Consider the following 226767-nt stretch of genomic DNA (forward strand, 5'->3'; position numbering starts at 1 on the left):
AGTCCTTGCCGATGTCGTCGGCCTGCAGCAGCACGCCGATTTTTGCGTCCGGCTTCTCGCGCAGCACGTAGCGCGCGATGATCCGGGATTCGTTGACGTAGGTCGGCGAGTAGGGTGTCGTCCAGGGAAAATGCTTCGGATCGTTCCAGCGGGTGCCGCCGCTCTGCACCAGCAGATGCGGGACGCCGTTGCTGTTGAGATATTTCTGAATCGCGGCGTTGGTCGGCGTGCCGAACGGCGCCATGATCGCGAGCACCTTGTCGTTCTCGACCAGCGCGCGCGTCACCTCGACGGTCTTGGGCGGGCTATAGGCGTCGTCGCGCGTCACGAAGTTGATATGGCGGCCGTTGATGCCGCCTTTCTCGTTCAGCATCGCGAAATAGGCGAGCATGGTTTTCGGGAAGCTCGCATAGATCGACGCCGGGCCGCTGTAGGGCGCATTGGCGCCGAGCATGATCTCGGTGTCGGTGACGCCCGGACCATAGGCCTTCTGGGCATTGGCCGTTCCGAGCGCACCGGTGAGCGCGAACGCCCACACTGCAAGCGTGACCACTGGCTTTCGCATCTTCCCCTCCCATGACGCCCTCTTTTGCGGGGCTGGTTGATCCGGCGGTGGAAGCCTTCAAAGGCTTTACCCGTCGCGTCGGTTGTGTAATAATAGACCGTCTGTCCGGATTATCAACTTAAATCTCCGGGCGGCATATCGGCTTCACGTGCGACAGAAACATCCGCGCGCGTACGCGGCCGCATGACGGCGAGGAGGAAACATGAAGCTGACGCAGGCGCTGATCTCGGCGGTGCAGTTGCGCAAGGATGCGCCCGGCACCATCCATGCCGGACGGTCGCGGAGCTGGAAGGAGATCGGCCGGCGCGTCGCCTGTGCCGCGGGCGGGCTGCGGCGGCTCGGCATCGAGGCCGGCGACCGCGTCGCGATCCTCGCGCACAACAGCGATCTCTACATCGAGGCGCTCTATGCCATCGCCTGGGCCGGCGCGGTCGCGGTGCCACTCAACACGCGCTGGGCGGTCGCCGAGAATGCCTATGCGATCGACGATTCCACGCCAAAACTTCTGCTCGTCGACAACGCGTTCGCCGACATCGCGTCCGCCCTGCGTGGCGCAAAATCACTCACCGCAATGATCTATCTCGACGAGGGGCCGGTTCCCGACGGCATGCAGAGCTTTGACGAGCTCATTGCGCACGCGCCGGTCGAGGACGCTTCCGGCGCCTACAACGATCTTGCGGGAATCTTCTACACCGGCGGCACCACCGGCTTTCCCAAGGGCGTGATGCTGTCGCACGCCAACATCATCTATGAATCGCTGGTCTGGATCTACGCGCTCCGCTTCCGCGAAGACACCAGATATCTGCACTCGGCCGGTATGTTCCATCTCGCCGGGACCTCGCCGATGATCGCGCTGACCTTGGTCGGCGGCACCCATGTGACGATCCCCAAGTTCGAGCCCGAGCTCGCGATGAAGACGATCGCCGAGCACAAGGTCGATTACTGCCTGTTCGTGCCGACCATGCTCAACATGATGCTCAATCATCCGTCCTTCGGCAGCTATGATCTGGGCAGCGTCAGGGATTGCGAATATGGCGCCTCGCCGATGCCGGACGCGCTGCTGGTTAAGCTGATGCGCGTGCTGCCGAGCTGGCGCTTTCACCAGGGCTACGGGATGACCGAGAGCGCGGCGCTGGCGACGATCCTGCCCTGGGAATATCACGCGCTGGAAGGGCCGCTGGCGGCAAAGCGCAAATCGGCGGGCCGGGCGGCGCCGGGTGTCGAAATCCGCATCGTCGATGCGGCGGGCAACGAGGTGCCGCGCGGCACGGTCGGCGAGATCGCGATCCGCGGCGCCGGCGTGATGCTCGGCTATTGGCGCAAGCCCGAGGAAAGCGCGCGCGTGCTGCGCAACGGCTGGCTGCACACCGGCGACGGCGCCTGGATGGACGAAGACGGTTTTGTCTATATCGTCGACCGCCTGAAGGACATGATCGTTTCCGGCGGCGAGAACGTCTATTCCGGCGAGGTGGAGAACGCCATCTTCCAGCATGAGCATGTCAGGGAATGCGCCGTGATCGCGGTGCCCGATCCGCAATGGGGCGAGGCGGTGCACGCGATCGTGGTGCCGAAGGACGGCGCGCGGCTCGATCCGGAGACCGTGATCGCGCACTGCCGCACCCTGATCGCGGGCTACAAATGCCCGCGCTCGGTCGACATCCGTCTTGAGCCATTGCCATTGACCGGCTCCGGCAAGATCATGAAGTCGGCGCTGCGCGAGGAGAAGTGGCAGGGCTACACGAGGTCGGTCAATTGAAGCAGGAGGCCGCCAAACGATTCGACGAAGGGTCCAGTGCTGGGCCGGAGCATGTTCGGCCGGTCGTGGTGAATGACGACGCGGTGCGGTCGGCGCTTGCGCAGCATCTGTCGCGGATATCCGGACAGCAGACGGAGATCACGAGCTTCGGGCGCAAATCGTCGGGCTTCTCCTGGATCACATATGCTTTCATGGCTCGTTCCTCTGCTGAAGGAGACCGCAAGCTGATCCTGCGCGTCGGTCCGCCGAACGGGCTGTTTGCTCCTTACTCGGTGCTGCCGCAGGTTACTGCGCTGCAGTCGCTGGCCGGCACCAGCGTTCCGGTTCCGGCGCTGGTGTCCTCAGCGCAGGATGGCGCCGAGATCGGCTTTCCCTTCTTCATTTGCACGCATGTCGAGGGCGACGTTCCCGCGCCCTGGGCGGCGAGCAAGCTCGATCCCGACCACAAACGCGCGATCGCCCGGCAGTTCGTCGAGATCCTCGCCTCGCTGCACCGGATCGACGCAAGCACAACGCCCTTCGCGTCGCTGCAGCAGAGCGGGGAACGCGCCGAGTTGCGCGCGATCGCCGGTTGGCGTGCCTCGCTCGCGCGTCCGACCGCGCGCTATTATCCGCTGCTCGATTGGGGCGGACGCTGGCTGCAGGAAAACTGTCCGCAGCCGCCGCGCCGCACCATCGTGCATGGCGACTACCGGATCGGGAATTTCATCGAGGATAATGGACGGATTACCGCCATTCTCGATTGGGAGCTGACCCATCTCGGCGATCCCCACGAGGATCTGGCCTGGGCGATGATGCCGACCTTCAACGCCAGGAGCCGAAAACTCTATGGCGTGCTCGAGCGCGCCGAGGTGATCGATCTCTATCAGCGCGCCTCCGGCATTCCGGTTTCGGACAGGAGCCTTGCCTTCTACGAGGCCTATGCGCTGTACCAGGCGGCAGCGATCCAGATGTGCGCGGTGCGCGCCTTCGAGGTCGATCGCTTCAACGACATGCGGCTTGCCGTGATGGCAAGCCAGATGCCCTCGATCGTGCGGGCGTTCGAGCGCGCATTGGAGGCCGCGGCATGAGCGCATCTTTCGAGCGGCTGATCGACGGCATCATCGATGCCCTGCAAAGCCATGTGGTGCCGAACAGCAGCGATGATTTCGTCCGCGGGCAGGTGTTCTCCGCGATCTACGCGCTGAACGGCATCAAGCTCGCGGCCGACTGGAAGGCCGCGCCGCTGCTCGAGCAGGTGCGGCTGCAGGACGATACTTTCGCGGCGGTCAGGCGATTGGCCGATGGCATGACGCATCCGGAGATTCCGGCGACGCCCCGCATCCCGGGCGAGACGTCCGATCCTGCCGCGATCGAGGCGTTGCGCGACGATGGCGACCGGCGGCTCGGGCGGCTTCTGCTCTGGGCCAGCGGCGAGGACGCGCGCGCGGCGGACCGCGACATCGCGACGGAAATCGAACGCCTGCTGCGGCGTGCGATCTGCGACCAGCTCAAGATCGAACTCGCGACGACGCCGAAGTCGATGCTGCAACAGATCGCAGGCGGCGAACGCGACGGCGGCGCGGCGCAGGGCTGACGCTGCCGCACAGCTGGCTACCGGGAATTGCTCTTTGTGTGCCGCCCCGGGGATAAGCGGCAGCGTTCGCAAAGACGCTTGCCGGCCCGCGGCGACCGTGTTATTAATTGACCGAACGGTCGTTCGGATTATTATTGACGGCCGGCGAAGGCATCCGCGGCAAGCGGCCGGCGAGGGAGACGGAGCGATGAACATGATGACCGGCGTCCCGCCGTGGGAACGGCTGATCCGGCCCGACCGGGTCCATGGATCGCTCTACACCGATCCCGAGATCTTCGAGGCCGAACTCAAGAGCATCTGGTACCGGACCTGGGTCTATGTCGGCCACGAGAGCGAGGTCCCGAACGCCAACGACTACGTCGTCAAGTCGATCGGCCCGCAATCCGTGATCATGACGCGCGACGAGCAGGGCAAGGTCAATCTGCTGCTCAATCGCTGCTCGCATCGCGGCAACCAGATCTGTTCCTTTGAGCGCGGCAATGCGCGTTCGTTCACCTGTCCGTTCCATTCCTGGACCTTCGCCAATGACGGCCGCTTGGTCGGCTATGCCTTCCCGGATGGTTACGAGGGGCAGGACAAGTCGCAGCTCGCGCTCGGGCGGGTGACGCGTGTCGAATCCTATCGCGGCTTCGTGTTCGGCTCGTTCGCGGCCGATGGGCCGACTTTAAAGGAGCATCTCGGCGGCGCCGCCGAGACCATCGATCGCCTGGTGCGCACCTCGCCGGAGGGCGAGGTCGAAATCACGGCGGGCTTCCTCAAGCATCGCGTCAAGGCGAACTGGAAGTTCATCCTGGAGAACGAGTGCGACGGCTATCACCCGGCCTTCGTGCACACCTCGATCTTCGGCGTTGCCGACAGCATGATCGGCAAGCTCTATGGCGGCGCCTCGATCGCGCTGACGCGCGACTACGGCAATGGCCACACCGAGATCGACCTGCGGCCCGAGTTCCGCAAGCGCGACGCGCCAATGAGCTGGTTCGGCACCAGCGAGGAACGGTTGCCCGATTACACGGCGCGGATGAAGGCCGCCTATGGCGACACGTCGGCGCGCCAGATCATGATCGACGGCACGCCGCATGTGATGATCTTCCCGAACCTGTTCATCGCCGAGATCCAGATGTTCGTGATCCAGCCGCTCGGCGTCGACGACAGCGTGCAGCACGTCACCGCGCTGCAGTTCAAGGGCGCGCCCGATCTGAACCGAAGGCTGCGCCAGCAGACCATGGGCTCGGTCGGCCCGGCCGGGTTCCTGCTCGCGGATGACTCCGAGATGTACGAGCGCTGTCACCGCGGTGTGCTGGCGCTCAATCCGGAATGGATCTTCCTCGGCCGCGGCGAGAAGCGCCAGCGGCAGGATGAGCTCGGCTTCACGGTCGGCCACGTCACCGACGAGGTACCGTCGCGCGGGATCTGGACCCACTATCGCAAGCTGATGGAGCCTGCCTGATGCTGTCGCGCGAGAGCAGCGCCACCTTGATGAGCGCCATCACCGCCTTCCTCTATCGCGAGGCGCGGCTGCAGGACGAGCATCAATACGAGGCCTGGGAAAAGCTCTGGACCGACGACGGCGTCTATTGGGTGCCGGCCAACGGCGCCGACATCGATCCGGAGCGGCAGATGTCGATCATCTACGACAATCGCTCGCGGATCGCGCTGCGGGTCCGCCAGCTGATGACCGGCAAGCACTTCACCCAGACGCCGCAGTCGAACCTGCGCCGGCTGATCTCCAACATCGAACTGATGGACGAGCAGCCGGACGACGGCGACATCGCGGTCGCCAGCAACAGCCTGATCTTCGAATCGAGCCTGCGCGACGACACGCTGTGGGCGGCGCGCAATGAATACCGGCTGCGCCATGTCGATGGCGAATTGCGGATGGCCGCCAAGAAGGTCATCCTCGTCAACAACGACAAGGCGATCTACACGCTCTCGTTCCTGGTCTAGGGCAAGATGGGATTGGATCGAATTAAGCCGCAGGCTCCGCTCCACCTCGCCCCGCGTGCGGGCAGAGGTCGGAACGCATCGTTAGATGCGTTCCGGGTGAGGGGGAGTCTCCGCGGGCGCGTCTATTGCCGCATATGCGGAGACGGCCCCTCACCCCAACCCTCTCCCCGTAAGAACGGGGAGAGGGAGCACACCAGCGCAATTCGCCTCAATCTGACCTCGCTCTAGGGAAGGTCTCGCCATGATCGACAAGGGCCCCGTTCTGCTCGACATCACCGACGGCATCGCGCGGTTGCGGCTCAACCGTGCTGATGCGGCCAACGGCATGAGCGCCGAGCTGTTGAGCGCGCTGTGCGACGCCATCATGGTCTGCCACGGCCATCCGGATCTGCGCGTCGTGCTGCTGAGCGGCGAGGGCACGAACTTTTGCGCGGGCGGCGATGTCCGCGCCTTTGCGTCCAAGGGCGAGAAGCTGCCGGACTATATCCGCCAGGCCACCGCGTATCTGCAGAACGCGGTGACCGGCCTGCTGCGGCTGGAGGCGCCCGTCATCGCCTCGGTGCAGGGCTTTGCCGCGGGCGGCGGCGGCTTTGGCCTGGTCTGTGCGTCTGACATCGTGATCGCGGCGGAATCGGCGAAATTCCTGGCGGGCGCCACGCGGGTGGCGATGGCGCCGGATGCGGGCGTCTCCGTGACGCTGTCGCGGCTGGTCGGCCTGCGGCGGGCGATGTCGATCCTGCTGACCAACCCTGTGATCCCGGCGGCGGAAGCGTTGCAGATGGGCATCGTCACCAACGTCGTGCCCGATGCCGAGCTTGCCGACGCATCGCTGGCGCTGGCACGCGAGCTCGCGGCCGGCGCGCCGAAGGCGCTGGCGGCGACCAAGCGGCTGGTCTGGGCCGGCACCGGCACCAGCATCGAGCAGTGCCTGTCGGAAGAGGCGCGCACGGTTGCCGAGCTCTCGGGAATGGCCGATGCCCGCGAAGGGCTCGCCGCCGTGATCGAGCGGCGCAAGCCTGTCTTCACGGGGCGCTGAGGTGGCGACCTTGCCATTCGGACGTCTCGATGGCCGCCGCGCCTTCGTCTCCGGCGGCGCGCGTGGCATTGGCGCGGCGATTGTCCGCAGTTTTGCCGGGGCCGGCGCCAGGGTCGTGATCGCCGATCTCGACGTCGCTGCGGCCTCGGAGCTCGCGCGCGAGACCGGCGCTGACGTTGCAGGACTTGACGTCAGCGATGCCACGGCGGTGCAGGCCGTGATGGCGCAGGACGGTCCGTTCGACATTGTCGTCAACAACGCCGGCATCGATCAACACGCTTTCTTCACCGATACCACGGCGGAGGATTGGGCGCGGTTGATTGCGGTCAATCTCACCTCGGTGCTGGCCTGCACCCACGCCGCGTTGCCGGCGATGCAGGCGGCGCGGTTCGGCCGCATCATCAATGTCACTTCGGAGGCGGCGCGGCTCGGCTCCAAGGGCGGTGCGGTCTATTCCGCGGCCAAGGGCGGCGTGATCTCCTTCACCAGGAGCATCGCGCGGGAGAATGCGCGCTATGGCATCACCGCGAACGCGATCGCGCCGGGGCCGATCCGCACGCCGATGCTGGAACAAGCGGTCGCCAAGGGCGGTGGCAAGATCCTGCAGGCGATGACCGGCGCGACGCTGCTCGGCCGGCTCGGCGAGCCGGAGGAGGTTGCGGCTGCGGCGCTGTTCCTGGCCTCCGACCAGGCGGCCTATATTACTGGTGAGACGCTCGGCGTGTCCGGCGGCATGGGCATCGGCGGCTGAGATGAAGGGCGCGGGCGACGATATCGCAATCACGCCGGTCGATCGTACGATCGAGCGCTTGCGTGCGATCTATCGCAACTGGACCCGCGACACATCAGTGGCGCAGATGCGCAGCGATTGGGACTTGGCCTTTGCCGGCTGCTCGGTGCCGGTGACCTGCCGGCAGGTCTCCGCCGGCGGTGTCGACGGCGAATGGATCGTGCCGGCCGATGCGCTGCGTGACAAGGCGATGCTCTATTTTCACGGAGGCGGTTTCCGGATCGGCTCGGTCGCCTCGCATCGCGATCTCGCCGCGCGGATCGCCGATGCATCCGGCTGCCGGGTACTCACCATCAACTATCGTCTTGCGCCGGAGCATCGCTTTCCGGCCGCGCTGGATGATGCGCTGATCGCCTATCGGTATCTGCGAGATCAGGGATTGCGTCCGGCGGACATTGCCTTCGCCGGGGACTCTGCCGGCGGCAATCTCGTGCTTTCCGCGATGCTGGCGGCGCGCGACCGAGGCTTGCCGCTACCAGCCGCCGGCGCGCTGATGTCGCCCTGGACCGATCTCACTGCTGCCGGCGCGAGCTATCAGAGCAGGGCCGAGGTCGATCCGATCCACCAGCGCGCGATGATCCTGGCGCTGGCGAAGAACTATCTCGGCAAGGACGGCGATCCCCGTGATCCGCTGGCCTCGCCGCTTTACGCCGATCTCGCCGGCCTGCCGCCGTTGCTGGTGCAAGTCGGCGACCGCGAGACCGTACGTGACGACGCAACGGAACAGGCCGCAAAAGCGAAGGCCGCCGGCGTCGACGTCGAGCTGCAGATCTGGGACGGCATGATCCACGTATTCCAGATGTTCCCGGAGATTCCGCAGGCGGGCGAGGCGATCGCATCCCTCGCGAAATTTCTGCGCAAGCATCTTCACATCGGCCATCAGAGGGCGCCACAATGAACGTCATGACCTCGGACCCGCGCCAGCTCACCGAAGCCGAGTTCCATTTCTCGGAGCAGCCCAATCTGCCCGAGGAGCTGCGCATGCTGCGCGAGCAGGTGCGTCGGTTTGTCGAGAAGGAAGTGGTGCCGCATGCCGAGGCGTGGGAGCGCGACGGCAAGATCCCGCGCGAGATCTATCGCCGCATGGGCGCGCTCGGCTTTCTCGGCATGCGCCACGCCGCCGAATATGGCGGCACCGACATGGGGCCGCTGGCCTCGATGGTGTTCGCCGAGGAGCTGGGACGCTCGAGCTTTGGCGGCTTCACCTCCTCGATCCTGGTGCACACCGACATGTCGGCGGTGCACATCTCCTTGCGCGGCACGCCGGAGCAGAAGCAGAAGTGTTTGCCGGCGATCATCCGCGGCGAGACGGTTTGTTCGATCGCGGTGACCGAGCCGGACGCCGGCTCCGACGTCGCCGGCCTGAAGACGCGTGCGTGGCGCGATGGCGATAGTTGGGTGATCAACGGCGCCAAGATGTTCATCACCAACGCGGTCTATGGCGACATCCTGATCGTCGCCGCGCGAACCGATCCGCATGCCAAGGGCAGCCGCGGCATCTCGCTGTTCATCGTCGAGCGCAACACGCCGGGCATCACGGCAACCAAGCTCGACAAGCATGGCTGGCTCTGCTCGGACACCGCCGAAATCGCGTTCCAGGACGTGCGCGTGCCGGCGGAAAACCTGCTCGGCGAGGAGAACAAGGGCTTCTATGGCATCATGGAGACCTTCCAGAACGAGCGCATTTGCATCGGCGGCATCTGCGCCGGCGAATCCGCCAAGGCGATCGAGCTGACGGCGAACTATGTAAAGACGCGGCAGGCGTTCGGCGGTCCGCTCTGGAATCAGCAGGCGGTGCGATTGAAGCTCGCCCAGCTTGCCGCCAAGGCAGCGGCGGCGCGGGCGCTGGCCTATCAGGCCGCCGAACTCGCTGCGGCCGGACAGGAGTGTCTGCGCGAAGTGTCGATGGTCAAGGCGCTGTCGCCGGAGGTGCTGCACGAGGTCGTGCATGGCTGCCTGCAACTGCACGGCGGCTCAGGCTTCATGCGCGGCACTCCGATCGAGCGCATGGTGCGCGACGCCCGCGTGCTGACCATCGGCGGCGGCGCCACCGAGGTGATGCTGGAGGAAGTCGCGAAGCGGATGTGAATGGGCGCGCGCAGGCGTACCTAAAATGCGTGCACGGCAGTGTGACGCGCTATCCTTGCGAAGCGTGGATAGCGCGAGTCTCAAGGCACATCGCTGGCAGCCGTTACCTGCGGTCCGGCATTTTGTTGGACTACGGCTTTTTCGAGCCGCTCGATATTTTCCAGCAGGCGCCGGCTGGTCAGGATGAGGAAATAATAGCCGAATTGCGGATTCTGAAAGTAGAGTTCAAGCAGCCTGTCATAGGTGATAGTGAGAACTTGTCCGTCGTCTATGCATTCGACCGTCCCGGTCCGTCGGTTATTGGGCGTAAGGAAGCCAAGTTCTCCCATGAGACGTCCCGGCGGAAGCTCGACGTTGATCTCCTTGACCAGAAACCTCCCCGTGACGGTGAGAAACATTTCGGTCGCCGCATCACCCTTCTTGAATAATCTGTCGCCCCGCCGGTATTTGCGTTCGGTCATGAACGGTTTGAGCCATTCCATCGACATGTCACCCTGCGCCGCGTCACGTGCCTTTCTGACGAGCCTGAGCATTTGACGGAGGCGAACGGCATTGATCGGCACCATCAGCAGGTACAGGAGAAAAGTGCCGACGTTTCCGGAGAGCGCGCCAAAGGTCGCGAAGAATGAACAGCCTGCCATATTCGCGATGCGCAGCGGCACCATTGTCTGCATCAGCAAGGTGGCGACAAAGAAGATGGCGCCGACCAGTGCAAACATGTTGGCAAGCGTTATGTTGGCCAGCACAATTTCGAGCAGCCGATTGAACAACGCATCATAGGTGATGTTGTTGGGATCGAGACCCAGTTGAACCAAGATCTTTGCGACCCTGAGATTGTCCGCGGCCGTATCCAGCAGGCGGTTCAGTATTGTCGAAAGATCTGCGCTGTTGAGCTCCATTGGATCATCTCTTTGCGAAGCTGATGTTAGATTTCTCAAGTCGCCAGAAACGTGTAGGCGGCGATCAGGGCCACCATGGCTGCGAAAATCAGCAGGGCCGGCACGGATACCCGGGCGGCCGGTCTATCGGAAGCCCCTGCGGCCAGCCGAGCCGCCGGGGGCTTACGCGGTCTCTGGGACTGCACGGTGTCGTTATCCACGGATTTGGCGGGGGCATCCAGTTCTGGCGCCGCGCCACAGCCCCCCATCTCGCCATAATAACTGACGTAGACCTCTTGAATTGCCACTACCTTCGACTCGGCCTCGCTCATCCGCTCGAGCCTGGCTCGATAGCTGAGCAAGAACCCCTGCGCATTTGGCGGCAAGTCATCGAAACTGCCGAGCTTGGCCATCATAAGCCAGGTGGCAAAATCCACCTCGGCTTTGGAGCGGGCTTTTCGAGCGATCCGGGTGCCCGAGCGTGAGGCCATGACTATCTGACCGATTTGCAATGCAAAATCAAAATCGCGGGCATTGAAGGCGTTGGTTGGTCCGTCTGGGTGTGCGGGTTATCCAAGCGGACGTCAAGCACCTCGCGTCGACTTGCTTCCAGCCTGAGCTCAGGTCAACGCTCCCGACGCCTATTACTTTCCTATAATATTCCCGTCACACCCGTCTCGAAAGCATATATGTGACGCACCGTCAGCCAGCGGGGCCTCTCTTGATGGCTGCAATATGCTGCTGTTGGGTGGAAAGAGGAGGCCGCAGCGCTTTTGCGCGTCACAGAATCGGGGTACGCGCTTAGCTGGCAGGCTTGCCCTGGCCGACCGCCTTCGCCATCACGCCCGGCTTGAGGCGCCAATTCGGGCCAAAGTCCTGCAGCGGATGGAAGAACAGCGGCTCGGTGGCCTCGAGCTGCCGCAGCCGCGCGGCGTAGTCATCGAGATAGCGGTGCCGCGTCGCCTCGTCGACGAAATTCACTGAATACGACACGAAGGGCGGCAGCACCTTGCAGCCGGCATAGGCCAATGTGCCGTTCTGGATCGGCCATAGCACAACATCGAGTGCGCCGACGAGCCCGTCATGCGAGCACATGCCGGGATAGGCGGCGGTCGAGGTCACGACCATGGCGCGGCGGCCGGCCAGGCCGCCGGTGTCGTAGCGGCGGCCGGCGCCATAGATCGCGCCGTTGACGAACACACGGTCGATCCAGCCCTTCATGATGGCGGGGACGGAGAACCACCACAGCGGAAACTGCAGGATCAGGAGGTCGCACCACAGCAGCTTCTCGATCTCGGCCGTGATGTCGCCGCTGAGTGACTCCTGTTGCAAATTGTATTTCTGCTCGCGGTCATATTGCAGCCGGTCGGGAAACCGCCGTTCGCCAAAATCGTCGGCGGTTGCCACCGGGTTGAACCGCATGGCGTAGAGATCGGAGATCCTGACCGTGTGCCCGAGCGCGGTCAGCTCCGCCACCGACCGCGCCAACAGCGCCGCGTTGAAGGACTGCGCCTCCTGATGGGCAAAGACGATCAGGACTTTCATCGCGGCCTAGTCCACCGGCTTGAAGCTGAGCGTCGCGGCATCGGCCTGCATGATCTGCAGCTTCTGGTTGGAGAAGCGGACGCCGGGGCCAAAGCTGATCGGCGCCATCACGCCGGTCTCGACATTCTTGGTCTTCTCCAGCTCCAAGATGGTACAGGCCCAGGTCGGCTGCTTGCCGCAGCGCTCGATCGCTGCGATGAGCACCTTGGCGGCGGCATAGCCGGTCATCGTGTAGCGGTTGATGCCCTTGAACTCGGCTTCCGAGACCAGCGGCTTGGCTTTCTCCAGGAACGCCTTGCCGGCCGCGCCCGCGAACGGCTCGACATAGTCGACCGCGTAGATGCCGTCGCCCGCCGGGCCCATCAGTTTCAGCACCGGTTCGATGCGGCCGGGCCAGAAGATGCCGGTCACCGGCTTGATGCTGAGCTTCTCCAGCTCCTTCATCATCGCGATGTTCTCGGCGATGATGCCGCCGGCCAGGAATACCTCGGCGCCGGAATCCTTCAGCTGCAGCATGTCGGACGAGAAGTCCTGCTGGCCCTTCTTGTAATTGCCGCTGTAGACGACGTTCAGCTTCTTGGCCTTCACCACGGAATCGAAGCCGTCGCGCACGGTGATGCCGTAATCGTCGTCCTGGGTGATCAGGCCCCATTTCTTGCCGGGGTTCTTGTCGGCGAGGAAGTTGACGAGATGGATGATGCCTTCCTCGTAGGACTGGCCGACCACGAACACGTTCTTGCGCGGCGGCTCCCACAGGAATTTCACCGGCGCGACGTCGATCACGGTCGGGATACCGGATTTCTCCAGCACCGGCATCACCGCGATCGACTGGCCCGAGCCCGAGATGCCGATCATCGCGAACACCTTGTCGACATCGATCACCTTCTTGACGCCCTGGATGGTGCGCGCGGTGACGTAGCCGTCGTCCTCCAGCACATATTTGATCTTGCGGCCGTTGATGCCGCCGGCGGCGTTGGCCTCGGCGATCGCTATTCTGTGGCCGATCGAGGCGGCGACGCCGAGCAGGGCGGGCGGGCCGGTCAAGGGCTCGACGTCGCCGATCAGGATCTCGGTGTCGGTGATGCCGGGGTCCGCGGCGCATGCCGGGCCGATAGCAAGACAGGCGGTGGAAAGCAGCAGCGCAGCCGCCGCCAGATGCTTGATCATTGTCTCCTCCTCAGGTGTTGCGTCTTTTTTGATTAGTAGCGCAGCGGCCAGTGCACCCAGGTCCGCCTGATGTCGTGCCAGGCGCCGACCAGCCCGCGAGGCTGGAAGCGCAGGAACAGGATGATGACGAGGCCGTAGAGCATGCTCTTCAGCTCCTGCGCGCCGGTCGTGAAGCTCGCGTCCAACTGTGCGCTGAACAGGCTGAAGATGAGCCTTGTCGCCTCCGGCAGCAGCACGATCAGGATGGTGCCGAGCACTGCGCCGAGTGCCGAACCCAGTCCGCCGACGATCAGGATCGCCAGCGCCTCGATCGAGAGCAGGAACGGAAAGCCCTCGACGCTGACGAAGGAGAGATAGATGCCGTAGAGCGCGCCGGCGATGCCGGTGATGAAGGCCGAGGTGACGAAGGCGAACAGCTTGTAGGCATGCAGATTGATGCCCATGACGCGGGCCGCGGTGTCGTTGTCGCGGATCGCGACGAAGGCGCGGCCGACCCGGCTGCGGCGGATGTTGAGGGTCGCGAGCAGAGTCAGAACGGCGATGCCGAGGCAGAGATAAGTAAAGGCCGCATCGCTGTCGAAGCTGATGCCGAAGATTTCCGGCCGCTGCACCTGGATGCCGCGGGCGCCGTTGGTGAGCCAGCGCATCTCCAGGATCACGGTGTTGATGATGAAGGAGAAGGCGAGCGTGGTGATGGCGAGATAGAGCCCCTTGAGCCGCAGCGACGGCGCGCCGACGATCAGGCTGGCCAGCGCCGGCACCACGCCAGCCCCGAGGAAGCCGACCAGCGGCGGCATGTGGTACCTCGAGACCAGCACCGCATAGGCATAGGCGCCGGTGACCAGGAACCCGACATGGCCGAGCGAGATCAGGCCGGTATAGCCGGTCAGGATGTTGAGGCCGAGCGCGCCGGTCACTGTGATCAGGATGATCATCAGGAACGACAGCGCGTAGGAGTTCAGCAAATGAGGGGCCGCGATCAACGCCAGCAGCAGCACCGCCGACCACAGCCAGACCGGCGGGGAATCGATCAGCGCGACCAGTTCGCCATAGCTCTGCTTGTAATCGCCGGTGCGCATCAAACCCTCTCGATATCGCGTTCGCCGAAGATGCCGAACGGGCGGACCATCAGCACGACGATGATCATGGCAAAGCCCGCTACCTCCTTCATGCCGGAGCCGACATAGCCGCCGGCGAGATTTTCGGTGATGCCGATCAGCAGGCCGCCGAGGCCGGAGCCGAGCACGGCGTCGAGGCCGCCCAGGATGGTGGCCGGAAACGCCTTCAGCCCGAGCTGAAACATCGCCGGCGACAGATCGTAGGACAGTGCGAAGAACACACCACCGATCCCGGCGATCACCGAGGACGCGGCCCAGGCCAGCGCATGCACGCGGGTGGCGCTGATGCCCATCAACAGCGCGGTGCGGTCGTCGGCCGCGACCGCGCGCATCGCCACGCCGACCTTGCTGTAGCGGAAGAACGCCCAGATCGCAGCGAGCAGCAAAAGCAGCGTCGCGATGACGGCAAGCTGGCCGGTGCGTACGCCGATGCCGCCGAGATGCACGATGCCGCGGCCCATGCCGATATCCAGCCCGTGCGGATAGGCGTCCCAGATGAAGTTGATCGCCGAGCGCAAGATCACCGCGAGCCCGATCGTCACCATCACGGTCGCGAACACCGGCTCGCCCAGCATCGGCCGCATCACGAAGCGCTCGATGATGAGGCCGAGCACGATCGCGGCGAGGATCGCTCCTAATGCGACGACGAACACATTGCCGCTGACCGTGGTCGAGATGGTCCAGGCGATATAGGCCGTGATCATGGTCATCTCACCCTGGGCGAAATTGACCAGCCCGGTCGACTTGTAGATCACCGCAAAGCCCATCGCGATCAGGCCGTAAATCGCGCCGATCGCGAGCCCCGAGATCAGGAGCTGGATGAGATACTGCATTCAGCCCTCCGTCCGGTAGATGATGGCGAGCTCGCGCGCGAACTTCTTCTCGATCATGGCGCGGCGCACTTTCTGCGTGGCGGTCAGCTCGCCGTCGTCGTGGTCGAGCTCCTTTTCGAGGATGGCGAAGCGCCTGACGTTCTCGACCCGGGCGAAGCGCTTGTTGGTCTCATTGACGATGCGCTCGACCAGCTCGTGCACCTCCGGCAGCTGCGACAGCGACTTGTAGTTGGTGTAGGCCAGCGCGCGGTCGCGCGCCCAGCGGCCGACATTGTCGTAATCGACCTGGACGATGGCGCCGAGATACCTCTTGGCCTCGCCGACCACGATCGCTTCCTTGATGAATTCGGAATCCTTCAGCGCGTTCTCGATCTCCGAGGGCGCAATGTTCTTGCCGCCGGCGGTGATGATGATCGCCTTCTTGCGGTCGACCACGGCGATCTCGCCATTGTCGAGGACGTCAATGATGTCGCCGGTGCGCAGCCAGCCGCCTTGTTCCAGCGAAGCCGTCGAGGCCTTCTCGTCGAGGAAGTAGCCCTTGAAGACGCCGGGATTGCGCAACAGGATCTCGCCGTCGGCGTCACACTTCCATTCGGTCTGCGGCAAGGGCACGCCGCAGCCGCCGATCCGGTGGTGGCTTTCGATCTGGATGAAAGCGACGCCGCCGCTTTCGGTGAGGCCATAGCCCTGTGACACCGGGCGGCCGATGATGTCGAAGAAGCGCAGCGTCTCCGGCGAGATCGAGGCGCCGGCACAGAGTCGGTGACGACTGGTCGCGAAGCCGAGATGGCGCTGCAGATTGCGGAACATCAGGAGATAGAGCAGGCCGTAGGCGGCGCGATCGAGCCAGTTGTCCTTCCCGGCCTGCCGGCGATCCGACAGTGTGCGCCCCCAGGCGAGGCAGGCCCTGGTAAAGCTCTGTCGCAGCCGGCCGCTCTCGCCGAGCCGGAACAGAAAGCCCTGCTGCAGTTTTTCGTAGATGCGGGGCACGCCGACGAAGAAGGTCGGCGCGATCTCGCGGATGTTGATCGCTACGGTGTCGATCGATTCGGCAAACGAGACGGTGCCGCCGAGCACGAGATGGGTCACCGTGCCGTAGCAACGCTCGGCGACGTGGCAGAGCGGCAGATAGCTGACCGCCTCGAGCGGCTTGTCGGCGATGCCGACGGCTTTGGCATAGGCATAGGCGGCGTAGACCAGATTGCGGTGGGTCAGCATCGCGCCCTTGGGCGGACCCGTCGTGCCCGAGGTGTAGACGAGGATGCAGACATCGTCGGGCGCGCTTTGGCTGATCAGGCGATCGAGCGTGGCGTTGGCCTCCGGGTTTTTCAACGCGTAGGCCTTGCCGCGCTCGCACAATGCGGTGAATGACATCAACTCCGTTTGGCGGTAGTGCCGCAGGCCCTTCATGTCGATGCAGACGATGGCCTCGAGACCCGGCAGTCCGCCATTGTTGGCCATCGCGTCGAGCACCTTGTCGGTCTGCTCCTGGTCGCCGGTGACGACGATCCGGGCGCCGGAATGCTTGACGATATATTGCAGCTCGACCCAGGGATTGGTCGGGTAGATTCCGACCGCGACCGCGCCGATCATCTGGATGCTGAGATCGGCGTAAAACCATTCCGGCGAGTTCTCGCCGGCGATGGCGACGCGGTCGCCCGGCTTAATGCCGAGCGACAGCAGGCCGAGTGCGACCGCGCGCGCGGTCTCGTAATAGTGCCGCCAGGAATAGGGATTCCAGATCCCAAAATCCTTCTCGCGCAGCGCCAGCGCCTTGCCATGCATGGCGGCGCGCTGCCGCAGCAATTGTGGGATGGTGATGGAAGCATTCTCAAGCGCCGCCTGGAACGCGTCGGCGTTCGTTGCCGGCGGATTGCGCGGCGCGCTCGCCTGCATCGGCGGGTGAGCGGTGCGCAGGCTGTCCATCGCCGACATCACGCGCCCACCTTCATCGCCTCAGTGCGCTGGCCGCCAAGATAGGCCTCTGCGACCGCGGGATCACGCCTGACCTCGTCGGGCGTCCCTTCGGCGATCTTGCGGCCGAAATTCAGCACATGGATGCGGTCCGAGATGTCCATCACGATGCGCATCTCATGCTCGATCATCACGACGGTGATGCCGAGCTCGTCGCGGATGTCGAGCACGAAGCGCGCGATGTCCTCGGTCTCCTCCTGGTTCATGCCGGAGACCATCTCGTCGAGCAGCAACAGTTTCGGCTCGCAGGCGAGCGCGCGGGCGAGCTCGACGCGCTTCTGCTGGCCGTAGGACAGCGTGCCGACCACGGCGTCCCTGATATGCTCGATCTCGAGGAATTCGATGATGTGCTCGACCCGCTGCCGCGCCGCGATCTCCTCCTTGCGGGTGCGGCCGAAGAACACCACGGCATCGAGCACGGTCGAGCGCAGATGGGTGTGGCGGCCGGTCAGGATGTTCTCGACCACGGTGCCGTGCTTGAACAGCGCAAGGTTCTGGAAGGTGCGGCCGATGCCGACCGCCGCGAATTTCCACGGCGAAATGGTCGAGAGGTCAAGGCGATCGAAGGTGATGCGGCCGCCGCTCGGCCGCAATACGCCTGAGATCATGTTGAACAGCGTGGTCTTGCCGGCGCCGTTCGGGCCGATCACGCTGCAGATCTCGCCCGAGCTGACTTGAAGGCTGACATCGGCGACCGCCTGCAGGCCGCCGAAGCGTTTTGACAGGTTCTCGATCGCAAGCAGCGCGGTCACGACAGCCACCGCTTGCGGCGCTTGTAGTGCTTGACGTCGCGCAGGCTCTTGCGGCCGGCGGAGGAGACGCCGAGATAAAACTCCTGGACGTCCTCATTGGCGCTGAGCTTTTTTGCCGTACCGTCGAGCACGACGCGGCCGGTCTCCAGGATGTAGCCGTAGTCGGCGATATCGAGCGCGCGCTGTGCGTTCTGCTCGACCAGCAGCACCGTCATCTTCAGCTCGTCGCGCAGCCGTACGATCACCTCATAGATGCGGTCGATGATCAGCGGCGCGAGGCCGAGCGACGGTTCGTCGAGTGCCAGCAGCACGGGATCGGTCATCAATGCGCGACCGATCGCGAGCATCTGCTGCTCGCCGCCGGACATGTAGCCCGCGATCTGGTCGCGCCGTTCATGCAGCCGCGGGAACAGCGCAAACACCTTGTCGCGCCGCTCGCGTGCCTCGGCGCCGGTCCTGGTATAGCCGCCCATCTGCAGGTTCTCGTCGATGGTCAGCGCCGCGAACACGCGGCGGCCCTCCGGCACCTGCACGATGCCGCGGCGGACCAGCTCGTCCGGCGCAAGATGATGCACCTCGTCGCCCCGGAAGCGGATGCTGCCGTTCTCGATCACGCCTTCCTCGGTGTAGAGGATGCCGGACATCGCCTTTAGCAGCGTCGACTTGCCGGCACCGTTGGAGCCGAGCAGGGCGACGATATTGCCCTCGGGCACCGCGATCGAGACGTCGCGGATCGCCTCGATCGCGTTGTCGTAGACGATCCGGATGTTGCGGAATTCGAGCAGGCCGTCCCGCGCCGGCGCAGTGAGCGGCGCTGCTTGCGGCGTCGGATGCGGGATGGTCGTCGGCATCTTGCTCAGACCCGGGCGGCCGCGAGATGCGGCCGTGCGGCGAGGATCGCATCGGTGACGATCTTGGCGGTCTCGGCGCAAGCCTGGGTGCCGCCATTGCCATATTGCTTCACCGCGTCGCCGACGCACCACAGGCCTTCGATGCCGGTCTCGCGCGGCAGGTCGTAGCCGGCGCAGCTGCGTTGCGCCGGCCAGTCGTCGCGCATCACGCGGATCGACAGGATTTTGGCCTGGTCGAAATTCGCGAACTGCTCGCGAAGATCCTCGAGCGCCAGCGCGACCTCGGCATCGGAATCGAAATCGCCGAGCGCCGGCACCGGCACGGCATAGGCGACATAGAGATGCCAGCCGGGTGGAGCCAGTTCCGGACAAGTGGCGGAAAGGTTCGCCATGTTGCAGAGCCGGCGCGTCTTGCCGAAGGTGACGATGCCGGGATGGTTGATCAGGGGCTCGCGGCTCGCGACATTGATGACGATGTTGGCAGCCGGGCGGAGGTCGTTCTTCACCCTGGAGACGTAATCCGCCGGAAAAGCCTCCTTGCCGGCCAGCGCGACGGTGGCCTTCGGTCCGGTGTTGCTGATGACGAGATCGGTGTCGATCCGTACCTTCTCGCCGTTCCTGAGCACAGTGACGCCTTCGACCTTGCCATTGGATGTGTGGATCGACGTCGCGGGCGTGCCGAGCCAGATGTCGCCGTTGCGCCTGATGGCGGTGCCGAGGCTGTTCCAGACGCCGATCGTGCCCTGCGGGCAGAAACCGAACTTCTTGAAGGCGCCCTTGCTGGTGAAATAGGTCAGGAAGGCGCGGGCCGGCAGCTCGGCGGCGTTGCAGGCGAAGATCGCCGCACAGAGGTTGCGGAACAGCGCGTGCACCGTGGCGTTGCTGGTGTAGCCCTTCAGCCAGTCCTCGGTCGATTGCCGGCCGTCGGGCAGATTGCCGGAGCGGGCATCGGCGAATTTCTCCAGGATGCGCGAAGCCTGTTTGGTCAGTTGACCGAGCAGCAGCGACCAGCCGCCGCGGCCGACGTCGATCACCTTGCCGTCGATGAAGAACGAGCTCGCGGGCTCCGGCGCGCGGATGTCGAGCGGCGCGCCGACGGTGTGGAAAGTTTCCTCGAACACGCCGCCGAACTCGATCGCGATCGCGCCGATATTGACCTTGAAGCCGTCGATCTCCTCGGTCGAGGCCCGTCCGCCGAGCCGGTCCTTGTCGTCGACGACGAGCGTATGCAGCCCGCCATGGGCGAGCCGCGCCGCGGCGCACAGCCCGCCGGCACCGGCACCGATCACGACAGCATCGACCTTCTGAGAATCCACGCGCAACCTCCCTCGATGCCGCCGGGTTGGTCCCGGCGTGCGCAATCTACTTGCTTGATGACGGGCACGATAATATAATCCGACCGGTCGTTCAAATTATTTTTTGACGCAGGTCGCCGATGCCGCGAGCGATGGAAGAGTTCTGGTGGATGGCGCCCGCAAGGGGGAGGAGCGCGCGGGGCGGCGGTAGTATAGAGGGACGGCAGCCGCCCGATTCCGGCGGCGTCGATGGTGCACGAGAGAGAATGTAATGGCGCGGACGCGCTCGGAAAATTACGACGAGATCCAGCAGGGCATCCTCACCACCGCCTGCGGCCTGTTCGCGCGGCAGGGCTACATGCGTGCCTCGATCGCGGACCTTGCGGATGCCTGCAAGCTGTCGCGCGGCGCGCTGTACCATTATTTCGACTCGAAGGAAGCGATCCTGTTCGCGATCCTCGATGCGCATATTCGCGAGATGATTGCCGATGTCGAGGTTGCGATGGCCGGCAAGGCGACGACGCTGGAGCAGTTCCGCGCCGCGATCCAGGCCATCGTGGCGCTGAACGCGCGCTCGAGCGACGAGCAGCGCGTGATCCTCAACGACCTCTCGTTCCTCGGCGAGACCGAGCAGGATGCGATCAAGGCGCTGGAGCGCCAGCTGGTCGATACTGTCTCGGATCTTCTGGTCAAGCTCGACAAGGAAGGCAAGATCGTCAAGCGGACCAAGAAAATCTACAGCATGATGCTGTTCGGCATCCTGAACTTCAGCCACACCTGGTACGACCCGAAGGGTGGGATCGACCCTACGGAATTCGCCGACATGGTGGTGGACCTGTTCCTGTACGGTTTCACCATGCCGGTGCCGGCCAAGGACGCCGCGCGGGCGCTGCGCCAGCGCGCCTGAGTTTGTCGCGGCTGGCGACGATCTTCATCACCTCGTCTGCACATCATCGTGAAGGCGCGCCCCTGTCCCGCGCGTAACACACGCGCGACGCGCTGCGTAGTTTGCCACGAACGCCGCAACAGCGGCCGATGGTGGCATCGCAGCGAGGGAAGAAACATCCGTATGAATCTGTCGTTCAACATCGCCGAACAAGGCGAGGGGTCTTATCGTCTGCTTGCGATCCTGCGCTGGGTCATGGTCGTGATCTTCGTGTCGTTCGGCATGCAGAAGTTCACGCTGCAGTCCGCCCAGGGCATCGCGCAGTTCATCAGCAACAGCCCGTTCATCTCGTGGCTCTCGGTGTTCGGCCTTCGGGGCGAGGCCTATGTGCTTGGCGTGGCCGAGTTCGGCATCGCTGTGCTGCTTGCCGCCGGTGCGTTCAGCCCGCTCCTGTCCGCGATCGGTTCGCTGATGGGCGTCATCACCTTCGCCGTCACGTGGTCGTTCTTCTTCACGACACCGGGGGTGGTCAAATGGAGCCTGTCGACCGACCCGATGGCCTGGAACCTGGCCGGCGAGTCCTGTTCAAGGACATCGTGCTGCTCTGCGTCTGCCTCGTGCTGCTGTTGGCGTCGTTGCCGCGGTCGATCGTCCGATCACGCGCCGCATAGTCTCGCGCCGCGCGATCAATGGTTAAGCCATGCTTAATCAGGCAGCGCGTGCATCCGGCATCTGGAACCGGACAATTCGCCGCAGGCCGCCATGTCTTGTCACTCGAATCCAATAGGCCTATGCAACCGTTGATTGACGAATTGTTGCTAGTAAGAAACGGTCCCGGTTGGGAGCGGAATGTGACGAAGTCAGACATATCGACGGTCGGCCCGGCACGCGCTGGTTCCATCTTCCCGTCGAATCACGTTCCCGACATTTTCAAACGTCCCGCATTTTTTAGTTCGATTGCAGTTCCCGCGCCGTGGCTCGAGTGGGAGGGCGGTCGCGGGCGCGGTTTCCGGCACTGATCGCCGGAACTGCAATCGCGCCGCCCCTTCCCCGGCGGGGCGGGGCACGGCACAACACGCGCAATCGTGAATTCGGACGCACAGGTTCCATCGCTTAAGATCGCGATGTCGCCATCTCGCGATGGCTGAACAGATCCGCCCGCGGGTCGAATCGCAACATCGTCCCGATTTCGTTCTTCATGAGACGTCTTCGTTCCTTATGAGACCATCGCCCTCCGTCCGGATCGCGGCCGTCCTCTTCGCCGTCGCTGCTGGCGTGCTTGCGGCGGCGCGCGCGGATTCGGACATGGATGCGCAGATCACGGACATCGTCACTTCAGAGCTTGCGCCGACCGCGACCGCGGCGGATCCGGGCGGTCTCGCCGCGGCGGTCTATGCCGGCGGCCAGGTCACGTTCTTCACCTACGGTTTCGCTGACGCGGCGGCGAAGCGGCCGGTCGCCCCGGACACGCTGTTCAACCTCGCCTCGCTGCGCAAGCTGTTCGAGGCGACGCTGGTCGCGCTCGGCACCGAGCGCGGCGAATTGCGGCTGGACGATCCCGTTGCGAAGTATCTGCCCGAGCTCAACGGCGACTACATCAGCCGCGTCATGGTCGGCGATCTCGTCACCCATACGTCCGGGCTGCTGCTGCCGACCGACCATCCGCCATGGCCGAACGAGACTTTCAACCGCGATCAGTTCATCGCGATGCTCAACGCATGGACGCCGCCGGCGGGGGAGCAGCCGGGCAAGCAGCGGATCTACAGCCATGCCGGCTATGTGCTGCTGCAGCTGGTGCTGGAGCAGCGCTATCGCATGCCGATCGCGACGTTGATCGAGAGCCGTATCCTCAAGCCGCTCGGCATGACATCGACCTTCGTTCCGGATCGCGACGAAGACAACCGTGCGTCGATGGCGCCCGAAATCATGCAGCGCATGGTGCAGGGATACGCCCATAACGGCACGCCGATCGGTCCGCCAGGCAATCAGCAGAGCTATTACGATTTCCCGGGTACCGGCCAGATGTTCTCGTCGGCGCGCGATCTCGGCATCCTGCTGCGCGCCTGTCTCGACAACGCGGTGATCGATCCCGAACTGCGTGCGGCATTGCAGATGACCGAGCGCGAGAGCTTTCGCGTCGATGCGAAGTTCGGCCAGGCGATGGCGTGGGAGCATGTGCGCCTCGATGACGTCACCGTCATCGACAAGCCCGGCGGGCTCAACAATGCCTCGGCCTATATCGGCCTGGTGCCCGCGCGCAGGCTCGGCATCGTGCTGCTCGCCAATCGCGGCGACTACCCGCACGAGATCGCGCGCTACAAAATCCTTCCGGCGCTCGCGCGATTGTAATCGCGTTGCGTAGCAATCCGGTGACACGGCTCGCGCGGCCGCGGCAGAGGATGCATGCGAAATTGTGATGGCGCGGCATCCTGATCGGCTGTATAAGCCAGTAGCTTCTTCTCCAATTTGAAGAGGCTGATATGACCGACCTGAATCCTGATCTGCACACAGATCCTGATCTGCATAGTTGGCTTTCGCAGCAGCCGCACGGCCTGCGAACCTTCAGGACCTTCCAGCAAAAACTCGAGACTCTGAGCAAGGACGACCCGCAGCAACGCGGCGTTTGCCGGCTGCTGAGCGGTCTCGTCGGCAATTACGTCGAAACCTTCGACGAGGAGCCGCTGCCGGTGGCGGTCGCCGACCGCGCCTATGGCCGACTGCTCGACCTCGTCGCAAGCCTTGATTTCAAGGGAAATTCCGACCGGCGGCTGGCCGACATCAACCGCATTGCGGCGTGCGATCTGCTCAATTGATGGCGCTTCACCGCCGCGCCGCGGCGAGCTCGCGATAGAGCGCGGCGTAGCGGCCGGCGCGGTTGTGCCAGGAGACGTCGGTGGCCATGCCGGCCTGCTGCAGTCGGCGCCAGGTCACCTTGTCGTTGAACAAGAGGTTTGCCTTGCGCAAGCCGCGCGCGAGCGCGTCCGAGGTGACGGGCGCGAACTTGACGCCGGTCGCCGCATCGCCGGTGACCGCGGCTTCGTCGAAGTCGAGCACGGTGTCGGCAAGGCCGCCGACATTGGCAACGATCGGGACCGCGCCGTACCGCAGCGCGCACAGCTGGGTGAGGCCGCACGGCTCGAAGCGCGACGGCACCGCGAGCGCATCGGCGCCGGCCTGGATCAGATGTGCCAGCGTCTCGTCATAGCCGATCACGACCCCGATCCGCCCGTGAGTTTCCTGCGCCAGCGCGGCGTAGCGATCCTGCAGATCGCGGTCGCCGCTGCCGAGCAGCGCGAGCTGGATGCCTTCGCCGAGCAGCGCTGGAATATTCTCGAGCAGCAGGTCGAGGCCCTTCTGCCACGACAGCCGGCTGACGACGCCGAGCAGCATCGCATCCGGCGCCGGATCGAGCCCGAAGCGCTGCTGCAGCGCCGCCTTGTTGGCCGCGCGCGCCGCCGGCTGCCCGGCGCTGTAACGCGCAACGATGTTCGGATCGGTGGCCGGATTCCACACCGTGATGTCGATGCCGTTGAGGATGCCGCTCAGCACGTCAGCGCGTTCGCGCAACAGGCCGCCGAACCCCATGCCGCCCTCGTCGCTCTGAATCTCCTGCGCATAGGTCGGCGACACCGTGGTGATGCGGTCGGCGAATTGCAGGCCGGCCTTCAGGAGGCTGATGGTGCCGTAATATTCGACGCCGTGCAGCGTATAGGCCTCGCCCGGCAGGCCGAACGTCGTCAGCATGTCCGGCGAGAACTGCCCCTGATAGGCGAGGTTGTGCACCGTCATCACCGTGCCCGGCCGCGGTCGTCCGCCATAGTGCAGGTAGGCCGGCGCGAGGCCCGCCTGCCAGTCATGGGCATGCACGATGTCGGGGACGAAGGTCTCGATTGCGCCCTGGCCGATCTCTGCCGCCATCCGCGACAGCGCCGCGAAGCGGATGCCGTTGTCCGGCCAGTCGCGTCCGTCGGGACCGACATAGGGATTGCCGGGGCGGGCATAGAGATGCGGTGCGTCGAGCGCAAGGAGATCGAGGCCGTCATGCGTGCCGCCGAGCACGCGGATCGGCCCGCCATAAAATTCTCCCCAGTGCAGCAGCGTCTCCGCCGAGGCCAGCGCCTTGAGCACATCGGGATAGCCGGGCACCAGCGTTCGCGTTGCGACGCCGTGCTCGTTCAGCGCCGACGGCAGCGCGCCGACGACGTCGGCGAGGCCGCCGGTCTTGACGATTGGGTAGACTTCCGAGGCGACCGCGAGGACGCGGATGGGCGTCATGTCCCGAGCCTGTCGATCATCGACTGGGTGATCAAGGTAACGCCCTGCTCGGTGGTGCGGAAGCGCTTGCCGTCGAACGCGGGATCCTCGCCGACCACAAGCCCCTCCGGAATCCGCACCCCGCGATCGATCACGACGTTCCTCAGCCGCGCGCCGCGGCCGACATTCACATAGGGCATGATCACCGCGTTCTCGATACTGGCGTAGGAATTGACGTGCACGCCGGTGAACAGCAGCGAGCGGCGTAGCGCCGCGCCGGAGATGATGCAGGCGCCCGAGACGAGCGAGGTCACCGCCTGTCCGCGCCGTCCGTCCTCGTCATGCACGAACTTGGCGGGCGGGGTGATCTCGGCATAGGTCCAGATCGGCCACGTGCGGTCGTACAGATCGAGCTCCGGCACGACATCGGTGAGATCGAGGTTGGCGCCCCAATAGGCATCGACGGTGCCGACGTCGCGCCAGTAGGAGCGGGGATCGTCGCCGGAGCGGACGCAGGAATCGTTGAACTGATGCGCCACGGCGCGGCCGTGCTTGACGATATAGGGAATGATGTCCTTGCCGAAATCGTGGTTGGAATTCGGGTCGGCGGCATCGCGGCGCAATTCGTCGAACAGGAATTGCGAGTCGAACACGTAGATGCCCATGCTGGCGAGCGACTTGTCGGGCTTGCCGGGCATCGGCGGCGGATCGGCCGGCTTCTCGAGGAAGGACTGGATCAGGCCGTTGTCGTCGACATGCATGATGCCGAAGCCGCTGGATTCCGCGCGCGGCATCTCGAGGCAGCCGACCGTGACGTCGGCGCCGCTCTCGACATGCTGCTTCAGCATCACCTCGTAGTCCATCTTGTAGATGTGGTCGCCGGCCAGCACCAGAATGTACTTGGTGCCGTGCGCCTCGAGGATGTCGATATTCTGGTAGACCGCATCGGCCGTGCCGAGATACCAGTTGGTCTCCGAAACGCGCTGGCTCGCGGGCAGGATATCAAAACTCTCGTTGCGTTCCGGGCGGAAGAAGTTCCAGCCCATCTGCAGATGCCGGATCAGGCTGTGCGCCTTGTACTGGGTCGCCACCGCGATGCGGCGGATGCCGGAATTCACCGCGTTCGAGAGCGCGAAATCGATGATGCGCGATTTGCCGCCGAAATAGACCGCCGGCTTGGCGCGCCTGTCGGTCAGCTCCTGGAGTCGGCTGCCGCGCCCGCCGGCCAGCACATAGGCGAGGGCGTGACGCGACAATGGTTCATTTCCGACTGCTCTCATGGACATCCTCCCAGAACTTCACGCCGCCAAGGCTTCAGCTGTCAAGGCTTCAGACTGTCAAGGCCTCAGGCGCGGCCCCGTTGCCTTCTCTTGTCCGGAAGGCCTGATCGGGCGCCAGCGGGGCCGATGGGGAACGTAGCAAGGCGCCCCGGTTGAGCAAAGCGGGATGGCGGGTTTTCGTTCCTTGGACTCGGCTCCCGGGCAGCGGGGTTGCGACTTGGTTAAGCCTATTGACGACGCGTGAATTCGGCCTAGAGCAGGCCTGCCGATTTTCCTGCCCAGGCCAGCATTCCATGACCCTTGCTTCCGTCACGCCCCAGACCATCCGCACAACACTGCTGCTGCGCCAGGAGATTGCGCTGCTCGACGTCAGGCATGAAGCGCAATTCGCCACCGGCCATCCACTGTTTGCCGCCAACATGGCGGCCGGCCGGATCGCGCTCGAAGCCCAGCTGCGATTGCCGCGCAAGGATGTGCCGATCATTCTCTACGATGACGGCGAGGGGCTGGTCGCCACCGCGGCCGACCAGTTGCGGGCGTTGGGCTACAGCAACGTCGCTGCGCTCGCGGGCGGCCTCGAGGCCTGGAAGGCGGCCGGCTACGAGGTGTTCGAGGACGTCAATTCCTACGCCAAGGCGTTCGGCGAACTGGTCGAGTCGCGCAGGCATACGCCGTCGCTGAGCGCCGACGAAGTCGCCGCGCTGATATCTGACAAGGCCGACATTGCGATCCTCGACGTCCGCCGCTTCGACGAATATGCCACCATGAACATCCCGGGCTCGGTCAGCGTGCCCGGTGCGGAGCTGGTGCTGCGCGCCGGCGGCGCGGCGCCCGATCCCGACACCACGATCATCGTCAACTGCGCCGGCCGCACCCGCTCGATCATCGGGACGCAGTCGCTGATCAATGCCGGGCTGCCCAACAAGGTGCGGGCGCTGCGCAACGGCACGATCGGCTGGACGCTCGCCAGGCACGATCTCGAGCACGGCGCCGGCAAGCGCGGCGTCGTCGGGCCGTTCGAGGGGGCCGCCGACAACGCGCGTGACGTCGCCTATCGCGCCGGCGTCCGTCACATCGGCACGCATGAACTCGCCGCGCTGGAGAACGACAGGCAGCGCACGCTGTACCGCTTCGATGTGCGCGACGCCGAGGAATATGCCGCCGGCCATTTGGCCGGCTTCCGCCATTATGCCGGCGGTCAGCTGGTGCAGGAGATCGACATGGCCGCCCCGGTGCGCGACGCGCGCATCGTGCTGAGCGACGACAAGTGCATCCGCGCCGACATGACGGCGTCCTGGCTCGCGCAGATGGGCTGGGAAGTTTACGCGCTCGAGGGCGGCTATGACGGCCCGCTGGAAAAGGGACCGCCGCGCGTCGTGCCAAGGCCCGATCCCGCGCACCGCTACCGTCGCCCCTATGAAGGCACCGACGTCGCTGAAAAGGCGATGCAGGCCTATCTCGATTGGGAGTACGGCCTGGTCGAGCAGCTGCGCCGCGACGGCACGCACGGGTTTTATGTGATCTAGCGCATGGTTGAGAGAGTTTCCGTCATGCCCGGGCTTGGCCCGGGCATCCAGGTCTTGGCTTCCGAACAAGAAAGACGTGGATGGCCGGGCGCAGGCGAGCGGAAGCGACGCCGTTCTTCGAACGGCTATGCCCGGCCATGACGAGTCACGTGGTCACTTCGGCAGCGCGACCGGCGTCAGCGTGAACGGGCCGGGGTCCTTCCCCTTGTTGTCGCCGATGATGTAGGACAGCTTGCCCTCGGCGATCCAGCCAGTGCCGCCGACCGCGGTCACCGAGACCGGCTCGGCAAGCCCGTCCTTGATGGTGTCGATCTCGGCCTGGTCGCCCTTGACCGTGACCTTGTCGAGTTTGCCGTTGCCCTCGATCAGCAGCAGGCTGCTGCCATGGGCGCGCAGCGCGTCGGCATGGTCGAGCGGCCGCGACGGCTTCAGCTCGGTCACCGCGCCGGCCTTGCCGTCCTTCATCTCGATCTTGAACAGTTTTGCCGGAATGAAGGTCGTGACATAGAGGTTGCCGTCGGCGCCGATCGCGATGCCGTCGAGCCCGACGCCGTCCTTGGCCGGCGCGAGCTGCGGGTCGGTGGCGAAGGTCGCGAGCGCGGTGCCGCCCGGCTTCAGGCTATAGACGATCGGCGTGAAGGAATCGCTGACATAGGCGGTGCCGTCGGCGCCGACCACGATGTCGTTGCAAAGCGATTTCGGATCGCTCAGGGCGAAACTGCCCTTCGGCGCACCGCTCTTGAGGTCGAAGGTCTTCAGCCAGGCGCCCTTGGTTTCGCTGGGACCTGCGACGCCGAAGCCAGAAATGTCGTTGGAGCAGACATAGAGCGTGCCGCTCTTCTCGTCGGCGAGCACGCCAAGCGTCGAGCGGCTGTCGCCGGCACCGGGCTTGACCAGCTGCTCGGCCTTGCCGCCCGCGATCTTCGTCACACCGCCCTGATTGAAGCTGCCGACGTAAAGCGTGCCGTCGGAGGTCGAGGTCACGCTCTCCGGGAAACTCTTGTCGGGAACGCCGACCGGAGCCGTTTCGGCGCTGGCTGCGCCGGCCGTGCCGAGCGCGAGGATGATGGCCGTCGCGCTCAGCGATGCGCGGCGGAAATTGAGCGAGTCTCCCTTCGCGCGCGGGCATGCCGCGTCGCCATTGTTCTTTATCATGATCGCGTTTCCTCAATGAGCCTGGTTGGACCAAGCAGGAGTTCTTTAGGCGATCGTCTCCGGTCGATGCTTATTGTCTGCAGGGTTCCCGACCGGATTGTTCACTCGCCTGCCTTGTCGCGATCGATATATACGATAGTATATAGCGAAAGGGAAGCTGCGGAGAGGGAAGCCGCGATGGCGGGAGGGCGCGTCATGGAACGAGAGTTCGCAGCGCGGCACCGGTGCTTGTGTTGCGGCGGCGTCATCGACGGTTTCGCCGACGATGCCGCCGTTGGATTCGATGCACGGATCGGCCTGTTCACCGATGAGTGTGCGTTCGTCTGCGACGAATGCACCGCAAGCCTGATCGCGGCCGCAGCACGTCGCAGGCAGGAGGCGGTTCGGCGCAAGACGTAAGGCGAGATACTTCCAATCCGTCATTGCGAGCCACCGGGTCGCGCGAATGCGCGCCCGATGACAGGCTCCACGAAGCAATCCATCTCTCCGCGTGCGCGTGGATAGGTGGATTGCTTCGTCGTTTCACCCCTCGCAATGACGGAGCAACAATGGGAACTCAGTCCGCGGCGAACGCGTCGTAGACCAGCTTCCGGAACGCCGGCGTGATGCGCTGGCGCTCGTTCTGGGTCTGCTCGAGCATGATGTAGATCATGTCGAGCTTTGGATCGACGCCGAAATAGGTGCCGCTGCCGCTGTCCCATTTCAATTCGCCGATCGAGCCCGGCGGCGGCGGTTTTGCGATGCCGGGATCGGTGCGCACGGCGATGCCGTAGCCATAGCCAAAACCGTCGCCGGGAAAGTACCAGTAATCGCGGCCGACGCCGGAGCCCGGCCCGATATGGTTCGTCGTCATGGTCTTGAAGGCTGTGGGGCTGAGATAGCGCTTGCCGTCGAGCTCGCCGCCGTTGAGCAGCATTTGCGCGAAACGCGCATAGTCGAGAATGGTCGAGACCAGGCCGCCGCCGCCGGATTCCCACTCCGGATGCGCGCGCCGATCGCGCTCGCCCTCGATCAGGATCGTATCCGTCGGCAGCGGCTCGGCGAGCCGCGTCCGTTCGGTCTCCGCATCGAGCACGTATCTGGTGTCGTTCATCTTCATTGGATCGAAGATGCGCTCCTTCTCGAATTGGTAGAGCGTCTTGCCCGAGACGATCTCGATGACGCGGCCGAGCACGTCGGTGGAATGACCATAGCGCCACAGCGTGCCGGGCTGCCGCGACAGCGGCAGCTTGGCCAGCCGCGCAACGAATTCCTTGTTGTCGAATGTTCCGTCGAACAGATGTCCTTCGTGGTAGATTTTCTGGATCCAGTCGGCGCCGATATATTCGTAGGTGATGCCCGAGGTGTGCCGCATCAGGTCCTCGATCGTGACCGGGCGGATCGGCGGTACCAGCTCCACCTTGGCCGGATCGTTTCCGCCGTCCGGTTCGATGGCGACCTTCACATCGGCGAACGCCGGAATGTATTTCGACAGGGGATCCTGCGGCGACAATTTGCCTTCGTCGACCAGCATCATCGCGGCGGTGTTGGTGATCGGCTTGGTCATCGAATGCAGTGCAAACATCGTATCCGGCCGCATCGGCGATTTGGTCGTGACGTCACGATAGCCGAAGGTCTTAAGATAGACCTGCTTGCCGTGCTGCTGGATCAGGATGACCGCGCCGGGAATTTTTCCTGTCGCAACCTCGTTGTTGAAGAACGCGGTGATGCGTTCGAGCCTCTCCGGCGACGGGGCAGGGGCATCAGCGGCGCGCGCTGCGCCTGATGTGACAAGCGCAAGGCACCCGATTGCAAGACCCAAGATCGCGGTCATTGCCTCACGAAAGGTCCGTACAGCAATGTGGACTGCCCGATCATACCCGCACGACATTGAAAGCCTGCCCCCTGCCTGATGCCTGGAACGCCCGCGTTTTGGCACGAGCGCTCCCGCGCACCATAATCATTTTCGAGCGATATTATTCCCTGACGACGGTCGAAATTTACACAATTTGCGTGGCGCCGACCGGCGTGCGCACCGCATTCGACAGCACCTGCAGCGCCTGGCTCAGTTCGGCGCGGTTACGCGCGGCGCCCAGCGACACGCGCAGGCCGCGCGGCGCCGCATCGCCCACCGCAAAGGCATCTTCGCCGACCACGGCGAGGCCGTTGCGCATCAGATGCGACAGCAGGTCGGTGCCGTCGAAATGCTTTGACCGCGGCATCCAGAGATGATGGCTCGCCGGCCGCGCCGCATAGGCGACGCCCTTGAGGAAGCGGCCGGCAAGCTGCTGGCGCGCCGCCGCCTCGTTGCGGATGGCGCGGATGACGTCAGTGGCGACGCCGGAGCGCAGCCATTGCGTGACCAGCGCGACCATCAGCGATGGCGGCATCTGCATGGTGGCCTGCATGCTGGCACGCATGCGCTGCTCGGCGCTCGCATCGGGCGCCAGCAGATAGGCGACGCGCAATGCGGGCGCGATGCATTTCGCGATGCTTGCGGCGAGGTAGGTGCGCTCCGGAATCAGTGTAGCGATCGGCGCGACCTGCGGCTCTAGTGGACCGTAGACGTCGTCCTCGATCAGGACGCAGCCGCGCTTGCTGATGATGTCGGCGATCGCCTTGCGTCTTGCCGCGCTCATCGTCGCCGTGGTCGGGTTCTGCTGCGTCGGCACCAGATAGACCGCCTTCGGTCTGTGCTTGCGGCAGGCGTCGTCGAGCGCGTCGGGCCTCGCGCCCTCCGCGTCCATCGCAACGCCGACCAAGCGGACATCGAGCCGCGCCGCCGCGGCCTTGATGCCGGGAAACGTCAACGCCTCGGTCAGCACGATATCGCCAGGCGAGGTCAGCGCCAGCAAGGCGTTGAAGATGATGGCCTGCGATCCCGGATAGATCACGATCCGCTCGGCTGATGCCTGCGGCACCCGCGGTTGCAGCCACGCGGCGCCGGCGTCGCGCTCCTCAGTCGTGCCGCCGGGACGCGTATAGCCGAGATAGGCGGAAAACCCGGCCTCGGAGCGGATGGTCGCAAGTCCCTGTGCGATGCGCAGGTCGAGATTGGCCTCGACCGGCTGCGGCGGCAGGTTCATCGACAGGTCGATGTTGACGGGTGCGGGCAGGTCGGACGCCGCGCGCGCGGTGGTCTCCGAGACGAAGGTGCCTTGGCCGACGCGGGCGTCGAGCAGTCCGCGCCGCCGCGCCTCGCCATAGGCGCGCGTCACCGTGGTGAGGTCGATGTCGAGCGCGGTCGCCAGCGCGCGGTGGGTCGGCAGCCGCTGACCGCGTACCAGCCGGCCGCTGGCGACATCGGCGGCCAGCGCATCGACGATGCGCAGGAACATCGGGCCGTGCCATTCCGAAACTGTCGGGATCCAATCCATGCAATCCGACACTTTGTCTTTGATTGTATGCCTTCAAATTCATATTGTATGGATCATCAGATCAGGTCAAGGACAACGACAATGACCGAGACGGTTTCCCTGCCAAAGGCGATGTGGCGCGGCTTCACCATGAAGTGCCCGAACTGCGGGCGCGGCCATCTGTTCGGCCGCTTCCTCAAGGTGGCGGATCATTGCGAGGTGTGCGGCGAGGATTTCACCCCGCAGCGCGCGGATGACTTCCCGGCCTATCTCGTCATCGTCGTGGTCGGCCACGTCGTGGTGCCGGCGCTGCTGTGGCTGGAGATGAACTACGCGCCGCCGGCCTGGCTGCAGCTTGCGATCTGGCTGCCGTTCACGCTGTTCAGCGCGCTCGGGCTGCTGCAGCCCACCAAGGGCGCGATCGTCGGTTTGCAGTGGCAGCTCGGAATGGAGGGGTTTGCGACGTCGCGGCGGGCGGCTGCACCGGTGCGGGCGCGGAGCAACGCGGTTCTGTAGGGCGGATCTAGCGACTTGTCCGCCGTAGCTCAGCGAGCGAATGCGGAAGCGTAATCCGCCGCGCTGCCTGCGAGAGAGTTGGTGGGTTACCACCTTGGCTTGAGCGGTGGATCACTGTCGAGCGACGACGCGAAGTGGGGTAAGGTTTGGTCCAATGATGCGGGAAGCTATCCGCATCCTGCTTGGCTCAGTGACAACACGGACCTTCCGCCAGATTTTGTTCGTTCCGAGGTAGCTGAAAGATGGATGAGCGCGTTAGATCAATCGTTACTGATTTGCGTAGCAAGAGTTCTAGTGAGGCCGCTGACTGGCTGATGAAACACTATCCGGTTGGCAGTACCGGCGCTGGCGAAGCCATAACCATCGTCCAACACCTCTCCTGGAAGAAGTCTGATCAGACACGGTTGGCTGAATACTATTTGAGCGGCATACCGTTCGCGTCGGCCAGGCCTTACGAGGTGTTTGCATCGTTCATGCAAACTCGTCGTCTGGTCGATATCATGCGGAAGCATATACCTAACAACGATCGTAAGCAGTTGCTTGAATATCATGCCGGGCCAGTGCTGACTCGGGCAGCGAAAACTCCAGAAGACCACGAAGCAGTGCAAAGCTTCCTGGCAGAAGTGAGAAGGGATCAATATTCAGGATGAGCCCCATCAGGAGCAGTAGGGCAATTAGCGACTTGTCCGCCGTAGCTCAGCGAGCGAAGGCGGAAGCGTAATCCGCCGCGCTGCTTGCGACAGAATTGGTGGGTTACGCCTTCGGCTAACCCACCCTACGAAGGTCAAACCGGATGATGATGCGGCCGGAACATCCGGCCCTTCTCCGTCACCAGCACCACGGCGAGTGCGGCCAGCGTGCAGAGGAAGAAGCCGGTGGCGAACGGCAGCAAGGTGCCGTCGTAATCCTGTCCGATCGTGGTGCCGATGCCGATCCCGAGCAGGGTGGTGATCGTGCCGTAGAGCGAGGAGGCGGTGCCGGCGATCTTGCCCTGCGGCTCCATCGCGAGCGCGGTGAAGTTCGCCATCATCAGCCCGAACGCGAACATCATCAGGCCCGCCAGCACCATGAACAGCGGCAGCGACAGCGTGTCGGTCTTCACCGCGAGCAGCAGCGCGCCGGCGACGACGGCAAAGCCGGTCAGCGCGGCGTGCGAGATCACGCGCATGCCGATGCGGCCGACGATGCGCGAATTGAGGAAGCCGGCGATCGCGACGCCGACCGCGCAAGCCGCGAAGGCGACCGGGAAGTAATGGCCGAGCTTGAACACCTCGGTAAAGATCTGCTGCGAGGAGAACACGAAGGCAAACAGCGAGCCCTGCACGCCGCCGGCGGCGAGCGCATAGCCGAGCGTGGTGCGGTTCGTGATGGTCTGGCGGAATGCTGCGAGCACGTCGGGGATCGCGAGCGACTTGCGCAGCTCCAGCGGTAGCGTCTCCGGCATCCGCAGCGCGCTCCAGGCCAGCGCGATCACGCCGTAGATCATCAACAGCACGAAGATGCCGCGCCAGTGCGTCAGCAGCATCACCGCCTGGCCGAATGACGGCGCGATCACGGGCACCGCGATGAACACCATCATCGCCAGCGACATCACGCTCGCCATGCGCCGTCCGGCGTAGCAGTCGCGCACGATCGAGGTCGCGATCACGCGGGTTGCCGCGGTGCCGAGCCCTTGCAGCGCGCGCGCCAACAGCAACGTCTCGAACGAGGGCGCCATGATCGCGAGCAGGCCGGCGATGGTGTAGACGGTCATGCCGCCGAGCAGCACCGGGCGGCGGCCGAAGCGGTCCGACAGCGGGCCCATCACAAATTGTCCGACGCCGAAGCCGACCAGGAAGATCGACAGCACCATCTGCGGCCGGTTGGCGTCGGCGATCTGGAACGCGGAGCGGATGTTCGGCAGCGCCGGCAGCATCATGTCCATCGCCAGCGGGTTCAGCGCCATGATGGATGCGATGACGACGACGAATTCGGGAAAGCCCATCGGGCGGTGGCCTGAAGAAACCCAGGCATCGGCATTGATATCGGACACTTAGCAACCTCTTGGGAATCCTCGCATCGTAGCGGTCTTGTTGCGGTGCACAATCGGCGTTTCGGGATGGCTGCCCGCCGATCGCGGGTGAGGTAGCCCGGTCCGGGAACCGGCAATGTTGTCGAATATCGTTGCGAATGCAACTATTTTGCTGTCCCCGGCAAGAAGCTCTGCTATCCCGGGACCAGCAACCGTGCCCGGCAGGGCCATCGCGGCCGATGACGCTCGCCGCACGGACAAGAACGGTATTGGGGAGGCCACATGTCCATCGAACTGTCCGCGCGCTCGCGCGGCGCTGAACTGTCGGAGGAGGAGCGCAAGGTCCTCACCGCAACGCTCGTCGGCACCACCATCGAGTGGTACGACTTCTTCGTCTACGCTCAGGCGGCGGGCCTGGTGTTCGGCGCGCTGTTCTTCGCGCCGATGAACGCGAACAATCCGCTGCTGGCGCAGATCGTGTCGTTTGCGACGCTCGGTCTGTCATTCCTGTTCCGCCCGTTAGGGGCCATCGTCTGCGGCCATCTCGGCGATCGCTTCGGGCGCAAGAACATGCTCGTCGTCACGCTGCTGTTGATGGGGGCGGCGACCGCGCTGGTCGGCCTGTTGCCGACCTATGCGCAGATCGGCGCCTGGGCGCCGGCACTCCTTATTCTCCTGCGCATCCTGCAGGGCTTTTCGGCCGGCGGCGAGTGGGGCGGCGCGGCGCTGATGTCGGTGGAATCCGCGCCCGTCGACCGGCGCAGCTTCTTCGGCTCGTTCCCGCAGATCGGCACGCCGCTCGGCATGATCCTGGCGACCGGCGTGCTCTGGGTGCTGACCGCGACGCTCGGCAAGCAGGCGATGATCGAATGGGGCTGGCGGATTCCGTTCCTGCTGTCGATCCTGCTGATCGTTGTCGGCATCGTGATCCGCCGCACCGTCGAGGAGTCGCCGGTGTTCAAGGCGATGCAGCGCCGGCACAAGGAATCCTCGGCGCCGCTCAAGGAGCTGATGCGCAATCACAGCAGGGAAATCCTGCGCACCGCGTTGATCTTCATGGCCAACAATGCGGCCGGCTACATCCTGATCGCGTTCATCATCAGCTACGGCACCAACACGCTGAAGATGCCGTCGGAGCAGTTGCTGCTGATCGGCACGCTGGCCGCGGTGAGCTGGTTCGTCTTCACGCTGCTCGGCGGCATCCTCGGCGACAAAATCGGCCGCGTGCGCTGCTTCCAGATCGGCTACACCCTGATGGTGCTGTGGGCGGTGCCGATGTGGTTCTTGATCGACAGCAAGAATTTGCTGCTGTTCTTCGTCAGCGCGGTCGGCCTCACCATCGCGCTCGGTCTGTCCTATGGTCCGCAGGCGGCGCTCTATGCCGAGCTGTTTCCGGCCAAGGTGCGCTATTCCGGCGTCTCGATCGGCTACGCGCTCGGCGCCATCTTCGGCGGCGCCTTCGCGCCGATGATCGCGCAATGGATCATCGGCACCTACGGCGAATCCTGGCGCGTCGGCGTCTATATCGGGGTGCTGGCGCTGATCTCGCTGATCACGGTGTCGACGATCAAGGATCCGCAGGGCGTCGATTTGAACGTCCACGATGCAGGGACGTAGGCGCCGTGGCTCAGGGGCGGATTAGCCGGCCGAGTGGGTGAAGGGTGAAAGCCGACTATGTGTTGGAGTTCTCCGCGATAAAGTCATAGCTTTCAATCACGTAGCCTTCTCGTCTTGCGGGCCGCGCGCTGTGCGGGGAGCCGATGCTTCCCTTTCGTGTTGGCTGAGGCCGGCTCCGTCGGGCGCGTGATCGGAAACGTCTCGCGCATATGCTCTGCGAGCATTGCACAATAGTCGGTCGCGAAACGAGGCAAGGGGCGCCGCTTGTCCCAAGAGATGGTCAGGGGCTCCTGCAACACCCGGCGCCTGTGCGTGAGACCGACAATCCTCAATTCGTAGCGCTGGCACTGCAGCTGGGAAGGAACGATCGCTATGCCGTGCCCTGCCTCGGCGAGTGCCAGCAAGCTGTGCGGGTTCCGGCTCTCGAATGCGATCGCAGGCTTCAGTCCCGCCATGCGGGCTGCCGCGTCGAAAGCACGCCGAAATCCGAATCCGCTGTCCATCAGCAGCAGCGGAAACTCGCCAAGGTCGGCTACCTCGATCGTCGTTTGAGGGCCAAGCGGCATCGAGGGATGGCAGGCAGCCAGCAGCTCTACAGATCCAAGCGGAAGGCTGCCGTAGTGCTGTTCGCTCAACTTGACTGCGTGCAGCAGGTTTTGGCCGAGATGAATTTCACCGCGTTCGAGCATCGTCAATATTTCGTTGCCCGTCCCCTCCCTGATCCTTACTTCAACGCGGGGATAGCGCTTCGCATATCGGTGCAGAAATTGCGATAGGACACTCTCGATGTGTTGCGGCGACCCGGCTATCTTTAGAACTCCCGTGTCTCCCTGGCGGAGCAACTGAGCCTGCTCTTTCAGTGAGCTGGCGCTGTTGAGCAGCAGTCGGCAGCCTGCAATCAACTGCTCGCCTTCACCGGTCAGCAAAAGGCGGCGCCCGACCCGATCGAACAGCCGAAGGCCGAGCTCCTGCTCAAGTCCGATGATTTGCCTGGACAGGGCCGGCTGAGCGACCCGCAACCGCAACGCAGCTTTCGAGACGGTGCCGAGCTCGGCCACGGTCAGGAACGTGAGGGCCTGTCGAAGGTTCATGCCCGCTTATACCATTACGGCATGAACTTTCAGAGAATATATGCATTGGACACGTTTTGGGTCCGGGCGGACAGTCCTGTCGGCTGCTGCTCGTGGCGGCGGCGACATCGAGGGAGGCCCGCATGAATGCTCGAAGCAAGATCGGTCTCGTCATGCTCACATGCGCCACTTTGGGTGCTCTAGGCAGGGAAGCACTCCATGGCGAACCGGGGCCACCCGCCTATCTGATCGGGCAAATCGACGTCATCAATCCCGACGGCTATGCCAAGGAATATCTGCCCAAGGCGAGGGAGATTATCAAGGCGCACGGCGGGAAGCTGGTTGCGGCCGCAGGCGCGGCGGCGACTGGTTCGCAGGTCGTTGCCGTTGACGGAGAGCCACCCAAACGCGTGGTCATCTACATGTATCCAAGCATGGCGGCGCTTCGGGCTTGGCGAAACGATCCGGCCTACGTGCAGGTCCGAGCCGTCGGCGAAAAATACGCCACGTATCACACATTCGCTGTCGAGGGCTCTGTCGCCAACTAGTCCCGATCGTCTCGAACACAGGGATCCGGAAAGCAACGGTCCTGCGCGGTGGACGGGACAGCATTCCTGGTGATGTCGCGCGAAAGTGGTCCACGCGGCGAACGTCTGTGAGTGCCGGCCTAGCTAATCCCCAGCATCGCCTTCAGCTTCAGCACGGCACTGTCGGGTGTCGTCAGCACCTCGCGGCCGGTGGCTTCAGCGACGCGTTCGGCCGCGGGTGCCATGCTGTACTGCGCGAGCGCGATCAGATCGCAGTCGCGCAAATCCTTGGACGCCTCGACCACGATGCGGTCGTGCTCGGCGCGGTCGCCGCGGTCGAGCGCCGCCAGCGCGCCTTCGGCGAGTTTTGGCACCAGCGTCACCGACGCGGGAAATTCCGGCGGCATCGACACCAGCGTCGGCGGGAAGGTCGAGAGCAGGCCGATGCGTTGTCCCTTCGCCACCGCCTGCTCGATCATCGCCTCGTTCGGCCTCAGCACCGGGATCGGCGCGTGCTCGCGCGCCACCGCCTCGATGCAGGGCCCGAACGCCGAGCAGGTGAACAGGATGCCGTTGGCGCCGGTGCTGACGGCGTAGCGGCCGATGGTGAGGAAGCGCTCGGTCATGCGCTCGTTAAGCTTGCCGTCGCGCGCGAGGTCGGCCGACAGGCTGTCGTCGAGCAGGTTCATCAGCCGCGCCTCCGGCCAATGCTTTGCGAATGACGCCTCGATCGGAACGATCGAATGCTTCAAAGCGTGAATCAGGGTGATGCGCATCTGGTTGTGACCGCCTCTTCTCTTCTCCCTCTCCCCGCCCTTCGCGGGGAGAGGGCAGGGGTGAGGGGCTCTATCCAGGTCATCGGTGAGAGAAGGATACGCGGTGGCTCCCCCTCACCCGGAACGCATCTGGCGATGCATTCCGACCTCTCCCCGCGAGCGGGGAGAGGTGACTTCCTATTTGAACGGGATCGCGTACATCAATCCGCCCTTGCTCCAGGTGGCGTTCAGCCCACGCTCGAGCTTCAGCGGACTTGCCTTGCCGACATTGCGCTCGAAAATCTCACCGTAATTGCCGCCGGCCTTGATCGCCGCGACCAGCCATTTGTTGTCGAGGCCGAGCCGCGAGCCGAGATCGCCGGAGACGCCGAGCAGGCGCTGGATCGCCGGGGTCTGCGACTTCGTCATCTCGTCGGTATTGGCCTGGGTGACGCCGAGCTCCTCGGCCTCGACCAGGCCGTAATGCAGCCAGGTGATGACGTCGCTCCAGACCTCGTCGCCGTTGCGGGTGAACGGGCCGAGCGGCTCCTTGCTGATGGTCTGCGGCAGCACGACGTAATCGTCGGCCTTCGGCGCGGCGGTTGCGACCGCGCCGGCGAGCGCGGAGGCGTCCTGGGTCATGGCATCGCAGCGGCCGCCGAAGAAGGCCTGGTACATGGTGTCGGGGCGGTCGAACACCAGCGGCTTCCAGTCGATGCTGTTGGCGCGACCATAGTCGCCGAGCGTCACCTCATGCGTGGTGCCCTGCGCGACGCAGACCGTGGCGCCCTTGAGATCCTTCACTTCCTTGACGCCGAGGTCCTTCTTCACCACAAAACCCTGGCCGTCGTAGAAATTGACCGGGCCCTGGCGCAGCCCAAGCGTGGTGCCGCGCAGATAGGTCTGCGTCGAGTTGCGGTAGAGCACGTCGATCTCGCCGGACTGCAGCGCGGTGAAGCGGTTCTGCGCGGTCAGCGCCACAAAGCGCACCTTGGTGGGATCGCCGAGCACGCCGGCGGCAAGCGCGCGGCAATAGTCGACGTCGAGGCCCTTGAAGTTGCCCTGCGAGTCCGGCGCCGAGAAACCGGCAAAGCCGGTCGAGACGCCGCACACCAGCGCGCCGCGCTGCTTGACGGTGTCGAGCGTCGCCGCGCTTGCAGCCGTGATGCTTGCGGCGAGAACGGTTGCAGTGATCAATCCTCTGTACATATTACTCCTCCCTCCTGTTTGAGCATGATCCATGCGCAAACGCTTCGCGTTTGTCGCGGAAAACCGGTGCCCACTTTTCCGGATCATGCTCCGTGACCAACATCTTTCAAGGCGCTGTCCACTGCAGCCCCGAGCCTTTCGACGATCATGTCGATGTCGCCGGGCGTTGCGATATAGGGCGGGGCGAGCAGCACGTGGTCGCCGCGCTGGCCGTCGGCGGTGCCGCCCGAGGGATAGCAGCCGAGGCCGCCGGCGAAGGCCGCAGACTTGATCCGCTGATGCAGCTTCAGCTTGGGGTCGAACGGCTGCCGCGCGCCGCGGTCGGCGACCAGCTCGATCGCCCAGAACAGGCCGCGGCCCCTGATGTCGCCGACATGGCGGTGATTGCCGAAGCGTTCGACGAGGCGCTGCTCGAGCTGCCGGCCGCGCTCCTTGACCTGATCGAGCAGCTTTTCTTCAGCGATCGTCTTCTGCACCTCGAGCGCCGCGGCGCAGGCGAGCGGATGCGCCAGATAAGTGTGGCCGTGCTGGAACGCGCCGGAGCCGTCGCGCACGGTGTCGACGATGGTGCCGCTCGCGAGCATCGCGCCGATCGGCTGATAGCCGCCGCCGAGACCCTTTGCGACCGCCTGGATGTCGGGCGCGATGGCTTCCTGCTCCCACGCATGCAGCGTGCCGGTGCGGCCCATGCCGCACATCACCTCGTCAAGGATCAACAGCGCGCCGTGGCGGTTACAGATCTCGCGCACCGCCTTGAAGTAGCCGTCCGGCGCCGGCACGCAGCCGGCGGTGGCGCCGACCACGGGCTCGGCGATGAAGGCCGCGACGGTGTCGGGGCCGAGCCGCTGGAATTCGGCTTCGAGCTCGGCGGCGAGGCGGCCGACGAACGCAGCCTCGGATTCATCGTCGCGCTTCTCGTGATAGGCGAAGGCGGGCGTGACATGGCTGAACGAGGGCGACAGCAGCGGCGCGTAGGGCTCGCGGCGCCAGGCGTTGCCGCCGGCCGACAGCGCGCCCAGCGTGTTGCCGTGATAGCTCTGGCGGCGTGCGATGAAGCGCGCGCGCTTCGGCTCGCCGCGCTCGATGAAATATTGCCGCGCCAGCTTGATCGAGGCCTCGATCGCCTCCGATCCGCCGCTGACGAAATAGACGTAAGAGAGACCGCCGGGCTCATGGCCGACCAGCCGCTCGGCGAGCTCTTCCGCCGGCGCGGAGGAGAAGAAGCCGGTATGGGCATAGGCGAGGGTCGAGGCCTGCTTGGCGATCGCGGCGAGAATCCGCGGATGCTGATGGCCGAGGCAGGAGACCGCGGCGCCGCCGGAGGAATCCAGGATGCGGCGGCCATCCTCCGCGATCAGAAACACGCCGTCGCCGCCGATTGCTTTCGGCGGAGTTTCGCGCAGGCTGCGATGCATCACGCGGCTCTTGGGGGCTGCCATGACACTCATCCTTTCTCGGAAAAATATTGCGACATTTCGGCAAGCCGGCCCTCGGTCTCCTCCAGCTTGCGTTTTGCACCCGCGCCGCCCAGTGTGAAGCTGACCGCGGCGAGCGACTGCGCCACCGCGATCGCGCCGGTGAGGCTCGGGAAGAAGCCGGGCGAGGCGGCGGCCTCGAACAGCAAAAGATGATCGGCGCCCTCGGCCATCGGCGCGCTGATGGTGTCGGCGATCGCGATCAGCGTGGCGCGCGCCTGATGCGCCGCGCGCGCGGTCTCGACGCTGACCAGCGTGTAGGGCGCAAAGCCGACCACGACCACGGCGTCATCGGCACGGAAGGCGCCGTGGTCGAGATCGAACGGGCCGGAACCGCCGACCAGCTGCACGGCGTCGGGGCGGAACAGGCGAAGCTGATAGGTCAGGAGTTCCGCGACGCTGCGGCAGCTGCGAAAGCCCGTGATCCAGATCCGGTTGGCCGCATGCAGCGCACGCGCGGCCTCCGCAATCGCACTCGCGGAAATGCGCGCAAGTCCCGCAGCTTCCGCCTCCAACTTGTCGTGCACCAGCCTGACATCGGCATTCGGCCCGGCGCGGCGACTTTTGGCGCGGCCGGAAAAGGGCGAGCCCTGCGCCGGCCGTCGCGCCTCGGTGAGCGCGGCGCGCAATTCGTCCCAGCCGGAATAGCCGAGCGCCTTGGCAAGACGGGTGAAGGAGGCGGGGTCGGCGCCGGCGACCGAGGCTAGCTCGCGCATCGAGCGGGTGGTGGCGTCGTAGTCGTTGGCTGCGACAAACCGCCCGACCTCCTGCAACCGCATTGGCAGCGATGGCAGCGCGCTGCACAATTCGTTCAGGGGCGATGGTTTCGGCTGAGCCTGGGCCATGAAACATATGTTGCACGAATATTAATTTGGTGCAACATATGAAGTGCGCAGCCCCGAATACGCTCTTGCGCATGGCAGAAGATCGCTTCTCAGAGGATCCTGTGCTGTGACGACATCGACGCCGAAACGCCCTCCCGCACGTCCCTGGCAGCTTTCGCTCGGCGATCCCCGCGTCGCCGGCCTGTTCTGGCAGATCCTGGTGGTCGCCATCGCGGTCGCCATCGTCGCCTTCCTGTGGTCGAACGCGCTGCATAATCTCTCGGTGCGCCGCATCTCGACCGGCTTCGCCTTCCTCGGCCGCGAAGCCGGCATGCCGATCGCCGACAGCTGGATCGACTACACGCCGAAGAACAATTATCTGCGCGCCTTCATCGTCGGCGTCGTCAACACGCTGCGCGTCGCCGTGATCGGCATCGTGCTGGCGACCGTGATCGGCACGCTGGTCGGCATCGCACGGCTGTCGTCGAACTGGCTGCTGGCGCGGCTCGCCGCCGTCTATGTCGAGGTGCTGCGCGACCTGCCACTGTTGCTGCAGCTGCTGTTCTGGTACGTGCTGATGCAGGGCCTGCCGGCGGCGCGCCAGGCGTGGAAGCCGGTCGAGGGCGTCTATCTCTCCAATCGCGGACTGATCCTGCCGTCGATCCCGCTGCATGAGGCCAATCTGTGGACGATCCTCGCGGTGGTCGCCGGCCTGGTCGTGTTCTATCTCGTCAGGCGCCGCCTGATCGCGCAGCAGATGCTCGACGGCAAGGCGCGGCCGGCCTGGCCTTACGCGCTTGGCCTCGTTTTTGCGCTGCCCGCGATGGTGTCGTGGCTTCTGGGCGCGAGCTGGAGCATCACGCTGCCCGAGCTGCGCGGCTTCAACTTCGTCGGCGGGCTGACCCTGGCGCCGGAATATTTTGCGCTGCTGATCGCGCTCGTCACCTACACCTCGGCCTTCATCGCCGAGATCGTGCGCAGCGGCATCCAGGCGGTGCCGCGCGGGCAGTCGGATGCCGCCAAGGCGCTCGGGCTGAAGCGCAGTTTTGTCTTGCAACACATCGTGCTGCCGCAGGCGCTGCGCGTCATCATCCCGCCGATGACGAGCCAGTATCTCAACCTGACCAAGAATTCCTCGCTGGCGGTCGCGGTCGGCTACCAGGACATCGTCTCGATCGCCAACACCACGCTGAACCAGACCGGGCAGGCGATCGAGTCGATCGCGCTGATCATGATGGTGTTCCTCACCATCAGCCTCGGCATCAGCCTGTTCATGAACTGGTACAATGCGCGGATCGCGCTGGTGGAGCGCTGACATGAGCTCGGTCGCCCACCTTCCGCAGGATCCACTGCCGATCGGCCCGCGCCCCGCGCCACGGGCGCTTGGCGGTCAGTTCACCGCGTGGCTGCGCGCCAATCTGTTCCCCTCTATCCCGTCTGGTATCGTGACCTTGCTGCTGCTGCTCGTGCTCGGCAAGGCTTGCATCAGCCTCTGGCAGTGGGGCATCGCCAACGCGGTGTGGATCGTCCCCGGCAGCGACAGCAGCGCCTGCCGCGCGCTGCGCGGCGTCGGCGCCTGCTGGGCGGTGATCCCCGAGAAATACCGCTTCATCCTGTTCGGCACCTATCCGTTCGACGAGCAGTGGCGGCCGGCGCTCGCGGTTTTGATCTTCATCGCGCTGTTCGTGGTCTCGAGCCGCCGCAGTTTTTGGCGCAAGGAGCTGTTCCTGCTCTGGGCCGCGGCGCTGATCGCGATCGGATGCCTGATGTGGGGCGGCTTCCTTGGTCTCAGCTTTGTCACGCAGGACCGCTGGGGCGGGCTGCCGGTGACGCTGATTCTCGCGACCTTCGGGCTCGCCTTCGGCTTCCCGCTCGGCATTCTCGTCGCGCTCGGCCGCCGCTCGAAGCTGCCGGCGATCCGTTCGCTCTGCGTGCTCTATGTCGAGTTGATCCGCGGCGTGCCGTTGATCAGCCTGTTGTTCATGGCGAGCGTGATGTTCCCGCTGTTCATGCCCGACGGCGTCAACATCGACAAATTGCTGCGCGCGCAGATCGCCTTCATCCTCTATGCCGGCGCCTATCTTGCCGAAGTGGTGCGCGGCGGATTGCAGGCGGTGCCGCGCGGGCAGTATGAGGCGGCTGATGCGCTCGGCCTGTCCTATTGGGAGAAGAACGCGCTGATCGTGCTGCCGCAGGCGATCCGCCACGTCATCCCGCCGCTGGTCAACACCTTCATCGCCTTCTTCAAGGACACCAGCCTGGTCCTGATCATCGGCATCTTCGACCTGCTGACCACCGCCAAGACCGCGATCGTCGATCCCGCCTGGCAAGCGTTCAGCGTCGAGGTCTATGTGTTCGTAGGCGTGATCTACTTCGTGTTCTGCTTTGCGATGTCGCGCTACAGCCGCGGCCTCGAGGCGCAGCGCACGTCCGGCTGAGGTGGAGCCTGCCGTGATGGATCGATCCGCCTTGCGCGGAACCTGATATGCCCATTTGGATAAGCTTGAGAAAGTGGAAAACATCTCCGTGAGTGCGTGAACCCCGGCAGCGGCAACTTGCACTCATGTGGTGCGATCACGCAGCTCATGAGGAGATCGATGCCATGGCGCCCCCGAAACGCTCGCCTCATCCAATCGAGCGACCGCCAAAGGGCATGCCCGTCCCACGCAATTGGGGATTGATGCAAGGCGGCATTCCCTACCGGCCGCACGGCCCTGTCCGACCGGGAGATACCCGGCCTCAGGAAGACTGGTACACCGTCGCTGAGAAGTTCAGTGTCGGAGTCAAGGAGCTGATCTATTTCAACTTCATGACCGACGACCCAGATGTCGTGAACTGGTACCTCAGCCACTATGTGGGATGCGTCAAGGTCAGCCCCAGCGGCAACAACTGGATGTTCAGCAATTCGGCCAATCCTGGCATCATCTACATCCCGCCCGTCGATCATGATCCAATCGATTTCGAGGCCGAGGATATCTGCGTCTGGACTCCAAACGATGCGAAGACGTTTCTGATGCGCCTGTTTGCGCTTGCGCAGGGCATGAAGGGCTACAAGGGGCAGCGCATCAAGAAGCTCGTGCAAGTGATCCTGAACGCTGGATATCCGGCGTGCCTGGACCTCTGGTACTACAACGATATGGTCATATCGGTTTATGTCGACATCAAGGAAGGCAACGCCAAGCGCCGCGAGATGATCAAGGCGACGCGCGGCGCGTTTCCCTTCAGTGGAGAGTCGGGTGTCTACGGGCAGCAGGGCAGCGAAGAGCGCCATCGCGGGATGTGGCAAATCCATCCGGTCAGAAGCTTGTTCACGGACTCATGCGGCTCCTTCAATGCTCAGGCCATGAAGGACCGCTTGGAAAGCATCGACGAGGAAATGTACAGGGGCTGGCACGAGCTCGATATGGTATCCGCCAAGTCGAGCCAAGGCGGCGGCAGTGCCTTCGGAGAAATGGTCTGGGACTTTATCAACCATGTGAGACTGTTGTCGGAAGACCAGACGCACCTTTACTGGGCGTTTTCACAATAGCGGCCCATCGCTCGCCTGCCGCAACCATGCCGGCGCCTGTCTCACCGAAGTCTGCGCGGCGGATTGCAGGCGGTGCCGCGCGTACCAAACGAGGCGGGAGACGCGCTCAGGCTATCCTGCCGCGAGAAGCACGTGCTGATCGACACGCCATGCAGGGCGATCGCACAAGACATCGGAGCGTTGGCGTGCTGTTCCGTATCCGTCATGGCCGGGCATAGCCGTCCGAAGGACGACGTCGCTTCCGCTCGCCTATATCCCGGCCAAGCACGTCTTTTTCCGCTGCGGTCGCCAAGACGTGGATGCCGGGCCGAGCCCGGGCATGACGAGGTGAGGGGGAGAGGATCGAAACGCCTTGCCAAGCCATCCCGGACCTATTTATGATCATAAAATGGATAAATCGGCTTTACCCTCCCTCGACCCCTCCCGGCGCGCCTCGATCAAGCGCAAGCGCTCGGACGCGGTCGCCGACCTGATCCGCAGTCACATCTTCCAGGCCGGGTTGCAGCCCAACGACCGGCTGCCGCAGGAGGGTGAGCTGGTCGAGATGTTCGGCTGCAGCCGCTCGACCATCCGCGAGGCGCTCAAATCGCTCGAGGTGCAGGGCCTGGTGCAGAACACCACCGGGCCCGGCGGCGGCGCGCGGGTGGCGCCGGTGTCGATCAACCGGATCGTCGGCCTGCTCAGCAACTACTTCTATTTCCAGTCGGTCTCGACCGCGCAGATCTACCAGATCCGCCGGCTGATCGAGCCGGAGCTCGCCTTCAGCGTGGTCGGCCACCTCACCGCAGAGCATTTCACAGCGCTCGACAAGGCGATCGCGGTTCAGGAGCATCATCCTGGCGGCATCGCGGATTGGGAGCACCACCGCCATGCCGAGATCGATTTCCACGACATCCTGATCGAGGCCTGCCCCAATCCGCTGCTCGGCCTGGTGGCCCGGTTCGTCAACGAGGCGATCCGCCATTTGATCGGCAGGCTCGGCGTGCAGGAATTCGCATCGAGCTTCACCTGCGAGAACATCGAGTTTCACAAGCGCCTGATGGCTGCGTTCCGCTCCGGCAACGCCGCGCGCGCGAAGCGCGTGATGCTCGACCATGTGCTGAGCGCCGAGGCGGTGGTCGTCCCCAAGGAGGACCACCGCACGGATCAGCCGGTGTTTTATGAGCCGTTGCGGCTCGACTGAACCAACCAGCAAAAACAAGCGGAGGAACGACACGTGACGAACGCACCCATTTGGCAATGGTCCGCCGTGGAGACGGCTGCGGCGATCAGGAACGGCGAGGCGACCTCGGAGCAGGTGGTCCGCGCTCACCTCGACCGCATGCACGAGGCCAACCCGGCGCTCAACGCCGTCGTCGTCGACCTCGGCGCTTCAGCGCTGGAGACGGCGAAGGCCGCGGACGCGACGCTGGCCGCGAGCAAGCGTCAGGGTGGAAGCGTCGGGCCGCTGCACGGCGTGCCGGTCACGATCAAGATCAATATCGACGTCGAGGGTCAAGCCAATTCGAACGGCGTGGTGGCGTTCAAGGACAATATCGCGCCGGGCGACTCGCCGGTGACGGCCAACCTCAAGAAGGCCGGCGCTGTCATCATCGGCCTGACCAACACGCCGGAATTCTCGCTGCGCGGCTTCACCGACAATCCACTGCACGGCCTGACGCGCAATCCCTGGAACGCGGATGTGACCTGTGGCGGATCCTCGGGCGGCGCCGGCGCCTCGATTGCGGCCGGCATCGGCACCATCGCGCATGGCAACGACATCGGCGGCTCGTTGCGCTGGCCGGCGCATTGCAACGGCATCGCCACCATCAAGCCGACCCAGGGCCGCATCCCGGCGTTCAATCCGAGCGCGACCGCGGAGCGGCCGCTGATGGCGCAGTTCATGTCGTCGCAGGGACCCTTGGCGCGCCACGTCGCGGACGTGCGACTCGGCCTCGAGGTGATGGCGCAGCGCGATCCGCGCGATCCCTGGTTCGTGCCGGCGCCGCTGACGGGGCCGAAGCCTGCGGCGCCGGTCAAGGTCGCGCTCGCAAAGATCCCTGAAGACATGGCGACCGATCGCGGCGTGATCGCGCTTCAGCGCAAGGCCGCCGATCATCTGGCCGATGCCGGCTATGCGGTCAGCGAGGTCGAGCTCCCCGACCTCAACAAGGTCTGGCAGCTCTGGTGCGATCTGATCATGACCGAAGTCCGCGTGCTGCAGCAGGACCAGATGCTGGCGACCACCAGCGCCGACTTCCAGAAGTCGTTCCGCGGCTTCATCGCGATGGCCAACCCGCTCGACCAGGCCGGCTACATGAAGGCGATCGCCGAGCGCTCGCGCCACATCAGGAACTGGATGACGTTCCTCGAACAATATCCGCTGCTGCTGATGCCGACCACGGTGCGCAAGACGCCGGAGGTCAATGCCGATCTCGGTGGCGATCAGCGCGTCAAGGAGCTGTTCTGGAACGACCTCCGCTTCATCTCGTCGATCAACGTGCTCGGTCTGCCGGCGGCTGTGGTGCCGGTCGGACTGCATGAGGGATTGCCGGTCGGCGTCCAGATCGTCGGCTCGCGCTATCGCGAGGACATGTGTCTCGACGCCGCCGAGGCGATCGAGCGCAAGGCCGGCATTCTCGCACGGCAATTGTGGGAGCGGCGATGAGGCGATCTCGACGCCACCTCGCATAATCCAATCGTGTGATTCACGGCACGCCGCGGCGAAATCTCGTCGCGGCGTTTGCATGATCGGCGACGCGCGCAACTGCGGTCGTGTTCCTCCTCCCGGAATTTCTGCGCGGAATCGCAGAGCGCCATGTCGGCGATGGGGTTGTCGGCGATCCCTGATTCCTTCAGGAGATCGTCCGAAACATCCGAACCGTTGGGAAAGAAATGTCCATTACCAAACGCTCGCATTTCCTGGTCGCAATTGCTGCCGTGTGTCTCTCATTTGCGGCCGGCGCTGCCCGGGCGGAGGATGGCGTCCTGCGCGTCGGCATCATCACCGACATGAGCGGGCAATATTCCGACGGCAACGGCCCCGGATCGGTGATATCTGCACAAATGGCCGCGGAGGAAATCGGCGGCACGGTCGCCGGACGCAAGATCGAGATCATTTCGGCCGACCACCAGAACAAGCCTGATGTCGCGACCGGCATCGTGCGCAACTGGATCGACAACAAGGGTGTCGACGTGATCGCCGAAGGCGTCAACTCCGCGGTGGCGCTCGCGATCCAGACCGTGACGCGCGAACGCAAGAAGCTGTTTCTGATCTCGGGCTCCGGCTCGTCCGATCTCACCGGCAAGCAATGCTCGCCGACCAGCGTGCAGTGGACCTATGACACCTACGCCTCCTCGAACGCGACGGCCAAGGCCGTGGTTGCGCGCGGCGGCACGCCCTGGTTCTTCCTGACCGCGGATTATGCCTTCGGCCAGGCGCTGGAGCGCGACGCCAGCAAGGCGGTGACATCAGCCGGCGGCAAGGTGCTGGGCGCGGTCCGCCATCCGTTCGACACCGCCGATTTTTCGTCGTTCCTGCTGCAGGCGCAGTCCTCCGGTGCCAAGATTCTCGCCCTCGCCAATGCCGGCTCCGACTTCCGCAACGCGGGGTCGCAGGCCGACGAGTTCAACATCCGCGCAAGCATGCAGCTCGTCGCGCTGCAGGTGACGCTCACCGACGTGCCTGCGCTTGGGCTGGCCCATGCGCACGATCTGCTCTTCACCGATTCCTTCTATTGGGACCGTACGCCGGAGACGCGCGTGTTCGCCCAGGAATTCTTCAAGCGGCACGGCGCGATGCCGACCGCCTACCAGACCGGCGTCAACTCGGCGCTGCGGCACTATTTCAAGGCGGTCGCCGCCACCAATTCGGTGGATTCGGAGACCGTGATCGCGCAGATGCGGAAGACCCCGGTCAATGATTTCTTTGCCCAGAATGGCGTCGTGCGCGAGGACGGCCGCATGGTGCATGACATGTATCTGATGCGTATCAAGAAGCCGGAAGAGTCCAAGAGCAAGTGGGACCTCTACGAATATCTCGCGACGGTGCCGGGCGACCAGGCCTTCCGTCCGCTCGACGAAGGCGGCTGCCCCTACGTCGCCAAGGCGCATTAGGGCGGGGCGATCGAGGACAGGGCGGGCGCTCCGGTACGGCAATCGCGGGGCGGGGGTGAGGTGAGCACGCTCCCCCGGCTCCCTCCCCCCTTGCGGGGGAGGGTTGGGGAGAGGGGTGGCCCCGGGCGCGATGCAAGAGATCAGCGTCGTTGCATTAACTCCGCGCGCTTGCGGGAAGAGAGTCCCTTCAACAGCAACGGAGCAAGCGGCACCCCTCTCCCTAACCCTCTCCCGCTAGGGGAGAGGGAACCCTGCCGCTGTGCGTCCCTTACGCGCGCGTGCCACTGAGTTGCCCGACGCGGCAAGCCTCCGCAGTAAGCTTTATCAGAAGTGCAACTCGGTGTATGGTCCGCCCGTCTCACCCGATACGGGGGCGCTTCGCGGTCGTCACGAACGCGGTGTGAGATGCGGTGGACGCTGATTGCGCAACTGACGAGTGCGCATGAAGCGGACGGTGAAGTCGTGTGGTCCTGACGCCCTAGTGGCCGGTGTCCCCTTGTAAGACGCAGTTGCGTCTTGCGAAGGCGGTGACAAGCAAGCCCAGTCTCGCCGGGGAGAGCACGAAGTAAGCCGTAAAACCATCGCGCAGGGAAAGCCGGATTGCTCCGGTTACACCTGCGGTCCTACCTCCGGTGCTTTTTGTTGCACCGGACCCATGGGTGCGATCGGCACCCGGCTTTCCCTGCGCCCTCTGCTAGAGGAGAGGGCGGAACGAGAAGCAAAGCTCGGGCAATCATGTCGCGAGAATGCGGAGCTGCGTCCTCACCACATCTGTCATCGCCCGGCTCGACCGGACGATCCAGTACGCCGCGGCCTCTCGGCTCAAGCACAGGCGTCTCTGGAATACTGGATCACCCGCTTTCGCGGGTGATGACACCGTGTTGTTTGACATCCTTAATCGAGAGTATTCTCCATTGCGAGACACAGCGACGACCGCATCCACCTCACGTCACGAGGCAACATGACCAGCACCATCGAGGCTCCCGACGGCGGCTACCGCTTCATGCCCGGCGTCAGCCAGTATTCCTGCGGCATCGGCGCGCTGCCCGGCTTTGCGATCGAGCGCGTCAGGTTCTCGGAGCCGGTGCCGTTAAGCGCGGGCTTTAACAGGATCGCGGATATCCTCAAAGCCGCGGGTCGTCCGCTCACCGCGTTCGGCGCCTGCGAACTGCGCTCGCCGGCGCCGTTCACCGAAGACGGGTTCAAGGCCTTCAACGCGATCTACATCAAGACCTTGATCGAATGGGGCGTGATGCGCGACGGCGTCAATCCGGTGGCGCGCAGCAAAACTCGATCCGCCCGGCGAGCCGTCGTTCCACGCCTTCTCCTACACGGTGCCGGCTGCCAAGAACGCAGCGACGAGCTTCGTCGTGGCCGGCAGCGGCGAGTCGGTCGAGGGCAAGGCCAATTATCGCGATCACACTGTGGCCCTCGGCGACACCAGTCCGGCCGGCATCCTGGCGAAGGCGAAATTCGTGGCTAGCGAGATGGAACGCCGGATGAGCGCGTTCGGCGGCACCTGGCAGGACACCACCGCAGTGCAGCTCTACACCGTCCACGACGCCTATCCGGTGCTCGAAAGCGAGCTCGGCCGCCGCGGCGTGCTGCGCAACGGCTTAACCTGGCATTTCGACCGGCCGCCGGTGATTGGGCTTGACTTTGAAATGGATTGCCGGCGCGTGCATCGCGAGCGCGTGGTGTGATGCATCGATCAGGTGGCGCATCAAAAGCGCGTGTGGGTGCATGGCGAAGCGTGTGGCTTTCCTTGACACGGATCGCGTCAACCGTTTCCCTTCGCCATCGAAATCAGCGGCTGGGTGAACGCGGGTGCAGAACGAATCTGTGATCAGGCGGCGGGATCTGCTCGCGCTGATCGGCACCATCGCCGGCAGTTCGGCGATGTATCACGCGATGACGAGCCTCGGCTTTGCATCCGAGTCCGCCTACAAGGGGCCGCTCAAGCTCGCCGGCGACGTGAAGGGCACCTCGGTGCTGATCCTCGGCGCGGGGCTTGCCGGCATGACGGCGGCGCTGGAACTGCGCAAGGCCGGCTACAAAGTCCAGATCCTCGAATTCAACAACCGCCCCGGCGGCCGCAACTGGTCGATCCGCGGCGGCGACAGCTTTACCGAGCTCGGCGGCTTCAAGCAGACCTGCCAGTTCGAGCAGGGGCTCTATCTCAATCCCGGCCCGTGGCGGATTCCCTATCATCACCGTGCGCTGCTCGATTACTGCCGCCGGCTCAACGTGACGCTGGAACCTTTCCTCCAGCTCAACCACAACGCCTATCTGCACGCGACGCGCGCATTCGACGGCAAGCCGCAGCGCTTCCGCAGCATCAAGGCGGATTTCCAGGGCCAGGTGTCGGAGCTGCTCGCGAAAGTCACCCAGCAGGGCAGGCTCGACGAGGTCGTCACCAAGGAAGATCAGGAGATATTGCTGCAGGCGATGCGCGACTGGGGCGCGCTGGACCGCGACTACAAGTACAACGCCAACCTGGTCTCCGCCGAGTTCCGCGGCTATGCGCGCGATCCCGGCGGCGGCCTGATGGACGATCCGCTGCCGAGCGACCCGATCTCGCTGCAGGAGCTCTTGCGGTCACGGATGTGGCGCTATCTGCAGAGCTATGCGCGCTACGACTTCCAGACCACCATGTTCCAGCCGGTCGGCGGCATGGACATGATCGGCAAGGCGTTCGCGCGCGAGGTCGGCGATCTCATCCGCTACAACGCCAAGGTCACGCAGATCCAGCAGAACGGCTCCGGCGTCACCGTGAGCTATGTCGACACGGCCAATCCATCCACGGTGCAGCAGGCGACCGCCGACTGGTGCATCTGCACCATCCCGCTGCCGATCCTGAGCCAGCTGCCCCTCGATGTCAGCGGGCCGATGAAGAATGCGATCGATTCCGTACCCTATGCCGCCTCGGTGAAGATCGGCCTGCAGTTCAAGCGGCGGTTCTGGGAGGAGGATGAGGCGATCTATGGCGGCATCAGCTACACTGACCTGCCGATCCGGCAGATCGCCTATCCGAACTATGGCTTCAACCGCGGCGGACGCGGTGTCCTGCTCGGCGGCTACATGTATGGGGGCGCCAATTCCTTCGAGTTCACGGCGATGACGCCGGCCGAGCGGGTCGCCAGTGCCGTCGAGTTCGGCGCCAAGATCCACCCGCAGTACAAAAGCGAATTCGAGAACGGCGTCGCGGTGGCCTGGCATCGCGTGCCGTTCACGCTCGGCTGCGCCGGCGAATGGACCGACGCCGGGCGCGCGCAGCATTACCGAAATCTCTGCCAGATCGATGGCCGCATCGCGCTGGCGGGCGAGCACGCCTCGCAACTGCCGGCTTGGCAGGAGGGCGCGATCCTGTCCGCGCTTGACGCCATCTCTCGGCTGCACGAACGCGTGGTGAAGACGTGATGATGCGTACCAGCATATCAGCGGTTGCAGCGTTGACGCTGCTGTCCGCCACCACGGCGGTCGGCCAGGACAACGCGACCGGCAAGCGCACCTTCTCCTCGGGCTACCGCTTCGTGGAGATGACCGGCGAGGAGCTGTTCGGCAACGTCTGTCAGGGCTGCCACATGCCGGATGCCACAGGCGCGAGCGGCGCCGGCACCTATCCGGCGCTCGCCAGCAACAAGAATCTCGAATCCGCCAGCTATCCGATCTTCCTTGTCATCAATGGCCGCCGCGGCATGCCGGGGTTCGGCGACATGATGACCGATGGTCAGGTCGCTGCCGTTGTGAATTATTTGCGGACGCACTTCGGCAACACCTATCAGGACGCGGTGACGGCCAAGGACGTCCAGGACGCCCGCCGCTAGAAGCGTTTTCGAGCGAAGTGGGTACCGGTCGCGTGAAGAAAACGCGTCAAAACAAGAGTTATTCTGGGGAGAGTTTGATGAAGTTCATCGGTATCGTGCTGGGCGCCGCGCTGTCGGTGGTGGCAAGCGCTGCCTCGGCTGACGTGATCAGGCATCCGATTCCCAATTCGACATTCCCGATCGCGCAGGCGGTCACCGTCACCGGCAACACCACGACCGTCTATGTCAGCGGCCAGGTTCCGCCGGTCGCCAACAAGGATGCCGATCCGTCGAGCCCGCAGGCCTATGGCGATACCAAGACCCAGACCGTCGGCGTGCTCAATCGCATCAAGGGCATCCTGGAAGGCCAGGGGCTTGGTATGGGCGACGTCATCAAGATGCAGGTGTTCTTGGTGCACAACGCGTCCGCACCGATGGACTTCAAGGCCTTCATGGAGGGCTACACCCAGTTCTTCGGCGGCAGCCAGCCGAACCTGCCGGCGCGCTCGGTGGTCGGCGTCGCCGCGCTCGCCAATCCCGGCTTCCTGGTCGAGATCGAGGTGATCGCGGCCAAGGATGCCAAATAAGGATTCCAAACAGCGTGCGCGAAACTGCGGAGCATGCGCGCGGAAATTGAAGGGCTCGCCGTCTTGCCAAAGCGCGTGTCGCCTGTCTGAATTCGTCTCCAGTGAGGCGATGGAATTCCGGGAGAGTACGATGTCGCACAAGGCCCCAAACATGGTTCGATCGCTGCGTCTCGCGGCGGCACTTGCTCCGGTCCTGCTCGCAACCGGCGCCACGGCGCAGGGGCTGACCGAGCAGCAGCAGTTTGCCCGCGGCATCTATCAGGAACTGGTCGAGATCAACACCACCACCGCGACCGGCGATACGCAGAAGGCGGCGGAGGCGATGGGCGCGCGGCTCCGCGCGGCGGGCTTCTCTGAGGCCGACGTGCACGTGTTCTCGCCGGCGCCGCACAAGGGCAATCTGGTGGCGCGGCTGCCCGGCTCCGGCGCGCGCAAGCCGATCCTTCTGGTTGCCCATCTCGACGTCGTCCCCGCCCTCCGTGAGGACTGGACGGTCGATCCGTTCAAGCTCACCGAGCAGGACGGCTATTTCTACGGCCGCGGCTCCAGCGACGACAAGTTCATGGCGTCGGCCTTCATCACCAACCTGATCCGCTACAAGAAGGAGGGCTACAAGCCCGACCGCGACATCATCGTCGCGCTCGAGACCGACGAGGAGATCCTCGATGCCAACGGCCTCGGCATGCAGTGGCTGATCAAGAACCACCGTGACCTGATCGACGCCGAGTTCGCGCTGAACGAAGGCGGCGGCGTCGGCCTCAAGAACGGCAAGGCGATCCGCAACAGCGTGCAGACCAGCGAAAAGGTTTCGGTCGGCTACCAGCTCACGGTGAAGGATCGCGGCGGCCACTCATCGCTGCCGCGCAAGGACAACGCGATCTACCACCTCGCCGAAGGCCTCGTCCGGCTCTCCAATTACAGCTTCCCGATGAATCTCAACGAGACCACGCGAATCTATTTTGCGAAGGTCGCCGAGGTCGACAAGTCGCATGCCGACGACATCAAGGCGATCCTGGCGCCGCAGCCCGACCCGGCGGCGCTGGCGCGCTTGTCGGAAAATCCCGGCTATAATGCGCAGCTCCGCACCACCTGCGTCGCGACCATGCTCGAGGGCGGCCACGCCATCAACGCGCTGCCGCAGCTTGCGACCGCCAAGGTGAATTGCCGGATCCTGCCCGGCGAGCCGGTCGACGGTGTCCAGGCCACGATCGAGCGCGTGCTCGCCGACAAGCAGATCGAGGTGACCCCGACCGGCAAGGCCGTACTGAGTCCGCCGTCGCCGCTGAATGAGGAGGTGATGGGATCGATCGAGAAGCTGTCGAAGGAGTTCTGGCCGAACGCCGAAATCGTCCCCACCATGAGCACCGGCGCGACCGACGGCAGCTATCTGCGCAATGCGGGGATTCCGACCTATGGTCATTCCGGGCTCGGCGCCGATGTCGATGACAACCGGAACCATGGCAAGGACGAGCGCGTGCTGGTCAAGTCGTTCTACGAGGGCGAGGAGTATCTCTATCGCCTGGTCAAGATGCTCGCCGGCGGAAAATGATGGCTGACGGCAAGACAAGGCTGCGAGTGGCGGTCGCCGGCCTCGGCGCGATCGGCACCGAAATCGTCAAGGCGCTCGATCAGGGCATCGAGGGCCTGACCTTGGTTGCAGCGTCGGCGAACAGTCCGGACAAGCACCGCGGCTGGATTGCGGAGCTCAGCTCTGCGCCGAAGCTGGTGCCGATCGATGCGCTCGCCGATGTCGCGGACATCGTGGTCGAGTGCGCGCCGAGCAAGCTGGTGCGCTCGATCGTGGCACCGGTGGTCGAGCGCGGCAAGACCGCGGTCGTGCTCAGCGTCGGCGCACTGTTGCAGAACGAGGACCTGGTCGATCTCGCTCGCGCGCATGGCGGCCAGATCATCGTGCCGACCGGTGCGCTGATCGGGCTCGATGCGGTGACTGCGGCGGCGATCGGGACCATTCATTCGGCCAAGCTGGTGACGCGGAAGCCGGTCGCGGGGCTCCTGGGTGCGCCGTATCTGGTCGAGAACAACATTCACATCGAAGGGATCACCGAGCCGCTGCGCATCTTCGAGGGCAGCGCGCGCGACGCCGCCAAGGGCTTTCCGGCCAATCTCAACGTCGCGGTGGCGCTGTCGCTGGCCGGCATCGGCCCCGATCGCACAAGGGTGGAGATTTGGGCGGATCCGACGGTGACGCGCAACACCCATCGCATCGAGGTCGATTCCGACTCCGCGCGGTTCTCGATGATGATCGAGAACATCCCGTCGGAGAACCCGAGGACCGGCCGCATCACTGCACTCTCCGTGATCGCCTGCCTGCGCAAGCTGCGCGCGTCATTGCGGATCGGGACGTGATGAAGATCCAATCCGACGATCTCTTCCTGATCATCGACGTGCAGAACGATTTCTGCCCGGGCGGCGCGCTGGCGGTCGCCGACGGCGATGCGGTTGTGCCGGTGGTCAACCGGCTCGCCAGCCGCTTCGACCATGTGGTGCTGACCCAGGACTGGCACCCGGCGGGCCACAGCTCGTTTGCGACCTCGCATCCGGGCGCGGCGCCGTTTTCCTCCATCACCATGCCGTACGGGCCGCAGACGCTGTGGCCGGATCATTGTATCCAGGGCACCACTGGCGCCGGGTTTCACCCCGAGCTCGCGACCGACCGCGCCGAGCTCGTGATCCGCAAGGGCTTCCGCGGCGCGATCGATTCCTATTCGGCGTTCTTCGAGAACGACCTGATAACCCCGACTGGGCTCGCCGGTTATCTGCGCGAGCGTGGCCTCAAGCGCGTCGTGATGGCGGGGCTCGCGACCGATTTTTGCGTGCAATATTCGGCGCTCGATGCGCGGCGGCTCGGTTTCGAGACCGCGGTCGTGCTGTCGGGCTGCCGTGCCATCGATCTTGGCGGCTCGCTGGCCGCCGCCACCGCGGCGATGCGCGAGGCCGGCGTCACGCTTGTCGAGGAGATTGCCTGAGCGGAGCCGGCTAAGGGCAAAAACCGTTGTTTTGACTGGCCTTTTGTTCTAATCCCCAGCCGTTGATGTTGACGCGCAGCGGGGATTTCGTGTCGGGACAGGTTTTGCGGATAGGGACGCGCAAGAGCGCGATGGCGCTCGCGCAGACGGACGAGGTGGCGCGGCTGCTGCGCGCCTCGGCGCCGGACCTTGCCGTCGACATCGTCAAGTTCGAGACCCGCGGCGACCAGGACCAGACCAGCAAGCTGCTGCGTCACGGTGGCAAGGGTGGCGCGTTCGTCGCCGAGATCCGCGAAGCCATGCGCGCCGGCAGGCTGCAGGCTGCGATGCATTCGCTGAAGGACGTGCCGGGCAATGAGGAGACGCCGGGTCTGGTCCTCGCCGCGATGCTGGCGCGCGATGCGGCCAATGATTCGCTGGTGTTGCGGCCGGGTCTGACGCTGGATGCGTTTCGCGCCTCGCGCGGCAAGGGCTTCATGATCGGCACCAACGCCGTGCGCCGCGCCGCCTATCTGCGCCGACTATTTCCGGAAGCGACCGTGATCCATTATCGCGGCGCCGCCGACACGCGAATTGCAAAACTCGATCGCGGCGCCAAGCAGCGGCTGCCCGATGGCGGCGAGGTGGGGCCGGCGGACGCGCTGGTGATGGCGCGCTCCGGTCTCGAGCGCATCGGCATGACCGCGCGCATCGCGCATGACTTCTCGGTCGATGAGATGCTGCCCGCGGTCGGCCAGGGCGTCGTCGCGGTCGAATGCGTCGAGACCGACTGGGCGACGCGTGCGCGGCTCGGGCGGATCGACAACGCGCCGTCGCGGCTCGCCGCCGAGGCCGAGCGCGAGGTGCTGTGGGTGCTCAACGGCCATTGCAATTCGCCGATCGCCGGCCACGCCACGCTTGCGGGGGCTGAGATGACGCTGCGCGCCTCGGTGCTCGACGAGGCCGGCGCCGGCTTCATCGAGGTAACGCGGCGCGGACCGGCGGACCGCCCGCGCGAGCTCGGCCGCGCCGTCGGTATGGAGCTGTTGGACAAGGGCGCCGCCGAGATCATCGCCCGCACCCGGGTCGAGGAATAGCGCCGCCGCTATGCCCGCAGCGGCCAGTTGCCGATGATGCGGAAGCGGGATGCGCTGTCGTCCTGCTTGAACAGCGCGATGCGGTCGACTGCGAGTGTCGCAAGCTCGATCGCGGCGAACTGCTCGCGCAGCCGTGCCACGATCGGGCCGCGCCGCTCGTCGCTCAGCCGCCCGGTCAACGTCATGTGGAAGCGGAATTCCTCCATGACGTAGGGATAGCCCCAGCGGTCGAGATAGTCGCGCTGCCGTTCCGTGAGCCGTTCGGGCTTGCGCCGCGCGCGATCGTCCGGCGTGAGCGGCGCGCGGAAGGCGTCGAACTCGGTGACGCAATCGGCGGCGAGCTGCTGGAGTTCGTCGGAGCGCTTCGCCGGGATCACGGCGATGAAACCGCTGATGGCATCGACAACAGGCTCGATCACCGGTATGCGCCGCGCGCGGCCTGCGAAGGCGGCGCAGGCGCCGAGAAGCTCGGCCTCGCTCCTGCCGTCGGCAAGCGCGGTCGGCGCCTTCAGCGTGGCGTGGAAGCCGTATTTGCGCGGGTCCTCCGTGACCTCGCGCCAATCGGGCGTGACGCCATCGGGAAACGGCAGATCGTCGCCAGACACGGCGTCATAGCCGAGCAGCCTCGAGCCGAAGCGGTGCAGGGCGCTGTCGGGTGACGGCGCATAGTAGATCGCGTAGCGCGGAGTGGGGGCCATGGCAGCAGAATAGAGCCTGACTATGCCGCCGCAACCGTCTTGCGCGGCGCGAGCGAGTGAACGAGGCAGCTTGCATCCGCCAGATGCACCAGCCGTCCGGCTGATATCACGGCGACGATGCGCGGCCGCACCGGCGCCTTGTCGTCGACGATGACGATGTCGGCGCGGCGGCCTGCGGCGAGCACGCCGCGATCGGTGAGCCCTGCGGCGCGCGCCGGCGCCGACGAGATCAGGTCCCAGGCCCTGGCGAGCGGCAGGATGCCGTCCGCTGCGAGGCGGAACGCCGCGAGCAGCTGCGCCGGATAATAATAGTCCGACGCCAGCACCGAGCAGAGGCCCTTGGCGATCATGTCGGACGCTTTGGTCCAGCCGGTGTGGCTGCCGCCGCGCACCACATTGGGCGCGCCGAACACGATGAAGTCATCAGCATCGGCGGCATCGCGCGCGGTCTCCTCGTTGACGGGGAATTCGGCAATCGCCGCGCCCAGCGCGCGAAACTCCTGACGCATCGCCGGGCTGTTGTCGTCGTGCGACAGCATGCGGATATCAGCCGCGCGTGCAGCCGCAGCCAGTCGCGCGATCGAGGCCGGCACCTCGGGGCGGCGAGCCACGACCCGGTCGAGCATGTCGTTGACGGCCTCGACGGAGAGCCCGGTGCGTTCGGCCAGCTGGTTGCGCTTCTTCGGCTTGACGTTGCTGTGGTCGTTGAAGGCGAACAGGTCGATGCGGCCTTCGGTGAGCCATTGGATGATCTCGGCCTCGGCGTCGAGATTGTGGGTCTCGTGACGCAAATGGAAGCGCGTGTCGGCGGCGAGAAGCGGCCGCAGCGCCTCGATCGCATCGAGCAGCTTGCGAGCGTTCTCCGCGCTGCGCAGGCCGGGCTCCCACGACCAGGTCGTGCCGTGGAACACGGTGGTGATGCCGTTGGCGATCGCCTGCCGGTCGCTGTCAACAAGCGCGACGTCGGTCGGGAAGTCGACGCCCGGGCGCGGCATCATCTGCCGCTCGAACGCATCGCCGTGCAGATCGATGATGCCGGGCAATACCAAGAGCCCGCCGGCATTGATGTGAAGCGCGGCGCGGCCTTGCTCGGCGCCGAGCGCGCCGATATCGCGGCCTGCGGTCCGCAGCGAGGTTTCGACCAATCCGCCGTCAACCAGCGTGCGTCCGCCCTCGATGAAAATGTCCGTCACGATGCGGCACTCCGTTGTTTGGCCTGTGCTTGGGATACGGCCTCGGCCTCATACTTGTCGAGGAATTCCTCCACCGCGAGCTTGCGAAAGTCGGGCAGGACACGGCGGAGTGTTTCGTGATCCCAGTCCCACCACGCCAGCGCAGCGAGACGATCCGCGACCGCTTCCGAGAAGCGCCGCTTCACCGGGCGCGCCGGATTACCGGCAACGATGGTGTAGGCGGGCACATCCTTGGTCACGATCGCGCCGGCGGCAACAACAGCGCCGGTTCCAATGTTGCGGCCCGGCAGCAGGATCGCGCCGTGACCGATCCAGACGTCATGGCCGATATGCACGTGATGCGCACGTCGCCAGTTGAAGAAGTCGGTGTCGTCGCTCTCGCCGGGAAAATAAGCGCTGGCGCGGTAGGTGAAATGCGCCTGTGTCGCGCGATGCATCGGGTGGTTGCCGGGATTGATCCGGGTCATCGCCGCGATCGAGCAGAACTTGCCGATCGATGTGTAGGTGATCTGGCTGTCGTTCACGACGTAGGAATAGTCATCCATGCTGACTTCAAGCAGGATCGTGCGCGCGCCGACCTCGGTATATTTGCCGAGCTTGCTCTCGCGGACCGACGCAGTCGGGTCGACGGTCGGCACAACCGAGAGTGTTTTTCCGGCCATCAGGGCTTCCGCAAATCTTGTAAGTCTTTGGCTTCCGGGAGATGCGCGCTCGTCATCGGGATGCTTGATGACAACATCATGACGTCACGATGACGGCAAGAGAGCAGGTGTGGACGATCGCCGCACCGCAACGTCGCGTCACATAACTGTAAAACACCGGGGATAGCGATGGCCCAACACGGCGCGGTTGGAGCATTACATGCTGGTGGTGGAAGGTTTGACGTGCCGGTTCGGCACAAAAGCCGCAGTCGACAACGCATCCTTCTCGATCGCGCCGGGCAGCTTTGTCGGTGTGATCGGCCGCTCCGGTGCCGGCAAGTCGACCCTGTTGCGGATGATCAACCGTCTCGCCGATCCGACCTCCGGCCGCATCCTGTTCGAAGGAACCGACGTGACTGCATTGCGCGGCAAGGCGCTGCGGCAGTGGCGGGCGCGCTCGGCGATGATCTTCCAGCAGTTCAACCTTGTCGGCCGTCTCGACGTGCTGACCAACGTGCTGATGGGCCGGCTGGCCCAGATCCCGTCCTGGCGTTCGTTGGCGCAAGCCTGGCCGGAGCAGGACAGGGCGCTCGCGATGTCCGCGCTCGATCAGTTCGACATCGCCCAGCTCGCGGCGCAGCGCGCCGACCAGCTTTCGGGCGGCCAGCAGCAGCGCGTCGCGATCGCCCGCGCGCTGGTGCAGGAGCCCGACATCATCCTCGCCGACGAGCCGATCGCCTCGCTCGATCCGCGCAACACCAAGATCGTGATGGATGCGTTGCTGCGCATCAACAAGCATTTTGGCATCACCGTGCTCTGCAATCTGCACTCGCTCGACCTGGCGCGGACCTATTGCGATCGCCTGGTCGGGATGGCGGCGGGTCGCGTGGTGTTCGACGGCGCCCCGGCGGCGCTGACCGATCATATCGCCCGCGAGCTCTACGACCTCGAGGCCAACGACGTCATGGGCGGCGCGCCAATGCCCGCGCCCGACGGCGCGACCGTTCCGGCACTCGGCACCGCCGCCGCGGCCTGAGCGTCGCGCGTTTTCCGATCTGAATGGCCGAGCATTTTGCCCGGCCAACAGGTGCAACCATAACAAAGAGGGGTAGTCATGTTCACTCGTCGCATCATTCTGGCCGGCGTCGCCGCGCTGGCGCTCACCGGTTCCGCATCCGCGCAGGACTGGAAGGCAAAATATCCGGAGCTCACCTTCGCGGTGGTGCCGGCGGAGAACGCCTCGGGCGTCACCGAGCGCTGGACGCCGTTCGTTGCGTATCTGTCGAAGCAGCTCGGCGTGAAGGTCACGCTGCGCATCGCCAATGACTACGCCGCCGTCATCGAAGGTCAGCGCGCCGGCAACATCCAGATCGCCAGCTACGGCTCGGCCTCGTTCGCGCGCGCGCGCCTGACCGGCGTCAAGACCGACGCGTTCGCCAACGACATCAACGCCGACGGTTCGACCGGCTACTACTCGGTGTTCTTCGTCAAGGCCTCGAGCCCCTACAAGAGCGTCGACGATCTGAAGGGCAAGAACCTCGGCCTGGTCGATCCGAACTCGACCTCGGGCAACAACGTGCCGCGCTTCGAGCTCGACAAGATGGGCATCGCCGACGCCGACACCTATTTCGGCAAGGTCGTGTTTACCGGCAGCCACGAGAACGCGGTTCTGGCGCTGGCGCAGGGCACCGTCGACATGGCCGCCAACCAGTGGACCAGCGACGACGATTCGACGCTGGCGCAGATGCTGACCAAGGGCATGCTGAAGAACGCCGACGGCTCGGCGATGAAGAAGGACGATTTCCGCATCATCCACAAGTCGGCGCCGATCATCAACGGACCCTATGCGTACAACGCCGATCTGCCCGAGGACCTGAAGGCTGCGATCGCGAAGGCCTTCTTCGAAGCCCCGACCAAGGACAAGGCCGCGTTCGACCGTCTCTCCGACGGCCAGAAGAAGGGCTTCCATCCCGCCACCACCAAGGACTGGGATGGCACGATCGAGCTGATCAAGTTCGTCGACGCTCTGCGCAAGAAGAAGGCGAGCTGATCGTTCGCCTGACGTCACGAGGCCGGGTCTGACAGCCCGGCCTTTGTTCTCAACTCCGAACCGGACTGGCACGCGTCGATGGCGACCGCCGTATCCATTCTTCCAGCGCAGCAACTGGCAATGCTGGAAGAGGCCTACCGCAGGTCGGTCTCGCGCAAGCGGCTGAAGGCCGCGCTGGCGGCGGCAGTATTCTGCGCGGCCCTGGTGATCGCCGCGTTCGGCGCGGAAGTGAACCTGCGCACGCTGTTCACTTATTTCGGCAACTTCGTCAGCTATTTCGACCGCATCCTGACGCTCGAATCGGGCGCACGGGTGTGGACCGATTTTCCCGAATGGTTCTGGGGCTGGAAGAAATGGCTGAGGATGCTCGGAGAGACCGTGCTGATCAGCTATGTCGGCACGCTGACCGGCGCGGTGTTTGCCTTCGCTCTGAATTTCTTCGCGGCCCAGAACACCTCGCCGGCGCCGTGGCTGCGCTTTGCGGTGCGCCGGCTGCTTGAATTCGCCCGCACGGTGCCCGGCATCGTGTTCGCGCTGATCTTCGTGATCGCGTTCGGCCTCGGGCCGATGGCCGGCGTGCTGGCGATCGCGATCCACTCGACCGGCGCGCTCGGAAAACTGTTCGCCGAGATCGTCGAGAATGCCGACATGAAGCCGGTCGAGGGCATCCGCTCCACCGGCGCGAGCTGGCTGTCCTGCATGCGCTTTGCCGTCCTGCCGCAGGTGTCAGCGGGCTACGCCAGCTACGCGCTGCTGCGCTTCGAAATCAACGTCCGCGAAGCCTCGGTGATGGGCTTTGTCGGGGCCGGCGGCATCGGCCAGGAGCTCGTGGTCGCGATCCGCAAGTTCTACTATTCCGACGTCAGCGCCATCCTGGTCACCATCATCATCACCGTCTTCATCATCGACATCTCGACCGGCTGGCTGCGCGGCCGGCTGTTCGGCAAGGAGACGCGGCGATGAGCCAGCTGCCGAAGCCGGACACCGGCGCGCTGCGCACCAAATATCCCGAGGCATTCGACCGGCCCGCCGCGGCGCGGCTGGCGTTGCCGGCCATGATCGTGGCGGCGCTTGCGGTCTTTGTGTACGGCCTGGTCGATCTCGACTTCTCGCCGTCCAGGCTGATCGCGGGCCTCAGCCAGCTCGGCTGGATCACCATATTGATGATCCCGCCGAATCCCGGCGCGTCATTCCCGCTCTACATGCAGGCGCTTGGCGAGACGCTGTCGATCGCGCTGCTCGGCACCACGCTTGCGGCATTGCTGGCGCTGCCGGTCAGCCTGCTGGCGGCGCGCAACATCATCCCCTCGAACCTGATCCGCTTTCCGGTGCGCCGCTTCCTGGATTCGATCCGCGGCGTCGACACGCTGATCTGGGCGCTGGTCTGGATCAATGTCGTCGGACTCGGCCCGTTTGCCGGCGTGCTCGCGATCATGGTCTCCGACTTCGGTGCGTTCGGAAAGCTATTCTCCGAGGCGATCGAGGCGGCTGACCGCAAGCAGGTCGAGGGTATCCGCGCCTCCGGCGGCAATAGCTTGCATGAAATCCGCTTCGGCCTGTTGCCGCAGGTGCTGCCCGTGATCGCCGGCCAAGTGCTCTATTTCATCGAGTCGAACACGCGTTCGGCCACCATCATCGGCATCGTCGGCGCCGGCGGCATCGGCCTACAACTCGCCGAGCAGATCCGCGTGCTGGAATGGCAGAAGGTGTCGTTCCTGATCCTGATGATCCTGATCGCAGTCGCGGCGATCGACTTCATCTCGAGCAAGCTACGCTTTGCGATTATTGGTCAAAGGGCGGTGGCCTAGCTCGCCGCGCGCTCAATCATCCTTCTCCCCTTGTGGGAGAAGGTGGCGTAGGCGGCCTTTGGCCGCCGTCTTCTAGAAGGACGCCGATGCCTTGGCATCGGCTACGGCGCCGGATGAGGGGTATCTCTCAGCGAAATCAGAAGCCGATATGTTCGCGGAGAGATACCCCTCACCCGGATCGCATCTGGCGATGCGATCCGACCTCTCCGACAAGGGGAGAGGTGCACCGCCAGTGTGGCGGCACATTCAACCGTTCTCGACCAGAAACTCCACGCGCTCGGCGGCAAAGCGCGAGCGTTTGGTCACCAGCGGCTGGTCCAGCATGTCGACGTCGGTTGCGTCGACCACCAGCACCGGCCGTCCCAGCGGCAGATCGAGTCGCGCGGCATCAGTGGCATCGGCGATTGCCGCGGTGATCCGGGTCGAGGCGCGGTGGTAATCCCTGACGCCGTAATGCCCGAGCAGCTTCGTCATCGAGTGCACGTTGGCGAACACGCTGCCGGCATCGGGAAACCGCTCGGCCGACAGCCATGTGGTGGAGACGCAGATCGGCGTCCGGTCGGCGAGGCGCACCGCTTCGATCCGGATCAGCCGCGCACCGATCTTCAGGCCGAGCTCACGCGCGATCTCGCGGTTGGCGATATCCTCGCCGGCCTCGATCAGCTGGCCGCGCGGTTCGTGGCCGCCGGCGCCGACGATCTCCGAAAATCTTGTGCGTGAGCGCAGGGGATAGGCGAGGCGCTGGGCCTCGACATAGGTGCCGCTGCCGCGCTCGGCGCGCACCAGGCCGCGCTCGGCCAATGCGGCGAGCGCCCGCCGCACGGTGTGGCGGTTGACCCGGTAAGTCTCGGCGATCTCCATCTCGCCGGGCAGCTTTTCGCCCGCGGCAAAGCGGCCGTCAGCGATGCCGCGCTCGATGCCGTCGGCGACCTGCCGCCACAAGGCGACGCCGGAACTTTCCTGCATGCTCATGGCGCGGTGATACCAGAAATCGTCGGTTTGTCACGAAACAGTCATGGCGCTCGGCTATCAAGTTGTCTAGTATCATAGACAACTTGATATAGGCAAGGTTGCCCATGAGTTCGACCGGACCAAACAGCAAACAGGCCCAGCGCAAGGCCGCGATGTCGGTGCTGGCGCATGCCGCCGCTGCCGACATCGCAGGCCGGCTCGCGGCGATCGCGGTGCCGGCGCATGAGAACCTGCGCGAGCCGGAGAACGGCCTTGTGATGCTGCGCGGGCGGATCGGCGGCGACGGCGCGCCGTTCAATCTCGGCGAGGCGACGGTGTCGCGCGCGGCGGTGCGGCTTGCGACCGGCGAGGTCGGCTTCGGCTACACGCTCGGCCGCGATGCGCAGAAGGCGCAGATGATCGCGCTGTGTGACGCCATGGTGCAGTCGACGGAGTTGTCCGGCGAGGTGGAGGCGAAGGTGATCGCGCCGCTGCGTGTGGTCATGAACGCCAAACGCGCCCGCAAGGCCGCCGAGACCGCGGCGACGCGGGTCGATTTCTACACGATGGTGCGCGGTGAGGGGTGATGCAATGACGACGATTGCCGAAATGCCCGCAGGCTTTGCCGACAAGGTGCTGTCGGCGCAATCAACCTTCCGTTCCGTGATGGAGGCGATGGCGCGTCCGGGCAGCGTGCAGCGCGTTGCGGCGAGCGCAGGCACGCCCGCCGGCATGATGCGCGGCGCGGCTGCGATCGCGCTGACGCTGTTCGATCACGACACGCCGATCTGGCTCGATGCTGCGACGTCGGCGACGCCGGATGTCGCCCGCTGGCTGAAGTTTCACGCCAGCGCGCCGGTTGTCACGGACTCCTCGATCGCGAGCTTCGCGCTGATCGGCGATGCCGCGAATCTGCCGGCGCTCGAGCGTTTCGCGTTCGGCAGCAGCGAATATCCGGATCGTTCGACCACGCTGATCCTGCAGGTCGACAGCCTGACGCAGGGCCCGGCCTTCGAGCTGAAGGGGCCCGGCATCGACGGCAGCGCGCTGTTGCAGGCGATGATCAGGCCGAGCGACCTGTTCGAGCGGCTGTCGATCAACGAGGTCCTGTTCCCGCGCGGCATCGATGTCGTGCTGGTCCATGACGATGCCATTGTCGCGATCCCGCGCACCACGCGGCTGATCGCAAGCGGAGTGTGAGCGATGTATGTAGCGGTCAAGGGAGGCGAGCGCGCCATCGAGAACGCCCATCGCCTGCTCGCGCATGAGCGGCGCGGCGATCGCGATGTGCCCGAGGTGACGCTGGCGCAGATCTCCGAACAGCTCGCGCTCGGCGTCGATCGGGTGATGACCGAAGGCTCGCTCTATGACCGCGAGCTCGCGGCGCTGGCGATCAAGCAGGCGCGCGGCGACATGATCGAGGCGATCTTCCTGGTCCGCGCGTTCCGCGCCACGCTGCCGCGCTTCGGTGCCACCGAGCCGGTCAACACCGGCGAGATGCAGGTGCGGCGGCGCATCTCCTCGACCTTCAAGGACGTTCCGGGTGGCCAGATACTCGGCCCGACCTTCGATTACACCCATCGCCTGCTCGACCCGCAGCTCGCGGAAGGCTTTGTGCCGGAGCGGCCGGCGACGTCGGAAGCCTCGCAGGCGGCGACGCCGCGGGTCACCGACATTCTCGGCCGCGACGGCCTGATCGAGCCCTCGCCGCAAGCCGAGGCCGACGCGCCGGTCGGCGACCTCACGCGCGAGCCGTTGAGCTTTCCGGCCGATCGCGATCTGCGGCTGCAGAATCTCGCGCGCGGCGACGAGGGTTTCCTGCTCGCGCTCGGCTACTCGACGCAGCGCGGCTACGGCCGCAACCATCCCTTCGCCGGCGAGATCCGCTTTGGCGAGGTCGAGGTCGAGTTCTCAGCCGAGGACGTCGGCTTTGCCGTGCCGCTGGGTTCGATCGCATTGACCGAATGCCAGATGGTCAACCAGTTCAAGGGCTCGACCACCGAGGCGCCGTGCTTCACCCGCGGCTATGGGTTGGCCTTCGGCCAGAGCGAACGCAAGACCATGTCGATGGCGCTGGTCGACCGCGCGCTGCGCGCGCGCGAGTTCGGCGAGGAAGCCGCTGCACCGGCGCAGGACGAGGAGTTCGTGATGTCGCACTCCGACAACGTGCAGTCGACCGGCTTCGTCGAGCATCTCAAGCTGCCGCATTATGTCGACTTCCAGTCCGAGCTCGGCCTGCTGCGCAAGCTGCGGCAAGAATTCGCCGATGCCAATCAAGAGACGGCACTGCAGGAGGCCGCGGAATGAACGCGCCGACGTACAACGTTGCCTATCTCGACGAGCAGACCAAGCGGATGATCCGCCGCGCGATCCTGAAGGCGATCGCGATCCCCGGCTATCAGGTGCCGTTCGCAAGCCGCGAGATGCCGATGCCCTATGGCTGGGGCACCGGCGGCGTGCAGGTGACGGCCGCGATCCTCGGTCCCGACGACGTGCTGAAGGTGATCGACCAGGGCTCGGACGACACCACCAACGCGATCTCGATCCGCAAATTCTTCGGCAAAACCGCGGGCGTCGCGACCACGACCTCGACGACGGATGCGACCGTGATCCAGACCCGGCACCGCATCCCCGAAGCGTCGCTGCACGCCGGGCAGGTGCTGGTCTATCAGGTGCCGATCCCCGAGCCGCTGCGTTTCCTCGAGCCGCGCGAGACCGAGACGCGGCGGATGCACGCGCTCGCGGAATATGGCCTGATGCATGTCAAGCTGTACGAGGACATCGCGCGCTTCGGCCACATCGCGACCGCCTACGCCTATCCGGTGAAGGTGAACGCGCGCTACGTGATGGACCCGTCGCCGACGCCGAAATTCGACAATCCGAAGATGGACAATTGCGCGGCGCTGCAGCTGTTCGGCGCCGGCCGCGAGAAGCGGATCTACGCGATCCCGCCCTACACCACCGTGGTCTCGCTGGATTTCGAGGATCATCCGTTCACGCGCTACCGCTTCAACGCGCCCTGCGCGCTGTGCGGCGCCGACTCCTCCTATCTCGACGAGATCGTCACCGACGACAGAGGCGGGCGGATGTTCGTCTGCTCCGACACCGATTTCTGCGAGCAGCGCCAGGCCGCCGGCCATCACGGCACCGAGAGCGCAGCGCCGCACAAGGAGAAGGCGCATGTCTGAGCTCGCAAGCCTCGACACCGACCAGCCGTTGCTGGTGGCCGAGGGGCTCGGCAAGAATTATGGCCGGCTTCCGGCCTGCCGCGACGTCTCGTTCGCGCTTTATCCGGGTGAGGTGCTGGCGATCGTCGGCGAGTCCGGCTCTGGCAAGTCGACGTTGCTGCAACTGCTGTCGGCGCAGCTCGCACCCAGCGCGGGGCAGGTCTCCTACCGGATGCGCGACGGTGTGCTGCGCGATCTCGCCGAACTCGGCGAGGCCGAGCGGCGCTTCCTGTTCCGCACCGACTGGGGCTTTGTGCATCAGGACCCGGCGCAGGGATTGCGCATGGGCGTTTCGGCCGGTGCCAATGTCGGCGAGCGGCTGATGGCGGTCGGCTGGAATCACTACGGCCGGATCCGCGACACCGCCTCGACCTGGCTGGAGCGGGTCGAGATCGATGTCGGCCGCATCGACGATGCGCCAAAAACCTATTCGGGCGGCATGCGGCAGCGGCTGCAGATCGCGCGCAACCTCGTGACCGAGCCGCGGCTGGTGTTCATGGATGAGCCGACCGGCGGCCTCGACGTCTCGGTGCAGGCGCGCCTGCTCGACCTGATGCGCAACCTCGTCAGCGAGCTTGGCCTTGCCGCGATCGTCGTGACCCATGATCTCGCGGTGGCGCGGCTATTGTCGCATCGCGTGATGGTGACGAAGGGCGGCCGCGTCATCGAGACCGGCCTCACCGACCAGGTGCTCGACGATCCCCGCGAGCCCTATACGCAGCTGCTCGTCTCCTCGATTCTTCCGCCATGAGCTTGCCAATGACCGCGATGATCGAACTAGCCAACGCCGAGAAGACCTTCACCATGCATCTGCAGGGTGGCGTCGAGCTGCCCGTGGTGCGCGGCGTCTCGTTCCACGTTGATCCCAGCGAATGCGTGATCCTGTCGGGCCCGTCGGGCGCCGGCAAATCCTCGATCCTGAAGATGATCTTCGGCAATTATCGCTGCGACAGCGGCCGGATCGGCATCCGCCACCACGGCAAGGTGATCGACCTCGCCACCGCCGAGCCGCGCCAGGTGCTGAGCATCCGCCGCTCGACGATCGGTTATGTCAGCCAGTTCCTGCGCGCGGTGCCGCGGGTGGCGACGATCGACGTCGTCGCCGAGCCGCTGATCGTCAACGGCGTGGCGCGCGAGGAGGCCCGCGAGCGTGCCGGCCGCCTGCTGCGCCGGCTGAATATCCCGGAGCGTCTCTGGACCTTGCCGCCCTCGACCTTCTCTGGCGGCGAGCAGCAGCGCGTCAATATCGCGCGCGGCTTCATCTCGGACCTGCCGATCCTGTTGCTCGACGAGCCGACCGCTTCGCTCGATGCGGCGAATCGCGCAGTGGTGGTCGAGCTGATTGCGGAGAAAAAGACCAGGGGCGTCGCGATGGTCGCGATTGTCCATGACGACGAAATCCGTCATCTGATTGCCGATCGCATCGTCGACGTGACCTCGTTTGCCGCTGCTGCCTGAAGGACCGTTTGAAATGACCGCCAAGCAAGACACCATCATCGGCAACGCCCGGCTGGTCCTCGCCGACCGCGTGATCGAGCAGGGCTGGGTCGCGATAGCGGACGGCAGGATCGCGGAATACGGCGAGGGCAGGGCGCCCGAGGCAGCCGAGGACGCCGGCGGCGACCTCCTGATGCCCGGGCTGATCGAGCTGCACACCGACCACCTCGAAATGCACTACGTGCCGCGGCCAAAAGTGTTCTGGAATCCGATCGCAGCCGTGATCTCCTATGACGGGCAGCTCGCGACCTCGGGCATCACCACGGTGCTGGATTCGCTGCGGGTCTGGCGCGAGGACGGCGCCGAGGATGTCGACGGCCGCGCCGGCGTGCTGGCGGCGGCGATTTCGGCCGCGCGCGAGGAAAATCTGCTGCGTGCCGATCACTTCCTGCATCTGCGCTGCGAAGTCCCGATGCCGGATGTCGTCGCCGAGGCCAAGGAGCTGATCGACCGGCCGGACGTGCGGCTGATGTCGCTGATGGACCACACGCCGGGGCAGCGCCAGTTCCGCGACGAGGTAAAGCTGCGCGACTACTATCGCGGTAAGGGCGGCGGCATGACCGACGCCCAACTCGACGTGCTGTTTGCGCGGCGCTTCGCCTATCAGAAGGAATATGCCGTCGCCAACACCCGCGCGATCGTCGCGCTGGCGCATGCGTACAAGATTCCCTTGGCGAGCCATGACGACACCACCGACGAAAACGTGGTCGACGCCGTGAACGACAAGGTCGCGGTCGCGGAATTCCCCACCACGATGGAAGCCGCGCGCGGGCTGCACGCCGCCGGCGTCGACATCCTGATGGGCGCGCCGAACGTGGTGCGCGGCGGCTCGCACTCCGGCAATATCGCCGCTGTCGATCTCGCCAATGAGGGCATGCTCGACATCCTGTCGTCGGACTACATCCCGTCCAGCCTGCTGATGGCGGCGCTGCAGCTGCCGCTTCATGTGCCGGCGATCGATCTCGCCTCGGCCGTCCGCACCGTGACCAAGACGCCGGCCGAGGCGGTCGGGCTCACCGATCGCGGCGAGATCGCGGTCGGCAGGCGGGCCGATCTGATCCGCGTGCATGTCGCCCGCGACCTGCCGGTGGTGCGCAGCGTCTGGCGCGAAGGAGCCAGGGTCGCATGAACGAACTCCCTGCCGTCGCCGCGCAACACGCCACCACGATCGGTCCCGGCCGGTTGATCCTGGTGGTCGGCCCGAGCGGCGCCGGCAAGGATACGCTGCTTGGCCTGGCGAAGGTGGCCTGTGCCGACGATCGCGACATTGTCTTTGCGCGCCGGCTGATCACCCGCCAGGCCTCAGTGTCGGAAGACAATGAGGAGGTCAGCGCGGACACCTTCCAGCGCGCGGCTGCCGCCCGCGACTACGCCATGCACTGGGATGCGCACGGCCATCGCTACGCGCTGTCGCGGACGATCGACGACGATATCAGGGCCGGGCACACCGTGATCGCGAACGTCTCGCGCACGGTGATCGCAGCCGCCCGCCGCAACTATGCCAATGCCATTGTGGTGTCGGTCACGGCGCCGCCGGACGTGCTGGCTGCGCGACTGGCGGCGCGGGGGCGTGCCAGCGACGGCGGGCTCGCGCAGCGGCTGGGGCGCACCGTCGACGAGAGCACGGCTATGCCTGATTTCACCATCATCAATTCCGGCACGGCCGAATATCACGCGCGACAGCTTGTCCGCATCATCAAGGGCGAACGCTGGGACGACTAACGAAAGAGGAGAACAGCACGAATGTCGGTGATCTCTACGATCGAGCAGCTTGAGGCGATCTACGGCTTCCCGAACGAAGCGTCGACCGTGAAGGTCGCCGATCACGTGACGCCGCTCTATCGTGTGCTCATCGAGAAGTCACCGTTCGTGTCGCTCGCGACCTCGGGCCCCGAAGGCCTCGACTGCTCGCCGCGCGGCGACCTGCCGGGCTTCGTGCGCATCCATGATGCGAAGACGCTGATGATGCCGGATCGCCGCGGCAACAATCGCTGCGATTCGCTGCGCAACATCGTTCGCGATCCCCGCGTCGGGCTGTTGTTCCTGATCCCGGGCTCGGGCAGCACGCTACGCGTCAACGGCCGCGCCTATGTCTCGGCCGAGCCGGAGCTCCTGGCCTCCTTCAAGATGGAAGGCAAGGCGCCGCGCACGGTGATCGTGATGAATGTGGACGAGATCTACTTCCAGTGCGCCCGCGCGATCGTGCGCTCCGACCTCTGGAATCCGGACAAGCGGGTCGATCCGAAGGCCCTGCCGACGCCGGGCCAGATCCTCGCCGAGATGAGCGAGCACACGGTCGGCGGCGAAAAATACGATCGCGAATGGCCGGAGCGCGCGCGGCAGACGATGTGGTGATGTAAAGGGCGGCTGGGATTGAACTTAAGATTGAGCCCGGTCTTCCCAGTCCTCCCAAGTCACGTCGGCATTGATCTCGAGGTAACGCGAAACGGCGACGCCGATGGTCGGGAAGAAGTTGTTCTCGCCAAGCTGCGCCAACAAGCCGAATTTCTTCAGCTTGTCCCTGACGGGATCCTTGAGCTCGGCAAAGCACAGCTCGATCTCCCGCGCCTGCAACGCCTCGTCCAGCTCGGCGAGAATGTCGCCGGCGGTCACGTCCACGCTGGTGACCGGCTCGGCCGCAACGACCAGCCAGCGTACCGGCGTCGGAGATTTCGCCACGGCATCCAGCGCGCGTTCCTTGAAGAACTCGGCATTGGCAAAGAACAACGGCGCATCCCACCGGAACAACACCAGCCCGGGGATTTGGCGCGCGTCCGGATATCGCGTGATGTCGTGATAGCCCTTCACGCCGGAGGCGCGGCCCAGCACGGCGGAATGCGGGCGCCATCCGTCCCACAGGAACTCGATGATGGCGATCACGATGGCGAGGCCGATTCCCGGAATCACCCCGAGTACGGCAACGCCGACGAAGCAGACCACCGATAGCCAGAACTCCCACTGCTGAATGGCGTAGATTCGCTTGAGATTGCCGACCTCGAACAGGCTGAGCGCGGCGGCGATGACGACGGCGGCCAATGCGGCGTTGGGCAAGTGCTGAAGCAGGTTCGGCGCCATCAGCAGCAGAAGGGCAATGGCAAGCGCGCCGATGACGCTGGTGAGTTGGGTGCGCGCTCCGGCGGCTTCCGCAACGGGCGTGCGCGATCCGCTGCTGCTGATCGGAAAGCCCTGGAAGAAGCCGGCCGCCAGATTGGCCGCGCCGAGCCCCACCATCTCCTGGTTGGGATCAACGCGATCGCCCAATCGTCCCGCATAGGCCCGCGAGAGCACGCTGGTGTCGGCGAATGACACCAGCGCGACGGCGCAACCGCCGATCAGCACCTGCACGATATCGCCATAGCCGATCCAGGGAATCGCGAATCCCGGCAGGCCCTGGGGAAGCGAACCCAAAACTGTCACGTTAAAGCGCGCTCCAAGATCGAGCACGCCGGTGACGACCGTCGCCGCAACGACGGCAATCAGGATGCTGGGAAGCCGCTTGTTCCGCGCGAGCAGCAGGATCACCGCCAATGTGGCAAGGCCGATCCCGAGCGCGATCCAATTCGTCTTTCCGTCAAGAACCGCTCCGACGACCGCCCAGAGGCTGCGCAGAGGTCCATCGCTTTCGATGGAGAAGCCGAACAGCTTTGGCAGCTGGCTGATCAGCACGGTCAGGGCAATTCCATTCATGTAGCCGTAGCGGATCGGCTTGGAGAGAAGCTCTGTCAGGAATCCCAACCGCGCGATGCCCGCCACGATGCATATCGTTCCGGAGACGATAGCCATCATCGCGGCGAGGGCCACCGCGCGCATGGGATCGCCGCCCGACAGCGGAACGACAACGCCGAGGATGATGGCTGCAAGCGCCGAGTCCGGTCCCAGGACGAGGATGCGGCTCGGCCCGAACAACGCGTAGACGAGCAGCGGGATGATCGTCGCGTAAAGTCCGTAGATGCCCGGCAAGCCGGACGCTTCCGCATAGGCGATGCCGACCGGGACCAGCATGGTCGCGAGCACAAGCCCCGCGACGATGTCGTGTGGAAACCACGCCGCTTGGTATCGACGGAGCGTGTTGAGACCTGGCAGCCAGCTGGTCCAGTGATGCATTGCCGGTCACTCCCAACTGCGTTGGGGCTCGCGTGCGCATGACTTGAACCGCTCTAGCCCTTCGCCTGTTCATCAAACGCCTTCAGCGACACCGCCGCAATCTCGCGCAGCGCGTTGCGGTCGGCGCCCGAGGAGGCCATCACGCACATGCCTGATGTGACCGCGGAGAGATAGCGGGCGAGCATGGCCGGATCGGCGCTTTCGTCCAGGTCGCGTTCGGCCTTGGCCCGGACAAAGCGTTCGCGCAACTGGTCTTCGGTGTGGGTGCGGCGCGCCGCCAGTTCGAATGGAACATTTTCCGAGCCGGTGCCGCAGGCAAGGCCGCCCTGGACCAGCAGACAGCCGGGCGGGTTGGCGGGATCGGTCTGGGCGTCCGCGTGCTCCATCAGAAATCGTTCGGCCACCTCGCGGGCGGTGGCGGCGCCCAAAACCGTTTCCATCCAGGCGTCACGGCGCTCGGTGTAGCGGTCGAGGGCGGCCTTCAGCAGGCCTTCCTTGCTGCCGAAGGCGGCATAGAGGCTCGGCGGATTGATGTTCATCGCCTCGGTGAGCTGCGCAATCGTCGCACCCTCGTAACCATGGCGCCAGAACACGTCCATCGCCTGGTCCAAAGCGGCATCCGCGTCGAAAGCGCGGGGGCGTCCCATACCCATTTTCGTTACTCCGTAAGCCGGGTGCCGTTTCTGTGACGGATTGTCCCTGGCTTATCCTCTTGTTGCACGTGATGTTTTTCCGCGGCTTCTCATTTCCCCACGAATGCGCTAAGAAAATCATAGTGCTCGATACATAAGTATCTTGCGAACCGGCGTCCAGCTCCACATCTGTAGTGAACACTACAGATATCTGGAGCGCGTGAATGCCCTCGTCAACCCAAAATCCCCGTTCCGGCCGCCTCCGACGCGTCGTCGGCGGTATTGTGATCCTCGGCGCCCTCGCTGTCGCCGGTTCGATCGCGACCGGCCACTATTTTCATGCCGCCCAGGCGACCGCCACAGCGGCCGCGCCCGAACCGGCGGTGCCGGTGACCGTGGCCGTGATCCAGCCGCGCCCGACCACGCTGTTTGATGACTTTTCGGGCCGGCTCGAGGCGGTCGACCGCGTCCAACTCCGGCCGCGGGTGGCGGGCGCGATCCTGGCGACCAACTTCACCGAAGGCGCGCTGGTGAAGTCCGGCGACATCCTGTTCAAGATCGACCCCGCGCCCTACGCCGCCGAGGTCGACCGCGCCCAGGCGCAGCTCGAGGCCGCCAAGGCCCGCGCCGTCTTCACCGCGAGCGAAGTCGAGCGCGGCGCCCAGCTGGTCGGCAACAACATCGTCACCAAGCGCGACTTCGACCAGCGCGACAACACCAATCGCGAGGCGATCGCCAACGTCAAGGCGGCTGAAGCCGCGCTGCAGACCGCAAAACTCAATCTCGATTACACCGAGGTCCGCGCACCGGTCGACGGTCGGGTCGGCAGGATCGAGATCACGGTCGGCAACCTGGTCGCGGCGGGCACCTCGTCGCCGGTGCTGACCTCGCTGGTCTCGGTCAATCCGATCTATGCGAGCTTCGATGCGGATGAGGAGGTCGTGCTGCGTGCGCTGAACTCGATCGCAGACGCCTCAGGCAAGCGCGGCAATCTCGATCAGATCCCGGTCGACATGGTGACGTCAGGCGGCCTCAGCGCCAAGGGCCACATCCAGCTGATCGACAACCAGGTCAACGGGCAGAGCGGCACCATCCGCGTCCGCGCCGTGTTCCGGAACGACGACGGCCGGCTGATCCCCGGACAGTTCGCCCGCGTGCGCATGGGCCAGCCGAAAGAGCAGACGATGGTACTGATCGACGAGCGCGCCGTCGGTACCGACCAGGACAAGAAGTTCGTCATGCTGGTCGGCGACGACAGCCGCGCGGTCTATCGCCCGGTCACGCTCGGCGGTGCGGTCGACGGCCTGCGGATCGTGACCGCCGGCCTGAAATCCGGCGACCGCATCGTCGTCAACGGCCTGCAGCGCGTGCGTCCCGGTGCGCTTCTGAAGATGGAAGTCGCCGAAATGGGCGCGCGCGGCATGCAGCAGGCATCCACTGAAACCAACCAGCACGTCGTGCGGCGCTAGGCGCTGCGCGCGGGGCGGAGCCATGAATCTCTCAAAATTCTTCATCGACCGGCCGATTTTCGCCGGCGTGCTATCGATCCTGATCTTCCTGGCCGGCCTGATTTCGCTGCTGGCGATGCCGATCTCGGAATATCCCGACGTGGTGCCGCCGTCGGTCGTGGTGCGCGCGACCTATCCGGGCGCCAATCCGAAGGTGATCGCCGAGACGGTGGCAACGCCGATCGAGGAGCAGATCAACGGCGTCGAGGGCATGCTCTATATGTCGAGCCAGGCGACCACCGACGGCGCGATGACGCTGACGGTGACGTTCCGGCTCGGTACCGACCCCGACAAGGCAACGCAGCTGGTGCAGAACCGCGTGCAGCAGGCCGAGCCGCGCCTGCCGGCCGTGGTGCGCCAGCTCGGCATCATCACCAAGAAGAGCTCGCCCGACCTCACCATGGTCGTGCATCTGCTGTCGCCGAACAACCGCTACGACATGACGTATCTGCGCAACTACGCGGTGCTCAACGTCAAGGACCGGCTGGCGCGGATCGACGGCGTCGGCGACGTCCAGCTCTATGGCGCCGGCGACTATTCGATGCGGGTCTGGGTCGATCCGCAGAAGGCTGCCGAGCACGCCCTGACCGCAAGCGACGTCGTCCGCGCGATCCAGGCACAGAACGTCGAGGCCGCCGCCGGCGTGGTCGGATCATCGCCCAGCGTCAAGGGCCTCGACCTCCAGCTCTCGGTCAACGCCGAGGGACGGCTGTCGACGGAAGAGCAGTTCGGCGACATCGTGGTCAAGACCGGCGCGAATGGCGAGGTGGTGCGGCTGCGCGACGTTGCCCGGATCGAACTCGGCGCCTCCGAATACGGCCTGCGCTCGCTGCTCGACAACAAGCAGGCGGTCGCGATCCCGATCTTCCAGGCGCCGGGATCGAACGCGCTGGAGATCTCCGACCACGTCCGCGCCACCATGGCCGAGATCAAGAAGAACATGCCGGAAGGCGTGTCGTACAAGATCGTCTACGATCCCACCCAGTTCGTGCGCTCGTCGATCGAGGCCGTCATCCACACCCTGCTCGAGGCGATCGCGCTCGTCGTGTTGGTCGTGATCCTGTTCCTGCAGACCTGGCGCGCTTCGATCATTCCGCTGATCGCGGTTCCGGTGTCGATTGTTGGCACCTTCGCGGTGATGCATGTGTTCGGCTTCTCGATCAACGCGCTCAGCCTGTTCGGCCTGGTGCTGGCGATCGGCATCGTGGTCGACGACGCCATCGTCGTGGTCGAGAATGTCGAGCGCAACATCGGATCCGGCCTGTCGCCGCGCGACGCCACCAATCAGGCGATGCGCGAAGTGTCGGGCCCGATCATCGCGATCGCGCTGGTGCTGATCGCAGTGTTCGTGCCGCTCGCCTTCATCTCCGGCCTCACCGGACAGTTCTACAAGCAGTTCGCGTTGACGATCGCGATCTCGACCGTGATATCAGCGATCAACTCGCTGACGCTGTCGCCGGCGCTGTCGGCACTGCTCTTGAAGGGGCATCACGAGCCGAAGGACTGGCTGACCCGGGTCATGGAAAAGTCGCTGGGCTGGTTCTTCCGAGGCTTCAACAAGGTCTTCACGAAATCCTCCGAGAACTACGGCCGCACCGTCACCAAGGTGATCTACGGCAAGGCTGCGGTGATCGGCCTCTATGTGCTGCTGGTCGGTCTCACCGGCGTGCTGTTCAAGCAGGTCCCGAGCGGCTTCGTGCCGGGCCAGGACAAGCAGTATCTGGTCGGCTTTGCCCGGCTGCCCGATGGCGCGACGCTCGACCGCACCGAGGAGGTGATCCGCAAGATGAGCGACATCGCGCTGACCCAGCCGGGCGTCGAGAGCTCGGTGGCGTTTCCCGGCCTGTCGATCTCCGGCTTCACCAACTCCTCCAACGCCGGCATCGTGTTCTCGACCTTGAAGCCGTTCGACGAGCGCAAGGATCCCTCGCTCAGCGGCCCGGCGATCGCGGCGGCGCTGAACAAGAAATTTGCCGGCATCCAGGATGCCTTCATCGCGATGTTCCCGCCGCCGCCGGTCAACGGCCTCGGCACCATCGGCGGCTTCAAGCTGCAGATCGAGGACCGCGCGGGCCTCGGCTATGAGGCGCTGAACGATGCGACCAAGGCGTTCATGGCCGCGATGCAGAAGGCGCCGGAGATCGCCGGCGTGTTCTCGAGCTTCCAGGTCAACGTGCCGCAGCTGTTCGCCGATATCGACCGCACCAAGGCGTTGCAGCTCGGCGTGCCGGTGACGGAAGTCTTCAACACGCTGCAGATCTATCTCGGCTCCTACTATGTCAACGACTTCAACAAATTCGGCCGCACCTATTCGGTTTATGTGCAGGCGGACGCGCCGTTCCGCGCGCGCGCCGACGACATCAGGCAGTTGAAAGTGCGCTCGTCGTCCGGCGACATGGTGCCGCTGTCGGCCTTGCTGAAGGTCCGCCAGAGCGCGGGACCGGAGCGTGCGATCCGATACAACGGCTTTCTGTCGTCGGACATCAACGCCGCCGCGGCGCCCGGTTATTCCTCCGGCCAGGCCCAGGAGGTGGCAACGCGGATCGCGGCCGAAACGCTACCGCCGGGCTTCGCCTTCGAATGGACCGACCTAACCTATCAGGAGTTCATCGCCGGCAATTCCGGGCTATGGGTGTTTCCGCTGGCGATCCTGCTGGTGTTCCTGGTGCTCGCCGCGCTCTATGAGAGCCTGGCGCTGCCGCTCTCGATCATCATGATCGTGCCGATGGGCCTGCTGGCAGCGATGTTCGGCGTCTGGCTGTCGAAGGGCGACAACAACGTCTTCACCCAGATCGGCCTGATCGTGCTGGTCGGATTGTCGGCCAAGAACGCCATCCTGATCGTCGAATTCGCGCGCGAGCTCGAATTCGCCGGACGTTCGCCGATCCGCGCCGCGATCGAGGCGAGCCGGTTGCGGCTGCGGCCGATCCTGATGACGTCGATGGCGTTCATCATGGGCGTGCTGCCGCTGGTGCTGTCGACCGGCGCGGGCTCGGAGATGCGGCGCGCGATGGGCGTCGCGGTGTTCTCCGGCATGATCGGCGTCACGATCTTCGGCCTGTTCCTGACGCCGGTGTTCTATGTGCTGCTACGGAGCCTCACCGGCATGAAGCCGCTGACGCAGCACGGCGAGGCGACCATTCCCGGAAAAGCACACGCGGCATGATGCCGCGTGTGTAAACTTCTTGTCAGCTTCGAAAGGATCAGGCTGCGATATCGAGCAGCAGAAGTGACGAGCCGCGGACCAGCACCTTGCGGCCCGCGGGGGTCAAGGCGAACGCATCTCCACGCACTGCGACATAACCGAGCGTGATCAGGCTTTCGACGGCAAACCGGTTCAGCCTCGAAGGGTTTGCTGCGGGAGCCCGCAACGCTTTCAGCGCATCCCACTGATCGGGTCTGAGTTCGAATTCTTCGCTCATGGTCTTGGCACTCCAGAAATCTTGGGGTGCGAGATACAGAGCGCAGATGAATTTCGTGCGACCACAACGAGTCAGGATTTCGATTTATGTGGACGCGCCGTCACATCGCCGTGTCATTGGAATACTTCAAGTTTTTCGAATCATTGCGGCGCATTGACGCGTGATTTCGTCACAGTGATTAACCCCACGCCGTCACACAGGTTAATCACCTGGATTAACCGGGTTAATCATCTCGATTAGCCGCGCCGCACGCTTGCGCCGCCATCGACTGGCAACGTCACACCGGTGATGAAATTGGCTTCATCCGATGCGAGAAACAGCGCGGCATTGGCGACATCCCAGCCGGTCCCCATCTTGTGACGCAGCGGCACCTTGCTGTCGCGTTCCGCCTCGACCTCGGCGCGGCTCTTGTTGAATTCGCGGGCTCGGGTGTCCACCGCCATTGGTGTGTTCATCAGTCCGGGCAGGATCACGTTGGCGCGAATGCCATATTGCGCATTCTGGTAGGCGAGCTGCTCGGTGAAGGCGATCATTGCCGACTTGGTTGCCTTGTAGGCGACGTAAGGATAGGTCGTGATTGCGGCCATCGACGAGATGTTGATGATCACGCCGCCTCGCTGGCGCCGCATGATGGGGATCACATGCTTGGCGGCCAGGACGCAGCTCTTCAGATTGATCGCCACGCAGCGGTCGAATGCCTCCTCGGTGATGTCGAGCAGTTCGGCGTCGCCGCCGGAGAGGCTGACGCCGACATTGTTGTGCAGGATGTCGACGCTGCCCCAGTGGGCGTGCGCGGCGACCACCATTCTCTCGATGTCGACGCTTTTGGTGACGTCGGCCTTGAAGGCTATCGCAGTGCCGCCCTTAGCCGCGATCAGGTCGACGGTTTCCTGCGCCGATGCCAGATTGTGATCGACGCACAGCACCTTGGCGCCTTCGCGGGCGAAGGTCAACGCGGTGGCGCGGCCGTTGCCGATGCCCTCGCCGGGGCTCTGGCCGGCGCCGACGACGATGGCGACGCGATCTTGCAGGCGCATCTCACTTCACTCCCGGGATCGGGTACTGTTGCAGTACCTCTTTGTAAGTTGGTTCATTGTCGATCTTCATGGTGGCGAGCACCCGCACCACGGCGCAGTAGAACGCAATGGTCAGCACCAGGTCGGTCATGTGCTCGTCGGACAGCTCTCGCTTGATCTCGGCAAAGGTCGCATCCGACATCGCGAGCTCGCGCACCATCTCGCGGGCGCCCCTGAGGATCGCTTTCGCCAGCGGCTCGAGCTTCGACGGCCTGCCGCCGGTTTCCGCGATCAGGCCCTTTATGTCCTCGTCGGTGACGCCGAACTCCTTGCCGATCTTCACATGGTGGGTGAACTCGTATTCCGACTTCTCGAGCCAGCCGACCTGCAGGATCGCGAGCTCGCGCAACCGCGGATCGAGCTTGCTCTTGAAGCGGATGTAGCCGCCGATGCCGTTGAAGGCGCGCGCCATCTCCGGCGAGTTGACCAGGAGCTTGTGCAAATTTGTATTGCGCTTGAGCATGTCGCGATATTCGGGTGCGACCTGATCGGCTTCGAGATAGGGCAGGCGGGCCATTGTTGTTGTCCTTGGTTTGGCGGCTTGCGGAACAGGCGGCTGTCGCTTCAGCCGTAGAGTGCTTTGTGCTCGCTTTCGTAGTTGGCGTAGGAGTCCTTCATGCTGGCGCCGTTGAGCAGCATGGTCGCAACCACAGCATTGTCGGCATCGAACACGGTCGAGCGCACCCACATGCTCTCGGTGCGCTTGCTGCCCGAGAGCGCGACGACCTCGCGCTCGACCCAATAGGTCTCGCCCGGGAACAGCGGCCCGCGCACCAGCCGAATCTCCTGGTCGGCGAACAGCCCGACCGCCGGGCCGCGGACCGGCAGGCGATCTTCGCGCGCGCGGTACTGGAACAGCACGCTCAGCATCTCCATCGGGATGATGGCGCGGCCCCAGGGATTATGCTCCAGCGAATAATAGTCTGAAGGTTCGGTGATCACCTTGAGCTTGTCGGCCAGCGAAAACGGATAGAGATCGCCCATGTTCTGGTCGAAATCCATCTTGATCGCCTGCCGCGGCGTCTTCATGCCGACCTTGATGTCGGCAAGGATCACGGGATCGGTCAGCGGCTTCAATTCGCCGAGCCGGTGGCTCAGCGCCGTCTCGCTACCGTCGCCATCGATGGAGGCGGTGCCGCGCAGGATCTCGGTGCCGTCGCGCTTGATCATCCCGATCGTGCAAACGGTCTGGCCCGGCTTCGGCTTCTCGATCTGGGCCTGCACCTCTTCGCCTTCGAACACCGGATTGCGGTAATGCGCCGACAGGCATCCGGTCATGAACCAGGCCCGGCCCCAGATCCGCTCGCATAATGGCGCGAACTGGCTGAAATGGGTCGGTCCCTCGATCGTGCCGCCGCGGAAGCCGAGCTTCTGCGCGGTTGCGTCGTCGTGGATCGACGCGTGCGAGTCGTAGGTCTGGGCCTGCAGCATCTGCTTCGGGCTACGCCACGGACCCACCAGCAGATTGCCGTTCTCCACGATCTCCGTCGTGAACGCGGATTCGACTGTAATCATCCTTGGTCTCCCTTTGCGCGCCACCGTTTCAAAGAAGCCGGGGTTCGGCAAGACCTCGCATGTGCAACATCGAGTTATGTGCTGCGGCCATGGAACGGGGCTGTTCATGCATAACAAAACCGGTGCATGCTGATGCATGATCATTCGGAAGATAATGAGACCGGTTCGGACCGGCGCGACTAACCGGCGGGGAGCCTGAGACTGATGGCGTTGATGGACGTTGGACTGGACGACAAGTACCGGTTGGACACGAAACGAATCTTCCTCTCCGGTACCCAGGCTCTGGTCCGATTGCCCATGTTGCAGCGCGAACGCGACCGCGTGCACGGGCTGAACACCGCGGGTTTCATTTCCGGATATCGCGGCTCGCCGCTCGGCATGTACGACCACGCGCTATGGCGCGCGAAATCGTTCCTCAGAGAGCACGACATCGCCTTCGTTCCGGGCCTCAACGAGGATCTGGCGGCGACCGCGGTGTGGGGCAGCCAGCAGGTCGGCATGTTCCCGGGCGCCAAGGTCGATGGCGTGTTCGGCATCTGGTACGGCAAGGGCCCCGGCGTCGACCGCTCGCTCGATGCGCTCAAGCACGCCAATTCGGCCGGCACCTCGCCAAATGGCGGCGTGATCGCGCTGGCCGGCGATGATCATGGCTGCCAGTCTTCCACCCTCGCGCACCAGAGCGAGCAGGTGTTCGCCTCGGCGCTGATGCCGGTGGTCAATCCGGCGACGCTGCAGGACTATCTCGACCTCGGCATCCTCGGCTTTGCGCTGTCGCGCTATTCCGGCTGCTGGGTCGGCTTCAAGGCGATCTCGGAAACCGTCGAAAGCTCGGCCTCGATCGTCAGCGATCCCGATCGCATCAGGATCATCACACCTGATGATTTCGAAATGCCGCCGGACGGGCTTTCGATCCGCTGGCCGGATCCGCCGCTCGAGGCGGAGCGCCGGCTGCACGGGCCCAAGATGGAGGCGGTCGCGGCCTTCGCCCGCGTCAACCGGTTCGACCGCATCGTGCTGGATTCGAAGCCGGCGCGGCTCGGCATCATGGCGACCGGCAAGGCCTATCTCGATCTGCGCCAGGCGCTCGCCGATCTCGGCATCACCGATGCCGACGCGCAGGCGCTCGGACTGCGCATCTACAAGGTGGCGCTGACTTGGCCGCTCGAAGCACGCGGCGCGCGCGCCTTCGCCGAAGGCTTGCAGGACGTGCTTGTCGTCGAGGAGAAGCGCGGCTTCATCGAGGACCAGCTGGTCCGCATCCTCTACAACATGGACGCATCCAAGCGTCCCTCAGTGGTCGGCAAGCGCGACGAGAGCGGCGCGCCGTTGCTGCCGAGCGAGGGCGAGCTGACGCCGACCATGGTGGCGGCCGCCGTCGTCGCGCGTCTGCGCAAGCTCGGCCACCGTAGTCCGCTATTGGAGCAGCGCCTGGCGAAACTCGAGGCGTTCGATCGCCCGGCCGAAGGCACGGGCACGGCGAAGCTGCAGCGGACGCCGTATTTCTGCTCGGGGTGCCCGCACAACTCGTCGACCAAGATTCCCGAGGGCAGCCGCGCCATGGCCGGCATCGGCTGTCACGGCATGGCGCTGTCGGTGCCGAACCGCAACACCCAGACCATCTCGCATATGGGCGCGGAGGGCGTAAGCTGGATCGGGCAGGCGCCGTTCACCAGCGAACAGCACGTATTCCAGAACCTCGGCGACGGCACCTACACCCATTCCGGGCTTTTAGCTCTACGGGCCGCGGCTGCGGCCGGCGTCAACATCACCTACAAGATCCTCTACAACGACGCGGTCGCGATGACCGGCGGCCAGCCGGCCGAGGGCGGTTTCACCGTGTCGCAGATCGCGCACCAGGTCGCGGCCGAGGGCACCAAGCGCCTTGCGATCGTCTCCGACGATCCGGACAAATATCCCGCCAATTATTTCCCGTCGGGTGCCACCATCCACCATCGCCGCGAGCTCGATGCCGTGCAGCGCACCTTGCGCGAGATCGAAGGCCTCACCGTCCTGATCTACGACCAGACCTGCGCCGCCGAGAAGCGCCGCCGCCGCAAGCGCGGGCTGTTTCCTGATCCGGCCAAGCGCGTCTTCATCAATGAGCGGGTCTGCGAAGGCTGCGGCGACTGCTCGGTGGCCTCGAACTGCGTCTCGGTGCAGCCGCTGGAGACCGAGCTCGGCCGCAAGCGCCGCATCGACCAGTCGAACTGCAATAAGGATTTCTCCTGCATCGAGGGATTTTGCCCGAGCTTCGTGATGGTGCAGGATCCCAAGCTGCGCAAGGCGGACCGCACCGCCGCCGATCCGAAGGCGCTGTTCGCCGACCTGCCGACGCCGCCTGCGGCTGCGCTTGCCGCCCCCTACAACATCCTGATCACCGGCATCGGCGGCACCGGCGTCATCACCATCGGCGCGCTGCTCGGCATGGCCGCGCATGTCGAGGGTCTCGCCTGCTCGACGCTCGACTTCACCGGCCTGTCTCAGAAGAACGGCGCGGTCATGAGCCACGTCCGCCTCGCGCCGGCGTCCGACATGCTGACCACGGTCCGCATCGCGCCCGGCAATGCCAATCTCATCCTCGGCTGCGACCTTGTCGTGGCCACCAGCGTGCCGGCGCTGAGCCGCGCCGAGCGCGGCGTCACCCGGGCCGTCGTCAACGCCGATCTGTTGCCGACCGCGAGCTTCGTGATCGATCCCGATATTGATTTCGAGGCTGGTGCGATGCGCGACGCGCTGAACGGCGCGGTGCGGCCCGATGATCTCGACATCCTCGACGCCACCGGGCTTGCGACCGCCCTGATGGGCGACAGCATCGCGACCAACGCCTTCATGCCCGGTTTTGCGTTCCAGCGCGGCGCGATCCCGCTGTCGCTCGATGCGATCCTGAAGGCGATCGAGCTCAACGGCGCCGCGATCGAGATGAACAAGACCGCGTTCTCTTGGGGTCGGCTTGCCGCGCATGATCTGCAACGCGTGGTCAGCGCCGCGCGCTTCAAGAGCGCAGGCACAGCGCCGGCAAAGAAGACGCTCGACGAAGCGATCGCGTTCCGCGCCAAATTCCTCACCGACTATCAGGACGCGGCCTATGCAAAACGCTATCTCGACGACGTCGCGCGCGTCCGCACCGCTGAGGCCGCGGCCGCGCCGGGCTCGCAGGACCTGACCGAGGCCTTTGCAAAGGGCCTGTTCAAGCTGATGGCGTACAAGGACGAATACGAGGTCGCGCGGCTCTATTCGGACGGCGAGTTCGGCAAGGCCTTGAAGGAGCAGTTCGAGGGCAATTCCGGTTTGAAGGTCCTGCTGGCGCCGCCGCTGCTGGCGCAGCGCGATCCCGTCACCGGGCGTTTGCAGAAGCGCGAGTTCGGCCCGTGGATCTTCAAGGCGTTCGGCCTGCTGGCCGGGCTGAAGGGCCTGCGCGGCACCGCGTTCGACATCTTCGGCTATACCGCGGAGCGCAAGATGGAGCGTGCCCTGCCGATCGAGTATTCGGCGATGATCCTGCGTCATCTCGACGGCACGAAGCCGCTCGACCTGCCGCGGCTGGTGGCGCTGGCCAAGGCTGCAGACCTCGTGCGCGGCTACGGCCACATCAAGGAGGGCAACGTCGCCCGCTACCGCACCGAATGCGCGCGGCTGGAGCGCGCGATCGGCCAGCCGCTGGCGCAGGCGGCCGAGTAGGGCAGGCGGCGGGCCGCGGGAACTTTCCACGGCCGCCTCGGTTGATCGGTAACCCTGCCCGCAACAGCGGGGTGGATTCGCGCGGCCGGGCTCCTACATGATGGCTGTTCTATTCGAGTGATTTCAGGAGGCCCTTTGATGGTCCTGAAAAGCGCTTTGGTTGCAATCGTTTGTACCGCGTGCCTGGCTGTGGGTGGCGTGGCGCTGGCTGACGAGTACCGCCCCAGCGAGTTCTTCAGCCTCGATCTTTCCCAGGCAGTGCTGTCGCCGAAGCGACTCGGGCCGCCGGCGCAGTTCGAGCCGGTTCCGGTCGAGGCGAAGACCGACCACGGTCCGGATCAGCGTGCCAATGTCGAGCCGATGGTCGAGCAGCCGAAGGTCGCATCACAGAAGGCCGCCCGGACGGCAAAGGTAACGGCGCAGCCCGAGAAGCCGCGCGCGGTCGCGCGCGTCCCGGCCCGTGCCAAGCTTGCAAGGCGGCACGCGAACCCGCTCGATGCCGAAGCCCGCGACACCAGGATCCAGACCTGGCCGTGCCGCACCGGCGGCATCTGTAACTGGCAGCGGTGAGGGGCGCTCCGTACGTTTGCTCTTATCAGCACGTCAACGCCAGCAAACCCGTCATCCTGAGGTGCGAGCGGAGCGAGCCTCGAAGGATGAATCGGCCACAGGCCGGGCCGTCCATCCTTCGAGACGGCCGCTTTGCGGCCTCCTCAGGATGACGGGTTTATCCGGAGCATCTCGCGTTCGACGCTGATCCAATAGGCATCCTTCCCGAGTCATCCCGCCGTCGCAAAACCGTCGGCGGAGAGTCAAGAAACCGTAAGGGCGGAGTCAAACGGCGCAGGCAAAACCTTCGTTGCGATTCGACGAAGGTTATTCGATGCCGACAGCGATCTCCGCGAGGGGACGAGGCCTTACAAGGCGTCAGCTTCTGGTGCGCTCGGCCTCGACGGCTGCGCTGGCGGGATTGGGCTCGCTCGCAAAACCCTATCTGAGCCGTGCTGCGGATCGTCCCGCGATCGCGGGTATCCAGTCCGGCGATGTGGCGAGCGATTCCGCTGTCATCTGGGCCCGCGCCGATCGCGCCGCGCGGATGCAGATCGAATGCGCTAGCGTCGAGAGCTTTGCCACGATCCTGCGCACCGCATCCGCCGATGCGCTGCCCGAGCGCGACTTCACCGCAAAGCTGCTGCTTGACGGGCTGCCGCCGGGCCAGGACCTGTTCTATCGCATCAGCTTCGCGGATCGCGACGGCACCGCCGGCGAAAGCCGTGTCGGGCATTTCCGCACCGCGCCGGTCGACCGGCGCTCGATCTCGTTCGTGTGGTCCGGCGACGTTGTCGGGCAGGGCTGGGGCATCGACCCCGCGCGCGGCGGCTTGCGCAGCTACCGCACCATGCTCAACGAGCGCCCGGATTTCTTCATCCATTCCGGCGACCACATCTATGCGGATTGCACGGTGCCGCCGCAGCAGACGCTGCCGAACGGCGAGATCTGGCGCAACATCGTCACTGAGGAGAAATCCGTCGTCGCGCACAGCCTCGACCAGTTTCGCGGCAACTACAGATACAACTGGCTCGACGAGAATTTTCGCGCATTCCACGCCGAAGTGCCGATGTTCGCGCAGTGGGACGACCACGAGGTGGCCGACGACTGGTCGCCGGTCGGCACCGCCGACGCCACCGGCTATGATACCGACGGTACCTCGCGTCTGGTGGCGCGGGCGCGCCGCGCTTTCCATGAATTCATGCCGATGCGGTTGATGCCGGAGCGCGACGGCCGCGTCTATCGCAAGATCCCCTATGGGCCGCTACTCGACGTCTTCATCATCGACATGCGCTCCTATCGCGATTCCAGCTGGAACAGGCAGGGCGATCCGGACCAGGCATTCATCCTCGGCGAGAGCCAGCTCGCCTGGCTGAAGCGCGAACTGGTGGCGTCGGATGCTGTCTGGAAGGTGATCGCGGCGGATCTGCCGATCGGCCTGGTCAGCCTGGATGCGGTCGCGCTCGGCGACGGCCCGCCCGCGCGGCGCGAGCACGAGATCGCCGATTTGTTGTCATTCATGAAGCGCGCCGGTGTCCGCAACACGGTGTGGCTCACCGCCGACATGCACTACACCGCCGCGCATCACTACGATCCGAACCGCGCGGTGTTTCAGGAATTCGAGCCGTTCTGGGAGTTCGTCTCCGGTCCGCTGCATGCCGGCACCTGGTCGCCGGGCGAGCTCGACAACACCTTTGGCCCCAAGGCGATGTACCAGAAGGGCTGCTCGGCCGAGCAGGGCGACAATCTCGCGCCGTGCTTCGGCCTGCAATTCTTCGGCCGCGTCGACATCGACGGCACGACCTCTGTGATGACGGTGACGCTGAAGGACGTCGACAACCACGACCTCTGGTCAGTCGACATCGAACCACGGCCGGACGCGCGGCCCGGCCAGATCATGGCGGAACACATTTAGACCCATCGCGACATCTTGATGATGGATGCCTTGCCGGAGAGGGCAATTTGCGGGCACACTGTGGCTTGGCAGTTCTGCCAATTTCATTCCTTCCAGACAATTTGCTGGCGTGACGTCGTCGATGGCATCGGCGCCCCACGCGTCAGGAGCTATCCATGGAAAATCTGCAGACACAGGGCATCCACCTGCCGCAGCTCGGGCTCGGCACCTTCCGCATGCAGGGCGACGCCTGCCGTGCAGCGGTCGAGAGCGCGCTCGGGCTTGGTTACCGGCACATCGACACCGCCGAAATGTACGCCAATGAAGAGGCGATCGGGGCGGCGATCGCGACCGCGAATGTCGCGCGCAATGACCTGCACGTCACCACCAAGGTCTGGCACGAGAATTTGGCGCCGGACGCGATCCGCAAGGCGTTCGACACCAGCCTGAAGAAGCTGCGGCTCGATCATGTCGATCTCTATCTGGTGCACTGGCCGTCGCGGAGCATGAAGCTGCCGGCGGTGTTCGAGACGCTGATGACGCTGAAGGAAGAGGGCCGCACCCGCGCCATCGGCGTCGCCAATTTCACCACCGCGCTGCTGAAAACCGTGGTCGAGGACATCAAGGCGCCGATCGCCTGCAACCAGATCGAATATCATGCGATGCTGGACCAGACGCCGGTGCGCAAATATCTCGCCGCGAAATCGATCCCGCTGGTGGCCTATTGTCCGCTGGCCCAGGGCCGTTTCGCGACCGACGAGACGCTTGCCAAGATCGGCAAGAAGCATGATGCAACCGCAGCGCAGGTGTCGCTGAAATGGCTGCTCGACCAGGACGGCGTTGCGGCAATCCCGAAAGCCTCGCGCGCCGAAAGCCAAAAGGCCAATCTCGATGCGCTGAAGGTCAGGCTCGACGACGACGACCGCAAGGCGATCGCTGCATTGCGCAAGGACATGCGCTGCGTCAATCCGGGATTTGCGCCGGCGTGGGATTGAGCCCGGCGGGCATTTGATGAGAACGTAGAAAAAGAAAATGGCTCCGCGAGGAGCCATTTTCCGTCTGTCGATTTAGTAGCGATCCCGCCTGATGACCACCGTGCGGTCATGGTCGTGGTGCCAGCCGCGATGCCAGCCACGGTCATGGCGCATTCCGCGGTCATGGCGCATCTCGGCGCGCGCGCCCCAGCCACGATCCCAGTGATGATGGTCGCCGCGCTTGATCACGACGGTCTCGGCGCTCGCGATCGACGGAACGGCCACTGCAAGCGCACCGACAGCCGCAAGAACAAAGCCAAATTTTTTCATTTCATCCTCCTCAATGATGCGTGGAGGAAACCGTACAGGCATCGAAACGTTCCTGAGGAAACGGAGGAGTTTTCTGAACGGTTGTTCAGGCAATTGCAGTTGCTGCTGTGCGTCGCGTGTTGTCGCGCACAATCGATGGATGAGCGCAGCACGTCGCTTCGATGGCCTTGCCTAAGGGCCGCGTCCGACGCATCATCGCGCCATAAAAATCATATTGGGGGGGCGTCGCCGTGAGCGGATTTTCGCGCCGGGATTTTTTGAAAGTTTCAGGATCGGCCGCTGCCGCCGTCATCGCGGGACCAGCCGTTGCGGCGATGGGGCCGGACGACAAGTTCGACCTCGTGATCAAGAGCGGCGACGTGATTGATCCCAGCCAGTCGCTGCGCGGCAAGCGCGACATCGGCATCCGCTGGGGCATCATCGAGGCTGTTGAGGACGAGATCCCGGCCGCTCGCGCCGCCAAAACCATCGACGCCTCGGGCAAGCTCGTGATGCCGGGCCTCGTCGACCTGCACTGTCACGTCTATCCGTACGGATCGGCGATCGGCATTCCCGCCGACGAGCTGGTGCAGTTCCAGGGCACCACGACCGTCGTGTCGGCCGGCGATGCCGGCGTCAACAACCTCGCGGCGCTGCGGCGCTTCATCGTGGCGCAGTCGCGGGCGCGGATCTACGCCTTCCTCCATATCGCCAACAACGGCCTGTCGGCGTTCCCGGTGGCCGAGCTCTACAATATCGACAACGCCCAGGTCGAAGCCTGCGCGATGGCGCTTGCCGAGAACCCGGACTTCCTGATCGGGGTCAAGGTGCGGATGTCGGAGAACGTCATCTTCAAGCACGGCATCGAGCCGTTGAAGCGCGCCATCCAGGCCTGCGAGACGTGCGGTTGGCCGGCGCGGATGATGGTGCATATCGGCGGCGTCGAGACCAGGGAGCTAATGTCCGACATTCTCGATCTGCTGCGGCCGGGTGATATCCTCACCCACGCCTATTCCGGCGCGCCGAACATGTCCGGCGCCTTCACCAACATCGTGCAGGACGGCAAGCTGCTGCCCGCAGCGCTCGAAGCTAAGCAGCGCGGCGTGCTGTTCGATGTCGGCCATGGCGGCGGCAGCTTCGATTTCACGGTGGCGGAGATCGCGATTCCGGCGGGCTGCACGGCCGACACGATCTCTTCCGACATCCATGTCTTCTCGGGCAACTCGCCCGGCATCCCGTTCCTGCCGAACGTGATGAGCAAGTTCCTCGCGATGGGTTCATCGCTGGATCAGGTGGTGGCGATGGCGACCTCGGTGCCGGCGCGGATCATCAACCGCGCCCCCAAGATCGGCACGCTGCAGCGCGGCGCGCCCGGCGACGTCGCCATCATGGACCTCGTCGAAGGCCCGGTCACCTTCGTCGACACCCGCAACAACAAGCGCGACGGCAATCTGCAGTTGAAGCCGGTGCAGACCGTGGTCAACGGCGTGCCGTTCGGCCGGCCCTATCAGGCGCCGTTTTCGGTGCGGTGACTCGGTCTCTCGATCACCTCTCCTCGTTGGGGAGAGGTGAACCGATAGCGCGGCTGCAGCCTGACGCGTTCAATTAGCCGCGCTTCTCCACATTGCTGCTCCGTGCCGGTACGCCGAACTCCTTGCGGCACACCTCGGCCAGCACCGCGACGCCCTCGCGGATCTGCGCGTGCGAGGGGCTGGCGAAGCAGAGGCGGAGCCGGCTGCCGGAATGCGCCTTGCTGGTCGACCATTCCGGTCCCGGATTGATCGAGACGCTGGCGGCGAGCGCCGCCTGATAGAGCTTCAACGTGTCGACATTGTCGGGCAGCTTGACCCAGAGGAAGATGCCGCCCTTGGGGGCCTCGAATTCGGCCGCGGTGCCGAACTGCTCGTTCAGCGCCTCCATCAGCGTGTCGAGTTTTGCGCGCAGTCCTCGCGTCAGTTTGGGCACGTGCGTCGAGAAATGCTGTGCGCAATACTCTGATAGCACCATCTGTTCCAGCGCGCCGGAGCCGGCGTCGGTCTTCAGCGGCAGCATCCGCGACATGATCTCCCAGGGCGCGACGATGAAGCCGACCCGCAACGCCGGTGCGATCGACTTGGAGAACGAGCCGATATGGATCACGCCGCCATGCTTGCTCATCGCATAGATCGCGGGCGGCCGTTCGCCGCTCCAGATCAGATCGGCATAGCAATCGTCCTCGAAGATCGGCACGCCGTATTCTTTTGACAGCTTCAGCATCTCGGCGCGGCGGCTCTCAGGAAGGATCGAGCCGGTCGGATTCTGCACGGTCGGGATGGTGTAGATGTATTTCGGCGTGATGCCGCGTCGCTTGTGATCGGCGAGCGCTGCGGCCAGCGCATCGATCCTGATGCCCTCGCCATCGAGGGGAATGCCGACCGTGTTGACGCCGAGCCGCGTCAGCCGGTTCAGCGAGCCCTGATAGGTTTCCTGCTCGATCAGCACGGTGTCGCCCTTGGCGAGCAGGGTCTGGTTGACCAGATCGAGCGCCTGCAGCGAGCCGGAGACGATCATGATCTCATCCGGCGTGCAGGCAATCCCCGCGTCGCGCTTCAGCTTCTCGGTCAGGAATTGGCGCAGGGGCAGATAGCCCTGCGGCCCGTGCGCGAGGTTGTAGGTCGCGAGATTTCTGCCTTCGCGCTTCAGCACGGCGTTGACCGCCTCGAGCAGCCCGTCGACCGGCACCTGATCGGGATCATTGTTGCCGCCGACGAAGCTGTATTTGGCGAGCCCGGTCCATCGCGCGGCCGGCGCAGGCAGGCCGGCCGGGAGCAGCGGTGCAAAGTCGAACTGGGCTGAGGTGGACATGGACGTTTCGCTCCGTGTTGTTGTCGTTGAGAAGGCCGCGCGTAAGCGGCCCTCTATGCAGTCAGTTCTTGCCGGGCAGCCTGATCGGCCGGCCCTGGCTGATGAAGGCGTAGTGCCCGGGGCCGACGCTGCCGACCATCAGGGCCTCGACCGCCGGTTCCGCGATCTCGCCCGCGGCCGCCCAATCGACCACGAAGTTCGCGCCGGTGCCGCCGCGGGTATCGGTCGTGGCGATAGCGACCTCGACGGTGGCAAACGGTTTTAGCGCGATCGGCGATTTGAGGTAGCTCTCCACCATCTTGCCTGATGTGTCGAAATAGGCGATCCGCTTCAGCACCAGCGGCCTCGTTTCGGAGGCGTTGTGCACGCTGAGCGTCACCGAGAAATCCGCCCTGAGCTTGCCCTGGCTCATCGACACGCTGGAATAGACCGGCACATAGAATGCACCGGAGGCGGTGAGCCCTTCCGTCGGGACCGCGGTCAGCGAATTTGCAAAATTTTGTTCAATACTTCCGGGGGATTGTGCTAGCGCCTCAGGCATGCGCACGGTGAGGCAGACCAAAACTGCCAGAAAAATGCCGCCTGCGCGGATGTGACACATTGCTCGGTTGATCCTCACGCCCGGCCCTCTAGGTTGCGGCAACAGGAAGTCTTTGATGCATGCATGAACTGATTCCCGACATCACGCTCTGTATCCTGTTTGCCTGGGGGCTCGGGCTGCTCGCCCATTTCTCCCGGCAACCGCTGATCCTGGCGTACCTTATCGCCGGCTTTTTCATTGGTCCATTCGGCATGGGCTGGGTCAAGTCCCAGGAGTCGATCAGCATCATCTCCGAGCTCGGCCTGATCTTCATGCTGTTCATGATCGGGCTGGAAATCGACCTCAAGAAGATCATCCGCGCCGGCAAGGTCATCCTGTTCGCCGGCGCCGGCGAGCTGCTGGGCGGCTGCCTGATCGGCGTCGCGTTCTTTGCAGCCATCGGGCTTGCGATCGGCGGCGGCAAGTTCGACGCGGTCTATCTCTGCGTCGCCTGTGCGCTGTCCTCGACCGTGATCATCGTCAAGGTGCTCTACGAGAAGCGCGAGCTGGATACGCTGCCGGGCCGGATTACGCTGGGCGTGCTGGTGTTGCAGGACATCTTCGCGATCCTGTTCCTGGCGGTGCAGCCGAGCCTGGACAATCTGCAGATCAGCGTCGTGTTGCTGTCGATCGCCCGCGTTGCGGTGCTGGTCGCGACCGCGCTGGTGCTGAGCCGTTACGTGCTGCCGCGACTGTTCCACCAGATCGCGCGCCGGCCCGAGCTGGTGCTGCTCGGCGCGCTCGCCTGGTGTTTCCTGATCGGCGAGATCGCCGAACGGCTGCATCTGTCGCGCGAGATGGGTTCGCTGGTCGCCGGCGTCTCGATCTCGACCTTTCCCTACGCGCTCGACGTCACCGCCAAGGTCACGACGCTGCGGGATTTCTTCATCACGCTGTTCTTCGTTGCGCTCGGCATGACGATCCCGATTCCGGGCTTACAGGTGATCGGGCTGGCGCTGGTGATCGCGGCCTTCACGGTGGCAAGCCGCCTGGTCACGACGTTCACGCCGCTCTATCTGATGAAGCAGGGCCTGCGCGCCAGCCTGCTGCCGGCGATCAATTTGGCGCAGATATCCGAGTTCTCTCTGGTGGTGATCCAGACCGGCGTCGCCGCCAACCATATCGCGACCCAGACCGCGAATGCAGTCTCGTTCGCGTTCGTGGTGCTGGCGGTGCTCTCGACCTTCGCGATGGGCCGCAGCGATCAGATCGTGCGCGGCCTGATCGGTCCCTTGAAGCGGATTGGGCTGCGCGACCTCGACCAGGAGGGCGAGGGCCGCGGCGAGGCCGGGCAGGAGGGCGAACATGGCGAGATCCGCCGCATCGTCATCCTCGGTTTTTTCCGCGCCGCGAGCGCGCTGATCAGCCAGATCGAGCGGCAGAACCAGTCGCTGCTCGAGCAGATCAGCGTCGTCGACTTCAATCCGCTGGTGTTCCGCACGCTGACCGATCGCGGCATGCACGTGATCTATGGCGATATCAGCAATGTCGATACCCTGGTCCATGCCGGCATCGGCAAGGCCGAGATCATCATCCTGAGCGTGCCGGATTTCCTGCTGGTCGGCGCCGACAACGAGAAGCTGGTGCGTCACGTCCGCGCCCTGAACCCGACCGCGAAGGTTGTCGCCACCGCGGACCTCTTGTCCGGCGTCGACGACCTCTACGCCGCCGGCGCCGATTACGTGACGGTGACCCGCCTCAGCGACGCCGGCGAGCTCTATGCGGTGATCGAGGCCACCGATGCCGGCCTGCTCGACGACAAGCGCGCCGAGCTGGACGCCCAGTTGAGCGACCGGCGCGAGGTGTTGCCGTAGGAGAGCATGATCCGGGGAATGCGGTACCCGTCACCGTCCTGGTATGCCTGCCGGACGCATGGCGGGTTGCATAATGATACTGGCGCTGACATCGGAACCCGGCTAATCCACTGCCTGCATATAACGAGATGTCAGGACAATGGCCGATACGATCCAGGAAGTGCTGCAAGCCTTTGCGAAGGGCGAACTTGTCGTCGTCACCGACGATGACGATCGGGAAGGCGAGGGCGATCTGATCGTCGCGGCGTCGTTCTGCACGGCGGAGAAGATGGCCTTCATCATCCGCCACACCTCCGGCATCGTCTGCGCGCCGATCACCACCGAGGACGCCCGTAGGCTGCGGCTCGACCCGATGGTGGCACACAACGAGTCCAACCACACCACCGCCTTCACCGTCTCGATCGACTACAAGCCCGACGGCGGCACCGGCATCTCGGCCGAGGAACGCGCCTCCTGCTGCCGCGCGCTCGCCAATCCCAATGCCGGTGCCAACGACTTTGCCCGCCCGGGCCATATTTTCCCGCTGATCGCGCGTGACGGCGGCGTGCTGCTGCGCTCCGGCCATACCGAGGCCGCGGTCGATCTGTGCCGGCTCTCGGGCCTGCCGCCGGTCGGCGTCATCAGCGAACTGATGAACGACGATGGAACCGTGATGAAGGGCGAGCAGGTCGCGAAATTCGCAACCGCCCACAAGCTCAAGCATGTCACGATCGCGGACATGATCGCCTATCGCCAGGCGCGCGAGAAGCTGATCGAGCGGGTCGCGACCTTCACCACCGAAAGCCCGATCGGGCCGCTCCAGGGCTATGCCTATCGCTCGCCGTTCGACGAGATCATGCACGCCGCCTTCGTCTATAACGGCATCGGCGACGGCCGTGACGTGCTGACGCGGCTGCACAAGCCCAACATCGTCAAAGACCTCTTCACCGGGCCGGCGCGCATGGAAGCCGTGCTGCGGCACTTCAAGGCTGCCGGCCGCGGCGTGCTGGTCTATCTGCGCGACGGTGCTGCAGGTGTTCCGGTGCAGCCGGTCGAGGAGTCGAAAACCGCGGAGGCCGATCGCCACAAGCAGTGGCGCGAGGTCGGCGTCGGCGCGCAGATCCTGCGCGATCTCGGCGTCACCTCGATCCGGCACCTGACTTCGTCGGTCCACGACTACAAGGGGCTGTCCGGTTTCGGCATCGAGATCGTGTCGAACGAGAAGCTGGAGACCTGACGTTCGTCATTCCGGGATGGTCCGAAGGACCAGACCGCAGGGGCGCAACGGCGCCCCGGGGAATCTCGAGATTCCGGGTTCGATGCTCACGCATCGCCCCGGAATGACAATGATCCCAATTCAATTGCGCTTCGCAGCATAGCGCTTTAATTTATCCGCCAATTTCCGAGTGACGATGCGAAAGGATGTTTCATGAGCGTGCGCCCCCAGGCCAAGGACAAGCCGGCTGCCGCCAGCTTCCAGTGGGATGATCCGTTCCTGCTCGACGAGCAGCTCACCGAAGACGAGCGCCTGATCCGCGACACCGCGCGGGCCTATGCGCAGGACAAGCTGGCTCCACGGGTCACCAAGGCCTATCTGGAAGAGAAGACCGATCGCGAGATCTTCAACGAGATGGGCGAGCTTGGCCTGATCGGCGTCACGCTGCCCGAGGAATACGGCTGCGCCAATGCGAGCTACGTGGCCTACGGCCTCGTCGCGCGCGAGATCGAGCGCGTCGACAGCGGCTATCGCTCGATGAACTCGGTGCAGACGTCGCTGGTGATGTATCCGATCTACGCCTATGGCGACGAAAACCAGCGCAAGAAATATCTGCCCAAGCTCGCGACCGGCGAATGGGTCGGCTGCTTCGGCCTGACCGAGCCGGATGCCGGTTCCGATCCCGGCGGCATGAAGACCCGGGCCGAGAAGGTGGCCGACGGCTACAAGCTCAACGGCGCCAAGATGTGGATCTCGAACGCGCCGATCGCCGACGTCTTCGTGGTGTGGGCCAAGTCGGCCGCGCATGACAACCAGATCCGCGGCTTCATCCTCGAAAAGGGCATGAAGGGCCTGTCGGCGCCGAAGATCGGCGGCAAGCTGAGCTTGCGCGCCTCGATCACCGGCGAGATCGTGCTCGACAATGTGGTGGTGCCGGAAAGCGCGCTGCTGCCCAACGTCTCCGGCCTCAAGGGCCCGTTCGGCTGTCTCAACCGCGCCCGCTACGGCATCTCCTGGGGCGCGCTGGGCGCCGCCGAGGACTGCATGCACCGCGCGCGGCAATACACGCTCGACCGCAAGCAGTTCAACCGGCCGCTCGCTGCCACGCAGCTGGTGCAGAAGAAGCTCGCCGACATGGAGACCGAGATCGCTCTCGGCCTGCAGGCCTCTCTGCGCGTCGGCCGCCTGATGGACGAGGGCAAGATGGCCCCGGAGATGATCTCGATCGTCAAGCGCAACAATTGCGGCAAGGCGCTCGACATCGCCCGCATGGCGCGCGACATGCACGGCGGCAACGGCATCCAGATCGAGTATCACGTGATGCGCCACGCCGCGAACCTCGAGACCGTGAACACCTATGAGGGCACGCACGACGTGCACGCCCTGATCCTCGGTCGCGCGATCACCGGCATTCAGGCGTTCTCGTAAGGAGCGCTCACCCAAACGTCGTCATGGCCGGGCTTGTCCCGGCCATCCACGTCTTGGGGCTCGCAACGGAAGACGTGGATGCCCGGGACAAGCCCGGGCATGACGAGGTCAAAGAGAAGCCGGACATCACGGACAAGAGCCATGGCCGACAACGACGACATCCCGTTCAACCGCGATTTTCCGCTGCAGCCCGGCGTGGTCGAACAGGTCCGCCCCGGCGTGCGCCGCGTCCTCTGCAACAATCCGAGCCCGTTCACCTTCACCGGCACGGTCAGCTACATCATAGGCCAGGGCAAGGTCGCGATCATCGATCCCGGTCCCGATGACGAGGCGCATGCGAAGGCGCTGCTCGATGCGGTCAAAGGCGAGACCGTGACCCACATCCTGGTCACCCACACCCATCGCGACCATTCGCCGAACACGCCGCGGATCAAGGCTGCGACCGGCGCACCGGTTTACGCGGAGGGGCCGCACCGCGCCTCGCGCCCGCGCTTCGAGAGCGAGAAGCACAATCCGGAGTCCGGCGCGGACCGCGATTTCCGGCCCGATGTCGAGGTCAAGCACGGCGACGTCATCGAGGGCACAGGCTTTGCGCTGGAGGCGGTCGCCACCCCCGGCCACACCGCCAACCATCTGGCGTTCGCATGGGCCGAGCGCAGCATCAATTTCGTCGGCGACCATGTGATGGGTTGGTCGACCTCGATCGTGGCGCCGCCCGACGGCTCGATGATCGACTACATGGCCTCGCTGGAGCGGCTCGAGCAGCGGCCCGAGCAGCTCTACTTCTCCGGCCACGGCCCGGAGATTCCGGAAGGCCCGCGCTATGTCCGCTTCCTGGCGCGGCACCGCCGGGCCCGTGAGGCGTCGATCCTGCATCGCCTCGGCAAGGGCGAGGCCGACATCCCGACCATGGTGCGGGCGATCTATATCGGGCTCGATCCGCGCCTCGCCAACGCCGCCGGCTATTCGGTGCTGGCGCATCTGGAGGATCTGGTCGCGCGCGGCATCGTGGCGACCGATGGCGATCCGGTGATCGGCGGCACGTACAGAGTGGCCTAGCCTGTCATTCCGGGGCGTGCGAAGCACGAACCCGGAATCCATTTCACCACGGAGTCTGCGGCCTGATGGATTCCGGGCTCGCGCGGAGCCTGTCATCGGGCCGCGCTTTGCGCGGACCCGTTGGCGCGCCCCGGAATGACGAGAAGATTACTTCTTCACCGTCTTCGCCGGCGGCGTCTTCGGCGGCGCGGCAGGGACCGCCTTCTTGGCCGGTTTGGCGTTGTCGTTGTCGGCGGCGGTGTTGAGGTCCTCGATCAGCCTCTTGACCCGCGCAGCGTTGCTGCCGAGATCGGCGTCGAAATAGCGTGATGCCGAGCGGATATCGACGCGCGAGTCTTCGTCATCGGGCGTGACCCGGATCGAGACGTCCTCGCGGAAACCCATGATCGGGGTGCGCGCCACCGCCTCGATCCGGCCGATGCGGCGCGGCGGCTGCGGCGCGCGGGCGTCGATGACGAGCCATTTGCGGCGGTTCACCAGCCGCAAGGTCATCTCATAGGCGCGGTCGACCGGGGCTTCGAGCTCGACGGTTTCGATATCGGGCCAGGCCGCGCGCTGCTGCTCGGCCGAATAGAGACCGGCATAGGCGGCCGGATTGGTGCCTTCCCCAGTGCGCAGCCGCGCCAGCGCCTCGAATTTCGGCGGGTCGATCGCGTCGGTGGTGATGTCGTAGATCCGCGGCAGCTTGCGGTACTGGTAGGTGAGGTAGGCCGGGTAGGCGAGGATCGCGGCGTTGATCACGAGCGCGAGCAGGATCCGGCCCATGCCGCGGGTGCCGTTCTGCCAGATCGCGGCGAAGGCGGCGAGCCCGAGCAGGATCGACAGGCCAGCCAAGCCCAGCGCGCCGAAGAAGGTCATAAGCGCCGGTTTGACCTCCAGGAACCCGAAGCGGACGATGAGGATCGAGACCACCACCGCGACGACGGCAAAGATGGCGAGGTTGCGCGACCAGGTGGCGAGACCGGACACGGGCTCCTGCTGGTAGGGAGCGGAAAACCTGCGCGCCATCGTCGAAAAATCTGCCGGTTGAGATGTCCTTGGGCGACCTCAGCCGCCGCCAATGATCGTGTGAGACCACGGACCTGCGGCGAATTCAAGGGATTTGGGCGGGATTTAGGTCGGTGCTTCCCTTGTCCCCTTGTGGGAGAAGGTCGCCGTAGGCGGCCTCCGGCCGCCGTTGAGGACGCCGATGCCTTGCATCGGCTATGCGAAGTCCGCGACGGGTGAGGGGTTGTCTCCGCGGAGAGAACCCCTCACCCGCGCTCGCTGTGCGAGCGCATCCTCTCCCACAAGGGGAGAGGGTGAATCGTCACGCCGCGGCGGTGGGGAAGGTGTAGTCCTTGAACTGGTCGCGCAGCGCCGTCTTCAGGATCTTGCCGGTCGCGGTGTGGGGAATGCCGTCGACGAAGGCGACGTCGTCGGGCATCCACCATTTGGCGATCTTGCCGTCCATGAACTTCAGGATGTCCTCGCGCGTGGCGCTCTCGCCCTGCTTGAGCTGCACGATCAACAGCGGCCGCTCATCCCATTTGGGGTGATGGACGCCGATCACGGCGGCTTCCGCGACCGCCGGATGGCCGACCGCGAGGTTTTCCAGATCGATCGAGGAGATCCATTCGCCGCCGGACTTGATCACGTCCTTGGAGCGGTCGGTGATCCGCATATAGCCGTGCTCGTCCATCGTCGAGACGTCGCCGGTGTCGAAAAAGCCCGCATCGTCGAGGATGTTGCTGTCGACCCGGAAATAGGCCTTCGCGATCGCGGGGCCGGAGACCTTGAGGCGGCCGAAGGTCTTGCCGTCCCACGGCAGCTCCTTGCCGGCATCGTCGGTGATCTTCATCTCGACGCCGAACGGCGGGTAGCCCTGGGTCTGCAGGATGTCTAGCCGCTCCTCGCCGCCGCGATCGTTGAAGGGCGGCTTCAGTGTGGCCAGCGTGCCGAGCGGGCTCATCTCGGTCATGCCCCAGGCGTGGCGCACCTGGCTGCCCATGTCGAGGAAGGCCTTGATCATCGAGCGCGGCATCGCCGAACCGCCGCAGATCACCATCTGCAGATCGGGCAGCTTGAGATTGTTGGCGGCCATGTATTGCAGCAGCATCAGCCACACCGTCGGCACACCCGCGGTGTGGGTTACCTTCTCGGTCGACAGCAACTCGTAGACCGAGGCGCCGTCGAGCTTCGGGCCGGGCATCACGAGCTTGGTGCCCATCGACGGGGCGGAGAAGGCAATGCCCCAGCTGTTGGCATGGAACAAGGGGACCACCGGAAGCATTGTGTCCGACGCGGAGGTGCCGAGCGCGTCCTTCGAGTTGGCCATCAGCGCGTGCAACACGTTGGAGCGGTGCGAATAAAGGACACCTTTGGGATCGCCCGTCGTGCCGGAGGTGTAGCACATCGCCGCGGCGGTGTTCTCGTCGAAGGTCTTCCATTCGAACTTGCCGTCGGACGCCGCGATCCAGTCCTCATAGGCGACCGCGTTCTTCAGCGTGGTCTGCGGCATGTGCGCCTTGTCGGTCAGCACCACGTAGCGTTCGACGCTCGGCAGCTGGCCGGCGATCTTCTCCAGCACCGGAACAAAGGTGAGGTCGGTGATGACGATGCGGTCCTGGGCGTGGTTGACGATCCAGGCGATCTGTTCCGGAAACAGCCGCGGATTGACCGTGTGGCAGATCGCGCCGATCCCCATGACGCCGTACCAGACCTCGAGGTGGCGCCAGGTGTTCCAGGCGATGGTGGCAACGCGGTCGCCGAGCTTGATGCCGTCGCGCTCCAGGCTCTGCGAAACTTTCAGCGCGCGGGCATGGATTTCGGCGTAAGTGGTGCGATGAATCGGGCCTTCGACCGACCGCGTCACGACTTCCTGCGTGCCGTGATATTTGGCGGCGTGCTCAATAATCTTGTGGCACAGCAAGGGCCAATCTTGCATCAAACCAAGCATACGCAAATCCCTCCTCGATCCTCACGCATGATCCACCGGCATCTTGGGCGGCCGGCAGTAAAATCATGGAATTGACATGAACTGTAGCGCGGAGAAAGCAAGCCGAAAATGGCCTGATGGTGCGTTTCGTCGCGCCAGCGCGGCAATGGTTACCGCTGCCGCTGCGCTAATTTGCCTTGGCATGCAAGCAGGATCCGCCGAAGCTGCCCGCCGCGCCCCAGGCTTTCCGTGGGACGATCTGTTCGGCACCAGGCCGCTGCGGCCGCACAAGACGGCCCGCCGCGCAGCAGTGCCGCTGCCGAAGCCGCGCCCGGCCGAGGCGCCAGCAGTTGACACGCCTGCGGCAGCCGAGCCGCCTGCCGCCGCGCCGCAGCCTCCAGCGGCGCCTGCCGAGGCCGCCAGGCCCAGCGAGACGGCGAAGCCGGCCGAAGTCGCAAAACCGGCCGGGCCCGCCGCGCCGCAACTGTCGGCCTGCCGGCAGGCCCTCACCGAGGAGATCGCGATCGCGCCGAGCATTCCCGACATCCACGGCGCCGGGGGCTGCGGCGGCGAGGATCTGGTGCGGCTGGAGGCGATCGTGCTGCCCGACAGGCGCAAGGTCGCGGTCAAGCCCGCGGCGATCCTTCGCTGCAAGATGGCCGCCGCTGTCGCCGACTGGGTCCGCACCGATATCGCGCCGCTGGCGCAGAGCCTTGGCGGCGGGATCAGCAATCTCGACAATTTCGACTCGTTCGAGTGCCGCGGCCGCAATCGCATCGCCGGTGCCCAGCTCTCCGAACACGGCCGCGCCAATGCGCTCGATGTGCGCGCGTTCGGTCTCGCCAACGGCAAGTCGATCTCGCTGACCGACCGCAGCGTTGCGCGCGACCTGCGCGAGACCGTGCTGCATTCGGTCTGCGCCCGCTTCTCCACCGTGCTCGGTCCGGGCTCGGACTGGTACCACGAGGACCATGTCCATCTCGACCTGATTGAGCGTCGCAACAATTACCGGATCTGCCAGTGGAATGTGTACGACCCGCTGCCTCAGACAGCGCCGCTATTGCCGGCCGAGCGCCCCGAAGAGGCGCCGCCGCGCGAAGTCGCGTCCAAATCCGATGCGTCCAAATCGGACAAGACTGACGACGCCAAGGCCGATGCCGCGAAATCAGATGATGCGGCCGCCCCCGACGGCGCTGCCGAGACCAAACCGCAGCCAACAAAAAAGCGCCGGCAAAGCCGGCGCCTTTGATCGCGATTGCGATGTGATCGGGATCAGTAGGGGACGTTGCCGCCGCCCTGCAGCGCCATCTGCGGCTTGTAGGGCGAGTCGCCGTGCTTCGGCTCCAGCACCACGACGATGGTGCCGAGTTTGACCCGGCCGTAGAGGTCGATGACGTCCTCATTGGTCATGCGGATGCAGCCCGAGGAGATCGACGAGCCGATGTATTCCGGCTGGTTGGTGCCGTGGATGCGGAACAGCGTGTCCTTGCCGCCCGAATAGAGATACATCGCGCGCGAGCCCATCGGATTGTCCGGGCCGGGTGCCACGAAGGTCGGAACGCCGAGGCGCGAGATTTCGCCGGGGGTCGGGTGCCAGGCCGGCCATTCGGTCATGCTGCCGACCTTGGCGATGCCGGACCAGGCCATCGCCTCTTCGCCGACGGTGATGCCGTAGCGGATCGCCTTGCCGTCGTTCATCACGTAGTAGAGGTAATGGTTGTCGGAATCGACCACGATGGAGCCGGGCGCTTCCTTGCGGTGATACTCGACGATGGCGCGGCGGAACGGCTCGGCCACCGGGGTCTTGACGTAGGTGGTCTTGGCCAGGAGTTCCTTGTCACGCGGTTTGAAGTTCGCGGTGTTGGTTGCCTCAAAGGTCGTGGCCTGCATGCAACCCGACAACATCAGGCCCGCGGCCAGGATTCCAAAGGTAACTTTGAACGACATGATTACATTCCAATCGAAAACCCGCGTCTCAAAGCGTCAAAAGTGCGCCCAAAACGCCACGATTCCATGAAGGGCATTATTGCCGAAACCTGCCATTATTCCCAGACTTTAGATGCCTTTCCCGCATCGCGGGACGTCGTCTGTGGCTTTTTTGCCGCAAGTGTTCTGGCGCGAGGCTGGTTTTTGTGCAAACAGGCAACGGTCACCGAGTCGAAGCCGCGTCGCGTCACATTCACCGCCACTTGGCTGCCACAAAGATGGACGCCCGGTTAATGCCCCGGTCATGAAGCGCCAGCCAGAATCGCGCTAAGTCGGCGGGTCCTGCCAGCCCTGTTTGTCGGCCCTGTTTCTTGGAGTTCCTGATGCTGTCGGCGTTCGTTCCTTCGGATTTCTCCCTCAAGAAGGCCGCCATCACCGACCTGGCGTCGCTGCCCGAGGGCGCGGTCTGGGTCGATCTGGTGAATCCGACCGTCAAGGAGGATCGGGCCGTCGAGAAGCTGGCGGGGATCGCGGTTCCGACCCGGGAAGACATGCAGGAGATCGAGATCTCCAGCCGTCTCTATATCGAGAACAGCGCGCGCTACATGACCGCGACGCTGATGTGCCAATCCGACACCGACATGCCGCGCACCACGGCGGTCACCTTCATCCTGACCGGCCATCGCCTGGTCACCGTGCGCTACGACCTGCCGAAGCCGTTCGCGCTGGTCGAGAACAAGCTGGCGCGCGCCTGCTCCCCCGGCATCACCGGCGAGCAGGTGCTGATGGAACTCTTGGACGCGGTGATCGACCGTTGCGCCGACATCCTGGAGCGTTGCGGGGCCGACATCGACCAGGTCTCCCACGACATCTTCGAGCCGGAGAGCGAGCGCCACGGCCACGCCAAGCAATATTCGCAGATTCTCATCACGATCGGCCGCAAGGGCGACCTGACCTCGAAGGTCCGCGAAAGCCTGGTCTCGATCGGCCGCCTCGTCACCTTCCTCTCCGCAATCGTGGAAGGGGTGAAATGGTCCAAGGACATGCGCGAGCAGCTCAAGACCATGCAGCGTGACGTCGCCTCACTGACCGACCACGCGTCCTATCTTTCCAACAAGATCACCTTCGTGCTCGACGCCATGCTCGGCGTGGTCAATCTGGAACAGAACAACATCATCAAGTTGTTCTCGGTGATGGCTGTTGTCCTGATGCCGCCGACGCTGATTGCCTCGATCTACGGCATGAATTTCAAGCTGATGCCGGAACTCGAGTGGACGCACGGCTATCCGTACGCGCTGGTGCTGATGCTGATTGCGGCGATCGTGCCGTACTGGATCTTCAAGTGGAAGAAGTGGCTGTAGGGCCTGTTTTTCAGGGCACGCGTCGCATTTTGGGATTCGGGCAACTGCCTTATTTCCTCTGCTAAAATTTGAGTGTTGCGCTGAACGTTTGGGCGAAACTTGTCTGCGATAACGCCCGCCTCGAAGCCGGAGGACAGCAATGGTTGAGAAGATCATAACGCCACGGCGTAACGTCATCGACTTTGCGCGCTATCAACAGGACCGCGCAGCAGGCAAGGTGCAGGCGATCTCGCCGAGACTTTGCCGTTACTGTGGCGCGGCGCTGCTTGATGGCGAGGACGAAGACGATTGCTCCAGCGCGTTGAACGACATCGCGCTGCAGCCTGAGAAGAAGTCGCGTCGGTTTTACGCCGACTAGAGGCCGAAGCCTCGGAGGCAGAAGCCTAGTTTGCCTTGTTACGCCTGCAAGTGAAGCTATCCCAAAGTGACGGCCGCGGCGGCGGCCGGGATCGCCTCGAAACTTCCTTCGCCAAAATAACGGCTCATCCCAAGCTCAGACGTGCTGACCACCGTTAATGTGGATTTCCGCACCGTTCACGTAAGAGCTGGTCTCCGTACAGAGAACGTAAATGATCTTGGCGACCTCGTCCGGCGTGCCGAGGCGATGCATCGGGATTTGCTGGTCGACGATCTTCTCGGTGCCCGGTGACAGGATCGAGGTGTCGATCTCGCCTGGTGCGATCGAATTGACGCGGACGCCGACGCGGCCGAAATCGGATGCCATTTCCCGCGTCAATGATGCCAGTGCGGCTTTCGAGGTCGCATAGGCAACGCCGGCGAACGGATGCACGCGCGAGCCTGCGATCGAGGTGACGTTCACCACCGCGCCCCTGGCGTGCTTGAGCTCGTCGATCAGTCCACGGGCCAGCATGATCGGCGCGAAGAAGTTGACGCGAAACACGTGCAGCCATGTCTCGATATCGGTGTCCATGGTCCCGAGCCGCGCGCCGCCCGCCCCCTTCGGCGAGATCGCTGCGTTGTTGACGAGCGCGTGCAACTCGTCGTTCACCAACCGCTTGCGGATCTCGGAGATGGCGCGAACCGTGTCGTCATGATCGCCGAAATCGACCTCGATGTGATCTTCCGGTCCCGCGCCCCAGGGGCAGACTTCCGGAAATGCATGCCGTGAGCAGGTGATGACGCGCCAGCCGGCGGAAGCAAACCGGATCGCGGTGGCGTGGCCGATGCCGCGGCTGGCACCGGTAAGGAGCAGGGTACGGCGCGGCGCGTTGGAAGGAGGGGACATGGTGTCTTTCAGGCTGTCGTATCAAGGATAGAGCCGCACCTTCGACCAGGCGCTGCCGGCGCCGTCGCGGCGGAATTCGATGCGGTCGTGCAGGCGGAAAGGGCGGTCGTGCCAGAACTCGAAGCGCTGCGGCGTGATCCGCCAGCCGCTCCAGCCCGGCGGACGCGGCACCTCGCCGATCACGTATTTCGCGCCGGTCTTGGCGATCGCCTGCTCGAAGGCGAAGCGGCTCTCCAGGGGCTGCGACTGCTTGCTGGCCCAGGCGCCGATCTGCGCCTGTTTCGGCCTTGTGGCGAAATAGGCGTCGGCCTCGGCATCGGTCACCGGCGCGACCGGCCCCCGGATGCGCACCTGACGGCGCAAAGATTTCCAGTGGAATAGTAAAGCGGCCTTAGGATTTACGGCCAATTCGCGGCCCTTGGCGCTCGCAATGTGGCTGTAGAACACGAAACCGTCGGCGTCGAAGCCCTTCATCAGCACCATCCGCACATCAGGCAGCCCGTCGGCATCGACGGTCGCGAGCGCCATCGCGTTCGGATCGTTCGGCTCGGACTTGACCGCTTCCGCAAACCATTCGCCGAACAGGGCAAACGGCTCCTCCGCCGCGGTGAAATCACCCGATGTTAACGGTGTCGGGTGTTTGATGGAGGTCGTGTCGGTCATGTCAGGAGTCCCGATTTGCATCCGCCCGCGTCCGAGAGCGCGCTACTGGCCCTATATAGGGCATGGGGGCGCGTTGGCCTATCGGCGATCCACCCCGCGGGCGCGGTGGTGACATTGATTCTGATCGGCGTTGGCGCCAGCGGCTGCAGCCTGTCGCGCAGCGATGCTTTCGCCAAGATGGACGACAAGGATGTGACTGGCTCGATCAACCCGACCCAGGTCAGCGCGGTGATGCCGACCGAGGGCGATCTTGCCTTCGCCCGCAATGCGGCTTCCGACGTGCTGACCAAGGGCGACAAGGATTCCAGCCAGTCCTGGGAAAACCCTGAGACGGGTGCGCGCGGCTCGGTGACGCCGCTGGCCCAGGCCTATTCGGGCGAGGACGGCAAGACGTGCCGGGACTTCCTCGCGAGCTATGTCAATGGAGTCACCGAGAGCTGGCTACAGGGTGCCGCCTGCAAGGGTGGACAAGGACGGTGGGAAATCCATAACCTGAAGCCGTGGAGAAAGTCCTGAGAGTTTCGGCAGAAGCCGGCCGATAATGGACGGGCGCTAGTTGCAAAAATGCCACTGAGCCCCCACATGAAGGTAAAGTGGGCCCCGATGGGTTCCATCCAGGACTGATTTTTCCCGTGAAGGAGACGTGACGGATGCGCGACCCCTATGAGGTCTTGGGGGTGCAGCGGAGCGCCAGCGCTGCGACGATCAAGAGCGCCTATCGCAAGCTCGCCAAGAAGCATCACCCTGACAACAACAAGAACGACCCGAAGGCGGCCGCCCGCTTTGCGGAGATCAACACGGCCAATGAGATCGTCGGCGACGAGGACAAGCGCAAGCAGTTCGACCGCGGCGAGATCGATGCCGAAGGCAAGCCGCGCTTCCAGGGTTTCCCAGGCGGCGGCGCCGGTGGCCGTACCGGTCCGGGCGGCTTCGAATACAGCTTCCGCGGCGGACCCGGCGGCGGCGTGGGTGGCGGCAGCTTCGAGGACATCCTCAACAGCATGTTCGGCAACGCCGCGCGCGGCGGCGGTGGCGGCGGCGGCCGTGCGGGGCGGTCCAGTCCGTTCGAGTTTGAGGGCGGCGGGGTCGGGGTCGACCTCGATCTTTCGGTCGCCATGACGGTGTCGCTGGAGGAGTCGGTCAGGGGCGGCGACAAGCGCGTCCGCCTGCCGACCGGCCGTGAGCTCAACGTCAAGATTCCGCCGGGCGTGACCGCCGGGCAGCAGATCCGGCTGAAGGGCCAGGGCGAGACCGCACAGGGCCACCCGCCCGGCGATCTGCTGATTACGATCTCGATCGCGCCGCATCCGTTCTTCAAGATCGACGGCAACGATCTCAGGATCGATCTGCCGGTGACGCTCTACGAGGCGGTGCTGGGCGGCAAGGTCCGGGTGCCGACGCTCGGCAGCGCGGTCGAACTGTCGATCCCGAAAAACACCTCCAGCGGCCGCACCTTCCGCCTCAAGGGCAAGGGGCTGTCGAAGGCGGGTGTATCAGGCGATCTCTACGTCACGACCCGGATCATACTTCCCGACGGGAACGATGCCGAGCTTGAGGCATTGATGCAGACGTGGCGGGATCGAAACCCCTATAATCCGCGCAGCGATCTCGGCTGACCGCCGATAACGCGCCCCAACGACGCGACGAAGACGCGAAACTGCACCTACCCCGGACTCTATCGGGGTAGACGCGGGCGTTGCGAGCGGGTCAAACAATGACCGGCCGCCGGAGGTCCGGGTTCTGCGGCGTGCAGACCGGATGGCGGAAAAGGAGTGCGGCCTCGAGAGGGGGACCAGCGCGGTACCAAACCCCAATCGAGGCCGCGTGCGCCGATCGGCGGATCGGGCGCAGATCATCTTCGCGTGAATATCCGGTGCGATAATGAGACGCCGCAATGACGCGAATCGAAATTTTCAATGTCGGAATTGGGACGCCGAGTGAGGCCGGATTCACTTTCCCGCCATGACGCAGTTTGCGCGGAAATTTCTTCCGTAGAATTACGGAAGATCAGCCGCCGCTCTTCTCCATCTGATCGTAGACGGCCTGCGCGACCTGGGTCAGGCGGCTGCGGTCGGTGCCGCCGCTGACGACATAGGCGACGCCGCGATCGGCCCAGAACAGCGCGCCGTCGCTGCCCTGGACGGCATAGCGCATCTGGGTCGCATCGGTCTTCGCCTTGGCGGTGTAGACCGTGAAGCGCTCGCCGGACGTGCTCTCGTACATCAGGAACGACGCCGGCCCGCTCGGCCCGGGCAGCAGGCGGCCGCCGACCAGCTTCAGCCCAGTGAGCTCCGGCGCGCGGACGTCCCAGCCGCAGCGCTTGGTCAGCCATTGCTGCAGGTGGTCGCGTTCGCTGCCGGGCACCTCGACCGGGTGACGGACCTCGACCACGTAGAGCCGGTGCGCATCGAGCGCATCGACCGTGAAGCTCTGGAAGGCCGACGGCGTCGCCGCGGCGCCGTGCGCGATCCAGCCGACGCCGCCGCCGGCGATGAAGGCGGCCAGCGTTGCCGCCACCGCGCCATAGACCCAGCGGCGCGGCTGGCGCACCAGCCGCTCGAGCTCGAGCCGATTCGGCACCGCCTCGTCCAGCACGGTGTCGTAGCGCGCATGCAGCCTCTCGGCCATCGCGCGCCATGACTGCACCCGCGCCGCGTCGTCAGGATGCGTGGCGAGCCACGCCTCGACATCCCCGCGGCGTTCGGCCGGCAGCTCGTTGTCGACGTAAGCGTGCAGCTCGTCTTCGGTGACGGGGATGTTCGGGTCGGTCATATCATTCGTCTCTGCCAAATCTTGTTCGAAAATCGTTCATCGTAACACCTGCTGTTGCGCAGCCTATCATTTCACCCGCCTGAGCGTCGGGCGCTGGCCCTCGATCGATGCCCGGACATGGGCGCGGGCGCGGGCGAGGCGGGACATCACCGTGCCGATCGGCACGCCCTGGATGTCGGCGACCTCCCGGTAGCTCATCCCCTCCAGCATCACGAGCAGCAGTACCGAGCGCTGCTCCTCGACCAGCGTCGACAGCGCGCGCTCGATGTCGCGTCCCTCGGCCTCGGTGCCGCTGGCGTCGGCATTGTTGTCGAGCAGCGGCATGAAGGCCGGCCGCCGCGCGAGCGAGCGCCGGCGGTTCTTGTTCAAATTGGTCAGGATCGTGTAGAGCCAGCTCCTGACGTCGCCGCCAAGAAACAGCCGCTCCGAGCGCAGCGCCCGCACCAGCGTGTCCTGCACCAAATCGTCGGCGACATCCGAGTCACGCACCAGCGCGCGCGCATAGCGGCGGAGCGCCGGGATCATGGCTTCGACACTTTGACGAAACGCGGTCATGCATCCAGTCTTCGATGGTCGCGGCGCTAGCCGCCTCATCAAACATAACACCCTAACGTCGCGGCTATTCCGGTTGCGCCGATCTGCATGCATAGCGCCTCAGCTGCGGCCGATTTGGGCTTGTCGCCAGCCGAAGTGCTGGTGTACCTCCGGGCCGGAAATATTTGAAGCGAATGCCGGTGCCAACGATCTACTACATCCGCCACGGCGAGACCGCATGGAATGCCGAAGGCCGGCTTCAGGGCGTGCAGGACATCGGCCTCAACGAGCGCGGCCGTGCCCAGGCGGCGCATGCCGGGCGCATCCTCGCCGATCTGCTGGCACGCGACGGCCGTGACAAGACGACGCTGCCGTTCGTCGCAAGCCCGCTGATCCGGGCGCGCGCGACCATGGAGCTGGTCCGCGCCGAGCTCGGCCTGCCGCCCGGCGACTACGCCCTCGACGCGCGGCTGCGCGAGATTGGCTACGGGACATGGGAAGGCTCGACGCTGGCGCAGGCGCAGGCCGCCGACCCCGCCGTGTATGCCCGCCGCCTGGCCGAGAAGTGGACGGTGTCGCCATCCGGCGGCGAGAGCTATGTCGACGTCCAGGTGCGGATGACCGAGTGGTACCGCTCGGTGACCTCAGACACGGTCGCGGTTGCCCATGGCGGCACGGCGCGGGCGCTGATGGTGGCGCTCGGCTTCGAGACCCCGGCTTCGGCCGCGGACCTCACGATAGAGCAGGGCGCGGTCTACGTGTTCGGCGCAGCGGGCCTGCAGAAGTATAGTTAAGGTACGCCGTCATTCCGGGGCGGTCCGCAGGACCGAACCTCAGATGCGCAATTGCGCATCGGGGAATCTCGAGATTCCGGGTTCGATGCTTTGCATCGCCCCGGAATGACGGCTTAGCTGTTTGACCCCGCTGCCTGCGCGCGTTACGACACGCCATGTCCTTCAATACGTTCGGCCATATGTTCCGCGTCACGACCTTCGGCGAGAGCCATGGGGTCGCGATCGGCTGCGTGGTGGATGGCTGCCCGCCGCTGATCCCTCTCACGGTGGAGGAGATCCAGCACGACCTCGACCGCCGCCGCCCCGGCCAGTCGCGCTTCACCACCCAGCGTCAGGAGCCGGATGCGGTGAAGATCCTGTCCGGCGTGATGGCGCATCCCGAAAGCGGGATGCAGGTCACGACCGGCACGCCGATCGCGCTGTTGATCGAGAACACCGACCAGCGCTCCAAGGACTATTCCGAGATCAAGGACAAGTTCCGCCCCGGGCATGCCGACTTCACTTATGAAGCGAAATACGGCCTGCGCGACTATCGCGGTGGCGGCCGCTCCTCCGCGCGCGAGACCGCGACCCGCGTCGCCGCGGGCGCGATCGCGCGAAAAGTCCTGCCCGAGGTCAAGGTGCGCGGCGCGCTGGTGCAGATGGGCCCGCACAAGATCGACCGCGAGAAGTGGGACTGGGACGAGATCGCCAACAATCCGTTCTTCTGTCCCGACAAGGACAAGGCGGCGTTCTTCGAAAGCTATCTCGACGGCATCAGGAAAAGCGGCTCCTCGATCGGCGCCGTCATCGAGGTCGTCGCCGAGGGCGTGCCGGCGGGCCTCGGCGCGCCGGTCTATGCCAAGCTCGACAGCGATCTGGCATCCGCGATGATGAGCATCAACGCGGTCAAGGGCGTCGAGATCGGTGCCGGCTTCGGCGCCGCCGAACTCACCGGCGAAGAGAACGCCGACGAGATGCGGACCGGCAACAACGGCACGCGTTTCCTGTCCAACCACGCCGGCGGCGTGCTCGGCGGCATCTCGACCGGCCAGCCGGTGGTGGTGCGCTTTGCGGTCAAGCCGACCTCCTCGATCCTGACCACGCGCCGCACCGTGGACCGCAAGGGCGCCGATACCGACATCCTGACCAAGGGCCGCCACGACCCCTGCGTCGGGATCCGCGCGGTGCCGGTCGGCGAGGCCATGATGGCCTGCGTGCTGGCCGATCATTTTCTGCGCGACCGCGGGCAGACCGGGCGCTGATCCCCTATATAGTGGCGGTCGCCAGATCGCCCGGGGAATTGCCAATGAATGCGTCGGAGCTACGGGACATCATCGAATGGATGATCGGTGGCGCGCGGTCGGCGCCGACCCCGCCGCAGATGATGGCGGAGTGCTGCGAACGCCTGGTGCGCGCCGGCCTGCCGCTGTGGCGGGTCGGCGTCTTCGTGCGCACGCTGCATCCCGAGATCTACGGCCGCCATTTCTTCTGGACGCCTGGCGCGGAGGTCGAAACCGGCACCGTCGATCACAACATTCTGGACTCCCCGGAATTTGCCGTGAGCCCGCTGTCGATCGTGTTCAGGCAGGGACTTGAAGTGCGCGCGCGGCTCGACGACCCCGCCAGCTCACGTTTTCCGATCGTCGCGGATTTGCAGGCGGAGGGCGTCACCGACTATGTCGCGATGCCGCTGGTTTACACCGACGGCTTCGTCAATGCGTCGAGCTGGACCACCAGGCAGCCGGGCGGCTTCACTGAGGAGCAGCTCGATGCGATCCGCTCGATCACCGTGCCGCTGGCGCGCTACATCGAGATCGTGACCCTGCGCCGCACCGCCACGCTGCTGCTCGACACCTATGTCGGCAATCGGGCCGGCGAGCGCATCATGGGCGGCCAGATCCGGCGCGGCCACGCCGATACGATGGACGCCGCGATCTGGTTGTCCGACCTGCGCGGCTTCACAGCGCTGTCGGACCGCTTGCCGTCCGAGACGGTGGTGGAGATCCTCAACCTCTACTTCGACTGCCAGGTCACCGCGATCCGCGACCATGGCGGCGAGGTGCTCAAATTCATGGGCGACGGCCTGCTCGCGGTGTTCCCGGTCGACGAATATCTCGGCGACGAGGTGCAGGTCTGCTCGCGCGTGCTGGAGGCCGCGCGCGCATCCCGCGCCGGCGTCGAGGCGTTGCAGTTCGCCAACGGCGATGCCGTCGAGCGCTTTCGCTTCGGCGTCGCGCTGCATCTCGGGCGCGTGCTCTACGGCAATATCGGCGGCGGTAACCGGCTCGACTTCACCTGCATCGGTCCGGCGGTCAATCTCGCCGCGCGGCTGGAGAAGATCGCCGGCCGCCTCGGCCGTACCGTGGTGGCCTCCGAGCGCTTCGCCGGCATCTGCGACGGCGGCTGGAGCGATCTCGGCGAGTTTCCGATCGCCGGATTTTCCAAGGCCGAGCGGGTCTACGGCCTGTTCGACGAGGCGCCGCGCGCGGCCGCCGGCTAATGCATGATCCGGAAAAGTGCGAAGCGGTTTTCCCTCGCGACAAACGCGGGACGCGTTTGCGCGGAGATCATGCGCAAAGAAGGAGCTAAGGCGCGAGGATGATTCAATCTTGTCTCATCGCGCTTTAGCGGCTACGCGACGTGACTGACAACGACGCGCAGCATCGCACCGGGATTGCGCTGGTCGTTGCGGCCGCGGCGGCCTGGAGCACCGCGCCGTTCTTCACCCGGCTGCTGCACTTCGATTCCTGGACCATCCTGTTCTGGCGCGGACTGTTCGGCGGCGGCGCGATCGCGCTGTTCCTGCTCGCCACGCAGGGCTGGCGCGGCGCGCGCGATCTCGTCGTGATGCCCATGAGCGGATGGCTGGTGGCCGGCCTCTCGACCTTGGGCATGGTGACGTTCATTCCGGCGCTGCAACTGACCAGCGTCGCCAATGTCGCGATCATTGTCGCGATGCAGCCGTTTGCGGCGGCCGCGATCGCCTGGCTGTGGCTCGGCGAGCGGGCGCGCCCCGGCACATTGCTGGCAAGCCTCGTCGCCCTCGCGGGCGTTGCCGTCACCGTCAGCGGCGCCGGGGATATCACGGACTACCGGGGCATCGGCCTTGCATGCATCATGGCGCTGGCGATCGCGCTGATGACGGTGACGATCCGCCGGCACAAGGGCACCCCGATGGTCGCCGCCGCGGCGCTCTCGAATGTTCTCGGTAGCGTCGTCAGCCTTCCATTTGCGCAGGGCATCGGCGCGGTCACCGGCGCCGATCTCGGCGTGCTTGCGATGTTCGGGGCATGCCAGGTGGGTCTCGGTCTCACCCTGTTTACGATCGGCTCCAGATTCCTGCCATCCGGGCAGGCCTCGCTGATCGCCACCCTCGAAACCCCGCTGATGCCGTTCTGGGTGTGGCTGGCGTTTGCCGAGGTGCCGTCGCTCCGCGCCTTCATTGGCGGCGCGCTGGTGATGGGAGCCGTCGTCGCCGATATTGTGGCCAGCCAGCGGACGTAGCTCGCGCGGCCGGCGGAACGGTGATTACAGCTACTCTTCCGGCTCGGTGGTGAATAGCAGTGGATAGCCCTTGGCGCGGCCGGCGTCGGTGGCGCGCGTCGCCTTGGTCTCGGCGACGTCCCTGGTGAACACAGCGACCACGCAGACGCCGCGCTGATGCGCGGTCAGCATCACCTTGTAGGCCTGGTCGTCGGTCATGCGGAATTCGCCCTTCAGGATGGTGACGACGAATTCGCGCGGCGTGTAGTCGTCGTTGACCAGGATCACCTTGTGCAGGCGTGGCCGCTCGACCTTGGTCTTTGTCCTGGTTTTCGGCTTGACGACGGTATCGGGCATCGCCCGGCACTCCCTCGCGATTACTCCGTAAGAATACCGTCTTCCGGCGCGCCTTGGAACCGGTCGAATTGCACGGCGTCATTGCGGCAACGGCACGGCGCGTTTTGTCTCATTCGAGATAGGTGATGTCTAACCTGCAAGTGACTAACCTGAATGTGAAGGACAAATGATATCAGCGCTTTTCGCCGCCGGATTTGCGTGTCACCATGACACCCATACGACGGGAGGGCCGCAATGCGCTGGTATGTCTCGATCGGAGCGGTGCTTGTCGCGGGCATGCTGGCCAGCGGCGATGTGGCCGGTGTTGCCGCGCCGGGCCCGGGACCACAGACCGGCCGGCTGGCCGAAAAGGAATCCACACCGAGCGTCGACATCGAGCTGATCATCGCGGTCGACGTCTCCTATTCGATGGACATGGACGAACTCGCGATCCAGCGCGAGGGCTATGCGCAGGCGATCGTCTCCAAGGATTTCCTGCAGGCGCTGAAGGCCGGGCCGAACGGCAAGATCTCGATCACCTATTTCGAATGGGCCGCTTCCAATGACCAGAAGGTCATCATTCCCTGGCGGGTGATCGACGGCCCGGAATCCGCCGATGCGGTCGCCGCCGAGATCATGAAGACGCCGGTGCGCCGCGCCTCGCGCACCTCGATCTCGGGCGCGATCTATTTCGCAATCCCGATGTTCGACGAGAATCCGCATCGCGGCCTGCGCCGCGTGATCGATATTTCCGGCGACGGGCCCAACAACAACGGCGCGCCGATCACGCCCGCGCGCGATGCGGCGCTCGACAAGGGCATCGTCATCAACGGGTTGCCGATCATGGTGAAGGAGCCCTCCTACTCGACGATGGATATCGAGAATCTCGACCTGTACTACGAGGACTGCGTCATCGGCGGGCCCGGCTCCTTCGTGGTGACGATCAAGGATCGCGAGAAGTTCAAGGAGGCGATCCGCACCAAGCTGCTGCTCGAAGTCGCCGGCCGCACCCCCGAGCGACCGATCGTGCGTACCGCCGAGAAGGAGCCGCGGGTCAGTTGCACGATCGGCGAGAAGATCTGGCAGGACCGCTGGGGGCGGTGAGGGCTCGTTTTGTGATCTCGTAGGATGAAGTTAGCGACCTGTCCGCCTAAGCTCGAAGAGCGAAGGCGGAAGCGAAACCCATCATTTTTTTCGCCGCGATGGGTTTCGCTGCGCTCTACCCATCCTTGTATTAGCGCGCTGGGTTAGACTGGCCTCGTTCCGTGAGGAATGGCCCAGCTCGGGTGGCCGCCCGGGCTGGGCCGCTGATCGATCGGATCGTTACCCATCGAAGCCTTGAGGGCTGTTATTCGTAGCAAGATCGCGATCGGCACTTCATCGGGACCCGCATGGTTGAACGAACTTTAGGTTCGCATCACAAGGGAGGGTCGAGGAAGATGGCCAAGCGTACCACAATCTGTGCCGGGATCGATACCGGCAAACGGAAGCTCGACGTGGCGCTCGATGACGGCTCGGAGCAGCTGCAGGTGGAGAACACGGCGGAAGGTTACAAGACGCTGTTGGAGTGGCTTGGGCGCCATAAGGTCAGGCGAATTGGGATCGAGGCGAGCGGTGGCTATGAGCAGCCGGTCGTCGTCGAGCTGCGGCGCAAGCGGTTTGTCGTCGTGGTGTTCCAGCCGGCGCAGGTGCGTGCCTATGCCAAATACCGCGGGCAGCGTGCCAAGAACGATCGGATCGATGCCGCGCTGATCGCCGCATGCACCGCTGCGGTCAAGAAGATCCACCCGGCACCCGATGCAAGATTGCCGCCCTTGGCCGGGCATCTGACGCTGATCGATCAGATCGGAGAAGATATCGCGCGGTTCAAGAACCGGCTCGAGAGCTGCCGCGACGCGCGTATCCAAAAGCTCTGGAAGGACGACATCGCCCGTCTGGCCAAGCGCGAACGCGTCGAGTTCAAGGCTCTGGTGGCAGCGATCCGCAAGCAGCACGATCTCGCCGCTCGGCTCGACCTGATCTACAGCGTCGGTGGGGCCGGGCTGCCGACTGCGGTCTCCGTCCTGGTCCGGATGCCCGAGATCGGCCAGGTCAGCCGCGAGCAGGCCGCAGCACTTGCGGGCCTTGCGCCTTATGACGACGACAGCGGCGAACACATCGGCGCTCGTCACATCGACGGTGGACGCAAACGTCTGCGCCATGCGCTCTATGCTGCGGCGCTGGCGGCGTCTTTCCGCTGGAATCCGCAGCTCATGGCCCTGTACAAACGATTGATCGCCGCCGGCAAAGGCCACAAGCGTGCCCTGATCGCCTGCGCCAGGAAGTTGCTCATCTTCATCAACACCGTGGTGGCCCGAGCGACCCCTTGGCAAGCTCACTTGCCAGTCGTCGCCCCGGCGACCTGAAGCGTTTCTTTGTTCGATCGGGGCACCGTTTCTTCGTCCCGACCTGCCGTCACAAGGACGCCGCGCACAGCGGCCGTCAAGGATGGCCGTCGCTCAAATGCTGCCACATCCCACCCTCGACAGGCCACGCCTTGATGGCCGCGAGCACGGCGTCAGTCTCAACGGCGATCGGGCAATTCAATCGCACACAACCGAAAGAGCTAATGGTTGCTACCGTTCTGCCGATATCTCGCCTCTCGTTCGCAGATCAGCGCGCAAACCGCGCCACCAGCTCCACATGCGGGGTGTGGCGGAACTGATCGACCGGGGTGACGCGCTCGATCCCGTAACCGCCATCGATCAGGATTTTTGCGTCGCGCGCAAACGTCGCGGCATTGCAGGACACCGCGACGATCACCGGCACCTTGCTCGCCGCCAGCTGGGTGACCTGCGCCTGCGCGCCCTGCCGCGGCGGATCGAACACCACGGCATCGAAGTCGCGCAACTCCTGCGGCATCAAGGGGCGGCGGAACAGGTCGCGTGCTTCGGCCTTGAGCGGCTTCAGCCCCGGCGTCGATTGCGCGGCCTTCTGCAGCGCGGTGATCGCGCCGGCATCGTTGTCGAACGCCGCGATCCGCGCCTTCTCCGCGAGGCGCAGCGCGAACGGGCCGACGCCGCAGAACAGATCTGCGATGTGCTTGGCGCGTCCGCAATGCTCGCGAACCAGCGCCGCAAGCGTCTCCTCGCCCTTGACGGTCGCCTGCAGGAACGAGCCCGGCGGCAGCACCACCTTCACCTTGCCGATCGCAACCTCCGGCGAGCCGCGCTGCAGCACCAGCTCGCTATGCCGCGTCAGCCGCGCCAGCCGATGTTTCTCCGCGACGCGCGACAGCGTGGTGATCAGGCTCGTCGGCAGCGCGCCGGAGCCGCGCACGTCGATGTCGAGGCCGTTCAGCGTCGCGGTGACCTGGATGTCGAGCGGTTTGCCGATCGAGATCAGCGGCTCGGCGACCGCCCAGGCGGCCTCAAGCGCGCCGTCGAGCGCCGGATCGAGGATCGGACAGCGGTCGACCGGGATGATGTCATGTGACCCCGCAGCGGCGAAGCCGACCTTCAGCACCTCATGGGTGCCCATGCGCCCGTGCAGCGTGATGCGGCGGCGGCCCGCGCCGTGGGCATCGAGCAGCGGCGCGACCTCGGCCGAAACACTCGCCTGCGCCAGCGTCTCGACCACGATGTTGCGCTTCCAGGCATGGTAGGGCGCGTCGTTCCAGTGCTGGATCGCGCAGCCGCCGCAGACGCCGAAATGCGGGCAGAACGGCGCGATGCGCTCTGGGCTTGCCTGCGCCACCCGCAGCAGCCGACGCCGGTCGGGATGGTTGCCCGGCACGTCCTCGACTTCGACCGTTTCGCCGCCGAGCGTGTAGGGCACGAAGATCGACTGCGACCCGTCGATCGCGACGCCGTCGCCGCGGTGGCCGACATGGTCGATGGTGAGGAGCTCAGCCACGGCGCGCGCCGAGGAAGAATTCGATATTGCCGTCGCCACCCGTGATCGAGGACGGGAACACCTGGATGTCGGTGCAGCCGAGCGAGCCGGCAAAGGCTGCGATATCGTCGCAGATCTCCTGGTGCACCATCGCGTTGCGGATGACGCCGCGCTTGGCGTGTTTGCGCGCCGCCTCGAATTGCGGCTTGATCAGCGCCAGGAGATGCATTGGTGCTGCCGCCAGCGACAGCGCCACCGGCAGCACCAGCTTCAGCGAGATGAAGCTGACATCGATCACGACGATGTCGGGCCGCGCCGGCAGGCGCTTGCCCTCGAAGCTCCTGATGTCGGTCGCCTCCATGGAGACGATCTTCGGATGGCCCTGCAGCGAGGGATGCAGCTGGCCGTGGCCGACGTCGATGGCGAACACCAGGCTCGCGCCATTGGCGAGCAGCACTTCGGTGAAGCCGCCGGTCGAGGCGCCGACATCGAGGCAGACATGGCCCTCGATATCGATCGGATAGTGCTCGAGCGCGTCTGCGAGCTTGACGCCGCCGCGCGAGACATAGGGATGCGCCGGCTCGGCCGTGAGTGTGGCACCGGGCGCGACGATCTCGGACGCTTTTGCAATCGGCTTGCCGTCGGCGGTCACGAGGCCGGCGTCGATCGCGGCGCGCGCCCGCGCCCGGCTTTCGAACAGGCCGCGTTCGACCAGCAGCACGTCGATGCGCTTGCCGGCGGATGCGTCGTTGTCGTTGTCGCCCGGCTTGGTCACTTGGCGCCCTGCTGGCGCCGCCCGGCGGCGAGCCGCACGCAGGCCTCGAAGGAGGTTAGGTCGTGCCAGAGATCGGCCGACGGCTCGCGCGGCGTCACCAGCGGACTGCCGTGCAGATCGAGCGCGTGCATCATCATCAGATTATCAGGCAATCCAAACTCTTCCACCGTCAGCCCCTCCGCGTCGATCAGGCGTCCGTCGGATGCCGGCACGACCTGGCTCAGCCGCGCCACGCGATTGGCGTAGGACGTGGGATCGTTCGAATAGGCGAGACACAGTTTGCCGCGTCCCGCCATGTAGCCGAGTTCGTAGACGGTGCCTGCGTCGGCACTGGGGCCGCGAAACGGCGTCAAATTGGCGATGATGGCGTCGGCAGACTCCATCATCGCCTCGTTGCTCTTGAAGATGGTGAGAGAGGCGCCGGCGGCAGTGGGATCGATGCTGTTGTCGAGCGGATACAGCCCGGTCAGCCCGTGATAGGCGCAAACCTCCGCCTTGCGGCGGCCGATCTCCACGGCATCCGGCAGGAACACGTCAGGACCCGCCAGATAGATGTTCATGGACTTGCCGGGGCTATAGCTTTTTCGAGCGAAGTGGACACCGGTTCGCGTGAAGAAAAACGCGTCCAAAGAAGAACCTGGAGCTTCGGTTCTGATTCAATCAGAACCGAAAAATGCTCCAGTGGGCGCCGCCCGAAGCGATTACGCGAGCTTGACGGTCTCGGTCTTGTAGTCCTTGCCGAGGGTTTCGAACACCTTGGCCACGATGCTCTTGGCGTCGAGCCCAGCGCGGGCATACATCGCCGCCGGCGAGTCGTGATCGAGGAACACGTCGGGCAAAATCATCGAGCGGAACTTCAGCATGCCGCTATCGAGCATGGCGTTGTCAGACAGGAACTGCATGACATGCGAGCCGAAGCCGCCGATCGAGCCTTCCTCGATGGTGATCAGGATATCATGCTCGCGCGCGAGCTTCATGATCATCTCCTCATCGAGCGGCTTCATGAAGCGCGCGTCCGCGATCGTGGCGGAGAGGCCGTGGGCGGCGAGCTCGTCGGCCGCCTTCTCGCACTCGGCGAGGCGGGTGCCGAACGACAGCAGCGCGACCTTCTTGCCTTCGCGGATGATGCGGCCCTTGCCGATCGGCAGGGGAACGCCGACTTCCGGCATCTCGACGCCGCGGCCTTCGCCGCGCGGATAGCGCAGCGCGCTCGGACGATCGTTGATCGCAACCTGCGTCGCCACCATGTGGACCATTTCCGCCTCGTCGGAGGCGGCCATGATCACGAAGTTCGGAAGGCAGCCGAGATAGGCATTGTCGAACGAGCCGGCGTGGGTCGCGCCGTCGGCGCCGACCAGGCCGGCGCGGTCGATCGCGAAGCGGACCGGCAGGCTCTGGATCGCGACGTCGTGGACCACCTGGTCATAGCCGCGCTGCAGGAAGGTCGAGTAGATCGCGCAGAACGGCTTGTAGCCTTCGGTGGCGAGGCCGGCGGCGAAGGTCACCGCGTGCTGCTCGGCGATGCCGACGTCGAAGGTGCGGTCCGGGAACGCCTTGTTGAAGATGTCGACGCCGGTGCCGGACGGCATCGCCGCGGTGATGGCGACGATCTTGTCGTCCCTCTCGGCTTCCTTGACGAGGCTCTGGCCGAACACGTTCTGGTAGGCCGGCGCATTCGGCTTGGCCTTGGCCTGGGTGCCGGTGGCGACGTCGAACTTGACGACGGCGTGGTACTTGTCGGCGGAGGCCTCGGCCGGGCCGTAGCCCTTGCCCTTCTGGGTCACGACGTGAACCAGGATCGGCCCGGTCTCCATGTCGCGGACGTTCTTCAGAACCGGCAGCAGATGGTCGAGATTGTGACCGTCGATCGGGCCGACATAATAGAAGCCGAGCTCCTCGAACAGCGTGCCGCCGTCCATCATGAAGCCGCGGGAATATTCCTCGACGCGGTTGGCGCGGTTGGCGAGGATCTTGGGCAGGCGCTTGTTGATCTGCTTGGCCGCCTCGCGCAGCGAGCGGTAGGTCTTGCCGGAATAGAGCCGCGACAGATAGGCGCTCATCGCGCCGACCGGCGGGGCGATCGACATGTCGTTGTCGTTGAGGATCACGATCAGGCGCGAATTCATCGCGCCGGCGTTGTTCATGGCTTCATAGGCCATGCCCGCCGACATCGCGCCGTCGCCGATCACGGCGATGACGTTGTTCTTGCCGCCGGAGAGATCGCGCGCCACGGCCATGCCGAGGCCGGCCGAAATCGAGGTCGAGGAGTGCGCGGCGCCGAACGGATCGTAGTCGCTCTCGGTGCGCTTGGTGAAGCCGGAGAGGCCGCCGCCGGTGCGCAGCGTGCGGATGCGGTCGCGGCGTCCGGTCAGGATCTTGTGCGGGTAGGCCTGGTGGCCGACGTCCCAGATCAGGCGGTCGCGCGGGGTGTCGAAGATGTAGTGGATGGCGGTGGTCAGCTCGACCACGCCGAGGCCGGCGCCGAAATGGCCGCCGGTCACCGACACCGCGTCGATGGTTTCCTGGCGCAGCTCGTCGGCAACTTGCCGCACCTGCTCGACCTTCAGCTTGCGCAGGTCATCCGGCGTGTGAATCGTGTCAAGAAGCGGCGTTTTACTAAATGTGGTCACAGCGAATTTCCAATTTTTTGCCTGTCGGAACGAACGGCCCGACGCGAGATGGGTTGGCGCGCTCACCGCGCAGCGAATGCCAGACACTGGGTGCCGCCCCGGCAGGCCGTGCCTGGTTGTCAGCCTAGATTCACTCCGGATTGGACCACGTGATATGCATCACCTTGGTCGCTGTTCACCCGTCCCGGTTCAGTTTTGTCGAACCATTTGAGTTGCATGCCGCCCGAATAATTCGGGCCGCCCGCCACCCTCAAATGCCCATAGAACTGGAAGCATTACACCAAAGCCGCGGCCAAAGCCAACCCGCTAGGGGCGCTGGGTTCCTATGCCTTCTACCGAAAAAGCCAGACTTTTCAATGCTAGAGGCCGCAGGCGGGTTCCAATCCGCCCATTTTTGCGGCAGCCGGCCGGCCCGGATCGGGCAGATCCGTGACAGCACCGGACCGCCGCGGTCGTCCCGCGGCGGGGTCAATTGCCGGAAATACGGAGCAACAATTGTCCGCTGTCGCGGACATCCTGTCGCAGGATCGCGATGGGCGGCGCTACTGCACGTCGAGCGGCTCGGTGCCGGTCGGCTGGCCCGAGGCGTCGGTGGTGATCTTGTCGACGCGGGCTTCGGCCTGGCGCAGCAACTCCTCGCAGCGCCGCTTCAGCTGTTCGCCGCGCTCATAGATCGCGACCGATTCCTCAAGCGGGACCTTGCCGTCCTCGAGCCGCTTGACGATCGATTCGAGTTCCTCGATCGCGCGCTCAAAGGAGAGTTTCTTGACGTCCGCCTGGGTGTTTTCGGCCATTCTTTGCGTTCCTGATTGCGCCGATCAGATCGCAACCTGATCTTGTTCGTCCGGGCATGACCTGTCGCAGGCATGCTCGCCCCGGCGCAGAATCAATCGAATTTTTGCGGGCGTATTGTGGCGGGTATTTAGGCGCCCATCAATGCGGTGACGTGAGATGCCACCGACTCTTTCAGGCCCTGCAGGTCGTAGCCGCCCTCCAGCACGGAGACGACACGGCCGCCGGCGCTCTTGTCGGCCACATCCATCAGCTTGCGCGTGACCCAGCCGAAATCCTCGCCGGTCAGGTTGATCGAGGCCAAGGGATCGCGGTGATGCGCGTCGAAGCCCGCCGAGATGACGACGAGTTCGGGGGAAAACTTCTCGAGCTGCGGCAGGATCAGGTTCTCGAAGGCTGCGCGGAACCTGGCGCCGCCGTCGCCGGGCGCCAGCGGCGCGTTGACAACGGTGTCGTGCTCGCCGCGCTCGCCGGCGGCGCCAGTGCCGGGGAACAGCGGCATCTGGTGCGTCGAGCAATACATCACGGTGGGATCGGCCCAGAAGATGTCCTGCGTGCCGTTGCCGTGATGGACGTCGAAATCGATGATCGCGGCGCGCTTGATGCCGTATTTGCGCTGCGCGTGGCGCGCGGCGATCGCGACATTGTCGAAGAAGCAGAAGCCCATCGGCGTCGATTTCTCGGCGTGATGGCCGGGCGGGCGCACCGCGACGAAGGCGTTCTGGTGGGCGCCGGTCATCACCGCATCGGTGGCGGCCACCGCGCCGCCGACGCCGCGCATCACGGCTTCCCAGGTGCCCGGCGACATCGAGGTGTCGCCGTCGATATAGATCATGCCCGAGGTCGGCGCGATGTGGCGCAGCTCGCCGACATAATGCTCGCCATGACAGAGCAGCACGGTGTCGAGGTCGCCTTCGGGCGCCAGATCGCGCACCAGCGCCTTGAAGCGGTCCTCGCCAAGCACCTCGGCCACCGCGCGCAGCCGGTCGGGGCGTTCGGGATGTCCTGGAGGGGTCAAATGGTCGAGGCAGGCGGTGTGCGTCAGAAGCAGTGTCATGCAAATTCCCGGCGCAATGGAGGCGCGTGCGAGGAGGGTCTAATTTAGGCGGTTACCGGCTCGCCGGAAAGGGCCGCGTTTGATCTTGCGGTTCCGTTGCTCGTTCTTCGAGAATCCTGCCAAGGCTTCGTATTAGAGGCCGCTCGGCTGATCCCCGGACTCGTCATGCCCGGCCTTGTGCCGGGCATCCACGTCTTTGCTCCGAGTGCGCAAGAAAGACGTGGATGGCCGGGACATAGGCGAGCGAAAGCGACGCCGTCCTTCGGACGGCTATGCCCGGCCATGACGAGGGCTGAACTCACCCCGCTCAATTGATCCGCTCGATCCGCTTTCCGGCGGTCGGGCCGACCGGGCTGTTGGCCTTGAAATAGGCATAGAGCGCATCGACGTCGTAGATGCCGAACTGCTGCGCCGTTCCCTCCTTGAACACCGTGAAGCCGTCGCCGCCTTCGGCGAGATAGTTGTTCACGGTGACGCGATAGCTCGCGGCGGGGTCGATCGGCCTGCCGTCGAGCGACATCCGCGCGGCGATGATGCGCGCGCCGTCGGGCTTGCTCGCATCCCATGCATACGCAAAGCCCTTCGAGACCTGCAGGGCGCGCGGCCGTTTCGGGTCGGCCCATTGCTGCTCCAGCACGTCCTTGAGCTGCTTGCCGGTCAGCGTCATCGTCACGAGCTGGTTGCGGAACGGCTGGCTGGCGAAGATGTCGGCATAGGTGACCGCGCCGTCCTCGCGCTTGGTGATATCGGTACGCACGCCGCCGGGATTGGTGAAGGCGATCACCGCGCCTCCATTGGGCTCCGAACTGGTCGCAAGCAGTTGCGCGTCGGCGACGATATCGCCGAGCGGGCTCTCGCCGGAATCATTGGGCACGCGCGACAGCGTTTCGGTGACCGAGCCGGCCGGGCGGTTGGCGATCGGCGCGGCCAGCCGGTCGTAGGATTCCAGCAGCGCACTCTGCTCGGGATCCTTGGCCGTGCCGGCGATCTTCACGATGGTGTTGTCGGCCCTGGCGCTGATCACGTCATGCGTCTTCGGATCGAGCTCAAGATCGATCGCGGTGACCAGCGTGCCGTATTTGTCGCCGGAGGTGACGAGACGTCTGTCGATCTCGCAGACATAGGCCTGGTGGGTGTGGCCGGAGATCACGACGTCGACCGCCTTGTCGAACTTCTTCACGATGTCGACGATCGGCCCGGAGATGCCGGGACATTCATTATAGTCGCCGGTCGGAAAGCCGCCTTCGTGGATCAAGACCACGATCGCCTCGACGCCGCGTGCCTTCAGCTCGGGGATCAGCGCATTGACGGTCTCGGCCTCGTCGCGGAAGTCGAGGCTCGCGACGCCGGCCGGCGACACCAGATTCGGGGTGTTCTTCAGCGTCAGCCCGATGAAGCCGACCGGGATGCCGTCGAATTCCTTGATCTCGTAGGGCGGAAACACCGGCTTGCCGGTGGCCCTGTCGATCGTGGAGGCGGCGAGATAGCGGAATTTGGCCCCCAGGAACGGGTGCGGCCCCTGGCACTTGTCGACCGGGTGGCAACCGCCATTCTGCATCCGCAGCAGTTCGTCCTTGCCCTCGTCGAATTCGTGATTGCCGACCGAGGAGATCGCAAGCCCCATCATCGACAGCGACTCGATGGTCGGCTCGTCATGAAACATCGCCGACAGGAACGGGCTCGCGCCGATCAGGTCGCCGGCCGCAACGAAGATGTTGTTCTTGTGTCCTTCACGCAGCTGCTTGACGACGGTTGCCATCCGCTCGGCACCGCCGGCCGGCACCATGATCTTCTTGCTGGCGTCGGCGGGATCGGTGATGCGGATGCCGCCCGGCGGCGGCCGCAGATAGCCGTGGAAGTCGTTGATCGCGAGGATGCGCAAGTTCACCGGCGCCGCGGTCTGTGCCCGACCGGGGCTTGCCGCGACCAGACCGAGTGCGCAAAGCGCGGCGAGAGGCGCAAGAGGCTTAAGGCGGGGGCGGGGTTGTCTCATGACCTGTCCGTGGAGCGCATAATCATGGCGTGCACGATCATGGAACACACGATCATGGCCCGGCGCCACTACAATTTTGCGACGCTTCGTTTCAATCCTTCGTGCGCGCCATGAAGGCCCTGAAGGCGTCGACCGCTTCGCTGGAGCGCATCCGTTCGCTGAACAGATGGTTCTCCTGTTCGATGCGGCGGGTGACGTCCTCCGGCGGCAGCCGGATCAGACGCCGCGAGATCGCCACCGCCTCGGCCGGCAGCGCGCAGATCTCGCGCGCCACCTTGTGCGCCTCGACCTCGGCATGGCCCGGCGCCACCACGGTGTTGACGAAGCCGGCGACGCGGGCGTCGTCGGCCGACATGGTGCGGCCCATCACCAGCATCGCGAAGGCGCGCTGGTGGCCCATCGTGCGCGGCATCAGCAGGCTGGAGGCGCCTTCCGGCACCAGGCCGAAATTGGAGAACGGCGTCGAGAACGACGCGGCCTTGCTGGCCAGCACATAGTCGCAGTGGAACAGCATGGTGGTGCCGATGCCGATCGCGACGCCGTCGACCGCGGCGATGATCGGCTTCACATTGTGGGCCAGCGAATACAGGAACTTGACTAGGTCGGAGGCGGGCGGCATCTCGCCGGTTGAGGTGCCCTGTGCGAGCAGGTCCTCGACGTCGTTGCCCGCGGTGAACACACCGGAGCCGCCGGTGATGATCAGGCAGCGGATCTTCGGATTGTTCTGCGCCTTGTCGATCGCGTCGCTGATCGCGCGAAACATCTCCTGGGTGATCGCGTTCTTCTTCTCGGGCCTGCGCAGCCGGATCACGCGTGTGGCGGCTTCGTCGGTCACTATGACATGCGCGGTCATCAAGCGGTCCCAGGGTCGGCCGGCATCGTCGCCGGCGGGGTCGTGCCGCTATCCTACATGATCCCGCGCAAGCCCCAAGTGTTCGCGGAGGCTTTTCCTCTTCTGCGAGCATGAGGACGGCGCAATGCAGTTAACCGGAATTCACCTTTCCTGCGCAGGGGACCTTGGTCGTAGGAAAGGGCCGCGCGATGATGGCACGCAGTGATCGCGCGCCCGGTTCGGGGATGCGGTCGATCGTCACGGCGCATTGCGCTTTCGTTCGGCGCTCGATGCGATGGAGATACGCGCGCTCGAGATCGCTCTAGCCGCGACCGACGAACGAGCGGATGCCGCGGCCGATTGCGGCGCCGTGCTCCAGCAGCGCGCCGAGATGGTCGCCGGGGACCGACATCGCGTACAGGCCGTTCTCCGCGGCGAAGCGCTGCATCGGCGCATGCGGGCCGTCGTCCTGTCCGTTCCACAGCAGCACCGGCACGCGCGAGGAGAGCACGGCATCCTTTGCGCCATCGAGCTGGCCAAGCGCGTCGAAGCAGGCGCGCACGCCGCCTTCGAGATCGGGCGTCACCCATTCGGCGAGCTGCGGCGCGGTGCGGCGGGCAAAGGTGATGAAGGCGCCATAGGTCAGCGGGCCGGCATTGCCGCGCGGCAAGCCGGTCAGAAAGTCCCAGCCGCCGATCGCCAGCGATGCCAGCCGCGCCGGGAAGAATCTGGCGACGCCGACCGCAACCCAGCCGCCCATCGAATGTCCCACCACATGGGCGCGCTCGCCGCCGAGATCGTCGATCACGGCAACGATGTCGCCGGCGCGCTGCGCCTGGTTGTAGAGCGCCGGATCGGCCGGCTTGTCGCTCAAGCCATGCCCGAGTGAATCGACGCAGACGACGCGAAAGCGATCGGCGAGCGCATCGACCACGCCGCATTGCTTCCAGCTCGCCGCGTCGAGCAGCAGGCCGTGCTGCAGCACGATCAGCGGCCCCGTTCCCTCGACAGTGTAATGGATGCGCTGGCCCCGATGATTGGCGAATGGCATTGATAGAATTCCCCACGTTTCACCGACAGGTGAGCGCGGAGATGGCGGTATTCAAGACCCTTGTTCCGAATCGGGAACCGGTTCGTGCAGCCCGGCAGCGGGCGAAACTTCGGCTCAGCCGCCCCACACGGTGGTTTCGCTCCAGCCGAGCTCCTTGAACTCGGCTTCTCGGAGCGGGGCTTCGCCGGCGGCGAAGAATTCGTCGAGCTGCGGCGGCTTGACCGTGGTTTCGGAAAGCATCGCATGGGCCTGGCCGCGATGATGGATCTGGTGCTGGAACAGATGCATCAACAAGCGGTCGCGCCGCTCGGTCTGCACGGAGGTGTCGCGATTGACCTTGACGTCTTCATCGAGCCGCGCAGGCGTCAGCGCGTCGCAGTGAGCGATCAGGCGCTGGTCGATCGCGCGCTGCGCAGCTTTCAGCGCGGCGACCGCCGGGTAGGGCACCTCGTCGGCCCACGCTTTCGGCCCGAGCCAGCCGCCTTCGAGCGCGTCGACATAGAAGAGATCGATGACATGGATGTGGTTCAGCGTCGCCTGCAGGCTCGGAAAGAACCCGGTTCGCGCGGCGGCAAATTCCGCCTGGCTGAGACCGGCGCAGGCCGTGAGCAGGCGATGATTGGCCCAGGCGTTGTTGTAGGCAAAAGCGCGAAGAGTCTGAACGAGGCTCGCCGGCATATCGGTCCTCACTGTGCTTGGTCTGTGAAAAGCTTCACAATCTCGCATGTCCTTCGATGGTAGCATTGTGTCGATTTACAACTTCCATTGAATAGCTGCCATTTTAGGGAGTCATTTCATGCGCGCCACTTTCGCAGCTGCCTTCTTGCTTGCAACCGTGTTGCCGTGCCACGCCCAGCAAGCGGTTTCCGGAACGCTGACCCAGGTCCGGACCGGCTGGAACGACGACTCTTTCGGCATCATGCTCAACGTCCCGCAGATAAATCCGGCGCATTGCACGGAAAATACCTTGGGGTATATCAGCACGATCAACAACGCCGGATATCATACCTATTATTCGGCGGCTCTCACCGCATACGTTGCTCGAAAGCCGGTCACGGTCACTGTCCACAACACCGAGTGCGTCGGCGGATTTCCGAAGATCATCGGAATAAACATGCCCTGAAACTCGGCGAGCCCCGTTCATCGCTTCCGATCTGAACTCGATTGACCTCAAGGAGCATGCTTGTGTCTCCGATCAATTCATCGCGATTGTGCGCCAGACTAGCGCTACTGTTGTTGATTGTCGCTTGCTCGCCGACGATAGCAACGTCGGCCCGGGCGCAGGACATTCAGGGCGTTGTGGTTCTTCCAGCTGCGCCGGATCTTAACGTGGTGACGTCCACCACGCCGGACGCCGTTGCGGCCACGGCTGCACCTGCGCTGCCGTTGGTCATCGTTCCCATCCTGTCGGACTACGTCTTTCCAGTCCCGCAGTCGGAAGATGTCCTGACGCAACGCAATGACAACAATCGCACCGGCACCTCGCACGTGCCGGGCATCAATCAGAACACGGTTCAAAGGTTCAAGCGGCTCGGGTCCTTTGCGGTCCATGGCACCGTGCTCTCACAGCCACTTTTTGTGAAGAATGCCATGGTCGGGAACGTGCGGCAGCCCGTGCTGATCGTCGCGACATCTCACAATGATGTTTACGCATTCTCGCCGTCGGAAGCGCGACCCGACTTTCTGTGGCATACGTTCCTGGGGCGGCCGGTGGTGAGCAAGACGACTACTGCTCCTCCACCCCAAGAGCCGCCCCCAGCCGAAGGAGCAGCTTGTGCGCCAAACGCCCTGGCTGCCTGGCAGGAGGGAGCAACCCTTGACGGGATCGAGACTGGCCTGGTCGGGGTCGAGTCGACGCCGGTGGTCGATCCGGCGCTTGGCCGCGTCTTCGTGAGCCACAAGACCTTCGAGGGCCTGCAGCATATTGCGGCGATATCGCTGAACGACGGCACAGTGGTCAAATCCGTTGTTGTGCCGGCGCCAAATCAGGAGTGGCACAAGCTGCATCGCAACCGCGCCAGTCTGGTGCTGGCCGATGGCGTCGTCTTCGTTGGTTTCTCGAGCCTGTGCGAGGGCTCGCAGATCCGGATGCACGGCTCGATCAGCGCATTCGACGCCGCCACGCTGGAGCCGGTCGGCCGCTACCAGGTGACGGACGACAACACCGACGGCGGTGGCATCTGGCAGGGATCAACCGGTCTCGCGGCCGATACCGCGGGCAATCTCTATTTCACGACCGGTAATCGCCGGCTCTGCTTCGGTGTTCCGCCGGGAGAACTGGATCACCCGGACAAGGCTAGTCTCGCCGATAGCGTGATCCGTGTTCATACCGAACGCGCCGCGCCGCACGGCAGCGAACCCTATCATCTGAATATGGAGGCGGCCGACTACTTCACGCCCTATCGTCGAACCATGGAGGATTGCTTTGATCTCGACATGTCGGCCGCAGGCGTGTTGCTTATTCCGGGCACGCGCTATCTGGGTGCGGGCGGAAAGGAGGGCATCTTCTATGTTCTCGATCGTGCCGACATGGGCGGGCCGGACACTTCGGATCCGCTGTGGATTTTCAACAGCGTAACCACCGTTCAGGAGCGGGTGAAGCACAAGGACTCTCTCGATGATCCGGCGCGCGATCATGTGCATCAGAAATTTCAAGCGACCGAGGTTCGTTGGCCGGGCGGTCAAAACTACCTGTTGAACAGCTGGATGGAATGGCCGCACATCCACGGCACACCTGCGTTCGCCAGTTTCGGAAATGACCAGTTCATGTTCCTGTGGGGCGAGAAGGACAAGCCGAAGCGGTTTCGCTGGCGTGACGGCAAGTTCGAGCTATCTCCCCTGGAAGGCGAGCCGATCGCGCCTCCTTATGTGAACATGGGATTGAACGGGATGCCTGGCGGCTTCATCTCGGTCAACGTCGATCCGACCGGCAGCGGTTTGGGCGTCGTGTTCGCATCGGCCCAAATCTGCGACGAACCCGGATACCCGGCCTGCAACAAGAGCCAGGATAACGGTGTGCTCAGGGCCTACGATCCCTTTACGATGCGACAAGTGTGGAATGATACCGGTGAAGCGCAGAAGTATTGGTTCGCAAAGCTGGTGCCGCCCACCGTCGCCGGCAATCGGGTCTTTCTCGCGACGAGGTCCGGTAAGGTCCTGATCTACGGCGTGCCGCAGTAGACCACGACAAGGTACAGGCGCAGACCTTTCATTAGCTAGGCAGGCGCTGCGGCCAGCCGGCCGACCCGCGACAGCAACAGCTTCAGGATCGGGGATTTGTTGGCCTTGTGATAGGCGATCACGAGGTCGAGCGTCGGCGCCTCTCCCTGCACCGGCCGTGTGGTGATGGTGTCAGGTAGATAACGCGCCGTGTAGGCCGGCAGCAGCATCACCGCATGCGTCGAGGTGATCATCGATATCGCGTGCACGACATTATGCACCTCGTGGTCCGGCCTGAGATCGATGCCGGCGCGGCTGAAATACTCCAGCACGACACGGCGCACCGCCGGCGCCGATTTGGACGGCAGATAGAAGGTCTCGTTGACGATGTCTTCGGGGGCGACGGCAGCCTGCGCGGCCAGGCGATGGTTGCTCGGAAACACGAACACCAGCGGGTCGGTGCGCACGCGCTTGCAGGCGAGATCCTCCGTGTTGTCGTCGGCGCGAATGAAGGCGGCATCGAGCTTGCGCCGCATCAGTGCTTTGGCGAGCACCGGCGAGTAGTCGCTCGACAGGCGGATGTCGATGCCGGGAAATTCGTCGCGCAACACGCGGGTCACCTCGGGCAGCAGATCGATCTCGGCACCGGACAGGAAACCGAGCGCGAAGCTCGGCTTCGGTGGCTGCGCCGCGCGCAGCGCCGCCTCCTTGGCGGCCTCCGCCTGCAGCAGCGCCATTCTGGCGTGATCCAGAAAGGCCTTGCCGGCCGCGGTCAGCTCGATGCCCTGCGCGCCGCGGTTCAACAGTTGAACGCCGACCTCCTGTTCGAGATCGCGGATCTGCCGGCTCAGCGAAGGTTGCGAGGTGTGGAGTTTTTGCTCGGCGGCGACCGTCAGGCTGCCTGCATCGGCCACGGCAACGAAGTAGCGCAGATGCCGGAGCTCCATCACCGTCTCCCGATCACGGCCTGTCATATCCGGCAGGCATGGGGCCAGCCTACAAAGTCTTTTTCGCGCCGGCCAGCGCTCTCTATAGCAGTACGCATTCTGCGCGGGGTCTGCCTGGCAGGCAGAGGACGTTCCTTCTGCCCGGCACGAAGGCCTGCGCGTCGCCCGCCGGAGCCTGCGCATGTGGAGAAGCATCGGAGCGTCGCTGTTCTTGCTGGCGGCGGTGACGGGATGCGGCGGCGCCGCGGCCCAATCTCCCGGCAATCAACCGAAGGCAAGCGCCATGGAACAGGACGTCGCGACCATCAAGCAGGCCCTCGCCGGAAACTGGGAGAGCATCGCGCCCGAGATCCGGCCGAGCAAGAATCCCGACGGCTCGATCAAGCCGTTCTATCTGAAGCGCGCCTTCATTTATCAATCCTCCGACCGGTTCGAGCTCGTGGTCGTCAACTCGGCCGATCCGTATGGCAAGGTGCCGCTGGCGCGGATCAGGATCGTCGGGCACATGCAGTGGCAGGGCGCGCATCCGATCGCGCCGGGCGCGCAGAAGGTCGATTTCGTCGCCGACGAGGCCTATGAGGTGACGCCGTTGGCGCAGGGCTTTGTCGACGTGCTCAACAAGGTCGCCGCGGTCGGCTACGCGCCGTGGGCGGTCGATGCACCGCAGAGCATCTTCGGCAAGTCGTTCCTCCCCTTCGGCCTCAAGGAAGGGACCCACTTCATGGAGTACGACCTGGTCTATCTCAGGGGCGACCTCTTGTTCTGGGGCGCCCGCAATGTCGACGGCCGCGGCTTCGACACCGAGCAGAACCGGCCGACCAATCTGCAGATCCCGCTGGTGCGGAAGTAATCCGAACCCAGAGCCCCGTTCCGATTGAATCGGAACGGGGCTCTGGATTCTTGTTTTGACGCGTTTTCTTCACGCGAACCGGTATCCACTTCGCTCGAAAACGCACTAGGGAGCATAACCATGAGCGCGTCGAACCAAGACCGCCGCGTCCAATTCGTGCTGGACGCGTTCGACACGCTCTTCAACAAGCGCGACTATGCTGCCGCCGAGCGGCTCTGGTCACAGCACTACATCCAGCACAGCGCGCACATTGCACCCGGCCGGGACGGGCTGTTCGATCTGGTCAAGGGCTTGCCTGCGACGCTGCGCTATGAGAACCATGTCGGCGCGGCGAGCGGCGACTTCGTCATTCTGCACGGCCGGTTCAGCGGTCATGGCCTGCCGGCGGCATGGGTCGTCGCCGATATCGTGCGCATGGAGGGTGACGTGCTCGCCGAGCATTGGGACGTCACCCAGGACGAGGCGACGCGCGAACAGTCGCGCAGCGGACTGCCGATGTTTGGCGATCGCTTTCCCGGCTGAGCGGGCCCAGCGAGCGCGCCGGGCGGCCGAGGAGACCGGGCATGCTTCTTGCGAAGAACGTGATCGACGTCGGCCTCTCCACGAACAATCGCGAGCCGATGCTGCGGTTCTGGCAGCAGGATGCCGGGCTTCGCTTCGATCATGTGCAGCCGATCCGCCGCGGGCAGAAGCAGTACCGGCACGACGCGCGTGGTTCGGTGATCAAGCTCAACCATCATTTCGAGCCGCTGGGCGACGCCGCGCCGAGCGGCTATCGCGAGCTGATCATCGTGCGCGAGGGCATCGAGACGCCGCGGCGCATGGTCGATCCCGACGGCAACGGCGTTTGCCTGGTGGCGCCGGGACATGACGGCATCACCCAGATCGCCGTCGCGATGGCGGTGCGCGACCTCGCGGCGCATTGCAGGTTCTACGGCGACATTCTCGGCTTCCCCGAGCAATCCTGGTCGGGCGGTCCGGCCTTTCGCCTTGGCGACAGCCTGATCCTGCTCACGGAAGATCGCACCGCGACCGTCGATCCCATCAGGCAGGCGCGCGGCTGGCGCTACATCACGCTCCAGGTCGCCGACATCGACGCCGTGCATGACGAGCTGCGCGCCAAAGGCGTGCGCGAGGGCCTCGCGCCGGTGACGCTTGGCGAGGTCGCGCGGATTTCCATGATCCTCGATCCCGACGGCAACTGGATCGAATTGTCCCGCCGGGCATCGATCGTCGGCAGCCTGTCCGACCACAAGGCGTGATCGACCGGCGCGGGGTGCCGTCCTGGGGTGTCACAAAGCTGAGGCATATTTCGTGGCAATCTGGCGCTTGCCGGGGGATTTCAGGGGCCCGGTGCCGAACCAACGCCGCCAAGCGATCCATATTCCGCTTGGGCGGCGTTGTGCTTTCGATGGGTCGAAGGGTGCCTAGCCTCGATATTGACGTCTGCCACGACAAGACGGAGTGCCGACCTCTCAGGAACATTCGCCCGCCAAGTGTGGCGTTCCGTGGTCTGTGAGAGCGGGCATCTCGCATCATCGGGCCGGTCGCTGCTCTGTGCCCTCGCCAGGAACGATCGACAGTTCGGCCTCTTATCAGTGATGACACGCTACTATTTCGATCTTCGTGACGGCGGTGGCTTGGCGATCGACGAAGAGGGCCTGGTGATGCCCGATCTCGCGGCGGTTCAAGAAGAGGCCGCGCGCGCTTTGGCCGACATGGTGCGCGATTCCGTCCGCGGTCACAGTCTCGATCAGATTGCGATCGAAGTCCGGGATGGCGACGGGCTCGTGCTTGAAGTGGGCATCGCGTGGCGCATTCGCCGGTCGAATTCTTGAGTTTGGCGCCGACGTGCCTAGCGTCTCGTTATGCCCAGATCGAGACTGACCTGAAACAATGGCCCTTCGTCGGTGCGGACCTCAAACGCCAGCAGCTTGTGTTTGTCTGGAGGCGGATTGTCTTTCGCCATGCCGAGCAATGACTGCATCGCTTCGTGCGCGGCAGTCTCCTCGTCGCGCAGCTCGATGCCCTGCCTGTCGGCATATAGTTCCTCGCCGTTGCGGATATCGAAATAATAGCGGGTTGCCATTTGCGGCTCCCTTTTGTCGCGGGAGCTGCCCAGGCTCTCGAGTGCCGGCGCCCTGAAATCACCCGGCAGCGCCGTAGTCTGCGTCAGACGGTCCTAATTTGCCACTCTACAATGACATTGATGCAGGGAACCGCGCGGGCCAGGCGCTGTCGTCTTCGCCGACGATCTCGAACGCGCTTGATCCGTCAGAGATAATTCCCGGGATTTGCAATTGCGCCTTGCATAGCTGGGATAAGTGTATACTTGTGGTGTATCGACTGGCCTTGAGCCTTGTAGATCGGTCCCACTGGACCCTTTTCCAAAGACATCGTCGGATGAAAGTGAGGACGCGTGCTTGCAGCACTGCGGCTAAAGCTTTCGTCATGCTGTTGATCGGCTGCCGTTTCACGGATGTACTGGAATGGCAGTGCGGCCCGCTCTGTCACCGATAGAGCGGGCTTTCGTATTTGCTCGTCAACGTGCCCAAAGCGTTTTCGAGCGAAGCCTGTCCCGCACTTGATGCGGGATGGATACCGGTTCGCGTGAAGAAAACGCGTCAGAACAAGAAGCTAGAGCTTCGGTTCTGATTCAATCGGAACCGAAATGCTCTAGTGACGCGAGAGGTGATCCATTTGCAGGTTCTTGTCAGGGACAACAACATCGACCAGGCGCTGCGCGTTCTGAAGAAGAGGCTGCAGCGCGAGGGCGTCTTCAGAGAGATGAAGCGCCGCCGATCGTTCGAAAAGCCTTCGGAAAAACGGATTCGAGAGAAGGCCGAGGCCGTGCGGCGCGCGCGCAAGCTTGCCCGCAAGCAGGCGATCCGCGAGGGATTGATTGCAGCTCCGCCGAAGAAGCCCAGATTGTCGGCGCCAAAATTCCCGGCACCAGGCCAGTCGCCAGCGCGAACAAACGGCGCGCCGGAGCGTTAGTCCGTACCGCAATCCTGTTGGAGGGAGCGTGCACGATGAAGCAGCGACCTTATCGAGGCAACGGATGCCTCCAGGAACGTCTCTCCGATGAAATCTGTCGTCGGCGAGACCAAGATCGGGATGTTCGATCGAGGGACGAGCGACGGCAACGTGCGCAGAACCTGGCCGGCACGGCCATCAACGCAATGGCAGATCATTCGGCCAGCCGGATCGAACAGTCTGCCCGCAAGCATGATCTGCTGGACGGCCCCAGGGAGTTTCGTTCGTTGCGCCGGGATCGCTGACAAGCGGTCGCGCGACGGCTGGGCGGCTTTGCCGTGACCGCGAAACAGGTTGGCATGCGACGAGAGTCTCGCAAAACATTCATCGTCGTCCCGGCGAAGGCCGGGACCCATTACCCCAAATGCTTATTGTTGCGCGTCGCTGGAACGACAGTCCCTTTCACAACATCCGCTGCGGCGTATGGGTCCCGGCCTTCGCCGGGACGACGTTGCGATGAGGACGGCGGAAAGTGTCCTAACCCGCCAACACGGCGTCCGCGCCGGTCACGGCCTCGGCGCTCTCCGTCACGGTCTTCTCCAGCGACGGCGCCTGCACAGAGATGTTCTCGGCGAAGAAGCGCGCCAGCGCGACGTAGCGCTGCGGCTCGGCCTCGCCGTTGGCTTTGGCGGCCAGTGCCTCGCCGGCGAGCATGCAGCCGCCGAGCGTCGCGGCGAACAGCCGCAGATAGGGCGTAGCACCAGCCAGCGCATCGTTCGGCGCGGAGGCGAGCCGCTCCAGCAACCATTTGCTGGTGCGCTCCAGCGCGGCGTGCGCGTCGCGCAGCTTGGCGCCGGTGGTGCCGAACGCCGGGTCGTTGGAGGTTTCGACCTGCTTGATGGTTGCCGCGAGTTCGTCGAGCAACGCCCACACCGAGGCGCCGCCATTGGCGCCGAGCTTGCGGGTGACGAGGTCGATCGACTGGATGCCGTTGGTGCCTTCATAGATCGAGGTGATGCGGGCGTCGCGATAGTGCTGCGCGGCGCCGGTCTCCTCGATGAAGCCCATGCCGCCATGAACCTGCACGCCGAGATAGGCGACCTCGTTGCCGACGTCGGTGGAGAACGCCTTGGCGATCGGGGTCAGCAGCGCGCCGCGCGCGGCGGCCTCGGCGCGGACCTTGGCGTCCTTGGCGCGCGCCGCGACGTCGAGCGCGACCGCGGTGGCGTAGCAGATCGTGCGCGCCGCCGCCGTCATGCTGCGCATCTGCATCAGCATGCGCTTGACGTCGGGATGCACGATGATCGGATCCATCCCGTCGCCCTTGTGGCCGATAGCCTTGCCTTGCCGGCGCTCCTGCGCGTAGGCCAGCGCCTGCTGATAGGCGCGGTCGGCGATGCCGACGCCTTCGAGGCCGACGCCGAGCCGCGCCTGGTTCATCATCGTGAACATGCAGCGCATGCCCTGGTTTTCCTCGCCGATCAGGTAGCCGATCGCGCCGCCTTGATCGCCCATCGTCATGGTGCAGGTCGGCGAGGCGTGCATGCCGAGCTTGTGCTCGACGCCGCTCGCATGGATGTCGTTGCGCGCGCCGAGCGAGCCGTCGGCATTGACCAGGAATTTCGGAACCAGGAACAGCGAGATCCCCTTGGTGCCGCCGGGTGCATCGGGCAATCGCGCAAGCACGAAGTGCACGATGTTGTCGGTCATGTCGTGCTCACCATAGGTGATGAAGATCTTGGTGCCCTTGATGCGGTAGGTGCCGTCGCCCGCGCGTTCGGCACGGGTGCGCAGCGCGCCGACGTCGGAGCCGGCATTCGGCTCGGTGAGCTGCATGGTGCCGGTCCATTCGCCGGTGACCATCTTCTCGAGATAGATCGTCTTCAATTCCTCGCTGCCATGGGCGTCGAGCGCCTCGATCGCCGACAGCGTCAGCAGCGGGCAGAGGCCGAAGGCGACGTTCGATGCGCTCCAGATCTCGGTGCAGGCGGCGTTGACCGCGAGCGGCAGGCCCTGGCCGCCGAACGCTTCCGGCCCCGACACCGCGTTCCAGCCTGCGGCGGCCCAGCGCTGATAGGCGTCGGGCCAGCCGGGCGCGGTGGTCACCTTGCCGTTGTCGAGCTTGATGCCGTGCTCGTCGCCGACCTTGTTGAGCGGCGCCAGCACGTCGGAGGCGAACTTGCCGGCTTCTTCCAGCACCGCGGCGGTAATATCGCCGTCGAAATCGCCGTAGTGGCCGGCCGCCACGGCGGCAGCGAGCCCCGCGCCGTGATTGAGGGACAGCAGGATATCGTTGATCGGTGCGCGGTAGGTCATGGCGTTACTCCCGACGAGGCGTTTGGAAATTGTCTTCCCATGAAACCAGCGGCCTCTCAACTGTCCGAGCGGACATCGTGCGGTCCGTTCCGGCCACCGCAGTGTCGCTCTATAATAAGGGCGAGAGCGCCATCCTGCGGCTTTCCTGCCTTTTCGATCGCCGCCCTGTTGAAATGCGCGCCCTCACTCTATAGACCGGCGAGGCCTTCGATCGGCGCGTTGGGGCGTAGCCAAGCGGTAAGGCAGCGGATTTTGATTCCGCCATTCGGAGGTTCGATCCCTCCCGCCCCAGCCACTCTATCGCATTGATTTTTCATGCGATTTTAGATTGTTCTTGTTCTGTATTCTGAACGCTCTCCACCGCAGCGTTCTGAACGTCTGTTGCCGCTTGGTTCGCCAGCAGGTGCGCATGGCGCTTCCGAGTCGCGGACAACATCCGAGCCTCGGTCCGCTTGGCATACCCGGCATAGCTTTCCCGGGTCCGGTGGGCTGATAGGGCGCGGCCCTGACCTTCCGTCAGTTCCGCCTCCTCGAGCTCAGTCATGCCGCCATGCCGGCAGGCGTCCAAGGTGAACTCCTTTGGCAGGCCGATTTCCTTCCTCATGCGCTGGACGCGGTGGATGGAGGCGAAGGTCAGAGAAGCGGACCAAAGCAGACGGATTTCTTCGCTTTCGCTTTGGCCGGAATCGTCGGACCCCATCACTCGATCATCTGCCCTTTGATCTCGCGGGGTATGGCGCGGCTGCGTCGATGGGACGAGAGATGGTGCCGGCACTTACTTGAGATGACAGGGCGAGCTGACGAGAGAACACCATCGATTATGAAGGCTATGGTAACCGCCGTTATCGCTTCCACTAACGAATCAGGTCATTCATTTGGAGAGCAAGATAGACTAGGACGCGCTGCTCGTGAGCTGCGAGCTTCAGGCCTGTTATGCGCTCGATCTTATCGAGTCGATAAGCGATCGTCTTTTGGTGAGTTCGCAGTTCTCTTGCCGTCGCCTGCTGGGAACAATTGCATGCGAAGAAAACACGCAAGGTTTCCAATAGGGTTTCGCGTTGCGGGCTCTTCTCTTTTAACAGCCCTCCTATCGACTGTCCGACAAACCCCTGAAAATCACTGCCTTCCCGGATACTCATGAGAAGGCCGGCAACCCCAACATCATTGTAATCGATGACTGTTGCGCTGCGGCTTTGACGGGCCACATCCAGGGCTATGCGTGCGTCCCGCCACGCTGACGGTATCGACATCGGTTCCGAGCAACTTCGGCTTAGGCCGACGCGAGCGCTACATCCAGGAACGCGTCGCACAATCTCGACGACGAGACTCTGAGCAAAATCACGAGCTCTGGCACCCTCGCAGGTCGAAATGACGAGTGCGAGTTCATTGCCGCGCAGTCCGGACAATTTCGCGATGTGACGCCCTGGCAAATGGTTAGGGGCGTCGGCGACTGACCGGCGGCGGCCTTCAATTTCGCCACCGGTAAGGATTCCGGATTTGTCTGGCTTGTCCAGGCCATCGATGCAGCACACGGCCACACAGTACTCTGCCGGAATTTCAGCATCCAGTTCTTTGGCGCGTTGAAGCGCCAGCTGCCGCAGGTGGTCCGTTCCTTCGAGAAGATCCCACGTCAGCGTCGCGAGCTTGTCGCTGAGTGCACGCGCTGCCGCTCTTTCTTTGGTTTGATGAAGAGCAGCAGTAACGCATAGTTCCGTAATAGCCAGCTGTGCGCTTTCATCTTCGATCTGCGGGTCGAGCATGATGGCCCAACCCAACTGTTCCGATCCTGCTGTTATGCTTTGAAAGGCGAACCGCAGTGCTCCGGCTGATATCGTCTTATATCGAGTATCCGGGCCTCTATTTTGCGAGATTGCGATACGAACCGCGTGGAGAACTGCGTCCGTAGCTGCCGTTTGAGGATGGCAGGCCTGAACATCCAAATGTTTGTCCAGAATGAGCAGCGGGCTGTGAAGATGCTGATGCGCGCGTTGCGCAATTTCGCCGAGGCCGCCACCATCGAGTAGGGTCGAGATAAGGCCTTCCTGAAGATCGGCGGAATTGCGGATGACGTTATACCGCTGCTGGAGCTTGGCATGCGCATCCTCTAGCTCCCGAGCCGCCGCTTCGCGCGCGTCGAGCAGGGCGGCATTCTCGATCGCAAGAGACGCAAGATTGGCGAGCGTAGCGAGTTCCGCCGTATGCTGCGGCGTAAATGTCGATGGCTTGCGACGCCAGACCTCGAGAACGCCGATGACCTGATCCTGGGACATCAGCGGTACTGCGAGGGCAGAACGAACGCGTTCGGCCCGCGCCAAGCTCATGAAGTCGCGGCTGATGATCTCGCTTTGTACGTAGTCTTCGATGGAACAAGGCTGGCGAGTTTCGAGAACGCGTCCGCCGACACCCTGTCCGGCCTTCATGCGAAGCGCGGCCGTTTCCGCCGCCAGATTTCCCGTGCAGCGTTTCATGACCAATGCTTCTTCTTCGAGAAGCATGATGCCGCATATATCGGCGGAAAGCCTCGCTTTCGCCTCGTGTGTGATCTGGAGAAATATCTCTTGGAGGTTGCGGCTTTTCAGGATCTTGTTGGCGACGCGTTGGAAGACGCGGATCGCTTCGAGCTTGTCGGGATTGCCGTTGCGGGTCTCGCTGGATGCGAGCGCGAGCCTGAACACGTGCGACAGGGTCGCGGCGCGCTCACGCAGTTCATCGGAATCGGTCATGCCCTCGACGAGGAGAGCGACGCTTCCGACCTGGACTGGAACCAAGATAGCTTCCTCGAACCGCATCATTTCGATGAAGGAGTCGGGAAGCCGCTCTATCAGCGCTTCATCAGCGCCATCGTTGAGTTTCTCCCATTCACGCCAAGCGCCGGCCGAGCGGACCAGGAGACGGACATCTCGGACAGCAAGGAGATTACGGAACAATATGCGGGCTTCGGCGAAGAGCACCTGAGGCCCGCGATCTGCTGCTTCCGAAAGAGAGATGATCGCTTCTCTCAGCACCGCGAGCCCCTGGTGCGGATCATCGCTAAACGTCCCTCGCTGAGCCAGTAATGCGATCCCACTCATTGAGCATCCTCCAGTGCGGCTTCAAGTTCGGCACCGTGGCGCTCGTCTCTCGCGAGCGTTCTTGTGCGGTGCATTATGACTGCCGCTCCTGTAAGAGCTTGCGCCGCTTAGCTTAATTTGGCAACTGCGGACCGGACTTATTAGAGCCGGGGGTCAATAACCGCCTTCATGATCCGCTGGGCCTTAAGGTCTGCATACGTCTGGGGAGCGGCCGCAAACCCGATCTTACGATCGATGACCACTGTTGGATCGAGAGCACCCGTGGTGATGAGCGAAAGGAGGCGGGGACGAAGACGGATCGAATCTCCGATCGCGAAGCCCAGGGTCAACTCGTTGGCAAAGCTTCTAGCCAACGGAAACGGCCACGTCTCAGCTGAATGGGCACCTACCGAGATGATTCGCCCTCGCTTTCGCACCAAGTCAAACGCCGCCGTGAGAGCGGATGCGCCACCTACGGCCTCGATGACCACATCGACGCCCCCTCCGTCTGTCAGGCGGCTCGTCAACTCGCGAGCCTCTTGCGGCGACGCCGCAAGACTCCCGTTGGCGCGGGCGAAGTCGCGGCGTCCTTCGCTCGGCTCCACTACAATGACTGCACCTGCTCCAGCGGCCTGCGCCGAAAGACTCGCAAGCTGACCGACCGTTCCGCCGCCGATTACTGCGACGATCTCGCCCGGCAAGAGGCCGCTGCGCTCTACGGCGGCCCATCCTGTCGCTAGATTATCCCCGAGAAGGATTGCAGCTTCGTCGGAACAGCCCTTTGGCATACGTCCGAGCGTCGTGTCGGCGTGCGGGACCCGCACGACTTCGGCCTGCGCACCGGCCAGGGGCAGCCCGAAGGAAGTGCCTGTCCCGAAGAAGGCTCGCTCCGGGCATTCCCAATGGTCGCCCCGCTCACAACACCGGCAACGGCCACAGGCGGTGAAGTCGGACGCCATAACCCTTTCACCGACCGCAAATCGGGTCACGGCACTCCCGACAGCCATGACCTTACCCACGAACTCGTGGCCGATGACGGCTCCTGGCTGAATGCCCGCAAAATCGCCGGCGATCACATGCAGATCGGTACCGCAAATGCCGGCTAACTCCACTCGAACCAGAGCATCTCTGGGGTCCTCGAGCCGGGGCGGCGGTACGTCCTGTACCGCAATTGTGCCCGGTCCCTGGTAGACGATTGCGCGCATGTCAGCCCAATTCGGAGATGCGTTTGGCGATGCTTCCGGCGGCCGCCGCAAGCGCGACCCGCTCGTCGGGCCGCAGCGGCAGTTCCACGACTTCCTTCACTCCATCTGTGCCCAGTCGGACCGGAAGCCCAATTCGCGTATCGTCGACGCCATAGGCGCCTCCCGATTGTACGCACGCGGCAATCAAGTCGCTGCCGCCCTTCGCCATGGCTGCCACCATGGACGCTGCCGATTCGGCCGGAGAGAAATAGGCGCTGCCCTTCTGAAGAAGTTTGACGACCTCGGCGCCGGAGTCTCTCGCGCGCTCCACGATCGCAGCCAGGCGGTCCCTGTGGATCAGTTGTTCCAGGGGCCGACCTTGGACCTTGGCGAGGCTCAAAGGAATTACCATCTCGGCGCCGTGACTGCCGAGCGCGATTGCATCGACGTCCTCTGGCCGGGCGATACCTTCCAGTGCGACAAGCGAGCAGAAGCGTGCGCTGTCGAGCACGCCCGCCATTCCAATGACTCTTGCCGAGGGAAACCCCGTCCGCTTCGCCATCAGGTGGGTCATTTCCTCAAGCGGATTGGTCACAACGACGACAACCGAAGCGGGAGCATAGCGCCGGATCCCGTCGGCGACGTTTCCTACTATTTCCGCGTTCACGCCCGTGAGATCGGTTCGGCTCATGCCCGGCTGACGGGGCCGGCCGGCCGTCATGACGATGTAGCGCGCTCCCTCAAGCGCCGAGAGGTCGGTGCTTCCCTCGATCCTGGTCGTAAATCCGCGCAGCGAGGCGCTGTGCCACATGTCGAGGGCCAATCCAGCCGCAAGTCCGGGGACGATGTCGACAAGCGTGACCCGCGAGAACAGAGATGCTTCTGCCAGGCGCAGCGCCGTCATGGCGCCAACGTGACCGGCGCCGATGACCGCAGCCAGCGGCCGATCGTCACGAGTAGCGGATGTCGTATCTCCTCGAACCCGCATCGCGGCGGGGACTGGAGCTCCACGACGATAGAGAGCGCCCGACAGCGCTCCGGGTTGCACGGTGCCGGCGCCAGCTGCCGGTTTAGCCGCCGGCTCTGCCTTCGCTGACAATTGGACGGTTGGCCGCGAAGGGGCCACGACAGGCGCTGTCACTTCTCTTGCGGGGCTGCCGGATCGCTCGATCCGGACGTTCAACTCCTTGGCGCGATCGGCGGCAAGCGGCGTGAGGATATCTCTCGCTCCGACGACGAGTACCCCATTTGCATTCTCTACATCCGCTACGGAGACGACGCTCATTTCTTGCCTCCCAGCTCCTCGAGTGACGCAACAGCAGCTTTCGCTGCGGTCTCGACTTCGCTCTCGGTCCCTGAGATAAACAAGCGGCCAAACCGGCCCACCGCACGTACTTCGATCAGGCTGATGTTTGCGGCCTTTTCTGCCTCGTTGCCGGCGAGTGTCACGTACGCTGCCGGTGTCGCTTCGAGGACGAAAAGGCTGGACCTCGGCAGCAGCAGATTGCCCTTGCGCCACTTATTGATGAGCTGTGCTTGGTAGGGATTAACATTGGTGACGAATTGCGACGAAGCGATCGTCGGTCGCACCCGATCTTCCTCTTTGAGGCCGAGATAATCCAGCACGGCTTGCCCTGCGGCCTGCACCTCCGATAGCGTGTGGGAGTGAATCTCCAGGAGACCGAACTCCCGTTCGATAATCTGCAGCGCCGGGCGGACATCGGCTGCCTTCAAGGCGACGTCTGCGCAGCGAAAGATCTCGTTTCCGGGCGCGACTTCGATAAAGAGCTCGGACATCCCCGCAATAGGCACGTCTCCTTGACACGTGGAGGCGACATGCGCCGCCGCTTGAGGCTGCATGCTATCGATGAAGGCGTACGTACGTAGTTGGAAATCCATGGGTCAGCTCATCGCGATTCCGAAGGGAGTTACGAGTTCCGAGTGAGGGTATGACGTGGTTTGAATTCCGCTAAAGCGAGCGACAATCGATGCCGCATGAGGAACCCTAACCGCACCACCGACGAGGTGGATAGATCGGACAATATGGCCTCCGATCTGGCGGGCGATCGAGCTTGCTATCCGCTCGATGCCGGGGCGGAGAATGTGCGAGTAGTCCTGCTCGCCTTTGCGTTTTCGTTCCTCGGCGTCCTCCACGGGAATTCCCAAGGCGCCGGCCAGGATCAGATCCAGATGATGACCGCCGCCCGGTTCGTCATCGAGTGCGATGATGACGCCGTCAGATACAATGCCAACGCCCGTCGATCCGCCGCCAACATCGACGATCACCCCATCATTCAATCGAAGCAAGGCTTGCGCCGCAGTCACTTCATCAACCAAGTGGCGGCAGGTAATGCCCGCGTTCTCCAGAACGTAATGGCAAGCGCGAGCTTCCGCTTGGGGGACGCCTGGAGGAAATGCAGTCGCCGCTTCGGCAATTTCCCGCTCCAGTGCTGACGTGGCGGTTTTCCTGAGCTGTTTGACGGCGGCCACCGCGTCCGCGAAGTTGACAACGACGCCGTCACGCACGGCTTGGCAGGGCAGGCTGTCCCAGTAGACAGGACGCCTTTGTGCGTCCACGGCGGTCAGAACGATCGTTGCTGTTCCGAGATCGATGCCAAAGGACAAGGCGTCAGACGAGCAAACCGGGGCACGATACGTGATGGCCGCCGCTTCGAGAAACGCAGTGGCTTCCTGACTGGGGGTGGGCTGAAGCGATCTCGTGCGCGCGAGCATGCTCAAAGTCCCATGTTCGCCTGATAGAGCGAGCGCCACGGCCTTATTTCGTGAGCGACGCGCTTGATGTTGATGAGATGAAGCGGGGTCACGTTGTCTGAAACAATCGAGCCGCTCCAGGTCCCGGTGCCGAGCATGAAGGATGGGTCAGTCGCGCAGCTATACCCCATGCCGCCAAACAGGGTCGGGGTGTTGATTACGATGCGTCCAGCGGGAAGCGACGCGAGCGTCGCGATGACTTGGTCGTCCTCGCAATGAAGACCTAGCGTGTGGCCTTCGCCGCCAAAGGCGAGAATCTGCCGGCACCGCTCAAAGCCAGATGAAAGGTCCGCGGTCCGGTAAAACGACAGGACGGGCCCGAGAATTTCGCGCGAGAGGGGCGCCTGCGGGCCCACTTCGGTCAATTGGGCGCCAAGCACCTTGCAGTCGCTGGGAACGCTGACGTTGATCTGGCGAGCCAGCTCCCGCGCGGAAAGGCCCACTGCTTCCGGCCTGAATTCGCCCTTGTCGGTGAAAATGATCTCGGCGAGCCGGTTCTGATCGGTGGGGTTCAGAAAGAACGTCCCCTGGGCAGCAAACGCCGCGAGACCCGCCTCGGCGATTGGCTCGTCAAGTACGATGGATTGCTCGGCGACGCATGCCGTGCCGTTGTCGAAGGATTTCGACGTGATGGCCATTAGCGCGGCTTCCCTCACGTCCTTGACGGAATGGTGGATGTAGACCGGCACGTTCCCAGCGCCGACGGCGAACGTGGGTTTGCCGCTCGAATAGGCGGCCCGTACCATTCCAGGCCCGCCCGTCGCGAGCACAACCGAAACGTCGGGGTGCCGCATCAATTCGCCAGTCGATTGGATTGTTGGTAGCGAAAGACAGGAAATCAGGCCCTTTGGCGCTCCGGCCTTGACCGCAGCTTCAGCCATGATCTCGGCAGCTCGCATGCAGGATCGAACAGCGCGAGGGTGGGGTGCGCATACAATTGCGTTGCCTGACTTGACGGCTGCGAGGCACTTGAAGAGCACCGTCGAGGTTGGATTGGTTACCGGGATAATAGCCGCAATCACGCCCATCGGAGAGCCGACCGCGGTCATGCGATTGGCTTCGTCCACCCACAACACGCCGACGGTCCGCAGCGGGAGCATCGATGCGGCAACAAACTTGGTATTGTAGAGGTTCTTGAGAATCTTATCCTCGTACACCCCGATCCCAGTTTCATCGACAGCCATTCGGGCGAGCTCTTGGGCGGCTGCGGTGCCCGCATCCGCCATAGCTCGAACGATGCTGTCGACCTTTTCCTGGTCGGCACCAACAAATGCCTGAAAGGCCGAGCGGGCTTGACGCGCCTTGCTGCGCGCGTCCGCCAAACCTGCCAAGTCGGAATCAAGATCCAATGCCACGCCCATGCGCTCACTCATGCCTTCGGATTGCAAGAATTAACTGAGAGGATTGTGATTAACCCTTGCCCAGAATTCCCTCGACGTCCTCATGCGGACGCGGAATGACGTGCACCGATACGACCTCGCCGACCTTTCCGGCCGCCGCAGCGCCAGCATCTGTTGCGGCCTTTACCGCACCGACGTCGCCCCGGACCATCACGGTCACGAGCCCGCCGCCAATCTGTTCGCGTCCGATCAGCCTCACATTCGCGGCCTTCACCATGGCATCGGCTGCCTCGATGGCGCCCACGAGACCTTTTGTCTCGATCAGACCAAGAGCACCTCTCGGCTGACCCGGGGTTGGCGTGTTGTTCATGTGTATTTCTCCTTGCTTGGGTTGAAGTTGACGTTTCGACAGGCGTCGTTGCCGGTCAGGTTTTCGAGTAGGCATTTTGACTGCCGAGCTGAACGGTATCGACCACGGCGATGATGGCCGCATCGGTCGGGACATTTGTCGCGTCGGAGAGCCGTGCCGCGCTTCCCTTGGTCACGAGAACGACGTCGCCATCGCCGGCGCCGATGAGATCGATTGCGACATAGGTGTTCTTGGGGTCGACGGCAGTCAGCTCCTCACCGACTGCAAGGGGGGTTACGACCAGCAATTTGAAAGAGTTCAGGCCGGACGACTTGACCGTCGAAACGACGGTCCCGACCACACGCCCGATCTCCATAGCGTACTCCCTACACAATCTTCGGCGTTCGATTACCGCCGTTTTCCGAACTCTAGGGGGGCATGGTGCGGGTGGTCATTCTCTCGCGGGGATAAAAAGAAGCCAGGCGATTTATCTTGCGCGGCCATAGTGAGGCGATCCTAAATGCGGATGATGGCGGTGCTCGAAGAGGGCGCCGCAAGAGCGTCAGCTAGGGGAGAGAAACAGAATGATCCAAGATGAGGACGTCCATTTTCATAAGGCGGACGCGGCCGTCCGGAACTGGGCGGAGACGAACTTTTTCGGATTTTTCAATGCCGACGCAAAGTTGAATGTCGGCGTCTATGCCCTGTTTCGGCCAAATCTGGGCATCGTCAGTTCCACGATCTGCATGAATTCCGGGTTCGCCAACACTCCTTGGGAGGCGGACTTCTGCGATCTGCGAGCCTCGATGCCGATCCCCGAGCCGCGCGACTTGAGTGCATTCACGCTCGAGAACTCGCTGAGCATCAAGTGCCTCCGCCCGAACATGGATTGGCACATCGGTTACGACGACGGTGAGGGGACCGTGATCGACGTCGAGTACCGCTCGATCATGCTGCCGTTCGACATCCATGACCCTTCTATGGATCCGATGAAGGCGAAAGCCCTCAAGGAAGCGGAGCAGGGCGGCAAGTTTGCCTGGGGTACGGCCTACAATGGCCACTTCGACCAAACTGGTCATTTCAAGGGAAAGGTCGCAGTTCGCGGCAAAGCGTTCCCGATCGATTGCATCTCGACGATGGATCACAGTTGGGGCCCGCGTCCTGAACGCGGCGCACCCAACATGAGCTGGTTGCACGCGCACTTTTCCAAGGACCTGGCCTTTCACGTCATCTTTAGCTTCGACCCCAAGACCAACGGTCGCGAGTTGTCGCTGGCCCATGGTTACGTCGTTGAGAAGGGCAAGATTTTCGGATTGAAGGCGGCCCACGGCACAACGAAGCGGTCGCGCGATCGATATGCCGACGAGGTCGATCTCGTCCTCACCGACAGCAGCGATCGAGAGTGGAAGCTTCGCGGCCAGGGACTAACAAGCTTTCCCTGGCAGTGCTGGCCGAACATGGTGTCGTTCAATGCGCTGGCACGTTGGACCTGCCAGAACCTCACGGGCTATGGAGAGATCCAGGACTTCTTTGAGATGCCGCAGCTCACGGCTTTGAACGCGAGCCCGGAAACGCGCGTTCTTGCCGGAACGGTAGGGTCGCGATGAAGCCCGTGCGCGCCATCCTCTTTGATCTTGATGGAACCCTGGTACAAACACGGGAAGCATCATGGCGCATCTTTGCGAAGACCAACGCGGCCCTGGGGCTTGGCATCAACAGCCAGGCGGAGTTCTTTCGCCTGCTCGAAGACAACATGTTCCACGGCCTGTCGAAGCATTGCGGCGACGCCCGCAAAGCCGACGAAGCTGCCAAGCACTTTCTCAACCTATTGCAGAACGAATACAATCCGGACTTCGTCCCGGGTATGGCCGACGTGGTACGGGCGTTCGCGGGAAGCTGCTCACTGGCGGTCATCTCGTCGAATTCGGTCGCGACCATCAGGCGCATACTCGAGCGCGAAGGCCTTACCCATTGCTTCTCTCATGTCTTTGGCGGTGACGTCGAGCAGGACAAGCGCGCGTGCGTGCGACGCTTTCTCGCGGACCGATCATATCTCGTCAGCAGAAACTGCTCGCCGGCCTATCACGAAGGTCACGAGCCGGACGCTCCGCGCGCCGACCAGATCGCGCTGATTACTGACACGGTAGGAGACGTCAAACACGCGGTCGAATGCGGCGTCCGAGCCATCGGCGTTTCTTGGGGAATGCATACTGAGCGGCAATTGCTTTCAGCCGGCGCGGAATTCGTAGCCGTTTGGCCGCAGGAGCTCGTGGCGCGCCTGCTTCCCAACGGGTACGCCTCGAGTTGCTCGATCAGCTCCTGCGCAATCGAGGAGCCGATGTCCGCCGGTTGTGTCGCGGGCTGTGCGTGTGGCTGTCAGGATGGCGATCTAGCCGACGCAGCAAGCGTTCGCCGGCGTCGGAGAATGGCTGCCAACGCGTCACTCGAACAGAGAGCAACCCGCGGACTCGACTGGCCCGGCACGGGTGCGGACGGTCCTGCCGGAGGCGCCGGTAGCGTCGACAAGGTGCTTTTAGCGAGCCTTCTTCGTTTGAAGAGTAGCGATCCGCCATCGTTACGCTGACCGATTTACCAACCACCGCAAACACACAGGGAGGAGTCTAGATGAGTTATGTCGCAGAAGGATACAATAGCTTCGAGACCAAGAAGGCCCCATCGGGAATCGTCAAGTATCTTCCAGATCCGAAGTCCGTCATCGCTCTGATCCAGAGCGGGAAGCTGAAGGAGCACATTCTCCTTGTGCAGGGCGGCACGACAACTTTCCTTGCGCCGGCGTTGAGCATGGGTGCCATCGGCGTGATTACGATGTCCGGCGCGCCGGAGTCCCACCTCGGCATTCTCTCCCGCGAATTCCAAATGCCTTGCGTCATGACTGCGTACCTCACCGAGAGCGATTCCCGGTACGTCACGGGCGGAAACAACGAAGCCCACTTCGCGGCGATGATCAAGGCCCTCGATGGGAAGAACGTGCAGTTGCACTGCGAGGACAGGGAGACAGGCCGAGTCGCTCTCCTGAGCTGATCTATCCAAACAAATCTGAATCGAGGAGGAAACAGATGTCTACCTATAAGGATCGCTACAAGGACGCCGATAACGGCTTGCGCTTTCAGGACCTCGTGTATCAGGGGAATTTCAAGGGCATGGATCCCGTGCCAGATGGCATTCTGGGCGACAAGGTCTTGCGACAGCGTGCCAAAAGCAAGGTTTTGGAGAAGGTCACCAAGGAAGACGTACTTCGCGACCAGTTCACGGTTAACGAACTGAACGATCTGAACAACTATCTCGCCTGGAATATTTGGGACGTGCTTGTCATGCGCGCGACCGAAGGTGTTTCAGGTATGATCCCGCGGCAGGAATACGAAATCCTTGCCTTCATGCAGGAGTTCCTTCGCTGGCCCGAGATTTTGGAGATGACGACCAATGAGGTCGGCGCCCAGGGTGTGATTGATATTGGTGCGACGGCGCGCCGCGAAATCGGCACCAAAATTAATTGCGTTCATGACTGGTGTATCGGCGCCGTCGGCTTCGGGATGGGACGCTGCGGCCTGCTCGCGCTGGAGGCCATACAGCCGCAGGATTACGTCCGCGAAAGCAATACCATCTTGAAGTTCATGCAGCGAATCCTCTGGGGTAAACGGCAGGACGGCTACATACTCAATTCACAAGATCGCTACCGCTGCAGGATTCATGAAAAGGATGTCATCCAAAATCTTGCCGGTCAAATCGAATACTTCGAGCCGGGCAGTGAGAAGCACGACAGCTTTGTGCGCTTCAATGCCGCCGCCGAACTGCTTTCGTTTCTAGACCACTACGACTGCCGCTTGGGGTTGGGTGATACGGGTCCGTACGAACTGCCGGACGGCAAGATCATGATCATCCGCGACCTTTTCACCAACGAGGAGGCCTACGACTGGAGCGATGTCTGCGATCATGAGAAGGTTCCGCATTGCTACACGCTCTGTCTCGTCATCGACCCCGACAAGATGGCTCTCGATGAGATCCGCGTGAACGATATTTCAACGACCTTTACGCGTCCGAAGAATTATATCGAACATATCGTCGGCGGGGCGGTCTTCGTGCGGGAGAAGTGGAACACGCCGATGGGCGAGGTCTACCCCATCAAGATCTCGGAGCTCGACAAGCGGCTCGAAGGAATCCAGCAGGCGACCTTCAAGCTCTATACGAAGTTCTCTCGCATGTCGCGCCGCACGCTTATCACGAACGGTATGTACGTGTACTATATCGACATGATCCTGCCGCATCTGCGGCTGGCGGGAACGTACGAGAAGGCATGCAAGGACTATGAGTTCTGGGAGATCGACCAGCGCGTATCGAACTACTACTACGACATCGTCAAGCGGGGTTTTGCGCAGGCGACGGTGCCCCAGAAGATCTTCTCGGGCGAGGGGTACCTTCCTTTCCCGGACGACGTGAGCCTCACCAGGTCGAAGTACTACTGGAAATAGCGCACATGAGAGCGCCGAGCGCGGCTCTACGTCGCGCTCGGTTCGGGCATCGATTGGACGGACGATGACAGTGTTGAGCGAACAAGAGTTTCTCGTGCTCAATGGCGCCCATCTGAAGAAGATGGCGACAGCGAAGGAATTGGCGAGCGCCATCGGCCTTGATGTAGAGCAGGTCGAGGTGGCGCTCAGTGAGGCGGTCGCGAGCGGCCTCGTGATGGCTGCCGAAGGCAGGCATCTCCTCCTGTCTGAGGGGACGAACGCGGTCCAAGAATACTATCGGAGCGCCTACGAAGCATTGCGTTCAAATGACCTGGTGCTGGGATGGTACGATCGTTTCGAGATCGTCAACGAGCAGTTCATCAAGCAGGTCAGCGAGTGGCAGTCGGCAGATGGCGACGTGCGGGTTCAGTCCCGCCTCATTAAGACGGTCGAACGCCTGACCAAGAACCTGCAAGAGCTTACTCCGCTGATTTCTAGGTATGAGACGTACACAGATCGCTTCAACGCAAGCGTGGCGCGAATCGACCAAGGCGACAAGGATTTCGTGTGCAAGCCGACGATCGATTCGGTTCACAATATCTGGTTCGAATTTCACGAGGACATTCTCTCAGTCATTGGGCGTCCGAGGGATACGTGAAATGCACAAGCGTGTGATGGCTGATGCGATGGATACCATTTTCGTTCGTGAAGTGACTGACCGCGACGTTGAGGACGCGCTGCGCTTTGGCGGTAAGGCGAGCGGCCTCGCCAAAATGGCGCGGGCCGGAATACCTATTCCGCCGGCATTCGTGATCGGCGTCGAGGGCTTCCGTCAATTTCGAGCCAGCCGCGCGGGGCTTGGCGAGGGCCTTCTCGCGCAGATCCACGGCGCTATCCGCAATCTCGAAAATCAGTCCGGGCGATCGTTTGCAGACAAAGATCGTCCGCTTCTCGTTTCGGTGCGCTCCGGCGCTCCCGTTAGCATGCCCGGCATGATGGATACGATCCTCAATCTGGGGCTAACGTCAGCCTCCGCGCTTTCGCTCGCGCAAGGGTCAGGCGGAAGCGACTTTGCTCTCGACACGTGGATGCGCTTTTGGCGCATGTTTTCCGATATCGTATTAGGGATCGATCCTCCCGAGCTGGTGGAATCTGTGAAGGAGGCGGAGTCGATCGCGCGAAAGGAGCTCACCGCGTCGGCCTTCCAGAATCTTGAGCGCGCGATTCTCAATCACATCGAGGCCGCCGGAGAGGCGGCGAGCGCCGACCCGTTTTGGCAGCTCGAGAAGGCGGCTGAAGCGGTGTTCCGATCCTGGGACAGCGCACGCGCGAAAGCGTACCGGAAGCATCATGGAATCTCAGACGAGCTGGGGACCGCGGTCACCATTCAAGCGATGGTCTTCGGCAATGCGGACGACCGGTCAGGTTCAGGCGTAGCGTTCACTCGCAATCCGAACGACGGCAGCAAGGCGCTATACGGCGAGTATTTGATCGGCCGGCAGGGGGAGGACCTTGTCTCCGGTACGCACACGCCGATCGACTTGTCCCAACCTGATGCGCTTGACCCGCAATTGCGCCAGGCGTTCGAAACGCACAGCCAGACCTTGGAAGAGCTCTACGCGGATGCAGTGGATATCGAGTTTACCGTTGAGTGTCATTCGGCCTGCAATATTGACCCCCTAAGCCGGGGGATCGGCGTCCAAAATTGACCCCCTACAGATTGGTCTGTTGCGCTGCCTGCTTTGGAACGAAGCAGGTGGTGGGGGATGCTGATCGTGGAGACGATTGCCCGGATCCGGCGCGAGCACTTCATCAAGGGCAAGACAATCAAGGAGATCGCCCGTGACCTGAAGGTGTCGCGGAACACGGTCCGGAAGGTGCTGAGGTCGGGAGAGACCTCCTTCGAGTACGAGCGGCAGGTGCAGCCGCGGCCAAAGCTGGGACGATGGGCAGTAGAGCTTGACGGATTGCTGGCGGCGAACGCGGCCAAATCGGCTCGTGAACAGCTGACGTTGATCCGGATCTTCGAAGAGCTGCGCGGCCGCGGCTATGACGGCGGTTACGATGCGGTGCGGCGTTACGCCAGGCGGTGGAGCAAAGAACGCGGGCAATCGACCGCGGCCGCTTATGTCCCGCTGAGCTTTGCCCCAGGCGAAGCCTATCAGTTCGACTGGAGCCACGAGGTGGTCTTGCTGAGCGGCACCACGGTAATGGTGAAGGCCGCCCATGTCCGGCTCTGCCACAGCCGCATGCTGTTCGTGCGGGCCTATCCGCGGGAGACGCAGGAGATGGTGTTCGACGCCCACGACCGGGCGTTCGCCCTGTTCAAAGGTACCTGCACCCGCGGCATCTACGACAACATGAAGACTGCCGTAGAGACGATCTTCGTCGGTAAAGGGCGTCTCTACAATCGCCGCTTCCTGCAGATGTGCAGCCACTATCTGGTCGATCCGGTCGCCTGCACGCCAGCGTCGGGCTGGGAGAAGGGGCAGGTCGAGAACCAGGTCGGGCTGGTCAGGGAACGCTTCTTCACGCCGCGGCTGCGGTTCAAAAACCTCGACGAGTTAAACGCCTGGCTGCTCGACAAATGCATCGCCTACGCCAAGGCTCATCGCCATCCGGAGCTGGTCGATCAGACGATCTGGAAGTGTTCGAAGCCGAACGCCCCAAACTCGTTCCCTATGCCGGCCGCTTCGACGGCTTCCATGCGGTGACGGCATCGGTCTCGAAGACCTGCCTGGTGCGCTTCGACAACAACAAGTACTCGGTCGCAGCCAGCGCAGTCGGACGACCGGTCGAGGTTCAAGCCTATGCCGATCGCATCGTGATCCGTCAGGATGGATGCATCGTTGCCGAGCACCCGCGATCCTTTGGCCGCGGCGATACCGTCTACGACCCCTGGCATTATGTGCCGGTGCTCGCCCGCAAACCCGGCGCCTTGCGCAACGGTGCTCCCTTCAAAGACTGGGTGCTGCCGGCCGCGATCGAGCGGATCCGGCGCAAGCTTGCCAGCACCGACGATGGCAATCGGCAGATGGTCGACATCCTCAACGCGGTGCTGACTGACGGTCTGCCCGCGGTGGAAGCGGCCTGTGCCGAAGCGCTCGGTCATGGCGTCCATTCCGCCGATGTCGTGCTCAATATCCTGGCCCGTCAACGTGAACCCGCCCCACCGGCCAACATCATGACGCCGGCCGCACTGACGCTCCGTCATGCACCGATCGCCGATTGTGCCCGCTACGACAACCTCCGGAGGACCATCTGATGGAACGAACCCAAATCTTCGACCTCATGGGCGAACTGAAGCTCTACGGCATGAAGGCCGCCTTCGACGAGATCATGGCAACCGCCGTCAAGCGCCAGCACGAACCTCAGCGCATTGTCGGCGACCTGCTCAACGCCGAGATCAACGAGAAGCAAGCAAGGTCGATCAAATACCAGCTCACCATTGCCAAGCTGCCGCTTGCCAAGGACATCGCCGACTTCCAGTTCGACGGCACGCCGATCAATCAGACGCTCGTCAATGATCTCGCTGGCGGCGGCTTCATCGCCCAACAACGCAACGTCGTGCTGGTTGGCGGAACCGGCACAGGCAAGACCCACCTGGCCATTGCCATCGCCAGAAGCTGCATCCGATCCGGTGCCCGCGGCCGCTTCTTCAACGTAGTCGACCTCGTCAATCGCCTCGAGACCGAGACCCGCAACGGACGGCAAGGACGGCTCGCCGAGCATCTGACCCGGATGGACTTCATCGTGCTGGATGAACTCGGCTATTTGCCCTTCGCCCAGTCCGGTGGACAGCTTCTCTTCCACCTCGTCAGCCGGCTCTATGAGCGGGCCTCCATCATCGTGACCACCAATCTCGCCTTCGGCGAATGGCCGAGCGTGTTCGGCGACGCCAAAATGACCACCGCGCTGCTCGACCGATTGACCCATCACTGCGACATCGTCGAGACCGGCAACGACAGCTGGCGATTCAAGAGCCGAGACGACGATCACGCCACCCGCGCTCGTCTCGCCTCCGCTATCCCGGCCAGCTCCGACGAGACGAGCGCTACCAGCAAACCCCGCCGCACGAAGGGGTCAAAATTGGACGCCGATGAGGGGTCAAATTTGCAGGCCGATTGACAGATTTCTCTGCAACGCGAGAAATTTGACGGTTAGCCTGATGCCGGACGTTTCCGCAAACGCGAGCGCTTGCTCGGCGTGCGAGCAAACCTCCGAGAGCGGATCCCCACAGAAGAGAGCGACGGACAACAGTCCGCGATGCGCGTAGCCGGCGAAAGCCAGGTCTCCAGCTGCGAGGCAAATCGAGAGGCTGCGCTGCATGAATGGTTGTCCGGACCGGATCGGACAAACCCATGGGGTGACGTGGAGCCCAAAGACCAGGAGCGCCCGTCCGCTCAGCCCCACTTGCGGCTGCTTGCCGGCGAGTGCGGCCCCAAACTGCGATAGTCGGAACCCAAGTTCCGCATCAGTCGGATTGCTCGCGAGAACGCCGAATATGGTGGTCAATGGATAGCAGGATTCAGGACAGATCCCGTGCTCGATTGTGAGCCGGGTGGCCGCCAGGAGCATGATGTCGGACAGGTTGCGATCAGTAAGAAAGGCAGGTGTGACCAGGTCAGCCAGCACCGCCATGGTCGCACGGTGACAGGGATCGGTCATTGAAGGTAATGCATGAAGCTGTTCGTCGGACAATTTCCTCGCCAGACTTCGCAGGCGTTGGCGGTCGTCGTCGACCTGGCTGCGGCTGGGGTGAGGCGACCAGTCGATCCCGACCCCGCGCAAGAACGCGAGACAGACGTCGACAGCGCGCTCGAGCTGCTCGGTCGCCGTGTAGAGCTGCGCGCGGAGCCTGGTGACTTCTGCAGCTGATGGAACGTCCGGGCAGCTCTGCGACAGGACCAGCAATTCCGTTTTCGCGACGTCCAGATGACCGACCAGGAATTCGCACTCGGCATGCAGCAAGGCGACGGCAAAGGCGGTTCGGCTGGAGCGCGGTTCTGCGTTCGCTCCAAGCAGCTCGCGCGCGATATCGAGGTAAACGATGGCCGCGTGGTAGGCCGCCGCACTGCGCGCGCGCCGGCCCGCTGCGACATTGACGGCAATGATCCGTTTCCGCTCTTCCTCGGTCGTCGCGGCGGCGATGCCGCGGTTGAGTTGGTTGGCGATGACGTAGAGCTTATCGCTGGTCTTGTCCGGCGTCAGGCGTGTTGCCAGCGCCATGCCGATGCGAAGATGCAGAGTGGCCCGCTCGGCCTGGTCCGGCTGCAGCGCATAGGCGGCCTCCTGGACCCGGTCGTGCACGAAGGCGTAGGAGCCGTCGAGACGCCGGACCAGTTCAAGACGAGCCGCTCGTCGCAAATTCGCATGAACCTCCTGCTCTGTTGCTCCATTCACGAGGGAGAGCATCGTCACCTCGGCGCTGGCGCCGAAGCAGGCAAGTTCCAGCAAGACTCTCTGCGTCTCGTCTGGCAGGCCGCTCAGCTTGCCGACCATGAGATCCGCGACGTTCTCGGTGTAACTCTTGGCGTGGATACGCTCGAGATCCCAGCGCCACTCGGCTTTGTCATGATCGAATGCGACCAGCTCCTCCTCGACGAGCGTGTGCAGGAACTGGATCACGAAAAACGGATTGCCGCCCGTCTTCTCGTGGATGAGCTGCGCAAAAGGCGCCGCGCGCACCCGTTCGCATCGAAGCGCCTCCGCGGTGAATTGCTCCACGGCGTCGCGGGTGAGGGGAGGCAGGCTGATCTCCCGCACTTGCGCCCCGCCATTGCGAATTGCGTCGAGTTTTCGCGTCAGGAGATGCCCGGCTTCGACCTCATTGTGACGATAGGCGCCGATCAACAGCAGATGCCGCAGATTGGACCGGGTCAACAGGTCCTCGAGCAGATCCAGCGTGGCCACATCCAGCCACTGCAAGTCGTCAAGGAAGAGTGCGAGAGGACAGCCTGGCTGGGCGAAAACCTCGATGAAGCGTCGAACGACCAGTTGAAAACGCCGCTGCGCGTCTTGAGGCGAGGCTGTCGGGACCTGCGGCTGGTCGCCGATGACCAGCCGCAGTTCGGGAACGAGGTCGACCATGAGTTGCCCGAGCGGATACAGCGCCCGGCGCAGGGCGTCGCGCCAGGGCGCCAGGTCGGCTTCGCTTTTCGCGAGAAGGTTTCGGATCAGGCTCTGAAATGCCTGGGCGAGCGTCGCATAGGGGATGTCGCGATTGTGCTGGTCGAATTTGCCGGAGGCGAACAGCCCACCGATCGGGACCAGCGTCTTGTGGAGCTCGTGCACCAGGGCGGATTTGCCGACGCCGGAATATCCGGAGATCAAGAGCATTTCCGGCGCGCCGCTCTTGCCGATGCGATCGAACGAGGCGAGCAGGCTTTCGATCTCGCGTTCTCGTCCGTACAGCTTCTCGGGAATCAGCAATCGGTCCGGAGTGTCGGCTTCGCCGATGGTGAAGTCTCCGATCCGGCCTTGTGCCTCCCAAGCACTGAGGCAATGCTGGAGGTCGCTCTTGAGGCCGGCTGCGGTCTGATAGCGGTCCTCGGCGGTCTTGGCGAGGAGCTTCATGATGATCGCCGAGACGGCGCCGGGCACCTCGCTGACCCGTTCGCTGAGTGGTACCGCTTGCCTTGCGACGTGGCAGTGCACCCATTCCATGGGGGCGGCCGCGGCGAAGGGGAGGCTCCCCGAGAGCATCTGATAAAATGTGACGCCCAGTGCGTACAGGTCGCTGCGGGGATCGATCGAACGATTGATGCGTCCGGTTTGTTCGGGCGCCATATAGGCCAGCGTGCCGGCGATGGTCTCGACGGGTTCGAGCTGCTGCCGCTCGCATGAAAGGTGCGAGGCGATACCGAAGCCGGTCAGTCTGACCTCACCGGCGGCGTTCACCAGGATATTTGCCGGCTTCACGTTCTTGTGGATGAGGCCGCGCCGGTGAAGTTGCGTGAGCGCGGTAGCGATCGCAATGGCGAGGCGCAAAAAGCGCTCCAGCTCCATTGCACCGCCAATCAGCCGTTCGAGTGGCTCGCTCCCGGTATCTTCGAGCATCAGCATCGTTCGGCCATGCTCGCGGATCAGCGCCAGCGGCCGCACGGCCCAGGCCCCGTCCAGCTCGTCCCTCAGCGCATATTCGTGAGCGAGCTGAGCGAGGCTCGCGGATGTCGGACGCTCGGCGGCGAGCCGCACCATCAAGACATTGTCGAACTTGCCGTCGGAGGTGAATCGCCGCTCACGGCGGAAGATGCGTTCGGCGTCCTCCCACCAGAGCTCGGGACCGTCGTCTGTCCTGGTGAGGATTCCCGAGGCCAAGATCATCTGCCGGACTCCGGAACCTGCCGGCCACCTGCCCAAGGGGCGGCGCTCAGTGCCTATCTTGCGGTCCCGACGCTACCCCCTTGAGGGAGACCTTACAATCACTGTCGTGACACGCTTGCGTGCGCGCTCCGCCGTTCGCTAGTCCTGCCGAAGCGCGGTGTCAGCCCGTACTTTCGAGACCTGTTCCGGCGCCACGGGACCCGCTGCCGCGCCCCAGCTGTTCCTCATATAGGTGAGCACTGCCGCGACTTCGCCGTCGTCAAGCTGCCGGCCATAGGAAGGCATGCCGGATGCGGTGGGCTGCGCTTTGGTGCCGACACTTCGGGCGCCCCTCAGTATGATCCGGATCGACGTCGTCGGATCGGTCGACCGGAGCATCGAGGAGTCCGCGACCGAGGGAAAGAGTTCGGCGACACCCTTGCCGTCCAGTCCATGGCAGGCCGAGCATTGATCGCGGTAGATCGCCGCGCCTGCGATCATCGCTGGATCGTTGCCGGGAAGCGGGGATGCGCTTTCGGTCTTGCCGGGCAGCGATTTCAGATAGGTTGCGATGGCGCTGAGATCGGGATCGGTCATATACGCGGTCGACAAGGTCACGACTTCGCCCATCGGTCCAGTCGCCGCTGTGACACGATTGTGGCCGGACTTCAAGTAAGAGACGAGGTCCGCTTCCGACCAATGCCCGAGGCCAAGGCGTGCATCGTTGGTGATGTCGGGGGCCGACCAGCCCTGAAGGTAGCTGCCCCTGAGATATTGGTCGGTCTTGTCGCCACCGAGGAACGTCTTCGGCGTATGGCAGGCTCCGCAATGACCGGGGCCATCGACCAGGTAGGCGCCGCGATTCCACTCGGCGGACCGCTTTGGATCCGGCCGGTAATCGCCCTCGGTGAAATAAAGCGCGTCCCACACCCGCATCGTTGCACGTATGTTGAACGGGAAGGGGAGGGTATTTGCGACCACGGCATTGCGGGCCGGTTTCACCGTGTTCAGATAGGCACGGATCGCGACGACGTCGTCGCGGGACATTTTGGTGTAGGCGTTGTAGGGCATCGCCGGGTAAAGGCGTGAGCCATTGCGGCCCACTCCCTTGCGGATCGCCGCGTCGAACTGTTCATCGCTCCAGGCGCCGATGCCGGTCTCGAGGTCGGGCGTGATGTTCGGCGCCACGATGCTGCCGAACGGAGTTTCGATCGGCCGGCCGCCGGCGAACGGCTGGTTGCTGCCGGGCACCGTGTGGCAGCTGGCGCAATCGGACAGGATCGCCAGATATCGGCCGCGCTCGATCTGGGTGAACTCCTGCGGGTCGGCGTCGCCGGCGAGGCTTGAGGCCGTGCCGAGGAGCAAAGCAGCTACGGCGAGAAGTCCGCATGATCGCTTACGCATCGATCAGCCTCCCCGGGCTCTTCAGATATTTGTTGCGGATCGCAGCAGCGGCCCAGAAAGCGAGAGCTCCGACCGTCAGTGTCGGGTTGTACCCGGGGTTTTGCGGAAATGCGCTGGCGCCGAGGACGAAGAGGTTGGGAACGTCCCAGCTTTGAAGGTAGCGATTGATGACACTCGTCGCGGGATCGCTGCCCATCACCGCTCCCCCGTTCAGATGGGTGGTCTGATAGGTGGTGATGTCATATGGGCCCGTGCGGTAATGCACGTCGAGCTTGCTTGCGCCCATCGCCTTGACGATCTCGGCGAACTTGTCGGTCAGAAACCTGTTCTGCTTGATCTCGTTTTCCTTGAGATCCATCGTGATGCGCATCAGCGGCCGCCCGAACCGGTCAGTGTAGGTCGGATCGAGGTCGAGATAAACGTCCCGATAGGCGTAGAAGCTGCCGTGCACGCCCGCGCCCGGCTTGACCGTCGACAGGTAATTCTCCTTCACGGCCGTCTTCCACGCCGCGCCCCATTTCGGCGTTCCGGGCGGGACGAGGGTGCTTTCGATCGGGCGTGCGCCGGTCTGCACTTGCCCCATATATCCGCCGCCCACGAAGCCGTGCGGTCCGTGGTCGAAATTGTCGCCGTTGAACTCGTCGATGCACATGCCGATCGAGCCGGACCCGATGAACGGGTTGAAGTTGAATTTCTTCGGGTCGAAGAAACCGTTCACGGTCGAGACGGTCTGGTGCGTGTAGTTGCGCCCCACGGTGCCGGTCCCCGCCACCGGATCGTAGGGGCGGCCGATCTGCGAGTGCAGCAGAAGCTGAACATTGAACAGGGCAAAGGCCGAGAGGACCACGAGGTCGGCCGGCTGCTCCCAGATCTCGCCGCTCGAATCGACGAAGGTAACGCCGGTTGCCCGCTTGCCCGATTTGTCGACATTGATCCTGATCACTTCCGAATTGTCCCGTGCGCTGAAGTTGGGCTTGCGCACGAGGTAGGGCAGGATCGTGGTCTGCGGGCTCGCCTTCGAATAGTTGCTGCAGCCGAACCATTCGCAGAAGCCGCAATAGGTGCATGGCCCCATCTTGAGCCCGAGCGGGTTGGTGTAGGCCTGCGACAGGTTGCCGGAAGGTTGCGGAAACGGCTTGTAGCCGAGCCCGTGTGCCGCCTTGCCGAACAGCGTGTGGCTGAACGGCTGCGTCTGGGCCGGGGTCGGATAGGGGCGGGACCGCGGTCCTTCGAAGGGATTGCCGCCTTCCATGATCTGGCCACGCAGATTGCCGGCGGTGCCTGACGTTCCGCACAGATATTCGAACCGGTCATAGAACGGCTCGAGCTCGTTGTAGGTGATGCCCCAGTTCTGGATGGTCATGTCCTCGGGAAGGAACGCGGCGCCGTATCGCTCCGTCAGATGCGTCTTGAGCACGAAATCGGACGGCAGGAAGCGCCACATCTCGGCGTTCCAGTGGACGCCGCCGCCGCCGACCCCGTTGGGCGGCATGAATGCGCCCCAGCTGCGGATCGGAAGCGCGGTCTGATCGATCCTGTTCCGGAACGTGAAGGTCAATTGATCCGGGCGCAGGAACAACTCGTGCCGGACGCGATAGCGCAATTCGTCCTGCATGTAGGTCGGCGGGAAATCGGTTGGAGCGTCGCGCCAGGGGCCGCGCTCGATCGCGATCACCTCGAGACCTTCATCGGTGAGCTCGTTGGCCATCACCGATCCGGTCCAGCCGAGGCCGATGATGACGACGTCTTTTTTCGGAAGCCTACCCGCCATGCGTCACCTCCGCGTCCATTCGGCGCGTCCGGTGATGCTGACCGGCGGCAATGGAAATTTCTCGTTATGTCGATTGACCCAGTCGAGGTAGTTGTAGCGGGCGCCGGGGTAGCCGATCATCTTCCAGGCGACCATGTCGCGATTGCCGCCATAGATGGGATCCGCAAAGAAGCCGGTCTGGACGTCCTTGACGATTTGCTCGAAGAAGGCCTTGCCATCGATGCCCTCGAGCTTGAATTCCCGGCTTTCCAGCTCGTTCAGGACACGATCCTTTTCCGCGTCGGAAAGTTCGACAAAGGCCTTGCTGCCGAGCTGTGTCCTGCACGCCTTGTCCAACGCCGCGAGACCCTCGCGGTAGTCCTGCGCGGGGCCTTTCTCGGATTGGCGACCCTGGTTCCTGGCGCCCTTCAGGAAGGGCGGCCTGACATAAAGTCCATCCTGGCGTCCATAGGGGCCGGCGAGTTGGCGATCCAGGAAGACGGCGCATCCGGATTCCTTGCCGCCGGGAGTCTCGGGGTCCGGCGGAATGATGCGGTCGGCGAGCGCCTCGACGGTTCTGCCTTCGTCGCCGGTGAAGAACAGCCACGGTCCCGCGGTCGCCGCGGCCGGCGGATGACCCGCGTTGGGTGTCCATGGAAGATGCTCGAACAGCACTGTGGCGCCGGCGCGTGAAGCTCCGAAAGCGAAATATGCTGCTCCGGCCAACAATTCACGCCGACCAATCTCAAGTCGGCTTCCATCCTTCATCGGCATTCCCTCAACGAGCTGAAGCATGGCGCATCGATCGGGACAGCCGTGCCAAGTCAGAATTCGGACGGATCACCGCGCTGGTTACACGCCAGGGATAATTTCGTTCAACCGCGCCTCAAACTTGGCGCTGCATCTCAGGTTCGGTGGCCGCGGCCGGGATTTCGCTCGTTCGCCTGTAACCCACCCAAGGAGTTCCGCGAACTCATATCGTCGAACTTTGCCGGATGAGCCCGTGCCGGAGATCGAACGCAAGAGCGGGCGAACAGAATCGGAGCCCCGAAATGCCCTCCCTCCCGCTGATCGTCTTTGATGTCAACGAGACGCTGCTCGATCTTCGAACGGTCGAACCCATCTTTGAGCGCATCTTCGGCGCCAGGATCGTCATGCGCTTCTGGTTCGCCAACCTTGTGATGTATTCGCTGGCGCTGAGCGTGTCCGGCTCTTACGTGCCATTCACGGATATCGGCTCCGCGGTGATGAAGATGCTGGCGGATACGCAAGGCATCAAGATCGATGACGCGGACAGGAAGGAGCTGACGGAGAGGTTCTCGACGATGCCGCCATATCCGGAGGTCCCGGGCGCGTTGCGGAAACTGCGTGACGCAGGATTCCGGCTCTTCACACTGACCAACAATTTGGTCGAGGTTCAGGCCCGCCAACTCGAGCACGGTGGCATCGCCGGCTATTTCGAACGATGCTTCAGCGTGGACAGTGTCAAGCAATACAAGCCGTCGCCGCGGACCTATGCCCATGTCGGTCAGGAGCTCGGAGCCGCGCCCTCGCAGCTCTGCATGATCGCCTGCCATACCTGGGATACGCTCGGCGCGGTGGCCGCCGGTTGGGAGGCCGCATTGATCAGGCGGGTCGGCAATGACGTTCTGCCGGTCGGCCCACAGCCGCAGATCATCGGCGATGACCTGAACGACGTCGCCGATCAATTGATCGCCCGGCATGTCAGGCGCAGCTGACTGACGGCCCGGCTGGTGCGAAGGAGCGGCACCAGCCGGGGTTTGGCTGTGAACGCCTGGAAAAACCCGGCTTGCCTGCGCTGCGAGCCTAATGTGTTGGTTCGCTGCGAGCGATCCCGATCAAGAGCGCGGCTTCGCTGCTGCTTGCGCGCAAGATGTCCTGCTTGAGCAGATAAACCGACGCTGCAAGCAACACGACGTCCTTCATCAGGAACAGAAATGGCAACGTCGCGGCCGGAAAGCCGCCGGCCGGCGCGGCCCAGGGCTCGGGGAAGAAGGGGATGATCGTGACGGTCCCGAGATAGGTCGCGCAGGAGCCCAGCGAACCGAGAACGGCCAGCCTCCTGTTCCAGAAACCCAGCAGCAGCAGGGTGCCGAACAGCAATTCCGCGCTGCCGAGAAAGTAGGCGGCGCCGCGGATGCCGAAGACGGGGTAGAGCCAGAAAATCAGGGGCCCGTGACTGATGAAGGGGATCAAGGCGTGAGCTTCGTAGTCGAACCATTTCTGGCAACTGAAGACGAAGAAGACGACGATCATCATCGCGCGCATGAAATGGTAGTCAAAATCGCCTCGGACGATGTTGAGCTTTGACAGTTTCGCTATAAGGGCGTCCATTTGATCGCTCCGATGTCGTTGTGGTGTCGCCGGACATCGCCGCTGTCGCACGCGCACCTTCGATGAGGTCGCTACCGGCGGTGTCCTTCACGCCGGCGAAGCAGTATCAAAACCTGCAGAGCGGCGCTGCGCGTCCCTTATCGCAAATTGCTCAATCTTGCGGACATTCGAGCCGAACCCGTTTTCGTAGACCGGCAGCGCGGATGTGGTCGAAACCCATACCAAGGTATGGGTCGGTGCATCACCACCGAGAGATTGTCTGGCGGCGTCGCGGCAAGCATGGTGCCGCGGCGCATTGCGCGGCCATTCGATACAGGTGGAACGTCCGGGCCAGGGAGGCGATGCCATGCATGTCCGCTCCCTTGCATAGCGGCCCGCTGCCTCTCGAACGGCGCCTGACCGCGCGCCAAAGTTCAACGGAGGCCGGCTTTCCCTCCGCTGGGTTCGGCGATCTTGTCCACCTTGCGAGGTTGCCTCAGGTGACGATCCCCCTGGTCGCAGTCGTCGACGACGACGAGCCATTATGTACAGCCCTGGCGGACTTGATCCGCTCGGTCGGCTATCGCGCCGAGCCCTTCACCTCTGCGGAGACATTGCTGATATCCGCCATCCGCTTCAGCCTGCACTGCATCGTCGCCGACGTTCATATGCCGGGGATGGGAGGATTTGACCTGATCCGGGAGCTGCAAGGACAGGGCATTGCTACTCCGGTGATCCTTATCACGGCACTCTCCGACGCTCATTTGGACGAGGAAGCCGTCTCGAGCGGTGCGCTGTGTCTTCTCAGGAAGCCGTTCGAAACAAGGTCGCTGCTTGATTGGATCGAGAGGAGCATCGTGCAATGAAACCGCTTCAGGACAACAGCAGCGTCGGCCCGTCGTCGGACCCGTCCGCGCCTGTCGTCAGCGAGATCCAGGATGCATCGTTGCCGGCGTGCGAAACCGGTCCGCAGCAGAGCGTACAAGCGACGCGCAACTGGGAGAACTGGAACAGTCGCTCGGAGCGATGGGGCCATCTCATGGCCGACGCACGGGCCGGTGACAGCCGGGCGTACGAGCAGCTGTTGCGGGAGTTGGACGCATGGCTGTGCCGCTACTATGCGCGCCGGCTTCCCAGGCCTGCAGCGGAGGATGCGAGGCAGGATGCTCTGCTTGCAATCCACGCCAAGCGCCACACCTACGCGCCATCGCGGCCTTTCGGCGTCTGGGTCATGGCCATCGCGCGCTATAAATGGATCGACCGCATCCGCGAAACGTCGCGATATTCGGCTCTGCCCCTCAACGACGAGATAGCCGTGGAGGATCACGGCGGCGCCGCGATAAGCGCTGCAGCCCTGGATAACCTGCTGGGCCGGCTGAAACCCGCGCAAGCGAGCGTGATCCGGCTCGTCAAGCTGAAGGGCCACAGCATCGCGCGTGCCTCGGGTGAAACCGGCCAATCCGCCTCTCTCGTCAAGATCAACATCCATCGTGGCCTGAAAAAGCTGGCCGCACTGGTTTCTTGACCCGCGACCTGGCCCGGACCGAGGTGCAGTTCGCCATGATGTCCTCTATGGCGGAGTTGCGGTCGAAGGTCATCCCCGCGCGCGGCGCCGGCGCCGTGGATCGAGCTGCAATCCGACAAGATCGCCTTAACCGCAACAATCCGGAGAAAGCAGGCCGCGTCGAATGCCTTCACAATGTCCGTGCGCTCGGAACTGCCAGGAAGAGCTTGTGATCGATGCGGCAGGTATCCACAACTGGACCAGGATTTCAGATCGATGTCCCAATGCACCACCATATCCCTGACGTCACGTGCCGCGGTCGTGTGCGCGGTCCTCGTTGTATCGCCGGTGGCCTCGGCCGAGCCGTCGTCGATGATGGCGCCGAAGGATCCCGGAACAACCGGGACCGGTGACACGGCGGACAGCGTGCGTGTGCAGCCGCGTGGGAAGGACTTCATGCCGAATTCCCGGGACGAAGCCGTCGTCCAGGAGCGTCTCAAGATCTTCAACAGCACACAGGAACTTCAGGACGCTGCGTTCGATCGAAAACTGAGAATCTGTCGTGGCTGCTGATACGCGGCGGTCGCATGAGGGCGGCCGCGGTGATCGAGGACATGAGGAGATCGCGACAATGAACACGCTTATCAAGACCACCCTGAACCCGATCATCGGAGTTTTTCGCTGGTCCGGTGTGCTCGCCACCGACCTCGATTATCACGTCGTCCGTGCTTCGATGGTGATCATGTTCTTCTTCTTCGGTTACCAGAAATGGTGGGCGTATGAGGCGGATCGCCTCGATCCGTTTATCAGCAACGGCCCGCTGATCTGGTGGCTTTACCCGATCTTCGGGCACCAGGGCGCGAGCTGGTTTCTGGGTGTCTCGGAGTGGACATTCGGTGCACTGCTTTGTGCGGGTTACTGGGACAAGCGGCTCGGCGTTCTGGGCGCTATCGGTTCGACGGCGACGTTCTTCGCAACCGTTACTATTATCCCCTTCATGCCGGACGGCTGGGATCCGGCGGTCGGATTTCCCGCGATGACGGGGAATGTGCCCTTCCTGATGAAGGATGTCGTCCTGCTCGCGGTATCGCTCTATCTTCTCAAGCAGGACGTCGCTCGCGTCGCACAGCAGTGATGGGGCCGGAGGCGGGAGAGATGTCCCCGTGGAAGGGCCGCGATGCGGAGCATCGATCGCGTCGTTTGCGACGAGGCGATTCGAGGCGTCGCGTCGTCGCTACCCGGCAGCCGCCGACAGGGCGCGCCGGAGAAGGCCTGTGACCTTCTCGGGCGCCGTCACGATCGGCGTGTGATCGACATCGAGGCGCTCGATCTCCGCCTTCATGCGCGAGGCCATGAACTCCTGTGTCCCGGGATTGATCATGCGGTCCTGCTCGGCCAGCAGATACCAGGACGGTAGATTTTTCCAGCGTGGCCTCAGCGCCTTTTCCTGGATGCAGGCCACGTGGATTGGGCGTTGCACGGCCGCGAACAGCGCATTTTCCTGCTTGGAGGCGTGCTGTGCGAAAGCCGCCGCAAATCCCGAGTCAGGCATCCAGATGAAGCCATCGGCATCCGGTTCCAGTTTCGGCGCCCGCGGATGCGGCGGCTCGCGATAGAAGACGTCCGCGACGGTCTCTCCCTCATCGGGTGCCAGCGCCGAGATGAACACCAGGCCGCGTACGCGATCGTTCCTGCTCGAGGCAATGACGGCGCCGGCATAGGCATGTGCTGCCAGGATGACGGGCCCATTGATGCGCGCCAGGCTCCGATCGAGCGCACGCGTATCATCCGAAAGCGAAGTCAGCGGAATCGGCGCCGCGACCGCCGCCACGCCGTCGGCCTGCAAGAGCTGGATCACCTCCTTCCAGCTCGATCCATCCGCCCAGGCGCCGTGAACCATCACGATCGTTGGCTTTGTGTTCGATGCACTCATCACATTCATGCCTTCCGTCGTTGTTGAATGGGGAGCGGCGTTCTTCGCGGCAGTGTAAGAAAGGCGCGCCTCGATCGTGTGGCGGGCGGACCTGGCTCATTTGAACTCCCTCCGATAGACCGAGGGGGTCCATCCCGTTGCCTTGCGGAAGGCGGTGCTGAATGACCCTGTTTGAGCGTAGCCCAGGCTGAGCGCGATATCGGTGATCGAGCTGGTTCGATCCGCCAGACGCAACTTGGCGACATCCATCCGCCGCTGCACATGATATTGATGCGCCGGTATGCCGAACGATTGCTTGAACGCCCTGCAGAAGTGATGGAGGCTGAGGCCGGCCAATCCCGCAAGTGTCAGAAGACAGACGTGTTCTCCGAGGTGCCGCTCGATGTAGTCGACGACGGCACGCTTTTGCCAGCTGGCGAGGCCTCCGCGACTGATTGCCGGTTCACCCGCGACATCCGCGTTGACGCAGGACAGTTCGTGGGCGAGTACCGCGGAAAGCGCCTCCAGGTAGGGCAGCGACCTACCTTGGCCGCTCTCGATCGTGTTCTTGAGCTTGGACGCCGTCTCCCAGACCAGCGAATCCGCGAAGTAGAGTCTCGGTTGGCAAACGCCATCACCGCGGTCGGAGTTCCGGAACGCGGCCGGATGCAGATAGAGAAACGTTACGCGGGTTGGAGCCACGGTCTCATGCGTCTCGCGATAAAGGCTTCCAGCGGGCACGAAGGTGAGCTTGTGCGCAAAGCTTCGAAGACTCGATGAATGCGCATTGTCGATTGAGGTTTCTCCACTCCTCCGTACGCCCTCATTGTAGAGGGCAAGGAGGTGCACCGGTCCCTGGAAACGGAGTTCGATACGACTTCCGATCGGAACGTGGACGCTCTCCGAAAACCACCAGCGCCAGCCGGTGCCGAGACGTCTGACTGGTTCTGCCGGAGTGATCGCGACGACCGGTTGCAGCTCGACGCTGTCGAGGGATCTCGACCAGATTGCGCCAGCTCTCGCTTCGGCGGGGAAGCACTCTCTCATGGAAACCAGAGCGCCAGTCACCGGCCGAGATCCCGCCGGGCGATGGACAATGGTGGACAGATACGCACGGTACTGTCGCTCCGCTGGAAGGGGTCACTCGGCATTGAAGGGGCGCGCAATGCGCAGGCGAGACCTTGCTGTTCGCGGAGCGCTGCCGCAATCTCTCGGTTGTGATGCGTTCGCCCATACCTTGGTATGGGTTTTCGACGGCAACGCAGACGTGGGTTTCGCATCGCTCGCGGTCGGGGCAGTGACGGGCGCTTGCCCTACTTGTCGATACCGAGAGCTTCGGCCATCCTGGCCAGCATCGCCACGGACCCGGCATCGAGCTTTCGCATGACGCTGCCGCGATGCATCTTGACGGTGACCTCGCTGATCGAGAGCTTGCTCGCGACCTGCTTGTTCATGAGGCCGGACGCGACAAGCGCCATCACTTGCCGCTCGCGAGCCGTAAGAAGCGCGTACTTCTCCCGGAGCTGCGTGATCTCAGCGAAATGCCGGCGCCGTTTTTGGTCAATCCGGATCGCGGCCGAAACGGCTTCCAGCAGGTCCTGATCCCGGATCGGCTTGGTGAGGAAATCGACGGCGCCGAGCTTCATGCCTTTCACGGTCATCGGAATGTCTGCATAGCCGGTCATTAAAATGACCGGCAGACCGACATTGATGCTCGCGAGATACTCCTGAAGCTCCAGGCCGCTGGTGCCCGGGAGCCTGACGTCAAGCACCAGGCAGGCTGGCGCATCGGGCAAGTTGACGCGGAGAAAATCCGAGGCGGATCCAAACTGGGCGACCTGATAGCCCATCGACTGAAGCAGATCCGCAAGGGACTGGCGAACCGCACTGTCGTCGTCGATGATGTGAACCAGGGCGGCGGCGGTCACGCCCGATTGCTTTCCAGTGTACGCATCATCCGGTACGGCATGAGGACGAAGGCCAGTGTCGCCCGATGCATCGTATTTTCTTCCACGCATAGACGGCCTCCATGGACCGTAACAATCTTGCGGTTCATTTTCTCACCGACCGGGCGGATGTAACCTGTATCGGCGGTCGTTACAAGTTATGGGCTTGATCTGTCTGACGGGACTCCATGGCTGGAACAGCAGCTGAGGCGGCCACGTTCGGTGCCGCGTCCGCAAGTATGCCCACGGCCCGCCGGCCTGCAGCGCACCAATATCTTTGCGTGCCTGTAACCGCACCAGGCCAATCCCCGAAATAGCAGAGCGAGAGACGACGCAGCTATGTCGACGCACGCACGCGGCCGCCTGCCTGACGAGCGGCCTCAGATCGCAACGATGAGGTAGCGTGGATGACGAAGATCCGATACGGCAACGTCAATGTGGATGGGCTGAACGTGTTTTATCGGGAGGCCGGCCGGGCCGATGCGCCGGTGCTGTTGTTGCTTCATGGATTTCCGACCGCGGGCCACATGTTTCGCGGGTTGATCCCCGCGCTCTCGGACGCCTTCCGCGTCGTGGCGCCCGACCTTCCCGGCTTCGGTCGGACCGACATGCCAGCGCGCGAGACGTTTACCTACACGTTCGCAAGACTGGCCGAAGTGACCGAGCGCTTCACCGAGGTAATCGGTCTTGCGCGTTTCGCGATCTATATCTTCGACTATGGCGCGCCGACGGGCCTGCGGATGGCGGTTCGCCATCCCGAGCGCATCATGGCGATCATCTCGCAGAACGGCAACGCCTATGAGGAGGGGCTGAGCGAAGGCTGGAATCCGATCCGCGCCTACTGGAAGAGTCCGTCCGCGGCGAACAGGGCGGCGCTCCGAGCCTTTCTTTCGCCCGAGACGACGGTTTGGCAGTACACCCACGGCGTCACCGATACGTCGGTGGTTTCTCCGGACGGATATTCGCTCGACAACTTCTATCTGACGCGCCCCGGCGCCGACGACGTGCAACTCGATCTGTTTGGCGACTACAGGAACAATGTCGCGATGTATCCGGAATTCCAGGCCTATTTCCGCAAGCACAGGCCGCCTTTCCTGGCTGTTTGGGGAAAGAACGATCCCTTCTTCCTGCCCCAGGGCGCGGAGGCGTTCAAGCGCGACATTCCGGATGCGGAAGTGCGCTTTTTCGACACCGGTCATTTTGCGCTTGAGACTCATGGCGACGAGATTGCGGCTTTGATCCGCAATTTTCTCCAGCGCAAAAGGCGAGACTCCGGGCGTTGAAACGAGTGAGGACAGGATCGTGTGTGCGCTGCTGCCGGACGCCAATGCGCGCCTCGCACCCATCTTCGAAAGGAGCAATCTCATGAGCCTTCTTGATCAGCTCACTCGCCGTCCCGTCGTGGCAGGATTGGGCGCCACGGCACTTGCCGCTCTGCTCAGTCCCACATCCATCCGCGCGCGGGCGTTGGATCGGCCGCCCAGCGTACTGGTGTTTGACGTGGCGGAGAGCCTCCTCGATCTCCAGGTCATGCGGCCCTTGTTCCAGCGGGTGTTCGGCAACGCTGCCGTCGTCGACGACTGGTTTGGCGAGACCATTCTCTATTCGGAGTCGGCCACTCTCACCAACACGTTCGTGCCCTTTGGTCAGTTGGGAGCCGGCGTGCTGCGCACGCTTGGCCGCATCCACAACGTCCCGATCAGCGAAGCTGATGTCGCCGAACTCGGAAGCGGCCTCGCCAGGCTGCCGCCTCATCCGGATGTTCCGGACAGCCTGCGAAGCCTGAAAGCAGCAGGTTATCGCCTGGTCACGTTGACCGACTCGCCGGTCATCCCCGGTCGGGGTCCGCTGCAGGCGGCCGGCCTGGCGGATCTCTTCGAGCAGCAATTCACCGCCGAGACGGTCCGTCGCTACAAGCCGGCCCGCGAGACGTACCAGATGGTGGCGCAGGCGACGGGAGTGGAACTTGCCGAGCTGTGCATGATCGCCTCGCATCCGTGGGATCTCATCGGGGCGCGGACAGCAGGCTGTTCGGCGGCCCTGATCAAACGCCCTGGCGTGGAGCCGCTGGTTGTTGCGGGGCTCAAGCAGCCCCAGATCATTGCGCCAACCCTCGTCGAGATCGCGACGCAGCTCATCCAGCTAAGGCACGCCTGAGTTTCTTGTGACCTTGAGGAGTTTTCCATGGCACAGCTTCGCAACATCGTCTTCGACTGCAACGAAACGCTGCTCGACCTCTCGACGGTCACGCCTGTCTTTCAGCGTTTGTTCGGCGAGCCCGGCGTTATGCGCCTCTGGTTCCGGGAGCTCATCATCTATTCTCAGGCCCTGACCATCGCGGACGTCTATGTGCCCTTCACGGACATCGGCGGCGCAGTCCTCGACAAGTTGGCAGAACCGCGTGGGATCAAGATCACAGCGAGTGATCGTCAGGAGCTCACCGATCGGTTCGCTACCATGCCGCCTCATCCCGATGTGCCGGTGGGCCTGAAGAAGTTGAAGGCAGCGGGCTTTCATCTTTTCACGTTGACGGACAACACGGCCGCCATTTCCGGGCGCCAGCTCACCCATGGCGGGATCGTCGATCTCTTCGACCGCCGCTTCAGCGTCGATGACACCGCCAAGCGGCACAAGCCGGCTCCGGAATCCTATGCCGAAGTCATCCAGGGGCTTGGCGCGTCACCTTCGGAGATGTGCATGATCGCCTGTCACACTTGGGACACCATCGGCGTCCGGGCGGCCGGCTGGGAAGCGGGACTGATCAGGCGCGTCAACAACGACGTCCTGGATACCGCTGCGCAGCCCCAATATGTCGGAAAGGATCTCGTCGAGGTGGCGGATCAGATCATCGCCCGCCATGGCCCTAGGCGCGAATGAGGAACGACCGCCGCCGGCTGCCGCAGTGTGCAAGCTCGCATTGGAATGGCTCCGGTTCTCGATCGGCATCCGCTTCATCATCAAAGAGGACGCTCATGTTGAAGTCAGTCGCCGTTGTCACCGGCGCGAGCCAAGGCATTGGCCGGGCAACTGCCGTTCGTCTCGCCCGTGATTTCTCGGCACTGCTGCTGGTCGCGCGCAACCGGGCGAATCTCGAGCAGACAGCGGAATCGGTAAAGGCCGCAGGCGCCGAAGTCTTGATCATCGATGCCGATCTGGCGGAGCCTTCGGTTTCCAAGGCGATCGTCGATCAGGCGCTCGCGGCCTTTGGCCGGATCGACGCCCTGCTCAATATCGCAGGCGCGGTGCCTCAGGTCGATTTGTTCGACATGACTGACGCGCAATGGGAGGAGGGACTGGCGCTGAAACTTCACGGCGCACGTCGGCTGACGATCGCTGCCTGGCCGGCGCTGAAGGCTGCCAAGGGGTCGGTCGTGCTGATGTCCGGCAATTCGGCTCTGTTTCCGAAGGCGCCTTACGCCGCTGTCGGCACCATCAATGCCGCTATCGTCGCGCTGGCAAAGGCGTTCTCCGACCGCGGCGTCGCCGAGGGCGTGCAGGTCAACAGCGTGCTGCCGGGTCCCGTGATGACGGGACGCCGCCGATCCTATCTCCAGCATTGGGCGTCATTGCACAACATGACGGTCGAGGAGGCGACGGCCAGCTTTCCGAAGCAAGCCGGTATCGCCCGCTATGGCGAGCCCGAGGAGATTGCCGAGCTGATGGCGTTCCTGGTATCGCCGGGCGCGCGTTGGATGACCGGCGCAACGCTGCGCATGGATGGCGGCGAGGTGAAGTCGATCTGAACCTTTTTGCGGAATTATGTAACTTGAGGTACCGACATTGTGCTAAAAGGGGAGAGCCGCGAGAAAGGTAGTGAACAGTGCAAATCGGGCATTCGAGCTCCACCAGTCGGTGCTGGTCAGGCGACCTCACCAGGAGTGCCTCTGGCGTATGGTCCATCTCTCTTGATTGACGTCGATCTCCTTCGCTGTAGTTAGCTTAAATGGGCCGATGATGGATTGGAACGAGAATTCAAGATTTTCAATTGGTTAGAAGGCTGCGTGTGCACCGAGAGGTCAAGAAAAATCTATCGACGGCAAATCAGAGCAGGCGTTCCGCAGCTTGCTGTGGACATCGCTCGGTGCGATCGAATTGACGAGAGCAGGGGCGGCCACCTACGATCGAGAAGCTGATCTCGTATGTCGCTTGGCGAACGGACCTGCCTTCGTTTCGCGAGTCGGGCTACTGTTCTGCGCAACAGTGAAGAATGCGGATGTCGGGGGTTCGAGTCGCTCCCCCGCTACCAATCGTACAATTTTGCACCAAACTACGATTTTGTGCGATTTCTTGCGCCGGATGGCCGCGAGCTTGGCGTAGGCGTATCAGCGTCTATGGCAGCTGGTTGCTGTGCCTGCCTGGACCGCCCTACCGAAAATTGGCGGCGACGAAGCGGGTGACCCTTGGCTCAGCCGCGGCACCGAACGCGCGGATCGCATCCTGAACGGCCATGTCGGCGTTTGTTACGCGCTGGTGCTGCCGCAGGTGCTCAAGCCGTGAGGTCACCATGAACGTCTCCAGAAAGCGTCCGCTCTCGGCGGCGTCTTCGAAGACGTCCCAGGAATAAGCGCCGTCGCGCCTTCGCTGTTGTTCCAAGTCTCTGATGGACACGAGGAAGGCACTACGACGTTCTGGATCGATGTGAGGGGCCAGGATAGCGCCTCCGCACCGGGAGACGTGGTGCTCGGACCGTCATGGGCGATCGCACCACATGATCGTCGTCGGCCATATCGATAGCTTCCGAGATTGTTCAACTCAATCGCACAACCGGTTGACATGAGATCGCTCCTGCGCAGCACTTCACCGTCGGAGCGCGGATCTTGCCGCCGATGACGATCTCGGTAAGGGTTACTCCGACGACGTTGTGTTTCAGCTGCGACGCCTCGGTCCACCTCGTTCATTGCGCAATCAGCGAGAGTGCAAGCAGCGACAGTACCAATGCCGGCGGCATGACCAGGACGCCGAGCCGCAGAAAGCGAAGCGCGCCGACGTGCTCGCCCTCGCGGCGCAGCGCGATCAGCCACAGGATCGTCGCGAGCGAGCCGGTGACCGACAGATTGGGTCCGAGATCGACACCAATCAGAACGGCGCCGGTGATCTGATGCGACGTCTGCGCGGCTTGCGTCGTGGTCGCCGCGATCAGTCCCATCGGCAGGTTGTTGATGAGGTTGGAGGCGATCGCCGTGATGATGCCGCCGCCCCATGAGGTTACGTGGGGCGACAGCGCGGCGGTTCGCTTGAGCTCTTCGGCGAGCGCCGGCAGCACGCCGGTGCGATTGAGGCCTTCGACCAGGATGAACAGCCCGGCGACGAGAAGCAGGACCGACCACGAGATATCGCGCGCGATCGATAGCGGCGATTTGCGGCTATGCAGGAGAACGATCGCGGTTACTACTGCACCGCAGGCGAAAGTTGGAACTCCAAGATCCCGGCCCAAGGCGGATGCGGCGAGCAGCACCACCGCCGTCGTGCCGATGCCGGCCGCGACGATCGCAGCGCCCCTCGTCAGAATGGCTGGCTCTCCGTCGCGCTCATCAACGCCGCCCAACAGGCTCTTGCGCAAGCTGATCCGGAGCATGATGAAGGTCATCGCGATCGCCACGATCGATGGCAGCAGGAAGTAATGCAACCACTCCGGCAGCGTCGGCATCCGCGCGCCGAACAGCACGAGGTTGGCCGGGTTCGAGATCGGCAGCACAAAGCTAGCGGCATTGGCGATGAACGCGCAGACGAACAGATACGGCAACGGCTCGACCTTCGCGGTACGGGTCGCGGCATAGACCGCAGGCGTAAGCACGACCGCGGTGGCATCGTTCGACAGAAAGATGGTGACCAGCGTACCGACTGCATAGACGATCGAGAACAGCCGGGATGCCGAGTTGCGCGAATGCCTGACGGCCTGTTCGGCGAGCCAGTCGAACAGGCCTTCCTTCCGTGCGATCTCGGCCAGCAGCATCATGCCGATCAAAAAAAATAGACGTCGGTGCCTTTCCCTGCGGCTGTGACGGCATCCCGCCATGGCAACAGGTCGAAGGCGATCAGCAAGACGGCGCCGGTCACCGCCCAGATATATTCCGGCAGATTCCATGGACGGGCGATGACGCCCAGGGTCGCAAGACCCGCGATTCCCCAGGTCGCGGCGTTTGAAGCGAACATCAGGCGACACCCGGGACGTGCGAGGCAATTCCGTTCGATACGCGCCCGGGTTTCGTCGCACAGGCGGGTTTCAGCAATGGAGCGAAGACGCTCCACAGCGCGACCGAGATCACCGCGAAACCGCCGAGGATGAGGAACATCGGCCCATAGCCGAGCTCTTGCGCGATCCAGCCGCCGATCGCCGGACTCAGCGAAGCTCCGATGCCCTGCACTGTCATCACCGCGCCCTGGCCAGCGTTGATCCGCCCGGTACCATCGAGGATCCGCGCGACGAGACCTGGCACTGCGACGCTCTGCAAGCCTGCCCCAACCCCATCGAGAATCTGCACTGGATAAACACCCCATTTGTTCAAGAGCCAGGCGGCGACGATACTCCGGATTGGCAAGGCCATGAACGACACCAACAAGACCAGCCAGTAACCATCCTTTTCGGCCATCCGCATCGCAACCAGCGAGGTCAGGATCATAGTGCCCTGGGCAATGACGATTGTTATGGCGACAAAGCTCGCCGGATCGGCCTGCTTGTTGGCGACGACCGCCAAGCCGTAGAGCGGCAGCATCGCCGCATTGCCGAGGTGAAAGAACAGCAACGCTGCGGCGAGGATCAGCAACGGCTTCGACTCCACCAGAACCTGCAGCCCGCTGGCGGGCCTGTCGTCGTTGCCCTCGCGTTCGAGCCCGCGCGCTGCGTCGTCGTCGATGGACGCGCTCGCGATCATCAGCACGGAAATGATGGAGAGGACGCCGAAGACTGCGGCGAGCCAGAACACCGCCGTGAAGCCGTACAGCCAGCCGGTGAATCCGGACAGCCCGGCACCGACCATGTTGCCGGCGTGGTTGAAGGCCTGGTTGCGCCCGTTCTGCCGATTGAAGCCGGCCTGGCGGACGATGCCCAGCGTGATGCCGGCGACGGCCGGGCCGATCGCGGCGCCCGCGATCGCGGTCGCGACCTGGGAGGCCGCCACCAGCCAGAATTCCTGCGACAGCAGCACGATGCCGGACGCAATGACGGTGCTGATGCCAGGGATGATGACGAACAGCTTCTTGCTGCGCGTGGCGTCGATCAGGGCCCCCGCCGGCGTCGTCATCAGCATCCCGGCGATGCCGCCCGCCGTCATCACCGTTCCGATCCAGCCGCTCTGCCAGCCATGCGCGAGCAGAAACACGCCCAGGAATGGGCCGATGCCGGCCTGCATGTCTGCCATGAAGAAGTTCAGCGCGAGCAGCGGACGCAGCGCGCCATCTCGATTTGCCTTGTGTGTGGTCACCGGCGCTCCTCCTCAGAAACGCGAAAGGAGGAAGATGCTGGCCTGCACGAGCCGCACTGTAGTTTTATCAGTGGAATCGACACGTTGTATCCCGATGCTTGATTGACGATCTGCCCGCTCGATGAGGCCCTCAATAGACCCCCGAGCCGGTTGAGTTCCGGCTCGGGTCCGTTTTTCCTTCGACCATTGCAGACTACGGTTGGTCAGAGCGGCATCAGTCGCCCCCCTTGAGCGTTAAGCAGCTTCGTGTCCGCTGCCGACCAGCTTGGCCTTCCGAATCCGGCCGCCCAATTCGACGTGCAGTTCGTAGGTCTCGCCGTTTCGCCGGCCCTCGATTTCGAAGTGCTTGGGCTTGCGACGGGGCGTGCCGACCGGCTCGAACCCGGCCGCACGCGCGGCCTCGATCGCCGTGGCGGGGTCCGCGGACTCGTGATGGCCGTGATCGGGCTTCCTCTTGTGCTGGATCGTCACGCTCTCGCGGCCGCAAGCGAAACGCGTCACCCTGAGCTCGGAGGGCTTCTGTTCGCCTTCCAGCTCGACGTCGGCTCCGATCCGGAGCTTGACGAGGTCCGCTCCGTGCGGCGTGAGATCGGCAAGCACCGCACCCTTCGCGGTCTGAACCACGAAGCGGTGCGCGAACACGTGCACGATCTTGCCGGATAACTTGATCTGGTCTTCGGACATCCTGGTCTCCCGATTTTCATCTATTCATCATTCGCTCACAGCGCTTTGGGCCCCGGAGGTGGCGGCGGGGGCGGTACATCGGCCCGCGGTGGCGGAGAAGCCGCAGGCGGCGGTGGCGGGGGTGCATCCGCCCGCGGCGGCGGCGCTCCAGGAGGCGGTGGCGGCGGCGCGTCCGCCCGGGACGGCGGAGGTGGCGCCCCGCGGGGCGGATGCGGCGGAGGACCGAAGGCTTCCGCCCTGCCGTCGGCATGCGAAACGATCTGAGCGTGGACGATCCCCCGCTCGAATATGCCCTGAACCGTGACGGTCTCGCCTTTGGTCACCGTATCAGCATCTTGGCCGCGTGGCCCGAGGTCGACCAGCGCACGGCCGCTGCCGTCGTCGACGATGAACTTGTTGCCGAAAATCTCGGCGACGCGGCCCCGCACCGCGGACGGACCTCCAGGCTGCAGCGCATCGATGGCGGTCGGCTGCAACAGCATGACGCTGTGAGGCTGCCAATTCTGGGCGAGTCTCACTCCACCGCCGCCGGCGGCAGCGCCGACCGCGAGTACAGCAAGCGCTACCCCTGCCAGCAGGGCTCGATGCCGCGGTTGTCGGCGCGCCGGGAGCGATGGGTCGGTATCTGTATGTGAATGGCTTTCGGTCATCCGACGGTCCCTTCATCGATTGCGATGACCGGAGCCTAGGACACCGCCCCCAATCCAGCCTGAACCGTTTCGTTCAGGTTGGGTTAAGCTCCCGGGCATAGGTCCCGTCTGAGGTGGAAGCGGAATGAAAATCCTTCTGGTGGAAGATGACCGCCTGCTCGCGCAAGAGATTGCCCGAGCCTTGCGCGAGGAAAACTTCGCGGTCGATGTGGCCGCGAACGGCGAGGACGGACAGCATCTCGGCGAGACAGAATCCTACGACGTCGCGGTGCTCGATCTGGGATTGCCCAAGGTGCCCGGGGTCGAGGTGCTGCGTCGATGGCGACAGCACGACCGGCATCTGCCGGTGCTGATCTTGACCGCGCGCGACGGCTGGACTGAAAAGGTCGAGGGCTTCAAGGCAGGAGCCGACGACTATCTGACGAAGCCGTTTCGGACCGAGGAATTGGTCATGCGCCTCCGTGCACTGGTCCGTCGCGCCTCCGGTCATGCCGCGCCGCGAATTTCCTGTGGGCCTCTCAGCTTCGAAACCCAGACCGGGGTGTTCGAGTTCAACGGCCTTCCGTTGAAGCTGACTGCGCTGGAATGGCGCGTTCTGGAATGCCTGATCCTCCGCAAGGATACCGTGGTCGAGCGCGGCCTGCTGTCGGAGAAGGTCTACGAAGGGGATATCGGGACGGACTCGAATTCGATCGAAGTGATCGTCGCCAGGCTGCGCCGCAAGATCGGGAAAACGCTGATCGAGACCGAAAGGGGCCGCGGCTACAAGCTCAACTCAGGATCTTGATGATGAGCCAGAGCACATCGCTCGGCCGACGCCTCATGATCGGGGCCGGCGTATTCATCACCGCCGCGCTCGTCGTCGCTGCGGTCTTGATCTCGTTCGTTCTGCACCGTTTCGTGCAAGGGCAGATCGACCAGAGGCTCGATGCCCAGATCCAGTTTCTGTCTTCCATGCTCGACGTCGATGGTAGCGGCACCCTGCGCTTGGCAGGATCCGCCGACGGCCCGCCTTTCGATCGGCGCCGACACGGCTGGTACTGGATGATCACCGGACCAAAAAACGTGCTGCGGTCCCGGTCGCTCGATGGAGCGGACCTGTCTCCTCCCAACATCCGCGACAGGCCCCCGCCGCCTCCGCCCCCGCCCCGTCGGGCCGACGACGATCCGCCTCCGCGAGACCGTCCGGCGCCAGCTGATGGCATGGGTCCCGACGACCGCAGGCTCCACTTCCGCATCCTGAATGTGTCGGCATCCGGAGTTCCCGCTAGGATCGTGGCTTCCGCTCCGCGAGACGCGGTGCTTGGGCCATTATGGGAAGCGATGCGCACATTGGCGCTGTCGCTTGCCGTGCTCGGCATCGCGTTGATCGGTGCCATGCTGATCCAGGTTCGCCTGGGACTGCGACCGCTCGACCGACTTCGCCGCGCGGTCGCCGACATACGATCAGGGCTTCGCGAACGTGTACCGGATGCTCAGCCAAGCGAGGTACAGCCGCTGGCGACCGAACTCAACGCGCTGCTGGTCCAAAATGCCGCAAACCTCGATCGGGCGCGCAAGCACGTCTCGAATCTGGCGCATGGCTTGAAGACACCTCTCGCTACGCTGGCCGTTGCGCTGCAGAAGCAGACGCCCGGATCCGATGATCTTCACGACCTCGTCGTGCTGATGGACCGGCGCATCCGGCATTATCTGGGCCGCGCCCGGTCGGCTACGCTCGGCGGTCCGGTTCGGACGAGAACTGCGATTTTGCCGCGGGTCGCGGATCTAGGCCTCGTCCTCGGCAAGGTGAACGCCGACAAGGCGATCGATTTTGTCAGTCACATCCCGGCCGGCCTCGCAGTCGCCTGCGAACAGCAAGATGTCGACGAAATGCTGGGAAACGTACTAGAGAACGCCTTCTCCTGGTGCCGCAGCAAGGTCGTGGTCGGATCCCGCGAAGAGGCGCGAAGTGTCGTCCTCGTTGTCGAGGACGACGGACCGGGGCTTTCGCCGGAGCAGATGTCGCAGGCGATGCAGGCCGGCCAACGGCTCGACGAAAGCTCTCCCGGATTTGGCTTCGGCCTGTCGATCACGCGCGAACTCGCCGAACTTTACGCCGGATCCCTTACTCTGGACCGATCGGCACTTGGAGGACTTCGAGTAGCGATACGCCTGCCGTCCGCGGGGCTGGAGTGAGGGAAATCCCGGATGCGAAGTTCGATCAGGGACCGCTCCTGAGGCGAACGACGAAGCGTCTGATCGCCCCGCCGAGGAGCGCATTGACCGCGGTCAATGCTCCCAATCGGCTTTTTCCAGCGAGTGGGACAGCTGGTTCAGGAGTTCGCGTAATCTCTCCTTGTCGGATGGGGTGAATTCCTTGAACAGTCGCGCGTCTCGTTCGCGCGAAACTTCCGTCAACTTGACTGCGAACTTTCGACCTTCGGCGGTCAGCTTGGCGATCGCAGCTCTGCCACGCGACCGTGTTTGTTCGACCGATACGAGCCCACGCTCCTCCAGGATCGCCAGGCTTCGACTTGCGGCAGCCTTGTCGATATCCGCAGCGTCCGACAACTCGCTGACATTGAGCGAACTGATGCTCTTGAGCGTCATGATCAGGCGCCACTCGACCGCGCCGATGTTCCAGGCCGAGCGATAATAAGCGGTCGCGCCTCTGTTGAGACGCATGCCGATGGTCGAGACCAGCACGGCCAAATGTTCGCGCGCCAGCGTTCCGGCGGTGCGCGAGCGGTCGTTCGACGCTTCCTCAACCTCGAGCTTCTTGGCCGCAGGCATTTCAGGGATCTCCCTCAGCAAATCTTCGCCCAAAGTCTCACTCTTGCAGGCGCATTGATCCAGATCAAATTTCTTGACAGGACATTTATTGATGTATCAACATAAAGCTCAATCTCCCAATTCCAAGAAAAAAGTGGCGAGAGCGACATGGAAGGAAACGGCTTGGTCGCCGGTCTTGATCAGGCGAGGACGTATGCCGGGGCAATCGATTGCGACCTTCATCCGGCGGTGCCCGGAATGGGCGTCCTCCTGCCTTATCTGAACGACTATTGGCGCGAGATGGTCTCCGTCCGCGCGCTTGATCGTCTCAATCTGAGCCTGACCAGTTATCCGCAGAACTCGCCGCTATCGTGTCGCCCAGACTGGGCTCTCGATGGCGGCGCGAAGGCGGGCTCCTCGCTCAGGGCGATGCAAGACCATGTGCTCGATCGATTTCGACCGCGCTATGGAATTCTAAACTGCCTCTACGGCGCGCAGGTGCTTCACAGCGAAGACATGGCGGCTGCGTTCTGCCGGGCGACCAATGACTGGATCAGGGATCACTGGCTCAACCACGATCCGCGGCTGCGCGCCTCGATCGTGATCACGTCGCACAATGCAGAGCTCGCCGTGGCCGAAATCGATCGCCGCGCCGATGACTTCCGGTTCGTGCAGGTGCTGATGCTGGTGTCCGGTGAAACGACGCTGGGCCGGCGGCATCTCTGGCCCATCTATGAACGTGCCGAGCGCCTCGATCTGGCGATCGGAATTCACGCAGGAAGCGCCTATCGATATGCGCCCACCGCCGTCGGGTGGCCGTCCCACTATGTCGAGGACTATGTGGCGCAATCCGCCGCATTCGAGAGCCAGCTCCAGAGCCTGATATCGGAAGGCGTGTTCGCGAAATTCCCGAGACTCAAGGTCGTTGCAATCGAATCCGGGCTGACATGGCTGAGCGGATTCATCTGGCGCGCCGACAAGACATGGAAAGGCGTGCGAGCCGAAGTTCCGTGGGTCACGCGCACGCCGTCGGAGATCATCCGCAATAATGTGCGCTTCACCGTCCAGCCGGTCGATGCGGCGGACGACGGCGAGGCTATCATGCGGCTCGCAGATCACATCAAGTCGGATGAGTTGTTCCTGTTCTCGACGGACTATCCGCATTGGCATTTCGACGGGGATGCGGTTCTCTCCGGCCGGCTCCCTGATGCGCTGTTCCGCAAGATCGCCAGTGAAAATGCGCTTGCGACTTATTCGCGATCGGCCAAGGCCGATCAGATCATGGAGGTTGTGCCATGAGCACCGTTGAACTCGAGCGGCCACGGGCCTCGAACTACAAGCTGAAAGTCATCGATTGCGACATTCATCCGGCGATGACGTCGTGGACCGAGGTGCATCCCTATCTGGAAAGACGATGGATCGAGCATCTGTCGGTTTATGGCAGCCACCTGCGCCACGCTTTCTCCGAGGCGCTGTCGCATCCGCGCATGTCGCCCGACGCTGCGAGGATCGATGCCTATCCGGAGGAGGGCGGACCGCCGGGATCGAGCCTTGAATTGATGAGGAAGCAGCACCTCGATCCGAACGGAATCGAGGTGGGCATGTTGATACCTCTGCGCTGGAATCCGGGAAGCCAGCGCAATCTCGATCTTGGCGTCGCATTGACCCGTGCGATGAATACCTGGCAGGTCGAACGCTGGGTGAAGCAGGAGCCGCGGCTGCGGGCCTCGGTACTGGTCGCCCAGGAGGATACGGTTGCCTCCGTCGCCGAGATCGACGCCAGGGGAGGCGATCCCAACTTTACCCAGATCCTGATCCTGCCCAAGACGGACGAGCCGCTCGGACGCCGGCGCTACTGGCCGATCTATGAGGCGGCGGTGCGCAATAACCTGCCGATCACCATCCATGTCGGCGGCACGAATGGCCATCCGTCGACCGGCGGCGGATGGACATCCTACTATATGGAGGAACATCACTCGGTCGCCCAGACCATGCAGGCGGTCGTGGCCAGTCTCGTGTTTGAAGGGGTCCTGGAGCGCCTTCCTGAACTGCGCGTCGTGATCATGGAGGGCGGGTTGGGCTGGGTCCCATCGCTTAATGCGCGCATGGACAAGCACTGGGCACGCCTACGTAGCGAGGTTCCCCATGTCAAGAAGCCGCCGTCGCACTACGTGCGCGAGCAAGTGTGGTTCAGCACGCAGCCGATGGAAGAGCCGGCGACATCAGCCGAATTGATCGATCTGTTCGACAGGATCGGATGGGACCGGCTGCTGTTCTCCACCGACTATCCACATTGGGATTTCGACGATCCGCGCTACGCATTTCGCGCCAACCTCACGCAAGCCCAGCGCGAGCAACTTCTCTATGAGAATGCCCGCAAGTTCTACAGGTTGGACTGATGGCGCGGCATGTGGTTGCGACCGTGGATCAGATCCCGCCAGGCCAGCGCCTGCTGGTCCAGGTCAATGGACGCGAGATCGGCATCTTCAATGTCGAGGGCGAGTATTTCGCGGTCGGCAATCGTTGTCCGCATGAAGGCGCATCCCTGTGCAAGGGGCGCATCGTCGGGCTCGTCGAGGCAACGGGGCCTGGCGACTATCAATACAGCCGCCGTGGTGAGTTGTTGCGCTGCCCATGGCACGGCTGGGAATTCGATCTGCGAACCGGGCGGTCGTGGTGCGAGCCCGATCGCACCAAGGTGCGGAGTTATGAGCTGAAGGTTGAGTCCGGTGGGGCGCTGATCGAAGGCGAGCTGCGCGCCGAAACGTTTCAGGTCACGATCGACAAGCAATATGTGGTCCTGGAGACCTGAAGACCGGCGAACCAATATAGCAAATAAAAGGACTTTGGGAGGAGTAACGTGTTGTTCAAGCTAGGGATACCGGCGGCTGTCGCTTGTCTTGTGGGTCTATTCAGCCCTGCGCAAGCCGACGACGGTTCTTGGGACAAGGTCGTCGAGGCCGCCAAGAAGGAAGGCAAGGTCGTAGTCTACAACATGGCCTTGGGCGCCCCCTACTTCAAGGAAGTCCTCAAGTCGTTCGAAGCGAAGTACGGAATTTCGGTCGAGAGTCTCGACCTGCGCGCCAGCGAGCTCGCCGAGCGCATCCGCACTGAGCAGGCGGCTGGCCGCTTCCTGGGCGACGCGGAAATGGTCACGACGACCATGATCGAGGAGCAGCTCAAGAACGGCGATTTCGTGCAGAAATTGCCACCGATCCCGAATGCCGCCAATTTGCGACCGCCGTTCAAGGCCAATGAATACAGCGTGCCGGCCTTCATGCAGCCAATGGGTATTCTCGTCAACACGCGGCTGGTCAAGGAGCAGGACATTCCGACGAGCTGGAACGATCTCAACGATCCCAAATGGAAGGGCAAGATCCTCTCAGACGACATGCGGCCGCTCGGCAGCGGGAACACCATGTTCGCCATCCTGGAAAAGACCATGGGTGCCGACTTCAACCAGAAACTCGCCGAGCAAAAGCCGGTATTCAGCCGCGATATGCGAAACGACGCGCGACGCGTGGCTCGCGGCGAGTACGCCATCTATATCCCGCAGATCTTTGCCTTCACGTCCGATCTGAAGGGGTTACCGGTGAAGGTCGTGATTCCGAAGGAGGGTGCACCTTACGCGGAGATGGATCTCGCGGTGCTTAAGAACGCGCCGCACCCCAACGCGGCACGCTTGTTCATCGAGCACTTCCTCAGCGTCGAATCGCAATTGCTCTACGCCAATGCCTGGATGCTGCCGGTGAACGCCGCGGCTGCCGAGCGCGCCAATCCGGACGCGAAGCAGTTCGTGAATGCCAAGATCATCGGGCCCGCAAAGCTGGCTGAGCGCTCCACGATGATGGACCTCGCCAAGAAGCTTTATCCCTGAGAGGGCCATGAGCGTTTCAGCCGGAGAGGGAGTTAACAATCTCGTCGAGCGGCGCTCGAAGGGTCTTGGTCGGGTCGGGCGATGGCTGCAGGCGACAGCGGCAGGCCGCCTTGCGGCGCTCGCCCTGCTGGTGGCCATTCTCGCCTTCCTTTCCGTCTATCCTCTGTCGATGCTGCTCTATGGAAGCCTGCATTCGACGCCGCCGGGGATGGCCGGAACGTTCAACCTGGACGGCTATCGCGACGTCATCACGCTGCAGAGCGCGGTGACACTCCTCAACACCGTCGGCATATCCCTGGCCAAGACTACTCCTTCCGTTGTTCTGGCCGTCCTGCTTGCCTGGATTCTGGCACGAACCGACACGCCGTTCCGGGGATCTCTGGAAGTCCTGATCACGCTTCCATTCTTCATTCCCCCAATTCTGACCGCAATGGCATGGGGTCTGCTCGGCAACCCCCAGGTCGGGTTGCTCAATCAGCTCTATCAGTGGATCACGGGATCGGAGACAGCGCCAATCAACGTCTATTCATATGGCGGCGTGGTCTGGCACATGATGCAATATTCAGTACCGTTCCTGTTTCTGCTCATCGTGGATGCTTTCCGCGCGATGGATCCGAGTCTCGAAGAAGCCGCAACCATGTGCGGAGCGTCGCGCCTGAGAGCTTTTCGTACTGTCACATTGCAGCTTATGCTGCCCGCGCTCACGGGTGCGGCGATCCTGAGCTTCATTCGCGGCATCGAGAATTTCGAGTCACCGCTCTTCTTCGGTTCGCCGGCAGGAATTCGGGTCATCACCACCGACATCTATGATTCGATCAACCAGCGGTCGCCGCCGCAATATCAGTACGCAACTGCGATCAGCTTCGTCATCATGGCGCTGTTATTCCTGATCGTTCTCCTGCAGCGGCGGATGCTGCGCGGCCGGAGTTTTCAAACCATCACTGGCAAGGGCTATTCGCCTTCGGTGATGAAACTCGGCGCATGGCGATGGGCAACCTTTGCCTTCTGCGTTCTGTTCTTTGTGGTGACGGTGGTTCTCCCGGTCGGGCAACTCGTGATCGGCTCGTTCTTCAAGTTCTTCGGGTTCTACGAGTGGGACATGCGGACGCTCGAGCACTATCGAGCGGTGTTCGGCAGCAGCGAGTTCTGGCGCGGGTTCAGCAACACGATGTTCCTGGGATTCGTCGGCGCCACATTGACGATGTTGCTCGGCACAATCGTCGCCTATGTCTCGGTCCGCACGAGGTGGCGCGGCCGGCTGCTGATCGATTCGATGGCCTGGCTGCCCTGGATGATGCCCGGCATCGTCCTCGGTGTCGGGTTTCTCTGGGGGGTTGCTCTGCTGCCTCACGGGATCCCGATCTACGGCACGATCTGGGCGCTGTTGCTGGCTTACATTTCGCTCGGCACGCCGCTCTCGGTCCGCGCCATGTCGAGCGCATATGCGCAGCTTTCGTTCGACCTTGAGGAGTGCTCCCGGGTGCATGGCGCAAGCTGGCTGCAAACCATGAGGCGCATAGTCCTTGCGTTGGCGTGGCCGTCCTTCGCCGTCGGATGGGTGTTGGTGTTCTTCGGGATCATGCGCGAACTGAGCGCATCGGTTCTGCTCTATTCCGTCGGTTCCGAGGTATTGTCCGTCGTCTTGCTGAAGCTGTGGGCGAACGGCAATGCAGAGCAGGTCAGTGTCATTGGGCTCATCATGATGGTTCTCGTGATCGTCTTCCGGTGGGTTCAACTCAAATTCATTAGCAGCCGCATCGGTGGAATGTGACCGGGCTTGGATCGCGCCATGTCGAATGTCGTTCTTGAGAAGGTGAGCCGGAGCTTCGGTGATTTCGTTGCGGTCAACGGCGTCGATCTGCGCGTCAACGAGGGCGAATTCGTTACCCTGCTGGGGCCGTCGGGGTGCGGCAAGACCACGACGTTGCGGATGGTCGCAGGCCTTGAGCAGAATACCGGCGGCCGCATCAGCATCGGCAACGAGATGGTCAGCGATGCGGGGCGCGGCGTCTTCGTTCCGTCGGAGCGCCGGCGGCTCGGCATGGTCTTCCAGTCCTACGCGATCTGGCCGCACATGACCGTCTTCGAGAACGTCGCCTATCCGCTGAGGGTGCGCCGCAAATCCGCGGCCGAGATACGCGATCTTGTCGGCAAGGCACTCCGCCTCGTCGAGATGCAGGATTTTGCCGAACGGCCGGCACCGGCGCTGTCCGGCGGCCAGCAGCAGCGGGTAGCGATCGCGCGGGCCCTCGTCTTCGAACCCAAGGTGCTGCTGCTCGACGAGCCGCTCAGCAATCTCGACGCGAAGCTTCGTCTGCAGATGGGCGATGAGTTTCGTTCAATCCAAAAACGGCTCGGGATGACGAGCCTGTACGTGACACATGATCAGGCCGAAGCGATGGCGTTGTCCGACCGCGTGGTCGTGATGGATCGCGGCCGAATCCAGCAGATCGGAGCGCCCGAGGAGATTTATCGCTACCCCGCAAACCGGATCGTGGCGGCCTTCTTCGGAACACCGAACCTGCTCGAGGCCAGTGTGGAGGCCTGCACGCGGATCGACGATCGCCGTGTGCGGCTCGACGTCGTCGGAAAAGGCTGGCGTGGTGCGTGCGAGTCGGCAAGCGAGGTCAGGCCGGGGCAGGCCGTGACCGTCATGGTTCGTCCCGAAGACGCCCGCATCGCGCCGCCCGACACGGCCCGCAGAGACCATGAACTTCGGTGGTCTGGGCAGATTGCGCATACGATCTTCCGCGGTCCGATCCGGTCGGTCGTGGTGCAGACCGACGATAGCCGCCTCAATGTCGATGCGCCGCCGTTCGGTGGCTTTTCCGTCGGAGACAATGTGACCGTCGTTGTTCCGCAGCAGTCAGCCTGGGCAGTGCCGGAGCAGGCCGGCGCAGCCCCTTGAGCCGGGCTGCGCTGCGATGCCTCTCAGCGATAGATCTGCTGAGCCAAGGACAGCATCGCGTTCATGCGTTCGGGATCCGTGGTGCCGAGAAGCTTCGTCGTCTCGATCTGCGCCACCGCCGGATCGACACCGGTTAGCGCGTCAGTCGTGGTCGGCAGCAGCCCCAGCCTCGCAAGGTTCTGCTGCATAGGCTTGCCTAGATAATGCTCCATCAGCAGCCGCGCCGCATTGGGGTTAGGCGCATTCTTCAGCAACGCGAGATCGTAGCCGACATAGGGCAGCCCTTCCTTGGGCGCGATGAATTTCACCGGCAGGCCCTTGAGCTCGAGCAGCGACGTCAGGCTGTCGGGGATGTAGAGCGGAAGCTCGCCGCGGGCCACCCGCCGCTCGTTGGCGGGGATCTCCCGACTGAACTTCAGGTCCTGCTGAGCAAGCTTCTCGTGGAAGCCGCGCCCGTAGAGGTCCTGCAGGACCGAAAAAAGCACGCCGCCGCCGCCCAGCGTCCGCAGATCGTCGCTGAGAATTTTGCCCTTCCAACGCGGGTCCGTCAGGTCGAGCCAGCTCTTCGGTTCGTCCGCCGGCTTGACCAGCATGGTGTTCGCCAGGATGCCGTAGACGATGGCAAAGACAGGGAGCCGCATGCCGTCGCTTGGGAAGTCGGGCTTCAGGCGGCCGAGGCTTGGGAGGGGACCGTGAGGTTCGAAGACATGCTCCTCCTTGATCTGCAGCGTGGTCGTGGTTCGCCCGTTCTCGGAGACGTCGGCTGCGTTTCGACCTGCGGCCTGCTCGATGCGAATGCGTTCCCGGACCTCGCTCGCGCGCGCTTCGAGAATGTCCACGGTGATTCCGTAGGTCGACTCGAAGTCCTTCTTGAGTTCCTTGTGTGCGGCAAGGCCAACGAAGGCACTGTAGAGCACCACACGGCCTTCCTTCTTTGCCGCGGCGACGAGTGTGGACCATTCGTCCTCCGCCCGTGCCGGGGCCGTGATCGATGGCAACATTGAAGAGGCCGTCAGTCCAAACACCGCGGCGCGGCGCGTGATGCGTGCGCGCTCTTTCCAATCCGGCGCGGACATCGACGCTACTCCGCCGCCTGCTGGCTCGGGGCACGCCAGCGAATGGCGGTCTTCAGCTTCTCCTGGTAGGCCTCGAGCCAATCGACCTTCGCGTCTGCATAGAATGAGCCTGCGCGCGCATTCCAGAACACCTCGGTATCGTCGACGCCGGGTGGCACCGTGCCGTTGTTGGCGAGCGCCCGCGCCGCGTTGAGCAGGCGCCGTCTCGTCCGCGAGATCATGACGTCGCTCGGCGCGAGATGTTCCTTGGTATGATCGACGATCAGTCCCATGCTTTCGGTGACGGCCTGGTCCTGCATCACGATGTTGCGGATGCCCGTGTAGATTTTGTTGGTACGTTGAGCCTCGCGATCGATCTGCCAATCGTTGCCGATGTTCTGGACGGGACGCCAGCGTCCATACCAATCCGTGGTGTTGGGCAGATAATCGAGGCCATCGGCCCCCGGGATGCCGCCACCGGATTTCAGCTTGGAGCTCGAGTAAGTCGCCCCCTTGGCGCGGCCGCCATAGATCGAGATCAGCATCGTGTGGGTGTCGTCCATGGGCACCCAGGCTTTGGCGACCACGTGGTCGGCAAAGTCGGCGTTTGGGGTCTGGGTCCAGAACGGCAGGGAGAAATGCGCCATGCGCCAGTGCATTCGATCGTCCGATTCCGGCCGAAACGCGCCATACATCGTTCCCCAGTCGGTGTCGGTGACCTTGTATTCCGGCGCTCGGTTGGAAACCGTGTGACGGGCCGGGTGGCCTTCCTCGAAATCGTCAGGGTTGATGTGCCCGGCATGCAGGAAGCCGAAATGCGACGTGTCGATGTCGCCTTCGAGGCCCTGGAGCCAGTTGGCTTCGCGCTGGAGGATGGTGACGGTCAGATCCTGCTCCGGAACGAACAGCGCTTCGTGCATCGGCATCGGTGGCGCCTCGGCGCGTGCGCCCATGTAAACCCAGATGAGGCCTGCGCATTCGCGCACCTTGTAGCTTTTTGCACGGACCTTTTCTTTGAAATCCTGTGGAGGCGGGACGTTCGGCATCTCGAGGCAGCGGCCCTCGACGTCGAATTTCCAGCCGTGATAGACGCATCGGATGCCGTCGTGCTCGTTGCGGCCAAGAAACAGTGAGGCACAGCGGTGCGGACATTGGTGATCCAGCACGCCAACCCGGCCCGAGCTGTCACGGAAGGCAATGAGCTGCTCGCCGAGCAGCATCAAACGCATTGGATCGCCATCGACTGATAGTTCCGAAGAGAGAGCGGCGGGAATCCAGTATTGCCGCATCATCTCGCCCATGACCGTGCCTGGGCCAACCAGCGTCAGATCCCGGCCGTCAGTCGATTTCGACATGTTGAATCTCCCTGTCTGTTTTTGTTGCTCTTGCTGCTTGCGGCATAAGGTTGGGCCGATTATTTGCATAATGCAACTAATCGCCGCGCGCGTCAATCGTGGTTATCGATAGGAGTGAGCTTGGGTTGAGCAGCGACGACACGATCGCTATTGTCAGACACTTCAAATGGCCAACAATGCTTCGATGACGAACACCAAAACCATCGTTTCTCTTGAAAACTGGACGGGCTATCGGTTTGGGCTGATTGCGTCGCGGTTGGGAAGTTTCATCGCTCCCATGTACGAGGACCGTCACAAGCTGACGGTGCCGGCCTGGCGCAGCCTTGCCGTCATTGCCAGATATCAGCCGCTGACCGCCGCACAGCTTGCAACGTTGACCTCATCGGATGCTTTCAAGGTCGCACGGGCGATTGATCTGTTGGTGCGCCGCGGGCTGATCCATCGCGACGTCGACAAGGCCGATCGGCGTCGCGCCAGCCTCAAGTTGTCGGCCGATGGCCGCAAGGTCTACAAGGATATCGAGAAGTTTGTCGTTCGCGTCGAGCGGGAGCTTATGGCGGCGCTTGACGCGCATGAAATCGACGTCTTGCGGCGGAGCCTCGACAAGTTGGACCACCAGTTGGAAGTCCAGATCAAAGCGCAAGGCCGAGAGAAGTTCTTGTAGCGTCCAGCATCTCCACCCAGAACCATTGCTCGCTGATCTGGCCGAAGCAAGTACTGTTCAGCCTTCAAGTCTGCTACGGCGGCGCCCGCAATCGCACGTTGTAGTTTGGGGGACCAGTGACGAAGAGTCCATGCCGAGGGAACGCCGCAGGGACTGCGGAGCTCTCTTCGTCGGGGCCGTGGGTGCGGCTGGTCGCGGTCTGTTTTATTCGTTGCGTAAGACCAGTATCCAATATGACTATACCGCCCCTATTGTGCGCTTACCGCTGTCCGATGACAGGTCGCCAATCAGCATCTGCTTTACTTGTTCGGCCCGCTCCTTTGTTAGCCTCTCGGCGAATGGGCCGTCTTTCTCTAGCTGCGCTGGCCCCCTGAGTTCTCGATCATAAACCATCCAGTCGTCTGCGCTTCCTCTCCGAACGAGGAACCTGGCTTGTTGAAGTGCTGTGTAATGCAACGATACCTCCCAAATGGCGGTCCGCCGGTCTCAAAAATACACACCAGATGACCGTTTGTTCCTGAACCGGGACATTGAAATTCCCAGCAGCCAATCATCAGCACAATTCATGCCGCGCCCTGTAATTCGGGTAGCGCTTGGTCGGCATGGCGTACCAATTTCTCTAAGCTGGAGAACTGACGCCGGCCTGACGAATGGCTGCAAAATATGTTGCCTAACGTGCGCGTGAGGCCGACAAGCCATTGCAGGCAAAGGAATTGGAGTTGACTGCGCGCGTCGTGTTCATTCGCGAACTGAACGACCAAGTCTGCAGCGGGACTCAATATTCTGGCCGACTTTGTTTCAGCCCGGGCGCTCAGTCATTCACAACTCGAACAACTCGAGGACGTCTGCCAGTCGAAGCTTCGTGCCCTTCGGCAAGTGTTCCAAGGAGAAGGTGCCGCATATTTGCTGCGATCCCGTCACGCTTGATCGGGTCGGACCCGGCGTGGAAGGCGCGCATATCGTCGGCGAACCGTTGGGCGACCTCGGGCGGGATCTCGATCGGCTTTCGCTTGACGGGCATAACCTAGGCAACAAGCGTTAACGCAAGTTCCCATTGCGCGAATTGAATCGTCGATGCACGATGAGGTTGCTTGTTCGTGCTAGCCCCCGGATAAGCGACGACGGCTCCAGCACCGGCCTCAAGGCCCAGAAGTGCTGGGGCCGGCTCGTTCTAGCAGCACAACGCCGCCAAGCTTAAAATACTCGCTGGCGGCGTTGGTCTAGCCCCGGGAAGGATGTACAAAATCCCCGACATATGAGGAGTCAGCATAGACCGTGCCATGGTTCATGTCTCAAACGGATTACTACCGCGGGGGTATATGGGGCCGCCTTATGCGAACAGATCCGTCCTGGGTGATGTTTCCCCACGCGTCATAAATTTCAGCATCTCGATTGCGAAACGCTCTTCGGACAAGCGCCGTTCGATGAAGTGAGTCTCGACGTCGCTAAGTTTGGTGCGCAACAACCCTTGGTAACGCTCGATGTTTTGCTCGTGGACGCGCAACATCGCAATCCTTCGTTCTTCCATGTACGCCCCCTGTGTCTCGGAGGCGCTTTCGCGCCGGTACCGTCATCACTTACATGCAAGAATCGACGCCACGATGACCGTCACTTCGCAGCGACCGTCAAATTCGGAGTATGTGTACATCGGGGATATTTACACGAAACTGCAATGCGGCCAACAGAGGCTTGGATCGGCAGAGCAGAGGCTCGCCACCAAATTGAATTGCAGCAGTGCTGTTCTATTGCAGGAGGCCGCCAACTGAGGCGGCCGGAGAGGCTTCCAATGCAGCCGAAGATCAAAGAGCATATCTACCCGGCCTGCAACGGAACGGGCTTCCCGCCGGTTGAGCAGCCTGTTCAGTTGGGTCACAGAATCTATCCGGTCAACTGCAAGACGTGCGACGGCAAGGGCAGGGTCGCGGACGACGATTGAGGCGCCTTACCTCGGCGGTTGAAGTTCTGAGGATCCCTGCCACTCGCTCACATGTGCGCCGGTCTCAGCCTGTCCGGCCTTCTTCAAAAGGGCTTCCCGACCGGCCCCCGGTGCGAGCACGTCAGCCTGCAGGCGAAGGCGTTGCGCCTCGTCAGAGAGGCGTTCTTCCAGTGATTGTGTTTGCTTGAAACGACGCCGTTGCATGGCGCGCTCCTTTCCATTCGAGGAAGGCGGGAGCGCTAACCGGGCGTTCTCATCATCGATAGGTGCCACGGGCGGGGCGGTGACGGGAGTATTAAACACCCTTGCCGCCCTTGGTTCTGTTCACAAGTGCACACAGGGGCACAAATAGTTCCGACGCTCCATCCGCCTCACATGAACATGATAGCCAAGATCAGCACGGTAAGTGCGATTGTGGGCGCTGTCCTAATTAGGACACTCGCTCCGACAAATTAGGACAGCCCGAAAAACGCCGGAAAGACGGCCAACTCCAAATCTGCAATCCTCGCTGGTATTTCAGGATGGAACAATTTTGGAGAGTTTGATGCCAGCGTGGTCCCAAGAGGATGAGGAGCGGCTGCTGCAGATGGTTCGCGATACCGGCCTGACGCAACGAGAGATCGCTCAGAAGATCGGGCGGACTGAGGCTGCGGTGAGCGCCCGGCTGACGATTATCAGAAAGCGCGCTGCGCAGGGAATGGAATAGGGCCATGCGCTGCTTTGGGTTGTCGCGGCAACTATGCCCGGTACCATGCTAATGCGGTCCATTCGCGTGGTTGCCGCTAGGGCGCATCACGCTCGCCCGACGTTTCAAAGTCTAAACTAGGCCCCAGCCTGTGTCCGCTCGCTGGGGCCGTTTTCTTTGACCCATCCACCCGCGCCGGCCATCCCCTTGCGGAGACGGCCGGCGGCGAGCTTGGGCCGACCGTCCCGTGCTAGAAGATCGCCGACCCGGGTTCGGTGCTAACACGATGCAAATCGAGAAAGCATGTCCGGATGACTACGCGGACGTGCACGGCAACGTGCATTAGGAACCGCTGCAGTCCGGCGCGGTTGTCGAGTGGTCCCGATGCATATGACGGGCGGCACTTGGACACGGCCCCCTTTGTGGGGGCCGTTTCTCTGCGTCGGCACTTTCTGCGGATATCAGGGACGTTTGCGGGGCCATCAATTGCTTGCAGGAACGAAGCGCGTTCGGTGGCACTTGTTGCATATCCAGTGCCGTCCTAGGCGGTGAGGGATGATGACCAAAGTGCACACTTGGCCCCGGCGTATTCCCCCTCGCTGGGGCCGTTTCTTTCGGACCAAGACGGATGGAGAGCCCGTCCATGCAGGATAACTACGAGACCTTTCGCGATGCGGAGCTTTGGTTAGCCGCTGTGGTGAGCTGCGCACCGGCGTTTCTGATCGCGGCCATGATGATGGCATCGCTTATTCAGCCGCAGTTCCCGGGCTGACAAGCTATGAACCAGTTCGCAAAGCCGCGAGTACCAGGCAAAGTGCTAAAGATAGCAGGAGCAACTGTTCTGCTGGCGCTGTTGCTCATGGGTTTCTTTTTTAGCGCGATATAGCTGCACGCAGATTGCCTTGACCTATGGATGGTGAATAGACCAATAGCGGCGCGGGCAGCGAACTGGCGGGCGACCTCAGGCGGGATCGCGAGGGGCTTCCGGGTGAGGGGCATGCGAGAAAGATAAGCGCCGGAGCAACCAATTGCGCATCTGCCCGAGCGGCCATTTACGAGCAACCGGCCTGCTGCTGAACTCGGATGAGCTGCGAACGCTGACGTTGCTGAAGCCCGCCGCCCGCAACTCGTCCGCCACCGCTTCGGCCTCTTCAGCCGTCTTGCAGATCCTGAAAATTTGACGCCCTTCGAGTGGACCAGCTGCTGCGTACAGCATGACGTGCCTCCACCCCTTCAAGAGATTCTGAGGCTCGCAGCGAGCTCAGTGATTCGGCAAGCCAGAAGTGCGATGCAGCCAAAGAGGCGGCCTCCCTGCACACAATCCGTGCGCTGAGTGAGAATTTTTGCCCGTACTTTCCCGGATTTTGTTGCAAATGCGAAGGGCAGTAATAATCCCAATACCGGGGCTAGATTTTATCAAGATCAGTATTGTTCAGAATTCCGGTAGGGGCCGTCTCGCGACACGGCCCCTTTTCATTTCACGTTCCCGGCCTGCAGGACCTTCACGTAGGTCCCGGCGACGTGTTGCGAGGTAACTCCGCAGCGGTGCGCCTTCCATAATCAGGTGCAACGGAATCTTGCCTGACTGGCTGCGTCGCAGCTCCTGCTCCACCGAATACTTACTCCGCCACGAACCGACATCCGTTTTCGCCTTGTCGAGATAGGCCTCATGATCAGCTTCAGAGAAATGTATCCAATCGTTCTATTTCGGCTTCATGTTTGTAAGGGCGTAAGGTGGGTCGACCACGAATGGTTGAACGGCGGACAATTAAGATACTGATATAAAATAATAATATTCGCCTATGCTGATGCTCTCTCGCCCGAAGACGGTCCTTTCATCTGCCGTCTGGATACTGACGTTGACTTTTGGATACATTTTGTCCAGCTTCGTCCCAGAATAAAATCAAACTTGGGGAGGACCCGGTGAGCGGCAATTCGGGCGCGCGCGGGCCGAAATTGACACAGACGACGGCCGTGCTGGCGATGTGCGCGGTCTTGATCGTCGTTTTCTCGATTTTCCTGACGGGCTTCCTGACACTCGGCAATCTGTTCGCGCTGGCCCGTAACATTTCGATACTCGGCATTCTCGCGCTTGGCATGGCAGTTGTCGTGATCGGGCGCGGACTCGATCTGTCGCAAGTCGCCTCCTTCGCTGCCTCCACCGCGATCGCGATCATTCTGATGAATTCGGGCTTTGCGACGCCAGTCGCGCTGCTCATCGGATTCGTGATGGCGATCGCCATCGGTATCCTGAACGGGTTTCTCATCTCGGTGATCGAGATGCCGCCGCTGCTGACGACGCTAGCATCGAGCCTTGCGGTATTGGGGATCGTACGCACCACTGCTGTGCAGCACTATGTCGTGTATCTTGTGCAGCACTATGTCGTGTATCTTTCGAAGGGGCACGACGAGTTCCTGCGGCTGGGCGGAAACATCTGGGGCGGCGTCCCGATCTCGATCCTGATCTTCGCGGCCACTGCGGTCGTCGTGCATCTCTTCTTGTCGCGCACCGTAATCGGCCGCTTCGTCTATGCCCATGGCGACAACCCTGACGCCGCGCGCCAGACCGGTCTGCCGACCCGTCCGCTGACCATGATCGAATACGCGCTGTGCGCGGCGATCGGTTACGTGGGTGGTGTCGTGATGATCGCGCAAACGGCGCTGATGCATCTCCAGGTCGCGGAATCGACGATCATCTTCGATGTCATCATGGTTGTGGTGCTCGGCGGCGTCAGCCTCGTCGGCGGCCGCGGCAATGTGATGAGCGTCATCGCCGGAACGCTGCTGATCGGCGTGCTGCTGAACGGCATGACCATCATGGACATGGACGTGCAGACCCAGAACATCGTCAAGGGAGTCGTGCTGCTGATCGCGATCCTGCTCGATTCCCGGCTGCATCCGCGTGACGAGGAGACGTCGAAGCAGGGCGATTGAAGCTCTGCATCCATCAACGGGCCGCAACAATCGGCCGACATAGAAGGGGAGGAAGAAACATGACGAAAGCACTGCACAGGAAGGCTCTTGCCGGCATCGGGCTGGCGGCGATGGTGGCAACCGCCGCGCTGGTGGCGGCGCCATCGCAGGCGGCCGGGCCGCGCGACCAGTTGCGCGACAAATTCGACAAGGCGCTCAAAGGCAAGACGGTGGCCTGGTCGCCAGTCTGGATGGGCGTTCTGGAATCCGAATGGACGCGTGTGATGAAAGATCGTTTCGACGATTACGGCATCAAGCTCATCACCCGTGACGCCAACATGAAGTCCGATATCCAGCTTCAGACCGTTAGCGACTACATCAACGAAAAGCCTGACGTGCTCGTGGTCCAGAATCCGAACGTCACGCTGCTCGCCAAGGAGCTGAAGCGTGCGATGGATGCAGGCATCTATGTCGTGCAGGTCAACATGGCGTCGAATACCCTGAGCGACGCCTATGTCGGCGTCGATGCCAAGGATCTCGGCACCAAGATCGCTCGCGAGGTCATCAACCAATGCGGCGGCGGCAAGGGCTCGGGGGAGGTCGCGATCCTCGAGGGCGAAGCGACCGCAGCCTATTCGCTCGACATGAAGAACGGCGCCATGGAAGTGTTCAAGACCGAGCCGTCGATCAAGGTCGTGTCGTCGCAGCCGACAAGCTGGGACGCCAACAAGGCCGGCGATATCACGACCACCGTGTTGCAGCAGCATCCCAAGCTGTGCGGGATCCTCAGCGTCTGGGGACCGCAAACTGCCGGCGCGGCGCAGGCGATCAAGGCGGCGAACATGGGCGACAAGGTGAAGGTGTTCGTCGCCAGCGACGGACAGCCCGCGGATTGCGATCTGCTGGAGCAGGGCGCGTTCTCCGCGAACCTGTCGTATCGCGCCGACGTGCAGGGGCAGACCATTGCCGACGCGGTGATCGCGCTCTTGCAGAGCGGCGACAAGCCGGGCTCGAAGAACGTCGCCTATTACACGACCCCCGCCTGGGTGAAGTCGAAGGACGATCGGATGTACTGCTTCAGCATCCCGAAGGGCGCGAAGTAAACGTTCCGGCGCCCGCGCCCCCTTGCGGCGCGGGCAGGCCGGGGTTGCCGATCCCCATTCCCTGCGTCGTCCCGCCGTTCGGCCGCGCCCGCGCCGAACCCGCCGGAGTCTGTTGATGAAAAGCCTGCAACGAGCCTGGCACCGCCATTCGCCCCAATTGTTCCTGGGCGAGCTGCTTGAGAAGCGGTGGATGGAGCCGATCATTCCATTCACGCTCACGATCGCGGTGTTCCTGGCATTCGCGGTGATGATCCCGCGTTACCTGACGGCGAGCAGCCTTCAGGAACTGATGCGGAATTTCGCGGAGCAGGGGATGGTTGCGGTCGCGATGGCCTTCTCGGTGCTGTCGGGCGGCATCGACCTGTCGGTCGGCGCGGTGTTCGCGATGTCGAACTTCCTCGCTCTCTATCTGTATCTCATTGTCGGGCTGCCGCTGCCGGTGATGATCGTCCTTGTCATCCTGTTCGGCGCGGCAATGGGCGCGATCAACGGCGGCCTGATTGCTTACGGCAAGACCCGGCCGTTCCTGACGACCCTGGTCGTCCTCATCATCGTCCGCGCCGCCTATAACAAGGTGACAGTTGCGTTCACGAACGAGCTCGCAAGCATCGATAGCGGGTCCAGTACGTGGGATTTCATGGGATCGGGCAGAGTTCTCGGCATTCCTGTCAACATGCTGGTGTTGATCCTGCTTGCCGTCGGAACGCACTTCTTTCTCACCCGCATCAAGCCCGGTGTCCACATCATGGCGGTCGGGTCGAGCCGCAAGGCCGCCCGCCACGCCGGCGTCAACGTCAAGCGCGTGCTGTTTTCGGCCTATGTGATGTCAGGGTCGATCGCGGCACTGGCGGGAATCCTTTATGCAGCGCGGCAGAGCAGTTCGGGCACCGACACCGGTGTCGGCTGGGAGATCAACGCGCTGGCCGCGGTGGTCCTTGGCGGCATCAGCCTTGCCGGCGGCCGCGGCACCATCGCGCGCGCCGTCATGGGCGCGGCGATCATCTTCATGCTCACCAGCGGCATGGTGCGGCTGGGCATTTCCGGTAACCTGACGACCGCCATCATCGGCATCATCTTGCTGCTCGCGGTTGGCTTCAACGTGAAGTGGGTCAAGAACAAGGGCAAGGTGCTGCAAAAGGTCTATGTCACTCCAAGCTGGGTCGATTTCGAGCCGCCGCCGTCGGTCGAGCGCGGCAGCGGCACGCCGTTTGCGGAGAACGATCGGCTGAAGAACGCCGAAGCCATCGCGCTCAACATGATCGAAGGCCCGGAAGACATCATCCTCGACCGCAAGGACAACCTCTACACCGTCAACCGCAACGGCTCGATCATCCGCTTTTTTGCACCGGATTACACTGTCCGCGAGGAGTTCGCGCGCATCGGTGGCCGGCCACTCGGGCTGGCGTTCGATCGGGATCAGAACCTCTTGGTCTGCATTGCCGGCATGGGCGTGTATGGCGTGAAGCCCGATCGCTCTGTCTTCAAGGTCACCGACCGCACCACGCGAACGCGCACACGCCTCAAGGACGACTCGCGGCTCTATCTCGCGGACGATCTCGACGTCGCGCCCGACGGCAAGATCTATTTCAGCGAGGCCTCGACCCGCTACGAACTGACCGACTGGGCGCTCGACGGCTTTGAGGGGCGCGGCAATGGTCGGCTGATCTGCCACGATCCGAAAACCGGCATAACCAGAACGGTCCTCAAGAACCTGACGTTTCCAAACGGCATCTGTATTTCGCATGACGGCCAGTCGGTGCTGTGGGCCAGCACCTGGCTGTGCCAGATCAACCGCTTCTGGATCGCGGGCCCGAAAGCAGGCACCAGCGAGATCCTGATCGACAACCTTCCGGGCTATTGCGACAACATCAACCGCGCCTCCGACGGCAGGTACTGGCTCGCCTTCGTCGGCTTGCGCACGCCGGTCTATGACCTTGCCATGCGCAATCCCGTTTTCCGCACCCGCATGGTCAAGCAGATCCCGCCGGACGAGTGGCTGTGCCCGGGGATCAATTACGGCTGCGTGGTCAAGTTCGACGACAACGGCGTCGTGACCGAATCGCTCTGGGATCCGGGCGGGCTTTCGCATCCGACCATCACGTCGGTTCGCGAACACAAGGGCTATCTCTATATCGGCGGTCTCGAGAACAACCGCATCGGCCGTATCCGCCTGCAAGACGCCGACCCGACCTGGGAAGCGCACAAGTCTTATTGGGGAGGGGCCTGAGCGATGTCATTGCTTGGCGATATCATCGATCGTGTGTTGTCTCCGAACCGGGAAATTCACGTCATTCCGGTGCTCGACGGCGCGTTCTCTCCGAACCAGCGGCTCGATCAGGCCCGCCAGCTCGGCGATGAGATCGAGCGGCCGGACGACATCGCGCTCGGGCAGGACGGCGCGCTCTATGTCTCGACCGGCAATCGCATCCTGCGTTGCACGGGGGACGATTTCAACACGCGCACGCCGTTCGCGATGCTTGATGGCCCGGTCGGCGGACTTGCCTGCACCCCGGGTGGCAGGCTGCTCGCTTGCGTCTCCGGCGAGGGCTTGGTGGCGCTTTCGCCAGCTGGTGAGGTCATCGGTAAGCTCGAAAGCGTCGGAGGCGAGAAGATTTCTTGTCCGCTGTCGGTCACGGTCGCGCCGGATGGCGCGATCTACTTGACCGAAGGCTCGCGCAACAACCGGCCTGAACTCTGGCTGACTGACCTGATGCAGAACCGCGCTCCGTCAGGCCGGCTCATCGCGTGCAATCCCTCGCTCGGTGGTGCGAGCGTGCGCGCGGACAAGCTCGCATGGCCGCTAGGCGCGGTCGTGTCTGGCGACGGCCAGGAGGTGTGGGTCGCCGAATCCTGGGCCCACCGCTTGACCGCCTTCTCACGCGCAGGCGACGACAGGCGCGTCATCGTCAAGAACTACACTGGCTATCCGGCGCGTCTCGCCCGGGGCGCGGACGGAGAGGTCTGGATGGCCTTCCTCGCGCTTCGCACGCAGCTGACCGAATTCGTCCTGCGCGAACGGGCGTTCTGCGAAGAAATGATGCGGACGGTGCCGCCAGAGCTTTGGATCGGCCCGGCGCTGGATGGTCGCCTCAATCCGCGCGAACCGACCCAGATCGGCCGCATCAAGAAGCTCGGCATTCAGAAGCCGTGGGCACCGCCGCGCTCGTATGGCCTCGTTGCGCGGCTGGACGCCAAGGGCTTGGCGACGGAGACGTTGCACAGCCGCGTCGATGGTCGGGTCCATGGAATAACCGCCGTCCGCGCGATTGGCTCCCGTGTGCTGGCCGTGTCCAAGGGGCGCGATTGCCTCGTTGAACTGCCGCGTGGTCGCGGCGTGCAAGAAGGATGAGCGCCATGCCGGCGGAACAACAGGCAGGAACCCCGCTGCTTCAGGTCGTCAATGGCAGCAAGGTCTATGGCGGTCTGCATGCGATCGATGGCGTCAATTTCGATCTGCGGCCTGGCGAAATACACGCGCTGCTAGGTGAGAACGGTGCGGGAAAATCGACGCTGTGCAAGGCGATCGCAGGCGCAATCGTGCTGACCTCCGGAGACTACATGATCCGGGGACGCAAGGTCGCGTTCGCCTCTCCAAAGGAGGCGCTCGAGGGTGGTGTCGCGATGGTCTATCAGGAGTCCAGTCTGGTGCCGTCGATGACGGTGGCGCAGAACCTTGAACTCGGCATGGAGAAGTGGGTCACAGTCTACAGCAAGATCAACATAGCGGCGACGCAGTCGCTACAATCGATGAACTTCAATGTCGATCCGCTGGTGCTGGTCGAGAATCTGGGAACGGCCAAACGGCAGATGGTCGAGATCGTGCGTGCTGTGCGCCACAATGCACAGGTCTTCATCTTCGATGAACCGACTGCGTCGCTTACGCCCGAGGAGACGCAACATCTGTTCCATCTTCTCAACACCCTGAAAGACAAGGGCGCCGGGATCATCTTCATCTCGCACGCGCTGGAAGAGGCACTCAACATCGCCGATCGCATCACCGTACTCCGCGACGGCAAGCTGGTCGCCACGGTGCCCGCGAAGGACGTCACCCGCGACTCGCTCGTGCGGATGATGGTTGGCCGCGAGGAAACGGCGGCGCAGTACGCAACCCACGGCGCTGATCCAGATGCGCCGAAGCCCGATGCGTCACGTGGCGAGAAGGTGCTTTCGGTCGAGAACGTGACGATGGGCAGCATCGTCAAGAATATGTCGTTCTCGGTGTTCAACGGAGAGGTCGTCGGCATTTTCGGATTGGTCGGCGCGGGACGTTCCGAGATCGCGCAGATCGTCAGCGGCGCGCGCAAGCGCAACTTCCTGCGCGGCGGGATGGTCTATCTGCGGGACAAGCCGGTCCGCTATCGGGTGCCCAGGCAGGCGGTGCGCGACGGAATCGCCTATATCACCGAGGATCGTAAGGTCGACGGATTCTTCGAGACGATGACGGTGGATCAGAATATCTATCTTGGTTATCTGTCGTCGCCGCGCATCAGACGATTCCTCTACTCCACGCGCGAAATGAAGCGGATTGCCGATCAATGGATCTCGGCGCTCTCGATCTCGGCACTGAAGCGAACGCTGAAGATTGTGGAATATTCCGGCGGCAATCAGCAGAAGGTCGTGGTGGGAAAGTCTCTCGCGCAGGAACCGACAGTGGTTATCTTCGACGAGCCGACGCGGGGGGTCGACGTCAGCGCCATTCCACAAATCCATCAGGCAATTCGCAAGCTGGCGGCCGAGAACAAGGCAGTCGTGGTGATTTCTTCCTATCTGCCGGAGATCATGGCTATCTCGGATCGGATCCTGGTTGCTCGTGGCGGGCGTATCGTCGAGGAAATGACACGGGCTGATGCGACCGAAGACAAGATCATGTACGCGGCCATTCATTGATAAGGAGGGCTTTCATGAGTGCCTATCAGCGGCCTCCCAATTGGACCGACGTGGCGCGCGCCGCCAATCAGGACGATCCGGATGGCGGTCGGCTGATGAGCGAGCGGATTGCAAACGAGATCCGCAGCGCGGTGTTGAGCGGCGAGATGCGGCCAGGTACGCGAATTCGGCAGGAACTTCTTGCGGCTCATTTCGGAGCAAGCCGCATTCCCGTGCGCGAGGCGCTGAAGCAGCTCGAGAACGAGGGGCTGGTCGTGATGGCGCCGAACCGTGGCGCCTGGATTGCCGACGTCAACTCGGAAGAATCGATCGAGATCTACAAGATCCGCGAAGCGGTCGAACCGCTTGCCATCGGCGAAAGCGTTCCGAACCTGACCGACGAGGACATCGAGGCGCTTGACCGCATTGTGCACGAACTTGAGCAGGTAGCCACCCTCGAGGAATACATCCAGCTTGATCGGGAGTTTCACCTGCGAACCTATTCGCGCGCGCGGATGCCGCAGCTGCTGGCGATGGTCGAGCGCTTCTGGAACAGCACGCAGCATTTCCGGCGGCAATTCGTCAGCGAAACCTATGCCAAGGATGGGTTTCCGTTCTCCGATCCTCAGCACGTCCTGATCATGGATGCGATCCGGGCGCGCGACGTCGACGCCGCGCAGGTGTTGGTGCGCCTCCACATCCGGCGCACGCGCGTTGTCATTCAGGCGAAAGAGAGTGGGGCGGCCCAACCGCCCCTTGCGAACCGCGCCGCGTTACCGCACGCACGTCTCGGCTCGGTTTATCGAGGAAAAAAGTCCAATGACTAGCTTCCGGAACACCGGTGTTGTCGGCGACAGGATGAGGACGGCTGCCGGGTATCAGCGTCGCAAGGCTGGATGCGGCTGGCATCGTCGCGACCGCGGCTGCAACGGGTAACGAGAATGAGTGCCGGCTCCGATACCGCGTCGCTTGTGCGCGCCTATGAGGAGGCCGCAGGTCGGCTGCGGGCGCGTCTCGGAGAAACGTCTGTCGCTTCTCCCGACCTCGAACGGCTGACGGCACTCGATCTGTTTCGCGCTGTACCGCGCGACGCGCCGGCGGTGTTCTATTTCGATGCGACGCGGACCTATGCCGATATTGACCGGTTCAGCGACCGGCTCGCCGGCGTCTTCGCGCGCAAAGGGGTCGGGCGCGGCGACCGGGTTGCCGTCATTCTTCAGAATGTGCCGCAGTTCGTCATCGTCAGCGTGGCGGCCTGGAAAGTCGGGGCCATCGTGGTCAGCCTCAACCCGATGTACCGGACGCCGGAGCTTCGGAAGCTGTTCAAGGATTGCGAACCCAAGGCGGTGATCTGCCACGATGATCAATGGGACAACGTTTTCCCGGCGACCAATTCGGTCGATCCCGAACTGGTGCTCTGGACCGCCGCTCGTGAATTCCAGATGCGAAACGATGCCCGTGTGCTGCCGGAGCCCGGCCCGGCGCCGCAGGCCCATGCGCTGGCCACAATCTTCGCCGAAAACACACCGGCACCCCCGGCACCAGTTCTGGTCTCCGATGACATTGGCCTGCTGCTCTACACATCCGGGACCACCGGCGTTCCCAAGGGCGCCATGCTCACGCATCGCAATTTGGTGGCGACGGCGCTGATCTGCCGCGATCATTTCGAGCTGAACGGCACGTCGCGAATCTTCGGCGTCGCACCGCTGTTCCACATCACCGGGTTCGAGATCCAGATGGTTGCGGCCTTCGCCGCGCATGCGGCGATGGTGCTGACCTATCGCTTCCAACCGCAGGTCGCGCTTGATGCCTTCCTTGAATGGCGGCCGACATTCATCGTTGGTGCGATCACCGCATTCATCGCGCTGATGAACCAGGCTGAGGCGACGAGCCGCCATTTCGATAGCTTTGTATATCTCTATTCCGGCGGCGCGCCGATTGCTCCCTCGGTCATCGATGCGTTTGCGAAACGGTTTGGACGGGCGATCCGCAGTTCCTATGGAATGACCGAACTGACCTCTGCAAGTCATCTTGCCCCCAACGAAGGTCCGATTCCCGTCGATCCCGAATCCGGCGCGCTTTCCATCGGCAGGCCGACCGCCGCCGTCGATGCGATCGTCGTTGACGACGAGCGTCGCCCGCTCGGGCCCGGCGAGCACGGCGAGGTGGTTGTGCGTGGCTCAGGCGTGATGGCTGGCTACTGGAGAAAGCCCGCGGAAACCGATGAGGTTCTGACCAACGGTTGGCTGCATAGCGGCGACGTCGGCTTCTTTGACGAGAGCGGCTGGTTCTATCTCGTGGACCGCAAGAAGGACATGATCTCCGCGTCTGGCTTCAAGGTCTGGCCGCGCGAGGTGGAAGACGTGATCTACGGCTTTACGGGTGTGCGCGAGGCAGCGGTCGTCGGTGCTGCCGATCCTTATCGCGGCGAGACGGTGGTGGCGTTCGTCTCAGCCCAACCCGGCACGGCAATCAATGTCGCCGCGCTCTCCCGCTTCTGCCGCGAGCGGCTGGCGGCCTACAAATGCCCCGTCGACATTCGCGTGTTGGAGGATCTGCCGAAGACAGAATCCGGGAAGATCACTCGAAACACGCTCAGGGACGGCCTACGCAGTCGGTAAGGAGAACCTACGTGGATATCACCCAAAGCGAACGCAGCCAGGAACTGGCTGCGCGTATCCAGCGCTTCATGGCGGAGCACATCTACCCGAATGAGCACCGGTACTATCAGGAGGCCGAGCGGCTTGGCCCCTGGGCTGTGCATCCGGTTGTCGAGGAATTGAAACCGCGCGCACAACAGGCCGGCCTGTGGAATCTGTTTCTGCCGGCTCACAAGGAGGGGCTTACCAATCTCGAATATGCGCCGCTGTGCGAGATCATGGGACGCTCGCACCTTGCTCCCGAGGTATTCAATTGCAGTGCGCCGGACACCGGCAATATGGAGACGATCCTCCGCTACGGTACCGAGCCGCAGAAGGAACGCTGGCTGAAGCCGTTGCTGGCGGGCGAGATCCGTTCTTCGTTTGCGATGACGGAACCCGACGTTGCCTCATCCGACGCGACCAATGTCGCCAGCGTGATCGTGCGTGACGGCGACGATTACGTGATCAACGGCCGCAAGTGGTACACGACTGGTGCCACCGATCCGCGATGCAAGATCATCATTTTCATGGGGCAGACCGACCCAGCGCATCCGGACCGTCACAAGCGCCAATCGATGATTCTGGTGCCGAAGGATACGCCCGGCGTGCATGTCGTCCGCTCGCTGCCGGTGCTCGGATTTTACGGCGTACCGGATCGCGCATCCGAGGTGATGTTCACAAATGTGCGCGTGCCGGCCACCAACATGCTGCTTGGCGAGGGACGTGGATTTGAGATCGCGCAGGGACGGCTCGGACCTGGGCGCATCCATCATTGCATGCGGTTGATCGGCCTCTCCGAGCGCGTGCTCGAGCGCATGTGCCGGCGAGCGCTGAAACGTGTCGCTTTCGGCAAGCCTCTCGCCGAGCAAACGGTGACGCTTGAGCGGTTGGCTGAATCGCGCATGAAGATCGAGCAGGCGCGGCTACTGACTCTCAGGGCGGCCTATATGATGGATACGGTCGGCAACAAGGCCGCGCGGCAGGAAATCGCGATGATTAAGGTCGTCGCGCCAAACATGGCGCAGACAATCGTTGACTGGGCGATACAGGTTTTCGGTGGAGGTGGAACCAACAACGACCATTTCCTTTCGGCAGCGCTTGCTACGACCCGCTTGCTGCGACTGGCCGATGGCCCCGACGAGGTCCACCGCAACCAGATAGGCAAGCTCGAGTTGCACCGTTGGCTCAATTCCGATCCCGCCCGGACCGGCGGCGGCGCCGATCCGATGTCCCCAGATGAATCTGAATCATGGTCCGAAGGAGGCCTGTGGCCACGCCCAAAAGGTCTGCCATAGATGGGATCAGGAAGGTGAGGGGCTTGCCGACCGCGCATCGAAACTGCCGGGCCCGCCCACGCTTGCCGCAAGCCAACATCGCGGTGTTGGCCTGCGCGCTGAATGAGGAAACCCCGCAATCTTGCCGAGGTGAGATTCTTCGCTGCGATGAAGCGCGGAGCGATCACCAGCAATTAGCTCGTTCATCCTCTCTCAGTTTGTCTAATCGCGGGCGGAGCGCGAACCGCTCAAGAACGAAAAGAGCGCGCATCTGGTGCGGTTTCTGGCGCGGTCGTCGCGCTGCGGACAACCAGGACCCAGTAAGATATTGATCTTCTTGGTGGGCCCGGCAGGACTCGAACCTGCAACCAGGCCGTTATGAGCGGCCGAACAAAGGATGCGGTGGTTGATTTTCCTTTGCTTTCATTCGAAATCAATTGCGTTCGTTTCGGGACGAAGTCGCCCTCACGGTCTCATGCACCGAGCACCGGCTCCTTGCCGGTGAAGGCCTTGAGAACATTTGCCGTGAGGCGCGAAAGACCGTTGTCGCAGCCGTTCCAGGCCAGGGTGCCGCCATAGGCGATGGAGCCGACCGAAAACACCCAGCCGCCGCCATCGATCGGAAACAGGACCATGTCCGATCGCACCACGTCGGGCCGCTGTTCGCCTCCCTGATCCGGAAGCGAGAGAGTCAGATCCTCGATGACGAGTTGGTACTCGTTGCCAAGCCCGGTCGAAGTCCCGAGCACGTAGGCATGCTCCGGACTTCCGAGCGCAACGTCGTACCTGTCGACCTCGTCTCCCACTGCGCCGCCCAGCACATACCCGTAATCGCCGACGATTTCCTCGGTGATGCCATCGAACAGCTTCGCGGCGGGCGAATTGTAGCTCGCCTCCAGACGCCGATAGCCGCAGCCCTTCGACCATCCCTCCGATGCGAAGCCCACGCCCAGCATCTTGTTCGGGGCACGGCCGCGCGTGCGCCAGATGCCGCCGGCCTCAGTCGTCGCGACATGGGTCCGTTCGCCATAGGGGGCATCCCAACAGCGCGTGCCGCTGTTGTCGCGGCGTACTTCGATGACCCAGGGCTTTGCACCGAGCCGGCTCGTGACCCAGTAGAAGCCATTGCCGCCAAGATACATAACCCGTCCGCCGTCATGCAGGTATCCGTCGAGGATATCGAGGCCGGCTCGTGTCCAGTATTCCGGGTGCGAGCCCGTGAGGATCGCCGCGTACCGGTCGGTCAGGTTGCGGCCCCCGCGTTCAAAATCCTCGTCGGTTGCGACATGATATTCGATGCCGAGATGCTCCAGCCATTCGATGATGTACATGTCGACGGGAAAGTGACGGTACGAGCCCGTAAGCCAGTTCGGAAAGCCAGGGCGGACGTTGAACAGCGGCCGTCTGCGGCTCGAATAGCGGACCGGCGTTCCGTCGGCATGGGTATCGTAGCAGGAGCGGCCCGGCTCCGGATGCGAGAACAGGTACTGCTCGTCCTCCGGCACGATCTTGTCATGCGGCATCACCGATGAGAAGTCGAGCGAGGCCAGGTGGTCGTTCGCATAGGCCAGATAGGTGTTGGTCGGCACCAGGAACAGCACGGATGCCGAGGCGCCCGGGACCGGCCTGACAAACAGCGGAAAATGATTGCGGCCAGCCGAACTGCGTAGATCCCGCTCTGAAGGTCCTCCGGCAGGCGGAATTCGAGATTGTACGTCCAGCCCGCATCCACCATGTCGTCGTCGTGGAATTGCAGCGCACAGTACTGCTCGGGAACTTCGACGAAGGAATCGCTTCGCCCGTCCCAGTTGCGTCCGGTCACACCGCGCTCGACGCCGTTGACAAGGCGCCCCTGTGCGGTGCCAACCTCCGGTTCAATCGTCTCCGACGCGAAGTCCCTGCCGAGTTTCCATGCAGCCCATGCCGGTTGCGCGGGAGTCTTCCCTGCGTGCCATGCGGCGATCATCTCGACGGATGGCTTGGCGAGGTGCAGCGTTGGCGAGTCGATCTTGCCGTTATATGGCTCCAGCGGCGACCCGGACGGGCCGATGCCGGACGCCGCGAGCAGGAGCGTGGCCGCACTTGCCGTCGCGCCGGTCGCCGCGCGGAGCGCGCGTTGTGCACCAACCTTGGCATCTAGACGCCTGAGGTCGATGGAAACCTCGCCGTCGCCGATGGTGGTCAGGATCGAATACCAGTGCTTGGCGACGATCGCATCCGGCAAGACCGCGAGCGTTGCGTTGCCCGTCCGGAGCGCAAGATCACCTGAGATGATGACGAGCGCGATGTCGCCGATTGACCAGATGGTCTGGGGCGCGCTCCGCTCAGGGACGGTCGGCCACGCCCAGCAATGGACGGCGACCGCCGTATCCTTGATCGGCGAGGGAAGCAGAAATTCGGCGTGCGAGCCGACCACCGTGGATTGCACACCGCCGGAAACAGTGCGGTCGAGCACCGACGAGAAATCGACCACCTTGCCCTCGATCGCTTCGTCGCGCCGGGGACCCGAGACCAGTCGCACGAGACTTGCGTGGACGGAGTCGTGCGGCGTGCTGATCGCGAGCCGGACGACATCGCCGGGCTCGCAGGACCACTCCTCGAAATAAGCCTGGATATCCATCTGACGCCGCCCACGCTCGCTGGTTAAGTCCGCTTCAGACGCTCGATGTCCGAGCGCGCGCCATCATTCGGGGATCAATGCCGGCGGGGAAATACCTGTTGCGGCATTCTGGAGTCCGAGAGCAGCAACACTGGAGCAAAGGACAGGCGCGCCGCCGCTCGTCCCGAAAGTCCGCGTCACAGCCCGCACAGGAACCGGTCGCCGAGCGCGACCGTTCCGTCGGTGTAGCCCGTACCCAGACGTCGTGCAGTTTCGGTGTCCGAATGCGAAGCGAGCCAGGCCGTCAGCAGCATGCGCCTGAGCATGACGAACGCAGGCAGCATGACCTCGTCCTCGCGCGAGACCGGTGCGACGGTTCGGTATCCCGCAAGCCACACCTGCTGGAGCTGGTCCACGACCGGCTCATGCTCCATGAAGCTGACGGCCGCGGCAAAGTCATAGAAGAACCACGAGAAGCCGCAATCGTCGAAGTCGATGACGCCGAGCCTGTCGCCCTCGACGAGCAGGTTGGCAAGGCGCAGGTCGGCGTGGACGAGGCCGAACCGCTGCTCTGCCCGTCCATAGGCGTCGACGCGCCGTTCAAGTTCGTCGGCGACCCTTTGCAGCAGCCTGCGGCCATCGTCGCGCAAGCCAAGACCAGCGCGCCAGTCACCCCATAGTGGCCGGCTGCCCAGCATGGCATCGAAATCCCAGACCTTGCGCTGGAAAGTCGATGGCCTCGTCCATTGGCGGCTGTGCGCGTGAAGCCTCGCGCTGGTCGCGCCGAGCTTGCCGAACCAGGCGACCAGGTCGTCCGAGGCGTCCGGCTCCTCGCCGCTGAGGAATTCGAATGCAACGACGTGCCTTGTCACGCCATTCAGGGGAATGGGGCACAGCAGGTGCCCCTCCCGATCGGCGACGGGGCGCGGCGTGAGCACGACGTTGTCCGCGATCACCGCGTCGATCCAGGCGAGTTCCGACGCAATCTCGGCGGGCGAGTGATAGCCGGTCCGCTGCACGCGCAAGACGAGTTTTTGCCTCGAGGCCGGATCCTGCGCGAGAAAGGTGGTGTTCTCGGAATGGCTGAGAAAGGCGAGCGTCGATTGCGATGAAAGTCCCCAGCGCGGCAGGCTCGCGGCGAGAGAGGCCTGCATGCTCTCGATGAGGCCGGGAGTCATCATCGCAGCTAACCGACCGTCTCGGGGAATGCGAGGTCGAGAAGGCTCGCGATGACGCGATCGGGCAAGACGCCCGCAACCGCATTGAATGGGACGTCGCTTGCGAGCAGGATCGACCGCATGCCGGCAGCCTTCCCTGCCGCGATATCGGTGCCGATCTGGTCGCCGACCATGACGGTCTCATGCCGGGCGGTGCCGAGATGCGCAAGCGCCTGTTCGATCAGGAACGGCTGCGGCTTGCCGACCACGATCGGCTTGGTATTGGGCACGGCCGCCGTGACCGCTGCCGTGATCATGCCGACGCAGGGATCGTAGCCGTCATGAACCGGCGTCAGTACATCGGGATTGGTCGCGATGACGGCCGCGCCGGCGAGTGCGGCCCTGATCGCCGTGCGCAGCTTGGCGTAGTCGAGAGCGGCATCGAATCCGAGCACGACGATCTCGGGCTCGACTTCGGTCAGGTGATAGCCGCTGTCCTCGATCGCCTCGAGCAGTGGTCGTTCGCCGATCGCAAACACGGGCGAGGTACGTGGCCAGCGCCGTTCAAGCAGGGACGTTACCGCCGAAATCGTCGTGAAGACCTGCGACGGCTCGGCTGGAATGCCGATGCGGCTCAGCTTGGCCGCAAACTGCGCGGCGGATTTCGTCGAATTGTTGGTAACGAACGCATAGGGCAGGCCCCGCTCGCTCCATCCGCGAAATGCCTTCACGGAGTCTTCGATCGGGATGTCGCCGCGATAGGCGACGCCGTCGAGATCCGAGATGATGCCGCGAATGGGATGGTCGGCCGGAGAAACACGCTGTTCCAATGCTGGGATTCCGTTCAGTTCCGCAAGCGTGATCATATGGCTGCCAGCATAGCGTTGCTGCTCTGTGCATCCATGATTTGTGTGCTGCACATTGGAGAGGCGTCCTTGCCTTGCAGTTGTGCGCCATCCTTCCGGGAGCGGAAATCTCCATGCGCGACCCGCGGCGCCCCGGGAGCGTCAGCAACGGAATCGTGGAGCAGCAGGAGTCGGGCGATAGCGACCTTTGGTCTACGCTTTGCACGTTGCGCAAGTCACGATTTGTGCAAGACGATCGAAACGGCTGAGTGCCTTGCGGCCTCGAGAGCAGTTTCAGCGTTGCCGAAATCATCGAGGGATTACGATATGATCAACCGCAGAGACTTGATGTTAGGGGGACTCGCCGGGGCCGCGGCATTCGGCTTCGGGCGGGTCAATCCCGACTTTCTTGTGAATTCCGCCTTTGCCGCCGAAGGCAAGACACTGCGCTTTCTCGGCGCGGAAGCGCTGACCGGCAACTGGGACCCAACCACGCATACCAATCTCGGCCAGCTGATCGTCGAGGGCTTCGTGTTCGGCTATCTGACGCGGGCGCCGATGCGGCCGGAAAAGCCGGACGAGCTGATCTTCGAGCTGGCCGAATCGATGAAGCCCATCGACGCCTATACGATGGAAGTGAAGCTCAGGAAGGGCGTCAAATTTCATGATGGCACCCCGTTCACGGCCGCCGACGTCAAGGCGACCTATGAATATGGCTGCCAGCCCGATCGTCCGGCGCAGTGGTACCCCGGTCTCGTCACGGTCGATGTCGTCGACGACTACACTTGCCACATCAACACCAAAGCGCAGGGCTATCCGGCGACGCTCTACTACTATCTGTCGTCCTTCCTGCCGATCATGTCGGCCAAGGACGTTGCCAACAAGGCGCAGCTCTCGGCGCGCATGAACGGCACGGGCCCTTATAAATATGTCGAGCAGAAAGGCGACACCACCGTTCTCGCCGCCAACCCCGATTTCTTCCTCGGCGCACCGAGGATCCCGGGTGTCGAGTATCACTTCGTCGGCGACACCACGACGCGCACGCTGTCATTGTTGAACGGCGAAGCCGACATCATCGAGCGGCTCGAGCAGGAGCAGGTCGAGACCATTTCGAAGGATGCTCGTTTCAGCATCCACAAGGCGGTTTCGGTCGAGAACAAGTACCTGTTCTTCCGCTGCTCGAAGAAGCCGTTCGACGATCCGCGCATTCGCCTGGCCGCTTGCTACTCGATCGACCGCAAGCAGGTGCTCGATGTGCTCGGCGTCTCCGGCACCTATTCAAAGGCGCATATCTCGCCGGTCAAGTTCGGCTACGCCGAGGTGGCCGACTATCCAGAATTTGATCCGGACAAGGCGCAGAAGCTGCTTGCGCAGGCCGGGTTCCCCAAAGGCCAGGGCCTGCCCGAGCTCACCTATTATACGTCGGTCGGCTTCTATCCGAAGACGAAGGAATATGCCGAGTTGATTACCGGCATGCTCCAGGAGCAGGGGTTCAAGGTCAATCTCCAGACTCTCGAAGTCGCGGCGTGGGGCAACCTACTTTACGACAAGCCTGGCGGCGGTGAGGGCAACATGATCGACTGCGGCTGGTGCACCGGTTCGCCCGAGCCGGATCTCGTCCTGCGCACCCACTTCCACTCCTCCTCCAAGCGCATCACCGGCATCGTCGACAAGGACATCGACGCGGTGCTGGACAAGGAGCGCAACGCCACGACAATCGAGGAGCGCAAGAAGATACTGCAGACCGAGACGCTGCCGACCATCGCCAGGAAGGCACCGGCGCTCGCGCTGTTCACCTCGGTCTTCATCCATGCCTATAGCAAGAAGCTCGATGGTCTGTACATCTATCCGAACGGCATGCAGGACATGACCAAGGCCACACTGGCATGATGATTGCTGGGCAGGCCGGGCATGCCCGGCCTGCCGGTTCTTCCGGGTCGCAAACGCAGGCCGGACTGGTCGGGTCTGGTCCTCACGAATTGCAAGGTAGCTCTTCTCGATGTTGATCTTGGAATTCCTGGCCAAGCGGATCGCGCAGGGCATCCTGATCGTCTTCATCACCTCGCTGATCATCTTCACGCTGCTGCGCGTGGTGCCGGGCGATCCCGTGCGCCTGATCGTCGGCGGCATGGCGCCGGCCGACGTGGTCGAGAAGGTCGCGACCAAGATGGGGCTGCGCGACCCCATCATCGTGCAATATGGTCGCTACATGCGCGGGTTGCTCCAGGGTGACCTCGGGCAATCCTATTTGCGGCCGCGCAGCGGCATGATCGCGACCGGCGGGCAATATGTCGACCCGACCAAGTCGGACATGGCGCCGGTGATCGATCTCATCCTCGAACGCCTGCCGTTCACGCTGCAACTGGGCGGCATGGCGCTCGTGTTCGCACTGCTGCTGTCGTTCCCCATCGGCATCGCGGGCGGACTGCACCAGCATCGCTGGCAGAATGCGCTCGCGTTCGGGGTGCAGTCGCTATTCGTCTCGATTCCGAATTTCTGGCTCGCGATTGTTCTGATCCTGTTCCTGTCGGTGAAGCTGAAGCTGTTGCCGGCGCTCGGCTACCAGGGATTTTCCTATGTCATCCTGCCGGCCCTCGTGCTGGCGGTGGAGATCGCCCCCTTCATCATCCGTACGCTGACGACCTCGCTCGGCGAAGTGATGCAAGCGCCGTTCATCGATGAGGCGCGGGTGCGTGGCCTGTCTCGCCGCCGCATCGTCTATTCGCACGCCCTGCGCAACGCCGCGGTGCCGCTGGTCAACCTGCTCGGGATCCAGCTTTCGACGCTGATCGGCGGCGTTCTCGTGATCGAATACATCTTCGATTATCCGGGCCTCGGCAATCTGACCGTGGTCTCGGTCGTCGGGCGTGACTTTCCGGTCATCCAGGGCATCGCCATCACGACCAGCGCCGTCTTCGTCTTCATCAATATCATTGTGGATTTGGTCGCCTATATGATCGATCCCCGCGTGGAGATCTGATCATGACGGCCACCACGATCGTCGCTGAGGAGCCTGGCTTGCCGGCGGCCCGGATCCGTTCGGTCAACCGCCGCATCATGCTCGCGGCCTGGCGCATGCCGAGCTTCAGGATCGGCTTCTTCATCTTCATGGCGCTGCTGCTGGTCTCGGCGATCTATCCCGAGGTGTCCTCGATCAGTGCGACCAAGATGGTGGTGAAGGACAAGTTCATGTCGCCGGTCTTTCTCGGCGACAAATGGACCTGGGATCACCCGTTGGGCACGGACCAGCTCGGCCGCGACATGCTGATGCGTTGCCTGATCGGCCTGCGCTATTCGCTGCTGGTCGGCGTCGTCACGGTCCTGCTCATCTTCGTCATCGGCTGCGGTCTCGGCCTGTTCGCGGGCTTCAAGGGCAAATGGTGGGACACCATCATCATGCGGATCACGGACGCGCAATTGTCGATCCCGATGATCATCCTGGCGATCACCATTCTCGGCGTATCCCGGCCGACGGTGCCGACCATCATCATCGTGCTGGCGCTGTCCGGCTGGCCGCTCTACGCGCGCGTGGCGCGCAGCGCCGCGGTCACCGAGCGCGGCAAGGAATATGTCCGCGGCCTGCGCGTGCTCGGCGCCGGGGACTGGCGGATCCTGCTTCTGTTCGCCGCGCCGAACATCTTGCCGCCGATCGCATTCGTTGCCGTGCTCGACGTCGCCCGCATGATGATCTTCGAGGCGATCCTCGGCTTCCTGGGGCTCGGCATTCAACCGCCGACGCCGAGCTTCGGCAGCATCATCGCCGATTCCCGCAAATATCTGATCAATGCCTGGTGGATCGCGACCGCGCCGGGCGTGTTCCTGGCCGTCGCGCTGACCTCGATCAACCTGATGGGGTCGGCGCTCGAGAAGGCGCGCAACCGGATCTATGGAGGTCTCTGAGATGGAGCTCTCGCTCATTCTGGAGGTCGACGACCTCACGGTCGGCGCTGCGGCGCCGGGCGCCGCGCCGATCCTCGATCACATTTCCTTCCGCCTCAACACGTCGGAGATCTTCGGCATCTATGGTGAAAGCGGCGCCGGAAAGACCGTGCTCAGCCGCGCATTGGCGAACTGGCTGCCGGAAAGCCTGGAGTACCGCTCCGGACGGGTCACGTTTGCCGGCCATGACATTCTCGGCGCCGGGGCGCGCGAGGTGCGGATCGGCCGCGACATCGCCTATATCGGCTCCAAGCCGCAAAGCTCGCTCGATCCGACGGTGCCGGTCGGGACCCAGATCGCGGAGAAGCTGCACAGCGTCAGGCCGGAATGGAATCCGCGGGAATGCCGCGAGCGGGTCGTGCAGCTGCTCGGCGAGGTCCGGATTCCATCGCCGAAAGAGCGCTATTGGGATTACCCCGCGAAATTCTCCGGCGGCATGATGCAGCGCGCGATGATCGTGGATGCGATCTGCGCCGAGCCCGCCGTCCTGATCGCCGACAACATCACCCAGCCGCTCGATGTCACGATCGCGGCGCAGATCGTGGCGCTGCTCCACGACCTGTGCCTGCGCCACAGGATGGCGACGATCTACCTTTCGTCTTCCCTGCCGACGCTCGGCCAGTTCGGCGAGCGCACGGCCGTGCTCCATCAGGGCCGCTTCGTCGAGCAGCAGGGGTTCGCCGACCTGCTCGCCTCGCCGCAGACCGACTACACGCGCAAGGCCATTGCCAGCGTGCCGCGCATGTGGGCGACCGCGGAGGGCCCGCCGGCCCGCCGCAAGGCGCAGGATGAAGTGCCCCTGATGAAGGTGGAGCACGTTGTCCGGACTTATCGCGCGCGCAAGCGGGGGACGTTCAATACCTACAGCAACGTGCAGGCGGTGCGCGGCGTGACGCTCGACATCATGCCGCGCGAGAATTTCGGCATTGTCGGGGAGTCCGGCTGCGGCAAGTCGACCCTGACGCGCCTGTTGGCCTGGCTGGAGGTTCCCGACAACGGCAGCATTGTCCTCAACGGCACGTCGCTCGAGACGTTGTCGCCGCGCGAGCTGATCCGCGCGCGCGGCGAATTCCAGCTGCTGCTGCAGGATCCGTACAACGCGCTGCCGCCGCGCACCACCGTCGGCCGCATGATCGAGGAGAGCCTGCTGATCCGCGGCAATGTCGCCCGCGCGGACCTGCGCAACCGGGTCATCGCGGCGATGGCCGAGGTCGGTCTCGCCGCCGAGCTCTACGAGCAGCTCCCGAACGCGCTCTCCACCGGCGAGCGCCAGCGCATCTCGATCGCGCGCGCGCTGATCCTCGATCCCAAGCTTCTGATCCTCGACGAAACTTTGACCGCGCTGGATCAGCGCGAGCAGTCCAGGCTGATCGACCTGTTCTCGAAGCTGCAGGAGAAGAACGACCTCACCTACGTCTTCATCTCCCATGATCTCGCAATGGTGCGCAAGGTCTGCACCCGCATTGCCGTGATGTATCTCGGCGAGATGGTCGAGATCGCCGACAACCGCGAGCTGTTCTTCGATCCCCAGCATCCCTACACCAAGGCATTGCTCTCGGCGGCCCCCACGCTGGAGCAGAAACCGTTCAACCCCGCCGATTTCCTGCTGGAGGGCGAGCCGCCGAGCCCGATTGATATCCCGGCAGGATGCAGCTTTGCCTCGCGCTGCCCGAAGGCGTTCGGCCGCTGCCGGGTGGAGACGCCGAAGCTGGTCGAACACACGCCGGGGCGCTTCGCCGCCTGTCACCTTCTCGACAGCGGGCAGGCGCAGGCTGCGGCCTGAGCGCTCAGGGTCGCGGCTTGAACGGCCAGTCCATCCCGAAGGAGCGCATGTCTTCCAGCGCCTTGGTCACCTGCAGCACGCCGAGGTCGTCGAAGCGGTGTCCGATCACCTGGACGCCGATCGGCAGATGGCGGGAATCGAATGCCGTGCAGATGGTGGAGGCCGGCTGGCAGGTCTGGTTGAACATGGCGGTGAACAGCGTGTGCTCGAGCGGCATTTCGCGCGACACACCCGGCTCCTCGGCCGGGAAATTCACCACCGGCAGAGTCGGGGCGATGACATAGTCCCAGCCCTCGAAGGCCGCAAGCAGCGCCGCCTTCATCTTGCCGATCTGGCCCAGCGCCCGGTAGAGGTCGGCGCCCGAATGCTTCGCCCCGCCGAGACACCACGTACGAACATAGGGATTGATATCGCGTGCGGTGTCGCCATGCGACGGCAGCGACGTATATTCGAGATAGCCGCGCACCTGGAGGAACAGGTCGATCGGCGCATAGGCGTCGTCGGCGAGCGGCGAGGTGAACGGCTCGACGATCGCGCCCGCGCCGGTGAGCAGCTTTCCGGCTGCTTCGACTGCGCTGCGAACCGCCGCCTCCGCCTTCATGCCGAAGCCCATGTCGGTGAGGACGCCGATCTTCAGTCCCTTCACGTCGCGCTTCAGACGCTCGTGATAGCGCACGCCATCGGCGGGCAGGCTCCAGGTGTCGCGCTCGTCCTGCCGCGTCAGTACGGTCAGCAGGCGCGCGACATCGTCCACGCCGCGGCCCATCGGGCCCGCCATGCGCATGGTGTCGGCGGGCAAATGCGGCACACGGCCGTGGGTCGGCTTCAGTCCGACTAGTCCGCAATGGGCGGCCGGAAGGCGGACCGAGCCCGCGATATCCGTGCCGACGGAAACATAGCCGGCGCCGGCTGCCACGGAGGCGCCCGCGCCGGCCGACGAGCCGCCCGTATTCCACGCGAGTCCCCAGGGGTTGCGGGTGACGCCGTGCAGCGAACTGATGCCCGACGCCATCAGGCCGCAATCCGGCATCGTGGTCTTGGCAAAGATCACGGCGCCGGCCTCGCGGAGCGCAATCGCCGGCGGCGAGTCGTAGTTTGAGGGCGGCAGAGCGCGATTGGCGCCGATGCCGTGAAAATAGGGCCAGCCGATCATGGCCACGCTGTCCTTGACCGTCATGGGCACGCCGTCGAGCGGACCCAGCGCGGCTCCCGCCTTCCATCGCGCTTCCGAGCCTTGCGCGCTCGCCATGGCTTCGTCCGGACGGAAGCAGAACAGGGCATTGATCGCGGGATTGACCGCCTCGGCATGGCCGAGCACGGTTCGCAACACCTCCACCGGCGACAATGTGCGCGATGCGTATGCCTCCGTCAGCCCCGCAAGGTCCATCCCGATCAGTTCTGCAGCAGACATCTTGGCCTCTATAAGTGGCGTTCTGGATCAATGTCCGGATAGCCAAAGTCGCCCCCATCGGGGTAGTGCCGCTGCCCCAAGGGCATGATTTGGTGGAGCGCGAGGCATCCCTTTTGCATCTGTCTTGATCGAATTTGTCATCAAACCGGGAGGCCTGCGAAAAAGCGGGCCGAACGACACGCGCGAGAGATAGAAGTCGTCATGAACCAATCTGGAACGCAAGTCGCCACGGTCCGGAACTACATTGCCGGGCTCCCGGGATGGGGGACCGGCGATATCGTGATCGAGCCAGCCATTCCGATCCTCGCCTCGCCAAGCTGGCGCGGGGTCGACGGCTCTCCCTGGCGCGCCACCAGGAACGGAAGCGGCGAAAGCATCTTCATCAAGAGCATGGATGTTGACGCCAAGCTCTATATCGACGTTGCCTGCGCCTTCGAGGCGGCCCGGCGCGCATCCGATCTCGGCATCGGTCCCAAGGTGCTTGCCGCGGATCCGGACGCAGGACTTCTGGTCATGGAGGACCTCAACCGGGGCTGGCGGGTCGGCACGTTGGAGAGGATGCTGGAGCCGAAGATCGTCGACGCGGTTATCGCGGCGCGGCGTCTGTTCCAGACAGGTGCGCCATTGCCGCGGCGCATGGGAGTCTTCGACGAGATCGAGCATTTCTATGCAGCAGCGAAGGCCGCGAAGGCGCAACTACCCTCGGATGCGGAATGGCTGGTCAAGGAGCTGCGTTTTGCCGCCGACGCCTTCAGGAATCTCGACATCACGCCGGTGCCGATCCATGGCGATGGCAATGTCTCGAACATCCTGATCAGCGATACCGGCGAGGTTCGCCTGATCGATTGGGATCGCGCCACGACGGCCGACGCGCTGGAGGACCTCGGCAGCTTCCTTGTGGAAGCCTTCGCGCAGGAGCCGGAGGCGCGCGACGCCTTCAGCCGCAACACCGGCGGATTCGACGAGAGCGCATTCTGCCGCGCCCGCATCTACGGCGTGGCGGATGATTTGCGCTGGGGCCTGATCGGCGCCGTACTCGCCGCGAGATCGCCGCGCAACACGTTTGAGTTCTATAAGTTCGCCAGCTGGCGTTTCGTGCGTTGCCGCATGATGGTCCGGGAGCCGCGCTTTGGCGAGATGCTTCGGAGGATCGCATGACTGTCCGTAGGAAGATGGGCGAGGGGACGACAGTCCACGAGCGCAATGTCGAAGCGGCGATCGCCCGCGTGCCGCAATGGTACGGCAAGGAGGCCGCCTATACCCCGCTGGTCGGCGGCCTCATGAATCAGAACTGGCTGGTCGAGATATCCGGCGATGGACGGCGCTACTTCGTCAAGGTCCCCGGCGAGGGCTCAGAGATGTTCATCGATCGCGTGACTGCCAATGAGGCTGCGCGCAATGCCCACGCCATGGGCGTTGCGCCCGAAGTGATCTTTTTCGATGCCGCGGACGGGCTCGAGATCAGCGAATTCCTCGAAGGCTATCGCGCCTGCACCAATGCCGATTTCGGCAATGCCGCCATCCAGGCCGACGTTCTCGACCTTTATCGGCGTCTGCATGCCGGCCCGAAGCTCGGCCAGACCAAGACCATCTTCGACATGATCGAAGAACATATTGAGCAGGGCAGGGAGCTGGGAGCCCATTTCCCACAGGACATGCCCTGGCTGATGCATCGCTACAATCAGGCCAAGTCGGCGTTCCTGGCGTCGGGTCTCGATCTTGTGCCGTGCTTCAACGATCCGATGCCGGGTAATTTCCTGATCTCGGCGGAATCAGGCGCTCCCAAGCCGATGAAGCTGATCGACTACGAGTTCGCATCCAACAACGAACGCAGCTATGAGCTTGGCGTCCTCTTTGCCGAGATGTTCTTCGACGAGCAGCTGACGGAGGCTCTCATCGAGCAATATCTGGGCGAGGTGCGGCCGCAGATGGTCGCGCGCGTCATCCTCAACCGGGCGCTCGCCGACATGAAATGGGCGTCATGGGCGGTCGTGAACCGAAAGCTCAAGGACTGGGATTTCGACTATCAGAAGTACGGTGTCTGGAAATACATGCGCGCCCACGACGTGATGTACGATCCCCGCTGGGATGGCTGGTTGCGGCTCGTCTGAGCCGCGCGGCCGGATGGTTTCCGCAGCTATTGATTGAGGATCGCGAGCGCCTGCTCGAGCAGGCTGTCGTTCGCGGCCGCGATGATTCGTCCATCGGATTCCGGCGACAGCGGCCGCCCGTGCCAGTCGCGGACGATGCCGCCAGCGCCCTCGACCACCGGAATCAGCGCCATGAAGTCGAACGACTTGAGAGAGGTTTCGACGACGAGATCACAGTGGCCGGATGCAAGAAGGCCATATTGATAGCAGTCGCCGCCAAATCGGCGGAACATGGCCTTCTGGCTGAGCGCGTCGTAGCGGGCCCAGTCGCCCGGCGTGAAGAAGTCCGGCGATGACGTGTAGATCTGTGCATCTTCCAGTCGCGTGGTGCGGCTCACCCTTGCCAGCTTGCCGTTGAAGGTGGTGCCTTGCCGGGTGCCGTACCACCGCTCCGCCAGCGCGGGCATATCGATCATGCCGGCGGCGACCGAACCATCTCTCTCGTCGGCGAGCGCGACGAGCGTGCCGAACAGTGGCATGCCGGAGATAAAGCTCTTCGTTCCGTCGATCGGATCGAGATACCACGTGTAGCGATCCCCGGCCGTCGATCCCATCTCCTCGCCGAGGATGCCGTGATCGGGGAAGCGCGAGCCGATCAGCCGCCGCAGTTCCATCTCGATCGCACGATCGGCGATCGTGACCGGCGTCAGGTCCTGCTTGCGCTCGAAATCGACGCTGGAACGGAAGTGCGTCACGGCGATCCGGCCGGCCACGTCGGCAAGTTCGTTGAAGAACGAAGCGAGCTCGCTTGCAGATAATCTGTCCTGAATGTCGTCCAATGATCGCTCCGGGCGGGAGGCGCGCCGGCGTCGCGGGACGCACGACGCCTTGCCTTGGGATGGGGCGCTAAGCGGTCTCGTGGACCGGCTGCTTGTCGATCTCCCAATAGGGAGAGCCGAATCCGTTGCGCAGCGCCACTCGGGGAGGGCTCTTCGGCTGCGGCGCCGACACCGGCGTCTGGCGAACGTCGCGCGGCGCCACCTTGAAGTGCCGGCTGAAGCAGCGGGAGAAATGCGACACGTTCTTGAAGCCGACTTCGTAGGCGACCTCCGAGACGGTCCGTCGGCCCTTGGGGTCGGCGACCAGAATCTCGTACGCCCGCTGCAGCCGCCTGGTCTGGACGAACTGGCTGACCGTGGTCTCGTTGTCGTTGAACAGGCTGTAGAGATAGCTGAGCGAGATGCGGCTCGAAGCCGCGATCTTTTTCGGTGACAACGACTGGTCGCCGAGATGGCTCTCGATGAAGTCGACGATCCGGCGGCGCAGGTGATAGCGCGCGTTGCGAACATCGGTTGCCGCGCCGCGATCCTCCGATCCGATCGTCAACGCGACGAAGCTGACCATTTCGGTCGCGAGCGCCTGGGGGTTCGGCGGCGGCGAGGCGACGAACAACTCGGCCACGCTGCGGATCATGCCTGCGAGCAGGTGCGTCATCTGTTCGTTCGGCTTGAAACGCCGGCTGATGTGATCTTCAACCGAGACAAGCCGGCCGCGCAGCTCGGCGGCCGGAATGCGCAGCATCAGGAAGCGCGCGGTCTTGTCGGACGACAGTTCGTAGAAGGCGAGTTCGCTGAGCAGGACATATTCGCCGGGACGTGCGATCCCGATGCGGCTGTCTTGGCTGAATGCGACGCATCCGGTCAGGGGAAACACCAGCACATAGGCGGCATCGTGGATGCAGGCGACGCGCTCCCAGTTGCGGGCAAAGGCGTGGTCCGGCCCGATCAGCTCGAGATCGAGGCGCCCGATCCGGGTCGGCCAATCCTGCGTGGGACCGGGGCCTTTGTCGTTGCCAACATGAAGGCCGGTGTGTTCCTCGCAGGAAGCAACAGATGTCAGGCGTGCCATGGCTGGGCCTTTCTCAGGGTTGCGCAACGATGATCTCCGTTCCGGCCGCACGGAGAGCGGTTGCCAGAGCTCCCTCTGGTTGCCGATCGGTAACCAGACGATCGATATCGGTCCAATGTGCGAAGACGGTGAGCGCACGCTGGTCGAATTTGCTGTGATCGGCCACCAGGATGGCCTCTGCGGCGCGCTTGGCCATCGCGCCATAGATGGCGCCGGCCTCATCGTCGGCATCGTTCGCACCGCGCGCGCTGATGCCGGTCGCGCTCACGATGGCGCGGTTGGCCTCATAGCTGTTGATGTTCGCGATCGTCTGCGTGCCGAACACATAGCCTTCGGTGGGGTGATAGCGGCCGGGACAGCAGAGCACACGGATCGACGGATTGACCGCCAGCGCTGCCGCAATCGCATAATCATGGGTGATTACGGTGATATCGTGCGCGCGTGAGGCCAGCCGTCTCGCGATGTGAAACGTGGTCGCGCCGGCGCCGAGCATCAGCACCTCGTTCGGCAGGATGAGGTCGGCGATCACCGCGGCCATCGCCTCGCGCTCGGCGATCATGATCGCCTTGCGATCGGTCAGCGCCGGTTCAAGCGCGAAGGGACGGGACGCTCCGCCATAGGTACGGTTGATGAGCTTTTGCTCCTGAAGCTCCATCAGATCGCGACGTATGGTCTCGCCGGAGACGCCGAGCACGGCGGCGAGCTCGGAAGCCCGCAGCGTCGGCGCGGCGGTGAGCTGCGAGATGATGTGCTTGTGGCGCGCGAGCTTCGAGAGGCGGTCGCCGTCGGCCTTTCGTGGCCGCTTGTCGGCCGCAGCAGGGGCGTCACTCGTCATTCCGCTGTCTCTCCGGCTGCAAACCTCACCAGCGTCCGTCCCATGATCGTTCCCCAAGCGATGTTGTGAGTCCACACCAATTATGTGGAAAATTCCCCATTTTTTGGGCGCCGCGCTGCCTATGGACTTCGCATAGGAATCGCGGCGATCGCATAAGGCACTGAAACATATGGAGTATGCTTTTGGAATGCGGAGCGCATGCCTGACGTTCTGGTGTCTCTTGCCTGCAATCCGCTTTTCAATTGTGGGAATTCGCACATAGCTCCAAGGTCGCGGTGGAACGGCTGGGGCATGATCGCTGCAGGGACGGCTTTGGTCCGCGCAGGCCGCGGGCCAAAGGAAGGCAGGCGATGCAGCAGGAAAAAGAGATTCTGGCGTTGAACGCCTTCGATCAGAGCCGGGTGTCGTCAATGGACCCAGAGCTCGGCGAGGCGGTGCAACGGCGCCTGCGTTCGTTCGGAAAGGCCTCGGTCCTGTTCTATCAGGAGCCGATCCGGATGGCGCGCGCTGAAGGCGTCTATATGTTCGACGTCGATGGCCGGCGCTATCTCGACCTCTACAACAACGTCCCGTCGGTCGGGCATTCGCATCCGCGCGTTGTCGAAGCGATCAGCCGTCAGGCCGGCCTGCTCAGCACGCACACACGCTATCTCAACGACGTCGTCGATGGCTACGCGGAGCGTCTCCTGGCGACGTTTCCGCGCGGGATCGATCATCTGGTGCTGACTTGCACCGGCAGCGAGGCGAATGACCTTGCGCTGCGGGTCGCGAAAGTGGCAACCGGGCGGACGGGCTTCATCGTCACGGAGACCGCCTATCACGGCAACAGCGCAGCCGTGACCGATGTCTCGCCGTCCTCGCGTCCCGATCAGCCGCTGCCGCCCCACGTGCGGGCTGTTCCCGCACCGGAGATGTATCGCAATCCGGTCGGCGATCCTGGCCAGCGCTTTGCTGACAGCGTTGCCGCAGCGATCACCGATCTCGAGCGAAGCGGCTTCGGCTTTGCCGCGTTGCTGGTGGACACGATTTTTTCGAGCGACGGCATCTATCCCGACCCTGCCGGCTTCCTGGCACCCACCGTGAAGCTCGTCCACGAACGTCAGGGACTGTTCATCGCCGACGAGGTGCAGCCCGGCTTCGGACGAACCGGGGCGGCGATGTGGGGTTTCGCGCGCCATGGCGTCGTCCCCGACATCGTCACGATGGGTAAGCCCATGGGCAACGGCTTTCCGATGGGCGGCGTCGCCATGCGCGCCGCACTGCTCGATCGCTTCGCCTCGGAGGTGAAGTACTTCAACACCTTCGGCGGCAACCCGGTGGCCGCGGCCGCAGGCCTTGCCGTGCTCGACGTCATCGACGACGAGGGCCTGATGCAGAATGCGCGCGAGGCCGGCCGTCACCTGATGGATGGATTGCGCGAGATCGGCAATCGCCACATGAACATCGGAGACGTTCGTGGTGCCGGCCTGTTCATCGGGCTCGAGCTCGTGCGTGACCGCGACAGCAAGGAGCCCGCAGCGGAGCTCGCGGGCCTGCTGATCAACCGCCTTCGCCAGCGCGGCATCCTGATCGGTGCTGCCGGTCCGTTCGGCAGCACGCTCAAGATTCGTCCACCGCTGTGCTTCGGCAAGGACCACGCCGACATATTCATCACCGCCTGCGACGAGGAGTTGCGCGAGATCGCCGCGTCCTGAAGCGATCGCCGATAGCCCGCGATGCCACAGAAGCCGAAGATTTGAAGATCATGGATGCAAGAAGCGTAAGAACCGCCGCCGAGGCGAAGGCTCTTGTCGAGGAGCGGGGCCTGTCCCACGTCAAGCTCGGCATCGTCGATCTCGACGGCGTCATTCGCGGAAAATATCTCGCGCGCGACAAGTTCGTCGGCGCGCTGGAGGGCGGCTTCAGCTTCTGCGACATCGTGTTCGGCTGGGACTCCAGCGACCAGATGTACGACAATTGTGCGTTCACCGGCTGGCATACCGCCTTTCCCGACGCGACCGCGCGCATCGATCCTTCGACCTGCCGCAATGTGCCGACGGAAGAGAACATGCTGTTCTTCCTCGGGGAGTTCGAGGGCGCCGCGGCCGCGCTGTGTCCGCGCCGGCTGCTTCGCCGCGTCATTGATCGTGCCGAGGGTATGGGGTTCTCGCCGTCCGTGGCTGCGGAGTTCGAGTTCTTCGTGTTCGACGAGACGCCGCACAGCGTGCGCGAGAAGGGCTTTCGCGGCTTGAGGAATCTCACGCCGGGCTGGTTCGGCTATTCCATGCTGCGCGCCTCCGTCGAGTCCGAATTTCATCGCTCGCTGCTCAAGCTCTGCAACGAGATGGACATGCCGGTCGAAGGCCTGCACACGGAGACCGGACCCGGCGTGCTGGAGGCCGCGATCCAATACACCGATGCGCTTGCCGCCGCCGACCGCGCAGTGCTGTTCAAGACCTTCTCCAAGGTCTGGGCCGAGTGTCAGGGCAAGATGCTCACCTTCATGGCCAAATGGTCGAACGCCTATCCCGGACAATCCGGGCATCTGCATCTGTCGCTGCGCGACCGGGACGGCAATCCGGTATTTCACCAGAACGGCAGGCCCGGCGACATGTCCGACATCATGCGCTGGTTCGTCGGCGGCCAGCAGGCGCTGCTTCCGGAGCTGCTTGCGATGGTTGCCTCGACCGTGAACAGCTACTCGCGCCTGATCCCCGGCTTCTGGGCGCCGACCGATGCGACCTGGGGGATCGAGAACCGTACCTGCGCGTTGCGCGTGATTCCCGGCAAGCCGGCGAGCCAGCGCGTCGAGTACCGCGTCGCCGCCGCCGACATCAATCCGTATCTCGCAATCGCGGCTGCGCTCGGATCGGGCCTCTGGGGAATCGAGCACAGGATCGAACCGGACGAGCCGATCACCGGCAATGCCTATGAGCGCAAGCATCCGCCCGGGCGCGCGTTTCCGCGCACGCTGTCGGAGGCCGCCGACCGGCTGGTCGCCTCGCAGGCGGCCCGCAACCTGTTCGGCGACGTCTTCGTCGATCACTACGCGATGACGCGGCAGTGGGAGGAGCGCGAGTTCCGCAAGGCCATCACCGACTGGGAGCTCGCACGCTACTTCGAGATTATCTGAGACGGATCCTCCCTTTCGAAACGAGTGACATCACGTGAACGATATCGTCTGCATTTCGCCAGTCGACGGCAGCGACGTTGCCCGGCGGCCCGTCGCAACAGATGCCGAGATCGCAGCGGCTCTCGCGCAAGCGCGGAAGGCGCAGCAAGAATGGTCGCGAGTGCCGCTCACCGAGCGCAAGGCCATGATGCTCGCCTTCCTGCACGAGATGCGGGCGCAGAACGACGAGGTCGTTCCAGAGCTTGCGATGCAGATGGGCCGGCCGGTGCGCTATGGCGGCGAACTGCGCAGCCTGGAGGAGCGCGTCCGCGCACTGGTCGAGCTCAGCGACGAGGCGCTGGCGCCGATCGTGCCGACTGAGCGTCCCGGCTTCCGCCGCATGATCA

Annotated in this window: 207 protein-coding genes, 1 tRNA gene and 5 pseudogenes (2 of these 213 cut by a window edge); 123 read left to right on the forward strand and 90 right to left on the reverse strand. The window is 63.7% G+C overall.

What is annotated here, in order from left to right:
- On the reverse strand, positions 1–565 hold the 5' portion of the coding sequence (locus tag V5279_RS11540; protein WP_338697377.1) for an ABC transporter substrate-binding protein. 284 nt of this gene lie to the left of the window's left edge; 565 of the gene's 849 nt are visible here — the first part of the coding sequence; its start codon is at positions 563–565; its stop codon lies beyond the left edge, outside the window.
- A gap of 202 nt (positions 566–767) precedes the next feature.
- Between V5279_RS11540 and V5279_RS11545 the strand changes: the two genes are divergently transcribed.
- The 9 genes from V5279_RS11545 to V5279_RS11585 all read left to right on the forward strand — a co-directional run bounded on the left by V5279_RS11545 (position 768) and on the right by V5279_RS11585 (position 9755).
- Positions 768–2321 carry a long-chain fatty acid--CoA ligase gene (locus V5279_RS11545; protein WP_338697379.1) on the forward strand — a complete coding sequence of 518 codons (1554 nt, stop codon included), beginning with the start codon at positions 768–770 and terminating at the stop codon, positions 2319–2321.
- Positions 2318–3391 carry a phosphotransferase family protein gene (locus V5279_RS11550; protein ID WP_338697381.1) on the forward strand — a complete coding sequence of 358 codons (1074 nt, stop codon included), beginning with the start codon at positions 2318–2320 and terminating at the stop codon, positions 3389–3391. The genes V5279_RS11545 and V5279_RS11550 overlap by 4 nt, the downstream gene beginning before the upstream one ends.
- Positions 3388–3897 carry a hypothetical protein gene (locus V5279_RS11555; protein ID WP_338697382.1) on the forward strand — a complete coding sequence of 170 codons (510 nt, stop codon included), beginning with the start codon at positions 3388–3390 and terminating at the stop codon, positions 3895–3897. Before V5279_RS11550 ends, V5279_RS11555 begins: the two co-directional genes overlap by 4 nt.
- A 187-nt stretch (positions 3898–4084) precedes the next feature.
- Positions 4085–5344: an aromatic ring-hydroxylating oxygenase subunit alpha gene (locus V5279_RS11560; RefSeq protein WP_338697384.1), complete on the forward strand. Its 1260-nt coding sequence runs from the start codon at positions 4085–4087 to the stop codon at positions 5342–5344.
- A complete protein-coding gene (locus V5279_RS11565; protein ID WP_038387409.1) occupies positions 5344–5841 on the forward strand; it encodes an aromatic-ring-hydroxylating dioxygenase subunit beta in 498 nt (165 codons plus the stop codon). The genes V5279_RS11560 and V5279_RS11565 overlap by 1 nt, the downstream gene beginning before the upstream one ends.
- A 241-nt stretch (positions 5842–6082) precedes the next feature.
- Positions 6083–6877 (forward strand): enoyl-CoA hydratase/isomerase family protein, encoded by a 795-nt coding sequence (locus V5279_RS11570; protein WP_338697390.1) that lies wholly within the window; start codon positions 6083–6085, stop codon positions 6875–6877.
- A 1-nt stretch (position 6878) separates the two neighbouring features.
- The gene (locus tag V5279_RS11575) at positions 6879–7628 is read left to right on the forward strand and encodes an SDR family NAD(P)-dependent oxidoreductase (protein ID WP_338697392.1); all 750 of its coding nucleotides are present in this window, start codon (positions 6879–6881) and stop codon (positions 7626–7628) included.
- A 1-nt stretch (position 7629) separates the two neighbouring features.
- Positions 7630–8565, forward strand: coding sequence for an alpha/beta hydrolase (locus V5279_RS11580; protein WP_338697394.1), 936 nt, complete (start codon positions 7630–7632; stop codon positions 8563–8565).
- Positions 8562–9755, forward strand: coding sequence for an acyl-CoA dehydrogenase family protein (locus V5279_RS11585; RefSeq protein WP_338697396.1), 1194 nt, complete (start codon positions 8562–8564; stop codon positions 9753–9755). The genes V5279_RS11580 and V5279_RS11585 overlap by 4 nt, the downstream gene beginning before the upstream one ends.
- 80 nt (positions 9756–9835) lie before the next feature.
- Here V5279_RS11585 and V5279_RS11590 read toward each other — a convergent pair whose 3' ends face one another.
- The 10 genes from V5279_RS11590 to V5279_RS11635 form a co-directional block, all read right to left on the reverse strand.
- A complete protein-coding gene (locus V5279_RS11590) occupies positions 9836–10654 on the reverse strand; it encodes a Crp/Fnr family transcriptional regulator (protein WP_166298251.1) in 819 nt (272 codons plus the stop codon).
- A 35-nt stretch (positions 10655–10689) separates the two neighbouring features.
- The gene (locus tag V5279_RS11595; protein ID WP_338697399.1) at positions 10690–11124 is read right to left on the reverse strand and encodes a hypothetical protein; all 435 of its coding nucleotides are present in this window, start codon (positions 11122–11124) and stop codon (positions 10690–10692) included.
- A 310-nt stretch (positions 11125–11434) separates the two neighbouring features.
- Positions 11435–12178 (reverse strand): NAD(P)H-dependent oxidoreductase, encoded by a 744-nt coding sequence (locus tag V5279_RS11600; protein WP_338697401.1) that lies wholly within the window; start codon positions 12176–12178, stop codon positions 11435–11437.
- Between the two features lie 6 nt (positions 12179–12184).
- On the reverse strand, positions 12185–13345 hold the full coding sequence (locus tag V5279_RS11605) for an ABC transporter substrate-binding protein (protein ID WP_338697403.1): 1161 nt from the start codon (positions 13343–13345) through the stop codon (positions 12185–12187).
- Between the two features lie 32 nt (positions 13346–13377).
- Entirely contained in the window at positions 13378–14424 is a 1047-nt protein-coding gene (locus tag V5279_RS11610; RefSeq protein ID WP_338697405.1) for a branched-chain amino acid ABC transporter permease, read from the reverse strand.
- Positions 14424–15296 carry a branched-chain amino acid ABC transporter permease gene (locus V5279_RS11615; protein ID WP_338697408.1) on the reverse strand — a complete coding sequence of 291 codons (873 nt, stop codon included), beginning with the start codon at positions 15294–15296 and terminating at the stop codon, positions 14424–14426. Before V5279_RS11615 ends, V5279_RS11610 begins: the two co-directional genes overlap by 1 nt.
- The gene (locus tag V5279_RS11620; protein ID WP_338697410.1) at positions 15297–17231 is read right to left on the reverse strand and encodes an AMP-dependent synthetase/ligase; all 1935 of its coding nucleotides are present in this window, start codon (positions 17229–17231) and stop codon (positions 15297–15299) included.
- Positions 17231–18022: an ABC transporter ATP-binding protein gene (locus V5279_RS11625; RefSeq protein WP_338697412.1), complete on the reverse strand. Its 792-nt coding sequence runs from the start codon at positions 18020–18022 to the stop codon at positions 17231–17233. The genes V5279_RS11620 and V5279_RS11625 overlap by 1 nt, the downstream gene beginning before the upstream one ends.
- Positions 18019–18873, reverse strand: coding sequence for an ABC transporter ATP-binding protein (locus V5279_RS11630; RefSeq protein ID WP_029081468.1), 855 nt, complete (start codon positions 18871–18873; stop codon positions 18019–18021). The genes V5279_RS11625 and V5279_RS11630 overlap by 4 nt, the downstream gene beginning before the upstream one ends.
- A gap of 5 nt (positions 18874–18878) precedes the next feature.
- Positions 18879–20189, reverse strand: a complete 1311-nt coding sequence (locus tag V5279_RS11635) for a phytoene desaturase family protein (protein ID WP_338697415.1) — start codon at positions 20187–20189, stop codon at positions 18879–18881.
- Between the two features lie 250 nt (positions 20190–20439).
- Here V5279_RS11635 and V5279_RS11640 point away from each other — a divergent pair, with 250 nt between their 5' ends.
- From V5279_RS11640 to V5279_RS11655, 4 genes and pseudogenes are all read left to right on the forward strand, one after another.
- The gene (locus V5279_RS11640; RefSeq protein WP_166298245.1) at positions 20440–21075 is read left to right on the forward strand and encodes a TetR/AcrR family transcriptional regulator; all 636 of its coding nucleotides are present in this window, start codon (positions 20440–20442) and stop codon (positions 21073–21075) included.
- Positions 21076–21237: 162 nt separating this feature from the next.
- A pseudogene (locus V5279_RS11645) lies at positions 21238–21725 on the forward strand (DUF417 family protein).
- Positions 21726–22359: 634 nt separating this feature from the next.
- The gene (locus tag V5279_RS11650; RefSeq protein WP_338697417.1) at positions 22360–23403 is read left to right on the forward strand and encodes a serine hydrolase; all 1044 of its coding nucleotides are present in this window, start codon (positions 22360–22362) and stop codon (positions 23401–23403) included.
- Between the two features lie 131 nt (positions 23404–23534).
- Positions 23535–23867, forward strand: coding sequence for a hypothetical protein (locus V5279_RS11655; RefSeq protein ID WP_338697419.1), 333 nt, complete (start codon positions 23535–23537; stop codon positions 23865–23867).
- A gap of 7 nt (positions 23868–23874) precedes the next feature.
- On the opposite strand, the gene glgA is transcribed toward V5279_RS11655, so the two are convergent.
- Together glgA and glgC are read right to left on the reverse strand one after the other, a co-directional pair.
- Positions 23875–25329 carry a glycogen synthase GlgA gene (glgA, locus tag V5279_RS11660; RefSeq protein ID WP_338697421.1) on the reverse strand — a complete coding sequence of 485 codons (1455 nt, stop codon included), beginning with the start codon at positions 25327–25329 and terminating at the stop codon, positions 23875–23877.
- Positions 25326–26588, reverse strand: coding sequence for a glucose-1-phosphate adenylyltransferase (gene glgC / locus V5279_RS11665; protein ID WP_166298241.1), 1263 nt, complete (start codon positions 26586–26588; stop codon positions 25326–25328). The genes glgA and glgC overlap by 4 nt, the downstream gene beginning before the upstream one ends.
- Positions 26589–26881: 293 nt before the next feature.
- Between glgC and V5279_RS11670 the strand changes: the two genes are divergently transcribed.
- On the forward strand, positions 26882–28114 hold the full coding sequence (locus V5279_RS11670) for a rhodanese-like domain-containing protein (protein WP_338697425.1): 1233 nt from the start codon (positions 26882–26884) through the stop codon (positions 28112–28114).
- Positions 28115–28267: 153 nt separating this feature from the next.
- Here the strand turns inward: V5279_RS11670 and V5279_RS11675 are convergent, their stop codons facing one another.
- A complete protein-coding gene (locus tag V5279_RS11675; RefSeq protein WP_338697427.1) occupies positions 28268–29269 on the reverse strand; it encodes a hypothetical protein in 1002 nt (333 codons plus the stop codon).
- 177 nt (positions 29270–29446) lie between these two features.
- On the opposite strand from V5279_RS11675, the gene V5279_RS11680 reads away from it, so the two are divergent.
- Positions 29447–29668 carry a hypothetical protein gene (locus V5279_RS11680; protein WP_338697429.1) on the forward strand — a complete coding sequence of 74 codons (222 nt, stop codon included), beginning with the start codon at positions 29447–29449 and terminating at the stop codon, positions 29666–29668.
- A 157-nt stretch (positions 29669–29825) separates the two neighbouring features.
- Here the strand turns inward: V5279_RS11680 and V5279_RS11685 are convergent, their stop codons facing one another.
- Positions 29826–31082 (reverse strand): serine hydrolase domain-containing protein, encoded by a 1257-nt coding sequence (locus V5279_RS11685; RefSeq protein ID WP_338697431.1) that lies wholly within the window; start codon positions 31080–31082, stop codon positions 29826–29828.
- A gap of 166 nt (positions 31083–31248) precedes the next feature.
- Positions 31249–32625, reverse strand: coding sequence for a PLP-dependent aminotransferase family protein (locus V5279_RS11690; protein ID WP_338697433.1), 1377 nt, complete (start codon positions 32623–32625; stop codon positions 31249–31251).
- A gap of 81 nt (positions 32626–32706) precedes the next feature.
- Here V5279_RS11690 and V5279_RS11695 point away from each other — a divergent pair, with 81 nt between their 5' ends.
- Complete coding sequence (locus tag V5279_RS11695) at positions 32707–33120, forward strand: DUF983 domain-containing protein (RefSeq protein ID WP_338697435.1); 414 nt, start codon at positions 32707–32709, stop codon at positions 33118–33120.
- 242 nt (positions 33121–33362) lie between these two features.
- Positions 33363–33770: a hypothetical protein gene (locus tag V5279_RS11700; RefSeq protein WP_338697437.1), complete on the forward strand. Its 408-nt coding sequence runs from the start codon at positions 33363–33365 to the stop codon at positions 33768–33770.
- Between the two features lie 134 nt (positions 33771–33904).
- Here V5279_RS11700 and V5279_RS11705 read toward each other — a convergent pair whose 3' ends face one another.
- Positions 33905–35104 carry a multidrug effflux MFS transporter gene (locus V5279_RS11705; protein ID WP_414645945.1) on the reverse strand — a complete coding sequence of 400 codons (1200 nt, stop codon included), beginning with the start codon at positions 35102–35104 and terminating at the stop codon, positions 33905–33907.
- A 309-nt stretch (positions 35105–35413) separates the two neighbouring features.
- On the opposite strand from V5279_RS11705, the gene V5279_RS11710 reads away from it, so the two are divergent.
- Positions 35414–36748, forward strand: a complete 1335-nt coding sequence (locus V5279_RS11710; RefSeq protein WP_338697441.1) for an MFS transporter — start codon at positions 35414–35416, stop codon at positions 36746–36748.
- 92 nt (positions 36749–36840) lie between these two features.
- On the opposite strand, the gene V5279_RS11715 is transcribed toward V5279_RS11710, so the two are convergent.
- Complete coding sequence (locus V5279_RS11715) at positions 36841–37839, reverse strand: LysR family transcriptional regulator (RefSeq protein WP_338697443.1); 999 nt, start codon at positions 37837–37839, stop codon at positions 36841–36843.
- Positions 37840–37961: 122 nt separating this feature from the next.
- Between V5279_RS11715 and V5279_RS11720 the strand changes: the two genes are divergently transcribed.
- Positions 37962–38366, forward strand: coding sequence for a DUF1330 domain-containing protein (locus V5279_RS11720; protein WP_210292685.1), 405 nt, complete (start codon positions 37962–37964; stop codon positions 38364–38366).
- Between the two features lie 119 nt (positions 38367–38485).
- On the opposite strand, the gene V5279_RS11725 is transcribed toward V5279_RS11720, so the two are convergent.
- The 4 genes from V5279_RS11725 to V5279_RS11740 all read right to left on the reverse strand — a co-directional run bounded on the left by V5279_RS11725 (position 38486) and on the right by V5279_RS11740 (position 42629).
- On the reverse strand, positions 38486–39121 hold the full coding sequence (locus V5279_RS11725) for an aspartate/glutamate racemase family protein (RefSeq protein ID WP_338697447.1): 636 nt from the start codon (positions 39119–39121) through the stop codon (positions 38486–38488).
- Between the two features lie 177 nt (positions 39122–39298).
- Positions 39299–40309, reverse strand: a complete 1011-nt coding sequence (locus tag V5279_RS11730; protein ID WP_338697449.1) for an amino acid ABC transporter substrate-binding protein — start codon at positions 40307–40309, stop codon at positions 39299–39301.
- Positions 40310–40392: 83 nt separating this feature from the next.
- Positions 40393–41748 carry an aspartate aminotransferase family protein gene (locus V5279_RS11735; protein WP_338697451.1) on the reverse strand — a complete coding sequence of 452 codons (1356 nt, stop codon included), beginning with the start codon at positions 41746–41748 and terminating at the stop codon, positions 40393–40395.
- Between the two features lie 5 nt (positions 41749–41753).
- Positions 41754–42629 (reverse strand): MurR/RpiR family transcriptional regulator, encoded by an 876-nt coding sequence (locus V5279_RS11740; protein WP_338697453.1) that lies wholly within the window; start codon positions 42627–42629, stop codon positions 41754–41756.
- A gap of 106 nt (positions 42630–42735) precedes the next feature.
- Between V5279_RS11740 and V5279_RS11745 the strand changes: the two genes are divergently transcribed.
- From V5279_RS11745 to hemC, 14 genes and pseudogenes are all read left to right on the forward strand, one after another.
- On the forward strand, positions 42736–43923 hold the full coding sequence (locus V5279_RS11745) for an ABC transporter permease subunit (RefSeq protein WP_338697455.1): 1188 nt from the start codon (positions 42736–42738) through the stop codon (positions 43921–43923).
- A 1-nt stretch (position 43924) separates the two neighbouring features.
- Positions 43925–45046 (forward strand): amino acid ABC transporter permease, encoded by a 1122-nt coding sequence (locus tag V5279_RS11750; protein ID WP_338697456.1) that lies wholly within the window; start codon positions 43925–43927, stop codon positions 45044–45046.
- Between the two features lie 164 nt (positions 45047–45210).
- Positions 45211–46137: a hypothetical protein gene (locus V5279_RS11755; RefSeq protein ID WP_338697457.1), complete on the forward strand. Its 927-nt coding sequence runs from the start codon at positions 45211–45213 to the stop codon at positions 46135–46137.
- 388 nt (positions 46138–46525) lie between these two features.
- On the forward strand, positions 46526–47320 hold the full coding sequence (locus V5279_RS11760; RefSeq protein WP_338697458.1) for a FadR/GntR family transcriptional regulator: 795 nt from the start codon (positions 46526–46528) through the stop codon (positions 47318–47320).
- Positions 47321–47353: 33 nt separating this feature from the next.
- On the forward strand, positions 47354–48784 hold the full coding sequence (locus tag V5279_RS11765) for an amidase family protein (protein WP_338697459.1): 1431 nt from the start codon (positions 47354–47356) through the stop codon (positions 48782–48784).
- Between the two features lie 227 nt (positions 48785–49011).
- Positions 49012–50232, forward strand: a complete 1221-nt coding sequence (locus tag V5279_RS11770; RefSeq protein WP_338697460.1) for an ABC transporter substrate-binding protein — start codon at positions 49012–49014, stop codon at positions 50230–50232.
- Positions 50233–51193: 961 nt separating this feature from the next.
- Positions 51194–51935 (forward strand): annotated as a pseudogene (gene cnbZ / locus V5279_RS11775) (2-amino-5-chloromuconate deaminase CnbZ).
- A gap of 124 nt (positions 51936–52059) precedes the next feature.
- Positions 52060–53652, forward strand: a complete 1593-nt coding sequence (locus tag V5279_RS11780; protein WP_338697461.1) for an NAD(P)/FAD-dependent oxidoreductase — start codon at positions 52060–52062, stop codon at positions 53650–53652.
- Positions 53652–54059, forward strand: a complete 408-nt coding sequence (locus V5279_RS11785) for a c-type cytochrome (RefSeq protein WP_166304702.1) — start codon at positions 53652–53654, stop codon at positions 54057–54059. Before V5279_RS11780 ends, V5279_RS11785 begins: the two co-directional genes overlap by 1 nt.
- A gap of 77 nt (positions 54060–54136) precedes the next feature.
- Positions 54137–54625, forward strand: coding sequence for a Rid family hydrolase (locus V5279_RS11790; RefSeq protein WP_338697462.1), 489 nt, complete (start codon positions 54137–54139; stop codon positions 54623–54625).
- A gap of 130 nt (positions 54626–54755) precedes the next feature.
- A complete protein-coding gene (locus tag V5279_RS11795; RefSeq protein WP_338697463.1) occupies positions 54756–56174 on the forward strand; it encodes a M20/M25/M40 family metallo-hydrolase in 1419 nt (472 codons plus the stop codon).
- Entirely contained in the window at positions 56174–56992 is an 819-nt protein-coding gene (locus tag V5279_RS11800; RefSeq protein ID WP_338697465.1) for an aspartate dehydrogenase, read from the forward strand. Before V5279_RS11795 ends, V5279_RS11800 begins: the two co-directional genes overlap by 1 nt.
- Complete coding sequence (gene pncA / locus V5279_RS11805) at positions 56992–57612, forward strand: bifunctional nicotinamidase/pyrazinamidase (RefSeq protein ID WP_338701128.1); 621 nt, start codon at positions 56992–56994, stop codon at positions 57610–57612. The genes V5279_RS11800 and pncA overlap by 1 nt, the downstream gene beginning before the upstream one ends.
- 65 nt (positions 57613–57677) lie before the next feature.
- Positions 57678–58688: a hydroxymethylbilane synthase gene (hemC, locus tag V5279_RS11810; protein WP_338697467.1), complete on the forward strand. Its 1011-nt coding sequence runs from the start codon at positions 57678–57680 to the stop codon at positions 58686–58688.
- Between the two features lie 8 nt (positions 58689–58696).
- Here hemC and V5279_RS11815 read toward each other — a convergent pair whose 3' ends face one another.
- From V5279_RS11815 to V5279_RS11825, 3 genes are read right to left on the reverse strand one after another with little or no spacing between them, the layout of a single operon-like run.
- Positions 58697–59386, reverse strand: a complete 690-nt coding sequence (locus tag V5279_RS11815) for a DUF1045 domain-containing protein (RefSeq protein WP_338697469.1) — start codon at positions 59384–59386, stop codon at positions 58697–58699.
- A 20-nt stretch (positions 59387–59406) separates the two neighbouring features.
- Positions 59407–60579, reverse strand: a complete 1173-nt coding sequence (locus V5279_RS11820; protein ID WP_338697471.1) for an alpha-D-ribose 1-methylphosphonate 5-triphosphate diphosphatase — start codon at positions 60577–60579, stop codon at positions 59407–59409.
- Complete coding sequence (locus tag V5279_RS11825) at positions 60576–61241, reverse strand: chloramphenicol acetyltransferase (protein WP_338697473.1); 666 nt, start codon at positions 61239–61241, stop codon at positions 60576–60578. Before V5279_RS11825 ends, V5279_RS11820 begins: the two co-directional genes overlap by 4 nt.
- A 199-nt stretch (positions 61242–61440) precedes the next feature.
- Here V5279_RS11825 and phnC point away from each other — a divergent pair, with 199 nt between their 5' ends.
- From phnC to phnE (V5279_RS11845), 4 genes are all read left to right on the forward strand, one after another.
- A complete protein-coding gene (gene phnC / locus V5279_RS11830) occupies positions 61441–62256 on the forward strand; it encodes a phosphonate ABC transporter ATP-binding protein (protein ID WP_166304729.1) in 816 nt (271 codons plus the stop codon).
- Between the two features lie 78 nt (positions 62257–62334).
- Positions 62335–63270 carry a phosphonate ABC transporter substrate-binding protein gene (gene phnD / locus V5279_RS11835; RefSeq protein WP_338697477.1) on the forward strand — a complete coding sequence of 312 codons (936 nt, stop codon included), beginning with the start codon at positions 62335–62337 and terminating at the stop codon, positions 63268–63270.
- Between the two features lie 78 nt (positions 63271–63348).
- The gene (gene phnE / locus V5279_RS11840) at positions 63349–64233 is read left to right on the forward strand and encodes a phosphonate ABC transporter, permease protein PhnE (protein WP_338697479.1); all 885 of its coding nucleotides are present in this window, start codon (positions 63349–63351) and stop codon (positions 64231–64233) included.
- Positions 64230–65078 (forward strand): phosphonate ABC transporter, permease protein PhnE, encoded by an 849-nt coding sequence (phnE, locus tag V5279_RS11845; RefSeq protein WP_338697481.1) that lies wholly within the window; start codon positions 64230–64232, stop codon positions 65076–65078. The genes phnE (V5279_RS11840) and phnE (V5279_RS11845) overlap by 4 nt, the downstream gene beginning before the upstream one ends.
- A gap of 246 nt (positions 65079–65324) precedes the next feature.
- Here phnE (V5279_RS11845) and phnF read toward each other — a convergent pair whose 3' ends face one another.
- Positions 65325–66050, reverse strand: a complete 726-nt coding sequence (gene phnF / locus V5279_RS11850) for a phosphonate metabolism transcriptional regulator PhnF (RefSeq protein ID WP_166304739.1) — start codon at positions 66048–66050, stop codon at positions 65325–65327.
- 104 nt (positions 66051–66154) lie between these two features.
- Between phnF and phnG the strand changes: the two genes are divergently transcribed.
- Genes phnG through V5279_RS11895 form a run of 9 tightly spaced genes read left to right on the forward strand, consistent with a single transcriptional unit; the run spans position 66155 to position 73108 of the window.
- Positions 66155–66616 carry a phosphonate C-P lyase system protein PhnG gene (phnG, locus tag V5279_RS11855; protein ID WP_338697483.1) on the forward strand — a complete coding sequence of 154 codons (462 nt, stop codon included), beginning with the start codon at positions 66155–66157 and terminating at the stop codon, positions 66614–66616.
- Positions 66617–66620: 4 nt separating this feature from the next.
- On the forward strand, positions 66621–67229 hold the full coding sequence (phnH, locus tag V5279_RS11860; RefSeq protein WP_338697485.1) for a phosphonate C-P lyase system protein PhnH: 609 nt from the start codon (positions 66621–66623) through the stop codon (positions 67227–67229).
- 3 nt (positions 67230–67232) lie between these two features.
- Positions 67233–68336, forward strand: a complete 1104-nt coding sequence (locus tag V5279_RS11865) for a carbon-phosphorus lyase complex subunit PhnI (RefSeq protein ID WP_338697487.1) — start codon at positions 67233–67235, stop codon at positions 68334–68336.
- Positions 68333–69217 carry an alpha-D-ribose 1-methylphosphonate 5-phosphate C-P-lyase PhnJ gene (locus V5279_RS11870; RefSeq protein ID WP_338697489.1) on the forward strand — a complete coding sequence of 295 codons (885 nt, stop codon included), beginning with the start codon at positions 68333–68335 and terminating at the stop codon, positions 69215–69217. The genes V5279_RS11865 and V5279_RS11870 overlap by 4 nt, the downstream gene beginning before the upstream one ends.
- Positions 69210–70007, forward strand: a complete 798-nt coding sequence (phnK, locus tag V5279_RS11875; protein WP_338697490.1) for a phosphonate C-P lyase system protein PhnK — start codon at positions 69210–69212, stop codon at positions 70005–70007. Before V5279_RS11870 ends, phnK begins: the two co-directional genes overlap by 8 nt.
- Before the next feature lie 8 nt (positions 70008–70015).
- Positions 70016–70714, forward strand: coding sequence for a phosphonate C-P lyase system protein PhnL (gene phnL / locus V5279_RS11880; RefSeq protein WP_338697492.1), 699 nt, complete (start codon positions 70016–70018; stop codon positions 70712–70714).
- A gap of 13 nt (positions 70715–70727) precedes the next feature.
- Complete coding sequence (locus V5279_RS11885) at positions 70728–71882, forward strand: alpha-D-ribose 1-methylphosphonate 5-triphosphate diphosphatase (protein WP_338697494.1); 1155 nt, start codon at positions 70728–70730, stop codon at positions 71880–71882.
- Entirely contained in the window at positions 71879–72475 is a 597-nt protein-coding gene (phnN, locus tag V5279_RS11890; protein ID WP_338697496.1) for a phosphonate metabolism protein/1,5-bisphosphokinase (PRPP-forming) PhnN, read from the forward strand. Before V5279_RS11885 ends, phnN begins: the two co-directional genes overlap by 4 nt.
- Positions 72476–72496: 21 nt before the next feature.
- Positions 72497–73108: a pyridoxamine 5'-phosphate oxidase family protein gene (locus tag V5279_RS11895; protein ID WP_338697498.1), complete on the forward strand. Its 612-nt coding sequence runs from the start codon at positions 72497–72499 to the stop codon at positions 73106–73108.
- Positions 73109–73132: 24 nt separating this feature from the next.
- On the opposite strand, the gene V5279_RS11900 is transcribed toward V5279_RS11895, so the two are convergent.
- Both V5279_RS11900 and V5279_RS11905 read right to left on the reverse strand, forming a co-directional pair.
- Positions 73133–74857 carry a SulP family inorganic anion transporter gene (locus tag V5279_RS11900; protein ID WP_338697500.1) on the reverse strand — a complete coding sequence of 575 codons (1725 nt, stop codon included), beginning with the start codon at positions 74855–74857 and terminating at the stop codon, positions 73133–73135.
- A 53-nt stretch (positions 74858–74910) separates the two neighbouring features.
- A complete protein-coding gene (locus V5279_RS11905; RefSeq protein WP_338697501.1) occupies positions 74911–75510 on the reverse strand; it encodes a TetR/AcrR family transcriptional regulator in 600 nt (199 codons plus the stop codon).
- A gap of 203 nt (positions 75511–75713) precedes the next feature.
- Here V5279_RS11905 and V5279_RS11910 point away from each other — a divergent pair, with 203 nt between their 5' ends.
- Both V5279_RS11910 and V5279_RS11915 read left to right on the forward strand, forming a co-directional pair.
- Positions 75714–76958, forward strand: coding sequence for an efflux RND transporter periplasmic adaptor subunit (locus tag V5279_RS11910; protein WP_338697502.1), 1245 nt, complete (start codon positions 75714–75716; stop codon positions 76956–76958).
- A gap of 22 nt (positions 76959–76980) precedes the next feature.
- Positions 76981–80163, forward strand: coding sequence for a multidrug efflux RND transporter permease subunit (locus V5279_RS11915; RefSeq protein ID WP_338697503.1), 3183 nt, complete (start codon positions 76981–76983; stop codon positions 80161–80163).
- A 37-nt stretch (positions 80164–80200) separates the two neighbouring features.
- Here V5279_RS11915 and V5279_RS11920 read toward each other — a convergent pair whose 3' ends face one another.
- The 4 genes from V5279_RS11920 to V5279_RS11935 all read right to left on the reverse strand — a co-directional run bounded on the left by V5279_RS11920 (position 80201) and on the right by V5279_RS11935 (position 83010).
- Positions 80201–80419, reverse strand: coding sequence for a hypothetical protein (locus V5279_RS11920; protein WP_338697504.1), 219 nt, complete (start codon positions 80417–80419; stop codon positions 80201–80203).
- A gap of 236 nt (positions 80420–80655) precedes the next feature.
- Entirely contained in the window at positions 80656–81456 is an 801-nt protein-coding gene (locus tag V5279_RS11925) for an SDR family oxidoreductase (RefSeq protein ID WP_338697505.1), read from the reverse strand.
- Position 81457: 1 nt separating this feature from the next.
- Positions 81458–82012: a carboxymuconolactone decarboxylase family protein gene (locus V5279_RS11930; protein ID WP_338697506.1), complete on the reverse strand. Its 555-nt coding sequence runs from the start codon at positions 82010–82012 to the stop codon at positions 81458–81460.
- A 47-nt stretch (positions 82013–82059) separates the two neighbouring features.
- Positions 82060–83010, reverse strand: coding sequence for a hypothetical protein (locus V5279_RS11935; protein ID WP_338697507.1), 951 nt, complete (start codon positions 83008–83010; stop codon positions 82060–82062).
- A 204-nt stretch (positions 83011–83214) separates the two neighbouring features.
- Here V5279_RS11935 and V5279_RS11940 point away from each other — a divergent pair, with 204 nt between their 5' ends.
- The 4 genes from V5279_RS11940 (at position 83215) to V5279_RS11955 (ending at position 90126) form a co-directional block, all read left to right on the forward strand.
- Positions 83215–86688: an indolepyruvate ferredoxin oxidoreductase family protein gene (locus V5279_RS11940; protein ID WP_338697508.1), complete on the forward strand. Its 3474-nt coding sequence runs from the start codon at positions 83215–83217 to the stop codon at positions 86686–86688.
- A 138-nt stretch (positions 86689–86826) separates the two neighbouring features.
- Entirely contained in the window at positions 86827–87258 is a 432-nt protein-coding gene (locus V5279_RS11945) for a hypothetical protein (RefSeq protein WP_338701130.1), read from the forward strand.
- Between the two features lie 313 nt (positions 87259–87571).
- A complete protein-coding gene (locus tag V5279_RS11950) occupies positions 87572–89152 on the forward strand; it encodes an alkaline phosphatase D family protein (RefSeq protein ID WP_338697509.1) in 1581 nt (526 codons plus the stop codon).
- A gap of 155 nt (positions 89153–89307) precedes the next feature.
- Positions 89308–90126, forward strand: coding sequence for an aldo/keto reductase (locus V5279_RS11955; protein WP_338697510.1), 819 nt, complete (start codon positions 89308–89310; stop codon positions 90124–90126).
- Between the two features lie 72 nt (positions 90127–90198).
- On the opposite strand, the gene V5279_RS11960 is transcribed toward V5279_RS11955, so the two are convergent.
- Complete coding sequence (locus tag V5279_RS11960) at positions 90199–90435, reverse strand: hypothetical protein (protein ID WP_338697511.1); 237 nt, start codon at positions 90433–90435, stop codon at positions 90199–90201.
- Positions 90436–90665: 230 nt separating this feature from the next.
- Here V5279_RS11960 and V5279_RS11965 point away from each other — a divergent pair, with 230 nt between their 5' ends.
- Positions 90666–91946 carry an amidohydrolase/deacetylase family metallohydrolase gene (locus tag V5279_RS11965; RefSeq protein ID WP_338697512.1) on the forward strand — a complete coding sequence of 427 codons (1281 nt, stop codon included), beginning with the start codon at positions 90666–90668 and terminating at the stop codon, positions 91944–91946.
- Between the two features lie 73 nt (positions 91947–92019).
- Here the strand turns inward: V5279_RS11965 and V5279_RS11970 are convergent, their stop codons facing one another.
- Positions 92020–93258 (reverse strand): PLP-dependent aminotransferase family protein, encoded by a 1239-nt coding sequence (locus V5279_RS11970; RefSeq protein ID WP_338697513.1) that lies wholly within the window; start codon positions 93256–93258, stop codon positions 92020–92022.
- Between the two features lie 61 nt (positions 93259–93319).
- Entirely contained in the window at positions 93320–93859 is a 540-nt protein-coding gene (locus V5279_RS11975; RefSeq protein WP_414645918.1) for a DUF3124 domain-containing protein, read from the reverse strand.
- Between the two features lie 59 nt (positions 93860–93918).
- Between V5279_RS11975 and V5279_RS11980 the strand changes: the two genes are divergently transcribed.
- The 4 genes from V5279_RS11980 (at position 93919) to V5279_RS11995 (ending at position 99334) form a co-directional block, all read left to right on the forward strand.
- On the forward strand, positions 93919–95652 hold the full coding sequence (locus V5279_RS11980; protein WP_338697514.1) for a cation:proton antiporter: 1734 nt from the start codon (positions 93919–93921) through the stop codon (positions 95650–95652).
- A 139-nt stretch (positions 95653–95791) separates the two neighbouring features.
- Positions 95792–96868 (forward strand): 3,4-dihydroxy-2-butanone-4-phosphate synthase, encoded by a 1077-nt coding sequence (gene ribB / locus V5279_RS11985; RefSeq protein WP_166298229.1) that lies wholly within the window; start codon positions 95792–95794, stop codon positions 96866–96868.
- 192 nt (positions 96869–97060) lie between these two features.
- On the forward strand, positions 97061–98275 hold the full coding sequence (locus V5279_RS11990) for an acyl-CoA dehydrogenase (RefSeq protein WP_029081406.1): 1215 nt from the start codon (positions 97061–97063) through the stop codon (positions 98273–98275).
- A gap of 141 nt (positions 98276–98416) precedes the next feature.
- The gene (locus V5279_RS11995; RefSeq protein ID WP_338697517.1) at positions 98417–99334 is read left to right on the forward strand and encodes an MBL fold metallo-hydrolase; all 918 of its coding nucleotides are present in this window, start codon (positions 98417–98419) and stop codon (positions 99332–99334) included.
- A 147-nt stretch (positions 99335–99481) separates the two neighbouring features.
- Here the strand turns inward: V5279_RS11995 and V5279_RS12000 are convergent, their stop codons facing one another.
- Both V5279_RS12000 and V5279_RS12005 read right to left on the reverse strand, forming a co-directional pair.
- Complete coding sequence (locus V5279_RS12000) at positions 99482–100342, reverse strand: DUF1499 domain-containing protein (protein ID WP_166298227.1); 861 nt, start codon at positions 100340–100342, stop codon at positions 99482–99484.
- Positions 100343–100643: 301 nt separating this feature from the next.
- The gene (locus V5279_RS12005; RefSeq protein WP_166298226.1) at positions 100644–102272 is read right to left on the reverse strand and encodes a fatty-acid--CoA ligase; all 1629 of its coding nucleotides are present in this window, start codon (positions 102270–102272) and stop codon (positions 100644–100646) included.
- 76 nt (positions 102273–102348) lie between these two features.
- Here V5279_RS12005 and V5279_RS12010 point away from each other — a divergent pair, with 76 nt between their 5' ends.
- Positions 102349–103500: an extensin family protein gene (locus tag V5279_RS12010; protein ID WP_414645706.1), complete on the forward strand. Its 1152-nt coding sequence runs from the start codon at positions 102349–102351 to the stop codon at positions 103498–103500.
- A gap of 23 nt (positions 103501–103523) precedes the next feature.
- Here V5279_RS12010 and V5279_RS12015 read toward each other — a convergent pair whose 3' ends face one another.
- Entirely contained in the window at positions 103524–104198 is a 675-nt protein-coding gene (locus V5279_RS12015) for a L,D-transpeptidase (protein ID WP_166298224.1), read from the reverse strand.
- A gap of 362 nt (positions 104199–104560) precedes the next feature.
- Between V5279_RS12015 and V5279_RS12020 the strand changes: the two genes are divergently transcribed.
- Both V5279_RS12020 and V5279_RS12025 read left to right on the forward strand, forming a co-directional pair.
- Positions 104561–105538: a magnesium transporter CorA family protein gene (locus V5279_RS12020; RefSeq protein ID WP_338697524.1), complete on the forward strand. Its 978-nt coding sequence runs from the start codon at positions 104561–104563 to the stop codon at positions 105536–105538.
- A 139-nt stretch (positions 105539–105677) separates the two neighbouring features.
- On the forward strand, positions 105678–105896 hold the full coding sequence (locus V5279_RS12025) for a hypothetical protein (protein ID WP_029081399.1): 219 nt from the start codon (positions 105678–105680) through the stop codon (positions 105894–105896).
- 135 nt (positions 105897–106031) lie between these two features.
- Here the strand turns inward: V5279_RS12025 and V5279_RS12030 are convergent, their stop codons facing one another.
- Both V5279_RS12030 and pdxH read right to left on the reverse strand, forming a co-directional pair.
- Positions 106032–106784 carry an SDR family NAD(P)-dependent oxidoreductase gene (locus tag V5279_RS12030; protein ID WP_029081398.1) on the reverse strand — a complete coding sequence of 251 codons (753 nt, stop codon included), beginning with the start codon at positions 106782–106784 and terminating at the stop codon, positions 106032–106034.
- A 21-nt stretch (positions 106785–106805) separates the two neighbouring features.
- The gene (pdxH, locus tag V5279_RS12035) at positions 106806–107447 is read right to left on the reverse strand and encodes a pyridoxamine 5'-phosphate oxidase (RefSeq protein ID WP_338697527.1); all 642 of its coding nucleotides are present in this window, start codon (positions 107445–107447) and stop codon (positions 106806–106808) included.
- Positions 107448–107555: 108 nt separating this feature from the next.
- Here pdxH and V5279_RS12040 point away from each other — a divergent pair, with 108 nt between their 5' ends.
- Positions 107556–107963: an RT0821/Lpp0805 family surface protein gene (locus V5279_RS12040; RefSeq protein ID WP_338697529.1), complete on the forward strand. Its 408-nt coding sequence runs from the start codon at positions 107556–107558 to the stop codon at positions 107961–107963.
- A gap of 134 nt (positions 107964–108097) precedes the next feature.
- Positions 108098–109063, forward strand: a complete 966-nt coding sequence (locus tag V5279_RS12045) for a DnaJ C-terminal domain-containing protein (protein WP_166298220.1) — start codon at positions 108098–108100, stop codon at positions 109061–109063.
- 391 nt (positions 109064–109454) lie between these two features.
- On the opposite strand, the gene V5279_RS12050 is transcribed toward V5279_RS12045, so the two are convergent.
- Both V5279_RS12050 and V5279_RS12055 read right to left on the reverse strand, forming a co-directional pair.
- The gene (locus tag V5279_RS12050; protein ID WP_338697530.1) at positions 109455–110219 is read right to left on the reverse strand and encodes an anti-sigma factor; all 765 of its coding nucleotides are present in this window, start codon (positions 110217–110219) and stop codon (positions 109455–109457) included.
- Positions 110220–110285: 66 nt separating this feature from the next.
- The gene (locus tag V5279_RS12055; RefSeq protein ID WP_338697532.1) at positions 110286–110774 is read right to left on the reverse strand and encodes a sigma-70 family RNA polymerase sigma factor; all 489 of its coding nucleotides are present in this window, start codon (positions 110772–110774) and stop codon (positions 110286–110288) included.
- A gap of 173 nt (positions 110775–110947) precedes the next feature.
- Between V5279_RS12055 and V5279_RS12060 the strand changes: the two genes are divergently transcribed.
- The 4 genes from V5279_RS12060 to V5279_RS12075 all read left to right on the forward strand — a co-directional run bounded on the left by V5279_RS12060 (position 110948) and on the right by V5279_RS12075 (position 115033).
- On the forward strand, positions 110948–111547 hold the full coding sequence (locus V5279_RS12060) for a histidine phosphatase family protein (protein WP_338697534.1): 600 nt from the start codon (positions 110948–110950) through the stop codon (positions 111545–111547).
- 155 nt (positions 111548–111702) lie between these two features.
- A complete protein-coding gene (gene aroC / locus V5279_RS12065; RefSeq protein WP_338697535.1) occupies positions 111703–112791 on the forward strand; it encodes a chorismate synthase in 1089 nt (362 codons plus the stop codon).
- Between the two features lie 44 nt (positions 112792–112835).
- The gene (locus V5279_RS12070) at positions 112836–114029 is read left to right on the forward strand and encodes an adenylate/guanylate cyclase domain-containing protein (protein WP_338697537.1); all 1194 of its coding nucleotides are present in this window, start codon (positions 112836–112838) and stop codon (positions 114027–114029) included.
- Positions 114030–114169: 140 nt separating this feature from the next.
- A complete protein-coding gene (locus tag V5279_RS12075; RefSeq protein WP_338697539.1) occupies positions 114170–115033 on the forward strand; it encodes a DMT family transporter in 864 nt (287 codons plus the stop codon).
- Between the two features lie 30 nt (positions 115034–115063).
- On the opposite strand, the gene clpS is transcribed toward V5279_RS12075, so the two are convergent.
- Positions 115064–115369: an ATP-dependent Clp protease adapter ClpS gene (gene clpS, locus V5279_RS12080; protein WP_338697541.1), complete on the reverse strand. Its 306-nt coding sequence runs from the start codon at positions 115367–115369 to the stop codon at positions 115064–115066.
- A 234-nt stretch (positions 115370–115603) separates the two neighbouring features.
- Here clpS and V5279_RS12085 point away from each other — a divergent pair, with 234 nt between their 5' ends.
- Positions 115604–116452, forward strand: a complete 849-nt coding sequence (locus V5279_RS12085; RefSeq protein ID WP_029081387.1) for a DUF1194 domain-containing protein — start codon at positions 115604–115606, stop codon at positions 116450–116452.
- A gap of 335 nt (positions 116453–116787) precedes the next feature.
- Entirely contained in the window at positions 116788–117753 is a 966-nt protein-coding gene (locus V5279_RS12090) for an IS110 family transposase (protein ID WP_338692355.1), read from the forward strand.
- Between the two features lie 247 nt (positions 117754–118000).
- Here V5279_RS12090 and V5279_RS12095 read toward each other — a convergent pair whose 3' ends face one another.
- From V5279_RS12095 to V5279_RS12140, 10 genes are all read right to left on the reverse strand, one after another.
- On the reverse strand, positions 118001–119242 hold the full coding sequence (locus V5279_RS12095; RefSeq protein ID WP_338697543.1) for a class I SAM-dependent RNA methyltransferase: 1242 nt from the start codon (positions 119240–119242) through the stop codon (positions 118001–118003).
- Positions 119235–119996 (reverse strand): TlyA family RNA methyltransferase, encoded by a 762-nt coding sequence (locus V5279_RS12100; protein ID WP_166298211.1) that lies wholly within the window; start codon positions 119994–119996, stop codon positions 119235–119237. The genes V5279_RS12095 and V5279_RS12100 overlap by 8 nt, the downstream gene beginning before the upstream one ends.
- Positions 119993–120556, reverse strand: coding sequence for a nucleoside 2-deoxyribosyltransferase (locus V5279_RS12105; protein ID WP_166298210.1), 564 nt, complete (start codon positions 120554–120556; stop codon positions 119993–119995). Before V5279_RS12105 ends, V5279_RS12100 begins: the two co-directional genes overlap by 4 nt.
- 141 nt (positions 120557–120697) lie before the next feature.
- Positions 120698–122626: a 1-deoxy-D-xylulose-5-phosphate synthase gene (gene dxs / locus V5279_RS12110; protein WP_166298209.1), complete on the reverse strand. Its 1929-nt coding sequence runs from the start codon at positions 122624–122626 to the stop codon at positions 120698–120700.
- Between the two features lie 542 nt (positions 122627–123168).
- Complete coding sequence (locus tag V5279_RS12115; protein ID WP_166203093.1) at positions 123169–123420, reverse strand: exodeoxyribonuclease VII small subunit; 252 nt, start codon at positions 123418–123420, stop codon at positions 123169–123171.
- Positions 123421–123548: 128 nt separating this feature from the next.
- Complete coding sequence (locus V5279_RS12120) at positions 123549–124475, reverse strand: histone deacetylase family protein (protein WP_338697550.1); 927 nt, start codon at positions 124473–124475, stop codon at positions 123549–123551.
- 307 nt (positions 124476–124782) lie between these two features.
- On the reverse strand, positions 124783–126468 hold the full coding sequence (locus V5279_RS12125) for a bifunctional metallophosphatase/5'-nucleotidase (protein WP_338697552.1): 1686 nt from the start codon (positions 126466–126468) through the stop codon (positions 124783–124785).
- Between the two features lie 91 nt (positions 126469–126559).
- On the reverse strand, positions 126560–127321 hold the full coding sequence (locus tag V5279_RS12130; RefSeq protein WP_166298207.1) for a crotonase/enoyl-CoA hydratase family protein: 762 nt from the start codon (positions 127319–127321) through the stop codon (positions 126560–126562).
- A 301-nt stretch (positions 127322–127622) separates the two neighbouring features.
- Positions 127623–128351, reverse strand: coding sequence for an alpha/beta hydrolase (locus V5279_RS12135; RefSeq protein WP_338697556.1), 729 nt, complete (start codon positions 128349–128351; stop codon positions 127623–127625).
- A 114-nt stretch (positions 128352–128465) separates the two neighbouring features.
- Positions 128466–129029: a DinB family protein gene (locus tag V5279_RS12140; RefSeq protein ID WP_166298205.1), complete on the reverse strand. Its 564-nt coding sequence runs from the start codon at positions 129027–129029 to the stop codon at positions 128466–128468.
- A 118-nt stretch (positions 129030–129147) separates the two neighbouring features.
- Here V5279_RS12140 and V5279_RS12145 point away from each other — a divergent pair, with 118 nt between their 5' ends.
- Both V5279_RS12145 and V5279_RS12150 read left to right on the forward strand, forming a co-directional pair.
- On the forward strand, positions 129148–129474 hold the full coding sequence (locus V5279_RS12145; RefSeq protein ID WP_166298204.1) for a hypothetical protein: 327 nt from the start codon (positions 129148–129150) through the stop codon (positions 129472–129474).
- Positions 129475–129680: 206 nt separating this feature from the next.
- A complete protein-coding gene (locus tag V5279_RS12150; protein WP_338697561.1) occupies positions 129681–131531 on the forward strand; it encodes a hypothetical protein in 1851 nt (616 codons plus the stop codon).
- Positions 131532–131566: 35 nt separating this feature from the next.
- Here the strand turns inward: V5279_RS12150 and V5279_RS12155 are convergent, their stop codons facing one another.
- Positions 131567–132457, reverse strand: coding sequence for a LysR family transcriptional regulator (locus V5279_RS12155; protein WP_338697563.1), 891 nt, complete (start codon positions 132455–132457; stop codon positions 131567–131569).
- 181 nt (positions 132458–132638) lie between these two features.
- Between V5279_RS12155 and V5279_RS12160 the strand changes: the two genes are divergently transcribed.
- The 4 genes from V5279_RS12160 (at position 132639) to V5279_RS12175 (ending at position 135145) form a co-directional block, all read left to right on the forward strand.
- Entirely contained in the window at positions 132639–133307 is a 669-nt protein-coding gene (locus tag V5279_RS12160) for a hypothetical protein (protein ID WP_338697565.1), read from the forward strand.
- A 120-nt stretch (positions 133308–133427) separates the two neighbouring features.
- Positions 133428–133829: a nuclear transport factor 2 family protein gene (locus tag V5279_RS12165; protein ID WP_338697567.1), complete on the forward strand. Its 402-nt coding sequence runs from the start codon at positions 133428–133430 to the stop codon at positions 133827–133829.
- Between the two features lie 41 nt (positions 133830–133870).
- Positions 133871–134569 carry a VOC family protein gene (locus V5279_RS12170; protein ID WP_338697569.1) on the forward strand — a complete coding sequence of 233 codons (699 nt, stop codon included), beginning with the start codon at positions 133871–133873 and terminating at the stop codon, positions 134567–134569.
- Positions 134570–134947: 378 nt separating this feature from the next.
- On the forward strand, positions 134948–135145 hold the full coding sequence (locus V5279_RS12175; RefSeq protein WP_312022765.1) for a DUF6894 family protein: 198 nt from the start codon (positions 134948–134950) through the stop codon (positions 135143–135145).
- A gap of 17 nt (positions 135146–135162) precedes the next feature.
- On the opposite strand, the gene V5279_RS12180 is transcribed toward V5279_RS12175, so the two are convergent.
- Positions 135163–135396, reverse strand: coding sequence for a DUF6894 family protein (locus tag V5279_RS12180; RefSeq protein WP_166298200.1), 234 nt, complete (start codon positions 135394–135396; stop codon positions 135163–135165).
- Positions 135397–136007: 611 nt separating this feature from the next.
- On the opposite strand from V5279_RS12180, the gene rpsU reads away from it, so the two are divergent.
- Entirely contained in the window at positions 136008–136304 is a 297-nt protein-coding gene (gene rpsU, locus V5279_RS12185; protein WP_166203107.1) for a 30S ribosomal protein S21, read from the forward strand.
- Between the two features lie 516 nt (positions 136305–136820).
- Here the strand turns inward: rpsU and V5279_RS12190 are convergent.
- The gene (locus V5279_RS12190) at positions 136821–138599 is read right to left on the reverse strand and encodes an acyl-CoA dehydrogenase (protein ID WP_338697575.1); all 1779 of its coding nucleotides are present in this window, start codon (positions 138597–138599) and stop codon (positions 136821–136823) included.
- A gap of 220 nt (positions 138600–138819) precedes the next feature.
- On the opposite strand from V5279_RS12190, the gene V5279_RS12195 reads away from it, so the two are divergent.
- Positions 138820–138894: transfer RNA gene (locus V5279_RS12195), tRNA-Gln, on the forward strand.
- A gap of 18 nt (positions 138895–138912) precedes the next feature.
- Here V5279_RS12195 and V5279_RS12200 read toward each other — a convergent pair.
- From V5279_RS12200 to V5279_RS12240, 9 genes are all read right to left on the reverse strand, one after another.
- Positions 138913–139299, reverse strand: a complete 387-nt coding sequence (locus tag V5279_RS12200; protein WP_338697577.1) for a hypothetical protein — start codon at positions 139297–139299, stop codon at positions 138913–138915.
- A 154-nt stretch (positions 139300–139453) separates the two neighbouring features.
- Complete coding sequence (locus tag V5279_RS12205; RefSeq protein ID WP_338697579.1) at positions 139454–141670, reverse strand: helix-turn-helix domain-containing protein; 2217 nt, start codon at positions 141668–141670, stop codon at positions 139454–139456.
- A 140-nt stretch (positions 141671–141810) separates the two neighbouring features.
- Positions 141811–142854, reverse strand: coding sequence for an alcohol dehydrogenase catalytic domain-containing protein (locus V5279_RS12210; protein ID WP_338697581.1), 1044 nt, complete (start codon positions 142852–142854; stop codon positions 141811–141813).
- Position 142855: 1 nt separating this feature from the next.
- On the reverse strand, positions 142856–144118 hold the full coding sequence (locus V5279_RS12215; protein WP_338697583.1) for a malate dehydrogenase: 1263 nt from the start codon (positions 144116–144118) through the stop codon (positions 142856–142858).
- Complete coding sequence (locus tag V5279_RS12220) at positions 144115–144732, reverse strand: BMC domain-containing protein (protein WP_338697585.1); 618 nt, start codon at positions 144730–144732, stop codon at positions 144115–144117. Before V5279_RS12220 ends, V5279_RS12215 begins: the two co-directional genes overlap by 4 nt.
- 3 nt (positions 144733–144735) lie before the next feature.
- On the reverse strand, positions 144736–145566 hold the full coding sequence (gene eutJ / locus V5279_RS12225) for an ethanolamine utilization protein EutJ (RefSeq protein WP_338697587.1): 831 nt from the start codon (positions 145564–145566) through the stop codon (positions 144736–144738).
- A gap of 2 nt (positions 145567–145568) precedes the next feature.
- Entirely contained in the window at positions 145569–146966 is a 1398-nt protein-coding gene (locus tag V5279_RS12230; RefSeq protein WP_338697589.1) for an aldehyde dehydrogenase family protein, read from the reverse strand.
- Between the two features lie 49 nt (positions 146967–147015).
- The gene (locus tag V5279_RS12235; RefSeq protein ID WP_165125437.1) at positions 147016–147315 is read right to left on the reverse strand and encodes a BMC domain-containing protein; all 300 of its coding nucleotides are present in this window, start codon (positions 147313–147315) and stop codon (positions 147016–147018) included.
- Between the two features lie 55 nt (positions 147316–147370).
- Positions 147371–147670 carry a EutN/CcmL family microcompartment protein gene (locus tag V5279_RS12240; RefSeq protein WP_338697594.1) on the reverse strand — a complete coding sequence of 100 codons (300 nt, stop codon included), beginning with the start codon at positions 147668–147670 and terminating at the stop codon, positions 147371–147373.
- Positions 147671–147878: 208 nt separating this feature from the next.
- Here V5279_RS12240 and V5279_RS12245 point away from each other — a divergent pair, with 208 nt between their 5' ends.
- From V5279_RS12245 to istB, 8 genes and pseudogenes are all read left to right on the forward strand, one after another.
- The gene (locus tag V5279_RS12245; RefSeq protein WP_338697596.1) at positions 147879–148901 is read left to right on the forward strand and encodes a DUF7064 domain-containing protein; all 1023 of its coding nucleotides are present in this window, start codon (positions 147879–147881) and stop codon (positions 148899–148901) included.
- Complete coding sequence (locus V5279_RS12250; protein WP_338697598.1) at positions 148898–149878, forward strand: HAD family hydrolase; 981 nt, start codon at positions 148898–148900, stop codon at positions 149876–149878. The genes V5279_RS12245 and V5279_RS12250 overlap by 4 nt, the downstream gene beginning before the upstream one ends.
- A 41-nt stretch (positions 149879–149919) precedes the next feature.
- The gene (locus V5279_RS12255) at positions 149920–150336 is read left to right on the forward strand and encodes a PEP-utilizing enzyme (protein WP_338697600.1); all 417 of its coding nucleotides are present in this window, start codon (positions 149920–149922) and stop codon (positions 150334–150336) included.
- Positions 150337–150371: 35 nt separating this feature from the next.
- Positions 150372–151781, forward strand: coding sequence for a hypothetical protein (locus V5279_RS12260; protein WP_338697602.1), 1410 nt, complete (start codon positions 150372–150374; stop codon positions 151779–151781).
- Positions 151782–151845: 64 nt separating this feature from the next.
- Positions 151846–152418 (forward strand): hypothetical protein, encoded by a 573-nt coding sequence (locus tag V5279_RS12265; protein WP_338697604.1) that lies wholly within the window; start codon positions 151846–151848, stop codon positions 152416–152418.
- Between the two features lies 1 nt (position 152419).
- A complete protein-coding gene (locus tag V5279_RS12270; RefSeq protein WP_338697606.1) occupies positions 152420–153469 on the forward strand; it encodes a PEP/pyruvate-binding domain-containing protein in 1050 nt (349 codons plus the stop codon).
- A 57-nt stretch (positions 153470–153526) separates the two neighbouring features.
- Positions 153527–155016 (forward strand): annotated as a pseudogene (gene istA, locus V5279_RS12275) (IS21 family transposase); the annotation flags it as partial.
- Positions 155017–155024: 8 nt separating this feature from the next.
- Entirely contained in the window at positions 155025–155888 is an 864-nt protein-coding gene (gene istB, locus V5279_RS12280) for an IS21-like element helper ATPase IstB (protein ID WP_338687724.1), read from the forward strand.
- Here istB and V5279_RS12285 read toward each other — a convergent pair.
- The 4 genes from V5279_RS12285 to V5279_RS12300 form a co-directional block, all read right to left on the reverse strand.
- Complete coding sequence (locus V5279_RS12285; protein WP_338697608.1) at positions 155868–159086, reverse strand: ATP-binding protein; 3219 nt, start codon at positions 159084–159086, stop codon at positions 155868–155870. The genes istB and V5279_RS12285 overlap by 21 nt on opposite strands.
- A gap of 138 nt (positions 159087–159224) precedes the next feature.
- The gene (locus tag V5279_RS12290; RefSeq protein ID WP_338697610.1) at positions 159225–160469 is read right to left on the reverse strand and encodes a cytochrome c; all 1245 of its coding nucleotides are present in this window, start codon (positions 160467–160469) and stop codon (positions 159225–159227) included.
- A complete protein-coding gene (locus V5279_RS12295) occupies positions 160462–162240 on the reverse strand; it encodes a GMC family oxidoreductase (protein ID WP_338697612.1) in 1779 nt (592 codons plus the stop codon). The genes V5279_RS12290 and V5279_RS12295 overlap by 8 nt, the downstream gene beginning before the upstream one ends.
- Positions 162241–162243: 3 nt before the next feature.
- Positions 162244–162945 carry a gluconate 2-dehydrogenase subunit 3 family protein gene (locus tag V5279_RS12300; protein ID WP_338697614.1) on the reverse strand — a complete coding sequence of 234 codons (702 nt, stop codon included), beginning with the start codon at positions 162943–162945 and terminating at the stop codon, positions 162244–162246.
- Positions 162946–163271: 326 nt separating this feature from the next.
- Between V5279_RS12300 and V5279_RS12305 the strand changes: the two genes are divergently transcribed.
- On the forward strand, positions 163272–163958 hold the full coding sequence (locus V5279_RS12305) for a haloacid dehalogenase type II (RefSeq protein ID WP_338697616.1): 687 nt from the start codon (positions 163272–163274) through the stop codon (positions 163956–163958).
- Positions 163959–164046: 88 nt separating this feature from the next.
- Here the strand turns inward: V5279_RS12305 and V5279_RS12310 are convergent, their stop codons facing one another.
- Entirely contained in the window at positions 164047–164508 is a 462-nt protein-coding gene (locus V5279_RS12310; RefSeq protein WP_338697618.1) for a DUF417 family protein, read from the reverse strand.
- Positions 164509–164661: 153 nt separating this feature from the next.
- Positions 164662–164922 (reverse strand): hypothetical protein, encoded by a 261-nt coding sequence (locus tag V5279_RS12315; RefSeq protein WP_338697620.1) that lies wholly within the window; start codon positions 164920–164922, stop codon positions 164662–164664.
- Positions 164923–164924: 2 nt separating this feature from the next.
- Between V5279_RS12315 and V5279_RS12320 the strand changes: the two genes are divergently transcribed.
- The 4 genes from V5279_RS12320 to V5279_RS12335 all read left to right on the forward strand — a co-directional run bounded on the left by V5279_RS12320 (position 164925) and on the right by V5279_RS12335 (position 167192).
- On the forward strand, positions 164925–165419 hold the full coding sequence (locus V5279_RS12320) for a response regulator transcription factor (protein ID WP_338697622.1): 495 nt from the start codon (positions 164925–164927) through the stop codon (positions 165417–165419).
- Positions 165416–166078 (forward strand): sigma factor-like helix-turn-helix DNA-binding protein, encoded by a 663-nt coding sequence (locus tag V5279_RS12325; protein WP_338697624.1) that lies wholly within the window; start codon positions 165416–165418, stop codon positions 166076–166078. The genes V5279_RS12320 and V5279_RS12325 overlap by 4 nt, the downstream gene beginning before the upstream one ends.
- A 255-nt stretch (positions 166079–166333) precedes the next feature.
- Positions 166334–166630 carry a hypothetical protein gene (locus V5279_RS12330; RefSeq protein WP_338697626.1) on the forward strand — a complete coding sequence of 99 codons (297 nt, stop codon included), beginning with the start codon at positions 166334–166336 and terminating at the stop codon, positions 166628–166630.
- A gap of 58 nt (positions 166631–166688) precedes the next feature.
- Positions 166689–167192: a YkgB family protein gene (locus V5279_RS12335; protein ID WP_338697628.1), complete on the forward strand. Its 504-nt coding sequence runs from the start codon at positions 166689–166691 to the stop codon at positions 167190–167192.
- Between the two features lie 99 nt (positions 167193–167291).
- On the opposite strand, the gene V5279_RS12340 is transcribed toward V5279_RS12335, so the two are convergent.
- From V5279_RS12340 to V5279_RS12350, 3 genes are all read right to left on the reverse strand, one after another.
- Positions 167292–167990, reverse strand: a complete 699-nt coding sequence (locus tag V5279_RS12340) for an alpha/beta hydrolase (protein WP_338697630.1) — start codon at positions 167988–167990, stop codon at positions 167292–167294.
- A 96-nt stretch (positions 167991–168086) separates the two neighbouring features.
- Positions 168087–169037, reverse strand: coding sequence for an AraC family transcriptional regulator (locus tag V5279_RS12345; protein WP_338697632.1), 951 nt, complete (start codon positions 169035–169037; stop codon positions 168087–168089).
- A gap of 245 nt (positions 169038–169282) precedes the next feature.
- Positions 169283–169897, reverse strand: coding sequence for a response regulator transcription factor (locus V5279_RS12350; protein ID WP_338697634.1), 615 nt, complete (start codon positions 169895–169897; stop codon positions 169283–169285).
- Positions 169898–170322: 425 nt separating this feature from the next.
- On the opposite strand from V5279_RS12350, the gene V5279_RS12355 reads away from it, so the two are divergent.
- The 4 genes from V5279_RS12355 (at position 170323) to V5279_RS12370 (ending at position 173658) form a co-directional block, all read left to right on the forward strand.
- The gene (locus V5279_RS12355; protein ID WP_338697636.1) at positions 170323–171198 is read left to right on the forward strand and encodes an alpha/beta hydrolase; all 876 of its coding nucleotides are present in this window, start codon (positions 170323–170325) and stop codon (positions 171196–171198) included.
- Positions 171199–171217: 19 nt separating this feature from the next.
- On the forward strand, positions 171218–172072 hold the full coding sequence (locus V5279_RS12360; RefSeq protein WP_338697638.1) for a haloacid dehalogenase type II: 855 nt from the start codon (positions 171218–171220) through the stop codon (positions 172070–172072).
- Positions 172073–172099: 27 nt separating this feature from the next.
- A complete protein-coding gene (locus tag V5279_RS12365; RefSeq protein ID WP_338697640.1) occupies positions 172100–172792 on the forward strand; it encodes a haloacid dehalogenase type II in 693 nt (230 codons plus the stop codon).
- A gap of 95 nt (positions 172793–172887) precedes the next feature.
- Positions 172888–173658, forward strand: a complete 771-nt coding sequence (locus V5279_RS12370) for an SDR family oxidoreductase (RefSeq protein ID WP_338697642.1) — start codon at positions 172888–172890, stop codon at positions 173656–173658.
- A gap of 622 nt (positions 173659–174280) precedes the next feature.
- On the opposite strand, the gene V5279_RS12375 is transcribed toward V5279_RS12370, so the two are convergent.
- The 4 genes and pseudogenes from V5279_RS12375 to V5279_RS12390 form a co-directional block, all read right to left on the reverse strand.
- Entirely contained in the window at positions 174281–174523 is a 243-nt protein-coding gene (locus V5279_RS12375) for an MFS transporter (RefSeq protein WP_338697644.1), read from the reverse strand.
- Positions 174524–174809: 286 nt separating this feature from the next.
- A pseudogene (locus V5279_RS12380) lies at positions 174810–176068 on the reverse strand (arsenic transporter).
- The gene (locus V5279_RS12385) at positions 176068–177273 is read right to left on the reverse strand and encodes an MFS transporter (protein WP_338701134.1); all 1206 of its coding nucleotides are present in this window, start codon (positions 177271–177273) and stop codon (positions 176068–176070) included. Before V5279_RS12385 ends, V5279_RS12380 begins: the two are co-directional and overlap by 1 nt.
- Before the next feature lie 297 nt (positions 177274–177570).
- Entirely contained in the window at positions 177571–178020 is a 450-nt protein-coding gene (locus V5279_RS12390; RefSeq protein ID WP_338697646.1) for a hypothetical protein, read from the reverse strand.
- Between the two features lie 266 nt (positions 178021–178286).
- Here V5279_RS12390 and V5279_RS12395 point away from each other — a divergent pair, with 266 nt between their 5' ends.
- From V5279_RS12395 to V5279_RS12405, 3 genes are all read left to right on the forward strand, one after another.
- Entirely contained in the window at positions 178287–178655 is a 369-nt protein-coding gene (locus tag V5279_RS12395; RefSeq protein WP_338697648.1) for a hypothetical protein, read from the forward strand.
- Positions 178656–178794: 139 nt separating this feature from the next.
- Positions 178795–179457: a response regulator transcription factor gene (locus V5279_RS12400; protein WP_338697650.1), complete on the forward strand. Its 663-nt coding sequence runs from the start codon at positions 178795–178797 to the stop codon at positions 179455–179457.
- Positions 179457–180848 carry a sensor histidine kinase gene (locus V5279_RS12405; RefSeq protein WP_338697652.1) on the forward strand — a complete coding sequence of 464 codons (1392 nt, stop codon included), beginning with the start codon at positions 179457–179459 and terminating at the stop codon, positions 180846–180848. Before V5279_RS12400 ends, V5279_RS12405 begins: the two co-directional genes overlap by 1 nt.
- A 93-nt stretch (positions 180849–180941) precedes the next feature.
- Here V5279_RS12405 and V5279_RS12410 read toward each other — a convergent pair whose 3' ends face one another.
- On the reverse strand, positions 180942–181445 hold the full coding sequence (locus tag V5279_RS12410) for a MarR family winged helix-turn-helix transcriptional regulator (RefSeq protein WP_165126210.1): 504 nt from the start codon (positions 181443–181445) through the stop codon (positions 180942–180944).
- A gap of 147 nt (positions 181446–181592) precedes the next feature.
- Here V5279_RS12410 and V5279_RS12415 point away from each other — a divergent pair, with 147 nt between their 5' ends.
- From V5279_RS12415 to V5279_RS12440, 6 genes are read left to right on the forward strand one after another with little or no spacing between them, the layout of a single operon-like run.
- The gene (locus V5279_RS12415) at positions 181593–182723 is read left to right on the forward strand and encodes an amidohydrolase family protein (RefSeq protein ID WP_338697656.1); all 1131 of its coding nucleotides are present in this window, start codon (positions 181593–181595) and stop codon (positions 182721–182723) included.
- Positions 182720–183823: an amidohydrolase family protein gene (locus V5279_RS12420; RefSeq protein ID WP_338697658.1), complete on the forward strand. Its 1104-nt coding sequence runs from the start codon at positions 182720–182722 to the stop codon at positions 183821–183823. The genes V5279_RS12415 and V5279_RS12420 overlap by 4 nt, the downstream gene beginning before the upstream one ends.
- Positions 183823–184236: a Rieske (2Fe-2S) protein gene (locus V5279_RS12425; protein WP_165126202.1), complete on the forward strand. Its 414-nt coding sequence runs from the start codon at positions 183823–183825 to the stop codon at positions 184234–184236. The genes V5279_RS12420 and V5279_RS12425 overlap by 1 nt, the downstream gene beginning before the upstream one ends.
- 48 nt (positions 184237–184284) lie before the next feature.
- Positions 184285–185301 carry an ABC transporter substrate-binding protein gene (locus tag V5279_RS12430; protein WP_338697663.1) on the forward strand — a complete coding sequence of 339 codons (1017 nt, stop codon included), beginning with the start codon at positions 184285–184287 and terminating at the stop codon, positions 185299–185301.
- A 7-nt stretch (positions 185302–185308) separates the two neighbouring features.
- Positions 185309–187072, forward strand: coding sequence for an iron ABC transporter permease (locus V5279_RS12435; RefSeq protein ID WP_338697665.1), 1764 nt, complete (start codon positions 185309–185311; stop codon positions 187070–187072).
- A gap of 18 nt (positions 187073–187090) precedes the next feature.
- On the forward strand, positions 187091–188209 hold the full coding sequence (locus V5279_RS12440) for an ABC transporter ATP-binding protein (RefSeq protein WP_338697667.1): 1119 nt from the start codon (positions 187091–187093) through the stop codon (positions 188207–188209).
- 23 nt (positions 188210–188232) lie between these two features.
- On the opposite strand, the gene V5279_RS12445 is transcribed toward V5279_RS12440, so the two are convergent.
- Both V5279_RS12445 and V5279_RS12450 read right to left on the reverse strand, forming a co-directional pair.
- On the reverse strand, positions 188233–189285 hold the full coding sequence (locus V5279_RS12445; RefSeq protein ID WP_338697669.1) for an ABC transporter substrate-binding protein: 1053 nt from the start codon (positions 189283–189285) through the stop codon (positions 188233–188235).
- Between the two features lie 5 nt (positions 189286–189290).
- On the reverse strand, positions 189291–190619 hold the full coding sequence (locus V5279_RS12450) for a Rieske 2Fe-2S domain-containing protein (RefSeq protein WP_338697671.1): 1329 nt from the start codon (positions 190617–190619) through the stop codon (positions 189291–189293).
- Between the two features lie 166 nt (positions 190620–190785).
- Here V5279_RS12450 and V5279_RS12455 point away from each other — a divergent pair, with 166 nt between their 5' ends.
- On the forward strand, positions 190786–191283 hold the full coding sequence (locus V5279_RS12455) for a MarR family winged helix-turn-helix transcriptional regulator (RefSeq protein ID WP_338697673.1): 498 nt from the start codon (positions 190786–190788) through the stop codon (positions 191281–191283).
- A 1330-nt stretch (positions 191284–192613) separates the two neighbouring features.
- Here the strand turns inward: V5279_RS12455 and V5279_RS12460 are convergent.
- Complete coding sequence (locus V5279_RS12460) at positions 192614–192811, reverse strand: hypothetical protein (RefSeq protein WP_338697675.1); 198 nt, start codon at positions 192809–192811, stop codon at positions 192614–192616.
- Positions 192812–193069: 258 nt separating this feature from the next.
- Here V5279_RS12460 and V5279_RS12465 point away from each other — a divergent pair, with 258 nt between their 5' ends.
- The 3 genes from V5279_RS12465 (at position 193070) to V5279_RS12475 (ending at position 194676) form a co-directional block, all read left to right on the forward strand.
- Positions 193070–193219 carry a hypothetical protein gene (locus V5279_RS12465; protein ID WP_338697677.1) on the forward strand — a complete coding sequence of 50 codons (150 nt, stop codon included), beginning with the start codon at positions 193070–193072 and terminating at the stop codon, positions 193217–193219.
- Positions 193220–193763: 544 nt separating this feature from the next.
- On the forward strand, positions 193764–193925 hold the full coding sequence (locus V5279_RS12470; protein ID WP_338697679.1) for an SANT/Myb-like DNA-binding domain-containing protein: 162 nt from the start codon (positions 193764–193766) through the stop codon (positions 193923–193925).
- 622 nt (positions 193926–194547) lie between these two features.
- The gene (locus tag V5279_RS12475; protein ID WP_338697681.1) at positions 194548–194676 is read left to right on the forward strand and encodes a hypothetical protein; all 129 of its coding nucleotides are present in this window, start codon (positions 194548–194550) and stop codon (positions 194674–194676) included.
- 189 nt (positions 194677–194865) lie between these two features.
- Here the strand turns inward: V5279_RS12475 and V5279_RS12480 are convergent, their stop codons facing one another.
- Positions 194866–195120, reverse strand: a complete 255-nt coding sequence (locus V5279_RS12480) for a hypothetical protein (protein ID WP_338697683.1) — start codon at positions 195118–195120, stop codon at positions 194866–194868.
- A gap of 707 nt (positions 195121–195827) precedes the next feature.
- On the opposite strand from V5279_RS12480, the gene V5279_RS12485 reads away from it, so the two are divergent.
- From V5279_RS12485 to V5279_RS12520, 8 genes are all read left to right on the forward strand, one after another.
- Positions 195828–196838: an ABC transporter permease gene (locus V5279_RS12485; RefSeq protein WP_338697685.1), complete on the forward strand. Its 1011-nt coding sequence runs from the start codon at positions 195828–195830 to the stop codon at positions 196836–196838.
- Between the two features lie 59 nt (positions 196839–196897).
- Positions 196898–197920: a sugar ABC transporter substrate-binding protein gene (locus V5279_RS12490; protein WP_338697687.1), complete on the forward strand. Its 1023-nt coding sequence runs from the start codon at positions 196898–196900 to the stop codon at positions 197918–197920.
- A 115-nt stretch (positions 197921–198035) separates the two neighbouring features.
- Positions 198036–200147 (forward strand): ABC transporter permease, encoded by a 2112-nt coding sequence (locus V5279_RS12495; protein ID WP_338697689.1) that lies wholly within the window; start codon positions 198036–198038, stop codon positions 200145–200147.
- Positions 200148–200216: 69 nt separating this feature from the next.
- The gene (locus V5279_RS12500) at positions 200217–201269 is read left to right on the forward strand and encodes a hypothetical protein (RefSeq protein WP_338697691.1); all 1053 of its coding nucleotides are present in this window, start codon (positions 200217–200219) and stop codon (positions 201267–201269) included.
- The gene (locus tag V5279_RS12505; RefSeq protein WP_338697693.1) at positions 201266–202807 is read left to right on the forward strand and encodes a sugar ABC transporter ATP-binding protein; all 1542 of its coding nucleotides are present in this window, start codon (positions 201266–201268) and stop codon (positions 202805–202807) included. The genes V5279_RS12500 and V5279_RS12505 overlap by 4 nt, the downstream gene beginning before the upstream one ends.
- Positions 202808–202857: 50 nt before the next feature.
- A complete protein-coding gene (locus V5279_RS12510; RefSeq protein ID WP_338697695.1) occupies positions 202858–203613 on the forward strand; it encodes a GntR family transcriptional regulator in 756 nt (251 codons plus the stop codon).
- Positions 203614–203727: 114 nt separating this feature from the next.
- Entirely contained in the window at positions 203728–205407 is a 1680-nt protein-coding gene (locus tag V5279_RS12515) for an AMP-binding protein (RefSeq protein WP_338697699.1), read from the forward strand.
- A 68-nt stretch (positions 205408–205475) separates the two neighbouring features.
- A complete protein-coding gene (locus V5279_RS12520; RefSeq protein WP_338701136.1) occupies positions 205476–206723 on the forward strand; it encodes an acyl-CoA dehydrogenase family protein in 1248 nt (415 codons plus the stop codon).
- A gap of 452 nt (positions 206724–207175) precedes the next feature.
- Here V5279_RS12520 and V5279_RS12525 read toward each other — a convergent pair.
- The 3 genes and pseudogenes from V5279_RS12525 to V5279_RS12535 all read right to left on the reverse strand — a co-directional run bounded on the left by V5279_RS12525 (position 207176) and on the right by V5279_RS12535 (position 211288).
- Positions 207176–209322, reverse strand: a pseudogene (locus V5279_RS12525) (N,N-dimethylformamidase beta subunit family domain-containing protein).
- A 176-nt stretch (positions 209323–209498) separates the two neighbouring features.
- Positions 209499–210482 (reverse strand): phosphotransferase enzyme family protein, encoded by a 984-nt coding sequence (locus tag V5279_RS12530; protein WP_338697701.1) that lies wholly within the window; start codon positions 210480–210482, stop codon positions 209499–209501.
- A 5-nt stretch (positions 210483–210487) separates the two neighbouring features.
- Positions 210488–211288 carry an HAD-IIA family hydrolase gene (locus V5279_RS12535; protein ID WP_338697703.1) on the reverse strand — a complete coding sequence of 267 codons (801 nt, stop codon included), beginning with the start codon at positions 211286–211288 and terminating at the stop codon, positions 210488–210490.
- Positions 211289–211630: 342 nt separating this feature from the next.
- On the opposite strand from V5279_RS12535, the gene V5279_RS12540 reads away from it, so the two are divergent.
- From V5279_RS12540 to V5279_RS12555, 4 genes are all read left to right on the forward strand, one after another.
- Complete coding sequence (locus V5279_RS12540) at positions 211631–213193, forward strand: ABC transporter substrate-binding protein (RefSeq protein ID WP_338697705.1); 1563 nt, start codon at positions 211631–211633, stop codon at positions 213191–213193.
- 109 nt (positions 213194–213302) lie between these two features.
- The gene (locus tag V5279_RS12545) at positions 213303–214283 is read left to right on the forward strand and encodes an ABC transporter permease (protein ID WP_338697707.1); all 981 of its coding nucleotides are present in this window, start codon (positions 213303–213305) and stop codon (positions 214281–214283) included.
- Positions 214284–214285: 2 nt separating this feature from the next.
- On the forward strand, positions 214286–215203 hold the full coding sequence (locus V5279_RS12550; RefSeq protein WP_338697710.1) for an ABC transporter permease: 918 nt from the start codon (positions 214286–214288) through the stop codon (positions 215201–215203).
- 1 nt (position 215204) lies between these two features.
- Entirely contained in the window at positions 215205–217025 is a 1821-nt protein-coding gene (locus V5279_RS12555; RefSeq protein ID WP_338697712.1) for an ABC transporter ATP-binding protein, read from the forward strand.
- Between the two features lie 4 nt (positions 217026–217029).
- Here V5279_RS12555 and V5279_RS12560 read toward each other — a convergent pair whose 3' ends face one another.
- A complete protein-coding gene (locus tag V5279_RS12560; RefSeq protein WP_338697714.1) occupies positions 217030–218436 on the reverse strand; it encodes an amidase in 1407 nt (468 codons plus the stop codon).
- Between the two features lie 201 nt (positions 218437–218637).
- Between V5279_RS12560 and V5279_RS12565 the strand changes: the two genes are divergently transcribed.
- Positions 218638–219594, forward strand: a complete 957-nt coding sequence (locus tag V5279_RS12565) for a phosphotransferase (RefSeq protein WP_338697716.1) — start codon at positions 218638–218640, stop codon at positions 219592–219594.
- Entirely contained in the window at positions 219591–220547 is a 957-nt protein-coding gene (locus tag V5279_RS12570) for a choline/ethanolamine kinase family protein (protein WP_338697718.1), read from the forward strand. The genes V5279_RS12565 and V5279_RS12570 overlap by 4 nt, the downstream gene beginning before the upstream one ends.
- Before the next feature lie 26 nt (positions 220548–220573).
- Here V5279_RS12570 and V5279_RS12575 read toward each other — a convergent pair whose 3' ends face one another.
- From V5279_RS12575 to V5279_RS12585, 3 genes are all read right to left on the reverse strand, one after another.
- Positions 220574–221365, reverse strand: coding sequence for an inositol monophosphatase family protein (locus tag V5279_RS12575; RefSeq protein ID WP_338697720.1), 792 nt, complete (start codon positions 221363–221365; stop codon positions 220574–220576).
- Between the two features lie 67 nt (positions 221366–221432).
- Positions 221433–222434 (reverse strand): helix-turn-helix domain-containing protein, encoded by a 1002-nt coding sequence (locus V5279_RS12580; RefSeq protein WP_338697722.1) that lies wholly within the window; start codon positions 222432–222434, stop codon positions 221433–221435.
- Positions 222435–222447: 13 nt separating this feature from the next.
- On the reverse strand, positions 222448–223269 hold the full coding sequence (locus V5279_RS12585) for a DeoR/GlpR family DNA-binding transcription regulator (RefSeq protein ID WP_338697724.1): 822 nt from the start codon (positions 223267–223269) through the stop codon (positions 222448–222450).
- 350 nt (positions 223270–223619) lie between these two features.
- On the opposite strand from V5279_RS12585, the gene V5279_RS12590 reads away from it, so the two are divergent.
- The 3 genes in view from V5279_RS12590 to V5279_RS12600 are tightly spaced (at most 50 nt apart) and all read left to right on the forward strand, a layout consistent with a single transcriptional unit that may run on beyond the window.
- Positions 223620–224963 carry an aspartate aminotransferase family protein gene (locus tag V5279_RS12590; RefSeq protein WP_338697727.1) on the forward strand — a complete coding sequence of 448 codons (1344 nt, stop codon included), beginning with the start codon at positions 223620–223622 and terminating at the stop codon, positions 224961–224963.
- 50 nt (positions 224964–225013) lie between these two features.
- Complete coding sequence (locus tag V5279_RS12595) at positions 225014–226381, forward strand: glutamine synthetase (RefSeq protein ID WP_338697730.1); 1368 nt, start codon at positions 225014–225016, stop codon at positions 226379–226381.
- 34 nt (positions 226382–226415) lie between these two features.
- Positions 226416–226767, forward strand: partial view of an aldehyde dehydrogenase family protein gene (locus tag V5279_RS12600; protein ID WP_338697732.1) — the 5' end (the start) only. Its footprint extends 1034 nt past the window's final position; only the first 352 of its 1386 coding nucleotides appear in the window; the start codon lies at positions 226416–226418; its stop codon lies off the right edge, out of view.

The sequence above is a fragment of the Bradyrhizobium sp. 26S5 genome, assembly GCF_036923295.1.
In the GTDB taxonomy this organism is placed as follows: domain Bacteria; phylum Pseudomonadota; class Alphaproteobacteria; order Rhizobiales; family Xanthobacteraceae; genus Bradyrhizobium; species Bradyrhizobium septentrionale.

What these genes read in the sequence shown, in the direction of transcription:
- V5279_RS11905 (WP_338697501.1), bottom strand. Translation starts at nt 75,510, where the DNA reads ATGGGTATGGGACGCCCCCGCGCTTTCGACGCGGATGCCGCTTTGGAC.
- V5279_RS12190 (WP_338697575.1), bottom strand. Translation starts at nt 138,599, where the DNA reads ATGACCTACCGCGCACCGATCAACGATATCCTGCTGTCCCTCAATCAC.
- V5279_RS12325 (WP_338697624.1), top strand. Translation starts at nt 165,416, where the DNA reads ATGAAACCGCTTCAGGACAACAGCAGCGTCGGCCCGTCGTCGGACCCG.
- V5279_RS11585 (WP_338697396.1), top strand. Translation starts at nt 8,562, where the DNA reads ATGAACGTCATGACCTCGGACCCGCGCCAGCTCACCGAAGCCGAGTTC.
- V5279_RS11560 (WP_338697384.1), top strand. Translation starts at nt 4,085, where the DNA reads ATGAACATGATGACCGGCGTCCCGCCGTGGGAACGGCTGATCCGGCCC.
- V5279_RS11695 (WP_338697435.1), top strand. Translation starts at nt 32,707, where the DNA reads ATGACCGAGACGGTTTCCCTGCCAAAGGCGATGTGGCGCGGCTTCACC.
- V5279_RS11950 (WP_338697509.1), top strand. Translation starts at nt 87,572, where the DNA reads ATGCCGACAGCGATCTCCGCGAGGGGACGAGGCCTTACAAGGCGTCAG.
- V5279_RS11750 (WP_338697456.1), top strand. Translation starts at nt 43,925, where the DNA reads ATGAGCTCGGTCGCCCACCTTCCGCAGGATCCACTGCCGATCGGCCCG.
- V5279_RS11615 (WP_338697408.1), bottom strand. Translation starts at nt 15,296, where the DNA reads ATGCAGTATCTCATCCAGCTCCTGATCTCGGGGCTCGCGATCGGCGCG.
- V5279_RS12170 (WP_338697569.1), top strand. Translation starts at nt 133,871, where the DNA reads ATGCTTCTTGCGAAGAACGTGATCGACGTCGGCCTCTCCACGAACAAT.
- V5279_RS11980 (WP_338697514.1), top strand. Translation starts at nt 93,919, where the DNA reads ATGCATGAACTGATTCCCGACATCACGCTCTGTATCCTGTTTGCCTGG.
- V5279_RS11705 (WP_414645945.1), bottom strand. Translation starts at nt 35,104, where the DNA reads ATGGGCTTTCCCGAATTCGTCGTCGTCATCGCATCCATCATGGCGCTG.
- V5279_RS11570 (WP_338697390.1), top strand. Translation starts at nt 6,083, where the DNA reads ATGATCGACAAGGGCCCCGTTCTGCTCGACATCACCGACGGCATCGCG.
- V5279_RS12295 (WP_338697612.1), bottom strand. Translation starts at nt 162,240, where the DNA reads ATGGCGGGTAGGCTTCCGAAAAAAGACGTCGTCATCATCGGCCTCGGC.
- V5279_RS11795 (WP_338697463.1), top strand. Translation starts at nt 54,756, where the DNA reads ATGTCGCACAAGGCCCCAAACATGGTTCGATCGCTGCGTCTCGCGGCG.
- V5279_RS11815 (WP_338697469.1), bottom strand. Translation starts at nt 59,386, where the DNA reads ATGGCCCCCACTCCGCGCTACGCGATCTACTATGCGCCGTCACCCGAC.
- V5279_RS12130 (WP_166298207.1), bottom strand. Translation starts at nt 127,321, where the DNA reads ATGACCGCGCATGTCATAGTGACCGACGAAGCCGCCACACGCGTGATC.
- V5279_RS11970 (WP_338697513.1), bottom strand. Translation starts at nt 93,258, where the DNA reads ATGTCCACCTCAGCCCAGTTCGACTTTGCACCGCTGCTCCCGGCCGGC.
- V5279_RS12590 (WP_338697727.1), top strand. Translation starts at nt 223,620, where the DNA reads ATGCAGCAGGAAAAAGAGATTCTGGCGTTGAACGCCTTCGATCAGAGC.
- V5279_RS12490 (WP_338697687.1), top strand. Translation starts at nt 196,898, where the DNA reads ATGACGAAAGCACTGCACAGGAAGGCTCTTGCCGGCATCGGGCTGGCG.
- V5279_RS12005 (WP_166298226.1), bottom strand. Translation starts at nt 102,272, where the DNA reads ATGCTTGGTTTGATGCAAGATTGGCCCTTGCTGTGCCACAAGATTATT.
- V5279_RS11955 (WP_338697510.1), top strand. Translation starts at nt 89,308, where the DNA reads ATGGAAAATCTGCAGACACAGGGCATCCACCTGCCGCAGCTCGGGCTC.
- V5279_RS12235 (WP_165125437.1), bottom strand. Translation starts at nt 147,315, where the DNA reads ATGAACAACACGCCAACCCCGGGTCAGCCGAGAGGTGCTCTTGGTCTG.
- V5279_RS12560 (WP_338697714.1), bottom strand. Translation starts at nt 218,436, where the DNA reads ATGTCTGCTGCAGAACTGATCGGGATGGACCTTGCGGGGCTGACGGAG.
- V5279_RS12070 (WP_338697537.1), top strand. Translation starts at nt 112,836, where the DNA reads ATGAATGCGTCGGAGCTACGGGACATCATCGAATGGATGATCGGTGGC.
- V5279_RS12270 (WP_338697606.1), top strand. Translation starts at nt 152,420, where the DNA reads ATGCACAAGCGTGTGATGGCTGATGCGATGGATACCATTTTCGTTCGT.
- V5279_RS11930 (WP_338697506.1), bottom strand. Translation starts at nt 82,012, where the DNA reads ATGGCCCGCCTGCCCTATCTCGAAGCCGATCAGGTCGCACCCGAATAT.
- V5279_RS11565 (WP_038387409.1), top strand. Translation starts at nt 5,344, where the DNA reads ATGCTGTCGCGCGAGAGCAGCGCCACCTTGATGAGCGCCATCACCGCC.
- V5279_RS12435 (WP_338697665.1), top strand. Translation starts at nt 185,309, where the DNA reads ATGAGCGTTTCAGCCGGAGAGGGAGTTAACAATCTCGTCGAGCGGCGC.
- V5279_RS11735 (WP_338697451.1), bottom strand. Translation starts at nt 41,748, where the DNA reads ATGGCAGCCCCCAAGAGCCGCGTGATGCATCGCAGCCTGCGCGAAACT.
- V5279_RS12220 (WP_338697585.1), bottom strand. Translation starts at nt 144,732, where the DNA reads ATGGATTTCCAACTACGTACGTACGCCTTCATCGATAGCATGCAGCCT.
- V5279_RS12240 (WP_338697594.1), bottom strand. Translation starts at nt 147,670, where the DNA reads ATGGAGATCGGGCGTGTGGTCGGGACCGTCGTTTCGACGGTCAAGTCG.
- V5279_RS12030 (WP_029081398.1), bottom strand. Translation starts at nt 106,784, where the DNA reads ATGTCCCCTCCTTCCAACGCGCCGCGCCGTACCCTGCTCCTTACCGGT.
- V5279_RS12050 (WP_338697530.1), bottom strand. Translation starts at nt 110,219, where the DNA reads ATGACCGACCCGAACATCCCCGTCACCGAAGACGAGCTGCACGCTTAC.
- pdxH (WP_338697527.1), bottom strand. Translation starts at nt 107,447, where the DNA reads ATGACCGACACGACCTCCATCAAACACCCGACACCGTTAACATCGGGT.
- V5279_RS11670 (WP_338697425.1), top strand. Translation starts at nt 26,882, where the DNA reads ATGACCCTTGCTTCCGTCACGCCCCAGACCATCCGCACAACACTGCTG.
- V5279_RS12340 (WP_338697630.1), bottom strand. Translation starts at nt 167,990, where the DNA reads ATGAGTGCATCGAACACAAAGCCAACGATCGTGATGGTTCACGGCGCC.
- V5279_RS12055 (WP_338697532.1), bottom strand. Translation starts at nt 110,774, where the DNA reads ATGACCGCGTTTCGTCAAAGTGTCGAAGCCATGATCCCGGCGCTCCGC.
- eutJ (WP_338697587.1), bottom strand. Translation starts at nt 145,566, where the DNA reads ATGCTCGCGCGCACGAGATCGCTTCAGCCCACCCCCAGTCAGGAAGCC.
- phnF (WP_166304739.1), bottom strand. Translation starts at nt 66,050, where the DNA reads ATGAGCATGCAGGAAAGTTCCGGCGTCGCCTTGTGGCGGCAGGTCGCC.
- V5279_RS11700 (WP_338697437.1), top strand. Translation starts at nt 33,363, where the DNA reads ATGGATGAGCGCGTTAGATCAATCGTTACTGATTTGCGTAGCAAGAGT.
- V5279_RS12470 (WP_338697679.1), top strand. Translation starts at nt 193,764, where the DNA reads ATGCCAGCGTGGTCCCAAGAGGATGAGGAGCGGCTGCTGCAGATGGTT.
- V5279_RS12135 (WP_338697556.1), bottom strand. Translation starts at nt 128,351, where the DNA reads ATGCCATTCGCCAATCATCGGGGCCAGCGCATCCATTACACTGTCGAG.
- V5279_RS12365 (WP_338697640.1), top strand. Translation starts at nt 172,100, where the DNA reads ATGGCACAGCTTCGCAACATCGTCTTCGACTGCAACGAAACGCTGCTC.
- V5279_RS12205 (WP_338697579.1), bottom strand. Translation starts at nt 141,670, where the DNA reads ATGAGTGGGATCGCATTACTGGCTCAGCGAGGGACGTTTAGCGATGAT.
- V5279_RS12565 (WP_338697716.1), top strand. Translation starts at nt 218,638, where the DNA reads ATGAACCAATCTGGAACGCAAGTCGCCACGGTCCGGAACTACATTGCC.
- V5279_RS11715 (WP_338697443.1), bottom strand. Translation starts at nt 37,839, where the DNA reads ATGAACCTTCGACAGGCCCTCACGTTCCTGACCGTGGCCGAGCTCGGC.
- V5279_RS11690 (WP_338697433.1), bottom strand. Translation starts at nt 32,625, where the DNA reads ATGGATTGGATCCCGACAGTTTCGGAATGGCACGGCCCGATGTTCCTG.
- V5279_RS12400 (WP_338697650.1), top strand. Translation starts at nt 178,795, where the DNA reads ATGAAAATCCTTCTGGTGGAAGATGACCGCCTGCTCGCGCAAGAGATT.
- V5279_RS12215 (WP_338697583.1), bottom strand. Translation starts at nt 144,118, where the DNA reads ATGAGCGTCGTCTCCGTAGCGGATGTAGAGAATGCAAATGGGGTACTC.
- V5279_RS11685 (WP_338697431.1), bottom strand. Translation starts at nt 31,082, where the DNA reads ATGACCGCGATCTTGGGTCTTGCAATCGGGTGCCTTGCGCTTGTCACA.
- V5279_RS12520 (WP_338701136.1), top strand. Translation starts at nt 205,476, where the DNA reads ATGGCGGAGCACATCTACCCGAATGAGCACCGGTACTATCAGGAGGCC.
- V5279_RS11790 (WP_338697462.1), top strand. Translation starts at nt 54,137, where the DNA reads ATGAAGTTCATCGGTATCGTGCTGGGCGCCGCGCTGTCGGTGGTGGCA.
- V5279_RS12310 (WP_338697618.1), bottom strand. Translation starts at nt 164,508, where the DNA reads ATGCGCGCGATGATGATCGTCGTCTTCTTCGTCTTCAGTTGCCAGAAA.
- V5279_RS12020 (WP_338697524.1), top strand. Translation starts at nt 104,561, where the DNA reads ATGCTGTCGGCGTTCGTTCCTTCGGATTTCTCCCTCAAGAAGGCCGCC.
- V5279_RS12010 (WP_414645706.1), top strand. Translation starts at nt 102,349, where the DNA reads ATGAACTGTAGCGCGGAGAAAGCAAGCCGAAAATGGCCTGATGGTGCG.
- V5279_RS12475 (WP_338697681.1), top strand. Translation starts at nt 194,548, where the DNA reads ATGCAGGATAACTACGAGACCTTTCGCGATGCGGAGCTTTGGTTAGCC.
- phnH (WP_338697485.1), top strand. Translation starts at nt 66,621, where the DNA reads ATGACGACGATTGCCGAAATGCCCGCAGGCTTTGCCGACAAGGTGCTG.
- V5279_RS12160 (WP_338697565.1), top strand. Translation starts at nt 132,639, where the DNA reads ATGTGGAGAAGCATCGGAGCGTCGCTGTTCTTGCTGGCGGCGGTGACG.
- V5279_RS12555 (WP_338697712.1), top strand. Translation starts at nt 215,205, where the DNA reads ATGGAGCTCTCGCTCATTCTGGAGGTCGACGACCTCACGGTCGGCGCT.
- V5279_RS12015 (WP_166298224.1), bottom strand. Translation starts at nt 104,198, where the DNA reads ATGTCGTTCAAAGTTACCTTTGGAATCCTGGCCGCGGGCCTGATGTTG.
- phnL (WP_338697492.1), top strand. Translation starts at nt 70,016, where the DNA reads ATGACCGCGATGATCGAACTAGCCAACGCCGAGAAGACCTTCACCATG.
- V5279_RS11545 (WP_338697379.1), top strand. Translation starts at nt 768, where the DNA reads ATGAAGCTGACGCAGGCGCTGATCTCGGCGGTGCAGTTGCGCAAGGAT.
- aroC (WP_338697535.1), top strand. Translation starts at nt 111,703, where the DNA reads ATGTCCTTCAATACGTTCGGCCATATGTTCCGCGTCACGACCTTCGGC.
- V5279_RS12105 (WP_166298210.1), bottom strand. Translation starts at nt 120,556, where the DNA reads ATGAACATCTATCTGGCGGGTCCTGACGTGTTCCTGCCGGATGCCGTG.
- V5279_RS11925 (WP_338697505.1), bottom strand. Translation starts at nt 81,456, where the DNA reads ATGCGCCTGCAAGATCGCGTCGCCATCGTCGTCGGCGCCGGCCAGAGC.
- V5279_RS11895 (WP_338697498.1), top strand. Translation starts at nt 72,497, where the DNA reads ATGTCGGTGATCTCTACGATCGAGCAGCTTGAGGCGATCTACGGCTTC.
- V5279_RS12460 (WP_338697675.1), bottom strand. Translation starts at nt 192,811, where the DNA reads ATGGAAGAACGAAGGATTGCGATGTTGCGCGTCCACGAGCAAAACATC.
- V5279_RS11785 (WP_166304702.1), top strand. Translation starts at nt 53,652, where the DNA reads ATGATGCGTACCAGCATATCAGCGGTTGCAGCGTTGACGCTGCTGTCC.
- V5279_RS12330 (WP_338697626.1), top strand. Translation starts at nt 166,334, where the DNA reads ATGTCCCAATGCACCACCATATCCCTGACGTCACGTGCCGCGGTCGTG.
- V5279_RS12125 (WP_338697552.1), bottom strand. Translation starts at nt 126,468, where the DNA reads ATGAGACAACCCCGCCCCCGCCTTAAGCCTCTTGCGCCTCTCGCCGCG.
- V5279_RS11740 (WP_338697453.1), bottom strand. Translation starts at nt 42,629, where the DNA reads ATGGCCCAGGCTCAGCCGAAACCATCGCCCCTGAACGAATTGTGCAGC.
- V5279_RS11900 (WP_338697500.1), bottom strand. Translation starts at nt 74,857, where the DNA reads ATGCATCACTGGACCAGCTGGCTGCCAGGTCTCAACACGCTCCGTCGA.
- V5279_RS12245 (WP_338697596.1), top strand. Translation starts at nt 147,879, where the DNA reads ATGATCCAAGATGAGGACGTCCATTTTCATAAGGCGGACGCGGCCGTC.
- phnE (WP_338697481.1), top strand. Translation starts at nt 64,230, where the DNA reads ATGAGCCAGCTGCCGAAGCCGGACACCGGCGCGCTGCGCACCAAATAT.
- V5279_RS12440 (WP_338697667.1), top strand. Translation starts at nt 187,091, where the DNA reads ATGTCGAATGTCGTTCTTGAGAAGGTGAGCCGGAGCTTCGGTGATTTC.
- V5279_RS11800 (WP_338697465.1), top strand. Translation starts at nt 56,174, where the DNA reads ATGGCTGACGGCAAGACAAGGCTGCGAGTGGCGGTCGCCGGCCTCGGC.
- V5279_RS11935 (WP_338697507.1), bottom strand. Translation starts at nt 83,010, where the DNA reads ATGATTACAGTCGAATCCGCGTTCACGACGGAGATCGTGGAGAACGGC.
- V5279_RS12455 (WP_338697673.1), top strand. Translation starts at nt 190,786, where the DNA reads ATGGCCAACAATGCTTCGATGACGAACACCAAAACCATCGTTTCTCTT.
- V5279_RS12385 (WP_338701134.1), bottom strand. Translation starts at nt 177,273, where the DNA reads ATGGCAGACATGCAGGCCGGCATCGGCCCATTCCTGGGCGTGTTTCTG.
- V5279_RS11605 (WP_338697403.1), bottom strand. Translation starts at nt 13,345, where the DNA reads ATGATCAAGCATCTGGCGGCGGCTGCGCTGCTGCTTTCCACCGCCTGT.
- V5279_RS11610 (WP_338697405.1), bottom strand. Translation starts at nt 14,424, where the DNA reads ATGCGCACCGGCGATTACAAGCAGAGCTATGGCGAACTGGTCGCGCTG.
- V5279_RS11640 (WP_166298245.1), top strand. Translation starts at nt 20,440, where the DNA reads ATGGCGCGGACGCGCTCGGAAAATTACGACGAGATCCAGCAGGGCATC.
- V5279_RS11920 (WP_338697504.1), bottom strand. Translation starts at nt 80,419, where the DNA reads ATGAGCGAAGAATTCGAACTCAGACCCGATCAGTGGGATGCGCTGAAA.
- V5279_RS11590 (WP_166298251.1), bottom strand. Translation starts at nt 10,654, where the DNA reads ATGGAGCTCAACAGCGCAGATCTTTCGACAATACTGAACCGCCTGCTG.
- V5279_RS12405 (WP_338697652.1), top strand. Translation starts at nt 179,457, where the DNA reads ATGATGAGCCAGAGCACATCGCTCGGCCGACGCCTCATGATCGGGGCC.
- phnE (WP_338697479.1), top strand. Translation starts at nt 63,349, where the DNA reads ATGGCGACCGCCGTATCCATTCTTCCAGCGCAGCAACTGGCAATGCTG.
- V5279_RS12140 (WP_166298205.1), bottom strand. Translation starts at nt 129,029, where the DNA reads ATGCCGGCGAGCCTCGTTCAGACTCTTCGCGCTTTTGCCTACAACAAC.
- V5279_RS12545 (WP_338697707.1), top strand. Translation starts at nt 213,303, where the DNA reads ATGTTGATCTTGGAATTCCTGGCCAAGCGGATCGCGCAGGGCATCCTG.
- V5279_RS12425 (WP_165126202.1), top strand. Translation starts at nt 183,823, where the DNA reads ATGGCGCGGCATGTGGTTGCGACCGTGGATCAGATCCCGCCAGGCCAG.
- V5279_RS12025 (WP_029081399.1), top strand. Translation starts at nt 105,678, where the DNA reads ATGGTTGAGAAGATCATAACGCCACGGCGTAACGTCATCGACTTTGCG.
- V5279_RS11680 (WP_338697429.1), top strand. Translation starts at nt 29,447, where the DNA reads ATGGCGGGAGGGCGCGTCATGGAACGAGAGTTCGCAGCGCGGCACCGG.
- V5279_RS12060 (WP_338697534.1), top strand. Translation starts at nt 110,948, where the DNA reads ATGCCGGTGCCAACGATCTACTACATCCGCCACGGCGAGACCGCATGG.
- V5279_RS11730 (WP_338697449.1), bottom strand. Translation starts at nt 40,309, where the DNA reads ATGTACAGAGGATTGATCACTGCAACCGTTCTCGCCGCAAGCATCACG.
- V5279_RS11990 (WP_029081406.1), top strand. Translation starts at nt 97,061, where the DNA reads ATGAGCGTGCGCCCCCAGGCCAAGGACAAGCCGGCTGCCGCCAGCTTC.
- V5279_RS11555 (WP_338697382.1), top strand. Translation starts at nt 3,388, where the DNA reads ATGAGCGCATCTTTCGAGCGGCTGATCGACGGCATCATCGATGCCCTG.
- V5279_RS12305 (WP_338697616.1), top strand. Translation starts at nt 163,272, where the DNA reads ATGCCCTCCCTCCCGCTGATCGTCTTTGATGTCAACGAGACGCTGCTC.
- glgA (WP_338697421.1), bottom strand. Translation starts at nt 25,329, where the DNA reads ATGACGCCCATCCGCGTCCTCGCGGTCGCCTCGGAAGTCTACCCAATC.
- V5279_RS11915 (WP_338697503.1), top strand. Translation starts at nt 76,981, where the DNA reads ATGAATCTCTCAAAATTCTTCATCGACCGGCCGATTTTCGCCGGCGTG.
- V5279_RS12585 (WP_338697724.1), bottom strand. Translation starts at nt 223,269, where the DNA reads ATGACGAGTGACGCCCCTGCTGCGGCCGACAAGCGGCCACGAAAGGCC.
- V5279_RS12580 (WP_338697722.1), bottom strand. Translation starts at nt 222,434, where the DNA reads ATGGCACGCCTGACATCTGTTGCTTCCTGCGAGGAACACACCGGCCTT.
- V5279_RS12120 (WP_338697550.1), bottom strand. Translation starts at nt 124,475, where the DNA reads ATGACACTGCTTCTGACGCACACCGCCTGCCTCGACCATTTGACCCCT.
- V5279_RS12045 (WP_166298220.1), top strand. Translation starts at nt 108,098, where the DNA reads ATGCGCGACCCCTATGAGGTCTTGGGGGTGCAGCGGAGCGCCAGCGCT.
- V5279_RS12000 (WP_166298227.1), bottom strand. Translation starts at nt 100,342, where the DNA reads ATGGCGCGCAGGTTTTCCGCTCCCTACCAGCAGGAGCCCGTGTCCGGT.
- V5279_RS11595 (WP_338697399.1), bottom strand. Translation starts at nt 11,124, where the DNA reads ATGGCCTCACGCTCGGGCACCCGGATCGCTCGAAAAGCCCGCTCCAAA.
- V5279_RS11620 (WP_338697410.1), bottom strand. Translation starts at nt 17,231, where the DNA reads ATGTCGGCGATGGACAGCCTGCGCACCGCTCACCCGCCGATGCAGGCG.
- V5279_RS12210 (WP_338697581.1), bottom strand. Translation starts at nt 142,854, where the DNA reads ATGCGCGCAATCGTCTACCAGGGACCGGGCACAATTGCGGTACAGGAC.
- phnN (WP_338697496.1), top strand. Translation starts at nt 71,879, where the DNA reads ATGAACGAACTCCCTGCCGTCGCCGCGCAACACGCCACCACGATCGGT.
- V5279_RS11825 (WP_338697473.1), bottom strand. Translation starts at nt 61,241, where the DNA reads ATGGCCGGAAAAACACTCTCGGTTGTGCCGACCGTCGACCCGACTGCG.
- V5279_RS12230 (WP_338697589.1), bottom strand. Translation starts at nt 146,966, where the DNA reads ATGGGCGTGGCATTGGATCTTGATTCCGACTTGGCAGGTTTGGCGGAC.
- V5279_RS12450 (WP_338697671.1), bottom strand. Translation starts at nt 190,619, where the DNA reads ATGTCGAAATCGACTGACGGCCGGGATCTGACGCTGGTTGGCCCAGGC.
- hemC (WP_338697467.1), top strand. Translation starts at nt 57,678, where the DNA reads ATGTTGACGCGCAGCGGGGATTTCGTGTCGGGACAGGTTTTGCGGATA.
- V5279_RS11675 (WP_338697427.1), bottom strand. Translation starts at nt 29,269, where the DNA reads ATGATAAAGAACAATGGCGACGCGGCATGCCCGCGCGCGAAGGGAGAC.
- pncA (WP_338701128.1), top strand. Translation starts at nt 56,992, where the DNA reads ATGAAGATCCAATCCGACGATCTCTTCCTGATCATCGACGTGCAGAAC.
- V5279_RS11910 (WP_338697502.1), top strand. Translation starts at nt 75,714, where the DNA reads ATGCCCTCGTCAACCCAAAATCCCCGTTCCGGCCGCCTCCGACGCGTC.
- V5279_RS12465 (WP_338697677.1), top strand. Translation starts at nt 193,070, where the DNA reads ATGCAGCCGAAGATCAAAGAGCATATCTACCCGGCCTGCAACGGAACG.
- phnD (WP_338697477.1), top strand. Translation starts at nt 62,335, where the DNA reads ATGTTCACTCGTCGCATCATTCTGGCCGGCGTCGCCGCGCTGGCGCTC.
- V5279_RS12530 (WP_338697701.1), bottom strand. Translation starts at nt 210,482, where the DNA reads ATGATGACTCCCGGCCTCATCGAGAGCATGCAGGCCTCTCTCGCCGCG.
- V5279_RS12145 (WP_166298204.1), top strand. Translation starts at nt 129,148, where the DNA reads ATGCGCGCCACTTTCGCAGCTGCCTTCTTGCTTGCAACCGTGTTGCCG.
- V5279_RS11760 (WP_338697458.1), top strand. Translation starts at nt 46,526, where the DNA reads ATGGATAAATCGGCTTTACCCTCCCTCGACCCCTCCCGGCGCGCCTCG.
- V5279_RS11945 (WP_338701130.1), top strand. Translation starts at nt 86,827, where the DNA reads ATGGTCCTGAAAAGCGCTTTGGTTGCAATCGTTTGTACCGCGTGCCTG.
- V5279_RS11885 (WP_338697494.1), top strand. Translation starts at nt 70,728, where the DNA reads ATGACCGCCAAGCAAGACACCATCATCGGCAACGCCCGGCTGGTCCTC.
- V5279_RS11725 (WP_338697447.1), bottom strand. Translation starts at nt 39,121, where the DNA reads ATGCGCATCACCCTGATTCACGCTTTGAAGCATTCGATCGTTCCGATC.
- V5279_RS11870 (WP_338697489.1), top strand. Translation starts at nt 68,333, where the DNA reads ATGAACGCGCCGACGTACAACGTTGCCTATCTCGACGAGCAGACCAAG.
- V5279_RS12370 (WP_338697642.1), top strand. Translation starts at nt 172,888, where the DNA reads ATGTTGAAGTCAGTCGCCGTTGTCACCGGCGCGAGCCAAGGCATTGGC.
- V5279_RS12090 (WP_338692355.1), top strand. Translation starts at nt 116,788, where the DNA reads ATGGCCAAGCGTACCACAATCTGTGCCGGGATCGATACCGGCAAACGG.
- V5279_RS12265 (WP_338697604.1), top strand. Translation starts at nt 151,846, where the DNA reads ATGACAGTGTTGAGCGAACAAGAGTTTCTCGTGCTCAATGGCGCCCAT.
- V5279_RS12315 (WP_338697620.1), bottom strand. Translation starts at nt 164,922, where the DNA reads ATGGCATCGCCTCCCTGGCCCGGACGTTCCACCTGTATCGAATGGCCG.
- V5279_RS11580 (WP_338697394.1), top strand. Translation starts at nt 7,630, where the DNA reads ATGAAGGGCGCGGGCGACGATATCGCAATCACGCCGGTCGATCGTACG.
- V5279_RS12595 (WP_338697730.1), top strand. Translation starts at nt 225,014, where the DNA reads ATGGATGCAAGAAGCGTAAGAACCGCCGCCGAGGCGAAGGCTCTTGTC.
- V5279_RS11755 (WP_338697457.1), top strand. Translation starts at nt 45,211, where the DNA reads ATGGCGCCCCCGAAACGCTCGCCTCATCCAATCGAGCGACCGCCAAAG.
- V5279_RS12085 (WP_029081387.1), top strand. Translation starts at nt 115,604, where the DNA reads ATGCGCTGGTATGTCTCGATCGGAGCGGTGCTTGTCGCGGGCATGCTG.
- V5279_RS12285 (WP_338697608.1), bottom strand. Translation starts at nt 159,086, where the DNA reads ATGATCTTGGCCTCGGGAATCCTCACCAGGACAGACGACGGTCCCGAG.
- V5279_RS12260 (WP_338697602.1), top strand. Translation starts at nt 150,372, where the DNA reads ATGTCTACCTATAAGGATCGCTACAAGGACGCCGATAACGGCTTGCGC.
- V5279_RS11865 (WP_338697487.1), top strand. Translation starts at nt 67,233, where the DNA reads ATGTATGTAGCGGTCAAGGGAGGCGAGCGCGCCATCGAGAACGCCCAT.
- V5279_RS12420 (WP_338697658.1), top strand. Translation starts at nt 182,720, where the DNA reads ATGAGCACCGTTGAACTCGAGCGGCCACGGGCCTCGAACTACAAGCTG.
- V5279_RS11650 (WP_338697417.1), top strand. Translation starts at nt 22,360, where the DNA reads ATGGATGCGCAGATCACGGACATCGTCACTTCAGAGCTTGCGCCGACC.
- V5279_RS11720 (WP_210292685.1), top strand. Translation starts at nt 37,962, where the DNA reads ATGAATGCTCGAAGCAAGATCGGTCTCGTCATGCTCACATGCGCCACT.
- V5279_RS11770 (WP_338697460.1), top strand. Translation starts at nt 49,012, where the DNA reads ATGTCCATTACCAAACGCTCGCATTTCCTGGTCGCAATTGCTGCCGTG.
- V5279_RS12355 (WP_338697636.1), top strand. Translation starts at nt 170,323, where the DNA reads ATGACGAAGATCCGATACGGCAACGTCAATGTGGATGGGCTGAACGTG.
- V5279_RS12410 (WP_165126210.1), bottom strand. Translation starts at nt 181,445, where the DNA reads ATGCCTGCGGCCAAGAAGCTCGAGGTTGAGGAAGCGTCGAACGACCGC.
- V5279_RS12415 (WP_338697656.1), top strand. Translation starts at nt 181,593, where the DNA reads ATGGAAGGAAACGGCTTGGTCGCCGGTCTTGATCAGGCGAGGACGTAT.
- V5279_RS12515 (WP_338697699.1), top strand. Translation starts at nt 203,728, where the DNA reads ATGAGTGCCGGCTCCGATACCGCGTCGCTTGTGCGCGCCTATGAGGAG.
- V5279_RS11995 (WP_338697517.1), top strand. Translation starts at nt 98,417, where the DNA reads ATGGCCGACAACGACGACATCCCGTTCAACCGCGATTTTCCGCTGCAG.
- V5279_RS11975 (WP_414645918.1), bottom strand. Translation starts at nt 93,859, where the DNA reads ATGTGTCACATCCGCGCAGGCGGCATTTTTCTGGCAGTTTTGGTCTGC.
- V5279_RS12550 (WP_338697710.1), top strand. Translation starts at nt 214,286, where the DNA reads ATGACGGCCACCACGATCGTCGCTGAGGAGCCTGGCTTGCCGGCGGCC.
- V5279_RS11600 (WP_338697401.1), bottom strand. Translation starts at nt 12,178, where the DNA reads ATGAAAGTCCTGATCGTCTTTGCCCATCAGGAGGCGCAGTCCTTCAAC.
- V5279_RS11940 (WP_338697508.1), top strand. Translation starts at nt 83,215, where the DNA reads ATGGCGTTGATGGACGTTGGACTGGACGACAAGTACCGGTTGGACACG.
- istB (WP_338687724.1), top strand. Translation starts at nt 155,025, where the DNA reads ATGGAACGAACCCAAATCTTCGACCTCATGGGCGAACTGAAGCTCTAC.
- V5279_RS12115 (WP_166203093.1), bottom strand. Translation starts at nt 123,420, where the DNA reads ATGGCCGAAAACACCCAGGCGGACGTCAAGAAACTCTCCTTTGAGCGC.
- clpS (WP_338697541.1), bottom strand. Translation starts at nt 115,369, where the DNA reads ATGCCCGATACCGTCGTCAAGCCGAAAACCAGGACAAAGACCAAGGTC.
- V5279_RS11655 (WP_338697419.1), top strand. Translation starts at nt 23,535, where the DNA reads ATGACCGACCTGAATCCTGATCTGCACACAGATCCTGATCTGCATAGT.
- V5279_RS12445 (WP_338697669.1), bottom strand. Translation starts at nt 189,285, where the DNA reads ATGTCCGCGCCGGATTGGAAAGAGCGCGCACGCATCACGCGCCGCGCC.
- V5279_RS12335 (WP_338697628.1), top strand. Translation starts at nt 166,689, where the DNA reads ATGAACACGCTTATCAAGACCACCCTGAACCCGATCATCGGAGTTTTT.
- glgC (WP_166298241.1), bottom strand. Translation starts at nt 26,588, where the DNA reads ATGAGAGCAGTCGGAAATGAACCATTGTCGCGTCACGCCCTCGCCTAT.
- V5279_RS11630 (WP_029081468.1), bottom strand. Translation starts at nt 18,873, where the DNA reads ATGCCGACGACCATCCCGCATCCGACGCCGCAAGCAGCGCCGCTCACT.
- V5279_RS12540 (WP_338697705.1), top strand. Translation starts at nt 211,631, where the DNA reads ATGATCAACCGCAGAGACTTGATGTTAGGGGGACTCGCCGGGGCCGCG.
- V5279_RS11710 (WP_338697441.1), top strand. Translation starts at nt 35,414, where the DNA reads ATGTCCATCGAACTGTCCGCGCGCTCGCGCGGCGCTGAACTGTCGGAG.
- V5279_RS12155 (WP_338697563.1), bottom strand. Translation starts at nt 132,457, where the DNA reads ATGGAGCTCCGGCATCTGCGCTACTTCGTTGCCGTGGCCGATGCAGGC.
- V5279_RS12505 (WP_338697693.1), top strand. Translation starts at nt 201,266, where the DNA reads ATGAGCGCCATGCCGGCGGAACAACAGGCAGGAACCCCGCTGCTTCAG.
- V5279_RS12250 (WP_338697598.1), top strand. Translation starts at nt 148,898, where the DNA reads ATGAAGCCCGTGCGCGCCATCCTCTTTGATCTTGATGGAACCCTGGTA.
- V5279_RS12200 (WP_338697577.1), bottom strand. Translation starts at nt 139,299, where the DNA reads ATGGGGTCCGACGATTCCGGCCAAAGCGAAAGCGAAGAAATCCGTCTG.
- V5279_RS11960 (WP_338697511.1), bottom strand. Translation starts at nt 90,435, where the DNA reads ATGAAAAAATTTGGCTTTGTTCTTGCGGCTGTCGGTGCGCTTGCAGTG.
- V5279_RS12320 (WP_338697622.1), top strand. Translation starts at nt 164,925, where the DNA reads ATGTCCGCTCCCTTGCATAGCGGCCCGCTGCCTCTCGAACGGCGCCTG.
- V5279_RS12255 (WP_338697600.1), top strand. Translation starts at nt 149,920, where the DNA reads ATGAGTTATGTCGCAGAAGGATACAATAGCTTCGAGACCAAGAAGGCC.
- phnC (WP_166304729.1), top strand. Translation starts at nt 61,441, where the DNA reads ATGCTGGTGGTGGAAGGTTTGACGTGCCGGTTCGGCACAAAAGCCGCA.
- V5279_RS12570 (WP_338697718.1), top strand. Translation starts at nt 219,591, where the DNA reads ATGACTGTCCGTAGGAAGATGGGCGAGGGGACGACAGTCCACGAGCGC.
- phnK (WP_338697490.1), top strand. Translation starts at nt 69,210, where the DNA reads ATGTCTGAGCTCGCAAGCCTCGACACCGACCAGCCGTTGCTGGTGGCC.
- phnG (WP_338697483.1), top strand. Translation starts at nt 66,155, where the DNA reads ATGAGTTCGACCGGACCAAACAGCAAACAGGCCCAGCGCAAGGCCGCG.
- V5279_RS12165 (WP_338697567.1), top strand. Translation starts at nt 133,428, where the DNA reads ATGAGCGCGTCGAACCAAGACCGCCGCGTCCAATTCGTGCTGGACGCG.
- V5279_RS12480 (WP_338697683.1), bottom strand. Translation starts at nt 195,120, where the DNA reads ATGCTGTACGCAGCAGCTGGTCCACTCGAAGGGCGTCAAATTTTCAGG.
- V5279_RS12180 (WP_166298200.1), bottom strand. Translation starts at nt 135,396, where the DNA reads ATGGCAACCCGCTATTATTTCGATATCCGCAACGGCGAGGAACTATAT.
- ribB (WP_166298229.1), top strand. Translation starts at nt 95,792, where the DNA reads ATGGCCGATACGATCCAGGAAGTGCTGCAAGCCTTTGCGAAGGGCGAA.
- V5279_RS12390 (WP_338697646.1), bottom strand. Translation starts at nt 178,020, where the DNA reads ATGTCCGAAGACCAGATCAAGTTATCCGGCAAGATCGTGCACGTGTTC.
- V5279_RS12290 (WP_338697610.1), bottom strand. Translation starts at nt 160,469, where the DNA reads ATGCGTAAGCGATCATGCGGACTTCTCGCCGTAGCTGCTTTGCTCCTC.
- V5279_RS12495 (WP_338697689.1), top strand. Translation starts at nt 198,036, where the DNA reads ATGAAAAGCCTGCAACGAGCCTGGCACCGCCATTCGCCCCAATTGTTC.